A 224733-nucleotide genomic window follows, 5' to 3' on the forward strand; every position below is an offset into this window, starting at 1 on the left:
GACGGGTGGCTGGTGTGGTTCTCGAAGTCCACGCCCAGCTTGAATTCGCCCAGCGGAATCCAGCGGCCTTCGCCACTCCAGCGCACGTGGATCAGCTTTTGCCGGTAGGGCAGCAGCTTGGTGAAGGCCGCCACGGTCTGTGGGGCATCGGGATTGGTTTCGGCGACAAACTGGTAACCGCCGGCGGTGATACGAATTCGGGCCATTCAGGCTCTCCTTGGGGGAATCGGGGTAGTGGTTCAGCTTAGTGCCATCACCAGCTTTTCTGCAAATGCAATCAGGCTGCGGTCGCTGCCGGCGGGGCCCATCAGCGAGATGCCGAGCGGTGCGCCGGCGCGGCTGGCCAGAGGCAGGCTCAGGTGGGGAAAGCCGGACAGGGGCGCCAGGCAGAGGGTCTGGGCGGAGCGGTTGCGGTAGGTTTCCAGTTCCTCGCCGGCGGCGTCCGACAGGGGCGCGATGTCCGGCATGGTCGGCAGGATCAGGATGCCGTCGTTGCCGAGCAGTGCCGCGAGGTGGGCGGTGAAGGCGCGGCGGATGGCACTGGATGCTTCGAACTGCGCGGCCGTGACGCTCTTGGAGAAGGCAAACCGTGCGGCCACGTCCGGGCCGAGCTGCAGGCCGTACTGTTCGATCATGGCGCCGTCGGTTTGCCAGGCTTCCCAGCCCTGCACGTAGCGGAAGGCCCACCAGATCTCTTCCAGCGCGCGATCCGCGACCGTGACGGGGGTGGCTTTGCCAAAGGCGGCCTCGATGCCGCCGACCACCGGCAGCAGCGCGTCCAGCGCGGCAGGGGTGGGCATGCGGAACAGGTCTTCGGCGAGCAGCAGGCGCGGGCTGGCGGGCAGCGGCCTTGCATCGTCCCCGAGCAGTACTTCGGCCACGCGCGCAAAGGTGCCGATGTCGCGCGCGAAGAAGCCGCAGGTATCGAAACTGTCACACAGGGCGAGGCATTGCGCGAGCGAGATGCGTCCGTGCGTGGGGCGGATGCCGAACAACCCGCAATGGCTGGCCGGGGCGCGCACCGAGCCGCCGGTGTCGGTGCCCAGCGCGAAGTCGCAAAGCCCGTTGGATACCGCCGAGGCCGAGCCCGACGACGAGCCGCCGGTGATGCGTCCCGGTGCCGCGCCGTTGACCGGCGCGCCGTAGTGGGCATTCTTCCCGTTCATCGAGAACGCCAGTTCATCGGTGTGGGTCTTGCCGACGAAGGCGGCGCCGGCGGCAAGCAGGCGCTGCACGGTTGGGGCGGTGGCGGTCTTGATGCCTGACATCGCCAGCACATGGGGGTTGCCCCCGCCGGTGGGGTAGCCGGCCACGTCGAACAAGTCCTTGGCGGCGAAGGTGAGGCCGGCGAGCGGCCCGCTCGCGGCGTTGGCGACCGGCGCTGCCGGGTAGGGAAGGAAGGCGTGGGAGGGATGGCTGGCCAGGTTCATGGATGCGGTTAGCGGTGGGGAAGCAATCAGTAAAGGTGATATTGGCACGGACTGCACGGCGGGCAAGGCATGCAACTTGTGAACCGTGCGCTCATGACCGGAGCGCACGGCTCAAGCCACGGCCTGCGCGACGGCAACTGGCCCGGCGGCCAGTACGCAGCTTACGCGATGACCGCCGCCCAGCGCGACGCTCTGCGGCACCGCCTCCAGGCATTGCGCACTCGCATGCGGGCAACGCGGGGCGAAGCTGCAGCCGGGCGGCAAGGCGGACAGGTCGGGCGGCGAACCGGCAATGGTCTGCAGCCGCTGGCCCCGATCCATGCCGTGCTGGCGGCTTTGCAACAGTGCCATGGTGTACGGATGACGCGCGGCCCGCAGGATGGTGCGGATCGGGCCCTCCTCGACAATGCGCCCGCCGTACATCACGGCCACGCGGTCGGCGATCTCCACCGCCGCGCCGATGTCATGGGTGACGAACACGATCGACAAGCCCAGCTCGCGCTGCAGTTCCCGCAGCAGGATCAACACCTGGATCTGCACGGTGGCGTCCAGCGCGGTAGTGGGCTCGTCGGCCAGCAGCACCTTTGGGTTGGCCGACAGCGCCAGCGCGATCATGGCGCGCTGGCGCATGCCGCCGGACATCTCGTGCGGATAAGCCGCCAGCCGCCGCTCCGGGCTGGGAATGCGCACCGCCTCCAGCGCCCGCAGCGCGCGCTGGCGCGCTTCGGCGGCGGACACGCGGGCATGGGTGCGAATGCACTCGATGATCTGCTGGCCGACCGTGTAGACGGGGTCCAGCGCCAGCAGGGGCTCCTGGAACACCATCGCCACCGTGCCGCCGCGCAGGCGGGCCAGCCCGCGCGAATCCAGCGCGGTGACGTCGACGCCGTCGATGCGGATCTCGCCTTCCATGCGGGTGCGGCGCGGCGGATGCAGCCGCATCAGCGCACGCAGCGTCACGCTCTTGCCCGAGCCGGATTCGCCGATCAGGGCGAGCGCCTCGCCCGGCGCAACTTCCAGCGATACGCCGTTGACGGCGCGGATGGTCTTGCCGCCGCCGGAGAAGGTGACGCGCAAATCGCGCACCGATACCATGGGCGCGGCAGTTTGCGGTTCTGGAGTGTGATTGGATGCAGTCACGATGAGGCCCTCAAATCGTTGCAGCGAGCGGACTGGCGCCCGCCGGCATCTGCCGGCTGTGGCCGCCGCCGGCGTTGGCCATCAGGCAGGCCACGGGATGCCCGGCCAGCGTATCCGACAGCACCGGCGCGCGGCGCGAGCACACGTCTTCGGCCATGGCGCAGCGCGGATGGAAGCTGCATCCGGACGGCGGGTTGATCGGGTTGGGCGGATCGCCCGCCAGTGGCGCGACCAGCGTACGGTGGTCCGGATCCATTGCCGGCATCGAGGCCAGCAGCGCGCGGGTGTAGGGATGCGATGGGTTGGCGTACAGCGTCTCGATATCGCCCACCTCCACCACCTTGCCCAGGTACATCACCATCACGCGGTCGCACAGGTAGCGGATCACGTTCAGGTCGTGGCTGATAAAGACATAGGTGAGGTCAAACTCGGCCTTGAGGTCGAGCAGCAGGTTCAGCACCTGCGCTTCCACCGATTTGTCGAGTGCCGACACGGCTTCGTCGAGGATCACCAGGCGCGGGCGCAGTACCAGCGCTCGCGCGATGTTCACGCGCTGGCGCTGCCCGCCGGACAACTCGTGCGGATAGCGTCCGGCGAAGCGCGCCGGCTCCAGGCCCACGCGATCCAGCAGGGCGCGCGCACGCGCGGTGGCTTCGGCGGCGCTGATGCCGTGCACGCGCGCCGTAAAGGCAATGGATTCCTCGATGGTAAGGCGCGGGTTGAGCGAGGAGTAGCTGTCCTGGAAGACCATCTGCACCTGGCTGCGGTAGCGCTTCATGGGCAACTGCGCCGATCCGACGCCCAGCGCATCGAAGATCAGCTCACCCCCGTTCTGCTCGATCAGCTGCATAAGCAGCCGCGCCGTGGTGGACTTGCCGCAGCCGGATTCACCGACCACGCCCAGCGTTTCTCCCTTCCTGACTTCGAAGCTGACGCCATCGACGGCGCGAACCTCGCCGCCACGCTGCCAGGGCAGCTTCGATTTGAGCGGAAAGTGCTTGATCAGGTCGCGCGCGATCACCAGCGGCTGCGCCGGGCCGCCCACGTCGGTATTGAGCAGGGTAACGGTCATGGCATCGGTCATGGCATCAGTCCTTGATTTCCATCGCCGAGCGGATGCCGTCGGCGAGCAGGTTGAAGGAGATCGAGGTCAGGAAGATCATCGCGCCGGGCAGGGCGGCAACCCACGGCTGCGTATAGATCGCCGTGCGCAGCGTGTTGAGCATCAGGCCCCATTCCGGCTCGGGCGGCTTGACGCCAAGGCCCAGGAAGGACAGGCCCGAGGCCAGGATCATCGAGACCGAGATCAGGCTGGTGGCATAGACAAAGATCGGGCCCAGCACGTTGTTGAGCACATGGGCTCGCACGATGGTCAGCGACGACGCGCCCGAGGCGCGTGCCGCGTCGACGAACTCGCGGTTGCGTACCTGCGTGGTCACGCTTTCCGCCACGCGCACGATCTGCGGCACGAACACGATGGTCAGCGACAACAGCGCATTGCCCACACCCGCGCCCAGCGTGCCCGACAGCGCGATGGCCAGCAGCACCGAGGGGAAGGCGTACAGGATATCGACCAGCCGCATGATCACGGTATTGGTCCAGCCGCCGGCGTAGCCCGCCACGATGCCCAGCGCGCTACCGACCACGAAGGCGATGAGCACCGGCGTAATGCCCATGAACAGCGACAGGCGGGCACCCAGCATCAGGCGGGACAGCATGTCGCGCCCGAGTTCGTCGGTGCCAAGCAGGTAGTGCTCGGTGCCGAAGGGCTTGAGGCGCTTGAGGATGGAAGCGGCGTAGGGATCCGCCGGCATCAGCACCGGCGCGAAGATCGCCATCAGCACCAGCGCCAGCAGGATCAGCGCGGCCAGCATGGCCAGCTTGTTGCGCAGCAGGCGCCGGCCTACGGTGGTCCAGTAGCCTGGCGAGCGCTGCACGACAGGCAGCACGGCGGGCTTCGTCAAAGTCATTTCCATGGGGACTCCCGGTTTCCTTGATGGCGTCAATTACGCTGGATGCGCGGGTCGAACAGGGTTTGCAGCGCATCGACCAGCAGGTTCAGCAGCACGAAGAACACGGCGAGCACGAGGATGGTCCCCTGCAGCAGCGGGAAGTCGCGCTGGAAGATCGCCGAGTTGAGCAGGAAGCCCGTGCCGGGCCAGGAGAACACGGTCTCGATCAGGATGGAGCCGCCCAGCAGGTAGCCGAGTTGCAGGCCCATCACCGACAGCGCGGTAGGCGCCACGTTCTTCAGCACATGGCGGAACACCGCCAGCTCCGACAGGCCGCGCGCCTTCAGGCCGACGATGAATTCATTGGAGAGGATTTCGGCAACGAGCGCGCGGATGGTGCGGGCCACGATGCCCATCGGGATCACCGACATCGTCACCGCCGGCAGCACCATGTACTGGATATGTTCCCAGTCCCACGCCCAGTCACCAGAACCACCCGGGCCCGCACCCGTGGCGGGCAGCCAGCCGAGGAAGACCGAGAACACGATCACCAGCACCATGCCCAGCCAGTAGTGCGGCATGCTCACGCCGAACACGGACAGGAAGGAGGCGGTGCGATCCGCGGCGGAATCGCGGAAGTAGCCGGCCACGAAGCCGAACAGGCAGCCGAAGGTAAAACCGATCAGCGTGGCCACCGCGGCCAGCCGGACCGAGTTGATCACCGCCGTCATCACTTCGCTCATCACCGGGCGGTTGGTGGCGATGGAGGTGCCGAGGTCCCCATGCATCGCGCGGGTTAGCCAGTGCAGGAATTGTTCGAGAAAGGGTTTATCGAAGCCATACAGCGCGGTGAGCTGGCGGCGCAGGTCCTCGGAAGCATCGGGCGGCAGCACCGACACCAGCGGGTCGCCCGGCGCGATATGGACCAGCGAGAAGCAGAGCAGGGCGACCCCTAGCAGGATGGGGATTGCATAGATGAAGCGGCGGAGCAGGTAGAACATGATCGTGGCCGGGAAGGCAGGCGCGGGCGCCTGCCGTGGTTTGCGGGGTGCCTGGCCGATGCGTGCCGGCCGGACATTCTCTTGCTTGCGCTGTGCGTGGCCGGCCCGGGACCGGCCGCGCACGCGAGCCGCGCAATGCGTTGCTTAGTCCATCGACATGGTGGCGATGTCGATAAACCAGCTCTGCGGCTGCACCACGCCCTTGACCTTCCTGGAGATGGCGCGCGGGCCCACGTCATGCGCGATCAGCACGAAGGGCGCTTCTTCCACGATGCGCGCATGCAGCTTGGCCAGCGCCGCGTCGCGCCCCTTGTCGTCAAACGAGGTGCGCGCGGTTTCGATCAGCTTGTCGAACTCCGCGTTGCCGAAGTAGCCCCAGTTGTTCGAGACCGGCGGCTGCGTCTTGGTGCTGACAAAGCGGACCATGGCGAAGAACGGGTCCATCGCCGCAAAGCTCACGTTGACCGCGTTGGCGCCGTGCGCGCTCGGATCCTTGGCGCCGATGCGCCAGTTGGTGAAGAGCGTGTTCCATTCGACCACGTCGAAGTCGACGTCGATGAAGCACTCCTTCAGGTTCTGCTGCACGTACTCGTTCATTGGCAGCGGCTGCATCTGGCCCGAGCCCGAAGCCGAGACCTGCACCTTCACCTTGAGCGGCCTGGCGGCGGAGTAGCCCGCTTCCTGCATCAGCTTGCGCGCGGTGTTGGCGTCGTACTTGATATCGAACTTGGGATTGCCCCACCACGGGTTGCCCGGTTCGACAATGCCCTTGGCCTCGGCCATATAGCCGCCCAGCAGTGTCTTCAGGCCGGAACGGTTGACACACAGGTTGGCGGCTTGCCGCACGCGCTTGTCGAGCCAGGGCGATCCGGGCGCGAACGACAGCTGCCACGGCCACATATGCGGTTGCGCGTTGGCGTAGACTTCGAAGCCGCGGCTCTTGATCTGTGCCACCGCATCCGGTGCCGGCGCCTCGATCCAGTCGACCTGGCCCGACAGCAGGGCGGCGGTGCGCGCATTGGCCTCGGGCATCGGCTGCATCACCACCTTGTCGATCCTGGGCACGCGCCTGGCGTCCCAGTACTGCGCGTTCTTCACCAGTTCAAGCCGCTCGCGCGGCACGAAGCGGCTCATCTTGAACGGGCCGGTGCCCGAGGCGTCGGCGGCGAAGGCTACCCACGCTTGCTTGGAACGCTCCGCCGGATCCGTCACCGAGGCCGGTACCGCAGCGAGCTTCTTCTCCCATTGCGTGGGCGAAGCCATGAACAGGTTGCTCAGGTTGTACGGCAGGAAGGAGTCAGGCTCCGAGGTGATCAGCTCAATGGTCAGGTCGTCGATCTTCCTGGCCGAACGCAAGGTGGGCATGCGCGAGGCGGTCACGCCAACCTGGCTGGGATCGAACTGCTTGGCGGTCTTGTCGAGCACCTTGCCCACGTTCCACGCCACGGCATCCGCATTGAACGGCGAGCCGTCGTGGAACTTCACGCCGGGGCGCAGCTTGAAGACCCACCTGGTCTTGTCCTTGGCATCGACTTTCCATTCCGTGGCCAGGTCGGCAATCAGCAGGCTGGGGCCGCTGCCCTTCGAGAGATCCCACTGGGTCAGCCCGTCGTACATCGGGATGCCGGTAAAGCGGTTGCCTTCGAAGCCCTGGTCGGGCTGGCCCAGCGTGCGCGGGATATCGGCGGCGGTCATGCCGATGCGCAGCACCTTCTCGGCCATCGCTGTGCCTGGCAACGCGAGCAGGGAGACGGAGGCAATGGCAGCGGCGGCAGCGAAGGTTTTCAGGCCGGGTTTCACGCTTCTTACGGAGTCGGAAGAAAAAACGGTCACGGGCAAGGCTCCTGGGTGGGGGAAGGGTAGACGGAGCTAATCAAGCAAGTCACATGCCAGTTGCGTTTTGTGCCGCTTCCATCCTGGCCGCCGGTACAGCGCGGCCTCTCCATCGTTAGCCATGTATGAAACATGGGCCAGAGGATATGCATCGCCTATGGCCTGCTTTTTGCTGAGATCCCTGCCTGTCTCCCAACCAACCGGCTTCCCGACATGGACCAGCAATACCTTCCCCGTATCAACGCAGCACGCCTGTGGCAATCGCTGATGGACCTGGCGCAGATCGGCGCCACGCCCAAGGGCGGCGTGTGCCGCATCGCCCTGACCGAGCTGGATCGCCAGGGGCGCGACCTGGTGGTCGGCTGGTGCCGCGAAGCGGGGCTCGCCGTGCGTACCGACGAGGTCGGCAACGTGTTCGCGCGCCGCGCGGGCAGCGATCCTGATGCCCAGGCGGTGGCAACCGGCAGTCATATCGACACCCAGCCCTCCGGCGGCAAGTTCGACGGCAACTTCGGCGTGCTGGCGGGCCTGGAGGCAATGCGCACGCTCAACGACCTGCGCATCGTCACCCGCGCGCCGCTGGAACTGGCATTCTGGACCAACGAAGAGGGCACCCGCTTTACGCCGGTGATGATGGGCTCGGGCGCCTTTGCCGGCGTGTTCGGGGCGGAGTTCATACGCGCCCAGCGCGACCTGGACGGCATCAGCGTAGGCGAGGCACTGGAGCAGATCGGCTATCGCGGCGAGCAGCCCGTGGGGGAAGTGCCGGGCGGCATGTTCGCCGCCTACTTCGAGGCGCATATCGAGCAGGGGCCCGTGCTGGAAGCCGCCGGGCTGCCGATCGGCGTGGTCTCCGGCGCGCTCGGCCAGCAATGGTATGACGTGGCCGTGACCGGCATGGACGCCCACGCCGGCCCCACGCCGCTGGCGCTGCGCCACGACGCCATGCTGGCGGCGGCGCGCATGATCGACGAGGTCAATCGCATCGCCGTGGCCGAGGCACCGCACGGGCGCGGCACGGTGGGCTATGTGCAGGTCACGCCAAACTCACGCAACGTGATTCCCGGGCGAGTGGATTTCTCGGTGGACTTCCGCAATCTGTCGCAGGCGGGACTGGACTGTATGGACGCAGCCATGCGGACCACGTTCGCGGAGATCGCCGAACGCGGCGCGGTGAGCGTGGAGATCCGCCAGGTGGTGAAGTTCGAGCCGTGCGTGTTCGCGCAAGAATGCGTGGACAGCGTGCGCCGCGCCGCCGCCGCGCTGGGCCTGCCGCATATGGATGTGGTCAGCGGGGCAGGGCACGATGCCGTCTACGTGGCGCAGCGCGCGCCCACCGGCATGATCTTCGTGCCGTGCAAGGACGGCATCAGCCACAACGAGCTGGAAGATGCGCTGCCCGAGCATATCGAGGCCGGCGCGAACGTGCTGCTGCAAGCGATGCTGGAGCACGCGCGCTAAGGCGCGCCGCCCGCGCCGGAGCGCGTCAACCTCAGTGGGCGATCGAACGCGAGATCGCCCACGCGCATTCAATCACCATCGGCGCCAGCTTCGTCTGCGCCTCGGCCATGCTCCAGCGGCTGGCGGGCGGCGATACATGCACCGCGCCCACTGCCCGCCCCTGGCTGTTGACGATGGCCGCGCCCACGCCCATATCGCCCAGGAACAGCTCCTCGTTATTGCAGGCATAGCCCACCCTGCGGCAAGCCACCACCATCTCGAAGATCGCCGCCACATCGGTCAGCGTGGCCGGTGTGCGGGCCACGCGCGCCGAGTTCTCCAGCATCGCCATGACCTGCTCGTCGGGCAGGGTGCTGAGATACGCGCGGCCGCTGCTGGTGCAGTACATGGGAATGCGCATGCCGACGGGCGTCAGCACCGGGATGTATTTCGACGTCATCAACTGCGCCACGTAGACCATCTCCAGCCCGACCGGCTCGGTCAGGTTGGCGGTCTCGCCGCTGGCGTTGGCGAGCTGCGACAGGTAAGGGCTGGCGGCCTGGATCAACGCATCGGCGGACAGATAGTTGTAGCCGATCTCCATCACCTTGGGCGTCAGCCGGAAGCGCCGCGTCTGCGGGTGCTTGGCCACATAGCCCAACGTCTCCAGCGTATGCACGGTGCGTTGCGCGGAGCTCTTGGTCATGCCGGTCAGGCTGGCCAGTTCGGCCAGGGTGAGGGTGCGATGCACGGCGCTGAAGGCCCGCAGGACATCCAGGCCCTTCTCCAGCGACTGGTTGAACAGCGGGTCCGTGCGAGTGGCTTCTTCGCTGCTTTCCGCCGGGGTGGCTGCCGATTCGTTGCTGGGTTCCTGCTTGTCTTGCCGGGTCATGTTCGGATTCCGCGTCGTCGTCGTACCAGTGTGGCGGCACCATCGCTGGGAGAGGCTGCACCACGATGAATGCATATTGCACCAATATACGACTGTATCGATTATCGATTCTATGGGTTGGCCTTAATGATATTCGGCCTGGCTTTCGTTGGGAATAGCGGCGCGGCCAGGGCCGTCGGATTTCCGCTGCACGCGTCTCCGGAATTTGCCGAAAACCATTGTCCGGTAAGTCTTTCCAGGCGATCCGGGAATGGAAGCATCGTGGGCGACGATGCGAGGATATGACAAGGCGGCCCATGCCGGTGCCACAGGCTTCAGCGTTTACCCGCAGTCCTCGCAGGTTGACGCTCAGTGAAATATCAGACTAGTATCACAACAACTTCAACACGCAGGAACCATCATGTCGAACCCGATCCGGCTGGTCGGCGGCGCTGATCACAATGCTGATCCGCCACCGCGGGCAGCGACCGGCGCCGCGATGCGCGAGCATGCCTATGCCGAGATCAAGCGGCGCATCATTTCCTGCGAGTTCCGGCCGGGCGAGCCATTGAACGAGGCGCAGGTCGCGGCCTTGCTCGGACTGGGCCGCACGCCGGTGCATCAGGCGCTGCACCGGCTGGAAGTGGAAGGGCTGGTGTCGATCATGCCGCGCAAGGGCGTGCTGGTATCGCCGCTGTCACTCAATGAAGTGCTCGACATGATCGAAGTGCGCGCCACCAACGAAGTGCTGTGCGCCACACTGGCATGCGAGCGCGCCCACGAGAGCGATCTCAAGGCCATGCGTGAGATCGTCGACCACTCTCCCGACCTGATCGCGCGGCGCGACATCGCCGGCCTCGCCGCGCTCGACCTCAAATTCCATACCGCCATGTCGGCCGCCTCGCGCAATCGCGTGCTGGCCGACCTGCTGCGCAGCCTGCATGAGAAGCAGGCGCGCTTCTGGTTTCTCTCGCTATCCGACCCACAGCACCTGGAAAACGTCTACCAGGAGCACCGGGTGATCATCGACGCCCTCGAGCGGCGCGACGTACCGGCGGTGCGCGAGGCCATCCGCGAACACATTGACGAATTCCGGAAGAACATCATCCGGACCATCTGACCGATTTTCTCCGCAACAGCTAAGGTAGTAAGCAATGCCGACACTTCACTTCCAGGTAGCCGGCGAGGGCGAACTCGTCCTCGATATCCAGCGCCTCATCATCGCCGGCTGGACCGGCCGCGACGCCGACGCCGTCAACCACCACATCCGCGAGCTCGAAGAGATCGGCGTCAAGCCGCCCACCACCGTGCCTTGCTTCTACCCGCTGGCCGCCTCGCTGCTGACCACCGACGCGCTGCTCGAAGTGCCGCGCGAGGATTCCTCCGGTGAAATCGAATTCGTGCTGCTTGCGGCCAAGGACGCGATGTACATCGGCGTAGGCTCCGACCACACCGACCGCAAGGTCGAAGCCTACGACGTCACCGTCTCCAAGCAGATGTGCGCCAAGCCCCTGGGCACCGAACTCTGGCGCTTCGCCGACGTGGCAGCGCACTGGGACCAGTTGCAGATGCGCTGCTGGCGCACTCGCAACGGCCAGCGCGAGCTCTATCAGGAAGGCCTGGTAACGCGCCTGCTCGACCCGCGCGACCTGATCCAGCGCCTGACCGGCGAAGACAAGCTGCCCGCCGGCACCGCCATGTTCTGCGGCACGCAAGCCGTGATCGGCGAACTGGGCAGCGGCGAAGCCTTCGAAGTGGAACTGCATGATCCGGTACGCAAGCGCACGCTGCGCCATGCCTATCGGGTGGATTGCCTGGCGGTGGCGCCATGAGCCCCGCGCTGCCAACCATCGCCGCGCTCGCCGCCGATCTGGCTGCCGGCCGCACCACCAGCGTCGCGCTGACCGAGCAGGCTCTGGCCCGTATCGACGCCCACCGCAACGGCGGCGGCGCCGCGTTCCTTGAAGTCGACGCCGCTGGCGCGCTCGCTGCGGCCCGCGCAGCCGACCAGGCCCGCGCCGCGGGGCTGGTGGCATCGCCGCTCGCCGGGCTGCCGATCTCCATCAAGGACCTGTTCGACGTGCAAGGACAGGTAACCCGCGCTGGCTCGAAAGCGCTGGCCGGTGCCCCCGCGAGCGCCGACGCACCCGTGGTGGCACGCCTGCGCGCTGCCGGCGCCGTGCTGATCGGGCGCACCAATATGAGCGAGTTCGCGTTCTCCGGGCTCGGCCTGAACCCGCACTACGGCACGCCGCGCACGCCCTTCGACGAAGCGCGCATCGCTGGCGGCTCCACGTCGGGTGGCGCGGTCAGCGTGGCGCTCGACATGGCCGTGGCCGCGCTCGGCACAGATACCGGCGGCTCCATCCGCATCCCCAGCGCGTTCTGCGGCCTGACCGGCTTCAAGCCAACCGCAAGCCGGGTGCCGCTGGCCGGCGCCGTGCCATTGTCGACCTCACTCGACTCGGCCGGCCCGCTGGCGCGCTCGGTTGCCTGCTGCGCGGCGTTCGACGCCATCGTCAGCGGCGAAACGCTGGACAGCCGGCCCGCGCCGCTGGCAGGGCTGCGCCTGCTGGTGACGCGCGATTTCGTTTGCGACGGCCTCGATGCCGAGGTGGCGCAAGCGTTCGACGCAACGCTGGCCACGCTGTCGCGGCTCGGTGCGCGGATCATCCCGTTCGACTTCCCCGAACTCAAGCGCCTGCCGCAGATCAACGCCGGCGGCGGCCTGACCGCGGCCGAAGCGTGGCACTGGCACAAGCGACTGCTGGCCGACCGCGGCAACGACTACGACCAGCGCGTCGCCATGCGCATCCGCCGCGGCGAACAGCTTGGCGCGGCCGACTACATCGAACTGCTGGCCGAACGCCGCGCCATGCAGGCCCGCGCCGCCGGCCTGCTGCGCGAAGCCGACGCCTGGCTGATGCCCACCGTGGCAGTACGCCCGCCGCGCCTGGATGCACTGGAAAGCGACGAAGCCTTCTTCGCCACCAACGGCCTGGTGCTGCGCAATCCCAGCGTGCTCAATTTCCTCGACGGCTGCGCGGTATCGCTGCCGTTGCCGGCGGCAGGGCAGGGCATCGGCCTGAGCGTAGGCGGCCTGAACGGAAGCGACGCGCGCGCGCTGCAGGTAGCCGGCGCCATCGAAGCCGCGCTGCGGTAAGCAGGCGAAAAAACCGAGGGCCGCGACCAAGCAGCGCGGCCCCGTCAATCAACACCCAAGGAGTACCACCGATGTCTTCCGTGATGACCGGCGCCCCTGTCGCCGTGGAGAACCCGGCCCACACCCCGGCCGAGCGCAACGAGGCCTACCGCAAGATCGCGGTACGGCTGATCCCCTTCCTCGTCTTCCTGTTCGTGCTCGCCTGGATCGACCGTGTCAACGTCGGCTTTGCCAAGCTGCAGATGCTGCAAGACCTGCAATTCAGCGAAGCCGTGTACGGCTTCGGCGCCGGCATCTTCTTCATCGGCTACTTCCTGTTTGAGGTCCCCAGCAACCTGCTGCTGGAAAAGATCGGCGCGCGCCGCACGCTCGCCCGCATCACCATCCTGTGGGGCTTCGCCTCCATGGCGATGATCTTCGTCAAGACGCCGATGCAGTTCTACGCCCTGCGATTCCTGCTGGGCGTATTCGAAGCCGGCTTCTTCCCCGGCGTCGTGCTCTACCTGACCTACTGGTTCCCGGCCCAGCGCCGCGCGCGCATCAACGGCCTGTTCATGACCTCCTTCGCCATCGCCGGCGTCAGCGGCGGCCCGCTGGCCGGTTTCATCATGAGCAGCATGGAAGGCGTCGACGGCCTCGCCAACTGGCAATGGCTGTTCGTCATCGAAGGCATCCCCTCCGTACTCGCCGGCATCGCCGTGCTGATGTACCTGCCCGAAAAGCCCATCAGCGCCAAATGGCTCACCGCCAGCGAACGCGATCTCGTCACCCGCGAGATCGAAGCCGAAAACCGCGACCCCGCCAAGCACTCCTCCCTGCGCGCCGCCTTCACCAACTCGCGCGTATGGATCTGCGCCGCCATCTACTTCTGCGTGGTCAGCGGCAACGCCACCATCGCCTTCTGGTCGCCATCCATCATCAAAGAGCTAGGCGTACAAGGCAACCTGCAGATCGGCCTGGTCTCCGCCATTCCCTTCATCGCAGGCACGCTTGCCATGGTCTGGAACGGCATCCACTCCGACCGCACCGGCGAACGCCGCCTGCACTGCGCGCTGGCCACCCTGATGGCCGCCGCCGGGCTGGTCCTGACCGGCATGTGGCTGCACAGCGCAGTACTGGCACTGATTGCGCTGACCATTGCCTCCATCGGCATCCTGGCGGCTTTCCCGGTGTTCTGGTCGTTGCCTTCAGCCTTCCTGGCCGGTACCGCCGCAGCCGGCGGGATTGCCCTGATCAACTCGATCGGCAACCTGGCAGGCTTCGTTGCGCCGTACATGATCGGGTGGTTCAAGACCAGCACCGGGCAACTCTCGGCGGGCTTGTACTTTGTCGCTGCGCTGGAGGCTGGCGCCACCGTGCTCGTGCTGGCGTTTATCAAAACCCGGCGCTGAGCGGACGAGACGGCCAGCCTAGATGCCCTAGGTAGCATGAGGGGGCTGGATTCCCGCGGCGCTTTGCGCTAGAATCCGCTGCCTCGTTGCGCTGCATGCGCAAAGTGCGCCGGCAGCACGGGTAACACAAAGCCAGGCGGGCAGTTCAGCCGCCTGTTTGCTTTTGTGCTTTGTGAACACCTCAAAGTTGCCTGGCCCGCCTGCAAATCAACGAGCACAGCGGCCTCCCGCCAGGGATGCACGCCGCAGGGACTGCGAGGGTGGCGAAATTGGTAGACGCACCAGGTTTAGGTCCTGACGCCAGCAATGGTGTAGGGGTTCGAGTCCCCTCCCTCGCACCATCTTTGTGCATCTACAGCACTATTAAATCCTCATAAAATCAAGGGCTTACGAGTTTTCGACCTCGTAAGTCCTCTGCATTTCTCTCCAAAACTCTCCCGTAATTCGCACGAAATTCGCACGCAGGTCAGGCGCGTTTGAACCCCGGAAGGATCGCGCCCTGCCGCTTCACCTTGATCCAGTCGGTGGAGCGAGTGCCATCGCGATACACGCTGCCGACACGCTTGCCTACGATACCCTCAAGATTCAACGCCAACGCCGCGTCGAACAGCCATGCACCGTCCTCCACGTCTTGGACGTAGAGCAAGCCAAGCGGTGGTGTGTCGGTCAGGAGCTTGCGCAGCGCCGCCTTGCGCTTCTCCAGCGGCTGGTCGCGCATGTCCCTACCTCGCGCGATGAGTAGGTCAAAGATGCAGTAGCCGACCGGGTCGGCGCCCGGGTACCAACAGCGCCGTTTCGCGCGGGCGTGCGTGCGCTCGAAGTCGCTAATCCCGTCAGGGGTCATCACGCACACCTCACCGTCGACGATGCAGCCGGGCGGCAGTTTGGCGAGGGCGGCCACGACCTCCGGAAACCAGGTGGTCGCGTCCGCGTTCTTGGTCCGGAGTTGCGCCTCCGGACCGGTCGATGCCAACAGACGGTACCCGTCATACTTTTATATGTTCGGTGGGGGGCGATTGTCTCTTCACATTACAGTTGAATGCTGAGACGAAGGTCCGAAGTTCGCTGCAAAGAACAGTTAGGCATAAATGTAATAAGAAAAATGTGAGTTTGTGCAATGCACAAGCCGGTCTGGTAAACCTATACTCAGTCTGAACTTTACTGGTCCGGGGGGATGTATAACCACCTGAAAAAGGAGGTGGATAATGTTGAAGAAAATTGCACTGCTTGCGGTGACAGCAGCCGCATTTGGCGCCATAGCAGCCTATGCAGGCAACGGCACGCGCGATATTTACACTGATGGCGCTAGCACGGCGGGGCCTCGTGACCCCTATACCGATGGAGGGAAAACAACGAAGTTCGATGTCTACGCCGATGGAGCGAAATCATCAAAGTTTGACGTCTTTACCGATGGTGCGAGAGTCGCGGACCGCCGTGACGTATTCACTGATGGAGCTAGAGTCACAGACCGGCGCGATGCATTCACTGATGGTGGCCATATCTAGGGGACCATTGAGTAGTCCACGGAATTAGTCTGGAGAGAGAAGCCTCCATGGCCTCCCGACCGCATTCTGACAGCCCCCAACGGTGCTCCCCGCTGGGGGCGTTCTTCTTTTCAGCGCAACGGTGCACCGTCCGTCGCCCAAGCAAGGGTGCCCTCTGATACGACCGCAAATGTTGGTCTGCGCACGCGCCCACGTCTCGACATTTCAACGAAAAACCTGCTTCTCTACCTCCGACAAAGATTTCTGCTTTCAAGTGCAAGGGCGCGGTGCGAACTGCGGTCATTCAAGCTGAGGCCAGCTAATTAGTACTCCTTCGGCAGTCTCCGACGGTCGAACTTTAGCGCATGAAGCTGCGCGCCCGCTCCGGATCCCGACAGGTCGGCCAGTCGTCCCATTCCGCCCGCGGTACGATGACGATCATCCTCTCATCAGCGGGTGCTTGTCCGAGTTGATGGTCAGCATGGTGAAGCACCTCGCTTGCATTGGTGTCGCAGCACATGCTCGTAGCGATGTTTCAACTCTGAAACATCGCATCCGCTTTTGCCTAATGCGACAACTTCTTCCAAGTCAATTTTCATAGATAAATCAAGAGCATAGCGCGCATGGCATCATTTTCGCTTGAGCGCTTTACCAACTCGACTTCCGGGGGATGCTGGTCGCGAGCCGACGATGCTGGCGCGGCCCTAGTTGGCAACATAGGTGCCGCCAATGAGCACAGACGAATGGAGCACAAATCAGACAAGAAGGTCCGTCTCCTGCGCTTCTGACTCTCAGCCCCCGACACGGCAATTGTCATCACTAGTGCTGCATCGGCTGGGCGCTACGTTCCAGCCGAACAAGGGCACAGCGATGGTCCCCGTTTGGAAGGAGTAGAACATGCGTCAAATGATTGCTTCACGCGCAAAGCTCGCTGTCGTATCGTCGGCATTGGCTTTGATGGCGATTTCGGCGTTGGCGGACAGTCCGCATTTCGTCGGGGCTGTCCGGTCGAGCCTGGTAGGCGACGGCGATGCACAGGTATGTTTTAAGGAGGCAGGGCTCGGAACCAATCAACAAATTACCTATACCGCGAGCGCAAATGCCACTGCCACGTATGTTTGTGAGAATAACGGGGGACAGTGCCCCAATGCAGCGAATAAGGAAACCGTCAGTGGGCCGGTCAGCTCCACCGGATCGTTCAGTTCTGGAAAGAATGGTTCAGTCAACCAGTGCCTGGTGCTTGAAGCCCCGGGTCCAGGAAGCTTTACCTGCCCTGGGGGCCAAACTCTGACGCTGTCGCAGGTCAGCTATTCGGGCATTCAGATCAAGGATGAAACCTTTAGCATCACCAAGACTGCTACGCCTTCGTCGCTTTCTGCGACTGTCTTCACGTGCCCTTGAACACGCGCGCTATGTGGAGGCGGCCAGGCCAGCCGTCTCCATAGCATCATCGAAAGGAAGTGAGCCCCACCGCAATTAATGCATCATAGAATTGCAGGGGAATGGAGTCGTTTCTGTATCTTTCTTGAAACACCCCTTGAGGTAGGCGGGCTGCTGTTAGCGGCAAACCGCCCACTTTATGCGCTTCCAAGTGACCTCGCCCGACGTAACAGCTGCTCTCAAAAGATCACCATGGCAGTCGCGGGTGGGGGGGGCGTGCGAATATGTCAGAAATGTTGACGTTCGCCACGTGAGTCAATCTCCCGCCCAGGTCTTAGCACTCCGTGCTGCCCAGTGCCAGATCCCATGCCGATCGAGGGACCGTGGGCACTCAACGTTCGGCCCGCCCGCTCCGGTTCAATCCACTTACGCGCCCTTGGCCCTGTGTGACCTACCGCACGTTGTGCCATGAACTTACCCGCTTTCCGGGTCGTCATACAGTGACATTAATATCTCATTTAAATACGTTTTATATCCGCTTGCGGGCCCAGGATTCCGCTAGCGGATTGGGAAAGCCTGCGTCCCCCCCGTGCGTAGGCTTTCACTTTTTGTACGCGTCAGTCGATACCGTGATGCCCTCGCACGGCAGGCGCAACTCGGCGGTGCACACCCATGCCCACCTGCCAGGCGCGGGCAAAGGCCGGCGAAGCAGAAAAAAAAAGACGTGTCAAAGCCACGCCTTTAAGGTCCCGATCTCGTACACGGGGAGGGTAGAGCCGGGAGAGACAAGAGCCTCTGAAACCACTCTAGGGTATGACGAGAAGAAGAACAATTAGCATTCTCGCTTTTTTTTCTGTTTTGTGAGCGCGAATATAAAAAGTCCAACGAGCCGTGGCTAAGTGAAACCGTGCCGCACGATTGGCTCGCCAGTAGCTAGGTCGATGGTACAAGCCACCTTCAAGGCAAGCTCCAAGTCAGGCTCGGCACCTTGCCGCGTCTGGGTCTCGATCGAGGCCATGGCCGCCATGCCGCCGCTGCCGACCGCCATGTACCGGTCGGTGACCTCCACGCCATGCGGCGACTGGCCGAACAGCAGCAAGCGCCCCGTAGGGTACAGGGCGAACCCCTCGAAATCCTCCCCGGCGAGAATCTCGCCAGCGTCCAAGTCGCCGTTCACCAGCCTCCGCAGCGGGGCAAGCAAGCTGAGATCGCCGGCAAGCCCGACGATGACGCGCTTGGTCTTGTAGACCTTCTTCGCTCCGATCTTCATATGGCCGTCCGAGAGGCGGCTGTCAGACCAGACCTCTTTACTTTCCCGATCCACCAGAATCGTCGTCATGCGTCAGTCCGGCGAGGATTGCTTGGGCTGCTCGGAGTTGCTCGGCCACGGCGTCAGCTTCGCCGGCGAGCCGTAGAGCAGCTTCTCCATCCTCGACACGAAGTCGGGCGACCGGGGGGCCATCACACTGGCCGGGATCACCGGCGGCTTCGGGCACATTTGCGCGCTGGGTTGACTTGTAACGGCGCAGGCGCTCAACAGCATCGTCACGCTCGCGGCCAGCAGCAGCGAGGCGATCTTGGAGGAGCTTGTCTTCATTGTTCACTTCCTTCTGTGCCGTGCGCTCTTGCTGGCGCACTTCGTTGGACTGCTCGACGACGGCCACGAGCTGCGCCTTGGCGTCATTGGCCTCGCTGGCCAGCTGGAACCGGCCGGCGGTGTACCATCCGGCGCCGAAGGCGAGGGCAAGCGCGGCCAAGCCGGCGAGGATCTTGCCGGCGGCCGAGTTCATTGCAGCCCCCGGGTGTAGGTCACCGAGCCGTTGCCGAAGTGCGCGGTCAGGATGTCCCGGGCGGGCTTGTGACCCTCCGGCTCGATCGCGAAATGAACCCACCCTCCAACACCTGGTGCCTCGTGGATCAGCTGCTTGAACGGGATGCCCGCCTTGACGATGCGTCGCGCGACTTCGAGCGGCGTGCCATAGGCCGGGGCGCGGATGTCCGCGGCGAAGCCAAGCAGGTGGTCCGAAGTGCGGGCGCCGCCGACGCCCTTGTTGACCAGGCCGGAGCGGTAACCCGAGCTCACGTACACCGGGCAGCCCAACACCGTGCGCACGGTCTCCAGACGCAACGCGAGGCGCGTGAGGTTGGCGACGACGTGTTCAGGCGCGGAGTTGTCGATGGCATGTCGGACGGCGTAGTCGGAGTGGGTCAGCTCGGCCAAGCCGAAGTGTTCGGTGAGTTTCATTGGCGTACCTCTTTCAGGGTCTCACTTGCGTCATGAACAAGCTCGCCGATGTCCTTGCCCCGGCGGTTGTCGAACCAGCGCACGATGGCGCCAAGCACCCACCACGCCGGCAGGCCGGCAATGACCAAGAGCGGGGCAGATACGAGCAGCAAGCCGGCGAGCGGGTCGAGGCCGGCTTGGGCTGAGATCTCCTTGGCCGAACTGAACAACTCCGGCCTCATCCCATGCAACCAGAAGACGAGCAGGGGGCCGAGGATGGCCGAGGAGAGGATCGTGACGACGATACGGGCGAACGCTTCGCCCAGGGTGCGGGGCCAGAGTAGGAGCATACCGAGGGCAGCAGTGACGGCGCCGATGATGACCGGCCAGCCGATGAGTTTGGCCAGCGCAGCGCCGCCGGCAACGGTGGAAGAGGAGGGTTCCATTACGCGCCCTGCCGGCTGGAGTTCATGGCCTTGCAGATCGCCTGGATGGTCAGCACAGCGGCAGCGGTGGCGAGAGCCATGAGCTCGCGGTCGTGACCGAACTCCTTGCAGGTGTTCCGGGCGAAGGCTGCGACGGTGGCTTGGTATTTCGGGGAGTTCATGTGACCTCTCTTGTTTTTGTGGATGTTCAGTTCGTGAGGAGCGCTAGGGCCTCTTGCTCGTTGAGGTCAAGGTCGTACTTCGTAGAGAGTGACTCTGCGAAGTGTTGGGCCTGCCCCGGGCCGGCGACCGCAAGCTGTGCCCGGTATGCCTCCACCTCGAAGCGCTGGCGCCACCGGCGACTGAGCTGGTAGAGCAAGCCGTTGACGCCAAGCCAGCGCCAGAACTGCCGGACATGCGTCTGCTCGTGGGCGATCAGGCTCGGCGACGTGCTCGGCCGCACCAGCACCAGCGGCCCGACACTGTAGCCATCGAAGCGGGCCGGGATGAGCCGGTCCGTCTCGATGACTAGGCAGAGGGGCGAGAGCTTCAGGCCCATACGCGGTATGGGGTGACCGGCGGGTCCATCACGATGTCGCCCAGGATGGCCAGCTGCTCGGCCGACAGCGGCTGATACAGGCGCAGGTTGACGTGCCAGCCTTCGACCACAGTGGGCGGGGTGATGACAGAGCCGTCCTCCGCGTAGGTGCCGCCGGTAGGCGCCGATCATCTCCAGGTTCCACAATTGGACTGCCAGGGGCAGGGCGGGCTTTACCCGGGCGGCCACCGCGGCGGCCAGGCGCTCGATCAGATCTGACTCACTCATGCTTTTCTCCAATCCGCCAAGTCTGGCGGGTCAATTCAATAGTTCGTTGTGCTGCTTCGTTCATATTTCGTAATGCCGTGGCCGGACCTTGGCCGCGATGTTGAGCGGGTGCTTCGGGCTGCCGTCCTGGTTCAGCCCGAGGTGATGGAGCAGGCCGCCACGGCCGCACATCCGGACGATGCGCAGCACCTCCGCCGCGCGCGCCGGCGCCGCCTTGTGTGCGCCCCATGCGCAGATCACCAGCGAGCAGCGATCGAGCGCGTCCATGATGGCGCCGTCGGCCTTGCGCTCGTCGCCAACTGGCGCCGGGTGGGACAGCAGGCCGTCCGGGTCCGTCGAACGCAGTGGGAACAGGTTCACCACCTCCAGGCGGCCATAGCGGCCGGTTAGCGCGCGCTGCAGGCATCGGGTAAATCGTCGGGTCATTGACCTGGTGATCAGCGATGGACGGGTTGAGCATGATGAAGCCCAGGGCCGGCTGGCTGCGGTCCCACTCGCGCCACAGGCGGTAGCGGTATTGCTCGCAGTCGGAGAGGATGCAGCCGGCCTCGCCGTCGAGGGTCTTGGTTGTTAGGCGCTTCATTGCTACGATTCCCTGAGAATCACTCTGGAGACGGACATGCCATGGTTTGTGGTCTTGGCTGGCGCACATTGGCGCCAACTGTCGCCGACGATTTTCAAGACACACGCCCGCGTCGATGACTGGAGCCAGTTGTTCTGTGACGGGGTCGATACAACCGGCCGGATGGTCGAGTTGAGGCACAAAGAATCGATCATCCTGGTGCCGAATTCGGCAGTTCTTGTTGCCGTGCGGCTGGGTGAAGACAAGGGGGGAATGGGCTTCGTCGCTGACACCGATGGGGGCGACACTGGCGATCACTGAACCCGCCTGCCAAGTGAGCGGGTATCGGCTCAGATTACGAAGCCCGAGGGGGCAACTATGATCACAGAGACCTATGGCGGACACACCATTCGAGGCTTTGCGAAGCCCCTGGTGGATGGCTCGTTCGAAGCTTCGGGGACCGTAGAGAAGGATGGCCAAGTGCTTGAGAACTCCGACCCGCTTGGCTATTACTCGACTTTCGACCGGGCACTCGCCGAAGGCCTTGCCTGGGCCAGGGAATGGGTTGACGCTCATATCTGAACCCTCCGAAATTTCACCACATCAATTCCTTTCTTGGGAGACGGCCATGGCGAAGTGCGATGCTTGCTGTTCTATCGTCATGGATAGACGAGGGGAACGAGGGCACGATGCCCTTGTTGAGACCGGAAGTGAGAAGTTCAGTCCCATCGGGAAGGCGGCGGTCACCAAGGCGTCGTTCGTTTGCTCGACTTGCGGGACGAAATGGACTTACGAGAACGATAAGAACAACAGCTTCGCCGGCTGGCACGAGGTCGAGAACTGATTTCATGCCGCGCCCCCAGGGAATCCATCGTGCTGCACGCCGTCGAGCAGGCGGCCGGCGGCCTTCTTGCCGACGCGATCCATTGCCGCAATGGGGTATGGCTGGGTCGGGCTGTAGTGGACAAAGGTGTAGCCGCGCTCGGCCGCCTCGACCTTGGCCATCGTGCGGTTGTTCGGCGCGTACTCACCCCATTGCTTAAATAAGAACGGGACCCAGGTTGCCGCGCACTGGTCGCGCAGGGTGGAGGCCCAGTCCGGATGCATCGGCCGCGCGCGGGCGCCGCTCTCGCCGCCGACGATTACCCAGTCAAGCATGTCGATCAGCCGCGTGCGGTGTTCTGCCGGCAGGCCTTTGAAAGGGTAGGCCCCAAGCTTGGCCGTCAGGTATTCACCGGTTAGATCCACCGACCCCAGCAGCGGCTCCATGCTGAGGAACCGCACGCGCGCCGGCACGGCCAGCAGCTTCGGGATGTCGCGGTCGGCTTCCTCCTGGTTGCAGATCGTCGCGCCGAGCCAGACGTTCGATGGCAACCGGCCCGGCATTCCTGGGCCGACGAGCATGCCCGGCACATTGCCGATCCGCTTTGTCAGCAGCAACCAGTCGAGGTTCGGCGTGGCCATGATCAGGTCGAACAGATCGGCGCGCCAGGCCGGATCCACCGCGTTATCGAACACGTCGGCCAGGCTGGCACAGAAGACGCGCTGCCGGCGGCCATGCTCGGCGAAAAAGGCATCATGGTTGGCGTTCCAGCCCAACGGCTTGCGCCAGTTGGTCGCGCTGGTGCGGCGACGCGGCGCGCCCGGTCCCCAGTTGAGCGCCGTGCCGCCGCTGAAGCGCGCGTTGCGCGTCTCCGCATAGCAGTGGTCGCAGCCGGGCCCGACCTTCTGGCAGCCTTCCCAGGGATTGAAGGTGTGATCGGTCCACTCGATTTTGCTGTTCTCGCTCATAGGGGCCTCAAGGTTTGCTTCCCAGCGCCGATAAGTCGGGCATGGACGATTATGAAAAATTCCTCAAAGAGACCGCCGAGCTGCACGGCGACAAAGTTGCCAAACTCCACGCTGATTTGGGCCGCGCTGTCTATGAGCAACGCGTGCGTTATCGCGAGCGGTACAGGGAGCTGGTCGAAGGGACTCTCGCGTTTGAGCACCACGCCCGTCTGAACGGCTACCTCGGCTTCTCCCCGCTTCCCTAGCGTCATTGGTTGGGTCATGCTGCCTCCGGCTGAGCCACCGACAGCGCCACCGCCACCGGCCGCACCCACACCGGCGTGGCCGACAGCATGAACGTTTCGCCGGACTGGGCCAGCAGCAGGGTGGTGCCCATGACCTCCGCGATCGCGCGCGCGGCGTCCGGCGGCACGGCGTTGCCGATGCGCTCGCGCCAGGCCTGATCGCTCAGCCCGTCCAGTTCCAGGCATTCCTCAGGCTCGACTAGGATCTGGTTTATCTGGTCGAGCAGGTACCGGCCGCGCGTGACCAGCCGCGGCACGTTCTCGAAGACGATCAGCTCGACAGGGTCGTCCTTCCAGGCCTCGCACATCAGCCAGACGCAGCGCAGCGTCAGCTCGTTAAGCGCTTGATACTTCGGCGTGCGGCTCAAGGCCTCGGACAGCAGGCCGGACGCGCCCTTGCACGGCGACGAGATGAACACGCAATGCGGGTGCTCATTGTTGGCGGCGCGTCGGATGTCGGCGGCCGTGGCCTCGCGCCAGCCCGCCGGCGGCTCTTTGCCGTGAAAGGCGGTGTACATGGCCCGCGTGAACAGGTCCATGACCGTGCAGGGCACGCCTACGAGCTGCTCGAAGTCTCGCGCGGCTGCCGGGTCCACGTCGATGCCGCCAAGGCAGCGCCAAGTGGCAATCATGTTGCCAACCTGGGAGGCGGCCTTCTTGAAGCCCTTGGCGCCGCCGCCCAGGCCGGAGCACATGCCAAAGGTGGTGTACTCGCGGCGGATCATGCTGTCACCTCGCGCTGTGTGACACGATTTCTTACAACTGGAGGAGGTGGCCGTCGGTATCCTTGCGGCAATTCACCCACCTGCAAGCGAAGTTCGTCATGAAACTCCTTCTCGTGCTCACCTTGGGCACGGCAGCACTTCTTAGTGGCTGTGTCGCTGTTCCATACGACGACGGCTACTATCGCGGCGGATACTCGCGCCCGTACTACGGCGGCGGGTACTTTGATTGGGATGGTGGTGGCTACTCTGGCGGACGTCGCAACTGGGATCGCGACTGGGACAGGGGTGATAACCGCAACTGGAGCCGTGGCTTGAACCAAGACGAAAACCGCAGCTGGAGCCGAGGCGGAGATCAAGGCGAGAATCGCGGCGAAAAGCGTGGGTGGAATCGCGGTGGTGACCGGGGAGAAAAGCAAAGCTGGAATCGCGGCGGCGAACGCGGGAGTGACCGAGGTGATGGCCGTGGTGGGAACCGCGGCGATGATCGCGGGGGGAACCGTGGCGGCGATGGCGGTAAGGGTCGCGGTGGAGATCGCGGCAACAATTGACGCGCCAGAAACGGAAAGCAGAGGGCGGCGGATCATTGCGCCTCTCCTTTGGCGATTGCGGCAAGAGCATCCTCAATTGCGAACTTGGCCGCGTGGTATCCATTCCCTTGGATGATCCTGGCGCGGATATCGGCAGACAGCGCAATACGCTCGATGTCGTCCTGCGTCAGCGCCTTGGCAACGTGCTCGGGCAGCGGTGAATGCTTCGGCTTCGCGGCCTGCTTCGCGCGGATCTGCTCAACCTTCGTCCAGATCCGCGCGAGTTCGGTCTCGCCCGCTGCATGCATGTCCAGGTCTTGCGCGAGGCACAGCGCAGCCAGCGTCGCCACTACGCCGCCGGCCTCCTGGTGCCTGTCGCCGACCGGTCGCCCATAAACGTAGTCCACGAGCTGGTGCGCCTCGCTGGCCGTGGCGCCGCACGCCTGCACCAGTTCCAAAGCTTCCTCGCGGAAGCGGTGGTTGCGCTCCTGCGTGTCGGCGGCGATCTCCGCTCCGTAGCAGGCCAGCATCCAAGGCTGCACGCGCTGCTGGAAGGTATCGGGGGCGGTGCGCGCGTAGAGCGGCCCTTGTTCGTCAAGCCAGTTCTGCACCTCGGTGCCAGACCACATCTTGCGCAGAATCGTCGGGAATTGCAGCTCCACCGGCTCCGTGGTCGCCTGCTTCTGTACTTCGTTCATCTCATTGATCCTGTTGCGGCTTCGTCAGCGAAGCCAGGAATGCGGATTCGGGCCCGAGCTTCACCCAGCGCGCCAGCGGTTGCAGCGGGCGTGTCTTCTCGCGCGATTCCTTCACGTTGCCGTACTTGTCCAGTTTCTCGATAACCTTGCGGTATGCGGCCGGAACGAGCGTCGAAGATGCCAGCAGGTTGGCCGCGCGCTGCATCAGTTCGAAGGATTGTGACGAGCCGAAGCCCATGGTGATGATCGGCGCCGCTTCGCGCACGGCGGGTGCGCGCATTTGGTCGAGGGTGGCGGTGGCGGTGTTCATGGTGGTGGTCTCGCTCAGGATTTAGGAATCGAGGATTAGGACTTGCAGGGGCAGGTGGCGTGCCGGGGGCAGTATTTCGCCGAGCACAGGACGGACTTACCGTTGCCGTAGAAAGCGCCGGAATGGATCAGGCGTGATGCGTGCTGCAGCAGGCCGGGCTGATTTTCGGTGCCCAGCAGCGCGGTGCGAGGCGACTCGATCTCGCCCACGCCAACGCGTTGCGCGGCCGCGGTCTTGCCCGTGTTCAGCCCGACGATCTGTGCAGGCGCGGTGATAGGGATGCCGACCGCGTGCTCGGCCAGCAGCTCATAGACGCCCAGCTGCGGGCCGTGGCCAGCCGTGACGGCGATGCCGTCGGCGCCCACGGCGCGGCCGCCGGACTTCAGGTCAGAGATGCCCGCGCCGGCGGCAGTGCCGGCGTGGATCGATGTGCCGAGGTGCGACGGCACACCGGAGGGCAGGCGCATGCCGAGCAGGTGCTTCGCTTCCCAGCGCGCGGGGCAGTCGAAGAGTTCACCCAGCGAGCTGGCGCGGATGGTGACGATGTTCATGGTGGTCTCCACAAGTCGAGTCAAACGGCGCCGGCGCGGATCGCGACGGTCAGGTACCAGATCACGCCGATGGCAATGCCGTAGCCGATGGCCCACGCCCAGGCTTTCCTGCTTTCCTTGCGGTCCGGCTGCAATTCCGCATAGGGGCCGAAGGCCTCGCATAGCGAGCGCGCGGTGCGGTAGTCGCGGGTGCGGTAGAGATTCATCATGTTCAGGTTCCGAGGTAGGGCAGAGCCGCGCGAATACCCGCAATCAGCAGGATCACGGCGCCGACCAGGTACAACACGGCGCGATTGCGGCGCTGGCTGGCTTCGAGGCTTTTGCGGTTGGTCATGCCGCCCTCGCTACGAGTTGCTCAGCGTTTTCTGCTTCGGCCAGCAATTGCTCGGCGAAGAGCAGCACCGCGGTCTTGTCGATCGCACCCCACACCGTGCGGCGCGCGGCAGCTGCGATGTAGTTGCGCAGCAGCACCTTGCGCGTCAACTGGCTGCCCAAGTGCTTGAGGAACGCGATCTCGGCGTTGGTGCCGTACGTGTTGGTGGTGCCGGCTTGCGTGTTCATGCCGCGGCCCTCCGATCCTCGGCCAGTGACTCGGCGGCGAGTTCTTCGATCTGCTCGATGAACGCCTTCGCGAAGAGGTCCTGCATCGACGCGGATTCGCTGCCGTCGTCGTTCACAAGGCGGATATCGCAGGCGATGAAAGCCGGCGAGCGGCCTGGTGCCGGGGTAGTGAATTCGCCAGTGACCGACCAGAACAGGCCGGCTGCCATGACGACTGCGCTGGTTTCGTCGGCGCGCAGCGGCGGCCGGCGGGACCTGCGAGGGGTTGGATTGGGGGAGGGCATTGCGGTCTCCATCGAGTTACCTTCGACGAAGCCGGGACTCAGGGGAGGGCGCAACAGCTCTGCTATGCTCGCCTTGCCGGGACTGTGAACCCCGGTTGCGGCCCCACAAGCCGCTCAAGGTGAGCCCCTAAAGCATGCGGCGGTACCGGACGGAGTCCGGCAGGGCAGGATGCCCGCGCACCGCGCGCCTCAAGGGTGAGCTGACGCCAGAGAGCCATCCTAGGTAGCAATCTGGCCCCGCTAGCAACGGCAGGTTACCAATGAACGAGCCCTAAACCAGCTCGTGGCCACGAGCTTTCAAGGTGATGAGCCATGAAAGTTGCCGTGAAGGTGGAGGTGAAGATTGACGTGGCCTTGTGCATTTTTGCCCTGGCCGTGCTGATCTCCGCCATCGTGACCTGATGCCGCGGGCCAGCGTTTCGGCGCTGGTCCGCACCGTCGAACTTGTCAGCCGGCGGGGTGTTGGTACCACCCCGCCCGAGCAACGCATCCCTGCGCGCCCTCTCCTGAATCCCGACTTGTCAAAGAACTGGCACCGGGCGCTTTGCGCTGGTGGTGCGTTGATGGATTTATATTACCAAAACGGTAAATTACGGAAAACCATTTTGGTAATAATTTTGGCGTCTGTGATCTTCGTCACATGAGTGGGGGCTTCGTGAGAAGTGATCCAGCGGGCGAAACGCAGCGTCCTGATACCTCGCTAAACTGGTTCGACGCAACCGCCGGGAGGCCGACATGGAACCAGACGACGTGATCCGCCAGTTCGAGCAAATGGCGCTGGATGAGGAAACTGAGCTGCCGATCGACGATGCGATAGCCGGCTTGGCAGTGTTGCTCGCCGACCCGGCAATACAGAAGAGAGGGTGCTGCTGACGGAGGTGGGGGCGACACTGTACCGGCTAGGCATAGATGCGCGGGTGAGGGCGGCGCTGGGTATGTGATGAGTACGCGTTACGATTTCGTTACCGGCCGGCTCGGGAGCCCGGAATAGACTGAACGGTACAGGCCCCAAAGTCACGTGGGCTTTTGGAGATCGAGATGCGGAAGATCAAGATGTTCGCCAGCCTAGCGCTGGCGGCATGTACTCTCACTTCGATTGCTGGCTATGCCCAAGATAGGGGCCCTGGCGGCGATGATCGGGGAAGGCCGCCCATGGGTCACGGTCAGGGACAAAATCACGATAACCAGCACGGCTACAATGACCGCGGCCGGGATGGTGACCACAACCGGGAAGGCGATCGCGACCGAGACGGTGACCATCGCCAGCAAGGCGACAGGGGCTGGGAAGGTGACAGGGGCAGGGCACAGATGGATGGAGGGTACGGCCTTGATCGTCGCGCTGATCGTCCGGGCCCTGGCAGTTGGCATAGGGGTGAAAGGGTTCCCCCGGAATACCGTCAGCGTCAGTACGTGATCGATGACTGGCGCGCCTATCGGCTGTCGCCCCCGCCGCGCGGATACCAGTGGGTGGGCGTTGGCGGGGGCTACTTCCTGGTCGCTATTCCGACGGGAATCGTCTTCCAGGTGGTCATCGGGCGCTAGGTCGCGGACAACAAAAAACCCGCCGGGCGGCGGGCTGGGATGATTTGACGATAGGCTTTTAGTGCCACCCCTTTCAAGGTGATCAAACGACACGTCCAGCCTTGATGACACGGGCCGTAGAAACATGCCGTCGTGCCACGCAGCCGGCAACATAGCCTTTCTTCTTGGGCGTTTTCGGTCCCCGCGCATGTTTGCGCATCGCGCGGGGATCAACGTGCGTCGCGATTTTGAGCAGCGTGCGGGCGAGTTGGGCCGGGGTGAGGACGTCATAGACATGCCACACCTCGGCCGGCACCGCGATCATCATGCCGGCATACGTCGCCCGGATTTCGCTGGCGAGGTAATACGGCGAAAGCTCGATGTCGCTGCTATCCAGTTCATGGCGGATTCTCACCGCCGTCGCAATCACGCTCAGCACGTTATACGCGAGCGCCGCCACGCCGAAGGCCAGCAGCGCCGCACGCGGCTGACTCAACGACCGGATCTCGCTATTGAGCACGGACTCGAGTCGCTGAAACAGATTCTCGATGCTCCAGCGTTGCCGGTAGCGCCTGGCCACGGCCTCGGCTGTCAGGTGGGTGGCGGGGACATTGGTCAGCAGGCGGATGACGGTGTCACCGTCCTCGGTAGCGCCATCCAGATGCAACTCGATGCGCCGCAACACCAGAGGGGCGTCCGATTCATCCGGGATGCTCACCGCCTGCTCGTACACGAGCCCGGTCTCCACCCGGCCCATTTCGCGTACCGGCTCCAGCTCGCTCGGGCCCGGATTACGGCCGTGTTCCCGCACGATGAAGGCGCTGCCGCGCCGCTGCCAGCCGGCAAGGATCGCCCGGGTGCTGAAGTTGCGATCGGCGATCCACAACTCGCCTGGCTGGGCCGATTCGAGCAGGGTTCCCATGATGGCTCGCTCCTGGGCATGCGCATCTTCACAGGGCACCAGATCAACGATCATCGCCGTATCCGGGTCATAGACCACCAATGATTGCCCCGGCAAGGCCGCGCCCCGAAACTCACGCAATGGCTTGAGGCGCTTTTCGCTCGCCGGCAAATGGCTGCCATCCACGATGCGCAAGCGATAACCGTCCACGGAGTGCGGCTGCTTGCGCAACATCGGTTGCACGACCGGCCCCAGCCGCCGCGCGCTGCCTTGCACCAGGGCACGAACCAGTCCCGGCTCGGTCCGGCTGATCTTGTCATACAGCGCGGTAATGGATACCGGCAGCACCGGACTGGCCTTGGCCGCTGCATGCACCGACGGGCGCAGCCCCACGGCCACCAGCGACATGATTTCCACCGTGGTCGAGAACAGTAACTCCCGCGTGTACTGCGTTTCACGCTCTTGCTCGAACAACTCGTCGATCCAGGCTGGATCCAGCGCGCGTTGCAACCCCAGGCGCGCCATCACGCTGATCGGGCTGTGTTCGATAAAGCGTTCCACCACTGCGTCCAGTACCACGCCACTGACTCCGTTTTCGGTTCGAAAACACGGAGCCTGCCCTATTTCTCGTCACCTTGAAAGGGGTGGCTTTTAGTGCCGATGAATCAGGTGATCAAACCAGGTCTGGACAGCACGTTGTTGTGTCGAAAGCAGGGTCGGATCATGCTCGCGGAGCACCCAGACAACGATCGCGCATAGAGCCAATCCGATAAGCAGGACGACTAGTGAGGCAAGCATGGCAGCCTCCTATTGGGTGGCTATACAGCTAGTGTAGATCACTCTGCGGGGTACGACGGGCAACAAAAAGCCCGCTCGGGGCGGGCAGTGCCTATTTTCCTACATGGAGGATGCGATCCCACCAGTACCGGAAGGTGTGCTTGCCTACGCTCCCCCCGCGTCAGAATAGATGTCGGTGTGCCAAGAAGGAAAGCGACAGTTTGTCGTCGTACATGCTGTATCCGTGATGAGGGCAGGCCCCTCGGTTTCGCCGATCAGGCGGTGATACCAAACCACCCAGAGCTGCTTCCGTTAAGAGCGGTTGTGGTGAGCGTCTAGGGAAAAGGCGGGATGAATCTCGTCAGGTAGGCTAGAAGGAGGCGAACGCAAGTGAACCATCGAAGAAGTGTCGATAATTGCAATGATGTCAAAACCGAGGGCTCGACAACACCTCGGGATCAGTCAGACGGCAGCCTGGAGGTGGGTCTGACGGCATCCGGCATAGAGATGGCGCGACCTTCCTGCAGGCATGGATACGGAACTTGGGAACCTGTCGTCTCGATGCTAAGGGAGAAGCTCAAGCGGAGAACCCGTGAGAGTCAGAGTACCAATGCGAGGCACAGGGGCGGAGTCATGCGTAGTAGCGTTGAAAGGGTTGTAATGACCTCTGGAGCGAAGGCATGACCTTGTCTGACGGAGATCACAGAACAACCGCGATGCGGGAGGATTCCGGGGTTGATGTCAAGTCGTTCGAAATACCCAAGCGGTTGATTTGGGAAGCTTGGAAGCGCGTGGCCGCCAATCAAGGAGGGCCGGGCGTGGACAGGGAAAGTATTGAAGTATTCCGAAATCGCTTGGCGAGAAATCTATACGCCCTGTGGAATCGAATGAGTTCGGGGAGTTATTTTCCTCAGCCGGTCAAAGAGGTGCTGGTTCCGAAGGGGGATGGGTTCCGCCCTCTCGGGATACCGACGATCACGGACCGAGTGGCTCAGATGGCGGTCAAGTTAATGGTTGAGCCGGGAATCGACGCGATATTTCATTCATCGTCGTTCGGTTATCGTCCTAACAAATCGGCGAAGCAAGCTGTGGCGCAAGCGAGAAGGAACTGTTGGCGCTACGACTGGGTAGTCGATATTGATTTGAAATCCTTCTTTGACACCATCGACCACGAGCTCCTCAGACGTGCGGTAGAAAAGCATGTCACGGAGCCATGGGCACGACTCTACATTAGACGCTGGCTAGAGAGCCCGGTGCAGAAGCAAACCGGGGAACTGGTGGCTCGGGATAGAGGCACTCCGCAAGGCGGGGTGATCAGTCCATTGTTGGCGAACCTCTTTCTCCACTATGCGTTTGATCGATGGGTCCAGACTGAGCATCCGGAGGTGCCGTTTGAACGGTATGCCGACGATGTCGTCTGTCATTGCAGGACGAAGCAGCAGGCGGAGAAGTTCCTGTCGGTCTTGAGGGAACGGCTTACCGCTTGTGGACTTTTGCTACACCCGGAAAAGACACGCTTGGTTTACTGTAAAGATGGACGACGTCGGGAGGAACATACCCATACTAAGTTCGACTTCCTTGGATTCAGCTTTCACGCTCGGACGGTACAAGACCGAGCGGGAAACTTGTTCACCGGATTCGGACCTGCGGTAAGTCAAAAGGCGCTAACGCGAATGTCTCAGGCCATCAGAAGCTTGAGTCTCAATCGAAGTACCTCATTGACGCTGCCCGAACTGGCGCAGCGCATAAACCCGATGGTACGGGGATGGGTGAATTACTACGGTGCCTTCTATCCGGAGCCGCTAAAGCGGTTCTTGATCAGAATAGACTTACGGCTTGGAAGGTGGGCGCGAAACAAGTACAAGCGGTTGAGAGGACACAAACGGCAATCCTGGGCGTGGCTCAAGCGTTGTCGGGAAAGTCTTCCTCAGCTATTCGCGCACTGGGATTTCTGTTTCGAAGAACGGCGGACAAGAGGAGCCGTATGAATCGAGAGATTCACGTACGGATCTGTGAGAGCCTGAGGGGGCAGTTCCCTCGGGCCACTCGACCCCGGATAGAATCAGAACCCGGGGGCGAGGATGAAGGACGAGAGTGGCCAGGTACGGACAAGAATTCAAGAACAGGGCTGTGGCGCGCATGTTGCCGCCCGAAAGCGCATCACCGGAAGACGTTGGGCGCGAGATTGGTGTGGGAGTGGATACGCTTGAGCGTTGGCGCAGTGAGTCGCTGTCCAAGCCCGCTCGCGAGCGGGCTTGGACAGCGGCCGCCCGGTTCGACGCGGTGCTGACCACCGCCGCCATGGACGAGGCAGCCAAGAGCGCCTGGTGTCGCGCCAACGGGGTGTACCTGCAGGATCTGCTCAACTGGCGGCAGAGCGCGACACAGGCGCTGGCCGAGCCGGATGAGGCGCGTGCCAGCCCGAACCAGACCAAGCAGGACCGGCGCCGCATCAAGGAGCTCGAACGCGACCTGCGCCGCAAGAACGCGGCGCTGGCCGAGACGGCAGCCTTGCTGGTGCTCTCAAAAAAACTCGAGGCGATCTTCCACAAGGGCGAGGACGAATGATCGACCTCGAAGATCGCCAAGTCGTGGCCCAGAACATCGGAGTTGCACACACCGATGGCGCCCGGTTGCGCCTGGCGTGCGAGACCGCCGGCATCGATCTGCGCACGCTGCAGCGATGGAAGGCCGGGGAAGGCCTCACATCGGGCGATCGCAGGCCGGAGGCAGTGCGTCCGACACCCGCCCATGCCTTGAGCCCGGCCGAGCGCGCAAAGCTGTTGAGCGTAGCCAACGAGGCGCGCTTCGCCGACGTGCCGCCTGCGCGCATTGTGCCCATGCTGGCCGACGAGGGGGTGTATCTCGCCAGCGAGTCGAGCTTCTCTCGCGTGCTGCGTGAACACGGCCAGGCTGAGCATCGTGGTCGAGCCAAGGCCCCCAAGGTCAGTCGCCCGCCGACCACGCACATCGCCACGGCGCCGCGCCAGGTCTGGTGCTGGGACATGACCTACCTGCCGGCCACCGTGATCGGGCAATGGTTCCACTTGTATCTGATTCTGGACCTCTACAGCCGGAAGATCGTAGGCTGGGAGGTGCACGACAGCGACGACTCGCTGCACGCCGCGCACCTGGTGCGTCGCACGGCGCTGGCCGAGGGCATCGCCACCATGCCCGTCAAGCCGGTGCTGCACGGCGACAACGGAGCCACGCTCAAGGCCACGACCGTGCTGGCCATGCTGTACTGGCTGGGTGTGAAGCCCTCGTACTCCAGGCCACGCGTGAGCGACGACAACGCCTAGTATGTTGCGCTCAAAAATATGTTGCGGACCGAGGTTGCTGAGTACATGAGAGGCGAAATCCGGCACTCTTGACGCCACATTTTTTTGAGAGTGTTCTGGTGAACCATCCATGATCCGGAGGTTCGCCATGTTCCAGAGATTACTGTCGTCCGCGGCCGCCCTGCGTCGCCATCAAGATGCACCGTTTGCTGCTGAACGAGAACGTTATCTGCACCACTGTTTCGATTCCGGTGCCACGTACGGATCGCTGCGTATAAAGAGCAATGAGTTGCTATGGGCTGCCCAGTTGCTTGGCGCAGATGCATCACACGGCATCGACATGGAGAAGCTAAAGACGATTGTTGCCCGGCGAACAGCTATTCAGAATGCGCCCACGACCGAACGAAGGTTCATTGACATCACCCGTCCATGGCTTAGGTTTCTCGGCTGGTGGAAAGAGCCCATCGTGGTGTTTGAATACCAGAGCGTACTGGATCAGTACTGCAGGTGGATGCACGACGAGCGAGGCTTCAGCAATTCAACCATCGTCAGTTGGCGAGACCGTGTGAGGAATTTCCTTAAGTGGTGCAGCACGACCGGTCGGAAGTTGCGCCGTCTTCAGCCGAGCGACATCGATAACTACTTTATCGATGAGAGTGCGCACCGCTGGAACCGGGTGACAGTCGCCACCATGGCCGGAGTGCTGAGGATATTTCTGCGCTACGCCGCGTCACAGGGATGGTGCAATTCTCGACTGGCCCAGGCGATACGTGGTCCGCGGATCTACAAGCAGGAGTCGCTTCCGTTCGCACCCGATTGGGCTGATGTGCAAAGGATATTGGCCGACGCCTTGACCGACGATCCTCGCGATGTGCGCGATCGCGCCATCCTGATGCTGCTATCCATATATGGCATGCGCGCCAGTGAAGTGGCATCGTTGCGGCTTGACCAGGTGGACTGGCAACAGCATGTCATTCGGATGTTCCGTCTCAAGAGGCGGCAACCGCAGGTGTATCCGCTGTTGCCATCAGTTGCGGAAGCGTTAGCTCGCTACATCGACATCATCCGCCCATCAACATCCCACCCCGAAGTGTTCATTAGTCTGAACTCGCCACGTCGCCCACTTACGCGCGCAGGAATTTACACCATCGTCAGCCCAAGGTTTCTGGCGCTCGGAATCGAGGTCGCCCATCGCGGACCGCACGCATTGCGCCACGCCTGTGCGACGCGCCTTATTGCCGAAGGGTTGAGCCTCAAAGAGATAGGAGACCATCTGGGTCACCGCAGCACATCGGCCACACGTACGTACGCGAAGGTTGATCTGGTGGCTCTCCATGAAGTGGGTGATTTCGATCTGGGGGATCTGCAATGAAGCTAATCAATGTGATAAACGCCTACATCGAATTGCGACAGTCGATAGGTTTGCGTTCCGAAACGGCTAAACGGACATTGCGTCAATTTGGGCGTCAAATGGGCGACATTCAAATAGATGAAGTTAAGGCACAGCAGGTCCTAGCGTTCTTGCAAGGCTCGGGCCCGCCTAGCTCATCTTGGCGGGTCAAGTACAGATTGCTGTCCGGCCTGTATCGATTCGCGATCAGCAGAGGCCATGTAAAAGAGTCTCCACTGCCGCAAGGTTTGCCCAGGTTTCCGCCGCAGCAAACACCATACATTTATTCCACTGAAGAGCTTCATCGACTACTTGACGCCACGTCCGGGCTGGACAGTATCTATAGCCGGCAGCAAGCACCAATGTTTCGGACCTTGATCCTGCTACTGTATGGCAGCGGCATGCGCATCAGTGAGGCACTTGGATTGACCATGCGCGACGTCGATCTTGTGCAGAGGGTCATCACTGTGCGCGACGCCAAATTCTACAACTATGCCGCGTAGTTAACTATGTTCGATTTGGACGTGGCGAGCCGCAAATTCAAGGCAATGAACGAAAGATGATCGGCATAGTCTGATAGATGTTAGACCCGCTTTTACAAGAGGCGCAGGTCATGGAGAAGTTGTACCAAAAAACGCGGTCGCACTCACTCGATACACCCGAGGGCCCCCTTGCTGAACACCTCGGTGCATTTGAAGGTCTGCTGAATGATCAAGGTTACGCGCAGGAGTCTATTCGCAGACACTTGCTTCTCGTTGCCGATTTCAGCGTGTGGCTCAAGTGCAAGAGAATGTCGATCGAGGAAGTGACTCATGAAACTGCGCAACGTTATCTGCGCTACCGAGAACACCACCGCTGTCATCGGAACGGCGCAAAATATGCGGTAAGACGCTTTGTACAATTGCTTCAAGAAAATGGAATCGTTGCAAAGGAAGCGTCCGTTGCGCAGACACCAGTTGAAAAATTGGTAAACGGATACTCTTTGTATCTGCACCAGGAACGAGGCTTGGCAGCCACGACGATCAGGAAATATCGGTGGTGTGCGCATTTGTTTTTAACAAAGCAATTCGGTGATGGGGCGACGCGGCTCTCGGATCTCAGTGCCCGCGAGATCATCGACTTTGTTCAGCATGAGGCCACTCAAAGTCCAGCGCGAGCGCAATCGATCGCAAAGGTCTTGCGCTCGTTTTTGCAGTATGCGCGTTATCGTGGCTTGATCAAGCTTGACCTCGCTGCAGCGATCCCCCGGGTCGCCCACTGGTCAATGGCATCAATCCCCAAAGCGATATCCCCTGAGTATGCTAGGCGAGCGTTGGCCAGTTGCGACCGCCGTCGCCCCGTCGGCCGCCGAGATTATGCGATTCTGCTCCTCCTTGCCCGGCTGGGGTTGCGGAGTGGCGAGGTGGTTTCCTTGACGTTGGATGACATCGATTGGGAAACGGGCACGTTGAACATTCATGGAAAAGGCGGTCAGGAGTCGCCGTTGCCATTACTCGCGCCGGTGGGTGAAGCGATCGCCGACTACCTGAAAAACGGTCGCGCGGATTCTGAGAGTCGAAGTGTCTTCCTGCGTATAAACGCGCCGATTCGTGGGTTCAAGACGGAAAAAGCGGTATGCAATGTAGTCAGATACGCTCTGGAGCGGGCTGGTATCGATTCGTCAAGAAAAGGAGCCCATCAATTCCGGCATGCGTTAGCGACGCAGATGCTGCGTCAAGGATCCTCGCTGGCCGAGATTAGCGAAGTCTTGCGCCACAAAAGTCCCGACTCGACGAGAATATACGCGAAGGTCGATCTGGATTCACTGCGGACCTTGGCGCCGCCATGGCCGAGCCCCCGATCATGAGTACGTTACGCAAATCAATGGAAGAATACCTGACGATGCGTCGTCGTCTGGGATTCAAACTTCATGAAGCAGGCCAACGTCTGGAAGACTTCGTCTGCTTTATGGAACGACGTCGGGCCTCTCACATCAGCGCGTCACTGGCGTTGACCTGGGCACAAAAGTCCCCGTCGGTTCAACCGGTGATCTGGGCTCAGCGAATAGGTGTGGTGCGTGGCTTTGCACGCTATCTGAGTGCCTTCGATCCGCATACAGAGATTCCACGGGCCGAATTGTTGCCGCACCGGTATCATCGGCGTGCTCCCTACCTTTACACCGATGAGGAAACCCAGAAGATATTGGCTGCCGCGCTGGCTCTTCCTCCGGAATCGGGACTGCGGAGGTGGACATATTTTACGCTGATAGGTCTGCTAAGCGTCACGGGGTTGCGCCCCGGCGAAGCGGTCAATCTGGAACTCGAAGACGTTGACTTGAAAGAATGCGTACTGACGGTGCGGGGAAGCAAATTTGGAAAGTCGAGGTGGGTTCCTATTCATTCCTCCACTCGAGATGCACTTGCAGACTATCTTCGACGTCGCGCGCGATGTCTTGCGGGGCGCCCGGAAACCCATGTGTTCATCACTTCGCAAGGCAAGCCACTCAGTGGAGACATGGTTTCTCATACATTTACGGCGCTCACACGGGAAATCGGTCTTCGCGATTCGTCAGCAAAGCGCGCTCCCCGCCTGATCGACTATCGCCATTTATTTGCGGTCACGACGCTGGCGAGATTAGACCGGTCGGGTAAGGACCCGGTGCGTTGGTTACCGGTGCTGTCGACGTTCCTCGGGCACCAGTGGGCGAGAGATACATACTGGTATGTCGAGCAGCACCCAGAGCTCATGAAGCAGGCGATGAAGCGCCTGGAGCGTCGCTGGAAGGATGTGTCATGAAATCTACCGTCGGTTTCCCATCATTAGTGCAGCGGTTCTTTACGGAACGTCTCATGCAACAGCGGCAGGCCAGTCCGCACACCATCAGTTCCTATCGGGACACGTTCAGGCTGCTGCTTCGTTTTGCCTACAAGCGTCTGCACAAACCGCCGGATCATCTGGCATTTGAGGACATCAATGCGCCGCTCGTGACAGCATTTCTGAATGATCTGGAGAAGACCCGGGCTATCAGTGTCCGTACCCGAAATCTGCGACTGACAGCGATTCGCTCGTTCTTCCGTTACGCGGCCTTCGAGACGCCCGCGTATTCCGCGCAGATCCAGCGCGTGCTGTCGATGCCCAACAAACGCTACGATCGCAGGCTCATTCACTTTCTGACGCGGCCGGAAGTCAAGGCGCTGCTCGCTGCACCCGATAAGCGCACCTGGTGTGGTCGTCGTGATCATGCGTTACTCCGACTGGGTGTGGAGACGGGACTTCGTGTGTCGGAAATGACCGGCCTCACACGCGAGGACGTGACCCTCGGCGCAGGCGCGCACATTAATGTTATGGGTAAAGGTCGAAAACAGCGCGTTACCCCTTTTAGCAAGGAGACCGCCGCTATTCTAAAAGCTTGGATGAAAGAGCCTCGCACACCCAACAGCGACGCGCTATTTCCGAGTGTTCGAGGTGGACATCTCAGTCCGGACGCGGTACAACGTCTCCTGAAAAAGTACGCTACCCAGGCTGCCATAGGATGTCCTTCGCTGCGAAAGAAACGAGTGACGCCGCACGTGCTGAGGCACACGGCAGCCATGGAATTATTGCAAGCTGGCGTGGATCCATTCAACATTGCCCTGTGGATGGGCCACGAATCGCTCCAGACAACCCAGATGTACCTGGATGCCAGTCTGGAGCTGAAGGAAAAGATTCTCGCTAATGTCGGACCACATGATGGCAAGCCCGTACGATACCGGCCTGACAGTAAGCTCGCGACGTTTCTCAAGGGTCTTTAGCCATTAAAACTATGCCGATCCGGCGACTTTGGGAATGACCTCCTGCTGGGCTCTTTATAAGCATCATCGTGATCCGATCCCAGCTTGATCGGCATTGTCGTGAACGCGGCATAGTTACGACTACGCCGCTAGCGGCGTAGTCGTAAGACTCGGTTGGTCCCGATTGGCCAAAAGCTTGCGCTGGAATTGACCTTGCATGCTGATCGGCGCCGCAAACTTCCCATGCCCGCAGGCGAAGACTCATCATTTTTTACGTCCCGCACTGGAGCTGCCTGGACGTATCCGCGCGTAATCACCCTGTTCCAGCGCGTACGCCGCACTGCATGCATCGAATGCCCGCCGGATGAGCCGCGTCCGCCGCGATTGCACGACTTGCGACACACCGCGGCGGTTCACCGGGTCCTGTCTTGGTATCGGTCCGGTCGGGATGTTCAACGCCTGTTGCCACGGCTGGCAACCTACCTTGGGCACGTTGAGATCAGTTCGACCCAGCGCTATTTGCAGATGACACCAGAGTTACTTCAGGAAGCCAGTCAGCGCTTTGCTCGGTACGCAAATTGTGGAGATAGCCATGAATGATAAAAACCTGTTGGGACCATGGATCCGTCGCTTCCTACTAGAGTACCTGGTGGGTGAACGCAATCTGGCTCGAAACACGCAGACCAGCTACCGCGACACGCTGACATTGTTGCTGCCATTCGCGAGCAAACGTACCGGCATCGCGATCGACAGGATGACTGTCGAGGATCTTTCCCCCGCGATCGTGCGTCAGTTCCTTGATCACCTGGAACGAGGTCGACAGTGCACCGGGGCCACCCGCAATCAGCGTCTTGGCACTATCCATTCTTTGGCTCGCTTCATTGGGATGCGCTCGCCGGTGCACCTGTCGTGGTGTACGGAGATGCGACTGGTCCCATTCAAAAAAACAGACAAGACCGTGATCGGCTACCTTGAAAAGGTCGAGATGGACGAATTGTTGAGGCAGCCAGACCGTGGCACAGCGATTGGGCTGCGCGACTACGTCTTACTCTTGTTTCTCTACAATAGCGGCGCCCGAGCCAACGAGGTTGCACGCCTGACCATTGGCGATCTTCATCTCGGCGATCCCCCCGCAGTGCGCATTCTTGGCAAAGGCAACAAGGTTCGGGTGTGTCCTCTTTGGCCTATGATGATACCGCTGCTGAGAAATTTGGTGACCGGCCGTGGCGCCGATCAGGTCGTCTTTCTTGGTCGTGCGAACAAGCCCATGACGCGTTTCGGCATCCACCGTCTCGTCACAAATTACGCCGCGACGGCCAGCGAAACAGTCCCATCCATGGCGTCCAAGCGGATCAGTCCACACAACATCCGGCACACCTCGGCGGTTCATTTGCTGCGCGCTGGCGTTGACATCAACACGATCCGCGCGTGGCTTGGTCACGTATCCCTGGACACGACCAACGTCTATGCGGAGGTCGACCTTGAAATGAAGGCCAAGGCGCTGGCCAGTGTGGACGTTTCGGGGCTTCCGGTCTCGCCATTGCACCGACGCGAGTTGCCATCGTTAATGATGTTTCTCCGTGGACTATAACGGCAACCCAGGCACACTCTTATGTGCGGACCCGAGCCAGGGTTACCATGCACTCCCTGGCTTTCCCTTCGTCGGGCAACATATTTTTGAGCGCAACATACTAGGGGATATGAGCCAAATCACATACCCCCTATGCGGAGTCGCTGTTCCGAACCGCCAAGTATCGGCCAGAGTTCCCGATCAATGGCTTCGTCGATCTGGACGCAGCCCGGGCCTGGGCGACCCACTTCGTGTGTTGGTACAACGTTGACCACCGCCATAGCGGCATCCGCTACGTCAGCCCATCGCAGCGGCACGTCGGCGACGACCGGAAGATCCTCGCGGCTCGGCATGACGTCTACCTTCAGGCCCGCGAACGCAACCCTGCTCGCTGGTCGGGCAGCACGCGCAACTGGACGCCTATCGGCGCCGTGACGCTTAACCCTGAACGCGACGCGGTGGTGGCCATGGCGTCACAGACAAAAGAAATACAGCCGTTGGCTGCATAACTGAGGCGACAACTACCTTGACGCGCGCCGCACCGCTCAAGGCCATGGTGTTGTGCGTTGACGAGAAGAGCCAGATCCAAGCACTGGACCGTACGCAGCCCATCTTGCCGCTGGCGCCAGGCCTCCCCGAGCGACGCACGCACGACTACATGCGCCATGGCACGACAACGTTGTTCGCTGCGCTGGACATTGCCACAGGAGAAGTTATCGGTGAATTGCATCGCAGGCATCGCAGCAGTGAATTCCTGCAGTTTCTACGTACGATCGAAGCCAACGTGCCACCCACGCTCGATGTGCATCTCGTCATGGACAACTACGGCACGCACAAGACGCCGTCGATCAAGGCTTGGTTCGCTCGCCATCCGCGCTTCCATGTTCATTTCACACCGACCTCTGCCTCATGGATCAATCAGGTGGAGCGCTGGTTTGCGACCATCACTGAACAATACATTCGCCGCGGCACGCATCGCTCAACCCGACAACTTGAGCAAGCCATCCGCCAATACCTTGACCTGAACAACGCCAACCCCAAGCCTTTCGTGTGGACGAAGTCTGCCGATGACATCTTCGCCAGCATCAAGCGATTTTGTCTACGAATTTCTGGCGCAGGACACTAGAGTCATCTGGCATTGGCTGCAATTAGCCAGCTGTATGACCCGCCGGGTCGCCGATATCTCACAGTTATCAGACCCCACGCAGTGCTCCCTGGAGTTCGGCGAGCAGGAGCGCCAGCGCTAAACTGGCAATGAAGGGAGAGGGACTTTTTCGTGGCATGTTATTTCCAGCGCCGCCTTGCGGGCGGGCCTAGCTTAACGACTCCAGGCCCGCACTCGCCACCCCTCCGGTAGGTGGAAGAGCGCCTCTGGCACGCGTCAATCCGGTCGTCGCGAGGGCTTCGTGGACGCCCCCTGGCTGGGCGCTTGGCATCCCCATCAAGCTTAGATTTCCGAGATAACCTTGGCTTTGATCGTCTCGTACTCGGAATCGCTGATCAGCCCGCTATCGAGCATCTCTTTTGCGCGCTTCAGGCGCGAGGCGAGATCGCCCTTGTCCGAGCCTGGCGCACTGCCGGCGAATGGCATTTCCCGAGAGGATGAACCCTGGAAGCCGCCCGACTTTGCCCTGAGCTCCTCCAGCTCTCGGAGTCGCCGCTTCTCGCGCCATGCTTGTTCCTCTGCTTGGCAGGCACGATAGACCGCCTGCGCGTCGGCCTTTCTAAGCCCGGTAAATTGGAACGTGCGCACGGCCCCACCGCTTGCTAGGTCAGGCTGCGTGAGGGCAGTGATCGTGATGTCGCTGCCGAAAATCCCAACTTTGACGTTGGCTGTTTTAACGTCTTGCCAGCGGATGTCCACTGGCGTGAATCCGCCGATCAAGCCCCGGATGATTCCGATCAGACGTCCGGAGGTCGCCGCCACCATGATCCGGCGATGGAGAAGCGCGAAGAGGCGGCGCTGCACGGCGTAGCATTTCGCCACTTCGTTCGGGACCAGCATGGAGTCGAGGTGGGAAAGGGCCTTCCGGATACTGGGCTCAGACGAAGTTACTTGGCTTTCCATTTTCAGACCCTGTCGTTTTGTAAACTGCTAGCGCTACTTTCGCAAAGCAAGGGGCCGGATCGACGGTTCTTGCCCGTCAATCGTGGCTGAACGGGCGCCCAGGTCATACATGAAATAACGCTGGTCCCCACCGCTGCAGTTCGAAAACCTTCACGGCGCGGCGCTGCTCGGCCGTGAGCTTCGGCGCCAGCATTGCCGTTGGCCGTCGTCCCGCTGCCCCGGTCTTCGTCCTCACCAACGTCACCTTGATCTCGGCCAGTCCTTCCATCATGCGACGGGCCGAAGCGTCGGTCCGCAGGGCAATCTTCGCCAAGCTCACGAGCATCAGGCCGAGCACGGTCGCGAAGGTGTGCAGACGCAACGATCCATCGGCCCACTGGTGTGACGGTCCCCAGGGAACCACGCCGCCTTTCTTGGCCCTGCGGAACAGCTCCTCGACGTTCCACTGTCCTCGGAAGGCGGAAACGATTCGCCCGGTGCTCCAGTTGTGCCGATCCGTACACAGCACCCGCCTGCCCGGCCGTGTTCTCTCCAGTTCGCGGCGCAACGTGGCATCGACGTGCCAATGCAAGGTCGGTACCGCTTCGCTGCCGGCGATGGTGGTCACGACGAAGCTCGATAGGTGTTCCCGAGCGAGCGCCTTCTTGACCCGCAGCTCCAGCCGGCTGCGCGTGATGCGGCCCTTTTGGACCAACTCCTCCAGCGTGCTCAGTTCCACCTTCGCCTTGCGCAGTGCCGTCGCGATCCCGCGTTTCTGGCCCGCCAGCAACTCCTGGCTCTCCACCACGACGAGCGTGCGGTCCAACTCGCCGACCGTGGTCCGAACCCGCGCCGCCCGCACGTCGCTGAGCTTGCCCGACAGCGGCTTCATGGCACCGCGCTGCGCCGCCATCTGCAGCGCCTCCTCTGCGGCCTTGTGCCCCAGTGGCAACGAGATGAGGCTGTAGTAGCCGGCGGCATCGAGATCGAGTTCCAGTTGCGGGCTCCAAAACCCGCCGTCCCGTACCACCGTGCGCTGCGCCGGCCGCGCGCGGCCCTCACCGCTGTCGAGTGCCTCGTGCAACTGCGCCAACCCACCCAGGCACGCCGCGAGCACGGCCTGGTCCGAGCCGTTGCCGGGATACGTCCGATACAACAGCGGCACATGCCCGGTCTCGCTGACCAGGACGCCAAGCCCTACGACACGCAGGTCACTTCTCTTGCTCTTGGCGTGGCCTCGCCGGGCCAGTTCGCCGGGCGTCTGCGTGTCGATGTGGGTATCGAAGTTCGTCGTATCGAACGCGAGCACGTCGGCGGACAGCTCGAAGCGGGCCACCGCGGCCTTCGCGATGGCCACCTGAGCCTGCTCCAACTGCTCATCGGTCACCTGCTGCGCGACGCGATGAAAGGCCTGACCGGTGAACGCGGACCCCGGCAAACACGACAGCCGCGGCAAACTCGCGTCCAGAAAATCACCCAGCTCGCACTTGGGTCCCGGCGCACACGCACGCTGAATCGCCACAGCCACCGCCAACTCACCCACCGACGGGCCATCCTTGGCGCCAACCCCTGCGCACGCGCGATCAATCTGCCCGACCAAGTCCAGCTGCTCGGCCACCCAGATCAAGGCTCCGACGTCGCCGACCCCGCGCGTGCCCACCGTCTGGGTCGCGCTCAGATCCGCCACTCGCGGCGGCTCGGCCGGTCCCAGCACGACCTGGCGTGCGACGGAACGGCCCCGCTCGGCGTCCCACACCGACTGCGCGGCAATACGGTAGCGATGGCCGTTGACTTCTCGTTCGAAGATGTGCATGTTCTTTCATGTAGCATCTCAGAGCCAAAGAATCAAGCGAAATCCAGTATCTACGCGGCATTCCGACTCGGTGCCGCCGCGGAACAACACCGAGCTTGCGAAGGTAGGGCTAGTGGTGCGGAGTTATTGTTCAGCCCGGCCGTCAGGCTGTCGGCCTCCAAGCTCTTCTCGTTCTCAGTCAGCATAGTCGTTAGCACCTGGCGCCCTAGGCTAGCCTGCTGGCGGCCATCATCGTGTGACGACAATCACCGGGGCCGAAAAATCGGACGCCAGTCGTCAAGCAGCATCACTTTTTGCGTGCGCAGGCTTCACGGGAGCTTCTGGGTTGTTTGCTTCCCACTCGCGGATGGTCCCTTCAGCCAACGACGCTGCGCGAATGCGGACGCTTTCGGGAAGGGTGACCCAGCGCTCGGGCGTGACGCTAGGGAAAGGCCAGGCATTGACTGCTAGTTGGGTTGTTTCTTCTTCCGCGGTCTCCCCGGCCATGCTGGGTTGGTCTGCTGCTGCGGCCGGCCTTAGAGCCTCCGAATCCATCCAGAATTTTGGGTAACCGAACGTCGCCTCAATCTTGCGAGCCGCTTTGTCTCCGATGTCTTTCCCACCGCTCAAATAACGGTTCACCAAGGACGGCGTTGAGTAGCCGAGTGCATCTGCGGCGCGAGTTTGGCTGCCCTCGCACCGCTCCGCGATGGCGGTGGCGAGCTTCGTGCGCCGGATTTCCTTGATTGACTTCATGCGCGTGATTGAACCTCTATTGACCGAAAAGGTAAATAAACCGAATTGGTAACGATCGACTTGAACTATTACCAAAAAGGTAATAAGCTTCAGGTATGACTACGATCACTTGCGCCCAGGACCTCAAATCGTTCTATCGGTCGCTGCCGGTTGAGCAACGCGAGGCGTTCGCAAAGGCGGCGAACACGACGACTGTCTACATCGAGACACACCTGGTCTATGCGCGAAAGATCCCGCGCAAGGCAGGAATGGACGCGCTCTGGGAGGCGTGCAGCAGATTCGGCGCCGGATTCAGCCGGCAGGACCTGCTTGCGTTCTTCTACGAGCGCCAACCCACCACCGCCTAACCGGAGTCCGAAATGAAAGCCGACATCATCGCGTCGATTTTTTGGTTGAAGGCGCGCCGGGGGTGGCGTTCCGAAATACCTCACACGCCGCCTCGAACGTCTCAAGCATCTGTTCCTGGCGTTGCGGGACGAATTCGGGGGCTTCTCCGCCTGCTGCAAGCGCGTGCGAGCGCGTCATCTCTGCCGCGCCGGCTAGTTCCTGTTCGAACCGGGTTAAGTCCGGTAGGCAGGCGACCACGGCGCCGAGGACTGCGGATAGGCCATGAATCTGACCGCGCAGGCTAGCGAGGTCTTTTTCGATGTCAGTCATTTCTCATCCATCCATATTCTTCCAAGCGGTAGGGCTTCTCCGAGGCCTGCCGACGCCTAACCCTGAGCCAGCGATGAGGGTTCCTCTGTTAACGGGATTGGGTGTGAGAGCTTCCGATTCTACTGACGGGCGGGACTCTCGCCATTCGCTCGGAGAGGCCGCATGACGATCCTGAAATTCCGCCGCCGACCGAACTGGCTGCGCGCCATCGCATCGCTCTTCCAGGGTGCCATGCTGCACCAGCAGGACAGGGCGGCCGAGTGTGACTGGAAGAGCGCGATCTACAACCCGAAGCAGTTTCGACGGAGATAGGCAGATGAGGCCCCCTTGCGATTCTGCGGGCAGGCGCATGGTCGCGCGCCGCCTGCGCATTGGCGAGATCAGTTGCTCGGTCCTTGTGGATCCTGATCCCACGCCCGAAGAGATCGAGCTTGCTCGGCAAGCCGCACGGCGATCTGCTGCGCGACTTCGGGCGGTAGCGCGTACCACTGAGAGGTGAGTTTGCCGGCCGCGGCTTCCTCCGGGGAGTTTGCCAAGGAAAGCTCGAGCAAGACCAGCCCGCTTTCCAAGTGCAGGCCGGTCTTCGCGTTGGCAACAAACGCAGCCGTGATGTCTTGTTCTTTCATGCATCCCCCGTTTGTGGGCAATTGAGAAGGTCAGATGTCTTGATTGTTCCACATCTGAGGGGGTGCGCCAGTTAATAGGTGCGTGGGATAGCCCACGCCTTCTTTGATATGCGGCCCGCTGGGCCAGAACCGGGGGATTGACCATGCTGCGCAACCCGCAGTCCTTTGCGTATATCCAGGTCAGTCGCGCGCTGGCCGGGCCGCTTCCTGCAGGGGGCGCCCAGTGATGGCATCCGTTTCCCATTCTTCCCTCTCTCCGCCGGCGGCTTCGATGCGCCGGCTGTGTTGTCTCGATGGATTGAATCGTATGAACTCCTCAAAGCATTTGGGAGCATCGCATGCCTAGCCTGGAATCGATGATATTGAGCCGCGTTGCTCCCATCACCCAGAAGCGCGTGGCCGAGCTGATCGGCGTCGAACCGACGAACTTCTCGCGCTTCCTTAACAACAACGGGCACAGCCTGTCGTTCGCAAAGGTCTGTCAGCTGTTCGAGGTGCTCGAGCTGGACGTTGTCGCGCCGGGGGACGGCAATGTCGTCTGCCTGCCGCGCGCCGAGTATGAGGCGCTGCGCTGCCTGGCGAAGAAGGGATTGGAGGGGGTGTGATGGACGAGCTAATCATGCTTGGCGCGGTGGCGTCGATGCTTGTACTGATCATTGGCTCCATCGTGCGGGGGATGCTGCCATGAGGTGCAAGCCTGGCGATCTCGCCTATATCGCGCGCGACCCATACCCCGAGAACGTCGGGCGCGTGGTGCGCGTCGTCGGGCCCGCGCAGCGGGTGGGGAACGGCCCAGAGTGGGATTGCGAGTCCTGCGGCGCGCCGCTGCGCATGCTGGATCCTGCGCGGCCGTGGGTCTTTGCCGTCGACGTGCGGTTCGACTGCTATGACGCGGACCTGCGGCCGATCAGCGGCGTGCCGGTCGAAGACGAGGTTTGCGACGAGGTGCATGCGTGAGCCTCTGCGTCGTACCCATTTCTTTCGCTGAGGCAAACGCCTTTGTCGCGCAGCATCACCGTCATCACCGGCCAGTGGCCGGATGCAAATTCTGCGTTGCTACGGCGTACAGCGGATCTGGTGAGCCGCGAATCGCTGGTGTCGCTCTGGTGGGCCGGCCTGTCGCCCGCAGCCTTGATGACGGCTTCACGCTCGAGGTCAACCGGCTTTGCACCGATGCCCACAAGAACGCCTGTTCCATGCTCTATGCAGCTGCCTGGCGCGCCGCGCGCGCGCTGGGATACCGCAAGCTAATCACTTACACGCTGCCCGAAGAGGGCGGCTCATCGCTGCGCGCAGCTGGCTGGCGCCTCATTGGCGCGGCTGGCGGCGGAACCTGGCATTGCCCCAGTCGACCCCGCGTCGACACGCATCCAACGCAGCAAAAGCTGCGCTGGGAGGCATCATGAACTACTACGAGCGCCACATTGGCGATTACATCCGCGACACGGTAGGTCTGTCGATGCTGGAGGATGGTGCCTATGGTCGCCTGCTCGATCAGCTTTACCAGACCGAGAAGCCGTTGCCGCTGGATCGGAAAGAGGTCTATCGCATGGCGCGCGGCACTAGCGCGACGGAACGCAAGGCCGTCGACTACGTGGTCGGCAAGTTCTTTGAGCGCACCGATGAGGGGCTAGTCCAGAAACGCGCCATGGAGATTCTGGCCGAGTACTGGGACCGCCCCGAGCAGCACGAAAAGAAGAACACCAAGGAAGGCAACCGGGAACGGCAGCGCAGGTCACGCGAGCGTCGGAAGGCGATGTTCGAAGCGCTTGCCGGTCATGGTGTGGTCCCTCCATATAACACCCCGATGAAGGAGTTAGAGGCGCTTCTGTCACGGTACCTGTCACAGCCTGTCACACCAGAAAAGCGTGACGTGTCACAGCCGGTCACGGATTCTGTCATGGCACCTGTCATGGGTAGGCGATCAGGACGTGGCGACTCAGGTCGCCGTGGGCAATCACGTTGCATCCGCCAGCAAGGAAGGCAGAAAAGAGGCGATGCAAGTCGCCCAGACTCGTAAGGCAGCAATCGTATGACGACACAAGCGCAACTCGAAGCATGGATGCGCCGGGGAGACCGGCTGCCCGTTCTGCTGGTGGAGGTGGCCGTGCGGGTGGGCGGCGTGGAAACGACGCGCTACCTGACTGACACGGCCTACAGCACCGGCGCGGCGGACGTGCCGGCGAAACACGGCGTACCTGCCGGTCGTGGCCGGCGGCGTCGCCCTGTCCGAGAAGATGGCTCTGGATGGCTCCGACGGGCCGTCAAACGGCGGCGCGGCCAGTCTCTCCACCAGCGCATTCACACTCGAGAACAAGGACGGGAGCCTGGATGAGTGGCTGGCGGACTTGTGGGTGAACCGGCCGGTGCGGGTGTACCTGGGCGACGCGCGCTGGGCCCGAGCGGACTTCTATCGGATCTTCGACGGCATCGTTGCGGATCTTGATGTGTCCGGGCGGGAAACCCTGATGCTGCGCATGACGAACAAGCTGCAGCGGCTGAACTCGCACTCCAGTGGGGGTTCGATATTGCCATCCCAACGGACCCCGTTGGCGTGTCACCGCTCTACACTCCGACGCACATCGGCTATGTGTTCGACACCGAAGCGCTTGCGTGGCGTGACAATTGGGCGGTGACCGAAATGGGTGACCTGGAAGCGGCGCGCGCCATTGCACTGTCCATCATCGAACGCAGGGCCAAAGAGCTACGCGACGCCGTGGTCTCTGACTACAGCTCGGCGGAGATGGCGGCCTGGAGCATGAAGCGCTGGGAGGCGAAGGTCTACACACACAGGATGCCGCGCAGGCGCCCAATCTGGTGATGGAGGCGCAGGTCCGCGGGATCCCGCTGAGCGAACTGGTCGACAAGGTGCTGGAGAAGGCCGCGGCGCTGTCGCAGCTGGAGGCCGGTATCGCCGGGACCTGCGGCAAGAAGCAGGACGCGGTGCGGGCTTGCGAGACCATCGCGGCGGTGCAAGTGCTGGTGGATCAGATTGACGCGGATTGGCCGGTGTAGCTCGAAAAAAGAGCCAGGCGCCGCCGGGGTCGGAGCGCCTGGCATTCGGGGAAACGGCAGACGAAAAACGGTCCCGAACCCCGCGAGGTTACCGCTCAGCGCATAGTGCAAATGCATCCCTTTGTCATGGAAAGTGTCACTTTCCGCTTTGATTTGATATTGATCAAATGTCCATCAGAAGCGTCACATTCCGTAGCGATTTGATATAGATCCAACTTCTACTAGACGTAGCTTGCCCGCCTTGCGCGGGCTTTTCTTTTGCGGGAAGGCCCGCATCTACCTGCGCAGTTGCCCGGGCGTGAAGATTGACGGTGACCGAGACGGCATCCCATGCGAAGTGCCGCCACTGCAGTGTTCCTGATATCTGCTATGGATGCTAAGTACACCGATACAGGCCGCTCCTTTCGGTCTTCCGAAACCATTGCGCGGCGGAAACTCATGCTTCGAGAGCCTCATATCGCGCCCCTTACGCGATACGTTGAAGGCCTCCGCGCCAAGTATCCGGCGCCCGAATGGGAGTTTCCTGACTTCGATCCCCAAGATGGGGGCTGCGCGGCTCGCATTCTGTTCTTGCTTGAGAAGCCTGGGCCAATGACTTCGGAGTCTGGTCAGGGTTCCGGATTCATTTCTCGCGACAACGATGATCCGACGGCCTCCGCGATTTTCCATTTCATGAATGAGGCAGCGATTCCTCGAGATCAGACGCTGCTCTGGAATGTCATCCCTGGCTGGAATGGAGCGAGGTTGACTTCTCAGGAGGTGCGGGAAGGCGTCGAAGTTCTGCTCGACCTTGTGACGTTGCTTCCGAATTTCAGGGTCGTAGTACTTGTCGGCTGGCGTGCCGCGAGAGCGAAAAAGTTGCTGGAGCCCCTGGGACTACACGTTTTCACCTCTGCGCACCCTTCGCCCATCGTGAGGGCCACCAACCGAACGATGTGGAGTGAGATATCGGAACGTTGGGCTCAAGCGTGGACTGCTACCAAGTCAATGCCGGAATGATCAGTCAGTGCCAGTGACCAGCGCGCGGGAATCCTGGCTGAATACGCTGACGCCACCCGCGTTGCCGGGCAAGCCTGCGAGCGAGCCTATGACGCGTTGAGCGTGCAGGCGCAGGACCCGCGGTGAAATGTCGTAGTCGGTGGTTCCGGAAGGAAGCTGAAAAAGGGGTGTAGGCGGCAGGGATATGCGCCTACACCCTCGAGGTGGCAACGGGGGTCAATCTGTCGCCGATATTGATTATGGTGCGTCGCATCAATATCAGTACCCCACTGGCCAGGGCAATTGCATTAGAAGGTCGTTAACTGACGGGGCTTAGCAGGTTAGTGGTTGTAAACCCGAGGGTGAAGGGCGTTTACTCTTGATTTTTGGACGAATCAAGATGGAGACGCGCTTGGCCCTCGTGACTTGCCTGAAGGATGTGCCGGATCCCCGCCGTGGCAACCGCACGCAATACGACCTGACGGAGATGCTGGTGGTGGCAATTTGCGCACTGCTCTCGGGCGCCGAAGGCGTGACCGAGATCGCCCAGTGGGGACGAGCGAAGCTGGCGTGGCTACGTGAGTTCATCGTGCTGCCGCATGGCGTGCCGTCGCACGATACCTTTGGACGGGTATTACGATTGCTGGATCCCAGCATGTTCGAGCAGTGCTTTCGGGCCTGGGTCGGTCAAGTGGTGGGCAAGCTGGATCAGACGGTCGTAGCACTGGACGGCAAGACACTGCGCGGCAGTCAGGACGGGGAGAATCGCGCGCTGCATCTGGTCTGGGCCTATGCCAGCGCCTACGGGCTGACACTGAGCGCGGTGGCGGTGGACAGGAAATCGAACGAGATCACTGCGCTGCCGGAATTGCTCAGGGTGCTGGACGTACACGGGGCGATTGTCTCGATCGATGCGATGGGCTGCCAGCAAGCGATCGCTCGGCAGCTCAGAGCTCAGGGCGGGGACTATCTGCTCGGGCTGAAGGCCAACCAAGGGGCGTTGCTTGAGGAGGTTGAGTATTTCTTCCGCGTCGCACGCGCCGAGAACTGGCATGCAGTGCCGTATGGCTATCATGAGACGGTCGAGAAAGACCACGGGCGCATTGAGACGCGCCGGGTATGGTGCGTGAGCGCGCTGGACTGGCTGCCGCAGCGGGCGGACTGGCAGGACTTGCGCCAGGTGATCCTGGTGGAATCGCAGCGGTGCGTCGGCGCGAAGACCAGCACCGAACTGCGCTACTACCTGAGTTCGTCGGCCGGCGGCCCAGAGCGGCTGGGCCAAGCCATCCGAAGCCATTGGACGATCGAATCCCAATTGCATTGGTCGCTGGACGTGACGCTGGGCGAGGATGCGTGCCAAGTGCGCAAGGACAACGCCGCCATGAATCTGGCGATCCTGCGCCGCTTCGTGCTTAACCTGCTCAAGCTCGATGCCACCCCCAAGCTGTCGGTCCGCGCCAAGCTCAAGCAAGCCGCCTGGGACGACGACTTCCGCCGCGACGTGCTCGGCATGCGGCGGGTGCCCTAATCCAAACTTTGGTCCCTGAACTCGCCGGAACCCGCGCCACCGTTGGGTTTCGGCTATTTTTTTGGGTGTATATGTACCCATGTAAATACATTATATTAGCCTTGTTTTTTGCTGAATATGTCCAATAATGGTGTTCATGTATATCGAACACGTCCCCAACCGCAATTCCCCGCCGGCGATCCTGCTGCGCGAGTCCTATCGCGAAGGCAACAAGGTCAAGAAACGCACCCTGGCGAATTTGTCCGCACTGCCGCCCGAGGTGATCGAGGGCTTGAAGGTCTTGCTGCGCGGCGGGGCGGCCGTGGCCTCGGCCGATGAGGCCCTGGTGATCGAGCGCAGTCTGCCGCACGGCCATGTGGCCGCCGCGCTCGGTACGGCCCGCGCCTGTGGCGCGCAACACTGGTTCGCGGCGGCGCCGGGCCGCGTGCCATCCCTGGTCATGGCGCTGCTGGTGGCACGCCTGATTTCGCCCGCCTCCAAGCTGGCCACGCACCGCATGCTGCAGCAAGAGACCGCGGCCCATTCGCTGTCGCGCATGCTCGGCATCGGCGATGTGGAGCCCGAGGAGTTGTACGCCGCGCTGGACTGGCTGGGAGAGGCCCAGGAAGCCATCGAGAAGCGCCTGGCGAAGCAGCATCTGACGGGTGGCACCCTGGTGCTCTATGACCTCACTTCCACCTGGCTGACCGGGCGCTGCTGCGACCTGGCGGCCTACGGCTACAGCCGCGATGGCAAACGCCACGAGCCGCAGATCGTGTTCGGTCTGGTTTGTACGCCGCAAGGATGTCCGGTGGCGGTCGAAGTCTTCGCCGGCAACACCGCCGATCCGAGCACGGTGGCGTCTCAGGTGGAGAAGCTCAAAGACCGGTTCGGGATTGAGAAGCTCGCCTGGGTAGGGGACCGGGGGATGCTGACGCAAGCCCGCATCGACACGCTGTTGCGCCCGGCAGGACTGGACTGGGTGAGTAGCCTGCGCGCCCCGCAGATTGCTGAACTCGCCCGGGAACAAGGCCCCTTTCAGCCCTCGCTGTTCGATGAACGCAACCTCATCGAACTCACCAGCGAAACGTTTCCTGGCGAGCGACTGGTGGTGTGCCGCAATCCGCTGCTGGCCGACGAACGGGCCAGGAAACGCGAGGCGCTGTTGCAGGCCACCGAACAGGAACTCAACAAGATTGCCGAGGCCACCACGCGCGCGCGCAACCGGCTCAAGGGCACGGAGGCGATTGCCCTGCGCGTGGGCCGGGTCATCGAGCGCTTCAAGATGGCCAAGCACTTCGAACTGACCATCACCGACACCAGCTTTGCCTGGGCGCGCAAGACGCTACAGATCGAGCAAGAGGCGGCACTCGATGGCCTGTATGTGGTGCGCACGAGTTTGCCGGCGGCGCAACTGTCAGCCGAGGCGGCCGTGTCGGCCTACAAGGGCTTGGCGGCGGTCGAGCGAGCGTTTCGTTCGCTCAAGTCCATGGACTTGCACGTGCGCCCCGTGTTCCATTGGAATGCCGAGCGCGTGCGTGCTCATGTCTTTCTGTGCATGCTGGCCTACTACGTCGAATGGCACATGCGCGAAAAATTGAAGCCGATGCTGTTTGACGATGAATACATCGAGCTAGCGCGCGCTTCCCGTGTCTCGCCCGTGGCCAAGGCACGGCGTTCGGAACAGGCGAAAGCCAAGGACGCCACCAAGCGCACCGAGGATGATCTGCCCGTCCACAGCTTGCGCACGTTGCTCGGTGATCTGGCCACGCTCACCTACAACATCTGCCACACGCCGCTGAATCCGGAGGCCAAGATCATCATGACCACTCGGCCAACGCCCATTCAGGACCGCGCCTTCCGCCTCCTCGGTATCAGCCCGGCAGCCCTTCTGTAGCACCTGTACCCAGCAAGCCCTCGCTACGCACTCGCATAACTGCGTGGAATCAACACCTTACGTTCGCAGTGAACTCAAAGTTGGGCCTAATGCGATTGCCCTGCCCCACTGGCGAAGGGGCGCGACGGAGGGCGGCGGCAACGGAACTCGAGAACGAGGTTCGGGCGCGGAGGCGGTGACGTGGAGCGGGAATCCTGATTGAAACGCTGACGCCGTTGGCACGTTAATCGGTCCCTTACTTAGTGGGGAGAGGGCGCTTCGGCACCCCTGATACACTGCCAACGCGTGCTGGAGGTGGCTGGGGTGGAGACCGGACGGAAACAGTCACTGACCGCCGCCGGGGGCGCCTACGGGCGCCCCTTGTCATCGTGCCAGCCGGCTGAACCGCTGCGCCGGTACAGCCCCGGAGCGCTTGACCTTTATCTGCGTATTCCGGCTGAGCGTGACCAGTGATTCCGGATTATCGTGACCGGTGATTCCGGCATCGTGACCAGCATTTCCGGCTGATCGTGACCGGTCTTTCCGGCGATCGTGACCAGCCCGCTGAGGCGTCATCCGCCGCCGATTTCGCGGTGTCTGCCTCGGGATGATCGGCGTGGAGATGTTGCGTATTGTTCAACCCCGGTTGTGGATAACCTTCCCCGTTTTTACACGGAGAAGCGATGCCCACACCCCCAATGACGATACGCATGATCAAAGACGTGTTACGACTCAAGCATGAGTCTCAGCTTTCACACTCTCGCATCGCGGCGACGCTGCAAATTTCCAAAGGAGTGGTATCCAAGTACGTGTCGCTCGCCGCGGATGCCGGGCTGGCATGGGACCAGCTACGTGACCTCGACGAGGCGGCGATCGCAGCGCGTCTGCTGCCCGGTTCACGTGGCAGCGCCTACGTGCCGCCGGACTATGCGCGGATACACCAGGAGTTGCGTCGCAAGGGCGTCACGCTGACGCTGCTGTGGCAGGAATATGTCGACGCCCACCCCGGCGGCAAGACCTACCGCCACACGCAATTCTGCGAGCACTACCACACGTGGGCCAAGAGCCTGAAGCGCTCGATGCGCCAGGTCCACAAGGCCGGCGAGAAGCTGTTTGTCGACTATGCTGGCCCGACCATCGCGGTGGCCGATGGCACGCGTGCCCATGTGTTCGTCGCAGCATTGGGCGCATCGAGCTACACATTCGCCTGCGCCACGCCGCGCGAGACGATGGTCGATTGGATCGGCTCGATGGTGCGCGCCCTGAGCTTTATAGGTGGCAGCCCCGACTTGATCGTGCCCGATAACCCGCGTGCCTTGATTGCCAATGCGGACCGCTATGAGCCGCGCGCCAATGACACCGTGCTCGACTTCGCGCGCCATTACGGCACGTCGGTGCTCCCGGCCCGGGCGCGGCGGCCGCAGGACAAAGCTAAGGTCGAAGTCGCGGTCCAGATAGTTGAACGTTGGATCATGGCGCGGCTGCGCCATCAGCGTTTCGAGACCGTGTACGCGGTCGACTGCGCGATCGCCGCGCTGTTGCCCACGCTGAATGACCGCCCCTTCCAGAAGCTGCCGGGCAGCCGCGCCAGCGCCTTCGCTGCATTGGACGCCCCGGCGCTGCGCCCGTTGCCGGCGATTCCCTACGAGATCGCCCAGTTCCGCACCGTCAAGGTTCATATCGACCACCACGTCGAGATCAACAAGCATCGCTACAGCGTGCCGCACGCGCTGGTCGGTCAGACGCTGGACGCCCGCATCACCTCACACGCCGTCGAACTGCTGCATCGCGGCCAGCGCGTTGCGGCCCATCTGCGCGCGACTGCGGGCGGCTTCACTACCGTGGCCGAGCATATGCCCGCCGCTCACCGCGCTCACCTCGAGTGGTCGCCGCAGCGGCTCGTCCATTGGGGCCAGCAGATCGGCGGCGCCACCGGTGCCGTCGTGCGGCGCCTGCTCGAACGGTACAAGCATCCCGAGCACGGCTACCGCTCTTGTTTAGGTCTGCTGAGTTTAGCCAAGCGTTATGGCAACGATCGCCTCGAAGCCGCCTGCGCAGTCGCTCTGGAACTGGGCGCGTATCAGTATCGCCACGTCAAGAGCGTGCTCGAAACCGACCGCGACCGGCTCGCTGCCGCGGCCCCATCCGAGTGGGTCAGTCCCGACCACGCGCATCTACGCGGCCCCAGCTACTACCAGTGACGCCGCCTGTCACCACGGCAGTCCGCGGCAGGCTGCCGCGGACTGCCTGGCCTAGCGCCTGACCGTCTGGTCGGCCTCAAGGGTGCGCTATGCCGGGCTGCGCCCGCTCTTGACTCTGCCTTCTCGCCCGGCGCCAATGACCAGGACCTCACCTCATGATGACCCATACCACTCTCGCGCAACTACGCTCGCTCAAGCTCGACGGCTTCGCCGCCGCCCTTGAAGAGCAGCTTGCCCAGCCGGCCGCCGGCGCGCTCGCCTTTGAAGAACGCCTGGCTTTGCTGATCGACCGTGAACTGCTCTGGCGCAACAACCGCAAGCTTGCCCGTCTATTGCAGCGTGCCCGGCTCAAGTATCCGCAGGCCGCCATCGAAGATCTCGATACCCGGCCGGGCCGGGGCATTGATCATAAACAGATCACCAGCCTTGTGCTGTCCGACTGGATCGCTACCGGCCACACCGTGCTCGTCGGCGGTCCGACCGGTGTCGGCAAGACCTGGCTCGCCTGCGCACTGGCGCAATACGCCTGCCGCCGTGGTCATTCCGTCGCCTACCTGCGCGTGCCCAGGCTCGCCGAGGAACTGCGTATCCTCCACGGCAGCGGCGGCTTCGGCAAATGGCTGCTGCAGATGGCCAAGACCGATCTGGTGGTGCTGGACGACTGGGCCGTTGCGCCACTGGATGCCGCCACACGTAACGATTTGCTTGAGCTCATCGACGATCGCGGCAGCAACCGCGGCATCCTCATCACCAGTCAATTACCCGTCGAGCACTGGCATGCCTGGATCGGCGATCCCACCATCGCCGATGCCATTCTCGATCGGCTGATGCACCGCATTCACCGGATCACACTGGCCGGCGACTCGTTAAGAAAGACTGCTCAAAAAATAGGCGCGGCAGGCATGGCCAACGACCTCGCATAGTCTTCCAGGGTAAAATCCGTCCCACGCAACACCTCCCGTCGACCACCGGTCACGATCGCCGGTATCGCCGGTCACGAACAACCGGAAACAGCGGTCACGATAAAACGGAATCAGCGGTCACGATGCCGGAAATGCCGGTCATGATCACCGGAATACGCATTTATCCAGTCGGGCGAGCGCGCGCCAGCCTGGTAGGTGCTGCCCGCCCGCTTCCCGACGATCCCCTCCAGATTCAACGCCAGTGCGTTGTCGTAGAGCCATTCCCCATCGTCGACGTCCTGGACATACAGCGGGCCGGGTGGTGGGTCGGCCGGCAACTTCTTGAGCGCGGCCTTGCGCTTCTCGATGGGCTGGGCCCGCAAGATCCCGACCGCCGCCAACGATCAGATCGAAGATGCAATAGGCGACCTGGTCCGCTCCGACATACCAGCCACGGGCGCAAGGCGCGACGGTGCACCCGGTTGAAGTCGCTGATTCCCAGATCGGTGAGAACGCAGACCTCCCCGTCAACGATATTCCCGGCAGGCAGGGCGGCCAGCGCGTCTCCCTGCTCGGGGAACCACTTCGTCGCATCCACTCCGCCGCTCGACTGCAATTCGACCTGGCCGGTGGTGGCCAGCATCCGGTACCCGTCGTACTTGATCGCGAAATGCCAACCTTCGGCGCGCGGAACGGTTTTCCGTTCTGACAGCAGCATGGGGAGAGGTCGGCCAGCTTTGGCGCCGGCGCGCGCGGTGCCATGGTTGGTCCTGTGGGGCGGTGCTTCCGTTGTAGGCACGCCGGCAGGATAGCGCCATAGGGCATCTTCCGACTTGCGTGCGTGGCGTCTATAAAAAAGCACCCGCGGCCAGGAGGAAGCGGGTGCAGAAGGAAATGCGGGGCAATCGCGTTTGCCCCGTGTCACTCTAGTGGAGTTAGGTCCAAGAGAACATAACTCTCTCGATGGGATGCGCAAGGCTATTCGGCGGCTTTGGCCCTCGGCGCGCGCGGCGCCGGCGCGGCAGCCATCAACTCGGGCGGGTAGGGCCGCATGAAGCCCCGCGCCCGCTCCGGATCCCGGCAGGTTAGCCAGTCAGTGAGCATGACGGCGGGCCAAGTCCCCGGAAACGCTCTTGAGGGCGTTCTCGACGGTCTCGCGGGATTCTGGTCCCATGGCAATGAGGATCTGGCTGTCGCCTGCCTTAACGATCATGTCCGCATGAGGCCATCGCCAGAGCGGAAGTCATCGATCGCGTTTAAAACGCTATCGCCGAGGTCGTCATCCAAGTCAATTTCGCCAATATGGCCGGCGGACCAGTCCATGTCTCCATCTTCTTGGCGCCTGATCAGTAGCCGCTCGTTGGCTGTTAGATGTTCCAGGGCGGCGAATGCTTCGGCGATGTTCATGACGGGTTTTGGTCCATTGCCGGTATGTCCGCCCGGCGGGTTGGGCAAACTAGAAGTGTGGCGAGTGATGGGCGATACACCGGCCGGCAGGATGCCATGTCCACATGCAAGTGGTAGCTGGCAAGCAGCAGGCGCATAGAATCTGTGAATTCGATGCCGTCCCATAGCGCATAGATTTCGCCAGGATGGGATGTGACTTTATTGCTGATAATCCTCTGGATGGCCTCGTTGCGCCCAGGGCCTGAAAGGTTCGAGATCGGGTAGACGAACGGTGGCGTGTCGGGCCACTGCGGGGCGAGGTAGCCCACCGGAGCGGTCGCCAGATTGAGAACCAGTGACTTCTGCGGCAACTTTGGAAGTTCGGTGGAGAAATACAGGTTCCCATCCATCGGGGTTCTTCCCCAGTTCGGGGATCTTGTCAGGATAGCGGCGGAGCCATATACCAGCACCGCAATCCAGAGTGCTTTTCGTCGGTGGCCGCCATCGAGCGCTTCCCCAATTACCATACCCGCCATCAGGATCGACAGTATCTCCAGCAGGATGGCATATCGGTAAATGCCAAACATCGTCATCCAGAGCAGGTACATTCCGACAAAGGTGACGCTGAGGAACAGCTTAATTTGAGAGCGACTATCCAGGGAGCGCTTGCGCAACCTGAGGGCTGCGGCACTTGAAATCCATAGTACGGCAATGACCTCCCCAATCAGCAGGCGCGGATCACGCATATTCTCTTCTGTGTGGAGACGGTTCTTCGCAAACGCCGCGTGGATCGGAAACCAGAGATACTCGGCCCATGTTCCCGGCAAGAACCTCGTGTCCAGCATGGTCGCCTCATCGAGGAGTGGCGAGCGAAACAAACTGTTGAAGAACGGGAATAGCGGGTTCTGATATTCCCAATACAAAGCCCACATCCACGGCCCGGCGACTGCGGCGAATGAAACGCATCCACATACGGCGTAGAGCGCCAAGTCGTTAGCAGTCGCGCGCGGGCTCCGCCACGATAGGGAGCAAAGCAGCGCAAGTGTGATTGCCAGGGTTGGAATGGCTGCCGTGAGTTTGAGTCCTGTAGCCATCCCGAGCGAAAGGCCGGCAATGACCAGCGCCGTTCTGGTAGTCAGGTTCCCTCGATGCGAAGCGAAGATCGCCCAGATCGCCAGCAATACCAGAGCGGTTGTCGTCCACTCTCCCGAAGTGGTATTGGCCTGGGAATACCCTGCAGCGCCGACCAGCGCAAGAAAGCAAGCCAACCCGCGATTGATTCTCGGGGCCCAGCCAGGCGTTCGATGGCCGACGCCTATGGTCCCAATGATGTTCCATGTGACAAAGACAGCCAGCCCGAATGGGATCCCCATGAGCAGCACCGAAACGTAGTCAGGGAACGTCGTGGCACAGTAGTAAAACGGAAGGTCAATTACTGGGTTGAAGAATGTTTGCAGTTGGGCTGGAAACAGATCGACGCTCAGCCGATCGTTGAGCAGCGCCCATGGTGCATAGTAGTGATAGTTCAGCAGATCCCAGCTGAGGTCCTTGCCGCGAATCATGGAAATGATGCAGCCCAGAAGAATGCTTGCTCCAAGCTTGGTTAGTCTGCAGGACGGGTGAATCCTTTGCTCATACCAGTTTGCGGCTTCTGTCAGGCTTCTTCTCATGTTCGTTGTGCACATCCTCATCTCCTGGCAAGGGCGTGAGCGGCAGCACCCGCCGCGCCTTCTCGGCGACACGCCGGTGCTTGTCCTGCGCATCTTGCCACGTCGCGGACGTGAATATCTTGTCGAGGCTGGGGGCGATGAGGTGCGTGAGGAAGACCGGGGTGTCCCACGGGCAGAAGCAAGTCCAGACGCGGGCATCCTGGTCCGGCAGGTCGGTGCGCAGAACGAAGCGCTTGAACCAACCTTTCATGAAGTCCAGATGGACCTGCTGTTCCAATTCCTCCACTGGCCGGCCTGAAGGATCAAGGATGTAGTGCCGCGTTCGGAAGGGGTCGCCATAAAGGTCTGGCGTGCCGCCGCGAACCGCGTGGCGCAGCGCACGGACCCAGTTCTCGGGGGTATTGGGTGGCATGGCGGTGCGCGGTACGGCTATTCAGCGGCGGGGGAACCGCGCGCGCAGGGGCGGCTTGACGGCCGGTCGGGAAACCTTGATCCGGTGTTGCTGGCCGTCCTGCTCGAAAGACAGGTAGTCGGCCGTCCACACCATCTTCTCTATGTGGCGCGTCTCGATGCCGTGCACGGTGACGGCGCTGGCCGTTACCGTGACGTGTTCGCAGTCCAGGCGCAGCTCGGCCGTGTCGCCGGGCAGGAACTGGGTTTCCAGGAAGATTGATGCAGCCTGGTAGGTCACAGAGAACATGCCATCTCCTGACGGGTGGCATAGTGGCGCTCGCCGCGGGTGCGCAAGCAAATCGAGCGGGCAACTGTGAACTGGATGCTGTTGGCGAGCTGGAAGCTTAGCGACGTTCCCTGGCAATCGAACGCTAGGCGGTCAATTGTCCACGGCAGGGCCATGATCGCTGCGGTATCGACCCCCGTCAGGGTGAGGGTCGCGCTGGCGGCCTGCGCGGCAGCTTCGACCTCTGGGTTCCAGGTGTCGGCGGTGAGCAGCGGATCATCGACGGTCAGGTGGGGGCAGCGGATGGCCAAACGTGCGGTCCCATGGGATTGGCTGTAGAGGTAGACGATACCGGGGGCGCAGGCGAACATGTCTCTCTCACTTATGCTGTATGGATATCCAGTATAAGAGCCGTCTAAAAGGAGTGGTCGATAGTCGAGTTGACTGTATGGATATACAGTGTCGCCGGCACCCCAGCGGCGCGGGGTGCATGAGTCACGGCGCACGGAGGGCTATACTGGCCGCTCTCGCAGGTTCGAGATCAGTTTCGGTTGCCGGTTCGATTCCTGAAGCCAGATGTGGCTTCGGCCCCATTTCGGCCCCATAAGCATCCTAAGTATTTGAAAGTCCCCCGCGCGTCGGTGTCCCGTGAGATGTCGCTGATCTCCCACGCCCTTGCGGTGGCCCGCAAGGAATGGGAACGGCCTCGATTCGATACAACTGCGAATTATGCCCAAGCCCGCGCAAGCGGGCTTTTCGTTCTTCGGAGCCGCCAGGTTCGCGCCTCGCGGGCTCTTTGCTTTGGGCACTTAGGCGTACTTGCTACGCGAAATCGCCAAAGCGATCTGGGTCGTCTGGCATGGTCCACTTGATGGATTCTTCTTTGACGTCTACCGCCTGTTTCGGTGGTGGCAACGTCGTGTGTGGTGCGAACGTCAAGACTAGCGCGGACTGCGGCACGTCGAGAACTTCCTCGCCGTCTTCGGACCAGCACCTAAGACTGACAGCCATGCGTGCCTCCGGTGAGTGACTCAAGAAATCCCTGCTGCATTGGAAATGCAGTGGGGGTGAACTCTCACCCTAGGCCCGCTTTATGACAGTTAGCTGACGGCAACGACGACAGGAAACTGGATGCAACTCTGGAGCCAGCCATGTTCCTGCCGGCCTACTGGTTCCTGCTGTGGTGCATCTCGATTCAGGTCCCTTGGCGAGTGCCGGACGCTTGATCTGTCCTCTATGCGACGCTTAACTCAAGGCGTTTGCCGAGAGCGGCCAACGCCTTAGGCAAGAGATTGAGTAAATGCTTTCCCCATGGGCGAGGCGGCATAACGTGCTCGTGGTGAATCATTAGGTTAGAGAAGGCCAGACGGCGCTGCCCGCTTGCCAATAAAAAAACCGCCCACATACGGGGCGGTGGTGCGACGTGCGAACGGGAAATACAGAGGGACTGCATTCAGGGCCGCGATGCTGCTGGATATCGCGTAAAAATGTGCTGGGAGAGCGAGGTCAGGCTGAATGCTGCGGTGGGGGCCTGCCGCCAGGCTGTGTAGTGGGGGGGCAGACGGCGCGCACCCTCCCGCACACTTGCTTCATTTGGCGCGAGGAATTGCGTAGGGCGTAACCAGTTCGAAACAATCAAAAAGCGCTGCAGATTTTTTCGTCTTGGAATCATAGGCATGAACCTCGATGCATTTGAACGCGCTTTCGCCTTTTTGAAGGAAGAAGGTTTCGGTTGATACCCCATTTGGAGACGAATCGTTCGTAACCGCGGCAATGCCGTAACCACGTCCAACAAGATCAACTAGCGACAACCCAACGCGCTGCCATTGGCTTTCAGGTGCTTCAACTGCTTGAGCGGACAGTGCGGCTATAGCAAGAAAAAAGGAAGCGATGCGGAAGGCTTTCATTGTGAAGTCGCCGTTGATTCCACCGGATTGCGGTAATGGCGCCTTCCGTCGTGGCGAGGGCGGCGCCCCTTCTGCCACCATCATATCCACGGGATGCGGCCGCATAAAGCTCCACGCCCCGTTCCGGAACCTTTACCGCTTGAATCGTTCAGGCGGCACTGCCCCCGGGCGCTTGACCTTGATCCAGTCGGGCGAGCGCGCGCCGGACTAGCAGGTGCTGCCAGCCCGCTTTCCCAGATCCCCTCAAGTTTCAGGGCCAGCGCGTCGTCATATAGCCCTTCCCCATCGTCGACGTCTTGGACATACAGGTAGCCGGCCGGCGGCACGGCCAGAAAGAATCTTCCGCCAAGCTCTATCCACAGCACCCGCGTTGTTGCTGGATTGGCGGGCACTTGATCGAACCGAATGAACAGAACACGCAGCAGTCGCCGGGGTTGGGTCGCAAGAGCGCCTTGCAGCGGCTGCACTCGTAGAAGAACTGGCAGGCGTCCGTTGGCATGGTTTCCTGCTTGGCAAAGCCGCAGTGCGGGCAGGTCAGTACGGATTCAAGAATGACGGCACTCATCGGGTCCTCGCAATGGCAACGCCTCTCGTCGCCAAACGCAACGGCCACCGCGTGGCGGCGGTGGGAAAAACAACGGAATGGGGTACGTATTTGTACTTGAACTCGAAAGGCCAGCCGTCTGCGCGCGGAACGGTTTTCCGTTCTGACAGCATCTTGGGGGAGAGGTCGGCCAGCTTCGGCGCCGGCGCGCACGGTGCCATGGTTGGTCCTGTGGGGCGGTGCTTCCGTTGTAGGCGTGCCGGGAGGATAGCGCCATAGGCCATCGTCCTGCGTGTATAAAAAAGCGCCGGCGGCGTCGGCCGTCCACACCATCTTCTCAATGTGCCGTGTCTCGCTGCCGTGCACCGTACTGGCTGTCGTCGTGGAGGTTTGTGGCTCGGTGTTTCCCACTCACCGGCGGTGCAGGGGAAGCGGCTGACGGATCTGGAGAACTAGGAGGCGCGGGCGCGGTTGATTGCGAAGCACTACCTGCCCAGTCGATCGCCGAGCTCAATGAAAAAAGGTGACAACCAAGCTGTCACCTTCATCAGGACTGGGGAGTCCGGCGAAATCTCCTGGTTACAACGGAGCGCCATAAGAAGACGAAGACATATACCCGCCGGACCTTGCGCCATCCGGGAACGTTTCGAACGTGTCGGCCCTTGTGCCATCGGCGTACGTGTCGGAACTCCCGGCCCGTGCGCCATCAGTGCGCACATCGAACTCGCCAGCCTTGGCCAATGCAAAAGCGGCGGACAGGGCACCGGTCAGAGCGACAGTGGCGGCAATCAGAACGAAACGTTGGATATTCATGATGAATTGAAAGCGGGACATCGAGCCACCAAAATTTGGGGACTCTGCAACAGGCTGCATGATAGGGGTTTGCCCTATGGTTATAAACCCTAGTTTGCGAAACGCATAATTGCTTATTGCACAACAATACTGAAAATCTTCGTCGTGAAAGCCCGGGATACGATAGCAATCTGACGGTTGTTCTGACTAAGGCGCCGGTCGGGGTGGTACTGGCAAGGAGACCAACGGTTGGTGGGGGACTCTTGGTGATTGACCCGCCCGGCATCAGACCGCAGATGCCCATCAGCCAGCAACCGTCACACCGCACTTCTCTGCAATCGCGATCAATTTCGGGACGTCCGGCGGCCCTGGAGGAATTTCCTGGTCGATTGCGGTGAAGAGACGCGTCGCGTGTCCGGTTTGTCCTGTGACCGAGATCATTTCGCCGCCGCCCGGGCCAAAGTGAAAGCTGTGAATCGTGCCTGCGGGCAGGTGAACGAGCGTGCCAGCTGTGGCGGCCAGGGTATTGCCGCCGTAGCTGATTTCGACGCTGCCTTTGACCACATAGAAGGATTCGTCCCAGTCATGGCTGTGCGGTGGCGGTCCGGTGCCTTCATCGCCTTGCTGCAAGAAAATCTCATAGCCTTGCGTGGCGGCATTTGATGCCAGTATCGTAATCTTCTCGCCCACCACATCGAGCGCACGAGGATAGGCGTTCGGTGTTACGACAAACGGTTCTGGCTTCATGGTTTGCGCCTCCTTTGGACCGGATTCAGCCCCGAACTGGTTATAGTCAGTGGACTGGACGGAGTCCAGAAGTTGCCATTGGTGGCATCGGTGACGGCCAGCGCGATTGCCTCAATTTCCTATGCAGGCTAACGGTAATGTGGAGCTGGCTGGAGGGCGCGTTTCATTTTCCCTCCCGCTCAACCAACACATCCAGCGGCACGTGCAGTGCCTCCGCCAGACTCTGAAACACTTCCACGCTTCCATCGCGCTTGCGGTTCTCAATCTGGCTGAGATAGGGCTTGCTGAGTCCCGCCGCGGTTGCCAGCGCGTCCTGGGTCATCCGGCGGTATTCGCGCCAGGCCTTGATCGGGTTGTCGCCGGCGAGTTCGGCGTCCAGTATGGCAGCGGGAATCCGAAAGCCGTCTTCCCGTGCCTTGGTGTGGCCGGGCAGCGTGGCATCGTCCCACTCTTCGGTCCGGTGCTTGATGCGCTCCCATACCTCAATGGGCACCACCGCGAACTCGGGGTGGCCGTCGCGTTCGATGAATTGAATCTTGACCATGATTGGCACCTCCAGAGGAGCACGGCTGGCACGTCGAGCACGATCGGGCCGTGCTGGATCTGATACCGCACTCGCCAGTCGCCGGCACGGAGGCGGCAGCCGTGTCGACCGCCGGTGCGCCGGTGCCCGGCGCGGATTGCCGATCACAACATGCCTGGGCAGGGTTGGGAGCCTGCGCCGCTTACGTGTTGAATGCGATTGCTTGCACTTTCATGTTAGCTAGGCGCTAACCGAATTGCGAATAAAGCTTGCTGGCGGTTCCGGCGTGGGAAAGGGCTGGGCTTTCACGCGCCAGCCTCCGCGAACACCTCTTTGCCCACGATTGCATCCAGCTCCTCATACAAGCCAGAGGATTTGTCGCCGACACGCAGTTGGAAGTCGAACAGTTGTGGCCGGATCAATGGTTCAACGCCGTACCCGTGCTCCGAATCGAGCCGGATCAGCCGGCCGCCGCGCGCATGAATGAACTCGGCCTCGGCATGGATGGCGACGTCGGGTACCACCACATCGCAGGCGTCGCGCTGGTCCTAAGCGTCGGCACAGTACTTGACCAGCATTTCCGGATCCATGCGGGCGCGGATCCAGGACTCGCGAAGGGCGTCTAGCAACTGTGCCGGCGATTTCCCCAACGCCGGAACGACATCGTTGCGCCTGGCCGTGCCGAACTGCGCGTCGCTGGTGCCGGCGCAGGCCTGGATCATGTGGCGCAGCGGGGCGTCGAACGTGACGGTCGGGAAGGCGTGGTTCGCGGAAGTCAGGTAGCTGGTGACGAGGTCCCGACCGGAGCCGGGACGGCCGCAAAGTCCGATAAGCATGAGGTTTCCTTTGTCGTGGTCGTTCGCCTGCGGGTGCTTGAGGTCAGCGAGGTCGGTGCGCGGATTTGGCGCCGCGGCGCAATGCGGCGTGACCGGGCTGGCGTGGTGCCAGGCCGTGACTTCCATGACTCGGCATACGGGGTCGACCCGCTGGGTCGCGACCGGGCCGAACCGGCGCAGGCACAAGCCCTGGCGCTCGCGATGCAGCCCGGCGTTGGGTATGGAAATGCCGGGGTTCTGATGCCGCTTCAAGTTAACGCCGATAATTTACCCAAAGGCAAATGTAAAGACAAGTCTTATGGGTAACTATCCTGACTTGCCGGCCGTGAGTCCCGGTCCTCGATCCACGGAAGCCGCCAAGGTGCCGACGCCCCCGTGGCTTGCCGCATCAGTGTCGCGTCGACCCCGCCGAACCATCGCGCTGAGAAGGGAGCGAAAGGTCCTTTTGCTCCGTAAATTACCTTTTAGTCACTAAATTTACAGTACCAGGAGAAAATTTACCTTAAGGTAATGCGCGGGTTTAATGAGTAATGGACATCCAAGATACGCGCGAACAACGCCTGGCCCAAGTGCTGGAGAAACAGTTCGGAGGCTCGATTGCACGCCTCGCGGACCGAGTCGACCGCGAACCCTCATATTTCTCCCGAGTTTTTTCGTCGGAAGGCAAGGCCGGAAAGAAGCGCATCGGTGAACGGCTTGCCCGCGACATCGAGGCCAAGCTCGGCTTGCCTCGACTGTGGCTGGACGGCAGCATGGAGGATGCTGCCGTCCATTCGAATGACGAGATCCTGCCGCCTGGCGTGGCCATTCGGGTGGCTCGCTTGGTCAAGGACTTGCGCAACGAGGACATCGACCGCCTGCTGACGGCCATTGAGTTGCCGATGCAGGTCGAGGGCGTGCGATCGGTGCGCAAATATGGCAAGGGCGCCAAACAGGCGCAGGTACTGACGACCGGAAGGCGCACGGCAACCGGCTCCGCTAGCGGGGCGGTTCACGAGTCCGGCGCGCGTGTCGCCGGGAAGCAGCGAGGCAGGAAGAAGTCGGCAGACTGACGCAACCGGTGTCGTCAGCGACGCAGCGTCGGCAGCCAGGGCAGGACCAGCTGCCGCCGTGCCTGCCCTATAACGTCCGGCCGGGTCAGGGCTGAAAATGCCATCAACTAGATGGCTGCGTCAGGAAATCAATCGTCGCGAATTCCCGCAGTTTCGCCTCCGAGCGCTTGCACTCAGTCACGTCGGTGATAAGTCCGTGCCATAGCGTGCTGCCGTCCTACAGGCGCCGGGGGGCGTGCATCCCCTTCCAGTGCGGCCCGTGCTCGTACTATCAGACGGCCTGAATATCGGCTGCGACCGCTATTCGTCTTCGCCGAAAGGCAACTCTCCCTGGACCGGCGCAGACGCATACTCCAGCTCGCCGGCTGGCGTCAGCGCGCTCACCCGTACGCCCAGCAGCCGTATCTTCCGGTTCAGCGGAACGCGTCTGACACATTCGGTGGCGGCGCGCCGCAGCAGGGTGGCGTCGGCGGTCGGGGCCGGCATGCTGAGGTCGCGGGTGACGGTGTGGAAGTCGTCATAGCGCAGCTTGACGCCGATGGTGCGGCCGACGTAGCCCTTGCGGCGCAGGTCTTCGGCGAGGCGCTGGCACAGGCCGGTAAAGACTTCGCCGAGAGCCTGGCGATCGTGGCGGGGATGCAGGTCGCGCTCGAAAGTGGTTTCGCGGCTCATCGACTTTGGCTCCGAGCTGATGACCACGGGGCGTACGTCATGACCTTGCGCGATCTCGGCGAGCCACGCGGAATAGCTGCGGCCAAAATGGGCCTGCAGCAGCCCGAGGTCGGCGCTGGCGAGGTCGCCAACGGTGGCGATGCCGAGCGCGGCGAGTTTCTCCGTGGCTTTCGGGCCGATGCCGTTGACCTTGCGCACCGGTAGGGGCCAGATGCGCAGCGGGATGTCTTCCGGCGTCAGGAGGGTAAGCCCATCGGGCTTGTCCAGCTCGGATCCGATTTTGGCGAGGAGCTTATTGGGCGCGATGCAGATGGAGCAGCTCAGCCCCGTGGCCTCGCGAACCGCTTGCTTGATGCGGCTGCCGATATCGGCGGGCTCGCCTGGCACATCGCTCAGATCGATGTAGATCTCGTCGATGCCCCGGTCTTCGACCTGGCTCGTGAACGTGGAGACGGCCGCCTTGAAGAGCCGGGAGTAGTGCCGGTACGAATCGAAGTCGGTGGGCAGCAGAATGGCGTCAGGCGCGAGCTGGGCTGCCTTCATCATGCCCATGGCGGAAAAAACGCCGAGCGCGCGCGCTTCGTAAGTCGAGGTGGTGACGACGCCACGTCCCGCATAGTCGCGCAGGCGCGCAAAGCGCCGGCTTCCGTCTTCAAGCGTCTCGGGCACCGCATTCCGTCCGCCGCCGATCACCACGGGCATGCCGCGCAGTTCCGGATACCGCAACAGCTCGACGGACGCATAGAAAGCGTCCATATCCAGATGGGCGATGCGGCGGGGGGCAAATGACATGGCGTCAGCGAACGGGGTTGACGACGCGCCCCGGCCGCGAGAAAGAACTCGGGGGCGGGTCGCCTTGGTTACTGTATGCATATACAGTATATCGAATTCTACAAGAAGAATCCCTGCGGCGCCCCGGCGGGCCTACCAGCGATGCACGTAGGTCGCCGCTAGCACGATGCCCGCAGCGGGCAAGTGCGAAGTGTTATTGCTATTGCGCAGCAACTGGCTGTAGAGGGGGTAGTAGTAGCGGTTCAGCAGGTTCTGGATCCCCACCGTGACGCTGTCTTTCTTGCTGACCTGGTAGCGGCTGATGAGGTCCAGCGTAGTGTAGCTGGCCACGTCGCGCCGGCCGAAACTGTCGACGCCGTTGAGCCGGTAGTCATGGCCGGCAAAGAAGGTGGCCTGCAGCCGGTTGCTCCATGCAGGTGTCGGGCGGTATTGCAGGTAGCCGGTGAGCTTGAGCGGCGGAATGCGGTAGCCGCTCATCTGCTGGCTGGCGCCGCCTTGCGGCGTTTCGCGGCCGCGCATCCAGGTGAAAGTGCCGCCCGTGCCCCATTGCTCATTGTCGGACAGGTAGTCGGCCGAGGCTTCCACGCCGTAGATGCGCTCGGCGGTGCGGGTCAGGATCAGGCCGTTGTTGAAGCTTTGCACGTCGCCCAGGTCGGAGGTGGTGTAGAAGACTGCCAGCGAGGTCAGCGTATTGCCGAAGGCGCCGCGCCAGCCGAGTTCATAGTTGTTGGTCTTGACCGGCTGGAGGTCGGAGGAGCCGATATCGAAGCCGGCGCGCGCGTTGCGTACTTGCAGGCCGATATCGGGCAGGTTGAAGCCCTGGCTGAACGAGGCATAGACCTCGTGCCCCTTCACGGGTTTGTAGACTACGCCGGCATTGCCCAGCGGCGCGGTGTAGTCGACCGAGCCGCCCTTGACCGTGGCGGGCTGCGCCACGCGGGATTGCGACAGTGGCACGAAGTCGTTGAAGCGGGCGTTCGCGTACTGGTAGCGCAGCCCGCCCTCGGCCGACCACTGCTCGTTGAACTTGTGCTGCAACTGGCCAAAGCCGCCCAGGCTGCGCGTGGTGATCCGGGGCATATAGGTGAGGGTGCTGGTCTTGTTGAAGACCCGGCCGCCGCTGGCGTCGTAGGCCTTGGGGTCGAAGATATCGATCGGCATGTCGCTGCGTTCTTGCTCGAAGTCCAGGCCCCAGACCAGGCGGGTGCGCTTGGCGCCGTCCAGCGGCGTCTTGATGGTGAGCCGGCTGCCGAACACGTCGGAGTTCTGCATGGACTGGTCGACATTGCCGCCGCGCGTGGCGACGGCGCGTGCGTCGAACGGTGTAAAGCGGGTGAAGTAGTCGCGGTAGTAGAGCTGCGACGAGACGGCGCTGCCCGCCAGGTCCTTGTGTTCGTACTCGAGATTGACCAGCGTGTTGCGGATCTGGTTCTGCTCGTCCAGTTGCAGGCCGCTGATGGCGCGCGCGGGCACGCTGCCCGGCGCCAGGCGGGCTACCGACGGGTCGGAGGCGTAGCCGGTATCCTGCTTTGCATTGAAATGGCTCACGGCAAGCTGCACGCGCTGCTCGGGCGTGAGGCGCAGGCCCAGCTTGCCGCCGATGTTGTAGATGTCCGACTGGAACAGGTCGCCCTGGCTCGGCTCCGGCGCGATGCGCTGGCCGCGCGCGTCATAGGAGTTGCCGATGTGGCGGGCGCCCACGTCGAAGGCGTAGTCGACCATCCCTTCGCTGCCGGAAACATGCTGCTGCAACTGGCCGGACAGGCCGTCCGCACGCAGGCGGGAAAGCGGCGATGTCAGCGAAAAGGTGGTCTCCGACAGCGGCGGGCCGCCGGCCGGGCGCGTGTTGATCGAGACAATGCCCCCGGTGGCCCCGCCGCCGTAGATGGCGCTGCTGCCGCGCAGGACCTCGATGCGCTCGATCAGGGTGGGATCCACGTTGGCGAGGTTGCGCGCCGAGTCCCGGTTGGTGTTCAAGGGAATGCCGTCGAGCAGCACCAGCATGCCGCGTCCCCGCAGGGTCTGGCCGAAGTCGGTCACGGTATGGCTGGAGTCGGCCATGCCGGGAATGACCTTGGAGAGAACGGTGGCCACGCTGTCGGAGCCGGTCTTCAGTTCATTGAGTTCCGCGCGATCGATCACCGTTACCTGCCGGGTAGGGCTCATCAGGTCGCTGGAGGTACGCGATGCCGTTACCTCCACGGCCTCGAGCATGGCCGCCGGCGCGGGGGCGGCGGACGTTGCCGCCGCCGTTGCATTCGCCGCGGCATTGGGCGCAACGGCGCCCGATTGGGCCGCCGGTTGCAGCACGATGCCGGAGCCACTGCGCTGGTAGCGGATGCCGCTACCCTTGAGCACGGCATCGAGCGCGGCTTCGGCGGGCATGCTGCCGTGCACCGCCGGGGCTTGCTTGCCCGCTACCAGTGCGGGAGTGAAAAACAACTGAAGCGAAGTCTGCCGGCTGAGCTGCGTGAGCGCGTCGGCCAGGGACTGGGCACGGATGTCGATCGTCACCGTGGCTGGCTGGGCCGGCTGGGCGGCAGTCGGCGCCGCGGCGGCGCCGATGAGGGTGGCGGCCACGGTGGCGATCAGTTGGGGGCTTGGGCGCGCGCGGCGCGGCCGATGTTGGCGCTTGGCGGCGATGCCGGCCAGGTTCTGCTGTTGCTGGGTCACGTCTGGGTCTTCTCTGAGAGGCGTCAAGGGACGGCGGCCCGCGGTGCGCGGGCACGTTCGGGGGAGAAGACGAAACGCGGAGCAAAAACCTGAATCTAGCGAGAAAATATTTCTGTGCTGCCGTCGGGGAGGGTGCGTACGCCCACGGGCAGGAACTGCGGTAGGGCGGTGAGCAGGGCATCGGTATCGTCGGCGTTGAAGGCACTGCTCAGGCGCAGCGCGCCGGCGCTGGCGTCGCCGATTCGCACCGGGCTGCGGCGATAGCGTGAGACCTCGGCTGCCACCAGTGACAGCGGCTGGTCCTTGAACCGCAGCTTGCCTTCGCGCCATGCCATGGCCGTGCCGAGATCGACCGGCGCCGCGGGGGCTACCCGGCCATCGCCGGCGATGCGGGTGCCGAGCCCGGCCGACAGGCGCTTCACGGACGGGGCCGGGCCCCGGCCTTGCACGCCGACCGAGCCGGATTCCACCGCGACAGCGACCGTTGCGCCGTCCCGGCGCACATCGAAGCGCGTGCCGGTGACCGTGACCTTGCCGCTGCCAGCGTCGACCACGAAGGGCCGTTCGCTGGCATGCGCCACCTCGAACATCGCCTCGCCCTCGGCCAGCGTCACGGCACGCAGGCCCGGTTCAAAACGTACCGAGATCCGCGTGCGCGTATTGAGCTCGATGACGGAACCGTCGGGCAGCGTCAGCCGCCGCCGCTCGCCAGGGGCGGTGCTCACGGCTGCCGTGTAGTGGTTTGACTCGCTGGCGGCATCGGTAGCTGGGCCGGGTGAGACCTGCCGCCAGGCGAGCCATGCGGCGCCCACGGCCATCACACTGAGGCTGGCCAGCATCGCGGCGCGCAAGGCCGGCCGCGCTCGCCGCGGCGGCGTAGCCGGTGCAAGTTCTTCCGCCAGTGCGCGCAGCCGGTCGGGATCGAGCACGCCGGCTGCCTGCCAGATACGTTCCAGCGCCGTGTATTCGGCCCGGTGCATAGGACTGGCGTCGAGCCAGGCGGCCATGTCACGGCGTTCCCGGGCGGTCAGCAAGCCGTCCCGGGCGCGTGCGAACCAGCATGCCGCCGCATCGCGGGCATTGTCCGGCGCTGTCATCTGGGCCTGGCCCTGCGGGACTTGGCGGTCCGGGGCAAGCAATGGAAGGGGAAGGGAGCCAGGATCAAGGCGCGGTACTCAATGAGGAGCTTGCGGGCCGAGCCGTTCGCGCAGATGGCGCATCGTGCGGATCATGTGTTTTTCGACCATATTCTTCGAGACCTGGAGGCGCTCGGCGATCACTTGCTGGGAAAGCCCTTCCAGGCGCTGCCAGACAAAGACCTGGCGGCAATTGAGCGGGAGCTCCGCCAGCGCCTGCTCGAGCGCGGCGGCCAGCTGGACGGCGTGGAGCGCCGCTTCGGGATCGCCGGAGCTTGCGTGATGCGAGGCAATGCTGTCAAGCGACAGCGTCTCCCGCCCGCTCTCGCGCCGGAAGGTATCGATGGCAAGGTGGCGGGCGGTCTGGTGCAAGTACGCACGCGGATGTTCGAGTGGCTCGCCGCGGCTTTCCAGCACCTTGAGCAGCGCATCCTGGGTCAGGTCCTCGGCTTCGTGGCGATTGCTCAGCTTGCGGGTCCAGGTGCCGACCAACTCTTCATAGAAGGCGAACAGGCCGAACACGCGCGAAGGATGGGACGACATGACGTGCGCTCAACGCGCTTCAACCCCGGGCGCACGGGCCGTGGCTTACGGGCCGTGGCTTACGGGCCCGGGCGTGGCGCGGAGTCCGGCCGTGCCCGACGGCTGTCGTGCAAAGCGGGTGTGTTCGTTCCGAAATGGTGAGCCGGACAAGGCGGTCCCTGGATGTCGATGCGCAAGCAGACACATAATTGAAAATGCGACGTATTATCATTTGTGTGGGTGATGTTCGTCAATGCCGACATTGAACCGGCCGGAAGAGAAGACACTTCACGTCCCATGACAATGGGTTTTCCCGCCGCATTTGGCTTGCCGGCAAGCTGAAAAAGCCAGCGCAGAGCGCGGGCGAAAGCCCGCCGCTCATCGGCGCCGGTCGCTCAACGCAGCAGGAACGCGATATCGTCCACGCTGATTTGCGCGACGGCAACGCCCCGGCGTTGCTGGAACAGGATGTGCTGGAGAACCCGGCGGCGTTGCCTGGCAAAGACAGCCAGGTCGATGGGGATGCCGGCGCGAGCGTAGTGCTCGACCAGCAGCTTGTAGGCACGATGCCGCATCTGCAGGGCTTCGCCCTCTGCCCGTAGCTGGCTCGTGTCCTGCGGCACGACGCTTTCGGTCTGACGCAACGCCTCCATGGCGTGGGCGTGCATGTCGCGGTAGCGATCGAGTTCGGCTTGCGTCGTGCGCAGCCGTTCGCGTAGCGCGCGGACCTTGCGCTGCAGCTTCAGCGTCATGCCTACGCCATGCTCGACCAGCGCGACGGTCTCAAGCGCATGGCTGGCGGCGGCAATCGTGTTTTTCCAGATTCCCCCGTCAGTCGCCTCGGTTTCCGCTGCCCACCCGTTGCTGATTCCGCTAAAAATCTTCATATGACCCCTTGACCCTTGTACAGATTTCCGGCGGCCGGCTTTTTGGTAGCCGGTCCTGTCCGCGTGCACGGCGGCCGGGCTGCGTTGGCGCGCCTGCCGTGTCGAATCGACATCGTTGTACTGGCACATGCGCTGGCTGGCATGCCTCGCGCCGATGACCTGGGAATGCTACGGTCTCGCCGTTCGCGGGCCAAGTAGAAGATGCTTAGATCTGGTATTCCCGATGCAAATGTCGCTCAATGTACGGGCGCGAGAATGTCTCGCCAAAGGCGCGTCATCGGGCGGCCCGCGCGATGCGCGGCCGGCGATAAAGCGCCCCTTTCCAGACTTACTGGAGGGCGCATCCCCGAATCCTGGGAAAATAGGGCAACCGGGCTCTCGATACCGTACGGATGCCCGCGAATCGGACTAGGATGCATGCATGGCACTCATTTTCCCCAATCCCAGCCGGAGTTACGACCCATCCAGGCATTGCGTATGTTTTTGGGGCTATGACAACTCGCGTGAAATCGCCTTCGAGGTGGACCGCGCGGTGCTCTCCACCCTCAGCCCTGAATTGCGCCCGGACGAGCCTGCCGTGCTCGATGCGTTCGACCGCCACCGCGATCACATCCTGGAACTCGCGCGCGGGCTCTATTCCCGCAGCCGGCAGAACCGGTATCAGATTTCCTGAACGCTGTTCAGTCCGGGCAAGCGCAGTTCGCTCAGGCTGGCGCCTCCGGAGATCCTGCCGCAATCCGCGGCGGGAGCGGTGCGGGCTCGGCCGCCAATTTTTCCGCGGCGTACGGGCGCAGGAAGCTGCGGGCCAGTTCCGTGTCCCTGCAGGTCAGCCAATCATCCCACTCCGTGCCCGGCACGATCACGATCATCCGTTTTTCCTTGCCCGGCGCATGGAAGCGTTGCATCAACGGGTGGTGCTCCGAATTGGTGGTCAGCATGGTGAAGCTGTGGATGTCGTGGCCGCCTTCGCCCGGCCATGCGCGCCAGAGGCCGGCGATTGCCATGGGCTCGTCATCCTTGAGCCAGATCCGCCAGCGTACCGCCTTGCCGGTTGCGTAATCGGGCTCATAGAAGCATTGCGCGGGTATCAGGCATAGCTGTCCCTGTTTCCACGCCGCCGAGAACGTCCGTTTTTCACCCACCGACTCCGAGCGCGCATTCGTGGTGTCGAACCTCGCCACGCCGGGCGGAATGCGTTTCCTGGGGACCATCCCGAAGGTGCCGGCCAGGCATTGCCGCTGGCCGTCGTGGTCCGCCACTAGCAGCGGCGCGGCGTAGTCAGGCCATGTTTCGGGGGGCCATTCCTGCACCGGACAAGTGACGCCGAAGACGTCGCGTAAAACGGCCGCCTGCACGGGCGCGTAGTTGACGCACATGGCTTGTCTCCATGCCGATGCTGCATGTGGAAAGGGAATATCCAGTATGGCGGACGGGCGGGAAGGACCAAAGTGATTCTTGTCCTACCGGCGGGGCGCATGCTGTAATCGCTTGTCGTGTCACGGTGCCGCGTTGGCGCCGGTTCCGTCCCCGCCCAAGATCAGGCGCATTGAACCGACCTCATCCTGTTTGCCATCGATGACCGATAGACCTCCGTTCTTCATCCTCACCGGCGGCCCCGGCGCCGGCAAGACCACCTTGATCGCCGAACTGGCGCGCCGGGGATACGCCACCTCGGAGGAGGTCGGGCGCGAGATTATCAAGGAGCAAACGTTGGTGAACGGCCCCGGCCTGCCGTGGGTGGATCCGCGCTTGTTCGCCGAGTTGATGCTGTCGCGCGAGATGCGCAACCGCCGGGCGCATGCGGGCCGGGCCGAACCGGTGTTTTTCGATCGCGGCGTGCCGGATGTGGCCGGCTACCTGAGCCTGTCGGGTTTGCCGGTGCCGCCGCATATCGATGCCGCCGCGCGGTTGCTTCGCTATCACTGCTGCGTCTTCATCCTGCCGCCCTGGGAGGATATTTAGAGCCGGGACGCGGAACGCCGGCAATCGCCGAAGGAGGCGGCACGTACCCATGACGCCATGGTGCGCGCCTATGCCGGTTACGGCTATGAACTGCTGGAAGTGCTGCGTTTGCCGGCTGCGCGGCGGGCCGACTTCGTCGAGTCGGCCATCGGCCGCTGAACGCTCGCGGCTGGCGCGAGGATCAGCTTTCCTGGGCTTCCAGGGTGAAGCCTGCGCCATCATCCTGGCGCAGCAGCGTCACCAGGGCGGGCATGGCCGCCTCCAGGGTTTCCTTCAGGCGCCACGGCGGATTGACGATGAACATGCCGCTGCCGTGCAGGCCAAGGCCGCCGGAAACCGGATGCTTGACACGCAGGCTGACGTGCAGCCAGCTTTTGAGCGGCAGCTTCTTCAACTGCACCGGCAACTGCACCGATTCGCGGCGCTGCACTTCGGGATACCAGATGGCGTACATGCCGGTGGCGAAGCGCTGCAGGCCATCCTGCAGGGTCCGCAGCACGCGGGCGTAGTCCTGCTTGTCTTCGTATGAGGGGTCGATCAGCACCAGCGCGCGGCGGGGCGGCGGCGGCAGGATGGCGTTGATCCCGGTGAAGCCGTCGCCGTCGTAAAGCATGACGCGGCGGCCGGCGCCGCGGAAATTCTCACGCAGCACCTGGATTTCCGTGCTGTGCAGCTCGAACAGGCGCAGTCGGTCGGCATCGCGCAGCATCTGCCAGGCAAGCCAAGGCGAACCGGGGTAGTGCTTCAGGCTGCCGTCCGGGTTAAGGGTACGCACCTGTTCCAGGTAGTCCTCGAGCAAGGTCGGCATGGGCCGCTTGGCGGCAGCAGCCTGCCACAGCCGGGCAATGCCGGTTTCGTATTCGCCCTTCTTTTGCGCGTAAGCGTGGTCGAGCGCATAAAGCCCGGCGCCGGCGTGCGTGTCGATATACCAGAAGGGCTTGTCTTTCTGGCTCAACTGTTCCAGCAATTGGACCACGATGGCGTGTTTAAGAACATCGGCGTGGTTGCCGGCGTGGAAGGCGTGACGGTAGCTGAGCATGGCGAGGCGGGAAAAGGGCGTGCCGCCGGCCTGGACGGGCCGGCGGCACAGGGCGCTATGCTACCATCGCCGGGCTCTGGCGCTGCCGTACGGCTGTTTGCGGTGCCGCGCGAGGCGCTAGCATCCCGGGCACCTTGGCTCGCCATGGTGCCCCGGCCAGCGCGCCAGCGTCTTGTCCCGACCCTTTCCTGTCCGACGTTCTCCGTCCCCTCGATTCTTGCCCAAGTTTTTTCCATGACCCGCGCCTTAGATCTCGCCGAGCCCGTTTTCGCCGCCTCGGGCCCGCCATACTCGCAGCGTTACGGGGATGTCTACCACAGCGACGAGGGTGGCCTGGAGCAGGCCCGGCACGTTTTCCTGGCGGGCAACGGTTTGCCAGGCGCGTGGGGCGGGCGCGACCAGTTTGTAATTCTGGAGGCCGGGTTTGGCCTCGGGCTTAACTTCCTGGCGACGTGGCAGGCGTGGCGGGCCGATCCCGCGCGTTGCCGGGGGCTGCATTTCGTGTCGGTGGAGAAGCACCCGTTCACCAGCGACGGTCTCGCCGCCGTCCACGCCAATTTGCCCGGCCTGACGGAACTGGCGCCGCTGGCCATGCAGTTGCGGCAGGCATGGCCGCTGACCTTGCCCGGGCTGCACCGGCTGGAATTCGAGGGTGGGGCGGTCGTGCTGACGCTTGCGTTCGGCGATATCGATACCGTGTTGCCAAGGCTGGCGCTGGGCGTCGATGCGTTCTACCTGGACGGCTTTGCGCCCGACCGCAATCCCGATATGTGGCAGCCGCCATTGATGAAGCGGCTGGCCCGGCTGGCGCGTCCGGAGGCCACGCTGGCGACCTATGCGGCGGCAGGTTTTTTCCGGCGCGGCTTGCAGGCGGCTGGCTTCGAGGTGAAGCGGGCGACCGGCTACGGCAGCAAGTGGCATATGACGGTGGCGCGCTTCCCAGCGGCGCGCAGCCAGCGCCGGCATCCCCCGCCAGCCGCCGCTAACTGGCCCGAGCGCCACGCCATCGTGATCGGTGCCGGGCTGGCTGGCTGCGCGGTCACGGAGCGCCTGGCCGCGCGAGGCTGGCGTGTGACGCTGTTCGACGCGCATGATGGCCCCGCGCGGCTGACTTCCGCGCATCGCGCGGCAGCCATGCACCCGCATCTGTCGTCGGACGACAGCCTCCTGTCGCGCTTGTCGCGCGCCGGGAACCTGTTCTCTCTGAGAGCCTGGGAGGCATTGGCCGCGGCAGGGCATGCGCCGGGCTGGCAGGGGTGCGGCGTGCTGCAGATTGGCGCGGACGCGGAGGACGCCCGGATCCAGCGGGCGGCGCTGGCCGCGCTGGGGTTTCCCGAGGCGTTCGCGCGCTGGATGCCGCCCGACGAAGCCGCGCGCCGGCATGGCGCCGCCGTTCCCCATGGCGGACTCTGGTTCGGGCAGGGCGGCTGGGCGCCGCCGCCCGACATCTGCCACGCGCAACTGGCGCAGGCCGGAGCAGCGGTAACGACGCATTTTGGCCGCCGGGTCGCGCGGCTGGTGCGTGCCGCGGATGGCTGGCAGGCCTTGGACGACGCCGGGGCGGTGATGGCGCAGGCTCCGGTGATGGTCCTCGCCAACGCGCACGAGGCGCTGCGCCTGCTGCCGCTGCACCATATGACGATCGACCGCGTGCGCGGGCAGTTGACCACGCTCGAGGCCGCGCAAGTGGAGCAGTTGGGCACCTGGCCGGACTGCGTGGTGACCGGGTCGGGCTATCTGTTGCCAAGGGCCGGCGACGGTAGCGCGCGGGTCGGCTCCAGCTACGAGCCGGCCGCCGAAGGGCAGGGCGAACTCGCCGAGCGCCCGGAAGTGCACGCGGAGAATCTTGCCAAGCTGGGCTTGCTATTGCCGGATCTTGCCGCCGCCGCAGCCCGGCTGGACCCGGCGGCCCTGCGCGGTTACGTTGGCGTGCGCAGTGTTTCACACAATCGCCTGCCGCTGATCGGCCGTATTGCCGATGAGGCGCAGGCCGCGCGCGACGCCGTCGCGCTGCGCGGCGCGCGTCTCAGGGATATCCCTCGTCTTCCCGGGCTCTACGCGGCACTTGCATATGGCTCGCGCGGCCTCACATGGGCGGCACTGGGGGCGGAGTTGCTGGCCAGCCAGATCGAAGGAGAGCCGTTACCGCTCGAACTCGAACTGGCCGAGGCCATCGACCCTGCGCGGCTGCTGGTCCGTGCCTTGCGGCAAGGGCAGGTGGCAAGCGAGGCGGAAGGCGCGGGCGCGCCATCCGAGCCGGTTCCCGGCTAAAAACTGCCGGAACCGAATGAAAACCGTGCGATAATCCCCGTTTTCCGTTTGCGTGGGCCTGCGCCCGGATGCTCCGGGTTCGTTGGTTTTCCGCGCGTACCCGCAGTTTTCGATAGCGCCCGCGTACCGGGCATCGGCATTTGCCGTCGCTTTGCCTGTGTTTTGTCGGGCACGCGAGCGGGGTGCGCTTACGAACACAACAACATTTCTGGATTGGATCAACGACCATGTCGAATGTCATTGAAAACCTTGGCAAACTGGACCGCAAGGTGACCCTGGCCATTCCCAAGGCCGAAGTCGAAAAGGAAAAGCTGGAACGTCTGGTTCGCCTGTCGAAGACGGTGAAGATGTCCGGTTTCCGTCCCGGCAAGGTACCGATGAAGATGGTCGAAAAGCAGTACGGCCAGCAAGTCGAGTTCGAAGTCCGTTTCGACAAGGCTGCACGCAAGTTCTTCGACATCACCAAAGAACAAGATGTGAAGGTTGCCGGCCAGCCCAAGTTCGAGGTCAAGACCGACGGCGTGAGCGAAGACGAAGTGGCCTTCGACGCGACCTTCGAAGTCTATCCGGAAGTCAAGCTGGGCGACCTGGCCAGCGCCGAAGTGACCCGCACCAAGACCGAAATCTCCGATGCCGAAGTCGACAAGACCATCGACATCCTGCGCAAGCAGCGCGTGCACTACCACACCCGTGGCGAAGCCGGCGAGCACGGCGACGGCGGCGGTGAAGTGGCCGCCCAGAACGGCGACCGCGTGACCCTGGACTTCGTCGGCAAGATCGACGGCGTGGAATTCCCCGGCGGCAAGGCTGACGACTTCGCCTTCGTGCTGGGCGAAGGCCGCATGCTGCCCGAGTTCGAGCAAGCTGCGCTGGGCCTGAAGGTTGGCGAAAGCAAGACCTTCCCGCTGGCATTCCCCGAGGATTATCACGGCAAGGAAGTGGCCGGCAAGACCGCCGAGTTCACCGTCACGCTGAAGAAGATCGAGTGGGCGCACCTGCCGGAAGTGAACGACGAGTTCGCCAAGTCGCTGGGCGTCGCCGACGGCAGCGTCGAGAAGATGCGCGCCGACATCCGCGAAAACCTGGAGCGCGAAGTCAAGCGCCGCACGCACGCCATGCTGAAGGACCAGGTCATGGACGCGCTGCTGAAGGCAAGCGAGCTGGAAGTGCCGAAGGCCCTGATCGAGCAAGACCAGGAGCGCCTGGTGGAAATGGCTCGCCGTGACCTGGAACAGCGCGGCATGCCGAATGCCAAGGACATGCCGATTCCGGCCGAGATGTTCACCCAGCAAGCTGAGCGCCGCGTCAAGCTGGGCCTGATCCTGGCCGAGATCGTCAAGGCCCACGGCCTGGACGCCAAGGCGGACCAGATCAAGGCCGAGATCGAGGACTTCGCCAAGAGCTACGAAGACCCGAAGGAAGTCATGCGCTGGTACTACGGCGACCAGCAGCGCCTGGCCGAGATGGAAGCCTACGTGCTGGAAAACAACGTGGTAAATTTCGTGTGCGACAAGGCCAAGGTCACCGACAAGACGGTGTCCTTCGAGGAACTGACTGCCGAAGGCAACAACCAGCCTCAGCAGGCCTGAGCCTGGCCCGTGGCCGGAACGCATGGCGCGCCGGCCGCAGCCTTGTCTCTTACCGAACTCCAGGAGAACTTGCATGACCCGCAATGATTTGCTTGACCGTCTGGCCACCACGCAGGCCTCCGCCCTGGAAACGCAGGGACTGGGGCTGGTGCCGATGGTGGTTGAGCAGTCCGGTCGGGGCGAGCGCGCCTATGACATCTATTCGCGCCTGTTGAAGGAGCGTTTGATTTTCATGGTCGGCGAAGTCAACGACCAGACCGCTAACCTGGTGGTCGCCCAGTTGCTGTTCCTGGAAAGCGAAAATCCCGACAAGGACATCTCGCTCTACATCAACTCGCCGGGTGGCTCGGTGTCGGCTGGCCTCGCCATCTACGACACCATGCAGTTCGTCAAGCCGGACGTGGCCACGCTGTGCATGGGCATGGCAGCCAGCATGGGTGCATTCCTGCTGTCGGCTGGCGCCAAGGGCAAGCGTTCGGCGCTGCCCAACTCGCGCATCATGATCCACCAGCCGCTGGGCGGCGCGCGCGGCCAGGCCTCGGACATCGAGATCCAGGCCCGCGAGATCCTGTACCTGCGCGAGCGGCTGAACACGATCCTGTCGGAAGTCACCGGCCAGCCGGTCGAGAAGATTGCCCGCGATACCGATCGCGACAACTTCATGAGCGGCGACCAGGCAGTGGACTACGGCCTGATCGACAAGGTGCTCACCCGCCGTGCCTGACAGACCGGCCCGGCTGCCGCAAGGCGGGCCGGGCAGGGGCCGGGCGGTGATCCTTCGGGTATCGCCGCCCGGCCGCAACGAAGAAGGCTATGCAGAAACGAGGCCTTGTGCCTCGTTTTTTGCTTTTGCCCCACAGCGTGGGGGTCTACCCGCCGCGCCAATTTTTTTGGCGTATGATGCGTTTGAAGCGTATCCCCGCAGCGCTCCGGCACTGCGGCACGCACACTGCTAATGTGACTGATTCCTATGGCGGATAAAAAAGGTTCATCCAGCGAGAAGCTCCTTTACTGCTCGTTCTGCGGCAAAAGCCAGCACGAGGTAAAGAAGCTCATCGCCGGCCCGTCGGTGTTCATTTGCGACGAATGCATCGACCTGTGCAACGAGATCATCCGCGACGAGGCAGCTGCATCCGACAAGGATGCGGGCGCCTCGGCCAAGTCCGATCTCCCCACCCCCCACGAGATCCGCGAAAGCCTGGATCAGTACGTGATTGGGCAGGAGCAGGCCAAGAAGATCCTGGCCGTAGCGGTGTACAACCACTACAAGCGCCTGAAGCACCTCGGCAAGAAGGACGACGTCGAGTTGTCCAAGAGCAACATCCTGCTGATCGGGCCCACCGGCTCGGGCAAGACGTTGCTGGCGCAAACGCTGGCGCGCCTGCTGAACGTGCCATTCGTGATCGCCGATGCCACCACGCTGACCGAAGCCGGCTATGTCGGCGAGGACGTGGAAAACATCATCCAGAAGTTGCTGCAGAACTGCAACTACGAGGTGGAAAAGGCACAGCGCGGCATTGTCTACATCGATGAGATCGACAAGATCTCGCGCAAGTCGGACAACCCGTCCATCACCCGCGATGTGTCCGGTGAAGGCGTGCAACAGGCTCTGCTCAAGCTGATCGAAGGTACGATGGCTTCGGTGCCCCCGCAGGGCGGCCGCAAGCATCCGAACCAGGACTTCCTGCAGGTGGATACCACCAACATCCTGTTTATCTGCGGTGGCGCGTTTGACGGCCTGGAAAAGGTCATCATGCAGCGCTCGGACAAGACCGGCATCGGTTTTGCCGCGCAGGTGCAGAGCAAGGAAGAGCGCGAGGCCAGCGAGGTGCTGCCGCAGGTCGAGCCGGAAGACCTGATCAAGTTCGGGTTGATCCCGGAACTGATCGGCCGCCTGCCGGTGGTGGCGACGCTGGCCAAGCTGGACGAGGCCGCCCTGATGCAGATCCTGGTCGAGCCCAAGAACGCGCTGATCAAGCAATACCAGAAGCTGCTGGCGATGGAAGGCGTGGAGCTGGAAATCCGTCCGGCCGCGCTGTCCGCGATTGCCCGCAAGGCGATTCGCCGCAAGACGGGTGCGCGTGGCTTGCGTTCGATACTCGAACAGTCGCTGATGGATGTGATGTATGACTTGCCCAATTACAAGGGCGTGCAAAAGGTGGTGATCGACGAGAACACCATCACCGGGGACGCTCCGCCGTTGCTGATGTATGAGGAGCAGCCGAAGGTGGCTGGTTCGAACTGACGCGAACGCCGGCGCTTATGACGATCTCAGGCCGGCAGCGAGTCCTAAAGGCCGTTCGCGAAAAGCGAGCGGCTTTTTTTCTTCATTTTCGTAAAACGAAGGGGAGGAAACGGGGGTATGCTGTTTGGACGGGTCTTGCAAGTGCGGGGAGCAGCATTTGCACAATGCATTGAATCGTTGGCACCTATCTTGCAATCGATTCATGAGACCCAATTTACGCCTAAATGACTGACTGGGGAAAATGATGTCCGGAACACAACTCCTCCCGGCTGAGCCGATTCGCCTGCCACTGTTGCCCCTGCGCGACGTGGTGGTGTTTCCGCACATGGTGATCCCACTGTTCGTGGGACGTCCGAAGTCCATCAAGGCGCTGGAAACTGCGATGGAGGCGGGCAAAAGCATCATGCTTGTGGCCCAGAAAACGGCGGCCAAGGATGAGCCGACCGCCGACGACCTCTACGAGGTAGGCTGCATCGCCAACATCCTGCAAATGCTCAAGCTGCCCGACGGCACCGTCAAGGTGCTGGTGGAAGGCACGCAGCGCGCGAATATCCGCGAAGTGAGCGAAGACGAGTCGCACTTCATGTGCGAAGCCGTGCCCGTGCCGCCGGGTCCGGTCGAGACCGCCGAGACGGAGGCGCTGCGCCGCGCCATCGTGTCGCAGTTCGACCAGTACGTGAAGCTGAACAAGAAGATCCCGCCCGAGATCCTGACCTCGCTGTCGGGCATCGACGAGCCGGGTCGCCTGGCCGACACCATCGCCGCGCATCTGCCGATCAAGCTCGAGCAGAAGCAGAAGATCCTGGAGATGGTGAATGTCACCGAACGCCTGGAGAGCCTGCTGTCGCAGCTCGAGGGCGAGATCGACATCCTGCAGGTGGAAAAGCGCATCCGTGGCCGCGTCAAGCGCCAGATGGAGAAGAGCCAGCGCGAGTACTACCTCAACGAGCAGGTCAAGGCCATCCAGAAGGAACTGGGCGAAGGTGAAGAGGGCGCCGACCTGGAAGAACTCGACAAGCGCATCAAGGCCGCGCGCATGCCGAAGGAAGCCAAGAAGAAGGCCGACGCCGAATTCAAGAAGCTCAAGCTGATGTCGCCGATGTCGGCCGAAGCCACCGTCGTGCGCAACTACATCGACACGCTGGTCAACCTGCCGTGGCGCAAGAAGAGCAAGGTCAACAACGACCTGACCAACGCCGAGCGCGTGCTCGATGAAGACCACTACGGCCTCGAGAAGGTCAAGGAACGCATTCTCGAGTATCTCGCGGTGCAACAGCGGGTGGACAAGGTGAAGGCGCCGATCCTGTGCCTGGTGGGGCCCCCCGGCGTGGGCAAGACCTCGCTTGGCCAGTCGGTGGCGCGCGCGACGAACCGCAAGTTCGTGCGCATGGCACTGGGCGGCGTGCGTGACGAGGCCGAGATCCGCGGCCATCGCCGTACGTACATCGGCTCGATGCCCGGCAAGATCCTGCAAAGCCTGGCCAAGGTCGGCGTGCGCAATCCACTCTTCCTGCTCGATGAAATCGACAAGATGGGCATGGATTTCCGCGGCGATCCTTCGTCGGCATTGCTCGAAGTGCTGGACCCGGAACAGAATCATACGTTCCAGGACCATTACATCGAGGTCGATTTCGACCTGTCCGATGTGATGTTCGTGGCGACCTCCAACTCGCTCAACATTCCGCCTCCGCTGCTGGACCGGATGGAAGTGATCCGCCTGTCGGGTTACACCGAGGAAGAGAAGGTCAACATCGCCCAGCGCTACCTGCTGCCCAAGCAGATCAAGAACAATGGTCTGAAGGCAGGCGAGATGGAAGTGAACGAAGACGCCCTGCGCGACATCATTCGCTACTACACGCGTGAAGCGGGCGTCCGCTCGCTCGAGCGTGAAGTGTCGAAGATCGCCCGCAAGGTGGTCAAGCTGCTGCTGCTCAAGAAGGAAACGGGCACGGTCAAGGTGGCATCGGAGAACCTGGATAAATTCCTTGGCGTGCGCAAGTACGACTTCGGCCTGGCCGGCAAGGAAAACCAGGTAGGCCAGGTGACCGGTCTGGCGTGGACGGAAGTGGGCGGCGATCTGCTGACCATCGAAGCCGCGATCATGCCGGGCAAGGGCAACATCACCCGCACCGGTTCACTGGGCGACGTGATGAAGGAATCGGTCGAGGCAGCACGTTCGGTGGTGCGCTCGCGGGCACGTCGTCTGGGCATTACGGACGAGATGTTCGAGAAGCGCGATATCCACATCCACGTGCCCGAAGGCGCCACCCCCAAGGATGGTCCTTCGGCCGGCGGTGCGATGACCACGGCGCTGGTGTCGGTGCTCACGGGTATCCCGGTGCGCGCCGACGTGGCCATGACCGGGGAAATCACGTTGCGCGGTGAAGTCCTGCCGATCGGCGGCCTCAAGGAGAAACTGCTTGCGGCCCATCGCGGCGGTATCAAGCTGGTGCTGATCCCCGAGGAAAACGTGAAGGATCTCGCGGAGATCCCGGACAACGTCAAGAACGCCATCGAGATCGTCCCGGTGCGCTGGATCGACAAGGTCCTGGAACTCGCGCTCGAGCGCAAGCCCGAGCCTCTGCCGGAGGAAGTGGCCAAGCCCGCCGATGTGGCGGACAAGGGTGCTGCCAAGGTCGAGATGATTCATCACTGACGCCGGCGATGGCGCTGCCCGGATCCTGCGATCCGGGCGTTGCCGAAGCAGGCCGCTTTTGAAAACGCCGCGGGCTTTTCCCCGCGGCGTTTTTCTATTTCGCCTCACATTGTTCGATGCCCCTGGCGTGCGGGGTGCGGGTGCTTTTTGCGTTTCTCAAAATGTCCGCGAAGAATACTTGGCAAAACGCCAGGGGCTGTATTATACTTGCGCCCTCGCAACGCAAACAGCAGTAATTACTCTGATATGTGCGCGGCGATGCTTGCAGCATGCAGTGCGGCTGCGGTACGAGCGGGTGCTTAGCTCAGTTGGTAGAGCGGCGCCCTTACAAGGCGTAGGTCGGGGGTTCGAGCCCCTCAGCACCCACCATCGCTCCTGCCGCAAGACGAGCCACACAGACGACGCGTGCTGCCGCACCGATACAGGAGTGGTAGTTCAGTTGGTTAGAATACCGGCCTGTCACGCCGGGGGTCGCGGGTTCGAGTCCCGTCCACTCCGCCAAATACGCAAAAAGCAAAACGGGCCCTTAGTGGCCCGTTTTGCTTTTTGCGCTTCCTGCATCAGTGCGTCTTTCCCCCTCTTTCCTGAGTGCCGGCCTGTGTTGCCGAGGCTCCTTGCGAAGCGCGGCAAGTGCGGCATCGGTTGTGTGGAGACAACGATGCCGTCCCTTGCCGCAGGTGCTCGAACAGGCCACGCAGCGGCTCGACAGTGCCTTCAACGAGGTGGCCGGCCTCGTGCGCATCCTGGCACCGGTGAACCTCGCCCGTTGACGCTTTGCCACGGCGCATTGGCTTCGGGGGCGCTGGTCGAGGTGTTGCGCGACTGGCGTCTGCCGCCGCATACCGTATGGGTGATCTGGCCGCAGCGGCGCCATGTGCCGGCACGGGTGCGGGCCCTGATCGAGTATTTGGCTGTGTTTTGCGCTGCCGAGCCAGTGCTGGCGTGAGGGGGACGGTACGCGACATCGCAGGTTTCTTGTCCGGGCCGGATGTCATCGGGCATTGCCCGGCGAGGCTGCACCGGCCGTTGTCCGGGTGGTGGTGGCCGCCAAATCGCGTGAAGCTTGCCGCTCCTGATAGAATCCCGGAGTTTGCCGTTCGGTACCAACCCTTTTCCTGAGTCAGCATGCTTGATTTCGTACGCAACAACCGGCGCTTGATGCTTTTGCTGCTGCTGGTGCTTGTCTTCCCGTCGTTCGTGTTCTTCGGCGTGGAGAGCTACTCGCGTTTCATGGACAGCTCGCACGATCTTGCCAAGGTCGATGGCCGCGCTATCACGGCGCAGGAAGTGGATAATGTGGTGCGTGACCAGAGCGAGCGCATGCGCCAGATGCTCGGCGCGAACTACGACCCGCGCCAGTTCGAAGGCGCGCTGGCGCGCCAGCAGGTGCTCGACCAGCTGATCATGCAGCGCGTGGTGGCCAATGAGGTGGCCAACAAGCACCTCACGGTGTCCAACGAACGCCTGTTCGAGACCATCAGCAGCATTCCCGCCATCGCCCAGTTGCCGAAGAAGAAGGACGGCACCATCGACGACAAGGCCTATGTCGACCTGCTCGCCCAGCAAGGCATGACGCCGGAGCAGTTCGATGCGCGCATGCGTTTCGATCTCGCCACCCAGCAGCTCGGCACTTCCATCGCTGCCACGGCCTTCGTGCCGAAGTCCTTGCTCGACCGCCTGATCGCCATTCGCGACCAGCAGCGCGAGGTGCAGGCGCTGCAGCTCAAGCCGGCCGAATTCGCCGCCAAGGTCAATCCCGACGAAGCCGCGTTGAAGGCGTACTACGACAGCCACAAGGCGCAGTTCTCGGTGCCCGAGCAGGCCAAGGTCGAATACCTGGTGCTGTCGGCCGACGCGCTGGCGGCATCGACGCCGGTTACGCCCGAAGAGCTCAAGTCCTACTACGACAGCAACATCGCGCGCTTCCGTACGGAAGAGCAGCGCCGCGCCAGCCATATCCTGATCGGCTCGCCCAAGGATGCCCCGGCGGCGGATCGCCAGGCTGCCAAGGAAAAGGCCACCAAGCTGCTCGAGGACCTGCGCAAGCATCCCGAAACGTTTGCCGATGTGGCCCGCAAGCAATCGCAGGATCCGGGCTCCGCGGAGAAGGGCGGCGACCTCGGCTTCATGGGCCGCGGCGCGCTGGTCAAGCCGTTCGAGGATGCGATGTATGCGCTCAAGGATGGCCAGATCAGCGACGTGGTGGAGACCGACTACGGCTACCACATCATCAAGCTCACCGGCATCAAGGCTGACGAAACCAAGCCGCTCGACCAGGTCCGTACCGAACTGGAAGTCGAATTGCGCAAGCAGCTCGCCGCCAAGAAGTACACCGAACTGGCTGATTCGTTCGGCAACACGGTCTACGAACAGTCCGACAGCCTCAAGCCCGCTGCCGACAAGTTCAATCTGGCCATCCAGAGCGCCGACAACGTGACCCGCCAGCCCAACCCGGCGCTGGGCGTGCAAAGCCCGCTCAACAACGAGAAGCTGCTCAAGGCCGTGTTCAGCGACGATTCCGTCAAGAACAAGCGCAATACCGAAGCCGTGCAGGTGGGCCCGACCACGCTGGTGGCGGCACGTATCGTCGAATATCGCCCGGCCACGGTACGCCAGTTTGAAGACGTGCAGGCCAAGGTGCGCGAAGGCTATATCGCCCAACAGGCGGCCAAGCTCGCCGTGAAGGCGGGTGCGGAGCGTCTCGAGGCGTTGAAGAAGAGCGGAGTCGCCGACGGCTTCGGCGCGCCGGTAACGGTCTCTCGCGCCAAGGCCGATGGCCTGCCGCCGAAGGCGGTCGAAGCCGTGATGCGGGCCGATACCGCCAAGCTGCCCGCGTTCGTGGGCGTGGACCTTGGTGCCGCCGGCTACGCCATCTATCGCATCGGTAAGGTCAGCCAGCCTGCGCAGGCCGATGCCGCGCAACGCCAGGGCGAGGCCCAGCAACTGGGGCAGATGGTTGGCCAGAGCCAGCTGGAGGCCTTCTACGAGAGCCTGAAGGACCGGGCCAAGGTGAAGCTGCTCAAGCCCGCCACCACGACGGAAGCGGGTGCCGCCAGCGGTGCTGGCGCGCAGTAATCGCTGTCCGCAAACATGAAAAAGGCGCCTCCGGGCGCCTTTTTCATGATCCGCGGCGCTTGCGCGCCGCAAGGGCTTAGCGCCCCGCGGTCCGGGCTGCCGGTGCCTTCAGCAGTGGCTTGAGCTGCGGCCAGACGGTATCGAGCAGCGTGCCCTGCGCTTGTGCCGTGGGATGAATGCGGTCAGCCTGGAACCACTCTGGCCTGGCGACGACCTGCTCCAGCAGGAAGGGCACCAGCCGGACCTTGTATTCGCCGGCCAGCCTGGGGTAGAGCGAGAAGAATCGCTCGGTGTAGTCCGGCCCGTAGTTGGGCGGGATGCGCATCCCCACGAGCAGCACACCGGCCTTGGCTTGCTGCGCGCTGGTGACGATGCTGCGCAGGTTGGCCTCGGTGGTTTGCAGCGGCAGGCCGCGCAAGGCATCGTTGGCGCCCAGTTCGACGATGACCACCGCAGGGCGGTGCCGCGCCAGCAGGTCGGGCAGGCGTGTCTTGCCGCCTACCGTGGTCTCGCCGCTGATGCTGGCATTCACGACGCTATAATCGAAACGCTCCGCCCGCAGCCGTGTCTCCAGCAGCTTGACCCAGCCGGCATCGCGCGCGATGCCGTATTCCGCGGACAGGCTGTCGCCCAGCACCAGGATGGCGGGCGTTGCCGCCCGGGCCATCGACGCCGCCGCAGGCAGCAGCGTGGCCGTGCATACCGCCAGCGCCAGCTTTCGCCAACCGCACCAGAACTTCTTGCTCATGTCTTCATCCATTCTTGCAGTCGAGTCATTAGGAAAGACCGTAGCCGACACGACGGGTTCGCTGACGATTTTGCATGACGTCACGTTTTCCGTCACGCCCGGCGAAACGCTGGCCATTGTCGGCGCATCCGGCTCGGGCAAGTCAACCCTGCTTGGCTTGCTGGCGGGCCTTGACTTGCCTACCACGGGCACCGTCAGGCTCAATGGCCAGGATCTGTTCCAGCTCGACGAAGACCAGCGGGCCGCGCAGCGCGGGCGCCATGTGGGCTTTGTGTTCCAGTCTTTCCAGCTGGTCGGGCACCTGAATGCCCTGGAGAACGTGATGCTGCCGCTGGAACTGCGCGGCGAAACCGCCGGCGTACGCGAGCGCGCCGCCGACATGCTTGCGCGGGTAGGGTTGGGCGGGCGCCTGTCCCACTATCCGCGCACGCTCTCCGGCGGCGAGCAGCAGCGCGTGGCGCTGGCGCGCGCCTTTGTGGCGCGTCCCGATATTCTCTTTGCCGATGAGCCTACCGGCAGTCTGGACACGGCTACCGGCGAGGCCGTGATTGCGTTGATGTTCGAACTCAATCGCGATGCCGGCTCAACGCTGGTGCTGGTCACGCACGATCGCTCCGTGGCGGCCCGCTGCGGGCGCATCCTGACCATCGACGCCGGCCGCGTGGCCAGCGACGAATGGATGACGGCCCCGGTGTAAGGAGGGGCGGCCCGGTGTCAGGCGTTGCCCAGTGCCGCCCGCGCCCGCGCGATCAGGGCGCTGGTGGAGGCATCTTGCGCGGGCTCCTGGCCACTGGCGGCCGCGTTGGCGTCGCCAGTGAGTTCGCATTCGATCGGCTTGGCCAGGATCTTGCCCAGTTCCACGCCCCACTGGTCGAATGAATTGATGTTCCACACCACGCCCTGCACAAAGGTGCGGTGCTCATAGAGCGCGATCAGCGCGCCGAGCGTGTGCGGCGTGACGTCTTCCATCAGCAGCGTGTTGCTTGGGCGATTGCCCTCGAACACCATGTGGGCGATACGGATTTCATCGCTCAGGCCGCTCGCGCGCAGTTCCTCCGCGGTGCGTCCGCGCATGAGCGCCTCGGCCTGGGCAAAGCAATTGGCAAGCAGCTTGGCATGATGACCGGGCAGGACGCGCGGGGGCCGCAGCGGCGCCACGAAATCCACCGGCACGATCTGCGAGCCCTGGTGGATCAGCTGGAAATAAGCATGCTGGCCGTTGGTGCCGGCGGAGCCCCAGACCACCGGCGCGGTATGGGTGCGCACGTGCCGGCCATCCAGTTGGACGGATTTGCCGTTGCTCTCCATTTCCAGTTGCTGCAGGAAGGCGGGAAACAATTCGAGCGAGGTCGAATACGGTGCCATGCAACTGGTCGGCATGCCGAAGAAATTGCGGTACCAGATGCCGATCATCCCCAGCACGACCGGCATGTTGCGCTCCAGCGGCGCACTGCTGAAATGCTCATCCATGGCACGGCCGCCGGCCAGCAGCTCGGCGAAGGCGTCGAAGCCCACGGCCAGCGCGATCGACAGCCCGACCGAGGACCACAGCGAGAAACGCCCGCCGATCCAGTCCCAGAATTCGAACATGTGCGCGGGGTTGATGCCGAAAGCGCGCACCGCCTCCACGTTGGTCGATACGGCGGCAAAATGGCTGGCCAGCTGGTCCTTGGCCACGCCCCTGTCGAGGAACCACTGGCGCGCGCTACAGGCATTGGCCATGGTTTCCAGCGTGGTGAAGGTCTTCGAGCAGACAATCACCAGGGTCTGCTCCGGGTCGAGCCGGTCCAGGGTTTCGGCCAGCTCGGTGCCGTCCACATTCGAGACGAAATGCATGCGCGGCCCGTTGCCGGCCAGGTGCGAGAGCGCGCGGCACACCATGCGCGGGCCGAGGTCCGAGCCGCCGATGCCGATATTGATGACGTCCGTGATGCGCTTGCCCGTGGCGCCGGTCCAGTCGCCGCTGCGCACGCGTTCCGAGAACACCCGCATGCGCTCCAGTACGTCGTGAATGGCGGGCATCACCGTCTTGCCATCCACCTTGAAGCTTGCGTCGGGACCGGCGCGCAACGCAATGTGCAGCACCGCGCGGTCCTCGGTGGCGTTGATGTGGTCGCCCGCGAACATGGCATCCCGGCGCTTGGGTACGCCGGCTTCGTCCGCCAGTTGCATCAGCAACGCCATGGTCTGCGGCGTGATGCGGTTTTTCGCGAAGTCGAGATACAGGCCTGCCGCCTCCAGCGAGAACTGCTTGACGCGCTGGCTGGCGGAGCCGTCGGCGAACCACTCGCGCATCGGCGTTTCGCGAATGGCGTCGTGATGTTGCAGGAGAGAGTGCCAGGCGTGTAGGTCTGTGGGCATGCGTGCGTAATTCTTGAAGGCCAGCGCGGAAGTACCGTTCTAAGCTAGGTTTCAGCCATATTTTATTGCTCCCGGGCAGGCCGTTTGGCGGGCCTGGTCCGGCCGTCGGGAGCGGCTTAAGTATAACGCGCACTTTTGGCGTGACTTTAGGATTTGGCAGCAAAGCACGGCATTGATGCCATTAGCAGAAACAATAGCAGGGCGAAGCCTGTCCGGCTGTCGGTGGTGTTCTGACATCAGCCCGGGCGGCCAAGCCGGCGGGCGACCGCGCGCAACGCCGATTCCCCTCCCGCCACGCAAACGCCGCCGACGCAGATCACCGCCACGCCCAGCGCCGTGATCCAGTCCGGCAACTGGCCGAATGCCAGGTAGCCGATCGTCGTGGCCGACAGGATCTGCAAATAGAGGAAGGGGCTGAGAAACGAGGCATCGGCGTACTGGAACGCCCGGATCACAAAATAGTGCCCAACCGAACCGGTAATGCCGGTGCTCACCAGCAGCACCGCTTGCAGGGGCGTGGGCACCGCCTGGAACCAGAAGAAGGGCACCAGCAGCGTGGTCAGGGCGGCGCCGGTGACGCCACTCTGGATCAGGGTGGTCATGGGGGCGTCGTGCGCGGCAATGCGCCGGGTCAGCATCTGCATCAGCGCGAACACGAGGGCGGACAGCAGGCCCAGCGCAATGCCCGCCCCGCTTAGTTCGCCGCCCGGCCGCACCACGATCAGCATGCCGGCGAAGCCGATCGCCACGCCACTCCAGCGGCTGACGCGTGCATGCCGTCCCGGCCGCTCGCCCAGCAGCCAGGGCGACAACGCCACCACGAAGAGCGGGGCGCAGAAATTGAGCGCGGTGGCCTCGGCCAGCGGCATCAGCTTGAGCACGCTGAAGAACACCAGGGTCGAAACCAGCATCAGCCCGCCGCGCAGCCATTGCAGGCCTGGCTTCACCGGACGCCATTGCTGGCGGAAGCGCGCCGGCCCGAGCAGCAGGAAGACGGCGATCACATGGCCGACATAGCGCACCCAGGCTACCGCTGCCACCGGCAGGCCTTGCTGCGTCAGCGTCTTGCTGCTGGCGTCCAGCAGGCTGAGGATCCACTGGCCGAGCACCAGCAGGGCGATGCCGGTGAGCAGCTGGCGCCGGGCGGGCGAAGCGGCTGTGGCGCTTGCGGCGGACCGATGTGTAACGCTGTCGGTGGCCTTGTTCATGTGCCGCGCGGACCTCGCAGCAAGGCATTGAACAGGCTGCGCATCGGCGTGTAGAGCTCGCTGGCGGTGAGGCCGGCGGGGCCGGTGCCATGCGCCACCAGGTGGTCGGCGGCGCGTCCGTGCAGCCAGACCGCCGTCTGCGCCGCCTGTAGCGCCGGCATGCCCTGGGCGAGCAGGGCGCCGATCATGCCGGCCAGCACGTCGCCGGTGCCGGCAGTCGCCAGCCCGGCGTTGCCGGTCGGGTTGACCGACAGCGCTACGTTGCCGCTGGTGTCGGGTGGCGCCGCGATCACTGTGCCGGAGCCTTTGAGCACGATTACGGCCTGCCATTGCGTAGCCAGCAAGCGTGCCGCCGCCAGGCGGTCGCGCTGGATTTCCGCCACGCCGAGGCCGGCCAGCCGGGCGGCTTCGAGCGGGTGGGGTGTCATCACGCGCACCAGCGGGCTGCCCTCCAGCATGGCAGCGAGCGCGGCATCCGAGGCGAGCAGGTTCAGCGCGTCGGCGTCCAGTACCAGGGCGGGCAACTCGGCTGCGCAGGCGCTGCCGTGCAGCAGTTGCGCGAACTGCTCGCGTGCCGCCGTGCCGGTGCCCATGCCCGGGCCGACCACCAGCGCGGACATGGCAGACAGCGCGATCTCCGCGATCGGGTGCAGCATCAGTTCCGGGTGCACGGGGTCGAGCAGCGGCGCGGGCTGCGCCAGGAAGCCGATGTGCACGCGCCCGGCGCCAAGGTGCAGCGCCGCGCGCGCGCCGAGCAGCGGCGCGCCGGTCATGCCGATGCCGCCGCCGATCACGGCGAGCGAGCCGAACGTGCCCTTGTTGGTGGCATGGCGGCGCGCGGGCAGTGCCCTGGCGAACGAAGCCGGCACGTTGACCGTGGCGCAGGCCGGCCGGGCCGGGGGGTAGGGCAAGCCCAGCGGGGCGATATCGACTTCACCCGCGCAATCGCGCCCATCGAGCGTCAGCAGGCCCGGTTTGGCCGCAATAAAGGTCAGCGTGCGGCAGGCGCGGACCGCCGGCGCGCCGGCGCCGGTATCGGCGAACAGCCCGCTCGGGATATCGAGCGCGAACACCGGCAACCCTGAGTCCGCCAGATGCGCGATCCACTGGGCCATGAAGCCATCGGCGGCACGGTTCAGGCCGATGCCGAGCAGGCCGTCGACCAGCGCGCGGGTATCCCCGGGAATCGCAGGCAGGGTGCCGTGGCAGGCCGTCTCCGGCACCGCGCGCAGCGTGACGCCCGCCGCGCGCGCCTCGAGCCAGGCGCGGCCGGCGTCGGCGGGCAGGCGATCGGGCTCGGCTGTCAGCCACACCTGGACCTGGCGCCCAGCCTGGTGCAGACGGGTGGCAGCCACCAGTGCGTCGCCGCCGTTGTTGCCGGGTCCGGCCAGCAACAGCAGCGGGCCAGCCGGGGCATGGTGCGCCAGCCAGGCGGCCGCGGTATTTCCTGCCCGCGTCATCAGTTCGAAGGCGGGCAAGCTGGCCATGGCGGTGGCCTCGACGTGGCGGATGGCCGCCACGTCGTAAAGCGGGATCTCGCTGGCGCTGGCAGTGTCCAGGGGCAGCCAGGCGTCGGCGGGCAGCACCGTGGCTGGCGCGTGCGTGGGCGGGATCTGGGTAGGGGTTTGCATGGTCAGCGCGGGCCTAAGCCGTAGCGGGCGGGGGTCAGGCCGTCCAGGTCGATGCCGGGGCGGTTGCCCGCGATCAGGTCGGCGGCGATGCGGCCGGAGCCGCATGCCATGGCCCAGCCCGTGGAGCCGTGACCCAGGTTGAGAAAAAGGCCGGGCACGGCGGTGGCGCCAATCAGCGGCGGGCCGTCAGGCAGCATGGGGCGGGCGCCGGCCCATAGCGTGGCGTTGTCATAGTGGCCGGCGACGGGAAACCAGTCGCGCACCACCTTGAGCAAGGTGTTGATGGCCGCGGGGCGCAGGTCGAGCTTGCGCGAGCCGAGTTCGGCGGTGCCGGCAATCCGCATGCGGTTGCCCATGCGCGTGATGGCCACCTTGTACGACTCGTCCATCAGCGCGGCCAGCGGCGCCTGCAGTTCGTCGCTGACCTGCACCGTGGCGGAGTAGCCTTTGACCGGGTAGAGCGGGATGCGCAGGCCAAGCGGACGCAGCAAGGCGGCGCTGGCGACGCCGGCGCTCACCAGTACGCGATCGGCGGCGAGTGTTTCGCGCATGGCGCCGGCAGCGCCGGCGCGCCGGTCCAGCGCGAGTTTGCCGCCCGGCAGCGGCCGCAGCGCACAGGCATGGCTGTCCATGACGAAGCGCGTGCCGGCGGCTTCCGCCAGCACGCGCAGCCGGCGCACGAACATCGGGCAATTGCCGGATTCGTCCTCGGGCAGGTGCAGCCCGCCGGCCAGCGGCGTGTCGGTGGTGAGGCCGGGCTCGATGCGCCGGCAGCCGTCGGCATCGACCAGCCGGTGCGGCACCTTGTGCTCGCGCAGCAAGGCCAGCGCCGGTTCGGCCAGGCCCCGGTCGCGCTCGGTGCGGAACAGTTGCAGGTAGCCTTGCGACTGCTCGTAGTCGATCCCCAGCTGGCTGCGCAGCGTGTGCAGGCAGTCCCGGCTGTAGAAGGCCAGGCGCTGCATGCGCAGCTTGTTGACGCGGTAGCGCTCCAGCGTGCATTCGCCCAGCCAGCGCGCGATCCAGCGCCACATGGCCGGATCGGCGCTGGGCCGGAACAGCACGGGCGAGGTGCTGGCAAAGAGGTTGCGCAGCACCTTGCCCGGCATGCCGGGCGCGGCCCACGGGGTAACGTAGCCGGGCGCGATCACGCCGGCATTGCCGAAGCTGGATTCCTGCGCCGGCGCGGCGCGCCGTTCAACCACGGTCACTTCGAAGCCGGCTTCGCGCAGGTACCAGGCGGAGCAGACGCCGATCACGCCGGCGCCGATGACGATCACATGCATGGCACTCCGTAGAGGGCCGGACCGGCCCTCGCTGTCTTTCGGCGCCATCGGCCAAAGCCGATGGCTACTTCAACTCTTTTTGCATGACCACGTCGGGCAGCCAGGTGACGATTTCCGGCCATACGGTGACGATGGCGATCGCCACCACCATCATCATGAAGAATGGCAGCGACACCCGCGCTATGTAGTTGCTGTCCTTGCCTGTCATGCTCTGCAGCACGAACAGGTTGAACCCCACCGGCGGCGTCACTTCGGCGATTTCCACCAGCAGCACGATGAATATCCCGAACCATACCAGATCGAAACCCGCCGCCTGCACCATCGGCAGCACCGTGGCGGTGGTCAGCGCGATCATGGAAATCCCGTCGAGCGCGGTCCCCAGCAGGATATAGATCACCGTCAGCACCGCGATCAGCGCCCATGGCGACAGGTGCATCGCGGCCACCCATTCCGCCAGCGCGCGCGGGATGCCCGTGAAGCTCATGGTCACCGACAGGAAGGAGGTGGCGCCCAGCACGAACATGATCATCGCGGTCAGCCGGGTGGCCGACATCAGGCTTTCCCAGAAGGCCTTGCGCGTCAGCGATCCGCCCACCCACGCCAGCGCCAGCGAGGCCACCACGCCGTATGCCGCAGCCTCCGTGGCGGTGGAGTAGCCGGTGATCATGATCCAGGTGATAAAGGCGATCAGCACCATGCAGGGCATCAGCTGGCGGATCGAGGCGAGCCGCGAGCGCCAGTCGAAGCGTTCCGCCTGCGGCGTCTTGTCCGGGTTCGACAGCGCCCACACCACGATATAGCCGGAGAACAGCAGCATCAGCAGCAGGCCGGGCAGGAAGCCGGCCAGGAACACGCGGATGATCGACACATCGGCCGAGACCGCATAGACCACCATGGTGATCGAAGGCGGAATCAGGATGCCGAGCGTGCCGGCGCACGACAGCGAGCCCAGCGTGACGCGCTCGTCGTAGCCGCGCCGCGTCAGCTCGGGCAGCGCGGACTTGGCGATGGTGGCGCAGGTGGCGGCCGACGAGCCCGACACGGAGCCGAAGATGCCGCACCCCAGGATGTTGACGTGCATCAGCCGCCCCGGCAGCCAGTTCAGCCAGGGCGACAGCCCGTTGAACATCTGCTCGGACAGCTTGGTGCGGAAGAGTATCTCGCCCATCCAGACAAAGAGCGGCAACGATGCCAGCGTATAGGAAGCGCTGGACGACCACCAGGCATTGGCCAGATTGACCAGCGCATCGCGGTCGGCGAAGACCACCAGCCCCACCCAGGAGGTGACGGCGATGGCAACCGGAATCCACGCGCCGATGACCAGGAAGACGATCATCACCACCAGCAGGATCAGGGAAATCAGGACGGTGCTCATCAGACGGTCTCCCCGAAATCGCCGGCGGCCAGCTTGGCTTCCTGCGCCAGCTGGTAGCGCGGCTTTTGCCGGCGCGCCACGCGCTGCAGTTCGTCGAGCACCGCCAGCATGAAGCCGGCGCAGCCCAGCACCGCGAAGCTCTGCGGAATCCACAGCGGCACCACGATCTGGCCCTGCGAGACATCGCCGATTTCCCAGCTCTGCCAGGCGAAGGAGAACAAGGCCCAGGTGGCATAGGCGGCGAACACCGCGCAGATGACCAGCGAGACCAGCTCGAGCCACCAGCGCATGCGCGGCTTGACGGCCTCCAGCAGCATTTCCACGCGCACGATGCCGCCGTGCTGGAAGGTCTGGCCAAGGACGAGGAAGGCGGAAGCGGCGCACAGCCACGCAACGATGTCGTCGCCGCCCTTGAAGATGATGGTGGTCTCGCGCGAGAACGACATCAGGATCATGATGATGCAGACCCCGAGAATGCATAGCGCACCGAGCACGGCGAACAGGTCAAGCAGCCGGTCCAGCCAGCGCTTGTTGACGGAAGAAGCTTCCATGGCGAGTGGGGAGGGAGAATGCGGTGAAAAAAGGGCGCGGGATGCTGCGGCAGCAGTGGCCGCAGCGGGGCAATGCCGCCGCGGCCGGATACGGATCGCTTGTTTCTCGCTACTTCGCTTACTTCTTGTAGGCGTCGAGAATGGCCTTGCCGTCGTCGCCGGCGCCCTTGGCCCATTCGTCCACCATCGCCTGGCCGACCTTCTGCATGTCCTGCTTGAGCTGGGGCGAGGGCGGCTGCACCGTCATGCCGTTCTTGCCGAGCACGGCCAGGTACTCACGCGTTTTCTGCTCCGATACCTGCCAGCCGCGCTTCTCGGCCTCGCCAACGGTCTTGAGCAGGGCGTCCTGGGTCGGCTTGTCCAGCGCGGCGAAAGACTTCTTGCTGACCACCAGCATGTTCTTGGGCAGCCAGGCATCGACGGTGTAGAAGTACTTCACGCTCTCCCACACCTTGGTGTCGACGCCGGTGGCGCCGGAGGACATGAAGGAGTTCACGGTCCCCGTAGCCAGTGCCTGGGCGAGATCGGCGGCCTGGATCGTCACCGGCTGCGCGCCCACGAGCTCGGCGATCTTGGAGGTGGCGGGGTTATAGGCGCGCCACTTCAGGCCCTTCATGTCGGCCGCGTTGTTGAGCGGCTTGTTGGCGTAGATGCCTTGCGGCGGCCAGGCCACCGCATACAGCAGTTTCAGGCCTTGCTTGTCGAGCACCTTGTCGGTGACAGCGCGCGAGGCCTGCCACAGCTTGTAGGAGTCCTGGTAGCTGGTGGCCAGGAAGGGCACCGCATCCACGCCGAACACCGGGTTCTCGTTGGCCAGCAGCGACATCAGGATCTCGCCCATCTGGACCTGGCCGGTCTGCACGCCGCGCTTGATCTCGTTGGCCTTGAGCAGCGAACCGTTGGGGTGGATCACGATCTTCAGCTTGCCGCCGGTGGCCTTCTCCACGTCGTTGGCCATTTGCTGCAGGTTCTCGGTGTGCAGGTTGCTGACCGGGTAGCCGGTCGGCAGGTCCCATTTGGTCTCGGCTTGCGCGGCGGACATCATGACGGAGGAGGTGGCAAGCACCCCGCCCAGCAGCATGTACTTCAGTGTTGCCTTCCCTTGCATCGATCTCTCCTGGTTGATCGTTCTGGCTGGATACGTCTTTGTCTGTCTTTGACTTTTGGTTTTTTATCTTTACTGCCCGTGCAACCTGGCTCAGGGGTTGCACGGCGGCGTGCGGCTCGGCTGGCGCCTCAGGCGGCCGGCTTGACGATGGATTCCAATGCAATTGCCGTGCCGAGCAGTTGCGCGTCGCGCAGTGCACCGTGCGAGAGCATCAGGCCAACCGGCAATTCGTCCGGCTGGTGGCAGGGCAGCGAGATCGAGCAGCCGTCAAGGAAGTTGAAGGCCGAGGTATTGCGCAGCAGCAGGGCATTGGTGCGGAAGAACAGGGCATCGTCCGCCACCAGCGGGGCGATCGGCGGCGCCACCATCGGCACGGTGGGGCAGGCCACGGCGTCGAAGCCATCGATGCGCGCCGCAACCCGCGCGATCCAGTCGGCGCGGGCGCGCATCAGGTCGACATAGTCGGCCGCGCCCATGCTGGCGCCGCGGTCGATGCGCGAGGCTACGCGGGGGTCGTATTGCTCGCGCCGGGTGGCCAGCGCGTGGCGGTGGATGGCATAGGCCTCGGCGGCGGTGAAGCCGCCCGCGGCGTTGATGGCGGGCAGTTCGGTCAGCTCGGGCAGGTCGATGTGCTCGATCTGCACGCCGGCCGCGGACAACCGGCCCAGGGCACGGTCGAAGGCGCGCGCCACGACGGGGTCGAGGTCGTCCAGCAGGTACTGGCGCGGGATGGCCAGGCGAATGCCGGCAGCGGCCTTGATGGCCGGGATGACAGCCTCGTCGGCGATCACGCTGTCCACCAGGACGCAGTCATGCACCGTGCGCGCCATGGCGCAGGCGGTATCCAGGGTGTAAGACAGCGGGAAGGCGCCGTCCAGCGGCACGCGGCGGGCAGTGGGCTTGAAGCCGGCCAGGCCGCACAGGGCCGCAGGGATGCGGATGGAACCGCCGGTATCGCTGCCCAGCCCGGCTACCGCCAGGCCCAGCGCCACGGAGACGGCGGCGCCGGAGGACGACCCGCCGGGAATGCGTGCCACCTGCGCATCCGCCGGGTTCACGGGCGTGCCGAAATGCGGGTTGATGCCCACGCCGGAGAAGGCGAACTCGGTCATGTTGGTACGCCCCACCAGGGCCGCGCCGCTGTCGCGCAGCCGGCGCACCACCGTGGCATCGGCCGTGGCCGCCGCCGCGTCGCTGCGTACCGGTGAGCCGGCGTGCGTGGCTTCGCCGGCGATATTGAACAGGTCCTTGACCGATACCGGCAGGCCCGCCAGGGGATGCAGGGGCTTGCCGGCCAGGCTGGCCGCGTCGGCCGCCCGTGCTACCTGCGCCGCGGCGTCGAAGGTGGTGCGCAGGAAGACGGCATTCGCCGCCGGCGTCTGCGCAAGCTGCGCCGCTTCGGCGATCACGTCGGCCCGCGAAGTCGCGCCATCGCGAAGTTTTGTCTGTAATGTATGGATATCGGTGGACATTGGGCTCGCGATCAATCGCGCTCAGGAGGGTTCGGATCGAGTCTATCCAGTGCGTTCGCACTGCGCAACCAGCCCGTTGCCGGGCGCGCGAAGGTCCCTGGGATAGTGCGTGAATTGTTTTCTCCGCCCTTTTTTCGTGCAGAATCCACGGTGACATCCCCGATGTTTTGCTTGGATTTATTTTGTGTTTATCCTCATAATTTGTTAATAAACTGTCAAGCCAAATATGGTGGCGGCGGCATCGGGGATATACCTAGTCATCCTTGTCATACCGTCCAGGCACCAACCCACGAAAGGAGTTAAGACATGGCGCGTAAGCCAGCATCCGAGCCAGCCCGGGCCGACGACGACGGCAGCGGGAACGAGGCGTCCGCCCGCTCCGCGGCCAGCGCGTTTGCGCGATCGTCCGGGCCGAATATCGTGTCGTCTTCGCACCTGGTGTCCGAGCGCAGCCCGGAGCTGTCCGAGTTCGAGTTCGGCCTGAACACGGCCTACAACGCCTATAGCCGCTGGGTGGTGCGCTGCATGGGCGCCTCCGGCGTGCGCGACCTGACTTTCCTGGATGTGCTGGTGCTGCATCACGTCAACCACCGCGCGCGTCCCAAGCGGCTGGCCGATATCTGCTTTGTGCTCAATGTGGAGGACACCCACCTCGTCACCTACGCGCTCAAGAAGCTGCAGGGCCTGGCGCTGGTGGAGGGCGAGCGGGTCGGCAAGGAAGCCACCTACATCACCACGCCCGCCGGCACGGAAGCCTGCGCGCGCTACCGCGAAATCCGGGAGCAGTGCCTGACCAGTAATTTCTCCGCGGGCAGCGCGGAGAACGCCGAGATCGGCGAACTGGCACGACTGCTGCGTGTGCTGACCGGCCTGTACGAGCAGGCCGCGCGCTCGGCCACGTCGCTGTAGCCGCCCTTGCCGATGCAGCGGCGACTTCCGTAGCGGCCCGGGGCCGGGCTGCTACGGGAATCGCTTGCCTGACGTTCCAGGTTTTTCCCCGACATTGCCATTACGCCCCTGCAAGGAAGCTCCAGTATGTCGCTGCCGTCCTCCGCCGCCCATGTTCCGGAACGTCGCCGCTGGCAATTCTGGATCGACCGCGGCGGCACCTTTACCGATGTGGTCGGGCTCAGGCCGGACGGTACGGTGGTCACGCACAAGCTGCTGTCCGAGAATCCGGAGCAATACAGCGACGCCGCCGTGGCCGGCATCCGCCACCTGCTCGGGGTGGCTGCCGGCGAGCCGGTCACGCCGGCGCAGGTGGAAGTGGTGAAGATGGGCACCACGGTGGCGACCAATGCCTTGCTGGAACGCAAGGGCGAGCCGGTGGCGCTGTTCATCACGCGTGGCTTCCGGGATGCGCTGCGCATCGCCTACCAGAACCGGCCCCGGCTGTTCGACCTGAATATCGTGCTGCCGGAGCTGCTCTACCGCGAAGTGGTGGAGGTGGGCGAACGCCTGGACGCGCAGGGCGAAACGGTGACGCCGCTGGACGAGGCATCGCTGCGCGCCGATATGCGGCGCGTGTTCGACAGCGGCATCCGCGCCATTGCCATCGTGTTCCTGCACGGCTACCGGCAGGCGGCGCACGAGCTGGCGGCGGCGCGGATCGCGCGGCAGACCGGCTTCACACAGATCTCCGTGTCGCACCAGGTGTCGCCGCTGATGAAGCTGGTCTCGCGGGGCGATACCACGGTGGTGGATGCCTACCTGTCGCCGATCCTGCGCCGCTACGTGGAACAGGTGGAGCAGCAGATGCCGGGCGTGCGGCTGCAATTCATGCAGAGCAGCGGCGGCCTGACGGATGCGCACCGCTTCCAGGGCAAGGATGCCATCCTGTCCGGCCCGGCCGGCGGCATCGTCGGCATGGTGCGTTCGTCGCAGAGCGCCGGCTTCGGGCGCATCATCGGCTTCGACATGGGCGGCACGTCCACCGATGTCTCGCATTTCAACGGCAGCCATCCCAACGATTTCGAGCGCGTGTTCGAAACCAGCGTGGCGGGCGTGCGCATGCGCGCGCCCATGATGAGCATCCACACGGTGGCCGCGGGCGGGGGCTCCATCCTGCATTTCGACGGCAGCCGCTTCCGTGTCGGCCCGGACTCCGCTGGCGCCAATCCCGGGCCGGCGAGCTACCGGCGCGGCGGCCCGCTGGCGGTGACCGACTGCAACGTCATGCTCGGCAAGATCCAGCCGCGCCATTTCCCCGCGGTGTTCGGCCCGCGCGCCGATGCGGCGCTGGATCGCGATGCGGTGGTGGCGAAGTTCGCGGCGCTGGCGCAAGCCGTGTCAGCCGCCACCGGCGATGCGCGCAGCGCCGAGCAGGTGGCCGAGGGATTCATCGAGATCGCCGTGGGCAATATGGCCAATGCGATCAAGCAGATCTCCGTGCAACGCGGCCATGACGTGACGGGCTACACGCTGACCACCTTCGGCGGCGCGGGCGGCCAGCATGCCTGCCTGGTGGCGGACGCGCTTGGCATGCAGACCGTGTTCGTGCACCCGCTGGCCGGCGTGCTGTCGGCCTACGGCATGGGGCTGGCCGACCGCACCGCGATGCGCGAGCGGGCGGTGGAGGCACGGCTCGACGATGCGGCGCTGCCCGTGCTGCAGGCTGTGCTCGATGCGCTGGCGGGCGAGGCACGCCGGGAGTTGCTGGAGCAGGAGGTGGCCGAGGCGCAGATCGACGTGGTGCGCCGCGCGCACCTGCGCTATGAGGGCACGGATTCGGCGCTGGTGGTGCCGTTCGGCAGTCAGGCGGCCATGCAGGCCGCGTTCGATGCGGCCTATCGGCAGCGCTATGCCTTCCTGATGCAAGGCAAGCCGCTGGTGGTGGAAGCCGTGTCGGTGGAAGCCATCGGCAGCAGCGAACCGCCCGAGGAAAAGCCGCCCGAGCCGCCGCCGCGCGCAGGCGGCCCGGTGCCGGCGGAGCAGGTGCGCATGTTCAGCGGTGGCACCTGGCACGATACCGGGCTGTTCCCGCGCGATGCGCTGCGGCCCGGCGACGTGCTGCCTGGACCGGCCATCATCGCCGAGCGGAATGCCACCACGGTGGTGGAGCCCGGCTGGCAGGCCGAGCTGACCGCGCGCGACCACCTCGTGCTGACCCGCGCCGTGCCGCGTCCCCAGCGGCGCGCCATGGGCATCGACGCAGATCCGGTGATGCTGGAAGTGTTCAACAACCTGTTCATGTCGATCGCCGAGCAGATGGGCCAGCGCCTGCAGAACACGGCGTACTCGGTGAACATCAAGGAGCGGCTCGACTTCTCCTGCGCGATCTTCGATGCCGACGGCAACCTGATCGCCAACGCCCCGCATATGCCGGTGCATCTTGGTTCGATGGGCGAAAGCATCAAGACCGTGATCGCGCGCAATGCCGGGCGCATGGCCGACGGCGATGTCTATGTGCTGAACGATCCGTACAACGGCGGCACGCACTTGCCCGACGTCACGGTGATCACGCCGGTCTTCGACGAGGCCGGCGCGGAGATTCTCTTCTACGTCGGCTCTCGCGGCCATCACGCCGATATCGGTGGCATCACGCCGGGCTCGATGCCGCCGGACTCCACGGCGGTCGAGGAAGAAGGCGTGATGATCGACAACTTCCCGCTGGTGAAGGCCGGCGTGCTCGACGATGCCGGCATGCGCGCGCTGCTGGCCGGCGCACGCTACCCGGCCCGCAATATCGACCAGAACATGGCCGACCTGCGCGCCCAGGTGGCGGCCAACGCCAAGGGCGTGGAGGAATTGCGCAAGATGGTGGTGCAGTTCGGCCTGCCGGTGGTGCGTGCCTATATGGGGCACGTGCAGGACAACGCCGAGGAAGCCGTGCGCCGCGTCATCACCGCGCTCAAGGACGGCGCCTATCGCTATCCGCTGGACAACGGCGCCCAGATCCGGGTGCGCGTCACCGTAGACCAGGTCCGGCGCGAAGCGGTGGTGGACTTCACCGGCACGTCGGCGCAGTTGCCCAACAACTTTAATGCGCCGCGCGCGGTGTGCATGGCGGCCGTGCTCTATGTGTTCCGCACGCTGGTCAACGAGGATATCCCGCTCAATGCCGGCTGCCTCAAGCCGATCAGGGTGATCATTCCCGAGGGCTCGATGCTGAATCCGCGTTATCCGGCCTCGGTGGTATCCGGCAACGTTGAGACCTCCTCCTGCATCACCAACGCGCTTTACGGCGCGCTGGGCGTGGTGGCCGCCAGCCAGGGCACCATGAACAACTTCACCTTCGGCAACGATCTCTACCAGTATTACGAGACCATCTCGGGCGGCAGCGGCGCCGGGCGGGGATTTGACGGTTGCGACGTGGTGCAGACCAATATGACCAACTCGCGCCTGACCGATCCGGAGGTGCTGGAATGGCGGTTCCCGGTGCGGCTGGAAAGCTATGAAATCCGGCCGGGATCGGGTGGTGCCGGGCAGTGGCGTGGCGGCAACGGTGGTATTCGCAAGGTTCGCTTCCTTGAGCCGATGACGGCGTCGATCCTGTCCAATAACCGCTTGCATGCGCCGTTCGGCATGGCTGGCGGCGACCCCGGCGCCGTGGGGCGCAACTACGTTGTGCGCCATGATGGCAGCGAGGAGGCGCTGGGCCATGTCGGCCGCTGCGAGATGGAGGCGGGCGATATCTTCGTGGTGGAAACGCCGGGGGGCGGCGGCTTCGGGGCCGCGTAGGGGCCGCGAACGTCTTCGATGTTTCCGCGAGCCGAAGCGAGAGCGCTTCGGCTCGTTGCCATTCATGGCGCGCGAAACAGAATTCAACGTCGAACAGATCCGTCTTTCGTCACTTGGCCTCAAGGCCGTCATCCGGATTTTCAGATCCACCATTTTCGGCAACTCCGGCACTCCTGGCGACGACGCTGAAATAACCGCGTTGCAGCAATTTCCTTGACTTATCCTCAGGTCATTCCTAGGTTTATCAAGACTCCGGGGTGCAAGGCCATAGTGCGATAAATGGCCGATTCCCTTGTGCAGGGAGGGGCGGCGGTGAATCCAGGCAGCAGAGCTATCGTTCTGGTTATTGCGTTGATTGGCTCGATCGCCGCGGGAGGGTGTTCGAAACCGGAACCGGGTCACGTCCTGGACGAGGCGCAGCAGGCGGGCCGCGGCGCGGAATCGTTCCGGCACGCCGCGGAAGACTATTTTCACGATATGGATCGTGGCGTCGCCCTGACCAGGGAAGAGGTCATGGGCCGCAATATGTGGCTCGTCTGGAGTGGCGGCAACGACAGGTTCTGGGACGACATGACGAACTTCACGTTCGGCGCCTTCGACCTGCTCAAGTCCATCAGCTCGCATCCCGGCCAGGGATATTCGCGCGACACCCGCTGGAGCTACCTCGGCCTGGTCAACGAGCCTTGTTTCGAAAAGCCCGTCGCGCCCGATCCGCAACGCTTCGGGCTATGGCTCGACCAACGGGTGAAGGATTGCCCGGCCGATCCGTTCGAGAACGAACAGGCCTACCCAGGGGTCAGGACCGGCGCGCGCGGCACCACCTTCTCGAACGGCGCGAAGCTCCCGGTCGGCTCCTACTACGGCTATCCCACCGGCATCGTCGGGTTGCGCCTGTTTCCCAATCCGGCTTTTGATGAGAAGGCTGCAAAGGCGTGGGATCCGCAGCGCTATTACACCGATCCGGCCTACTACAACAGAGCCGACCTGGTGCGCCCCTATCGCGTGGGCATGGCCTGCGGCTTCTGCCACGCGGGCCCCAGCCCGGTCCATCCGCCAGCGGACCCCGCGCATCCGAAATGGGCCGACCTGAGCTCCACGGTGGGCGCGCAGTATATGTGGGTGGACCGGCTCTTCATCCACAACGCATCGACGCGCGAAGGCCAGCAGAATTTCATGTTCCAGCTCGTCCATACGTTCAGGCCGGGCGCCATGGATACCTCGCTGGTCTCCACGGACAACATCAACAACCCCAGGACCATGAACGCGCTCTACGACCTGATGGCGCGCATGGGCGTGGCGAAGCGGATCGGGCAGGAGAAGCTGGCCGGCGGCGAGCTTAACAACCGGCAGATCAACGATTTCGTGAAGAGCGGCGCGCTGACGCAGTTCTACGCGCCGCCCGATACGGTATGGACGCCGCACGTCCTCAAGGATGGGGCCGACTCGGTCGGCGTGCTGGGCGCCCTGAACCGGGTGTACCTGAATATCGGGCTGTTCAGCGAGGAGTGGCTGCTGCACTTCAATCCTATCCTCGGCGGCAAGTCCATCACGCCCATTGAACTCTCCGTGGCGCAGAAGAACTCGAGCTATTGGAAGGCGACGGAAGCCGGCACCTTCAATACGGCGCTGTTCCTGCTGAAATCGACCCCGCCGGACCACCTGGGCGATGCGCCGGGCGGCGCGTCATTCCTGGCAGACGTGTCATCGCCGGCCGGCGCCGCGCTGCTTGAAAAGGGCAAGAACGTGTTTGCCGATACCTGCGCACGCTGTCATTCCAGCAAGGCGCCGCCGCCACCGGCCAGCCTGAACCTGCAGAACTGCGCGGGGCCGAACTACCTCGCGTGCTTCATGCGGTACTGGAAATGGACGCAAACGGACGAATTCAAGGCGCAGATGCGCAAGGTCGTCAATGCGCCGGACTTCCTGGAGGGCAACTATCTTTCGTCCGATGCGCGCGTTCCCGTCACGCTGCTTCGCACGAATGCATGCAGTCCGCTGGCGACCAATGCGCTGCGGGGAAATATCTGGGACAACTTTTCGTCGGAGTCCTACAAGACGCTGCCGTCGGTTGGCACCATCACGCTCAATGACCCGTTCACCGGGGAGCGGTGGCAGTACCGGATGCCAGCCGGCGGGCGTGGCTACACGCGTGTGCCCTCGCTGATCAGCGTGTGGTCGACTGCGCCGCTGTTCCTCAACAATGCGCTCGGGCCGTTTAGCGAGGATCCTTCCGTGGCGAGCCGGGTGAAGGTATTCGACGCCTCCATCGAGCAATTGCTCTGGCCGGAAAAACGCGCGCACGACGAGGTCCTGGGGACCAAGGTACCCGGCGTGATCGACCGCACCACGGAGCGCAGCCAGATCACTGTCCCGGCGGGCTTCGTGCCGGATGCGCTCAAGCCGCTGCAAGGCTTCATGCACCGCTTCGCGCCGTGGCTGGTAGGGGCTGGAGGCGATGTGACCATCGGTCCAGCGCCCAGGCAGATGCCGGTCAACCTGATCGCCAATATCCAGCCGCTGGCGGAGAGCAGCGAAACCGGTGCAAAGGCCGACCACGCGGCCAAGGTGGTGAGTCTTGCGGTCAAGCTGAAGTCCGACCTGGCTTCGGTACCCGAGGGCGCCACCGACGACGATCTGCGCAAGACCTACGCCAACCTGGTCAAGCCCATGCTGAGCCTGAGCAAGTGCCCGGATTTCGTGGTGAATCGCGGCCACTACTTCGGCACGGCGGAGTTCAACAACCAGGCCGGCCTGAGCGCCGATGAGCAATCGTTCGGGCAGGAACCGGTTCTGAGCGACGAGGACAAGCGGGCCTTGATTGCCTTTCTCAAGACCTTCTGATGAAGACTGCGCGGCGGGGATATGTCTGCTCAAGGCGAGGAAGCTTGGGATTATGTGATCGTCGGCTCCGGCGCGGGCGGCGGCACGCTCGCCGCGCGGCTCGCTGAAGCGGGCATGCGCGTGTTCCTGATCGAGGCAGGTTGCGATGCGCGCGAGCATGGGGCGGCGTGCCTGCCGGAGGATTACGAAGTGCCGGCGTTTCACGCCTGCGCCTCCGAGAATCCCGCGATGAGCTGGAATTTCTTCGTGCGCCATTACGCGGACGATGCGCAGCAACGGCGCGACCCCAAGTGCGGCAGCGAAGGCGTGCTCTATCCAAGGGCCGCGACCCTGGGCGGCTGCACCGCCCACAACGCGATGATCTTTCTCTACCCCCATGATTCCGACTGGGACGGCATTGCCGCGCTGACCGGCGACCGCTCGTGGAAGGCCAGCCGCATGCGCCGCTATGCCAAGCGGCTGGAGCAATGCCGCCACCGTCCGCTGTGGGCGCTTGCCCGCCGCCTGGGTTTCGATCCCACTGCCCACGGCTGGGACGGCTGGCTCAGCACGGAGCGCGCGTTTCCCCTGCAGGCGCTCACCGACGACGCGCTGACGCGCCTGATTCTCGGCTCGATGGAGATGGCCGCGCGCAGCGTGCCGAGGCGGCTCCATGCCTTGCTGCGCTTCTTCCGGTGGCAGGGCGACCCGAATTCCAGGATCTGGGGAAGACGATGTTTCGATGGCGTGTGCTATACGCCGATGACGACCAGCGGCCATGCCCGCACCGGCACGCGCGAACGGGTGCTGGAAGTCGCCGGCCGCTTTCCCTCGCGGCTGCATATCGAACTGGACGCACTGGCGACCAGGGTGCTGATCGACGCGAACGGCACCGCGGTCGGGGTCGAATATCTCAAGGGGCGGCATCTCTACCAGGCGCACGTCTCGCCAAATCCGGCGCCCGGCGTACGGCAGGAAGTGCGCGCGCGCCGCGAGGTGATCCTGGCGGGCGGCGCGTTCAATACGCCGCAATTGCTGATGCTCTCGGGGATTGGTCCCGCCGGGCACCTCCGCGAGCATGGCATACCCGTCCGGGTAGATCTGCCGGGGGTCGGCCGCAACCTCCAGGACCGCTATGAGGTGGGCGTCGTGAGCCGGATGGAGCGGCCCTGGCAGATACTGAACGGCGCCCGCTTCGAGAGGGACGACCCGGCCTATTGCAGCTGGCGCGACCTGCGCGACGGCGTCTACACTTCCAACGGCGTCGCGATCGCGGTGGCAAGGCGTTCGCGCAAAGGACTTCCCGTGCCCGATATTTTCTGCATGGCGCTGGTCGAGCACTTTGCCGGCTATTTTCCGGGTTATTCCAAGGTGTTCGCCCAGAGCGACGATATCCTCACCTGGGCCATACTCAAGGCGCACACGCAGAATCGCGCGGGCACTGTTCTGCTGCGGTCCGCGAATCCGCTCGATACGCCCCTGATCAACTTCCACTATTTCGAGGAGGGCGATGCCGCCTCGGACGAGGATATGCGCGCGGTAATAGAAGCCATCCGCTTTGTGCGCAAGCTGGCCGTACCGCTGGCCGAGCGCGGGGTGATCGCGCAGGAGCAGCTTCCCGGCGCCCACCTGCGCGATGATGCGGAGCTGGCTGGCTATGTGCGCGACAACGCGTGGGGGCACCACGCATCGTGTACCTGCGCCATCGGCCCGCGCGAGGCGGGCGGTGTGCTCGACAGTGGTTTTTCCGTGCACGGAGCGCGCCGGCTGCGTGTCGTCGACGCCTCCGTTTTTCCGAGGATTCCTGGCTTTTTCCCGGCTAGCGCAATCTGCATGGTCGCCGAGAAGGCGGCCGATGTCATCTTGAACGAGACGACAACGGGCGCATAGGCAGCCGATCGACAAGGGAGGTGGAAGATGGCCTACGACGTGAGCAAGCTGCTGGCGATGAGCCAGGAACAGCTGGACGAATTGTTCCGCAACAGTCCGGCCGGAGAAATTCCGGATGGCGAAGCCACGGGCACGGCGATCATCTCGCCCGGCACGGTGTTCAGCGAGAGCATCGCAAAGATGATCAATCTTTTCGCCTGGCAGGGTAAAGTCTTCGACGCCGGGCGCGGGGTGCTCAAGAACAAGATATCGCCCTTCGGCCTCGAAGCCATACTGGCGAAGGTGCACAAGGGCGAAAGCTGGCTCGACCAGAAGGAGTGCATAGTCCTGGACTATTCCGAGACTTCGGTCGTGGCGCACTGGATACGGGACGAGATCCGCTGCATCGCGCCGGATGCCTATCTTGGCGTTGTGTACTGGGACAAGCATCGCCTGATCGACTTTTCCCTTGTGTTCCGACCATCATGAAGCGCAGGACCTTCCTGTTTGGCGGCATTGGTGCCGCCGGTGCGCTGCTGGTGGGCTGGTCGGTGCTGCCGCCGCGCCAGCGCCTGACGACGTCAGCCCCGTTGCCGGCGGTCGGCACGCAGGTCGGTCTTAACGGCTGGGTCAAGATCGCCGCGGACAACAGCGTCACCATCATGATGTGCCGCACGGAGATGGGGCAGGGCGTGCACACCGGCCTGGCCATGGTACTGGCCGACGAACTGGACGCGGACTGGGCGCAGGTGAAGGTCGAGCATGCGCCCGTGGACAGGATCTACAACAACCTGGAAGTCGTTGTCGATGATCTCCCGTTCCGGGCGGACGACGATGGCGTGGTCAGGCAAGCGGCGGTCTGGTTCACCCGCAAGCTCATGCGCGAGATCGGCGAGATGGTGACAGGCGGCTCGTCGAGCGTCAACGACCTGTGGGAGCCGATGCGCGAGGCCGGCGCATCCGCCCGCGCGATGCTGATCGGCGCCGCCGCCGCGCAGTGGAACGTGCCTGTGGGCGAGTGCCGCGCGCAGGACGGCAAAGTGCTGCACACCTCCGGCAAAACGGCCACCTTCGGCGAGCTGGCGGCGCAGGCCGCCAAACAGCCGATGCCGGCGAAGGTGGCGCTGAAGGAGCCATCCGAATTCAGGCTGATCGGCAAGAACATGCGGCGCATCGAGGCCGCCGCCAAGATCGATGGCACCGCGCGCTTTGGCATCGACGTGCTGCCCGAGGGCCTGCTGTACGCCAGCGTGACGATGTGCCCGACGCTGGGTGGTACCGTGGCGAGCTTCGACGGCTCGGCCGCGGCCGCGTTGCCGGGCATCGTCAAGGTGTTCGCGGTCGATGGCTACAACGGCGGCACCGGCGGCGTGGCGGTGATCGCCGACAATGCGTACCGGGCCATGACCGCGCTGGATGCGGTCAAGATCGTGTGGAACCACGGTCCCGCCGCCGCGCTGTCCAGCGCGGACGTGAGCCGCCGTCTGGCGCAGGCGCTGGATGAATCCGACGGCCACGCCTATTACCGGCACGGCGACGTCGATGCCGCGTTGAAGTCCGCCGCGAAAACGCTCAACGCGGAGTACAGCGTGCCCTACCTTGCGCATGGCGCGGTGGAACCCATCAACTGCACGGTACAGGTTCGCGACGGCGCGGCCAGGGTCTGGGTCTCGACGCAGTTGCCGGGCCTGGCGCGCAAAGCGGTCGCCAGGGTGCTCGCGCTCAATGTCGAACGGGTCGACGTGCAGCCGCAACTGGTCGGCGGCGCGTTCGGGCGGCGGCTGGAGGTGGATTTCATCTCCCAGGCGGCGGCCATCGCGCGCGAAGGGGGCGGCAGGCCGGTCCAGACGATCTGGACGCGCAGTCAGGACACCACGCACGACTTCTATCGGCCGGCTTGCGTCTCGCGCTTCAAGGCCGGGCTCGATGGCGCCGGCAACCTCAAAGCCTGGCACAACACGTCGGCCAGCCAGGCGATCGTGCCGGGCGCGCTGTCGCGCCTGCTTGGCCTGCCTCGCCTTGGCATCGACAAGACCACGACGGAAGGGGCATTCGACCTGCCCTACGAATGGCCGAACGCGAGGGTCGGCCACGTGATTGTCGACCTGCCGGTGCCGGTGGGCTTCTGGCGCTCGGTCGGCCATTCGCACCAGGCCTTTTTTACCGAGAGCTTCATCGATGAGCTGGCGGCAGCGGCTGGCAAGGATCCCGTGGCGTTCCGTGCCGGCCTGCTGGCAAAGCACCCGCGCCACCTGGCCGTGTTGCGGCGCGCTGCGGAACTGGCCGGCTGGGGGCGGGCGCCAGGGCTGGCTACCGACGGCGCCGCGCGCGCGCGCGGGGTGGCGCTGCATGAGGCCTACGGCAGCATCGTCGCGCAGGTGGCGGAGGTATCGCTGGCGCCGGACAAGCGGGTGCGTGTGCACCGGGTGGTCTGCGTGATCGATTGCGGTACGCCGGTGAACCCGAACCTGATCCGGCAGCAACTGGAAGGCGCGATCATCTTTGGCCTGTCGGCCGCGCTGTACGAAGAAATCACGATCGACCACGGCCAGGTGCACCAGCGGAATTTCCAGGAATTTCCTGTCATCCACATCAACGACTGCCCGGCGATCGAAACCGACATCATGCCAAGCCAGGAACATCCGCGGGGCGTGGGCGAAACGGGCACGCCGTCGATTGCGCCGGCGGTGGCGAATGCCCTGTTTGCGCTGACCGGGCAGCGCCTGCGCGCATTGCCCTTGAAGCTTGCCTGAGCTGCGGGAGAGAACCATGCTATCCCTGAACATCAACGGTAAGGCGGTGACCGTGCGGTCCGATCCGGACACGCCGCTGCTGTGGGTGCTGCGCTGCGAACTGGGGCTGACCGGCACCAAGTATGGCTGCGGCGTGGGTATTTGCGGCGCCTGCACGGTACAGATGAACGACGACCGGGGCTTCGCCTGTCAGCGCAAGGTCTCGTCGCTGGAAAAGACCAGGATCGTGACCATCGAAGGCTTGCGCGGCGCGCAGGCGCAAGCCCTGAAGGCTGCCTGGATCGATCTCGACGTTGTGCAGTGCGGGTACTGCCAGAGCGCCCAGCTCATGGCCGCCAGCGCACTGCTGAAAAAGATCCCGAAGCCCAGCGATGCCGACATCAATGCGTTCATGTCCGGCATTGTCTGCCGCTGCGGCACCTATCCGCGGATCCGGGCGGCCATCCACCGGGCTGCCGGGCAGCCGCGCACCTGAGGCGCCGCCACCCGGTGAGGGTATTTCCCGATAACGTGAACGCAAGGCGCAACCAAGAATGAAACCCGAATTCATGTTCAGGTTTCCGCGCCATGCCCACCGAGACGGAACTGCCCCACGAACTTGCTGCCCCGCCGCGGCAGCAACGCAGCCGTGACCGGCAACAGGCGCTGATCGAGGCCGGCCTGCGCCTGACCGAAGGCCGCGACTGGGCTGATGTCACCGTAGGCGACATCGCGCAAGCCATCGATTGTTCCGTCGGCACTTTCTACACCCGCTTTCGCAGCAAAGACGCCTACTTCGAGGTGCTGGTCGCGCTGGTGGCCGACCTGCTGCGCCAGCGCGGCGGCGCCTTCTTTGCCGCGCCGGAACGCGCGGGGGAGAGCGAGCACGCATTCCTGCGCAACTGGATCGCGCTGGTGGTGCGCTCCTTCAGCAAGCACCGTGGCCTGTACGCCGCCGCCGTGCTGGAGCTGCGCCGCATGCCGCCCGCAGCCCGCGAAGCCTCGCCGTCCTGGCCGCTGGCGCGCTCCCGTATCGAAGGATGCGAACACTTCGTCGCCGCCATGGCGCGCCGCCCCGGGTGGGGCACCGCCGCCGCGCGCAAGCGTCTCGAGTTCGCCCACCAGATGCTGTATGGCCTACTGATCAACGCAGCGCTGACCGATCCCGGCCCCTTGAAGCTGGACGCGCCCGCGCTGCAGGTGGAGTTGCTGGCGGCACTGTCGGCCTATCTCAATGTGAGGGCGGAGGGGAAATGACGAACCGGCTGATGAAGATGTTGCCCGGCGCGCGGGTGCCGCGCTGGCAGTAACCCGCAGTCACCAAAAAGGGGGACCCCATGGCGGACAATCAAAGCTGTGCCCACGCGGCCACGGCAGACTTTCATCGGCTGCTGGCGCGCGAACTGCCGGAGCACGACGAACAGGACTGGGAGGACGCACAGCGCGGCTTTCTCGGCACCATCCCCGATGCCAGGGTCGCGCGCGCCAACGGCCACGGCGTGTGGAACCTGGAGGCATACGGTTTCCTCGATGCAGGGCAGGCGCCGGATACCGTCAATCCAAGCCTGTGGCGGCAGGCGCGCCTGAACCGTATCCACGGGCTGTTCCAGGTCACGCCGCGTATCTTCCAGGTGCGGGGATTCGATATCGCCAACATCACCTTCATCGAAGGCGACACCGGCGTGATCGCGCTGGACGCGCTGACCTGCCCGGAGACCGCCGCCGCGGCGCTTGCGCTGTACCGGCAGCATCGCGGCAACCGCACGCTGCACACCGTGATCTACAGCCACAGCCATGCCGACCACTTCGGCGGGGTGGCGGGGCTGGTGGAAGAAGCCGACGTGCGCGCCGGACGCGTCCAGGTGATTGCGCCATCCGGCTTCATGCACCACGCCATTGCCGAGAACGTGATCGGCGGCGTGGCAATGGCGCGCCGCGCGCAGTTCCAGTTTGGCCATACGCTGGCCAAGGGGCCGGCGGCGCAGGTGGATGCTGGGCTGGGCAAGACCTTGCCGATGGGACGCTCCACGCTGATCGCGCCGACGCTGTCGATCGAGGCAGAACATGAAGTCCACGTGATCGACGGGCTGGAGATCGAGTTCCAGCTCACGCCCGAGACCGAGGCGCCCTCCGAGATGCACCTTTTCATCCCGACCGAAGGCGCGCTCAACCTGGCCGAGAACGCCACCCACAACCTGCACAACCTTTGCCCGCTGCGCGGGGCGAAGGTACGCGATTCGCTGGCCTGGTCCAAATACCTGCATCGCGCGCTGCACCGCTACGGCCCGCGTACCGTCGTGGTGCTGGCCCAGCACCACTGGCCGACCTGGGGCGCCGGGCGCGCGCGGCAATTCCTCTCCGAGCAGCGCGACCTGTACCGCGTGCTCCACGACCAGACCGTGCGGCTGATGAGCCATGGCCTGAAGGCCAGCGAGATCGCCGAGGGGCTGCAACTGCCGGAATCGCTGGCAAAGCGCTGGCACACGCGCGGCTACTACGGCACCGTGTCGCACAACGTCAAGGCGATCGTGCAGCATTACCTGAGCTGGTACGACGCGCATCCGGCCAACCTGCACGCGCTGCCGCCGGTGGCCGCCGCGCGCAAACACCTGGAATACATGGGCGGCATCGAAGCGGTGATGACCAGGGCGCGCGCCGACTACGAGCGCGGCGAGTTCCGCTGGGTGGCGGAGGTGCTCAAGCACGCGGTCTACGCGCATCCCGACCATGCTCCAGCGCGCGAGCTGGCGGCCCGGGCGCTGGAGCAGATGGGCTTCCAGGCCGAGTCGGCGACCTGGCGCAATGCCTACCTGCTGGCCGCGCGCGAGTATCGCGAAGGCCCGCCCCAGGCCAATCCGCAGGGGCCGCCGGCCAACGCCCTGATGCACGCCATGAGCAACGAGCTGTTGTTCGACGCGCTGGCGGTGCGCATCCATGGCCAGCGTGCCGAAGGCATGGCGTGCCACATCGGCTGGCATTTCACCGACAGTGGCGAGCAGTGGGTGAGCACCTTGTCCAATTGCGCGCTGAGCAGCCTGCAGGTGGAGGCGGCGTCCTCGGCGGACGTGGTCATCGAAACCACCCGCGACACGCTCGACGGGCTGCTGACGCGGCGCTGGACCGTTGCCGAGGCCATGGCCGAAGGCCGCATCTCGCTAAGCGGCGCCGTAGCGCTGCTGCCGCGCTTCATGGGCCTGCTGGACCAGTTCAGCGGCAGCTTCCCGGTGGTGGATGCGGCGCCGTGGCCCGACCGCTGAGCCGGCCACGCCCGTAAAGCAGCGCCCGCGGTGACGCCGGCGCTTCGCCGGCGCAGGGGTGCCGGCGCCGGCACACCGTTGTGTTCCACGGCACAACAGGTCCCGGGCGGCGACGCGGCAACGCGGTGGGGCGCGCGGAGATGGCACGGCAATCGGGTGCCGGCTGCGGGAGATGGACTGAAGTGCCGCTTGCGGCATGCTGTGCCGGGCGAGGCGCCTTCCGCATGATGGCTGCGAGGCTCGTTCGCGGCGCCTGTGCCTTTGTCCACCAAGCTGCCCGTGCTGCATCGCGGGAAACCCCCTTCGACAAGGTATAATGCCGGTTTCCCGCCAGCACGGCGCCCCAACCAGCGGCGCCGGCCGGTAGCAGCCCCTACCTCCTGCCCTCCCGACCGCTCAGACCATGGCGCATTTCTCGTGCTTCCCCGGTGCATTGGCGCTTTCCGCCTTCCGCCAGCAACGCCTGCTCACCACCCTCAAGCGGATCGACTCCGACATCGAGTCGGTGCACGGCCAGTTCCTGCATTTCGTCGACACCGACGTACCGCTGTCCCAGGACGACAGCGCCCGCATCGGCGCGCTGCTGACCTACGGTGCGCCTTTCGAGGCACAGGCCGAAGGTGATCGTTTTGTGGTGATCCCGCGTTTCGGCACGATTTCGCCGTGGGCCAGCAAGGCCACCGATATTGCGCATAACTGCGGTTTCGAGCACGTCCACCGCATCGAGCGTGGCATCGAGATCACCGTGGTGTGCAAGAAGGGCCTGCTGCGCGGGCGCAAGTTGCTGGACGCCGGCACCCGTGCCGCCGTGGCGGCCCACCTGTTCGATCGCATGACCGAATCCGTGGTGGCCTCGCGTGAGGACGCGGCCGGCCTGTTCCAGGAACTGCCCGCCAAGCCGCTGCGCTTCATCGATATCTCCGGTGGCCGCGCCGCGCTGGCGCAGGCCAATACCGAGATGGGCCTGGCGCTGTCGGAAGACGAGATCGATTACCTGGTGGACGCCTACGCCAGGCTGGAGCGCAACCCGACCGACGTCGAGCTGATGATGTTCGCGCAGGCCAACAGCGAGCACTGCCGCCACAAGATCTTCAACGCCACCTGGACCATCGACGGCGTGCAGCAGGACAAATCCCTGTTCGCCATGATCCGCAATACCCACCAGCTCAACCCGCAAGGGTCGATCGTGGCGTACTCGGACAACTCCGCGGTGATGGAAGGCGACGTGGCCGAGCGCTGGTTCCCGCGCGGCACCGGGCACAAGTACGACCGCCATGAGGCGCTGACCCACACGCTGATGAAGGTGGAGACGCACAACCACCCGACCGCCATCTCGCCGTTCCCCGGTGCCTCCACCGGCGCCGGCGGCGAGATCCGCGACGAGGGCGCCACCGGACGTGGCGGCAAGCCCAAGGCGGGCCTGACCGGTTTCACGGTTTCCAACCTGATGCTGCCCGATGCCGTCGAAGGCTGGGAAAACGCGCGCGACGCGGCCCAGCCGGTGGCGCACCGCAACCCCGCCGACAAGCCCGGCGTGACCGGCAAGCCGGATCGCATCGCCTCGCCGCTGCAGATCATGACCGACGGCCCGCTCGGCGGCGCCGCGTTCAACAACGAGTTCGGCCGCGCGATCCTGGGTGGCTACTTCCGCGTCTACGAGCAAAACGTCGGCGGCACCGTGCGCGGCTATCACAAGCCGATCATGATCGCCGGCGGCATCGGCAATATTGACGCCGGCCACACGCACAAGAAGGAACTGCCCGCCGGCTCGCTGCTGATCCAGCTGGGCGGCCCGGGCATGCGCATCGGCATGGGCGGCAGCGCCGCCAGCTCGATGGCGACCGGCACCAATACCGCTGACCTGGACTTCGATTCGGTCCAGCGCGGCAATCCCGAGATGGAGCGGCGCGCGCAGGAAGTGATCAACGCCTGCTGGCAGCTCGGCGATGACAACCCCATCCTGTCGATCCATGACGTGGGCGCGGGCGGCATTTCCAATGCCTTCCCCGAACTGGTGGACGGCGCCGGCCGCGGCGCGCGTTTCGACCTGCGCCAGGTGCACCTGGAAGAGTCCGGCATGAGCCCGGCCGAGATCTGGTGCAACGAGTCGCAGGAACGCTATGTGATGGCGGTGGCGCCGGAATCCTTCCCGCTGTTCCAGGCCATGTGCCAGCGCGAGCGCTCGCCGTTCGCGGTGGTGGGCATCGCCACCGAGGAGAAGCAGCTGCAGCTGGTCGACGCGCATGTCGACGCCGCGCTCAAGGAACACCATGCCGTGAACATGCCGATGGACGTGCTGCTGGGCAAGCCACCGCGCATGCACCGCGACGTCAGGCATGTGGAGCAAAGCCTGCCGCCGGTTGACGTGACCGGCATCGCGCTGGACAAGGCCGTACGCGACGTGCTGCGCCACCCCACCGTGGCCAGCAAGTCCTTCCTGATCACCATTGGCGACCGTACCGTGGGCGGCATGAACGCGCGCGACCAGATGGTCGGCCCCTGGCAGGTGCCGGTGGCCGACGTGGCCGTGACCACGCTCGATTACAAGGGCCGCACCGGCGAAGCCATGACCATGGGCGAGCGCACGCCGCTGGCCGTGATCAACGCACCGGCCTCGGGCCGCATGGCCATCGGCGAGGCGCTGACCAACCTGGCCGCCGCGCCGGTCAAGGACCTGGGCAAGGTCAAGCTGTCGGCCAACTGGATGGCGGCTTGCGGCGTGGAAGGCGAGGACGCCAAGTTGTATGACACGGTGCACGCCGTCGGCATGGAGCTGTGCCCGGCGCTGGGCATCAGCATCCCGGTGGGCAAGGATTCGCTGTCCATGCGCACCAAGTGGCAGGACAACGGCGCCGACAAGGAAGTGGTCGCGCCGGTCTCGCTGATCATCTCGGCGTTTGCCGCCGTGGATGACACCGACCGGACCCTGACCCCCCAGCTGCGCACCGATGCCGGCGACAGCGTGCTGATCGCCATCGACCTCGGCCGCGGCAAGAACCGCCTGGGCGGCAGCATCCTGGCGCAGGTGACGCAGCAGGTAGGCGACACCGCACCGGACGTGGACAACGCCGAAGACCTGAAGAACTTCTTCAACGTGATCCAGCGCCTGAACCGCGAGGGCAAGCTGCTGGCCTACCACGACCGTTCAGACGGCGGCTTCCTGGCTGCCCTGGCGGAAATGGCCTTTGCCGGCCATTGCGGCCTGTCGCTCAACGTCGACATGCTGGCGCTGGACCCGGTCCAGGAGCAGGACTTCGGCGATGCCAAGAACTGGGCCCAGCAAATCTCCGGCCGCCGCGACGACCAGACCCTGCGCGCGCTGTTCTCGGAGGAACTCGGCGCGGTGATCCAGGTACGCCAGGAAGAGCGCGATGCCGTGTTCGCCGTGCTGCGCGAGGTTGGCCTGTCGGCATGCAGCCACGTAGTGGGCAAGCCCAACACCACCGACCAGATCGAGATCTACCGCGACGCCAAGAAGGTGTTCGGCGCCGCGCGCAGCGAGCTGCAGCGCACCTGGAGCGAAGTCAGCTGGCGCATCGCGCGCCTGCGCGACAACCCCGCCTGCGCCGACAGCGAATACGACCGCCTGCTCGACGCGGCGGACCCCGGCATCTCGCCGGTACTGACCTTCGATCCGGCAGAAGACATTGCTGCGCCGTTCGTGGCAACCGGTGCGCGTCCACGCGTGGCGATCCTGCGCGAGCAGGGCGTCAACTCGCAGATCGAGATGGCCTACAGCATGGACCGCGCGGGCTTCGACACGCACGACGTCCATATGAGCGACCTGATCGCGGGCCGCGCCAACCTGGCCGAGTTCTCCGGCTTCGTGGCATGCGGCGGCTTCAGCTACGGCGACGTGCTGGGCGCCGGCGAAGGCTGGGCCAAGACGATCCTGTTCAACGCGCAGATGGCCGAGCAGTTTGCCGCCTTCTTCAACCGCCAGGATACGTTCGCGCTGGGCGTGTGCAATGGCTGCCAGATGATGAGCAACCTCGCCCCGATCATCCCGGGCGCGGGCGCCTGGCCCAAGTTCACGCGCAACCAGTCGGAGCAGTACGAAGCGCGCTACGTCACCGTGGAAGTGCAGTCCTCGCCGTCGATCTTCTTCGCCGGCATGGAAGGCAGCCGCATCCCCATCGTGGTGGCGCACGGCGAAGGCTTTGCCGACTTCTCGCAGCAAGGCGACAAGGGCCAGGCCCAGGTGGCGCTGCGTTTCGTGGACAACCTCGGCGCACCCACCCAGACCTATCCGCTGAACCCGAACGGCTCGCCCGACGGCATTACCTCGGTGACGACGGTGGATGGCCGCTTCACCGTGCTGATGCCGCACCCGGAGCGCGTGTTCCGCACCGCCACCATGAGCTGGGCGCCGGATGCCTGGAAGCAGGTGGCGGATGGCGGCAGCCCGTGGATGCGCATGTTCCGCAACGCGCGGAAGTGGGTGGGTTGAGCGGATTGCCGCTGGCCCGCTGGTAGCAAAGAGAAAGCTCGCCTCGCGCGGGCTTTTTCATTTGCTAACGCGCGCACATGGCGAAAGTCAGGGGCAAACGGAACAGGTGCCGGTCACGCCACCATCTGCTTACTCCAGGCCTGATACACGTAATACAACGGCCGCTGCGGATCCGATTGCTTTGCAGAAGCCGGCGCCGCGCCCCGGAGCTGCATGGTGACCAGCACCATGCGTGCCGCCTTGACGGCGGAGTAGCGGTCGCGCAGCGGCAGCATCGGCCGCACGGACCGCCATTCCGGTGGCAGGCCATCGTCGCTGACGGTGCCGAGCGCGCAGTAGCCCCAACCCTCGGAGGTGAGGTGCCAGAGTTGCCGGTAGGCGCTGCTTGAAGCCATAGACTCACTCTTTCCCATGCCGCCCCCCGCGGCGGGAAATCACACGGGTGAGGGCGATGCAATGTGCACGCCGGCCATGCTGGGGGCGGTGCATTTCCCTGATCTTACTCAGGTGCGGGCATGGAGGGAATGCCTTATCGCCCGGGCGTGGTGCTATGCAGCACATTCGCGTTGCTGCGGGGAGACGTGGTGGACGCGGCAGCTCAGGGAATGACGTCTGGTGTGATCCCGGCGTACCGCATGATCCATGTGGCACATCGGCTTCTGCAGGAGATAGGCGGCACATCACCTGCGGTACGCCACATGGGCCAGGTTGGTATCCCGCTTACAGCCCGCTGAACCAGTTGTACCCCTGGTCTTCCCAGTAGCCTCCGGGATTCTGGTTGGTCACAAAGAGCGCCGCAATATGCTTGGGATTCTTGAAGCCAAGCTTGGTCGGCACCCGCAGCTTGAGCGGATAGCCGTATTGGGCCGGCAGCGGCTCGCTGCCGAAATCCAGTGCCAGCAGGGTCTGCGGATGCAGCGCAGTTGCCATGTCGAGGCTGGAGTAATAGCGGTCCGCGCATTTGAAACCAACATAGCGGGCGGTGGTGTCGGCGCCGATCCGTTCCAGGAAGGTCCGCAGCGGCACGCCGCGCCATTCGCCAATTGCGCTCCAGCCTTCGATGCAGATATGGCGCGTGATCTGTCCCGCCTGCGGCAGCGCGCGCAGTTGCGCCAGGCTCCATGCGCGCTTGTCGGCTACCAGCCCGGAGACTTCGAGGCGATAGTCCGCGCCGTCGACTTCGGGCACGTCGTACTCGGGGTAGAAGGCATTGAACGGAAAAGGCTGGGTAATCTGGCTGCGCGCGTAGGTGGGCGCCAGGCGGTTGCGATTAAACAGCCAGCCCTGCACGCGATCGTTCCAGCGCGACATTGACCACAGCACCTTGTCCACGGTGTCCCCATCCTGCAGCGTGCAGCCCGCCAGCATGGACAGGGCGCCTAGCGACAGCGAGGAACGCAGGAACAAGCGCCGCTGGAGCCGGGCCAGCTGGGGTTTGAAGTCTGCCGCGTTGACCCGCTGCGAGGCGGGTGTTGCAGTTGCAATACGGGTTCCGGCGCGATCCGCGTTGCCGGTTTCGCCGTCGAGGCGGACGATGCGCGTTTTGTCGGCTGGGGCGCTCATGCTTTGGCGTCTCCTTGATTGGCGCGCCCGGTGAGCATCGGCAGCAAGGTGGACGGTACCAGGATGACCAGCGCGAGGTGCACCACCACAAAGCCCACGATGCCCGCCATGGCGACGAAATGGACATGGCGTGCCATGTCGAAGCCACCGAACAGCGCCGCCAGCCAGTCCAGTTGCACGGGTTTCCAGATGGCCAGGCCGGAGGCCACCACCAGCACGCCCAGCAGCAATACCGCCACGTACATCAGCCGCTGTACCGCGTTGTAGCTGCCGGGGCGATGCGGCAGGCGCAAGCGGATGGCCAGCGACGCGTCACGCAGCACGCCGCGCGCGCTCAGCGGCAGGAAGTGGCGGCGGAAGTGCCGGGTGGCAATGCCATAGGCCAGATAGAGCAGGGCATTCGCGCACAACAGCCACATCGCCGCGAAATGCCATGCGATCGATCCACCCAGCCAGCCGCCCACGGTAGCCCAGGCCGGAAACTTGAAGGGGAACAGCGGCGAGGCGTTGTAGATGGCCCAGCCGCTCATCACCATGCAGATCATGGCGAAGGCGTTGATCCAGTGCGCCACGCGCACGGCCAGAGGATGGACGACGGCGCGCCGCGCGGGTTTGGATGAGGGTAGCTTGCGCATGGCGGAGGGATGTGTTGGACGGGGCAGGCCCAGGCCGGACGGAGCCGGCCTGCGCGGGTCTTACATCGGCGGCACCACGCCTGCCTTGCCGGCCGAGATAAAGCGCGCGGTCAGCATGCCGTCTGCGGCCTTGCTGGCAAACAGCACGATATGCGCGCCCGGGACCAGCAGCGAGCGGTCGCCGGGTTCTAGGTTGACGATGGGTACGTCGTTCGGGATCACGATGCGTTTCTCGCCATCGGCGTACTTCACGGTGATGGTGCGGCCATTGCTCACCACCACGCTGCCCACGGTGCCGTTGGTCATGCTGCTGTTCTTGCCGAGATCCCAGGCGCGGTGGCCTTCGCCGGTGCCGCGCAGGCTGGGCGGGAACACGTGCACTTCGAGCGCCTTGAGCGAGCCGTCAGCCTGCGGCACGGCGGCCGAGCCGATATAGCTGCCGGCCTTGATCTCGTCAACCTTGGCCAGCGTCACCGCGCGCACCGCCGTGTCCTTGGTCAGGCCCACTTCCAGGTCCTGGCCCGAACGCGTGCGCACCTTCAGCGTGTCGCCGGAGAACGCGCTCACGGTGCCCCGCACGCCCGTGGGCGTGGCGGCGGGAGCGGGTTGCGCCAGCACGGCGGGGGCGGCAGCCAGCATCGCGCCGGCAAGCATGGCCGAGGCTGCCACGGTACGCATCAAAAAGCGCGAAGCGATCTTCATCCTGGAACTCCTGGAACGGTGGAAAGTGCCGCTTAGGTTAGGCCGGTGGCGCGGTCGCGCGGGTGACTTTTTGATGACAAAAACGTCATAAAACAGGGTCCGGCCCCCGCTAGAATGTCAGTACACCCGTTGAACAACCTTGCGCATCATGAGCATCCTCGTCATCGAAGACGACCCCAAGACCGGCGACTACCTCAAGAAGGGACTGCGAGAAAGCGGCTATGCCGTCGATCTCGCGCGCACCGGCACGGATGGCCTGCACATGGCGCTGGAGCATCCTTACGATCTCGTCGTGCTCGACGTCATGCTGCCCGGCATCGACGGCTGGGAAATCATGCGAGCGCTGCGCGCGCGGCGCGACCTGCCGGTGATTTTCCTTACCGCGCGCGACCACGTGAACGACCGTATCCACGGTCTTGAACTCGGCGCCGACGACTACCTGGTCAAGCCCTTCTCATTCATTGAGCTTGTGTTGCGCATCCGCACGCTGCTGCGGCGTGGCGTGGTGCGCGAGGCGGAGTTGTTCGAGTACGCGGACCTCAAGCTCGATGTCCTGCGCCGCAAGGTGACGCGCCAGGGTATGGAGATCGCGCTCACCAACAAGGAATTCCTGCTGCTGCACCTGCTGGTCAAGCGCCAGGGCGAGGCGCTGTCGCGCACCCTGATTGCCGCCGAGGTGTGGGACATGAATTTCGACAGCGACACCAATGTCGTCGACGTGGCGATCAAGCGCCTGCGCGCCAAGGTCGACCAGCCCTTCGACAGAAAGCTCATCCATACGGTACGCAGCATCGGCTACACCTTTGGCGAGGGAACGTGAAGCCCTGGTCGTCACGCTCGCTCACAGTCCGCACTACGCTATCGTTCGCCTTGATTGCCTGCGTGGTGATCGGTGCGCTGGGCGCCTACTTCTACCAGTCCGCGAAGACCTCGATGGAAGCCCGGGCCGATCTCCAACTGGTTGGGCGCGTGGCGCATTTCCGGCGGCTGGCGAAGAATGTGTACACGGTCGGCGAGCTCAAGGACCGGCCCTTGCTGTTCGAATCCATGCTCGGCGCCGAGCGCGATGTGCTGATCTTCCGCAAGCCGGGAGAGCCGCCGTTCATCCAGGTCAATCCCGACAACCTGCAGGTTCCGGCAGAGCTCGGCCTGGCCGTGCCTGGCGATGGCGCCGGCCTGACCACGTCCAGCATCCTGCCCACCCGGCTGCAGAACGGCGTGCCGGTGCATTGGGCGGCCGCGCTGGCGCGCTCCAGTGAGGACGGAAGCATGGTCGAAGTCATTGCCGCGCATCAGATGGGCAATGAAGTGCAGATGCTCACCGCCTACCGTAACCGGGTTGTGCTGGCCGCGCTGGTCGGCATGCTGGCGGCGACCGCGCTTGCGTTCTTCGCCATACGGCGCGGGTTGAAGCCGGTTGGCCGCATCGCCGCGCGCGCCGCCGAAATCAGTCCCGCCAGCCTCGCCGTACGCCTCGACGAGCGCGATGCGCCCGCCGAACTGCGCAGCCTCGTCGGCGCCTTCAATGCCATGCTGGACCGGCTGGCCGAAGGCTACGAGCGCCTTACCCAGTTCTCCGCCGACCTGGCCCACGAGATCCGCACGCCCGTGGGCGCGCTGATCGGGCAGACCCAGGTCACGCTCAGCCAGACGCGCCGGCAAGAGGAGTACCAGGAAGTCCTCGAATCCAATCTCGAAGAGCTCAACCGGCTCGGCCGTATCGCCGAGAACATCCTGTTCCTGGCGCAAGCGGACCATGCCGGTCTGGTCATCGAGTGCGAGCAGGTGTCACTGCCCGACGAACTGAGGAAGATTGCCGATTACTTCGAAGGGCCCGCGGACGAGAAGGCCATGACGTTCGAGGTGGCAGCGGGCGGGACGCTATGGGCCAATCCGCTGCTGTGCCGCCGCGCCATCAACAACCTCGTGGTCAACGCCGTGCGCTACGGCGCGCCGGGCAGCGTGGTGCGGCTCAGCGGCACTGAGCAGGCCGATGGCTTCGTCATCGCGGTCGAGAACCAGGGCGACACCATCCCACAGGGCCAGCTTGACCGCCTGTTCGACCGCTTCTATCGCGGCGACGCGGCGCGCAGCCGGATGACCGAATCCAACGGCCTGGGGCTCGCCATCGTGAAGGCCATCATGGTGCTGCATGGCGGCGACGCGCAGGCCAGTTGCCCCGCGCCGGGGCGGGTGCGGTTCGCGCTACGGTTTCCGCGGCAAGGGCAGGCTACCTGATCGTTTGGCGGCCGGCGCTTGCTGCCAGCTTGAATGCCAACAGAAGCAAGGCCGGACCCAGATCTTGGTTTGCCAGGGCGGACGCAGTGGTCTCACCCGCAGATCGGGCCCGGCCATTGTTCATGCCAGCCGGCCCCTACACCAGGCCATCCAGCAAATCCGGCCCGAACACTTCCCGATGCACCCGCTCAGCCTTCACTCCCCGCGCGTGCAATGCCGCCCGCTGGGCCTGCATGAACGGCAGCGGCCCGCACAGGTAAAAGTCAGCATCCGCAAGATCATCGTCAGCTAGGATCACGTCGATATCCATGCGGCCGGGCAGGGCGGGTTGCGCGAGGAATTCAGCGGGCTCCGCGGACTCCAGGAAGAAATGCGTCCGCAGCTTCGGCAGTTTCCGCGCCGCGTGCGTGACATCCTTCAGGTGGGCCACATGCGAGACCTTGCGCGCCGCATGGCCGAACACCACCTTGCGCGAAGGATTGCGTTGCGCCACGGCATTCAGCGCGGAGATCATGGGAGTGACACCGACGCCGGCGGAGAGCAGCACGATGGGCGTGGCCGGCTCAATGCGCGGCGCGAAGTCGCCGAAGGGCTGGCTGACCATCAGCACGTCGCCCGGGTGGGCGTTGTCATGGAGCCAGTTGGACACGGCGCCGGCGGGCAAGGTGTCGCCGTTGCCGCCGTCGCGCTTTACCGAGATGCGCCAGGTCTTTCCGTTGGGAGCGTCTGACAGGCTGTACTGACGCTGCTGGAAGGCGCCGGGTGCCAGTTCGACCACGACCGAGATGTACTGGCCCGGCAGGAAATCAGCCAGCGTGGTGCCGCCGACGGCTTCGAGCGTGAAGGCGGTGATGTCGGCGCTGTGTTCTTCGCGGGCAACGATCCGCACGGGCTGGCGGTGGTCCGGGCCGGTCTGCGCGCGTTCGTAGAGGCGCGTTTCCGCGGCGATCAGTTCGGCGGCCAGCAACCAGTAGGCTTCGTCCCACGCGGCTACCAGTTCGGGGGTGGCGGCGTCGCCGAGCACTTCGCCGATGGCGCCGAGCAGGTGGCGGGCAACGATGGCGTAGTGGCTGGGCTTGATGCCGACCGAGGCGTGCTTGTGGACGATGCGGCTGACAACCGGGGCCAGGGCGCTGTTGTCGCCATAGTTGGCGGCGTAGGCGAAGACGGCGGAGGCAAGCGATTGCTGCTGCGAACCGTTGGCTTGGTTGCCCATGTTGAACAGGTTGGTCAACTCGGGCCGATCGGCAAACATGTTGCGGTAGAAGGTCTGGGTGATGGCCAGGCCATGTTCCCGCAGGACGGGGACGCTTGCGTCGATCAGTGGTCTCGATTTTTCAGACAGCACGACAACCTCCAAAGATGTACGATAGATGCAACAAAAAGGCAAAAAAATTCCGCGGCATTCTGCGGTGGCAGCGTGCGATGTGGTTGCGACGCCTTGGGAATGATTTTATTAAACATGCATTTATAATGCAACATAAAGTTTGCGGCAGTGCGGAAAGATGCATCCGGGGGCCATGTTAGACTGCGGCGGCGTTGCGCAATGCAGCGCTGAGCGCGCCGCAGAGCCATCCTGGCTGCCACGCATACCATTACCGCCGCAAGCCGGACCAAGCCATGAGACTGACTGACTACACCGACTACAGTCTGCGGACCCTGATCTATGTCGCGGTCCACCCAGGCGAGCTTGTGACCATCCAGCGCATCGCGGATGCGTTCGGCATTCCCAAGAATCACCTGATCAAGATTGTGCAAAAGCTTGGCCAGGCCGGCTTCCTGCACACGGTGCGCGGGCGCGCCGGCGGCATCGAGCTGGGCCGGCCGGCGGCGCAGATCAATGTGGGCGAGGTGATCCGCACCATGGAGTCGGATTTCCACCTGGTGGAGTGCTTCCAGGGGGACGACAACCATTGCGTGATCACGCGCGCGTGCGGCTTGCGGGGCGTGCTTGCCGCCGCGCTGCGGGCTTATTTCGAGGTGCTGGACGCCTACAGCCTGCAGGATCTGGTGGAGAAGCCCGCGGCGCTGAGCCGCGCGCTTGGACAGGGCGGGGCGGCCACCATGGTGGGGATTCCCGTGAAGAGCGTGACGCGCAAGGCCAGGCCTGCCCAGGCAGCGCCCGGCGATGCAGGTGAGCAGTAAGTAGCCGGGACCCCGAAGCAGAGGCATGCACTGGTTACCCGAAATGGCGCCGTAATGGCTATTGTCTGCGCCCGCCCGGCGGCTCTAGTCTGCCGTATGCGGCCAGCCGTCCGGCAGGGCCGGCAGGGGAGATCGGGATGACATTGCGGCTCGACAGCCACCGGGCCAACCGGCTCAGCACCGAACTATTGATTCGCCTGGACAGGCGCAACGAGCGCTACCGGCTTGAGCATTCGCTGGTGGATCTGGTGCGCCTGCGTGTGTCGCAGGTCAACGGCTGTCCATATTGCATCGACCTGCATTCGGCGCGGGCGCGCAAGGACGGCGAGATGGCGGCGCGGATCGATATGCTGGAAGTCTGGCGTGAGACGCCGCTGTACACCGACCGCGAGCGGGCGGCGCTGGCGTGGGCCGAGGCGGTGACGGACATCGCCGGCACGCATGTGCCGGATGCCGTTTGGGAGGCGGTGCGGCCGTATTTTTCGGAGCGGGAGATTGTGGACCTGACCTTGCTGGTCACGGCGGTCAATAGTCTTAACCGCTTCGGCATCGCGTTTCGCCGGTCTCCCGTCTAGGTGAAGGGAGCCGGGAGCCGGGACGCTGCCATGCGCGGGGTCTGGAACGGGCATGCCGGCGGGCCCACGCCCGCAGGTCCTGGCCGCCAGCTTATCGGGGCAGCGGCTGCTTGATCGGATCGCCTTCGGCGGCGATGCCAAACACCAGCAATCTGGCCGGCTTGGTCTTGCTGGCGTTGCGGGTGACGAGGTGCCGCGCGCCGGGCGCTTCGTACCAGCTCTGGCCCTTGCTATAGGTCCTTTCGGGCTCGCCGCCGAGTTGCGATACCACGGTACCTTCCAGTACGTAGGCAAAGATCGATCCGGGGTGGACATGGGGCTCGGACTCCTGGCCGGGTGCGAATGTCACTGTTGCCAGCAGGACGTTCTTGCCCGCGGCCTCAGGGATCGGCTGCTTCATCAGCGGCTGCACGCTTTCCTCGGACTTGCCGGGCTGTCCGTCAGGCGTATGGGCAAGGGCACTGCCCGCGCCCGGCAACGCCAGCACAGCCGGCACTACTGTCGCAATCGCCAGGCGGGACACGGCCCGCCCAATCTGCAATCGGGTCATCGTCATTGTCTCCCCTGGCTCAGGCCGGCGTCTTGCGGAACGAGATGGCGAAGCGGTTCCAGCTATTGATCGCGGAGATCAGCAGCGTCAGGTCAACCAGCTCGGCATCGCTGAAGTGCGGGCGGACGGCTTCCCAGGCGGCGTCGGGCACGTGGTCCTGCGCGACCAGCGTGACTGCCTCGGTCCAGGCCAGCGCGGCTTGCTCGCGCGCGGAGAAGAAGGGCGTTTCGCGCCAGACCGACAGGGTGGCCAGGCGGCGGTCGTCTTCGCCGCCCTTGCGCGCGTCGGTGCTGTGCAAGTCGATGCAATAGGCGCAGCCGTTGATTTGCGAAGCCCGCAGGCGCACCAGTTCCACCAGCGGCTGTTCCAGTCCGCTCTTGCCGATGCGTTCCTCCAGCCCGATCAGCGCCTTGATGGTGGCGGGGCTGGCTTTGTAGAAGTCGAGACGTTGTTCCATGGTTTGCTCCTGGTTTGCGCCGCCGGGTTGGCTGCGCGACAGGAACAAGATTAGGACGGCAACTGGTTATAAAAAAGAGCCACTTTTTGGTAATTTAAGGTAGCCAGTGGTGGCCGGCCTTTGCCCAGGGTCCAGGGCGGCTACCGGGTGCCGGCCGCCATCGCTACGGCCAGTTTTTCCATGCCGGCGTGGATGTCGGCCACGCCGATGCCGCCATAGCCAAACAGGATCCCGGGTGTCGGCCGTTGCCCTCCGTACATGCCCGAGATGCCGTACAGGCCAACGGATGCGGCGGCGGCACGTGCGATCAGCGCCTGCTCATCCTGCTCCGTCTTCAGTCGGGCAACCAGGTGGATGCCGGCGGCCGGCGCGAGCGCCGTGAACCACTGGCTCAGCGGGCCGTCCAGGTGCGCAAGCAGCGCGGTCCGGCGCGCGGCATATTCCTTATGCATGCGCCGCAGATGCTTGCCGAAATAGCCGTCGAGCATGAACTTGGCGAGGGCGGTCTGCGTCATGGTGCAGCTATGCCAGTCGCCGACCTGCTTGGCGCGGCGTACCGCTGTGGCCAGCGGTGCCGGGGGGATCACGTAGCCAATGCGCAGTTCGGGAAAGATCGTCTTGGAGAAGGTGCCCACGTACGCCACCACGCCGGTCTTGTCCAGGCTCTTGAGCGACTCCATCGGGCGGCCCATGAAGCGGAATTCGCCGTCGTAGTCGTCTTCCAGCAGCAGCGCACCGCGGCGTTGCGCCCATTCCAGCAGCGCGACGCGGCGCTCCATGCTCATGGCCATGCCCAGCGGGAACTGGTGCGAGGGCGTGACGTAGACAATGCGCGCGTTGTCCGGCAGGGCGTCCACCACCAGCCCCTCGGCATCGACCGGGACGTGGGCCACCTGCGCGCCGAGCGCGGAAAATGCGATGCGCGCGGGCGGATAGCCGGGATCTTCCACCGCCACCACATCGCCTGGGCGGATCACGACCCGGGCCATCAGGTCGATCGCCTGCTGCGCGCCTTGCGTCACGATGACGTCCTGCCAGTTGCCGACCACGGCGCGGCTGAAAGCCAGGTAGCGCGAGACCGCCAGGCGCAGCTCCTGCTCACCGGCGGGATCCCGGTAGGTGCCGCGTCCGCGGGCCTGCACGCGCAGCGCGTGGCTCACGCAACTGCGCCACTTGTCGAAGGGAAACAAGGCCTTGTCGGTGACGCCGCCCACGAAGTCGAACGCGGGCGCCGCGCCGGGCGCCGTCATCGGCAAGGCGTCCGGCAACGTTTCCCAGATCGAGCCGGAGCCGGGACTCGGGGAGACCGGTGCCGGCGCCGGTGCCAGGCGGGTCATCTCGTGCGCCACGAAGGTGCCGTCGCCGGCGCGCGAGCGCAGGTAGCCCTCGGCAATCAACCGCTCGAACACATCGAGCGTGGTCTTGCGCGAGATGCCGAGCTGCGTGGCGAGGTCGCGGGTAGACGGCAGTCTCTCGCCCGGCGCCAGCCGTCCGTCGACGATACCCGCGCGCAACTGGCGATAAAGCTGGCCGGCCAGGCCCTGCCGGCCGTGAATAGTCAAATGGACGTCCATTTGCTGGCTACCTGAGACGGAGGAAAGTTCATCGATTTTAGTAGCCGCTCATGCCATCGGTGAAGGGGCGTTGGGGGGGCTTGGCCCGGTCCCTGGCCGCTCAGCCGTCCCGCCCGTCGGCGCGCGGCCTGGTCAGGTAGGGCGTGTATTTCACCAGGTAAAGCAAGAACGCCGCCATCCACAGCGCAGCAGCCCCGGCTATCCAGAACGGCTTGTATTGCGGCAGCAATAGCGGCCCCAGGACGCGGAAGAGGGCGGCCGTGCCGATGCACGCATAAGCCGCTTTCTCCATCGGGCCGGCCTCGAGCTTGCGGCCCGTATGGCCCAGTGCGGTGCGTGTGATCATCCCCAGGATGGCGCAACCGATCGCACCCACGGTGAGCGCGTGCAAGGCCGTCGAGCGGTCGGCCCAGCCAAGTGCGGCGGCCGCCAGCAAGAGCAGGCCCAGCGGCAGGCAGCCGTAGGCGAGGTGCAGGATGGCGATCAGGGGCTTGCCTGCCGTGCGCCGCGAGCTCCAGCCGCCCAGGCGCACGGCTTGCGCCAGAGCGGCCAGCAGCGCGATCGCGGCGGTGGCCATGCCGCGCGGCGCCAGCGTGCAGGCGGTCATCGCGGCCAGCGTCAGCGGCACAACGCTGCGCTCGATGGCTGCAGAGCGCCGAATGCGTACCCCTGGGACCGTGTTGGCAGTGAACATCGGGATCACGCGCCCGCCGATCACGGTAATGAAGATGACGATCAGCCCGATCCCCGCATCGGCACTCTGCAGCGCGAGCAGCACGGCGCCGTTGGCCAGCGCCACATGGAACACCGCATTCAGCGTCCATAGCAGGAACAACGCGGCGGCAAGGCCGTAGTTGCGCGTACTGCCGGCGCGAACCAGCACGCGCAGGAAGCTGGCCGCGCAAAGCAGCAGGAAGGCCAGGTCCAGCACGGCCGCAACGGCTGCCGGCCCGGTCCACATCAGCACGCGCGCCGCAAGCCAGACGGCAGCGAGGCAGGCCAGCAAGCCGCCCTGCGGAGTTTGCAGGCCCGTCCAGTTCTTGCCGGCAGTGAACAGGAAGCCGACCACGATCGCGGCGGCAAAGCCGAACACCATCTCGTGCGCGTGCCACAGCATGCCGCCCATGGCCGGTTGTGCGCCTGCTTGGGGCCACCAGCCCAGGTAGATCGCTGTCCAGACGCCAATCGCTGCCACGGCAAAGGCAGCCGCCATAAGGTAGAACGGCCGGAACGCGAGCGCAAGGACGGGATGGCCGTGATAGCGCGCGGTGGCGTGGCTTGCCGGTGGCTGGTTTTGCGCAAGGGGCAGCATGGTTCGGCTCTCAATGTGTCGGGTGGTATTCAGGATGCGGTATTCGCCTTGGCGGCAGCCGCCAAGGCCTCAGGTCGCAGCGGCCTCGCTTGCCAACCGGCGTTACCGGTGTTACCGGCCTTCATATCGTGCGGCGCAGCAACCTGAGAACGATTCTATAAAACAAGCATTTCAAATGCAACATAAAGACTGATGGGCGAAGCTCGGATCCAGCATGACAATCTGCCGCTATGCCGCTCGCGACCGGGACTGCGTCATGGCTCGCCCCACGCCTTTGCACCAGCTACCTGCTGGCCTGGGCGTCCAGGAAGGCGGACCAGGCGGAGCGGCCTCAGGCCCGCTAGTCCATCCGCGTCGGGCCATCGCCGCGGCGCATGCAAGCCGCTTATGCCAGCCATAAGCCAACGCGCCTGTCCCTCGCCATCGCCACATTGTCTAATGCTTTCACATACAGGCACGGCGCGCCGCTCAGCGCCGTCGCCAATAACGATGATGGAGACAATGTCCGATGAAGCGTCCCCCCCGCCTGCATAGCCTGCTCGTGTCCGCCTGCGCGTTCCTCGCGTGCGGCACGTCGCTCGGTGCCACCGCCGATACCGCGCCTTTCCCGACCCATCCGATCCGGCTGGTGGTGCCGTTCACCAGCGGCGGGATCGCCGATGTGATGAGCCGGGTCCTCGCCGAAAAGCTCAAGGAATCGCTGGGACAGTCGGTGGTGGTCGAAAACCGGCCTGGCGCGGGCACCATGCTCGCCTCCGAATATGTGGCGCGCGCCGACGCCGATGGCTACACGCTGCTGATGGCGGCCTCGTCGCTCACCATTGCGCCCGCGGTCTATCCCAAGGGCCGGGTCAGGTACGATCCGGTGCGCGATTTCGCGCCGGTCTCGCTGGTGGCGGAGGTGCCCCAGGTGCTGGTGGCATCGCCCGGCTTGCCGGTAAAGAGTGTCGGTGAGTTGATCGACCATGCGCGCCGCCATCCCGACCAGGTGAACTATGCATCGTCCGGCGCGGGCACCTCCAACCACCTGGGGGCGGAGCACTTCAACCAGCTGGCGCATATCCGCATGAAGCACGTGCCCTACAAGGGCACCATGCAGGGCCTGAACGACGTGGTGGCCGGCCACGCCCAGGTCATGTTCGCCGACCTGGCCGCCGCGGACCCCTTTATCAAGGCAGGCAAGCTCACCGCGCTGGGATTGACCAGCGCCCAGCCTTCGCCATCGCGCCCGCAATGGCAGACCATCGCCCAGGCGGGCCTGCCGGGCTATGCCAGCACCTCGTGGCTCGGCCTGCTGGCGCCGGCGAATACGCCGCCCCAGGTCATTGGCCGGCTGAACGAGGCCGTGCTCAAGGCCTTGCGCAATGGCGAGGTCAAGGCGCGCTTTGCCGCGCTCAATGTCGACCTCGCACCGAGCAGCCCGGAAGCGTTCAGGCGCTTCATCTCCAGCGATGCGGCCAGGTGGTCGGAGATCGCGCGGGCGACCGGGGCCGCCGTGGAGTGAGGCGCCTGACCCGGCCTGCCGGGCGCAAGCGCTGACGGGCCAGCCTCGCTGTCCGGATGCAGCGGGCTGCCGCATCCGGCCCGGCGCTTGCCTGCCATTGCCCCGAGACTGCCGCTGCCGTGCCGGTGACAAGGCAGGGCCGCTTGCGCGCCGGGCGCGCTGCCTTTCGCCCTGGTTTCCGTGTCGGTTTCGCTTTCGCGTTTCATCACAACAACAGCAAGGACTGGAGGAGACCCATGAAAAACATCCGGCTGACGGCCGCCGCCCTGGTGGCGCTGCCAGGGTTTGCCGCCGCGCAGTCGGTCACCCTGTACGGGGTGGTCGACACAGGCGTGGAGTACATCAACCATATCGGCGCGGCACGCGACAGCGTGGCGCGCATACCGGGCCTGACAGGCACCGTGCCATCGCGCTGGGGCCTGCGCGGCAGCGAGGATCTCGGCCAGGGCCTGAAGGCGGTGTTCGCGCTGGAGTCGGGCTTCGGCCCCGACAATGGCGTGTCCAACCAGGGCGGCCGCCTGTTTGGCCGCCAGGCGTATGTGGGCCTCGCCGGCAAGTGGGGCCAACTCACGCTGGGCCGGCAGTACACCATGACGTTCTGGGCCAACCTCGAAGCCGACATGCTTGGCCCTAACACGTTCGGCTCGGCATCGCTGGACAGCTACATGGCGAATTCCCGCGCCGATAACGCCATTGCGTACAAGGGCACCTTCGGGGGTCTTACCGTAGGGGCCACCTACAGCTTCGGGCGCGACGGCGCGAATGGCGGCCCGAGCCCGGCCGGCACCAACTGCGCCGGCGAGAACCCGGCCGACGCGCGCGCCTGCCGCGAATGGTCGGCGCTGCTCCAGTATGATGCCAAGAGCTGGGTGGTGAACGCGGCCTATGACTCATTGCGTGGTGGTCCGGGTGCGTTCGCCGGGCTGACCAGCAGCGGCTTGCGCGACGACCGGCTCTCGCTCAACGGCTATGCCATGGTGGGCGCCGCCAAGCTCGGCCTTGGCCTGGTGCGGCGCGACAACCGGGCCAGCCCCACGCCGCGCAGCGACCTGTGGTATGGCGGCGTGTCCTATGCCGTGACGCCGGCCTTCAGCGTGGACGCGGAAGTCTTCAACCTGCGCTATCACAACAGCAGCAACAAGGCCTGGCTGTACGCGGCGCGGGCCACCTATGCCTTCTCCAGGCGCAGTTCGGTGTACGCCACCGCGGGCTTTATCGACAATGGCGGGCAGCTTGCCATGTCGGTCAGCAATGGCCAGCCCGGTGCCAACCCGGCGCCCGGCGCCAGCCAGCTTGGCGCCATGGTGGGGATCAAGCACGCCTTCTGATGCCAGGGGAAAACGCCGCGCCGGCGGGATCAGGATCCGGCCGGCGCGGCGTTCTGCTTGCCTGGCTTCAGTGCGGCTCGACGCCCGCGAATGCGTTCTCCAGCAAATGCAGTATGCCGTCGCGGGTGAGCGGCGCCGGATTAGGGTAGGGCGATCGCATCGCCTGGTCGGCCACGCGTGCCAGGTCGGCATGCCGCACGCCCAGTTGCTCCAGCGCCAGCGGCACCCGCAAGCGGCTTGCCAGCCGGTACAGCCCGTGCGCGGCGCTGTCGCTGCCGAGCGCGGCGGCAATGCGCGCCATGGCTTGCGGCGCGGCGGCCGCGTTGTACTGCACCGCGTGGGGCAGGATGATGGCGTGGGTTTCCGCGTGCGGCAGGTTGAGCATGCCGCCCAGCGTATGGCACAGCTTGTGGTGCAGCGCGACCGCGCAACTGCCGAGCACCGAGCCGGCCAGCCACGCGCCATACAGGCAGGCGCTGCGCGCGGCCATGTCGTCGGGCCGCGCCACCACGTCGGGCAGCCCGCCGGCGAGGGCGCGGATGCCATCCTCGGCCATCAGCGTGGAGATGGGATTGGCGTCGGCGGCATACATCGCCTCCACGCAATGGGCGATGGCGTTCAGGCCGCTGGTGGCGCTCATCGCCGCGGGCAGGCTCAGCGTGAGTTCGGGATCGTAGACCACGGTGCGCGGCAGCACCTGCACGGAGCGCCCGGTCTTCTTTTCGCCCTGCTCGGTGATGCCGTAGATCGGCGTCATCTCGGAGCCGGCGTAGGTGGTCGGCACCGCCACGATGGGCATCGGCGACTCCAGTGCGATGGCCTTGCCCAGGCCGATGGTGGAGCCGCCGCCGACCGCCACCGCGCAATCGGCGCCGAGCCGGGCCGCCAGCGCGCGCGCCTCGCGCGCGACCTCGATCGGCACATGCATGACGGCGCCGGGGAACGTGCCCACATAGCGCTCGCCGAGCAGCGCGGCAACGCGCTGCGCCAGTGCCATCTGCTCGGGCGTGCAAAGCACCAGGGCGCGCGTGGCACCGAGCTGCTCGACCTCGCGCGCCAGCGCGGCGAGCGAGCCCTTGCCGAACACCACGCGCGCGGGCAGCGGTGCGTAGATAAAGCGGTCTTGCATCATGTTGGGTCTCCCATGCAGTGGTTTTGGCCGGCGTCCGCGGCTTGCCGCGGACGCCGGCCGTCAGGTCACCGCGCCTCAGGCAATGGCATCGGCGCGGCGGATCGAAGCAATCATCGAGCTGTCGAGCAGGAACTCGCGCGACTTGTCCAGATCGAGCGAGATCGCGTGCAGGGCCTGCTGGTTCTGGCGGCGCACCCGCGGGTCGCGTTCTTCCATGGTTTTCTTGTTGCGGATGCTGTTCTTCTGCACCACCTCCACGGCCACGGTGCGGCGCTGGCGCGAGTACAGGTCGAGCAGTTCGGCGCCGGCGCGGCCATGCCAGATCTCGGCCAGCTTGGTGCCAAGGTTGAAGGCGTCGTGCACGCCGCCGTTCAGGCCGAAGCCGCCGATCGGGTTGTTGATATGCGCGGCGTCGCCGGCCAGCAGGATGCGGCCCTTGACGAAGGTGTCCGCCACGCGCTGGTGCACCCGGTAGGTGCCCGAGTAAGCCAGCGGGAAATCCATGTCCACGCCCAGCGTCTCGCGCAGGCGGGCCTGCACGCTGGCCGGCTCCAGCAGCACGGCGTCATCGACCTCCGGATCGGCCGGCATGGCAACGCGCCAGAGGTCAGGGCGGGTATCGTCGTACAGCTTCAGCACCACCGCCCAGTGATCGGGGTCGGAGACGTAGGCCGTGCCGGTGTAGCCCAGTGCCTCCATCGGCATGGCGACGTTGGTGACCAGGAATTTCTCGCGCCAGGTGAAGCCCTCGAAGCCGAAGCCGGCGCTCTTGCGCACCATGCTGCGGGCACCGTCGGCGCCGATCACCCAGGGCACCTGTAGTTCGCCCGGGCCTTGGGCGGTGCGCAGCTTCAGCGTGGCGCCGGCGCCGTCGGTCGAAACCGATTCCAGCGCTTCGCCAAAGCGCAGTTCGACCTGCGGCAGGGTGCGCAGCACGTCGATCAGCAAGCTGGACAGGTAGTGCTGGGGCAGGTGGAAGCGGAACGGGAAGTCGGTCAGGCTGGACAAGGTGCCGAGATCGAACTCGGCATAGACGCCCTCGCTGCGGTCGCGCATCTGCCAGACGGGAATGCGGATGCCCATTTTCATCAGGTCCGCCGCGATGCCGAGCTGGCGGAAGATCTCCAGCGTGGGGGGATGGAACGCCGCGCCGCGCTGCTCGCGGGCGATTTCGCCGGCGCTTTCAAACACGACGCAGGGCACGCCCTGGCGCGCCAGCGTCAGGGCGGTGGTCAGGCCGACCGGGCCGGCCCCGACGATTGCAATTCTTTCATCGTATGACATGTTCGGTTCCTTGTAGGGGATCGGCATCGCGCATCCTGGCGATTGCCGTGCGGCCGTCGAGGCCGCTAGAATCCTGCGTGCAAGGTACCGGCCGGTCATACCGGTGTCGATACGCGGAATCGCATCGGCGCCATTCGGAAGTTGAATGCGCGCGGCCCGCATGAGGCGCGCGGATCGGATACAACGGGTCTTCCGGCGGCCTTCGCCGCGCACCCGGAATCGCCGGTGCGTCACAGTCCACACAGGAATCCCGCCATGGCAAGGAATGCCGGTTTCGCCGCCTCGCTCGACCTGCGGCTGCTGGTCGTGTTCGACGCGGTGCTGCGCAAGCGCAGCCTGACCCAGGCCGGCGACAGCCTTGGCCTCAGCCAGCCGCTGATGAGCCAGTCGCTGAGCAAACTGCGGCAGTACTTCGGCGATCCGTTGTTCGTGCGGACCACTGCCGGGATGTCGCCCACGCCCCGAGCGCGCGAACTGGCGCCGCGCATCGCCAGCGTGATCCAGCTGATGCAGGAGGCCATCGAAAGCCCCGACCAGTTCGACCCGGCCGTCTCTCGCCGCAGCTTCAGCTTCGTCGCGACCGATTTTGGCGCCGCTTTCCTGCTGCCCCGCCTGCTGGGCCACCTTGCAGAGCATGCGCCCAACATCCGGGTGCGGGCCATTGCCGCACCGCGGCACGGCGTGGAGGAAATGCTGGAAGAGGGCGAGGCGGACCTGGCCATGGGCAGCTTCGCCATCACGCGCTCGCCGTTCTACCAGCGCCGGCTGTACGCGTCCGACTACGTCTGCCTGGCGCGCGCCGGCCACCCGGTGGCGCAAGGCGCGCTGAGCGAGCAGGCCTACCTGAACGCCTCGCATGCGCTGGTGGCGCCGCTGCCGATCGGCTACGAGGCGCTGGAGCGCTTCCTGCTCGACAGCATTCCGGCCGAGCGCTTTGTCGTCACGCTGCCGAACTTCCTCACGGTGCTGACCACGCTGCCGAGTTCCGACGCGCTGTTTACGGTCTCCCGCCGCGCCGGGGTCGAGGTGGCGCGGCTGGTCGGCGCCCAGGTGCTGGAGCTGCCGGTGAAGATTCCCGGCTTTGTGGTGCGCCAGTTCTGGCATGAGCGCTTCCACAAGGACCCTGCCAACAAGTGGTTCCGCGACCTGATCCACAGCCTGCTGGCCGATGCGGGCGAGGGCGGCGACGAGACCTGCGCCGCCTGAGCGGCGCGGCGCCGGATGCCGAATCGGCATTCGGTGTATTCCTTTCCGGCTATGGCCCCGCGCGGGCCCCGCTTCCATACTCCAGCCAAGCCCGCAAGCGCCCCGGTATCCGGCGCGGCCGGGCGGATAGCCTAAGCCAGTTAAGGAGACGATATGGAAGGCAACCTCATTCGCGGTCTGCATCACATAACGCTGTGCACCAGCACGGCCCAGGGCGATGTGGATTTCTTCGTCAAGGTGTTGGGGCAACGCTTTATCAAGCGCACCTTGTTCTACGATGGCCGCATTCCGATCTACCACCTGTATTTCAGCGACGCGGACGGTACGCCCGGCACGGTGATGACCACGTTCCCGATGCGCCGCACCGAGCTGGTCGGGCGCAAGGGCTCCGGCCAGTTCACCGCCATCGCCTACTCGGTGCCGGCGGGCTCGCTGGATTTCTGGCGCGAGCACTTTGGCCGCCACGGCATCGCCATTGCGCAGGAGTCGGAGCGTTTTGGCGAGAAGTACCTGCGCGTGGTACATGCCGGCATCGACTTCGAAGTGGTGGAAGATCCCATCGATACGCGCAAGCCGTGGCGCTCCGAATACGTGCCGGAGCAATATGCGGTGCGCGGTTTTCATAACTGGACGGTGACCGTGCGTGAACTGGAGGACATGGACACCTTCATGCAGACGGCCTGGTACTTCCGCAAGACCGTGGCCGATGGCAATTTCACCCGCTATGAAGCGGGCGAGGGCGGGGCGGGGCGCCGTATCGATGTGCTGTACGAGCCCGACCTGCGCCAGGGCACCTGGACGCTGGCCGAGGGCATCGTGCACCACGGCGCCTTCGACGTGGCCGACTACGATACACAGGCCCGGGTGAAGTTCGACACCGAGGGCATGGGCTTTACCGATTTCTCCGACCGCAAGAACCGTGGCTACTTCGAATCGGTCTACGTGCGCACGCCGGGTGGCGTGATGTTCGAGGCCACCAAGTCGCTGGGTTTCAAGATGGACGAAGAAGAGGCCATGCTCGGCACCGAACTGAAGATCTCCCCGCAGTTCAATGCGTCGCACGACGAACTGCGCAAGCATATGCAGAAGGAGGACCCGATCCATGTCTGATTTCCGGCCTTCCCCGACGACGCGGTGCCCGGCCATGGAGGTGGCGCCATGACGTCCTTCAAACTGGTGGGCACCGGCCCACGCAAAGTAATGCTGTTCCCCGGACTGCTCGGCACGCGCGACGCGTTTGACGACCTGCTGCGCTGGGCGGATCTGGAGGCATTCCAGTATGTCGCGCTCGAATACCGTGGCTACGGGCTGGCGCGCAATGAGCGCGGGCTGATGACGATGCGCGAAGTCGTGATCGACGCCACGCGCCTGGCGGACTATCTCGGCTGGAGCCGTTTCGCCGTTGCCGGGCACTCGCTCGGCGCGCTGGCTGCGCAGATGCTGGCGCTGGCGCTGCCGCAGCGCGTGGACGTGATCGTCTCGATTGCCGGCCTCAGCGCGCGCGGCGGCAGCAGCGACCCGCAGCGGGTGCGGACGCTGCAGGAGGCGGCGGCGTCGCGCCAGCGGCGCGAAGACCTGGTGACGGCCGGCACGGCGCACCGCTACCCGGCCGCCTTCGCCCGCGCCGTGGTGGACAGCAGCTGGGACAGCATCGACGCCGGCGCCTTTGCCAGTTATGCGCTCGATGCCAGCCGTACCGACATCAGCCAGCAGGTGGAGGGCTCGGACAAGCCGATCCTGGTACTGGTGGGCCAGCATGACGGCAGCAATACGGAAGCGGCAGCCCGCGCCACCACGCTCAAGTGGTACCGCAACGCGACGCTGCAGGTGCTGGCGGGAGCCGGCCACTATCCGGTGCAGGAAACCCCGGCGGCCACCGGCGCGGCGCTCGAGAGCTTCCTGCTGCGCAGCGCGGACGACGGCCAGGCGGCGACCCGGCCGGCCTAGCACGGCGCAAGGCCGCGGCCCCTGCCTCCATGGCATCGGCAGGAGGGAGCCGCGGCCCATGGGGTCAGTCCCGCGGGACGTCGAACAGCAGCACTTCGGCATCCCGTCCTTCGCTCAGCATCAAATCGCAGGGGCCCCTGACCTTGAGCGCATCGCCCTGGTCCAGCGGATGCCCGTCCACGCGCAGGTGACCCCGCGCGACCTGCAGGTAGGCCTGCCGGTCCGCCGCGCAGTGGTACGCCAACGAGTCCGCGCCATCGAGAACGGCAGCGCGCAGGTACACGTCCTGGTGAATCACCACCGAACCGTCGCGGCCGTCCGGCGAGGCAATCAGCCGCAACACGCCGCGTTTCGATGCCGCATCGAAATGCCGCTCCTGGTAGCTCGGGGGCAGGCCAGTCGTGTGCGGCTCGATCCAGATCTGCAGGAAGTGCACCTCCGTGCTGTTCGATGCATTGAACTCGCTGTGCGCGATGCCGCGCCCGGCGCTCATGCGCTGCACGTCGCCGTAGCGCAGGACCGAGCCGTTGCCCATGCTGTCGCGGTGTTCCAGCCCGCCGTCGATCACATAGGAAATGATCTCCATATCGCGATGGGCATGCTCGCCAAAGCCCTTGCCGGGGCTGATGCGGTCCTCGTTGAGGACCACGATGGGGCCAAAGCGCATGTGGCGGACATCGTGATAAGACCCGAAGGAGAACGAATGACGGGCACGCAGCCAGCCGTGGTCGGCTTGTCCGCGGCCCTGGCCGTAGCGGATTTCAATGCTCATGAGGATGCTCGATGTGGATGGGTTGAAAAGCCGTGCGAAACGTTGGGCGACAGGCGTTGAGCCAGAGGCGTCAAAGGGGGATCTTGAGCTGCAGCCACAGGCGCGTGCCCTGCGGACGGTTGTGCGCGTCGAACTCGAACTGCAGCTTCAGGATCAGCGGCATGGCGGGCGTGATGTTGTAGCTGAGGTAAGGCCCCAGCGCGTTCACGCGGCCGCGATTGCCGTTGCCATTGACCACCACGCCGTTCTGGCGGTCGTCGGTGGTCTGGCGGTAGAGGTAGCCGTTGAGACCAAACTGCAGCGGGGCGATAGGTCGATAACCCGCGCTGAACTCGATCGTCGCTTCGTCGCCAGACTGGTAGTTGGTTGCATTGTTGCGCGTGTTGAAGCCATAGCGGATCTTGGCATTGACATCGACATTAGGCAGTACGAACCAGGTGAAGGCAAAGAACGGCGCGATCTGGTAATAGTTGCGGCCCGTGTTGACCCGCTCGCTGGTATCGTAGGTGCCCAGCGGCAGGTGCGTATCGAGCCCCAGCGTCCGGTGGTATGCGCCCAGGTGCCAGCCGAGGATGATCGGGGCGAAGGCGGTGTCGCAAAGCCCGGTGGTATCGCCGCCGCGGTCGAGTGCCGACATCGGCGGCGGGCGCGCGATATCGAGCTGCAGGTGCGCGTTTGCCACCGGTTGCACCACGCGCGTCTCCAGGGTGGCGCCGAATAGCCTGACACGGGGCCAGACATAGCTCAGGCGCGCTGCCGCGGAGTTGACGTCGAGGCCGAAGTTCGCGAACTGCTTGTTGTCGTGCCCGCTGTTGTCCTTGAAGCGGCTGGCGGTGTAGTACGAGTAGTAGAGAAATGCATGCAGGCCCTCGGTCAGCATCAGGCCGACATAGTTGGTTTCGACGCCGACCGGCAAGTTGTTTGCTCATGATGATTTCCTGGCGATCTTCCGAGGGGGACAACAAACAACTTGCCGCGGGCTTCGACGCCGGCTAGGCGGCCCTGGCCCGGTTCAGCACGAAATCGAAGTCGAGCCGGTAGTCGCCACCCGCTTGCCGGATCCACTCCCCGACCAGGGACTCGCGCACGCCGAAGACGGCGTCGGAATCCAGGTAGCGGTCGCCCTTGCGGAACACATGGGTGACCAGCGTCTCGTAGCCGGGCGCCTTGATCATGAAATGCAGGTGGGCCGGCCGCCACGGGTGGCGTCCGGTGGCGCGCAACAACTCGCCCACGGGGCCGTCGGCCGGGATGGGGTAGGCTTGCGCCACGACGGTGCGGAAGCTGAACCTGCCATCGTCGCCCGCCTGCAGCACGCCGCGGCCCTGCGCCTCGTCCAGGTCCGCGTATTGCACGTCATAGTTGCCGTCGGCATCGGCCTGCCAGACATCGACGGTCGCGCCGGCGACCGGCGTGCCGTCCAGGTCCTTGATCGTGCAATGCACTTCGCACGGCTCGCCCCTGGCGCCATTGGCCAGGTCCGCGCCGTCTTCGAAATGCGGCGCGCCTTCGACGTGGAAGGGGCCGAACACGGTGGATTCGGTGCAGCCCGGCGGCTTCTGGTTGTTCATGCACACGGTGAGCATCGACAAGCCGAGCACATCGCTGAGCAGGATGAACTCCTGGCGCTTGTCATCGCACTTCTGGCCGGTGGCGGTGAGGTACTGGATGCCCTTGAGCCATTCGGCCTCGGTGAGCTTCACCTCGCGCGCGAAACTGTGCAAATGCTGCACCAGGCTGGTCACGATCTCCTTGACGCGCGGATCCGGGGTATCGGACAGGCGGGCCAGTACCGCCTGCGTGATGGTGTCTTGGTCGAGATTGCGCATAGTGTTGTCTCCAGATGCTGAGGGGATCGGTGGGCGGGGTGTCCGGCAAGCCGGCCACTCATGCCAGCGTGCAGGCCTGCTCGAAAGACAGGCGCGGGCTGCGGGCAAAGACTTTGGCGGGGTCTCCGTGGCCAATGCCGCAGATGAAGTTGGATTTGACGGTGGTGCCGGCAAAGAAGGCGGCGTCGACCGCGGCGTTGTTGAAGCCGGACATCGGGCCGCAGTCCAGGCCGACCACACGGGCCGCCATGATCAGGTAGGCGCCTTGCAGCGTGCCGTTGCGAAAGGCAGTGATCTCGGCAAAGGCAGCCTTCTCGTCTCCCTCGAACCAGGTCTTGACGGACGGGTTGTGCGGGAACAGTTCGGGCAGGTTCTTGTAGAAACTGGTGTCGTAGCCGACGATGGCCACCACCGGCGCGTTCATCACCTTGTCGACGTTGCCCGGGGCCAGTGCCTCCTTCAGCTTGAGCTTGGCTTCCTGGGTGCGCAGGAAGACGATGCGCGCGGGCGAGCAGTTGACCGAGGTCGGGCCCCATTTCATCTGCTCGTAGATTTCGCGCAGTTGCGCGTCGGAGACGGCGCGGTCGCGCCAGCCGTTCTGGCTGCGGGCGTTGCCGAACAGAGTGGCCAGCATTTCGTGGGTGGACATGGTGATTCTCCTTGGTGTCGCGTGTGCGGGTAATCAGCGTGGGGCGGCCGGCGCGGGTACTTCGCGCCGGTGCTCGCACAGGGGTGGTCGTTAGTTGGAGAGGTTCAGATCGCCATGGCGCCAGCCAGTGCGACTTCCTCCTGGTGCCGTGCCGAATCGAGTGCCTTGGCGTAGTCGGCGGTCTTGGTGTATTCGGTGGACTGCTCGGCCACCGGGTCGATGCCGCAGACCTGCCGGGCGAGCTTGCCGTAAGGACCCGAGCCGGAGAACTCGGCGCGCTGCATGGTCAGCATGCGGATGCTTTGCAGCGGCGTGCCGTTGAAGTTCTCGAACACGAACAGGCGGTTGCCCCAGTCGGTCAGGAACAGGTCGCGGATCACGCGGCCGATCTTCACGCGGTCGTGCGGCTTGCCCACCGGGCCGTTGTTCATGCGCTCGAACCAGCCGTTGAGTTTTTCGTCCTGCCACTGGTCCTCGCTGGCGAAGATCAGCGCGCTGCGCCCGGACAGGTCGACCAGCTCATAGATCATCTGCGAGAAGTTCTCCAGGTAGAGCGCGCGGCCGAAATCGTAGATCAGGATGTTGGGCTTGTAATGGCCGCCCGGCGTGTGGAAGCCAAGCTCCTCGCTGGATATCACGTGCGCCAGCATGGCCTGGTGAAAGCCGATCAGCTTGGCCAGCCGTGTCTGCACCGCCGGAATCTTGCTGGTGCCGATATGCTCCGTGATCAGCACGGCGAGACCTGCCACCAGTTCGGCGCGCACCATCTGGCGGATCAGCGCGTGGTAGTGCAGCCAGTCGAACACGCGTTGCGGGTACAGCTTGGCGTGCTCGGGGTTGCCGATGTGGAACACGTGCGACCACGGGATGAAGACGTTGTCGAACACCGTCATGCCGTCCAGTTCGTCACCCTGCGCGGCCAGCGGATGCTCGACGGGGTCTTCCTTCACCAGGCTCTCGCGGCAGACGATGGTGACGCCCTTGGTGTTGACCGGCGTTGCGGCAAAGATGATCTGGTCGCCGGGGATGCCGGGGCGGAAGAACACGCCGATATGGATCCAGTCGGCGAAGGCCACGCCGGTACCGATTGCCTTCACGCCGGAGACCACGATGCCCTTGTCGTTCTTTTCCACCACGCGCAGGCCTGGCGATTTTTGCTGCGCGTCGGGGCTGGAGCGGTCCATCTGCGGATCGACGAACTGCGGCGCGCAGTTGAAGTCATGCTCCTTGGCGAACTGGATGAAGTTGACGATGTTGCGCGCCTTGATCTTGCCCTCGGCGCCGATGGATTGCGTCTCCCACGGCGCCGGATCGTCGATATAGGTGGTCAGCACATAGTTGTTGACGTCCGGCGTGCGCGGGAACGATGCGCCGGCCATCTCGCGCATGACGGTCTCGTGGTACTTGCGCTTGCGGCGCAGCTGCTCCTTGTCGCGGTGGCCGAACCACTGCATGGCGCGGCGCTCGCCGTCTTCGTCGATATAGGTCATCACGTCCTGCAGGTCGGGGCGGTGATGCAGGTCGTAGAAGTCCGCGTGGCGCTGGGCGTAGTCGCGCGTCTTGGGATGGGTGGCGATATTGTCGATCTTCTCGTTGCCGACCCAGACATCGCGGCCGTCGTTGAGGGATTCCAGGTACTGCTTCCCGGTGCGGATCATGGCTGTCTTCTCCTTGGGTGAATCGACTTCGCGGGGATGCGATGCGATTTGGTGGCTTGGGTGCTGCAATGGCGACAGGCGATGCGCGATGGCTTGCCCGGTTGTTCGTTTGCGGTGGGTTGCCGACACGACGGAAAGGTCAGGCGGCGACGGGTTGCGTAGTGGCATAGGTGCGCTGGCAATAGACCAGCGGCGACACGGCTTCGGCGTGGGTCGCCGCCAGCACATGTGCAAGAAAGATGCTGTGCGTGCCGACCTCATAGGCATCGGCAACGCGGCAATCCAGCGCCACCATGGCGGCCTTGCTGCACGGCGCGCCGGTGAGCAGGGCGCTCCATTCGCCGGTGGCGAAGCGCTCGGGCATCGGCAGTGCGCCGGCGCCGGCAAACACTTGCGAAAGGTCGGATTGCCCGGACTGCAGCCAGTTCACGCTGAGCACGCCGTTGGCCTTGACGATGGCATTGGCGTAGCTCTTGCGGTTGATGCAGACGAGCACCGTGGGCGGGTTGTCGCAGACCGAGCACACCGCCGAGCAGGTGACGCCGGCCATGCCGCCGGCACCGTCGGTGGCAATCACGGTGACCGGCGTGACGGCCTTGGCGAGCGCGTCGCGGAAGGCCTGTGCGCTGATGCCGGGCTTGCTATCGGTTGCGTTGGGGAACGATGCCAGGTGCACAGCCGGCGTCTTTGTCTCTTCATGCTTGTCGCCGCGCACCGCAAATGGAAAGCCTGACATGATGATTCTCCTTTCTTGGGAAGTCGCCCCTTCGTGGGGAAACCTTCGCACTGTCATCGGGAAACCGCGCTTCTTGTGTTCAAGGCCGAGCGTTGAAAGTAGACTAATTGGATTGCCCGATTTCTACTATTGAGACGACGTCATGGACACTATTCCCCAGAGGAATGAAGACGAACTGGGCCTTCATCACCTGCAGGTGTTCGAAGTCTTGCTGGCCGAGCGCAGCATCACCAAGGCGGCGCGCGTGCTCAATCTCACGCAGCCTGCGCTGAGCAAGACGCTGGCGCGGCTGCGGCTGTATTTCGGCGATCCGTTGTTCGTGCGCGTGTCGCTGCGCATGGAGCCGACCCCGAAGGCGCTGGCGCTGGCGGAGCCCGTGCGGGGCATCCTGGAACGTATGCGCGCGCTGCGCTCGGATCATGTGTCCTTCGATCCCGCGGCGGCCGAGCGGACCTTCAGCTTCTTCATCATCGATGCGGGCGTGGCGCAGATGTTGCCGCCCATCATCAACCACCTGGCGGCAGCGGCGCCGCGCGTGCGCGTGCAGGCCGTCAACTGCGACGCGCAGCACATCGACCTGTGGCTGGAATCGGGCCTGGTGGACATCGCGGTGGGCTCGTTTCCCAATCTCACCCAAGGCGTGCGCAGGCAGCCGCTATGGCGCGAGCGCTATGCGGCGGTGACGCGCAGCGGCCATCCGCGCCTTGGGCCCGCGCCCAGCCTGGCGGCGTTCGTCGCGGAGAAGCACGTGCTCGTGACGGCGGCGGGCACGGGGCATGAACACCTGTCTGTCGAACGCATCCTGGAAGCCGCCGTACCGCGCGAGAACATCGTCTGCCGCGTGCCGATGTTCACGGCCGCTGCCATGATCGCGAGGCACTCCGATGCCGTGGTGCTGGTGCCGGTGACGCTGGGCACGATGCTGGCCAGGGACATGGGGCTGCAACTGTTGGAGCCGCCGCTGGAGCTGCCGGAGATCGAGATCGCGCTCTACTGGCACGACCGCGTGCACCGTGAAGCGGGCAACCAGTGGATCCGCTCGGTGCTGCGCAAGCTGTTCCAGCTCCACGAGACGGCGCAGCTTGGGTAAGGGGAATCCGCGGGAAATTGCTTACAGGTAAACCCTCCGGCGATCGCCGGTTATAGTCTTCATGCTCCAGCCCGCCTTGGATTCGAGGCGTTTCACGCCATAGCATTCGCTGCATGCCCTTGAGGCGCGTGGCCTCGGCCGCGTCGATGCGAATGCCCACCGTGCGGGAGACGTACCCATGAAAGTCATCACCGAAGCCAACGAGTTCGCGCCACGCGGCGCGGTTGTATCCATCGGCATGTTCGACGGCGTGCATCGCGGCCACCGGCGCGTGCTGGCTATGTTGCGGGCCAGGGGCCGGCAAGCGGGACTGCCCACAGTATTGGTCACCTTCGATCCGCACCCCCGGGCTGTCGTTCATCCCGGGGGGCCGCCGCCCTTGCTGTCGAGCCTGGACGATCGCATGGCGTTGCTGGCGGCAACCGGCGAGGTGGACACCTGCCTGGTGCTGCGTTTCGACAGGCAGCGCAGCGCGGAGCCTGTCGAGAACTTCGTGGGCGGGACGCTGGTGGGACACCTTGGCATGCGCACGCTCGTGGTGGGCGAGAACTTTGCCTGCGGCCGGGGCCGCAAGGGCAATGTGGACTACCTGCGTACCCTGGGCGCACAGTGGCGCTTCGATGTGGATCCCGTCGCGCTGCGCGCGCCGACGGAATCCGGCGCCGGCAACCATTGCTCGTCGAGCGAGACGCGGCGGCTGATCCAGCTCGGCGAAGTCAGCGCGGCGGCGGCGATGCTGGCGCGTCCGCATGAAATTACCGGGACCATCGCGAACGCGCAACAGCCGTCGGAACGCGCGATCTCGGTGGTGTTGCCGGAGGGGATGTGCATGCCTGCGGCGGACAACTATGCTGGCGCGGTCAGGCGGAAAGACGGCGCATCGCAGTGGACGCCCGCCATTCTCCAGGTACGGGACGAGCGCGCTGCGGGTGCGCCTGCGGTACATCTGGTGACCCATGAAAGGATCGAGGCCGCTTGCGGAGAACGCATGGCACTGCGGTTTTTCCACAGGGCCGGGGAACTGGCCGCGGCGTAGCGGCACGAAGTACAGCGCGGTCGAAATGCCTTGCCGCAACGCGGGCAGCACCAGCGTCCAGGTGTCCACGGTGGTGATGTAGCCCGAGCGAATGAAGAACACCGCTGCGAAACCGGCGAAGGCCAGGGTAGCCGGCAGGCGCATCGGAGCGCGGCATGACCTCGCCTCTGGCACCTGCGCCAGGAAATCGTCGCGCGCTTTTAATTAAATAAAAAAGAGGCGCTCAGGCGGCCGAGAATTTGCCGAGCAGGCGGATGAACTCGTCGAATTCGCCCTTGGTGAAATCCTTCAGGCGCGCATTCAGCACCTCGGGGGCGATCTCCGGGATCTGTTCGGCAACGCCATGGCCCTTGGCGGTGAGTTCCAGGTTGACCACGCGGCGGTCGTCCACGCTGCGCGAGCGGGTCAGCAGGCCCTTGTGCTCCAGCTTGTCGAGCATGCGGGTCATCAGGCCGGTGTCGATCACCAGCAGCTTGCTGAGTTCGAACGGGGTGGTTGCGACGCCACGGGACAGCGACAGCAGGATGCCCATCTGCTGGGCGGTGATATCCAGTTCCTTGAGGGCGGCGTCCATTTCCATCAGCACAAGGTTGCGGGCCTTGTTGAGGAAGAACCCCACGCTCTGCGTGAGGCGAAAGTTCTCTCTGGTGTAGTGCTTCATGGTCGCCTCCTGTTTGCTGGATGGATAGTATTTGATAAGTCAGATAAATTCAAGGTCAGAATCTACAAATTTCAGTGAGCCGGCGGGGCGGGGGTGAGGGCGAGGAACGGGCCGCTTCCGGTAGCTAGCCACCCAGGCCGCGGCTTGCAAAATACCGGGCCGGCGAGTCGCCAAAAGCACGGCGGAACATGGCGATGAAGTTGCTCGGCGTGGCGTAGCCCAGGGCCTCGGCCACCGCGGCCACGGCTTCGCCGCGTGCGAGCCGGGCTACGCCGCCCGGTGGCGCGACGAGATGACGGCCCTGGTCGGGCAGGACCGGGCCTTTGTGCTGATCCATACCGCACAGGACGAAGAAGCGCACGAGGACCGCAAGCAACGCGCGCAATGGCTCAAACAGCACAAGGCGCCACTCGGGAGAAGTTGCAGGGCGCTGATCCATATCGAACCCGACCCGGACAAGCGGGCGGCAATGGCTGCGCAGGCGCAGATGGCGGTCAAGGCCTTTGGCGTGCCCGTGGCGATGGCCGCCACCATGGCGGAAGCGCTGGCGCTGGGCAACTATGCCCTGGCTGCCGCGACCACGGCGAATGCGGATGCCGGAGCGCAAGATGGCCCCTCGCGCTGAACGCCGGGCGGGCGCTGTGGCGGCGCAGCGCGCCTTGATGGCGAGGCCCATGCACATCACCATCGTCGGTGCCGGCCTGGGCGGCTTGTGCCTGGCGCAAGGGCTCAGGAGGCATGGCATCGCCTTCGACGTCTACGAGCGCGATGCGGCACTGACCAGCCGCACGCAGGGCTACCGCATCCGCATCGATCATCGGGGCCAGCAAGCCTTGAAGGCCTGCTTGCCGGCAGACCTTTTCGCCTTGTTCAAGGCAACCGGCGCGATGCCGGTGGAGGGCGTCAATGTGGTCGACACAGGGCTCGATGCCGTGACCGGAATGTGGGTGGAGTCGTGGCGGCGGGCCGGGAGCGAAGGCGCTGGAAATGTTGAAGAGGACGACCTGAGCGTGAACCGCCAGACGCTGCGTGAAGTCCTGCTGTGCGGCATCAAGGACCGTGTGCATTTCGGCAAGGCGTTCGTGCGTTACCGGGAGTGCGAAGACGGGCGCGTAGCCGCCGGGTTTGCGGATGGTTCATCCGCCGTCTCGGACGTGCTGGTGGCGGCGGATGGCGTCAATTCCCAGGTGCGCCGGCGCAGTTTGCCGGGCGCCACCCCGGCGGATACCGGGTTCGCCTGCCTCTACGGCAAGACTTGCCCGACGCCTGCAGCGCTGGCGCGGATCTCCGGCGTGCTGCGGGACAGGACTTCTATCGTCTTCGTCGATGGCCTCGCGGTCATCATCGATCCGATGCGGTTCCGGCCGCAGCCCACGGGCTACCCGCCTGGGCAAGTGCGAGGACTATCTCTACTGGGCCATCGTCGGCGCCCGCGAGAGCCTTGGCATCGGCTGGGAGGGTGGCGATGCGTTGCGCCAGGACGAACTCGCCGCGCGCATCGAGCGCGTCACGGCAGACTGGCACATCGGGCTGCGGGCGCTATTCCAGCAGGGCGATCGCGCCTCGCTGGCCATGCTGCCCGTCAGGACGGCAGACGTGCCGCCGGCATGGCCGACCAATGCGGTCACGGTGCTGGGGGATGCCATCCATGCCATGAGTCCCGCAGGTCGCCTGGGGGCGAATGCGGCGCTGCACGATGCACACCTGCTGGTGCGGCAACTGGGCGAGGCCGCTGCAGGCCACCTTTCGCTGCGCGCGGCCATCGGCAGTTACGAAACCGCCATGCGGGAGCACAGTTCGCGCGCGATCCTGGCTTCGCAGCGCGGTACGGAAATCTTGCTCGGCTACGGGGGCCGGCGCCATGCGCGGCCCGAGCGCATCCTGGCTGGCTAGGCGCCACGGCTTGCGGGGCGGCAATCGGAATCCCGCCGGCCCCGGCTCGTTGCGCCAATGGTGCCAATGTCTCATTTCCATCCCGCCGTTCGCCGCCTATATTTCGCAGGCTGGCCGCGCTCGGTGGATTGCATGCGCCACTTCAGTACGACGATCCTCGGCGGCTTGCGCTGCCGCGGTATCCGAAGATGGGCATGCCGGGTTCGGTCAAGAGCGCCTATGACTGTATCAAGGTGTTTTCAGAGACCGATTTCACCGAAGACCTGAAGACGTTCGACGTGCCGACGCTGTTCCTGCACGGAGACGACGACCAGATCGTGCCGATCGGGGCGGCGGCCATGCTGGCCTCCAGGCTGGTCAGGAACGCGACGCTGAAGGTCTACCCGGGCGCATCGCATGGGATGTGCGCGGTCAACGCAGAGCAGGTCAATGCAGACTTGCTTGCCTTTCTGCAGGGATTGCACGGATGAAGCCGCGACAGGCATAAGTGCAGGCAGCGCGGCTAAGGGAAGGGGCCGCGCGGATTTGCCGCGGCTGGCGTGCCGTGGTGGATTTGCGTTGCCGCTTGCGGAGCGGCAACGCGGGTGCCAATTACTTGGAAGACTTCGCGCCGTCCGTATAGGGGTCGGCCTTGCCGGCCTTCGCGCCGTCCGTATAGGGATCGGCCTTGCCAGCCTTGGCACCGTCGGTGTACGGGTCGGGCTTGCCCTGGTTGGCATTCAAGTCCATCTGGGTGGATTGCTTGGCACCATCCGTGTATGGATCGAACTTGCCGGATTTCGCACCATCCGTATAGGGGTCGGCCTTGCCTGCCTTGGCGCCGTCGGTGTATGGGTCGAACTTCTTTTGCTGGCCATAGCTCAAGCCTGAAGCCGTCGCGGCGGCGATAAGTAACGTCATCGTGAGGACTTTGCGCATCTCTTGCTCCGGTGGTAGCGAGGACCCTGTACTGCATCCTGCAAATATCATCGTAGGAGTGATTTCATGCTGCCTGAAGTAAAACGTTGTAAATCCTTGTTGCCGGGATTTCGGCGATTTCCTTTTGGGCCGGAGGGCGCGACCACAGGTTGAAGAATGTGCGATCCCGCTTGAGCGCCCGTGACGACATCGTGCGTTCGCAGATGGCTTGCAAAAATTCCTTGACTATCTATCTACCAGTAGATAATATTCAGCACATGGAAGCCACTGCTCCGCCCCAGCGAGAAAGCTGAAGCAGGAAAGAGGATCCAGCGCAACACCCGGGGAATCCCCGTTTTTTTTGGACCAACCAGTCTATCTACTAGTAGATAACGGCCAGAAAGAACGAAGGCTTCCAAAGCGTACCGATTCGATTCCGCCCCAGCGCGGATCCTCAAAGTGAATGGAGAACATCATGACCTCGAACCTCTTCGCCAAGACCCTGATCACCGCCGCCGCCCTTGCCGCCGCCTTCGTTGCCGGCACCGCGCAAGCTTCGGGCCCGAAGGACAGCACGTTTGCCGGTGACAAGTACGGCTATGTGTTCCGCAGCGCTACGCCCGGCGCGTTCACCGACGGCGCGCGTAGCGGCAAGGCCGACCCGTTCACCGAAGGTGCCCGCGTCGGCAAGGCTGATCCGTACACCGACGGCGCCCGTATCGTCGCCGGCCTGGACCGCACCGGCGTGTCGGCTTCCCCGGCCCGAAGCGTGGATGGCTATACCGATGGCGCCCGTAGCGGCAAGTTCGACCCGTTCACCGAAGGTGCCCGCGTCGGCAAGGCTGACCCGTACACCGACGGCGCCCGCATCGTCGCCGGCCTGGACCGTACCGGCGTGTCGGCTTCCCCGGCTCGCAGCGTGGATGGCTATACCGACGGCGCGCGCAGCGGCAAGTTCGACCCGTTCACCGAAGGTGCCCGCGTAGGCAAGGCTGACCCGTACACGGACGGCGCCCGCATCGTCGCCGGCCTGGATCGCACCGGCGTGTCGGCTTCCCCGGCCCGCAGCGTGGATGCCTATACCGATGGCGCCCGTGACGGCAAGTTCGATGTGTTCACCGATGGCGCCAATGTCTGAGCGCAGGCAAGCGCGGGAACGGGATCGCCAGGGCGGGGAGCCGGTTCGCACCGGTTCCACGGCCTGAACGGCGACCCGGGCAGGAAATGAAACAGGTTAGACATTTGAGTGGGAGTGCATCATGAACCTACGGGACAGCTTCCTGATCCTGGCTGGCTGGGTGGTCCTCTGCGTAGCCAGTGGCTCTCTGATCACGGTGGTGGCGCAAGTGCTGCCGGCTTGAGTGAGCATGGAACGACTTGTGCGAATGCACACGAATTTGGCTTGAGGATCTATCAATAGATAGATAAGATCTCGCTATGAAAACGCAATCCGTACGCGAACAACTGCTCGAACACACGCTGGTACTGATCCGCCGGCGCGGTTTCAATGGTTTCAGCTACCGCGATCTGGCCGAATTGGTCGGGGTCAAGACTTCGAGCATCCACTATTACTTTCCCGCCAAGGACGACCTGGTGCTGGAGGCGGTGAAGGAATACAGCGCCCGCATCTCGGAGCGGCTGCGTAGCGTGGATTCGTCGCTTTCACCGCGCGAGCAGGCGGAGGGTTACCTCAATTTCCTGCGCACCGCGGCCTGCGGCGACCAGATCTGCCTGGCTGGCATGTTGTCCACCGAGACGCTGTGCCTGCCGGAGTCGGTCCATACCGAGCTCAAGCAGTTCTATCGGATGAACGAAAACTGGCTGATGGGCCTGATCGAACGCGCCCAGAGTGAGTACGGCAAAGTCTACCCGGTGACGCCCCGCGCGCTGGCTCAGGTGATCTACGGTGCGCTGCAAAACGGCTTGATCGTTGCCCGCTTGTTCGGGGCGCCCGAACGGCTGGAGTCGGCGGCGGATCTGTTGATGGCCTCGGTGTCCGAATAAGCACGTCGGCGCATGAAAAAGCCGACCCTTCGAGGTCGGCTTTTTGTTTGGGCGATGCAACCGATGATCCGCCCGGAGATCCGCCGCCGCATCAGCCCGGCGTGTCCGCCACTACCTTCCAATGCTCGCCTGACTCCTGCGCGCGGCCGTCCCGGACCAGCTTGAGCAGGTGCGCCAGCAGCGAGCGCTTTGCCACCGGCAGCATGCGTTCGGGCACGTCGTCGTAGACCCGCAGGAGCAGGGTGTCGATATCGGTTTCCCCCAGGTCGCGCAGCGCGTTGAGCACCTTGGCTTCGCGCTGCATGCGATGGCGGATCAGGGTGCGGATGGCATCGGCGGGCCTGGGCATCAGGAAGCCGTGGCCAGGCGCGAGCCATTCCAGGTCTTCATTCTGCAAAGCGGCCAGCGAGGCCAGGTAAGCGTGCATATCGCCGTCGGGCGGATTGATCACGACGGTGGAGCCCTGCATCACGTGATCGCCGGTGAACAAGGTCTTTTCTTCTTCAAGCAGGAAGCACAGGTGGTTGGACGCGTGCCCCGGCGTGTGGATCACCCGCAGCGTGCAGCCATTGCCCAGCGACAGGCGCTCGCCATGCTCCAGGATGCGCTCGGGCTGGAATGTCTGGTCCTGCCGCGATGTTGGCGGGGCGGGCCGGCCCAGCACCGGGGCGCCGGTGGCGGCCTTCAGCCGGGGCGTCGCCGGCGAGTGGTCGATGTGCGTGTGGGTGGCGAGGATCCAGCGGACTGGCCCGGGCGCGGCTGCCAGCACGGCGGCTACATGGGCTTCATCGTCAGGGCCCGGATCGATCACCGCCCACTCGTTGCGCGCCGGATCGCCCACAAAGTAGGTGTTGGTGCCGGGTCCGGTCATGACGCTGCCATTGTTGGCGGTGACGCGCCAGACGCGCTCGGACAGGCGCACCGCGACACCTGGCGCCAGTTCGTAGCGTGCATGTCCTTCGCCGTGCGGGTCGATGCGCTCGATCTCCGCATAGGCTGCCTCGCTCGGCAAGACGGGGCGCGGGCCGCCGCTGCCTTGGGCCAGGCGAGGCATGATGCGCGCGATGTCGCGCAGCTGCGCGGCATGGTCAAAGCAGGCTTGCGCGGTGTCGAAACGGGCAATGGACGCGAGCGTGCGCCGCGTAACGGGCACGGTCTTGATACCGCTTGCCGGGTCGATGGCATCGCCGGGGCGCACCCAGATATGCTCCATGGCCTCGTCGCCATCGTGCGCGGCGGTCTGCCCAGGGGGCGCCACGGCGACGAAGAAGCGCGTGTCGAAGCGCTTGGGCAGGCCGGGCGGCGTCAGCCAATGGCTGTGGTAGGCCAGGCGGTCCACCGCCAGGCGCACATTCAGGCGCTCGCACAGCTGCGCCATGCCCGGGCCGCCACGCCGGGCGGACTGCCGCAGCCAGTCATGCTGCGCCGCGTCAAGGGTATCCAGCGCGATCAGCTCGCCACCGGCATCGCTGGCAAATAGCAGGCCGGCTTCTTCGAAGCATTCGCGCACGGCCGCCAGGTAGAAATCCAGGCCGCCGTCCGGCAGCTTGAGGCGCTGGCTTGCCGCGGCGTCGTCCAGGCCAGCGCAGACATCATGCAAGGCCCTGTCCTGGGGGTCGAGCGTGCCGCCGGGAAAGACAAAAGCGCCGCTGCTGCGGTCGTCGTTGCGCTCGGGGCGCCGCACCAGCAGCACCTCCATGCCGGCCGCGCCATCGCGCACGACCAGGATGCTTGCCGCGTGGCGCAGGGAGGTGGATCGGGATCGCAAAGGGGGGGTGCTTCCGCTCTGTTCTTGATCGCTCATGTGGGGCGGGTTCCTGATTGACTGGCTGGGTTCAGGCGATAGTGTAGCGGTATCGCCCGGCTATGCCACCGAGGGAAAGCGAGACAGGAAAAGGGCGCTGCCGATACGCGGGTAGATACGGAGGTGCCGCGGCAGCCTTGGAACGGCGCCGGCCATTAAGATGCTGGCATCACCCCGCCCGTCGATCTGCCGCTGTGTTCGCCGAGGGGTGAGAAGCAGCGCGCACTGTTTGCAGTGCTGCAAGCCGTTTCGGCCCGCCTGAGATGCAATGCATGCGCGACGTGCGACGTTCGACAGGCGCCGGGTGGTGCGAAACCAGACAAGGACAGGGGGAGACGCCGATATGAACCGAAAGGGTTTGCTAGATGCAGCCGCGGTACTGGAAGACCTGGCCGCCGGCCTGCAGCCGGACCGGAACCGCCTGGTGGCGGGCGCGCAGGCGCTCGAGACCATGCACGCCGATCACCCGTCGTGGCGCGACATGACCGACGCTTCGTTCGGGCTGCAGGCACTGGCCGCGGGCGGCGCGCTGGACCTGGACCAGAAGGGGCGCGCGCGTGCCGCGCGGCTGGCGGAGGTCATCAGAAGCCTGGTTGATTCGTTGTAGTCCGCTGGCCCGCTGTTGCCGCTGCCGCTGCCGCTGCCAGGACGGGCAGCGGCGCCGCCGCCGGCTAGGCCAGCGAAAGGACCACCAGCACGGCGCCGGTCATGGCAACCAGGTCCTCGATCACCGCTGCCGGCCGGTCCCTGCCAAACGCTGCCGCAAGGTGCGCGCGAATGGCCGCGCCGCCGAGCGTGCCGATCATGGCGCCAATGGCGCCAAGGATGGCACCGCCCGCCAGCATGCCGCCGCCCGCCCCGATCGCGGCGCCGGCGAGGGCGCCCGTAAAAATGCGCGCGCCGAACTGCTGCGGCACCTTGCGGCTCGGCGTGGCGGGCAGCTTGTCGGTGACAAGCTCGGCCAGCGCCAGCGCGCTGAGGATCCAGGGCGTGAACCGGTAACCCATGAAGGCCAGCCAGTTGCCAGACAGATCCAGCAAGCCGAGGCCGGCCGCCCAACTGACGGCCGCGGGCGCCGTCATGGCGCGCAGGCCGGCCACGATGCCGATGAACAGCGACAGCAGGTAGAGCGTCATGGAGTCTGTCCTCGATCACGGTTGACGAATGGCGCAAGCCACGCCCGGTGCGCTGGCACGAACCGGGGACAACGCAAATCCGGACTGCAATCATTCGTCACCCGGCCCGCGTCTCATGCACAAGGACCGGGGAGACGGGATCGCCTCGACCGGGCCGCGCGACGAGCTTATGCCGGCGCTTTGCGCCGGCCTGTGCGCTAGCCCACATGCGGCGGAAGTGCGTCCCGTGGAAGAAGGGACGCCCCCGTCCTTACAACATCGTCTCGACCTGCGCGAGCAGCTTGCCCAGGGCGCGCTCCATCACGGCGCGTTCCTGGGCGGTGAGGGCGGACATCAGCGTTTCGTGCCGGCCGGAAGCCACCCGCATGATCTTCTCGTACAGCGGCTTGCCGGTGGCGGACAAGGAGATCAGCACCGCGCGGCCGTCGGTCGGAGACGGTTCGCGCTTTACCAGTCCCTGCCTGATAAGGTGATCGGCCGCGCGGCTGGCCTGGCTCTTGTCCAGGTTGGCGAAGCGCGCGAGATCGATCACCAGGAAGGGGCCGAATTCGCCGATGGCGGCGAGAGTCCGCGCCTCGCTCAGCGACAGGCCCAGTTCGTCCGTGTATGCGCGCGCGATACCGCGGTCGAACTGCTTGACGATGCGGTGCAGGCGATAGGTGGCGAAGTCGGCGAGCGACGGCTTGGGGCTGGTCATGGTTAGCAGGGCCGGGTAGGGCAAGGCGGGCAGTATGCCTGCATCGTCGTCATTCGGGGAGAGCGCCGCTGTGCCCGCTGAAGCTATCCGAGACTTCCCGCAGCAGTTGCGAGGCATCCGCGAAGCCGGTATGGCGGCTGAGCGCCAGCAGTGCGACCCGGGCCAGGTAGAGGGAAGCATCGCGCTCGCCGAGTGCTGTCATCCGGTAGCACATCGCCGTGTAGATTTCATCGAGTTCGGTCGGGGTCATGGTGGTTTGCATACGGTCCTCGGTCTTTCCGCTTTCAATCGTCTTGAATTGTCTTGAGTCGTCTTGAGTCGTCTTCAATCTTCTTCAGTCGATTCGCATGGCCAGGGCGATGGCATCGCGCACATCGCTGGCACGGGCATGCTTCCAGCGTCCACTGACATAGCCATCGGGGCGGATCAGGTACAGCGTGCCGTCGGTGGCGTCCAGCGCGCGCCGCACGGCATCGTCCGGATCGGCCAGCCTGCCGGCCGCCGGTGCCCCGCCGGCAATCAGGTGGCAGTCCAGTTCCAGGCCATCCGCGCATAGCTGGCGCAACCCTAGCACGACGGCGTGCGGATCCTGGCCAGCGCCGGCAAAGCAGAAGGCGGTGAAGCCCGTGCCGAGGCAGCGGAGCAGCGAAGCCGGCGAGCCCTGCGCGTCGAGCACCGGCATGTCCGGCAGTGCGGCGCCCGGCGCGGGCCCGGTGGCGAAGGCCGGGTCGTCCGCCGCGGCGATGGGCGAGTCGGCAAAGGTGGCGGGGCTCGTCTGGCGCGGGTTGATCAGCGAGCGCAGTTCCGCATGCCTGGCGGACAGCCCCAGTACCGCTTCGCGCATCAGGGTGAAAGCGGGCGAGGGCGGGGCCATGAACTCCGTGCTCTTGGCGCCAAAACGCATGTTCTCGCGCGCAGCGGCCACGCGCTCGCTGGAATAGGACGGCAGCAGGCCGTGCGAGGCCTTGCCGCGCACGGCTAGCGCAAGCTTCCAGGCCAGGTTGAAGGCGTCGTCGAAGCCGCTGTTCAGGCCGCGCACGCCGAAGATGGGCACCAGGTGCGCGGCATCGCCGGCAAAGAGCGTGCGGCCGTGCATGTAGTCGTCCAGCGTCAGGCACTTCGCGTTGTAGATTGAGATCCACAACGGCTCCCACGGCGCGGTGACGCCCATCATCGCCAGGTGGCTGGCCACGCGCGGCAGCACGTTTTCCGGCTTGACCGCCTGTTCCGCATCCTCGTGTTCGCCGACCTGGTAATCGATGCGCCAGACCTTGTCCGGCTGCTGGTGCAGCAGGATGGTGGAGCCGGGGTTGGACGGCGGATCGAACCACGCCAGCCGCTCGACCTCGCGCGGCGCGTCGATGGCGATATCCACGATCACGTAGCGCCCCTCGTACTGCATGCCGCGCAGCGACAGCCCCAGCGCATCGCGCACGGCGCTGCGGCCACCATCGGCGGCCACCAGCCAGTCCGCGCGCACGGTGTAGGTGGCGTCGCCCGCTGCCACCGACAGCGTCGCGCCGCCGGCGTCCTGCGCGACGCCGGTGACGCGGTTCTGCCAGCGCACTTCGATCAGTCCGGGGTAGCGCGCGATGGCGTCCAGCAGGTATTGCTCGATGTAGTACTGCTGGATATTCACCATCGGCGGGAAAGCCTGCCCGGCTTCGTGCGGCATGGTGAAGTGCAGCACTTCCTCGTTGCGGTAGTAGCTGCGGCCGCCTGCCCACGCGAGCCCTTTGCCGAGGACCGGCGCGGCAACGCCGAGCGCATCGAGGATTTCGAGCGAGCGCCGGGAAATGCAGATGGCCCGGCTGCCTTCGCAGGTGCCGTCGTCGGCCTCCAGCACCACGCTGGGGATGCCGTGGCGGGCCAGGGCCAGCGCAACCGCCAGCCCGACCGGGCCGCCGCCGGCAATGACGACCTGCCGCGGCGCATCCGTGCCGTCGGGGTTCAGCACCGGCATGGATGCGGCGTGGACTTCGCGCTGGTACATGTCATGTCTCCTGGTTGTGTGCGCAACCAGTTCAAGATATACCAAAATGGTTGCGGGAACAACCAGATTGCCAAAGCCTACGCGGAAGGCGCCACTCAGAATTCAACCATCGCAAAGTCCTCCTTGCCCACGTCGCATAGCGGGCAGCGCCAGCCGGCGGGGATGTCCTCCCAGCGGGTGCCGGGCGCGATGCCCTCTTCAGGCAGGCCGGCGGCCTCGTCATAGACCCAGCCGCAGATGATGCATACCCATTGCTTGAATTCGCCGGCGACGGCCGTGGCCGTGGCTGCCTCAATGGGCCTTGCGGTGTCATCTGGCCCGGTTTTCTCCGCCTGCGCCGGCTCGTCCAGGCTGAAGACAAGTGGCGCGGACGTGCCTTGCCCGCCGGCGGCCACGCGGGCCTGCAGCAGCGCAAGGAGCTGTTGCGCTTCTTCCGCCGTCAGGTCGATCCAATAGGGATCGCCCGCGCCGTCATTCAGGCGGTCAGGGGAAAACTGGATCTCTACTGCGGTGCCTTTTTTGTACATGCCAATGAAATCGGGGTTGCGCCGGGGGGCGTAGTGTCGCTCGGGATGCTGGTCAGCCGGGAAACAGCACGCCGGCGAGCCATTGCCGGAAATCGGCAACGACATCCGCATTCAGTTCGTGGCCGATCGGGTAGCGCCGGGTCTGGTGCGCAATGCCCAGCGCATCCAGCCACTGGTCAGCGCGTTCCGCCCAGCCAACCGGCAGCTTGTTGTCGAACTCACCATGGGCGATGAAGGCCGATAGCCCGGCAAGCGCCTCGCGCGGTGCGAGATGCGGCTCGATTTCCGGCAGGATGCGGCCGCTGAGCACGGCAAAGCCGGCGACGTCGGCCGGCGCGCTCAGGCCGACACTGGCGCTGAGGATGCCGCCCTGGCTGAAGCCGGCGATCACCGTGCGAGCGGGCATGGCGCCATCCTGCGCGCGCAGCGCGCGCACCAGCGCAATCAGTTGCTGGCGGCTGCGCTCCGCCTGTGGGGCGTTGATGGCGGGCGCGCCGCCCTGGAAGCTGACCTCGAAGAAACCATACTGGCCCGGCGCAAAGGTCAGCGGGCCTTGCACCAGTACCACCTGGACACGCGGATCGATACGCGTGGCCACCGCCGCGAGGCTGGTCTCGTTACTGCCCACGCCATGCAGCAGGAGCAGCCGCGCTGCCGGCGTCGTGTCCGGCAGCGCGTTGCGCAGGCGATAGCGCAGGCCGGTTGCGGGGTCCTGGGTCAGTGGGCTGATGTCGGTGCTGGAGCTGTTCATGTCATCTCGGATCTGGTAACGCTTTCAGTGTCGGTGCGTGGTGCCGGTCAGGCCGCCACGGGTTGGCCGTGCCGGTACTGGCCGATCACATAGGACTCCATCGACAGCATGCCGTACGTAATGCCGCCGTCGATCACCTGAAGCGGTTCGCCCGCCGCGGCCGCGCCGATGGCCACCAGCAGCGGCAGGAAATGCTCGTCGGTCGGATGGGCTCGCTCGGCGTGCGGCGCCAGCCGCCGGTAGTCGATCAGCGGCCGGACGTCGCCATCGCGCATGGCATTGCGCGTGGCCTCGCGCACCCATTGCGTGAATTGCGCCACATAGGGCGCATCGCCGCCGCCGTGGCCGCGGAACTCGTAGAGGTTGTGCGTCATGCTGCCGGAGCCGACGATCAGCACGCCCTGGTCGCGCAGCGGCGCCAGGGCGCGGCCAAAGGCCAGCGCGCCCGCCGGGTCCAGCGGCTGCGGCAGCGAGACCTGGAACACCGGCACCTGCGCCTCGGGATACAGGTGCCGCAGCGGCACCCACGCGCCATGATCGAGCCCGCGCTGCGGGTCCGGACTGGCAGGGTAGCCGGCCTGCGCAAGCAGTTCCGCCGCGCGCGCGGCCAGCGCGGGGTGTCCGGCCACGGGATAGCGCAACGCGTACAAGTCGCGCGGAAAGCCGCCGAAATCGTGAATGGTCTCGGGCAGCGGGCTTGCGGTCACGCGCACGCCACCCCGCGTCATCCAGTGCGGCGAGACCACCAGCACCGCCTCGGCGGCCGGCAGCGCGCGGCCCAGCGCGGCAAGTTGCGGGCCGGCAAGGCCTGGCTCGATGGCGAAGGTGGGCGCGCCATGGGAGACGAACAGTACGGGAAGAGGAAGAGCGGCTGACATGGTGGAAGCCCCATCTCGAAAACTGCCAGTATATTGATTCGACTGGCGATGATAAATAGCCTTCATCGTGATATATAGTCCCGGTAATCGAGACAATCAGGCGCAAGCCGACACGTAGCGCATGGACCGGGCCCTGGAAATGAGTGTGTTTGCCGCCGTAGTCGAGGCCGGCAGCTTTATCGGCGCGGTGGAAGGCCTGCGCATGTCCAAGGCCGCGGTCTCGCGCCATGTGGACGCGCTGGAGCAGCGCCTGGGCGTGCGCCTGCTACAGCGCACCACCCGCCGGCTGTCCCTGACCGAGGAGGGGCGGATCTTCTATCAGCGCGCCAAGGAGGTGCTGGCCGCACTCGACGATGCCGAGTCCGAGATCACCTCGCGCACGCAGGAGCCCAGCGGCCTGATCCGCATCAATGTGCCGCTGACGTTCGGCATCATGCATCTCGCGCCGCTCTGGAGCGCATTCATGCAGGTGTATTCCCAGGTCGACCTGGACATCACCCTCAACGACCGCGTGGTGGATCTCGTCGATGAAGGCTACGACCTCGCGGTACGTATCGGCGACATGCCAAGCTCCGCGCTGATCAGCCGCAAGCTGGCCAGCACGCGCATGATGCTGTGCGCATCGCCCGCCTATCTGGCGCGGCACGGCGCGCCAGCGCATCCGCAGGAACTGGCGGAGCATCGCGTGCTCGCCTACACCAACTGGTCCGGCCGCGACGAATGGCATTTCGATGGCCCGGACGGCAAGGTAAGCGTGGGCACGCGCGCCCGTGTGTACACCAACAACGGCGACACCTGCCGCGCCATTGCGCTGGCGCATGGCGGCATCATGCTGCAACCGAGTTTCATGCTGCAGGAAGACCTGCGCAGCGGGGTGCTGGTCGAGTTGATGCCCAAATACCGGGCGATCGAACTCGGCGTGTACGCGGTCTACCCGACGCGCAAACAGCTCCCGCTCAAGGTGCGCCGGCTGGTGGATTACCTGGTGGAGGCGTTTCGGGATGTGTCGTGGGGAGAGGGGGAGTAGGGCGAGGCGGCCTGGCGTGTGTAGGGATCCAGCCTGTCACGCGCCGCGCTAGCGGCCCGATTCGCTGAAACGGCGGGACGCCGCGTCCGCGCGAAACACCAGCGGCGCCTCGTGCGCTGTTGCCTGCAACTGGCCGTGGGCGGCAAGGCGTCCATGCAGGACGACTTCGCGCACGGTGGCGTGATCCGGCGATTTGTCGCAAACGGGATCGGTGCGGTTGGCATCGCCCGTCAGCAGGTAGGCCTGACAGCGGCAGCCGCCGAGGTCGTTCTCTTTCTCTTCGCAGGACCGGCACGGCTCCGGCATCCACGCGGTGCCGCGATAGCGTTGGAAAGCATCGCTGTGGTACCAGATGTCGTGCAGCGATTGCGTGCTCACGTTCGGCAGGATGAGGCCGGGCAGCATGCGCGCGGCATGGCAGGGCAGCGCGGCGCCGTCGGGCGATATCCCGAGAAACACAGAGCCCCAGCCGTTCATGCATTTCTTGGGCCGCGTCTCGAAATAATCCGGCACCACGAACAGGATGCGGCAACGCTTGCCGATCCTGGCGCGGTAGTTCTCCACTACCGCTTCGGCCTCGCGCAATTGCGCTTCAGTCGGCATCAGCGCCAGCCGGTTCTCCCAGGCCCAGCCGTAGTACTGGGTATTGGCCAGTTCCAGATATTCGGCGCCCATATCCAGCGCCATGTCGATGATGGGGCCGACGTGGGCCAGGTTATGCCGGTGCAGTACGCAGTTGAGCACCATCGGGTAGCCATGCGCCTTGATCCGCTTTGCCACCCGCTGTTTCAGGTCGAAGGTGCGGGTGCCCGACAGGAAGTCGTTAGTCTCGCGCGTGGCGTCCTGGAACGATAGCTGGACATGATCGAGCCCGGCCGCGCGCAGCGCGCCCAGGCGCGCGTCGGTGAGGCCCACGCCGGAGGTGATCAGGTTGGTGTAGAAGCCCAGTTGCCGGGCATGGCCGACCAGTTCTTCCAGGTCGTCGCGCACCAGCGGCTCGCCGCCCGAGAAGCCAAGCTGCGCGGCGCCGAGCGCGCGTGCTTCCTCCAGGACCCGCCGCCATTGCGCGGTGTCGAGTTCCGGGCCATAGCGTACGTAGTCGACCGGGTTGGAGCAGTAGGCGCAGTGCAGCGGACAGCGGTAGGTCAGCTCCGCCAGCAGCCACAGCGGCGGACCCGGTTCAGACGAGCCAGCCGCGTTCGCAGGCATGTTCGACAAAGGTGTGCACCTCGGGGGCAATGCCCTGCACGCCGAAGGACGTCTGCAGTTCGTCGATCAGCATGTCGAGCGTATGGGCGCCGTCGCAGCGCTGCAGGATGGCGGCGGCGCTGTCGTTCAGCTTGACCATGCCTTCAGGATAGAGCAGCACCCATGCCTTCTGGGCCTCTTCCCATTGCAGGCGGTAGAGCGTGTCGAGCCGTGGCATGGCGGGAGCGGTCTCGGGGGTGACGGGGGAGTTCATAAGATTTGCTCCGAGAAACCTCGCCATTCATGGCGGGGAGTGAAAGGAGCGCCGCCGGCAGGCGGCATTCCCACGTTAGAATGTGCGGCATGGTTCTTGTCTACCGCTACCGGGTGAAGTCGCTCAACGGCCTGCTCAACAAGCAGAGCCGAGCGGTGAACTACGTCTGGAACTTCTGCAATGACACGCAGAAGCACGCGCTCAAATGGGATAAGAAGTGGCCGAGCGGGTTCGATCTGAACGTGCTGACCACCGGCAGCAGCAAGGCGCTCGGCATCCATTCCGGCACGGTCAACGCGACGTGCGAGCAGTACGCGAAATCGCGCAGCCAGCATCACCGTCCTTACCTGCGATACCGCGGCAGGAAGTGCCTCGGATGGGTGCCTCTGAAGGGCCGCGATCTGAAACGAGAGGGCGAGGCGTTTCGCTTTGCCGGAAGTACCTTTCGCGTGTTCAACAGCCGCCTGTTGCCCGAAGGCAAGATCAAGGACGGCACAAGCTTTGCGCAGGATTCGCGCGGGAACTGGTTTCTCAACATCGTGATGGAGGTGGCTGATGTGCCGGCACGCCCGATTCAAGCTGGCGTCGGCATCGACCTTGGTTTGAAGGACTTCGCCACGCTCTCGACCGGCGAGAAGCTTTCCAATGACCGGTTTGGCCGGCATGCCGCCGAAAGACTGGCCAAGGCGCAGCGTGCGCGAAAGCACAAGCGGCATATCGCCAAGCTGCATGCCAAGGTGGCGAATGCCCGCGCCGACTTCCAGCACAAGCTCGCGCTCGATCTCGTCCGGCGCTTCGATTACATTGCAGTCGGCAACGTGTCGGCTTCGAAACTCGCCAAAACCAGGATGGCGAAGAGTGTCTACGACACATCCTGGTCGTCCTTCCGGGACAAGCTCCGCTACAAAGCGATTGCGCACGGGGCCACGTTTGAGGAAGTGAACGAAAGTGGTTCTACCCAGTCCTGTTCGGCGTGCGGTTCGAAAGACAGCACGACGCGGCCGAAAGGTATCGCAGGACTGCGAATAAGAGAGTGGACCTGTAGTCGCCGTGGTGTCGTGCATGACCGTGATACTAATGCTGCGCTGAACATTCTCCGATGCGGACGTGCATCGCCAGGTGTGGGAATCCCCTGCCTTTTAGGCAGGGAGGACGTCAAACGGGATAGGCCTTTTCGATGGCATCCAGCATCGACCACAGGATGTCGAGCTTGAACTGCAGGATTTCCGTGGCGCGCTGCTGTTCGGCCGGCGTGCGGAAATAGTCCAGCGTGACCCGCAGGCCGTGATCGACATCGCGCTGCGCCAGCGGAATGCGCGAACGGAAATAACTTAGCCCCTCGGCCTCGATCCAGGGGTAATGGTGCGGCCAGCCGGCCAGCCGTTCCTTGTGGATGGCGGGCGCGAACATCTCGGTGAGCGAGGAGCACACGGCCTCCTGCCAGGGTGCGCGCCGGGCGAAGTTGACGTATGCATCCACCGCGAAGCGCACGCCGGGCAGCACCAGGCGTTGAGACCAGAGTGCCTCGCGCGTCAGCCCCACAGCCTCGCCGAGTCGGCTCCAGGCTTCGATGCCGCCGGGCTCGGTGGCGGTGCCGTCGTGGTCGAGGATGCGTATCACCCACTCTCGCCGCGTTTCGCGGTCGGGGCAGTTGGAAAGGATGGCGGCATCCTTGAGCGGGATATTGACCTGGTAGTAGAAGCGGTTGGCCACCCAGCCCTGGATCTGCTCGCGCGAGCATTGCCCGCTGGCCATGCGCCGGTTGAAGGGGTGATGGATGTGGTAGCGCGATTCGAGCCCGTGCAGCCGTGCTTCGAAGGCCGCGCGTTCCTCGGGGGAAACCGGTTGGGGGCGTGTTGCGGGCGTCACAGGGCGATCTCCATGCCGTCGTAGGCCACCTCGATCCCGTGCGCTGCCAGTTCGCGGCGCTCCGGGGAGTCGTCCACCAGGATCGGGTTGGTGTTGTTGATATGAATCAGGATCTTGCGCGCCGCCGGCGCTTCGTCCAGTGCCGCGATCATGCCGTGCGGGCCGGACTGCGCCAGGTGGCCCATGTCGCTGGCGAGCCTGGACGACAGGCCGAGCCGGCGCATTTCATCGTCGGTCCAGAAGGTGCCGTCGGCCAGGATCACGTCGGCCTGGGCCAGTTCCGCGCGCACATGCGGCTCGATGCCGCCCAGCCCGGGGGCGTAGAACACGCGCTTGCCACCGGCGCTGACGATGCGCAGGCCGATATTGTCGCCACGCTGCGGCGCGGCGCGGTTGGGGGAGTAGGGCGGTGGCTTGCTGTCCAGCGGGATCGCATGCAAGGTCAGCCCCGCTAGCGGCGGCACGGTGAAGGCACTCGCGTCCAGCGGCAGCGGATGGGATTCCAGGGTGCAGTAGTGGGACAGGATGCGGGACAGCGGGAAACCTTCGGACAGGTCCCGCAGCACCGGGGGCGTGGCGTAGACGGGCAGGGCGCTGCGGTGCTCGCGCAGCATCAGCAGTCCGGTGACGTGGTCGATCTGCGCGTCCATCAGCAGTACGGCGGCGATGCCGGTGTCGCGCGCCGCGCGGGCCGGCTGCAGGGCCGGGGTGGCGCGGATCTGGGCCAGGACGTCTGGCGAGGCATTGACGAGGAGCCAGTGGAGGCCATCTTCGGTCAGCGCGATGGAGGATTGCGTGCGGGCCGTGGCGGCGATGGTGCCGCGGCGCAGGCCGTCGCAGTTGTAACAGTTGCAGTTCCATTGTGGAAAGCCGCCGCCGGCGGCGGAACCTAGTACCCGAAGTGTCGTCATGGCCTGGTGCCTGTCCAGCCGGAGTCAAGGAAAAAGCCCGCCGGACAGCGGGCTTTCGCGGATTCCGCCGTCCGCCGGTCAGCGGTTGGCGATATACATGGTGATCTCGAATCCGTACCGCATATCGATGTATGCGGGAGTGGTCCAGGTCATTGGCGGCTCCTTTCAGATCGGGGGTAGGCAAGTACAGCATAGTTCATGCCGAGGTCACGGCGAAGCGGCGCGCGCGTTGGCGCAGGCCATCCGGGAGACGCGCGGGTTGAACCGGCGATTAGGTCACTCTGCATGGCTCGGATAACGCTTAGTCAACGGTTCATTTCTGCCTGCGTGATGATTCGATCGCGAATACAACCAGCATGCCACCCAGGATTGAGACGTTCTTCAGGATGTGGTTGAGCTGGTTTGCAACGTCCGAGGGATCGGCGCGCCAGAACCAATGGAAGATCAGGGTCGTGGGGACCAGGAACAGCGCAAGAACCAGTGCGCCCCATCGCGCGTTCCAGCCCGTGACAAGGGTAAGGCCGCCACCAACTTCAATCACGATGGTTAGTACCAGCAGCAGGCCCGGCAGCGGCAGTTCGGCGCTGGCAATCCAGGCAGAGTAGCCCGCGAAGCTGCCGATCTTCAATAACCCCGAAATCAGAAAGAGAGAGCCAAGAAGGGCGCGGCCGACAGAGTACAGTCGCGAAACGGTCGTGGGCGTGAGGGAAATTGTGGACGTGGTCATGATGATTCTCGGAAATCGACAGAGGAAGAAACATGAAATTCATCGAACGACTTCACTCGGCCAGCCTCGGCGGCAGGCGCTGATCGACATCAGCGGTACAGGCCCGTGGCGGGGTCCAGCGGCGAGTACTCCCGCGGGGCAAGGCGCAAGCGGTCGAGCGCCTCGTCCGGCTGAAACCTGGTGCTGCCATTGCGCGCCGCCGGGCAGGCCAGCATGAGCTCAATGGCGCGGGCCGATGGCTCGGCGCTGAGCACGCATTGCGCGTCCAGGCGAAAAGCGGTCTGGTGCCATCGGAAGTTCGCTGGCCGGCAGGAATCGGCCCGGGCGGCGGAGGCGGGTGTCGTCTGTGCCGACGTTGCCGCACTCGTTGCTGCACTTGCCGGTGCTGCTGCGCCACCCGGCAGCGGCGGCGGCGTGAGATCCCACAGCCAGTACCGTTCGATCAACGCCTGCGCGGCCGACGGCGGGCGCGCGGCGCACGAAAGGGTTCGCATTGGCTCGCTGGCGGCACGGCGCACGCAGACCCCGGCGGGCTGGTAACCATGCCAGTCACGCAGCGCGCTGGTCACGATGGCCTCAGGATGCGCCGGATCGCAGCGGTCACCGGACGCGGCACCGAGGCGGCGATAGGCGATGTCCGCACGCGCGTACTGGCCCCCGACCGAGGGCAGGTTGGTATCGAGGTTGTAGTTGGCGAGCGGTCCCTTGCCCACGTGGCGCAACGCCACCGTGACCTCGCCGATCGAGGTCTCGTAGATCGTTTCCAGACCGGCGCGGTTGGCCAGCGGGATGCCCTCGGCGGCCAGTTGGTAGGAGGAGGGGTCTTTCTGCGCGCCCGTGGGCTTGACGGTCTGCGCCATCTTCTTGCACGCGTCGAGCATCGTGCGCTGGTCGGCGGTCCGCGCGGGACCTTCGCCGTACGTCGCGTGGGCGGTCTGGCAGACGCTGTCGCTGACGTGGTACAGGAAGGTGAGGATGGTGGCGTAGTCTGGCACCATCATCGCGCCCGCCTTGCCATAGGTCATCTCCGCGGCCAAGGTCAGCACGTACCTCACTCGCTCGACGAGGCGGCCCTCGCTGCCGCCAACAATAAAGCTGGTGGCCACGCGGATGGTGCCGTAGCGAAGGTCGTAAACGGAAAAAGCCCCGAGTTCGAGCCGCTTGTGCATGGGAATGTCCATTTCGTAGGCGACGCGCGTCAATGCCTTGTCTTGGTTCCTGGCCGATAGCGTAGCCACGGCGACGTTGGTGCCATCGTGATGTCCCACACGATCCGCCCAGTAGTGGGATCGCACCCCCGCGAGGAAGGCAATCATCGCCGGATTGTCACCGTATTTTTCACAAGTCGTCTTGACGAGGTTGTCGATGAAGTTGCCGGTGCCGACGTAGTGCATCAGGTCGCTGAACTGTTCGGTGCCCTGGGTGATGTAGCCGATATCGCTGATGACAGCGCCCAGGCCCGCGGCGAGCGCGATTTCCTGCCGGGTCAGATCCAGCGCGCCAGGCGTGAAAGCATGCTGTTTGGATTGGCCGTCGCACAGGCCGGCGCTGAGCGACGGCCATGCCGCTTCCATGACTCGCCAGTGCCCTGTCCAGCCGTAGCCCCAGACCGGCCGGCACATCGGAAAGCACAGCCAGACAATGGTCACGAGGCGACAAGCGTTGAGACGTGACGGGTGCATGACGGGCTCCTTGCGACACGCCGGCCGTGATCGGCCGCGATGCGGGCAGCATGGAAGGGCAATACCCGGCACTTATTTATAGGCGGCGGCAGACCTGGGCGCAATGCGCAAAAAAATTCCCACATGCAGAAGCGCCCGGATTATCAGGCGGTGGTGAGCGTCGCGGCCCGATTGGCTCATTGCCGCACTGGCACAGACGCTACACGCGCTACAGTCAGGCAACGACCAGCGGCCCGGCCTGCTCGGCAACGGGCCAGCCCCGTTCCTCCGCGATGGCGCGCAGGCGCGGGTCCGGCGCCACCACGACCGGATGGCTGACATGCTCCAGCAGCGGCAGGTCATTGAGCGAATCCGAGTAGAACAGCGTGCGCTCGAATTCCTCCCAGCGCCGCCCGATCGCGGCCAGCCAGTCGGCCACCCGCCCCACCTTGCCGGCGCCGAAGCTCGGCACGCCGATCATCTCGCCGCTGAACCGGGCCAGCGGGCCGTCGCCGATGGTGGCCGCCTGCGAGGCCACCAGGTGCTCCACGCCGAAGCTGTCGGCAAAGCCGCGCGCGACGAAGTCGTTGGTGGCGGTCACGATGCAGCACAGGTCGCCCGCGGCGCGATGCTGGTCCACCAGTTCGCGTGCCGGCGCCGGGATGCGGTCGGCAATGCTGGCGATAAAGGCGCCGCGCCACGCTTCGAGATCGCCGCGGTCGTAGCGGGCCAGGAAGGACATGCAGAAGCGCTGGAAGGCGTGGATATCCAGCTTGCCGTCAAGGTAGTCCTGGGCGAAGCGCTGGTTCTGCGGGGCGAATTCGGCTTCGTCCAGCACGCCGCGCTGCATCAGGTAACGCAGCCAGGTGGAGCCGCTGTCGAAGGGAATCAGGGTGTGGTCAAGGTCAAACAGTACGAGTTGCATGTGCGGTACGGGTAACGATGAAGTCTGGAATGGCAAAATCACGCACATGATACGGTGTCGGCGCGGGCGCGCCCGGAAGCCGCACGCAAGTGCGCGGCACGAAATCGTGTGAATCCGGGACTGTCAACTGACTCATCCTGACATGGCGGCCGCCCGCCAACGACCAGTAAAATAGCCGCCCCAGGTTCGGCAGGTTCTCAAAGGCAGCAGGTGGCGCAACGACAACAGGGTTTTCTTCTGACTCGACACTGGCGCGATACGCCCGCCGGCACGGAGGTCGAGTTCTGGCTGGCAACCGATAGCGGCCCGCGGCATATCCGCCTGGCCCCACAGCCCTCGGTGGCGTTCATCCCCGCCGAACACCGCCAGATGGCCGAACTCGTCCTGCATGGCGAGCGCCAGGCCGAACTGCGCGAACTGCCGCTGCGCGATTTCCACCGCCGCCCGGTACTCGGGCTGTATTGCCAGCAGCATCGCCAGCTGATCAAGCTGGAGAGGCAACTGAAGGAGGCCGGCGTCAGCGTCTACGAGGCCGACATCCGCCCACCGGAACGCTACCTGATGGAGCGGTTCATCACCGCGCCGGTATGGTTTGCCGGCGAATCAGGCGAACCGGGCGAATCCGGAGGGAATGGTCCGTTGCTCAACAGCCAGATGAAGCCGGCGCCGGAATATCGGCCACGGCTGAAGCTGGTGTCGCTGGATATCGAAACCACCGCCCACGGCGATCTGTATTCCATCGCGCTCGAAGGCTGCGGCCAGCGCCAGGTGTATATGCTCGGCCCGCCGAACGGCGACGACAGCGGGCTCGACTTCGGCCTGGAGTACTGCGCCACCCACGCGCTGATGCTGGAAAAGCTGAACCAATGGCTGGCGGTGCATGACCCCGATGCCATCATCGGCTGGAACGTGGTGCAGTTCGATTTGCGCGTCCTGCAAAAGCACGCGGACCGCTATCAGGTTCCGCTGGCGTTCGGCCGCGGCGGCAGCCTGCTCGAATGGCGCGAGCACGGGTTCAAGGAGAACCATTTCTTTGCCTCCGCCGCCGGCCGCCTGATTATCGACGGCATCGAGGCACTGCGGTCCGCCACCTGGAATTTCCCGTCCTTCAGCCTGGAGAACGTCGCCCAGACCTTGCTGGGCGAGGGGAAATCCATCGACAATCCGTATCAGCGGATGGCGGAAATCGACCGCCGCTTCGCCGAGGACAAGCCGGCACTGGCCCGCTACAACCTGAAGGACTGCGAGCTGGTGACGCGGATCTTCGCCAGGACCGAGTTGCTGACCTTCCTGCTGGAACGCGCCGCGGTCACGGGACTGCCCGCGGACCGCAGCGGCGGCTCCGTCGCGGCCTTTACGCACCTGTACATGCCGCTGATGCACCGCCAGGGCTATGTGGCGCCGAACCTGGGCGAGGTGCCGGAGGGCGCCAGCCCCGGCGGCTTCGTCATGGATTCGCAACCCGGCTTGTACGACTCGGTGCTGGTGCTGGACTACAAGAGCCTGTACCCATCGATCATCCGCACCTTCCTGATCGATCCGCTCGGACTGGTGGAAGGGCTGGACGACCCATCGGATGCGAATTCGGTGCCGGGCTTCCGCGGCGCGCGCTTCTCGCGCACAAAGCACTGCCTGCCCGCCATCGTCAGCCAGATCTGGCAAGGCCGGGAGGCCGCGAAACGCGAGCAGAACAAGCCGCTGTCGCAGGCGCTGAAGATCATCATGAATGCGTTCTACGGCGTGCTGGGATCGAGCGTCTGCCGCTTTTTCGATCCCCGCCTGGCGTCCTCCATCACAATGCGCGGGCACGAGATCATGCACCGGACGCGCGAACTGATCGAGGCCCAGGGCTACCAGGTCATCTACGGCGACACCGATTCCACCTTTGTCTGGCTGAAACAGCCGCACTCGGAGGAGCAGGCCGCAAAGATCGGCCGCATGCTCGTCCAGCATGTGAACCAGTGGTGGCAGCAGCATCTGCAACAGCAGTTTGGCCTGGAAAGCGCGCTGGAACTGGAGTTCGAGACCCATTACCGCCGCTTCCTGATGCCGACCGTGCGCGGCGCCGAGCAGGGCAGCAAGAAGCGCTACGCGGGGCTGGTCGCCAAGGCGGACGGTAGCGAGGAAATGGTCTACAAGGGCCTGGAGACGGTCCGCACCGACTGGACGCCGCTGGCGCAACAATTCCAGCAAGAGCTGTATCAGCGCATTTTCAAGAAGCAGCCGTACCGGGAGTACGTGCAGGACTACGTTGCCCGCACCTTGAACGGCGAGTTCGAAGCCTTGCTGGTGTACCGCAAGCGGCTGCGCCGGACCCTGGAGGACTACCAGCGCAACGTGCCGCCGCACGTCCGCGCGGCGCGCGTCGCCGATGCATTCAATCGCAAGGAAGGGCGGCCATTGCAGTACCAGAACGGCGGCTGGATCAGCTATGTGATGACCGTCGCGGGCCCGGAGCCGCTTGAGACGCGGCGCTCCGCGATTGATTATGAGCATTACCTGAGCCGGCAGCTGCAGCCGGTGGCCGATGCCATCTTGCCTTTCCTGGGCGACGCGTTCGAGACCCTGGTGACGCGGCAAAGGGCGTTGTTCTGACGGTCAGCAACTGCCCAGGCGCCTGGCCTCGATGCGCGGCAGCACCCGCGCCAGGGTGATCCCGCGCACTGCCATGAACAACAACAGCGCCGCCCACAATCCGTCATTCCCGAACGGCCCCGCCAGCGTAACCGCGGCCAGCATGAACGCCCCAAACGAGAGCGCCATCGAATGCATCAGGTCGCGGGTGCAGGTCGCGCCAATAAAGACGCCGTCCAGCAGGAAACCCCAGACCGAAACCAGCGGCAACGCGACCGCCCACGGCAGGAAGCGCACGGCGGCGTCGTGCACCGCCGGCTGGTCGGTCAGGCACGCGATGATCCATTCGCCGGCGCAGGCATAGACGAGCGAAAAACCCATCGCGCCGACCACCGCCCAGATCATCGTGACCCGGACCGCGCGCCGGAATGCGTGGCGGTCCCGCGTGCCGATGGCCGCCCCGACCAGTGCCTCTGCCGCATGCGCGAAGCCATCCAGCGCGTACGCCATGAAGGTCTGGAAGTTGAGCAGCAGCGCATTGGCCGCGAGGATGACGTCGCCCTGCCTGGCGCCGGCATGCGCGAACCAGCCAAAGCTCGCGATCAGGCAAAGGGTCCGGATAAAGATGTCGCGATTGAGGTAGACCAGTTGCCGCAGTTCGTGCGCGTCGGCGATGGCCGCCCAGCGCAGCGCCGGCAGGCCGCGGGGACGCAGCCGCCACAGCAATGCGGCGCCCAGCACGAAGCCGCACGCATCGGCGGTTGCGGTGGCGGCGCCGATGCCCGCGATGCCCCAGTCGAACACATAGACGAAGAGCAGCACCGCGGCGATGTTCACCGCATTGATGAACAACTGGACCAGCAAGGCGAGCCGCACGTGCTGGCAGCCAAGCAGGTAGCCCAGCACGGCATAGTTGCACAATGCGAAAGGCGCGGCCCAGATCCGCGCGTGGCTGTAGGCGCGCGCGTGGTGCTGGAGCGTATCGCTGCCGCCGATCAGCCCCAGCGCGGTCGTGATCAGCGGCATCCGCACCGCCAGCACGCCGGCGCCGATGAGCGCCGCCAGCAGCAGCGCGCGTACCACGGTCGCGCGCAGCGCCGCCCCGTCCCGGGCGCCGAACGCCTGCGCGACGAGGCCCGTGGTGCCCATGCGCAGGAAGCCAAAACTCCAGAACACAAAGCTGAAGAACAACCCGCCCGCGGCGACCCCGCCCAGGTAGGCCGGGTCCGGCAGGTGGCCGGCAACGGCCGTGTCGACCGCGCCGAGGATGGGTTGCGTCAGGTTGGCGAGGATGATGGGGAATGCCAGCGACAGGACGCGGCGGTGCCAGCCGGAAACGGGGAGGGGGAGGGGCGCGGCCACGCCTGACGGGCTGTTGGCGGGGCCGGAAGAGGGGCTGTCGGCGTCTGGCACGGTGCGGGGGGAGGCTGGATTCCTGGGAGCGACCGCTATTATGGTCGATCCACCGTGCCGGTATAACGTTGGATAACGATGCAGGTTGAGTCCGCGTTGCCGGGCGTTTAGATTGACCCACGGTGGACTGTGCGAGTCGCAGGCAGCAAAACGCGGGTTTGCTCCCCTCTCCCATGAAATGGGAGAGGGGACGGGGGAGAGGGCGGGCGCTCGCTCACCGTGATACGCCTCGCTCTTGCGCAGGCCCGCCCTCTCCCCCAACCCCTCCCTCCATGCGGGAGAGGGGAGCTACGGCAGTGCTGGAATTAGCCCGGCGATGAATCGACCCGCACGAAAATCGGATGAACCCCTTTTTTTGGGAGCGTGTTTTCGAGAGCCGGACCCGCCAGCCTCCCGGGCACGCCGGACAGGCCCGGAACGGTGCCACGTCGCCGCCTGGCCGCCTGGGCAGGTATCGGACAGGTGCTGCCTGCGCGGATCTTGCGCCGTCGTTCCTTCTCCTCCCCGGAAAGTTGTACCAGTGGAACCGCTTGCACTATAATGCGAACAATTCTCATTTAAGTTCATCGAAGTTTGGCCGCGCCAGACCCGTCATCATCAGGAATGCAGCATGGCTGCCGCCGAATCCGCTCTCCAGCAGCATGTCCATACCCTCTATAGCGAGCACAACCGCTGGCTCCAGGGATGGCTGCGCCGCAAGCTGGGCAACGCCTGCGATGCGGCCGACCTGGCGCAGGATGTATTTCTCCGCCTGCTCCACCGGCAGCCCGCCGATATCCGGGAGCCGCGCACCTACCTGAGCACGATCGCGCGCGGGCTGGTCATCGAGCACTGGCGGCGCCGGGAGCTGGAGCTGGCCTGGCTGGAGACGCTGGCGCGGTTGCCGCCGGCCCACGCGCCGTCGCCCGAGAGCCGGATGCTCTTCCTGGAAACCCTGATCTCCATCGACCGCGTCCTCGATGCGCTCAAGCCGCAGGTGCGCACGGCATTCCTGTGGGCCCAGCTGGAAGGGCTGACGTGCCGGCAGATCGCGGAGCGCCTCGGGGTGTCGCTGGCGACCGCCGAACGCCATGTCGCGGCGGCGCTGCGGCATTGCTACGCCTTACGCTTCGGTGACTGATCCCGCCGGCCCGGCGGGGAAATCGCCCGCGCCCGAACCCCCGATTCCCGCTCGCATCGTCGACCAGGCCATCACCTGGACGATCCAGCTCGACTTCGGCGAGCCCACCGCCAGCACGCGCGAGGCGTTTGCGCAATGGCTCGCCGCGGACCCGCTGCACGCGCTAGCCTGGCAGCGGGTGCAGGCGCTGCGGGACGATTTCTCCGGCATGCCGCCGGCGCTTGCCCTGGATACGCTGCAAAACGCCGGCGCGCGGCGCGGCGCCAGCGGGCTGAGGCGCCGGCAGGCGCTGAAGGTGCTGGCGCTGGCCGGTATCTCGGTGGTGGCCGTGCAGGGCGTGCGCGAGCTGGTGCCATGGCAGCGCCTGCTTGCCGATACGAGCACCGCTACCGGCGAACAGCGCACCGTGCGACTGGACGATGGCAGCACCATCGTGCTCAACACCGATACCGCCATCAGCACCGGACTGGGCGGCGAGCGCCGCCTGGTCACGCTGCGGCGCGGCGAGATCCTGGTCACAACGGGACATGACGATCGCTTTGCCGCCGCCAGCGGGGCGGCGCGGCCGTTCTGGGTGCAAACGCCGTTCGGCAGCCTGCGCGCGCTGGGCACGCGCTTCGTGGTCCGGATCGGGGACGGGCGCGCCCGGGTCAGCGTGCAGGAGGGCGCCGTCGCCTTGTATCCGTCAACGGGGGGAACCGGCGACGTGGCCCAGGCGGGTACGAGCTGGTGGCTGGCCAGCGGCGGCAGCGCGCCTGCACCGGCGCAGACCTTCGAGGCGGACGGCTGGGCCAGTGGCGTCATCGCCGGCAAGGACATGCGCCTGGCTGACGTGCTGGCCGAGCTTGCGCGTTATCGCACGGGCCGCATCGTCTGCGATCCGCGCGTGGCGGACCTGCGCATCTCCGGGGCCTATCACCTGCGCGACACCGATCAGACGCTGCGTTTCCTGGCGCAGTCGCAGCCGGTTGCCGTCGTCTACCGCACGCGCTTCTGGGTCACGGTGGAGCCTGCCGGAGGCAGCTAAGCGCCATGCCAGCCATGCCAGAAAAAAAATTCAGGAAAATTTGAGGGGATTTCGATTCTCGACCGGCCTACTGCGTAGGAACTTCAAACACCACGCTGCCGGAGAAAAGAATCTGATGTCTGCAACACGCCATGCCACTGCCACCGTCATTGCCACAGCGCGCCCACCCCGGCTCAAGCCGTTCGCGGTCGCGCTGCACCACGCCTTCGTCTGTCTTGCCTTGGGCGCGAGCATGGCGCCGCTCGCAGTGAGGGCGCAATCGCAGCCAGCGGCCCAGGACACCACGGCCACGCTGCCGGCGGTGACCGTCACCGCCGCCACCGAAGCGCCGGGTGAGCTGCCGCCGGCCTATGCGGGCGGCCAGGTGGCGCGCGGCGGCCGCCTCGGGCTGCTGGGCAACAAGGGCGTGATGGACACGCCGTTCGCCGTCACCAACTACACCGCCCAGCGGATCGAGGACCAGCAGGCCGTCACGCTGGCCGAGGTACTGAACAGCGATCCTTCCGTCCGCTTTACCGGCCAGGTCGGCGGCGTGACCGACTCCTTCTTTATCCGCGGCTTCCCGATCAACGAGGGCAACCTGTCCGAGATCGCGTTCGACGGCGTCTACGGCGTTTCGCCGAACTACCACCTGTTCACCGAGTACCTGGAGCGGGTCGAGGTGCTGAAGGGGCCAGCCGCCTTGCTGTACGGCATGTCGCCCAACAGCGGCGTGGGCGGCGTGGTCAACGTCGTGCCCAAGCGGGCGCTGGCGCAGGACTTGACGCGCTTTACCCTCGACCATGCCTCCGATGCGCAGGTGGGCGGCGCGGTCGACCTGAGCCGCCGCTTCGGCAGCGAGCGGGAGTGGGGCATCCGTTTCAACGGCCTGCACCGCCAGGGACCGACCGCGCTCGACAACCAGAAGTCGCGCGCCGAAGTGGCGGCGCTGTCCCTGGACTACCACGGCGAGCGCCTGTGTGCGTCGCTCGACGTGATCGAGCAATACCAGTGGGTCGATGCGCCGACGCGTCCCTTCCTGGTCGCGGCCGGCTTGCAGGTGCCATCCGCGCCGGACGGCCGGCGCAATGTCAGCCAGCCCTGGGGCTGGTGGAAGTCCAATGATGTCTCGACGCTGCTGCACGCGGAATACGATGTCACCGACAACGTGACCGTATTCGCCGATGCCGGCGGCACCCGCTCCGATGTGGCGCGCCTGTCCGACCAGACGCCGACCATCCTGAATCCGGCTGGCGCCACCTCGTCGGCCGTGCAGAACTGGAAGTTCCAGGTCAACCGCTCGAGCTTCGATACCGGCGTCAGGAGCAAGTTCGAAACCGGCCCCGTCAGGCATGCACTGGCGTTGCAGGCGAACCTGTATATGGACCGTATCGCCAATGCCAATGTCTCCGGCACGCCCGTCACGTCGAACATCTACGCGCCCATCGACCGGCCGGCGCAGGACATCGCCCCGCCGCAACGGGTGCCCAAGGTCTCCGACTCCACGCTGTCGGGCCTGTCGCTGGCCGACACCTTGAGCGTGCTCGACGACCGCGTGCAGTTGACCCTTGGCTTGCGCTACCAGGAGGTCAGGTCGAACAACTACGCCGCCACCGGCGCAAAGACATCCGCATACGACGAGAGCGCCGTTACGCCGCTGGCCGGCATCGTCTTCAAGCCCTGGCAAAACGTGTCGCTGTATGCGAACTACGTCGAGGGGCTGAGCAAGGGCGACATCGCACCGGCCACGGCGTCGAACGCGGGGCAGGTCTTCGCGCCGTACAAGAGCAGGCAGCAGGAGGTGGGCGTCAAGTACGACTCAGGCAATGTGATGGCGACGCTGGCGGCTTTCCGCATGACCAAGCCGAGCGGCCAGCTGTTCGGCACGGTCTACGCCATCGACAGTGAGCAACGCAACCAGGGCCTGGAGCTGACGCTGTCGGGCCAGGCCTGGAAGGGCGTGCGCCTGCTCGGCGGCGTGACCCTGCTCGACGGGGAACTGACCAGGACCAACAGCGCGGCCACGCGCGGCAACCGCCCGGTGGGCGTGCCCACCGTGATGGCTAACCTGGGCGCGGAATGGGACCTGCCGTGGGTGCCCGGCCTGACCCTGACGGGGGCGGTCAACTACACCGGCAGCGAATACGTCAACCAGGCGAACACGCAGCAGGTGCCGTCGTGGACCACGGTCGACCTGGGCGCGCGCTACAAGACATCGCTGTACGGCAAATCCACCACCTTCCGCGCGGGTTTGTTCAATGCCTTCAACCGCAAGTACTGGTCGGGGGTGGCATCGTACGGCACGATTTCGCTGGGCGCGCCGCGTACCTTCATGGCGTCCATGAGCGTGGACTTCTAAGCCGTTGCGCGTCCGATACCGCGCGCTTGCCGGCGCTCTCGCCTGTATTGCACTGTGGGTGGCCATGCCGTCGCCCACCGCGCGCGCGCAGGCGCCGGGCGCTGGCCAGGCGCGGTCCTTCGCCATCGCGCCCGGCCCGCTCCATGCGGTGCTCAACCGCTTCGCCAGCGCCGCCGGCATCGATCTTTCCTACGATGCCGCGCTGCTCGGCGCAGCCCAAAGCCCGGGATTGCAAGGCAGCTATACGGTGCCCGAGGGGCTGAATGCGCTGCTGGCGGGTACCGGGCTGGATGCGGTGGCGCTGCCGGGCGGCGGATTCGCCGTGCGCAAGGCGCGGGAGGGCGCTCGCACCGAGGCCGTGCCAGTGCTGCCCGCCGTGACCATCACCGGAACGTCCCCAGCCGCGGGCGAATTGCCGCAGCCCTTCGCGGACGGGCAGCTCGCGCGCGGCGTCCGGCTGGGGATGCTCGGCAACACGGACATCATGGACGCGCCGTTCAGCGTCACCAGCTACACCGCCAGGGCGATCGAAGACCAGCAGGCGCGCACGGTAGGCGACGTGCTGGCCAACGATGCGTCGGTGCGCTTTGTCAGCCAGCCCGGCGGCATCCTGGATGCCTTCACGATCCGCGGCTTTCCCGTGGGCAACGGCAACTTCGGGGAAATCGCCTTCGACGGGCTGTATGGCGTCGCCTCCAACTACCGGGTGTCGACCGGCTATGTCGAGCGCGTCGAGCTGATCAAGGGCCCGACCGCCATGCTGATCGGCATGGCGCCGAGCGGGAGCGTCGGCGGCGGCATCAACATCGTCCCCAAGCGGGCCACCGCGGAGGACCTGATGCAGGTCACGGCCGACTATGCCGCGGCGTCGCAGCTTGGCGGCAACGTTGACCTGAGCCGGCGGCTTGGCGCCGGGCGCCAGTTCGGCATCCGCCTTAACGGGAGCTATCGGGCAGGGGATACCAGCCTGGACAACCAGTCGCGCAATGCCGGGGCCGGCGCGCTGGCGCTGGATTACCAGGGCGAGCGCCTGCGTGCGACACTGGATTTCATCGGCCAGCGGGAGAGGATCAACGCGCCGTCGCGGCTCCTGCACATTGTCCCCGGCATCGCCGTACCCGGCGCACCGGATGGCCGGCGCAATATCACGCAGCCCTGGGAACACTCCAGCATCCGCGACCAGTCGCTGCTGTTGCGGGCGGAGTACGACATCAGCGACAAGCTGGCCTGGTTCGTGGACGGTGGCGGTGGCCGTACCCGGGTTGCCAGGCTCTTTGCCATCACGCCCACCATCGTCAACGAGGCCGGCGATGTTGCCGTGTCGGACACGAACTACAAGTTCAACGTTGCCCGGGCCACGGCGGATACCGGCCTGCGGGCCCGCTTCGATACCGGGCCGGTCAGCCACCGCCTGAGCCTGGTCGTCAGCGGCTATCGGGACCAGCTCGGGCGAGGCTTCAATCATGCGTCCACGAGCGCGCTGACCAACCTTTACCACCCGCTCCTACTGCCCGCGCAGTACATCCCGGAGCCTGCCAGCGTACCGAAGGTATCCGAGACCCGGCTGAACGGCGTGGCCGTGGCCGATACGCTGTCGCTGCTGGACAAGCGGTTGCAGGCGACGCTGGGCGTGCGTTACCAGCAGGTCAGGTCGGAGAACTTCGGCACGGCCGGCGCCGTCACGTCGCGCTATGACGAGGGGGCAGTGACACCGATGCTTGGCCTGGTGGTGAAGCCCTGGCAGCATGTCTCCCTGTACGCCAACCGCATCGAAGGACTGAGCAAGGGCGACACCGCGCCCTCCAGCGCCAGCAATGCGGGCGAGGTATTCGCGCCCTACAAGTCGACCCAGTATGAAGCCGGCGTCAAGGTGGAGCGGGGAGGCATGATCGCGACTGTCAGCGTGTTCCAGATCACCAAGCCGGGCGGCCAGATGTCCGGCACGCTGTTCACCGCCAGCGGCGAGCAGCGTAACCGCGGGCTGGAGTTCGGCCTGTACGGCGAGGCGGCGGCAGGGGTGCGGCTGCTCGCCAGCGCCACCGTGCTCGACGCCAGGCTCACCCGGACCGGCAGCGCCGATACGGAGGGCAAGACCGCCACTGGCGCGCCCCGGCTGCAAGCCAATCTTGGCGCCGAATGGGATGCCGCGTTGGCGCCGGGCCTGACGCTGAGCGGCAGCCTGGTCTACACCGGGCGCCAGTATGTGGACCAGGCCAATACGCAGCGCATTCCGCAGTGGACCCGCGTGGATCTCGGCGCGCGCTACCAGACCACGCTGGCCCGCCGGCAGACCACCTTGCGGCTTAATGTCCGCAATGTCCTCGACCAGCGCTACTGGGCCGCGGTCGATGCATTCGGCGGCGTGGCGATTGGCGAGCCGCGAACGCTGCTGTTGTCGGCGACGATGCGTTTCTGAGGCGCGGCGCCGCCGACGCCCGGAATCAGGCGGGGGACCCCATCGCGGATTGCAGATAGTTTTGCAGGCCGACTTTTGCCACCAGTTCGATTTGTGTCTGGATCCAGTCAATGTGCTCTTCGGTGTCATCGAGAATCCCGACGACTATCTCGCGCGACACGTAATCGCCCACGGATTCGAAGTACTTGATGGCTTCTTTGCAACTGGCTTGGGAAACAAGTTCCAGTTTCAGGTCGCAACCCAGCATTTCCTCGGTGTTCTCTCCCAGCAGCAGTTTGTCGAGGTCCTGCAGGTTCGGCAGCCCGTCGAGCATCAGGATGCGTTCGATGAGCTTGTCGGCATGCTTCATCTCTTCGATCGACTCTTCGTACTCGTGCTTGCCCAGCGCGCTCAAGCCCCAGTGCCTGTACATGCGGGCGTGCAGGAAGTATTGATTAATCGCTGTCAATTCATGCTTGAGCTGGCCATTGAGAAGCTGAAGAACCTTCTTGTCGGTTTTCATGGTATTGATTCCCAATTACATTATTTATAAAACCAGGCATTGGATAAAAAATAATAATTTTATTGGTTGAAAAGGCAAGGTGGTAATTGTGTATTTTCGCCCGCATTGTAATTGATAATTGTTTTGATTTTCATTTGCGAAGCCCCGCGGAGTGGCTGCGCTGGACCGGCGGCATTGTCGCCGGCGGGCTATTCCGGGTCCACCGCGCGGTGGGGCGCCGCGCTGCGGCGGGCCACGACCAAGCGCTCATGCGCCTGATTTCATGCCCGGGCGGCGCACGCCTTGCAGCGGCCAACCAGCGCACTGCGCACATGTGCCGGTCGCAACCCTTGCGCGGCAAGGCAGGCGCGCTGCATGGCCAGTAGCGGCTCGTCGAACACCTCCTCGATGCGGTGGCAGCCGGTGCAGAAAAGATGCTCATGCGCCGGGCAATCGGCCATTTCATAGTAATGGGTCACCGCGTGGCTGCCAGCCGGCACCGTGACACGCCAGATCAGCCCGCTTTCCGTGAGTTCGTAGATCGCCGCGCGGAACGTCGAAAGCGCAGTCTGGTAGGGCGACTCCATCATCGCCCGGCACAGCTGCTCCGCCGTCGTATGCCGGGACGGGCTTTCCTGGAGGACCAACAGCACCGCGATCCTGCCCAGCGACACCGGAACGCCGCGCGCGGCGATGGCCTGCGCGGCCTGCCGGCCGCGTTCTCCCCATGCGGAGATGGGCAAGGCGTCTCCCGCGCCGCGGCTGGCGGACGAAGCGTGCGGAGAGGCTAGACGCCGGTCGGTTCTGGGTAGCATCGGAAGCTTGGCTGCCGGCAGCGTGTCAGTGGGGCTGGGATGCCTGCCACGTCGCCGGGCTCTCCGTCCGGGGTCCGGTGGGAACCGTCATCGTGGCGGTGGCCCGGTGCCGCACCGCCTCGTAGGCTGTCCCGCCGAACGTGCCGGGCGCGCGTTCGAGGTGGATGACATGCAGGATGTACTGCCCCCGCCACGGAAAGGCAAAACGCACCACCCCGTCGCGATCCGTGGTTGCCTCGCGCGTCCAGGCGTTGGACGCGATGATGCGCACGTCTGCCGCAGGCAGCGGCGAGCCGCGGAACATGACGCGGAATTCTCCCGCCTTGCCGGCGGGAAGGATATCCAGCGGCATCGCGCTGGCGGGCTGCGCAGCCTGCGTGCCGGCAGGCAGCTCGCCAATCAGGCGCGCGTAGAACATCGGCTTTACCACGCCGATGCCGGCGTGCGTCCAGTCCTTGACAGCGTAGCCGGTTTCGCTTGCCATGACGCCGCTGCCTTTGGGCGGCATGTCGAAGCTGAAGCCACTCGCTTCCCGGCTGGCGCCGAGCGCCGCCGTTTTCCCTGCGCGATCGACGCTGCTGATCTCGGGTGCCGGCATTTCATCGAGACGGCCGGGCGAGCGTTCGCGCAGCAGCTCTTCGTACTCGCCGAAATAGAGATGCGCGCGCGGCTTGCCTTGCTCCAGCCAGAGGTAATGCGCCTGCGCGGGTGCCACAATGGCAACCCCCGCGAACACGATGGCGATGCGGGCCAGGATGGTTCGGGTCATGTAGTTCCTCACTGGAAACGATAGCGTGCGGTCAGCATCGCGCTGCGCGTGTCGCCGGGCAGCGCGCCGGAGAAGGTCGGCGAAACATAGTAGGTCTTGTCCGTCAGGTTGCGCAGGTTGAGCGTCACGTCCCAGGTCTTCTGCCGATAGTAGACCGCGGCATCGAGTACCACATAGGCCGGAACGCGGTACAGGTTCAGGCTGTCGGCGTAGCTGTCGCCCTTGTAGGTCAGGCCCAGGCCGATGCCGAAGCCATGCAGCGCTTGCTGCTGGAAGTCGTAGGTGGTCCACACCCGTCCGCCGGTACGGGCGACGCCGGCCGGGCGCTTGCTTGCGATGCTTTGGTTGACGACACCCATGATGGCGTTCGACGCCAGGGCGTTGGACTCGACCTTGACGTCCTGCACGATGAAATTCGCGAGCACCGACCAGCCTGCCATCGGGCGCGCGCTGACTTCCAGTTCCAGCCCGCGCGAGCGGTCGCGGCCGTCGGGGGTGGGGCTCAAGGCACCTGGCAGCGTGATGTAGTAATTCTTGCGTTCGGTCTCGAACAGCGCGGCGTTGGTCTGCAGGCGCCCGTCGAGGAACTCGGCCTTGACGCCGATTTCCTTTTGCAAGGCGCTTTCCGGCTGCGTGGTCAAGGCCGCGGGCTCGGTCGAGACGTTGATGAACTTGCTGGTCGAGACGCCGGCATAGAAGGACAGCGACTGGCGCGGCTCCCACACAGCGCCAAACGAGCCGGAGGTGAGGTTCTGGGTGTCGCCGATAGAGCGGAATACGCCACCTTGCGTGCCCACGTCGCTGAACTTGACGCGATCGGTCCGGACCGCCGCGCGCACCTTGAACTGGTCGCCAAAGGCCAGCTGATCCTGCAGGTAGACGCCGAAGTCTTCCTGCTTCAGCTTGCGGTTAAAGCCCTGCGCAGTCACCGGAACCAGGCCATTGAGCGTGGTTTCGGGCACCACCGGCGCGTTGATGTTGAGGATGTTGGGCAGGTTGTAGCCGGTACGGACGGTGTCGATGTGGGTGTCGGAGTACTCCAGGCCGAACAGCACCGTGTGGTCCACCGGCCCGGTATGGGTCTTCCAGACCAGCTCGTTCTGCGCGAGGGTGAAGTGGCCGTCGTCAACCTGCGTACGTGCGGCACGCCCGGTCATCTGGTTGGCGGCATTGCCGCCGTTGCCACCCGCGTTGCGGGTCATATTGAGCCCGCGCTCGTCGTAGATGAAGGCGGTGCGCATGCTCAGCGCCGGGTCGATATGCCAGTCGTGGCTCAGCGTCACCCGGTCGATGGTCTGCCGGGTGTCATTGAACGGGCTGTAGTAGCGCGAGTCGCGCGGCGCGGCGGCAATCCCGCCCTGCGAATTGAAAATGATGCCGTAGTTGTCCGGCTTGATCCGGATGTCCCGGTGATCGTAGTCCAGCGTCAGCGTCTTGTTGTTGTCGTAGGCCCAGCTCAGCGAGGGCGAGACCTCCTTGATATCGCGCGACAGGCCGCGGTAGCCGTCGCTCTTCTCGACGTCCGCGATCACGCGGGTGGAAAGCTGCGAGCCGACGGGGCCGCCGACATCCACATAAGTCCCCCAGGTGCCGAAGCTGCCGCCGAAAGCGCCGATTTCCGCCCCGAACTTGCTGAGCGGGGCCTTGGTGACCATGTTGACCATGCCGCCGGGCTGGCCCGAGCCGTACAGCGCCGAGCCGGGGCCCTTCAGCACCTCGATGCGGTCGACGTCGTACATGGTGCGGTAGTAGCCGTTCTGGGTGGGGCCGTCGGGGTAGCCGTCACGCAGGAAGCGCATGTTCAGGCCGCGGATGGTGTAGTTGTTGGCAAAACCGTAGCCGCCGGCCAGCTGGGCCTGCACGCCGGCAGAGTTCTGCAGCGCGTAGTTCATGTCGATGGCGCCCTGGTCCCGCAGTACCGAGTCGGGAATCACCGTGATGGCGGCCGGGACGTCGCGCAAGGGGGTGTCCGTCTTGGTGCCGGTTGTCACCGTATCCCGCAGGCTGCCCGGCCGGACCTTGCCGGCGGAGGTGGTGACCTGCGGCAGTGTCTGTTCCGACTGCGAAGGCTGGGCCGCTTGCGCGCGGGCCGCGACCGGCAGGCCGGCGATCAGGGCATAAGCCAGCGCAGCGATAGCGTGGGGGCGGGGCACCAGGTTGGGACGGGAAACACGTGTCATGAAGGAAAAACTCGCGGGAGGTGGCTAAGTGGGCCGGTCAGTAGAAGCGCCGCTCTCCTGGCCAGATGTGACCCTTGGAGCGTAAGTCCGCGAAGGTTAATGCGAATCATTCTCGAATTCAATTCCTGATCGTGCGGGCGGGGCAAGTGTCCTGTCCGTTCGGGCCTTTTGCCGCATGGGGACTGGCTTCACGGGAGATGCCAAAAGGGGGATGGGACAAATGTCCCGCCCATTTTTGTGCATTAAGGGGCGCTTACTGTGACCGGCGCACCACGCTGGCGCGACCGGCCTTTTCTCAAGAACGAGAATCAGTTACATTTAGCGGCCCGTGGATTCCAGTGCGCTGCCGCCTGGGTAAGCCAACGGGTTTGCCGTCTGGAATCACGTCCCATGTCACCCAAGCTTTTGCTATTGCTCGCCTTCTTCCCCGCCTACCAGATCTGGGATTTAAGCCAGATCCACGTGAGCAGCGGTGTGAACTACCATCTCGTGACGGAAGCCGCCGCGACGATCGTGTTCCTCTGGATCCTGTTCGTGTTTGTGCGGGAGCGGCAGCGGGCTGCGCGTGAATTTGCCGAACTGCGAAACGTTGCCCATGCCGGAGAGCGCGCCCTGGCGGAGCGCGACACCGCCGCCCGCCAGTCCACACGCAATTTCCTCGATCAGATGCAGGAGCAGTTCGAAGCCTGGAAACTGACGCCGGCGGAGAAGGACGTGGCGCTGCTGCTGGTCAAGGGACTATCGCTGGAGGAGATCGCGGGCCTGCGCGAGAGCCGCGCGAAGACGGTGCGGCAGCACGCGGCCAACGTCTACGCCAAGGCGCAACTCGAAGGCCGGCACCAGCTTGCCGCCTACTTCCTCGAGGACCTGATGGCGCCCGCCGCGGTGGCCTGAGATCGCGCTGGGGCCGTGGTCGGCCCCAGCGCGAACTGATTTCGACTGCGCCGTTCTCCCGGCGCGCTATTGCGGCGGGCAGGATGTCGCGCAGTGCATACCGGACCTACTGGACGGTGATTGTCTCCTTCATATTCGGGTGTATGCCGCAGAAGATCTTGTAGACCCCCGGTTTGTCGAACCTGAACTTGAAGGTGTCGTTTTGATCGAGCGCGCCGGAGCGGAACAGGCCGGCGTCGTCGACAATCGTGTGGGGTTCGCCATCGAGATTTTTCCAGGTCACGGTCGAGCCGGCTTTGATCGTGAGCGACATCGGCGAGAACATGAAATTCTTCACAACGATGACATTGGTCTCCTGCGCTTGCGCGACGGAGAAGCCGGGAACCGATGCCGCCATGAGCATCCCGGCCCCGAGGGGGACGACGAGGGCGCGGCGAAGTAGAGTCGTTAGCATGATTTGGGTCCTGGTGGGTGAGCCGTGCCTGACAAGTCAGGCGAGCGTCGTGTCGGCAAGCGTCGCCTGGAACGGGTGGCGCATGATCTTGATGCTGGTCACGCCGAGCATCCTGGGAAGCTGATCGCCCGGTACCGTCAGCGGCATAGGTCCGGGGCCATCGCCGGCTGTCGGTTGCGGATATGCTGTCGAGCGCGCCGTGTGGAAGGTGATATTGCCTTCCACCTTTGAGACGATCTGGTGGATATGGCCGTTCAGGACGGTGACCGAACCGAAACGCTTCAGATAGTTCATCGCCTCGCCGGCATCGCCGGTGCCCCACCCCCACGGTTGATAGATCGTCCACATCGGCATGTGCGCGAAGACGACGATCGGCGTGCTGGACGAGCGGCCCTTCAGGTCGGCTTGCAGCCAGGCGAGCTGGTCGTCGCCCAATCCCCCCAAACCGTTCGGCTTGAAATGCATCACGTTGACCAGGCCGATAAAGTGGACGCCACTGTGGTCGAAGCTGTAGTAGCCCCTATTGTCGGAGGCATGGCCGAAACGCTTGAAGTACTCTGTCCCGGGCCCATCGGTGACATCATGCTCGCCGGGCACGGTATGCAACTCGGTGATATTCAGCCCCGACATCAATTGGGCCGCGTGGTCGAATTCCTCCGCCTTGGAAAGATGCGTAATGTCGCCCGTGTGAATCGTCAGCGCAGGCTTGACCGGCATGGCATTGACGAAGTCAATCGTCTGCCTGAGCGTACCTGCGACGTCGGGATTGGCTTCCTTGTTGAAGCCGATATGCGTGTCGCTGATCTGCAGGAAAAGAGGGATGCCCGCGGCAGCCGGCTGACCCTTCCCTGAGGCGGCAAGGGCCAGTTCCACCGGCGCGAGAACGCCGCTGGCCAGGACAAAGACGGTGCCCGCGCCACCGAAAGCGAGACACTTCAACGCGCCGCGGCGCGACGGATTGGATGGATGATCTGACGACATATTGCCCTCACGAGACAGGTTCGAGAGGTAGACCGCCGGACCATCCGACGGGCCTCCCGATTGGGTTCATGAGGAAGACCGCTGGGCCATCCGTTTTATTCCGCCGTTTTATTCCACCGTGGGCACCCCGCCGCGCGGGCTAGGAAGCCGGATGCGCGCGCAGGTCCGTGATGAAGCCGTTCAGTTCCGCTTCGCCGGCATCGGTGATCGCCCAGTAATTCATGCCCGCGGCACTCCAGTGGGCGAGGTGATAGCCCTGCTGCGCGTATATGCGAGGCGTGGCGCCCGCGTCGTTGCCCGGCCACACATAGAGATTGATCGGATGCAGCTTGTAATGATAGACCATCACGGCGACCGCCCGCCCGTTCAGGTAATCCAGCCGCCCGCCGACCAGCGGATACCCCTGCTGCACAAGATCGACCACAGGCGGCGCAAAGTCCAGCTTGCCGTCAAACCACGGTTTGACCGTATGCCGGTCGGTTGAAATCACATCGGAGAGGTGATTGACCTGCAACGAGCGAATATGGTTATCCACGAGTTCCTGGGTCAGACGCGTCTCGCTCGATGGCACCGACAGGTACAGCCCCACGCTCCAGGTCAACGCGACCACACTCATCAGCATCGCGCCAGCCGGCGCCCAGGCCAGCGACCCGCCGCCGCTCCACCGGCCGAATCGCTCACCCAGCCGCTGCCAGAGCGTGCGGCGCACCGGCAACGCAGCCTTGATGCGTTTCACCAGTTCCCGCGGCGCCTCTACACGCAAATCCGCCTGCCGCAGCTGCGCACTCACCTGGCGGTGTTGCGCATAGACCTGCTGGCACTGTTCGCAGTCAGCAAGATGGCGCTCGAATTCGAGCGCTTCGGACAGGCTCAACTCCTGGTCGAGATAGCCCGGCAGTAATTCAAATGCCTGTTTGTGATCCATCACGCCTCCTGATCCGTCGGGGCGAGCAGCGCCGCGAGTTGCTGGCGGCCTCGGCCCAGGCGAGACATCACCGTGCCTATCGGGATGCCCACGATGGTGGCGATTTCCTTGTACGACAAGTCTTCCAGTTCCCGCAACACGACAACTTCCCGGTATTCCAGCCGCAAGCCCAGCAACGCCTTATGCACCCGCTTCTGGCTCTGGCTGCGTATGAGCATCGCTTCGGGACTGACGTCATGGTCAGCGGCACTCGTCTCAAGGCTGTGCATGTCTTCCTCGAACATCATGGTTTCCGCTGCATGCCCCCGGTTCTGCTGATGCCAGGTGTAAAAGGTGTTGCGCACAATGCTCAATAGCCATGCACGGGCATCCTCGCCGCGGAATCCGCCAAAAAACCGGAACGCGCGCAGGTACGCCTCCTGCACCACGTCCTGGGCATCCTGGTCGTTATGCGTCAGCCATCGCGCGACATTGAAAGCCGAGTTCATATGAGGCAATACAAGCGTCTCGAAGCGCTGCGCGGTGTCTGGATCGGCCATTGTGAAGTTTCTGCTGTAACCGCAATCCGTGACCGGCAGTGAGTTAACAACAGGACCGCCGGCATGCCATTTTTATTCCCGGAACCGCCGCCTGAATTGGATCCCGTGTTGATTCGGCATAGGAATTGCCGGTCGTGTGATCGGTACGCCTCCTATGTCCGTCTTCTTCCCGGGCAGCCAGTTCCGCACCACCGACGATCCGCTCGCGCGTCGCAAGCGGATGACTGCGTGCAGAAGCGGGAATATCCGGCGACGGAACGGCGTCTACTCATTGTTGTGTATCAAGGGGATCGAAAGTGCAACCAACCATGCGCCGCTTGCAGCTCGGATCGGGCGTTGTGCTGCTGACCTACCTCTTTCTCCACCTGGCCAATCATGCGCTCGGGATCTGGTCGCTGGATCTTGCCGGGCGCGGTCTCGCGCTGGCTCTGCGGCTCTGGCATAGCGTGCCCGGAACGATCCTGCTGTACGGTTCGGCGTCCCTGCATTTTGCGCTGGCGCTGCGCACAGTCTACGGGCGCCACCACTGGACGCTGCCGGCCACCGAATGGATCCGCCTTTGGGCGGGACTCAGCCTCCCTCTGCTGCTTATCCGCCATGCGGTGGCGACCCGGCTCGCCGCCTCGCTCTATGGCTTCGAACCGAACTATGAACGTATGGTGATCCTGCTGATCACCAGCGGCACGCAAGGCTTGCAGGTTGCGTTGCTCGCCCCGGGCTGGGTACACGGTTGTCTGGGGCTGTGGATCCGCCTGCGCCATCATGCGATGGTGCGCCGCGCCAAGCCTGCACTGCTCGCTCTGCTCGTGCTCCTGCCACTGCTGTCGGCGGCCGGTCTTGTCCGGATGACCCGGGCCGTCATGGCGAGCCGGGCTGTCCTCCCGGCGCCCGATCCGAAACTGGCCGTGCACCAGATCGCTCTCGATGCGTGGCGCCACAATCTCGTCATCCTCTACCTGCTGCTGATCACCAGCGCGTTCGTGGCCGGCCAGTTGCGCAATCGGCTTGCGCGTCGACGATCGCAAAAAGCGTCTCTCAATGCCTGATTCACAGCGCTAAAGATAACGTGAATACGGCCGAAAGACAGGCGATATGTCCACCCTAAAACTGGCTGCAGCGGACATTAGTTAACCAGGAGGTAGTAAAAGAGAAGGCCGATGGTAATGATGCCAACGGCATTCCAGAACTTGAACTGGTCGCGATTCATGATCCCATCCGATCAGGATTGGTACGAAACAAAAAGTCGTTCAATTGCCCTGCCAGCCGTATCCTCTTTCGAGAAGCCGTGTGCGACCTGCGTCCGCAATCAAGGGGTGGGCCTCGTCTGTGCGGTCTGGTTTTCACCGCTCTGTGCTGCCTGGTTTCCACTCATCAGCGCATTCCTCTGCGCTTGATGTTTGGCTTCCAGTCTTTGTTCCGCCGCTTGAATGTCGGCGGGGTAGTTACTATCCCCGCCTTGGGAAGGGTTGTAACCGACCGACTCCAATTCCTCGAGTTCATGCCGCACTTCCGCACGAGTGACTTGATGCGTGCCGGGTTCGGGCGACGTTTGCGCGTATACACAAGCTGAGGTTGCCATCAACGCAGCGCTCACGATGAGCGAACCGCGCATGGGCAGGACGAAAAGCCGATTCAGCGAATTCGATTTCATGTCAATACTCCTTGGTTGTTCGAGCGAGGGATGCCGCAGTCGATTCGACTGCGCAGCATGACGCTCTGCATGGGTTAACCGCGGAGCCAGTCTCCTTATTCCCCAATTTCTTTCGCGGAAAAAACGCATACGTGGCGCATCCGTGGCATCAGCGATAAGAGGACACAGGAGCACGAAACGGGGCACAGGAATTTCCCTTGTCCGGCAGCCGCGTCAACAACTGCAGCGGGAATAAAACGGGTGGCTGCGCGGTTCTACAAATGCACGGCGAACCAGTTCTCAGGATGGATCAATATCCCGGAAGCCGGAAGCGAGTTGCGTGCCCAGGCGTAGCCTTCACGGCGATGCGCTTTGGAAGCTGTCCCTACTGTATTTGGAGATCGTCATGAAAATCCTGATTTCGGCCGCCGTCGCGGCATTGGCTTCGTTTGCAGCGCTGGCCCAGTCACCCAGCATCCCCGCAACCTCCGACAGCAACACCCATATCGCCGGGCCGCGCGATCCCTACACGGATGGCGCGAAAGCAGGCAGGTTCGACGTCTATTCCGACGGCGCAAGAATCACGGATCGGCGCGATCCGTTCACCGACGGCGCGCACGGCTAAGACGCTGCCAGAACCGCAGGCGGCATGAATGAAAAGAGAAAGGGCGGGGCTGCGGCCCGCCCTTATCGCGCCAGAGCCCGGAAATTGCCAAGGCCCTCAGGCGCCTGCACTACCCATTGGAAGTGATGCTAACCTAGCGTGCGCTCGGCAGTGTCAGCGCTTGGTGGCAAGCGCCGGCGCATCGGGATGCGTGGAGGGTAGAGCATGTCGCACTTTCCCTATCTTCAAAGGTTGCGGCCGGCGGGTGTGCGATCGGTCCGCCTGACCACCGGACTGGTGCTGTTTACCTACGTGGGTACGCATCTCCTGAATCACTCGCTGGGGAATATCTCGCTCGCCTGGCTGGAGCGTGGCCTGCTTGTGCAGAAGTTCATCTGGCAGGGATGGCTTGGAACGGCGGTGCTGTACAGCGCGCTGGTGACGCATTTCTTCCTGGGTTTGTGGGCGCTGTACGAACGGCGCTCGTTGCATTGGACGCCGGGCGAGGTGGCGCAGCTCGTCCTCGGCTTGTGCATACCGCCGCTGCTGGCCAACCATGTCGCGAATACGCGGATCGCCTTTGCCGCGTTTGACCTGAACAAGGGTTACGCGCAGTTGCTGTACTCGTTCTGGATCGCTTCACCGTTCTTCGGCCGTGTGCAGCTGATGCTCCTGGTGGTTGCCTGGTTGCATGGGTGTTACGGCCTCTGGTTCTGGTTGCGCTTGAAACCATGGTTTGGTGCGTGGCGAAGCGTGCTGCTGAGCGTTGCCGTGCTGCTTCCGGTGCTTGCGCTGCTAGGCTTCTTGCAAGGCGGACGGGAAGTGATCGCGCTCGCGCAGGATCCCGTCTGGCGCGCCGCGGCGACCCGCCCGGCGATCATCGGAACGGATTTGCAAAATCTCTGGCTCGCCGAGCTGCGCAACGACTTCTTGCTCTTCGATGGGGGTGCGCTGCTGCTGGTGCTCGCAGCGCGGCTGGTGCGCATGGTGCGGGAGCGCCGGGCCGGGCGGCTCTGCATCATGTATCCGGATGGGCGAAAGGTATTCGCGCCGCTTGGATTCTCGGTGCTGGAGGCTAGCCGCATGGCCGGCGTTCCCCATGCCAGCACCTGCGGTGGCCGCGCCCGATGTACGTTGTGCCGGGTGCGCGTGCTCAGCGCTGTGCCGCTGCCCGCGCCGGCCGAGGCGGAGCGGCGCGTTCTGGAGCGGCTGGGAGCGGATTCGCAGACAGTGCGCCTCGCCTGCCAGTTGCGGCCGACCCATGCGCTCTCCGTGTGGCCACTGGTGCCTCCGGCCGCCTCCACGGCCTTCCTGCAGCGGCGCCAGCGGGACGTCATGCCGCAAGAGCGATTCGCGGCGTTCATGTTCGTGGATATGCGGGATTCCACAAAGCTTGCGGCGGCACAACTACCGTTCGACAGCATCTTCATGGTCAGCCGCTTCCTGAGTGCGGTCTGCGCCGCGGTGGTCCAGGCGGGCGGTCTGCCAAACCAGTTCCTGGGGGACGCGGTGCTCGCGATCTTTGGCTTGCACAGCGAGCCGGCCGTGGCCTGTCGTCAGGCGCTCAGCGCGGTGCCGCTGGTCGCAGCCAATATTGACGAACTCAACGCCGCGCTCAAGCAGGAGTTGCAGACGCCAATCCGCTTTGGCATTGGATTGCATTGCGGCCGGGCCGTCATGGGCGAGATTGGTTTCCGCGAGCATGTCACGTTCACGGCGATTGGCGACCCGTTGAACGTGGCCTCGAGACTTGAGCAGTTGACAAAAGAGATCGCTTGCGAGGCGATCGTCTCGGAACAGGTCTTCCAGCACGCCGGCGTTTCGGCCGCAGGCTTGCCGCAGCTTGCCGCACGCCTGCGAGGCCGCGATGACCCGGTGCCCGTCCGCGTGCTGTCCAAGGCTGCGGAGATGCCCCGGGCCTGACTATGCCTTCCACGCCACGCTCACCGCCGTCGATGCCAGGACGGAAGGGCGCGGTAGCGACTGGCATCCGGCCCTGGCCTGCGGGCGTGGCTAGCGCCGGCCCGAGGGCGATGCAAGGCCGGTCATCGCATCACGCCCGATGGCCGGCCGGCTTCCCTCTTACTGCACGTTACCTGCCACGGCGATGGTCTGGCCGGTGATGTAGTTCGAGTCCGGCGAGCAGAACAGGTACACGCCGCCAGCCGCTTCCTCCGGGGTGCCCCCACGGCCGAGCGGGTTGCGCTGGGCGTGCGCCTTCAGCAGTTCCGGATTCAGGCCGACGCGGATGTCGCGGCCCTCGATGTTCACCGTCGCGCCGGCCTTGGCGTCGGCCGACGTCATGCGGGTGTGGATCAGGCCGAATGCCACGGCGTTCACGTTGACATTGAAGCGGCCCCATTCGCGGGCGAGCGCGCGGGTCATGCCGATCACGCCGGACTTGGCGCCGGAGTAGTTCAGCTGACCGGCATTGCCGTTCAGGGCCGAGGTCGACGAGATATTGACGATCTTGCGGTACACCTCGCGGCCAGCTTCCTTGTCGGCGGCGTGCAGTGCCTTGATGTGCGGATAGGCGGCGCGGATGATGCGGAAGGGCGCGGTCATGTGGCAGTCCAGGATGGCGTACCACTGCTCGTCGCTCATCTTCTGCACCACGTCGTCCCAGGTAAAGCCGGCGTTGTTGACGAGGATGTCGATGCTCTTGAACTGGCTCATCGCCGTGTTGATGAAGCGATCGGCGAAGTCCGGCGCGGACACGTTGCCCACGCAGGCCACGGCCTCGACGCCCATCGCCTTCAGTTCTTCCACGGTCTGGTGCGCCGGTTCGGCGTCCAGGTCGTTGATCACCAGGCGCGCGCCTTCGCTGGCCAGGCGCCTGGCGATCGCGTTGCCGATACCACGGCCGGAACCGGTGACCAGTGCCACCTTGCCGTCAAGTGCTCCCATGTCTTATCTCCTGAATTTGCTGAACTTGCTTGGGGTTACAGGGCGACGACCGCGTCGCCCAGGATCTTGGTTTCGCCATATTGGTTGGCGGTCTGGATTTCCAGCCTGATGCGCTTCTCGCCGTTCACTTCCAGCTTTTCCACCACGCGGCCGCTGCAGGTGATGCGGTGGCCGAGATGCGTGATGCCGACAAAGCGCACGCCGAACTGGCGCAACTGCCGCTGGTCAACCCAGAGCGTGAGCAGGCGGCCCAGATAGGCCATCGACAGCATCCCGTGCGCGAACACGTCGGGCATGCCGGCCTTGCGCGCGAAGTCGGTATCGATATGGATTGCGTTGTGGTCGTTCGAGGCGCCGGCAAACAGCGCCAGCGTGGTGCGGTTGATCGGCTCCAGCGTCAGCGGGGGCAGGGTGTCGCCGACCTGGATCTGCTCTAAGCTCAAATTGCTCGGATTGCTCATTGGGGTTCTCCGGTTCAGCCGTTGCGCTGCACGAGTACGCTGCGCAGGTCGGCCACATGTTCGCCGTCCTGGTTGGTCACGCGTGTCTCGCGTACCACGAAGTCCAGCGCGCCGCCTTTCTTCTCGTAGATGTCGGTGATACGCGTTTGCAGGTGCAGCGTGTCGCCGGCATAGGCCATGCGGTGGTAGGTGAAGGACTGTTCGCCGTGCAGGATGCGCTCGACCTTGATGCCGAGTTCGTCGCGCCAGGCGCTGGGCGGCTGCACCAGTTCCAGCGAAAAGAGGAAGGTGGGCGGCAGCGGCAGGCCGGGGTGGCCGGCGTCGCGCGCGGCGGCTTCGTCGAGATAGATCGCCCTGGTCTCGCCGGTGGCCTTGGCGAAGAAGCGCAACTGGCTGGCGGCGGCGGTGGTGCGGAAATCCGCAATCACCTTGCCGATGAATTTCTTGTCGATCATGGGAAGGACTCCGTCGGGTAGCGTTCGGTAATCAGCGCAATCAGGCGTGCTTCTTGTAGACCGTGACGACGCACGCGCCGCCCAGCCCCAGGTTGTGCGCTAGCGCCACCTTTGCGCCCTCGACCTGACGCTGCTCCGCCGTGCCGCGGATCTGGTGCGTCAGCTCGTAGCACTGGGCCAGGCCCGTGGCGCCGAGCGGGTGGCCCTTGGACAGCAGGCCGCCGGACGGGTTGACGACCCAGCGGCCGCCGTAGGTGTTGTCGCCGTCGTTGACCAGCTTCTCCGCGCCGCCTTCTTCGCACAGCCCCAGGCCTTCGTAGGTCAGCAGTTCGTTCTGCGCGAAGCAGTCGTGCAGTTCGATCACATCGACGTCCTCGGGGCCGATGCCGGCCTGCTCATAGACGCTTTGCGATGCCGAGCGCGTCATGTCGAAGCCGACCACGCGGATCATGTCCTTGCTGTCGTAGGTGCTGGGGGTGTCGGTGGTCAGCGCCTGGCCAGCGATCAGCACGTCGGTGCGCAGGCCGCGCTTGCGCGCGAACTCTTCCGAGACCACGATGGCGGCGGCGCCGCCGCAGGTCGGGGGGCAGGCCATCAGGCGCGTCAGCACGCCATCCCATAGCATCGGCGAGGCCAGTACGTCTTCCGGCGTGACGATGTTGCGGAACACGGCGAGCGGGTTGCGCGCGGCGTGCTGGCTGGCCTTGGCGCGGATCTTGGCGAAGGTCTCCAGCTTGGTGCCGTACTTGGTCATGTGCGCACGGCCCGCGCCGGCGAACTGGCGGACGGCGCTGGGCAGGTCGGTACGGTCGACCAGTTCGTTGACCAGGTTCAGCGCGCGCTCCAGCGCCGGTGCGCGGTCGCTCCACTTGGAGCTGAGCGCGCCCGGCTGCATGAACTCGAAGCCCACCGCCAGCGCGCAGTCCACCGCGCCGCTCTGCACCGCCTGGCGTGCCAGGAACAGTGCCGACGAGCCGGTGGCGCAGTTGTTGTTGACGTTGATGACCGGGATGCCGGTCATGCCCGCATGGTAAAGCGCCTTCTGGCCGCAGGTGGAATCGCCGTAGACGTAGCCGGCGTAGGCCTGCTGCACGTCGGCGTAGTCGATGCCCGCATCCTCCAGCGCCTGGCGCACCGCGTGCGCGCCCATCATGTCATAGGTTTCGCTGGTGCCCGGCTTCTTGAACGGGATCATGCCGACGCCGGCGACGAATACTTTACGTGTCATGTCATTCTTCCTTCGGATTGCGGTGGTGTTTACGATGACGATACAAATTACATCTTTCGCGAGATCAGGTCGCGCATGACCTCGCTGGTGCCGCCGTAGATCCGCGTGACGCGGGAGTCGGCAAAGGCGCGCGCCACCGGGTACTCCAGCATGTAGCCGTAGCCGCCGTGCAGCTGCACCATTTCGTCCAGCGCCTTGCCCAGGGCTTCCGTGGCATAAAGCTTGGCGATCGCGGCTTCTTCCAGCGTCAGGCGGCGGCGCACGTGCTCGGCGAGGTAGTGATCCACCATCAGGCGCACGGCCACGGCTTGCGCCTTGATGTCGGCCAGCTTGAACTTGGTGTTCTGGAAGTCCCACACGGTCTGGTTGAAGGCCTTGCGTTCCTTCACATAGTTGATGGTGTGTTCCAGGCAGACTTCCAGCTTGGCGGCGGCGCTCACGGCGATGCTCAGGCGCTCCTGCGGCAGTTCGCCCATCAGGTAGGCAAAGCCCTTGCCTTCCTCGCCCAGGCGGTTGCCCACCGGCACGCGCACGTTGTCGAAGAAGAGTTCGGCGGTGTCCTGCGCGTGCTGGCCCACCTTGTCGAGCTTGCGGCCGCGGCGGAAGCCTTCGCGGTCGGCTTCCACCATGATCAGGCTGACTCCCTTGGAGCCGGCGCTGGGATCGGTCTTGCACACCATGATGATCAGGTCGGCATTCAGGCCGTTGCTGATGAAGGTCTTGCTGCCGTTGATCACGTATTCGTTGCCCTCGCGCACGGCGGTGGTACGCACGGCCTTGAGGTCGCTGCCGGTGCCCGGTTCGGTCATGCCGATGGCAAGGATGGCCTCGCCGGAGCAGACCTTGGGCAGCCAGCGTTGCTTCTGTTCCTCGCTGCCGATGCGGTTGATATACGGGGCAATGATGTCGGAGTGCACGCCAAAGCCCGGGCCGCTGACGCCGGCGCGCGCGACTTCCTCGTTGAAGATCGCGCAGTGGCCGAAGTCGCCGCCGCCGCCGCCGTACTCGGTCGGCAGCGTGATGCACAGCAGGCCCTCGCGGCCGGCCTTGAGCCAGCTTTCACGGTCGACCACGCCAGCCTTGTCCCAGGCGGCCTGGCGGGGAACGCATTCACGTTCGAGGAAGCGGCGCACGGTGGTGCGGAACATTTCGTGGTCGTCGCGGAAGACGGTCCGGGTGACTTGCATGTGAAGCTCCGATAGAAAGGGTGAGGGCGTTGGTCCGCTCTTAGCGTACGCAGGCGACGTGTGCCGCGGGTTCGGGGTGGAATAGCTGATCGACCAGGTGCGCGCGGCGCGCGCGGGTGGCGGCCTGGTTGACGTAGCCTTTTTCGGCCACCTCGTTGGCGTCGATCGAAGGCGGCTCGGCCATCAGCATCACGCGCTGCACGCTCAGGCTGGCGCCGTCCTTGCCCTGGGCGCGCAGGCGTTCGCATAGCGCATGCACCACCAGCGGGTGCTGCACCAGCGCTTCGGCGTCCAGTTCGGCCAGCTCCGGGGCCAGCGCACGGCAGGCGGCGAGGTTGGGCCAGGCCAGCGCGGCGAGGTAGTTGTGATCGTGGCCGCAGATGACGGCATCGGTAATGAGCGGCGCGCATCGATCGATTAGCGCCAGGCGCACGGCGCCGGTGCGTACCCAGGTGCCGTTGGCCAGCTTGAAGTCCTCGACCACGCGCCCGGCGAACACCAGGCCGCGGGCCGGATCGGCGGGGTCGGCCAGGCGCACGGCGTCGCCCAGGCAGAAATAGCCCTCATCGTCGAAGGCCGCGGCGGTGAGGTCGGGGCGCTTGACGTAGCCGGAAAAAACGAAGGGGCCGCGCATGCGGATTTCAAAACGTCCGTCGCTGCCGTCCAGCGGCACCAGCTTGATTTCGGCGCCGGGCATCGGCACGCCGACATTGCCTACGTCGTCGGTGGCCCAGCCGCAGTACACGCCCATGGCGGTGGTTTCCGTGGAGCCCAGGCCGGAGCAGAAGACAATGCGTTCGCCCACCGTCTGTTCGGCCACGCGCTGGATGCGCTGCAACACGTCGCCAGGCAGGCTGGCGCCGCCATAGCCGAAGCTGACCGCATTGGCGAGCAGGCTGCGCGCCAGCACCGGGTCGCGTTCGAGTTCAGTGACCAGCGCGCTCCACGCGGACGGGACGCTGTTGAACATGGTGGGCGAGACTTCGCGCAGGTTGCGCACGGTGCGCTGGAACAGGCCGGGCAGGGGGCGGCCATCGTCGATGTAATGCGTGGCGCCCAGCACGATGGCGCGCGCGAAGTTGGTCACGCCGCCCAGGCCATGGTGCCAGGGCAGCCAGTCGAGGAACACCGGCTGCCGCTCGATCAGGGCGGCGAGGTTCTCCGCGTGATAGGAAGTCACCGCGTTGAGATTGCTGTAGGCGGTGGCCACGCCCTTGGGGACACCGGTGGAACCCGAAGTAAACAGCACGCGCACCGTGTCCGTGGGACGGATGGCGGCGTGCGCGCTGGCCAGCGCGGCCAGCCGCGCCGGCGTCAGCTCGGTGGCTGCCAGGCCGCTCCAGGCGTACTGGCCGGCTGCCGCGCCTTCCACGGCGATAACCGCCGCCTGGTAGCCTTCCAGGGCCGCAATGGCACGCTCGAAGGGCGCGGCCGATTGCACGAACAGTGCCGCGGGCGGCACCAGTTCCGCGACGCCCTTGAGACGCGCGAAATCGCGGCTGATGGTGGAGTAGGCGGGCGACACCGCCGCGGCGGGCACGCCCACGTACTCGGCGGCAAGCAGCACGACGGCCTGCTCGATGGAGTTGCCGGAAAGCAGCATCAGCGGCCGGTCTTGTCCGAGGCCGAGTTCCAGCAGCGCGGCGCCCACAGCCTGTACCTGGTGCCACAGTTCGGTCCAGGTGATTGTGCGCCATGCGCCTTGCGCGTCGCGCTCGCGGAATGCGGCGCTGGTGCCACGGCGCTCCGCCCAGTAGGGCAGGAAGTCGGCCATGCCTTGCTGGGGGATCTTGGTCGGTGGCGTGGTGCAGCGCAGCAGTAGCGTGCCGTCGGGGCGGTGCTCGATTAGGGTGCGGCGCTCGGGGAAGCAGACCGGGCGGTAGGGGTGATCGGTGGCGGCTGGCAGGTGCGTGGCCATTGGTGTATTCATTGGGGCTGTCTCCTGGGCTGTCTCCTGGGCTGGATGCGGGTGGGGCGCGTCAGCAGGTTGTATTTTTGGGGTCCCGGGGGGTGGGTTTTGGTATGGCGTTACGGTAACGCTAAGAGGGGGTGGGATATAACCACCCGCGTTAGGTGGCTTTGTTTTTTTGGGAGGCCGCCGGGGGGAAACCGTCGTGTTTGCCGGGGGTGGGGCTTTTTAGGGGCGGCGTTGGCTGTTGGACCCAAGTGCGTACGACATCCCCCTGCGGGGGACGCCGGTCACTCTTCTTTGCTTCGGCAAGGATCGCGGCGCTGCACACCGCGAACGGCAGAAGGCCGAACGCTCACCGCATACGAGGTCGGGGGCCCCACCACGAAACCCATGGGGCATGCCATTGCGATGCCCTGCAAGCCGGTAACGGCAGATACCAGCAGAACCGCCGGCCATACGACGAAACCAGCGCCCTGCGCACCCGCGATTGCTCTGCCCCCGGCAGGGTCGGCTTTCTTCTCATGAGAAACAATTCGGGCAGCACGGTTTTTTCAAGCCGGCTGAACGGCTTGGGTGATCTGGAAACCGAGGGCAGTCGCGCGGCGCCGGAGCGCGGCGATGCTGCGCTGGCGCTGCTGCTCTTCATAGTGCTGCTGGCCCTGGTCGACGAAGGCCTCGCCGCGGGTCAGCATGAAGTACACCATCCGCGCGAGCTTGTGGGCGACGGCGGTATTGGCACGGGGCTTGTCCATGCGACTACACAGCCGGCGGTAGAAGGCGCCGAGCGCCGAGCCGTTGCGCGACAGGCTCATCGCCGCCAGCTTGAGTGCCTGGCGCACCCGGTTGGTGGAGCGCCGGGTGCGCGCGCTGAGCACCTTGCCGCCACTAACCTTGGTGCCGGGGCACAGTCCCAGCCACGAACAGAAGTGCTTGACGTTGGTAAAGCGGCGCAGGTCCGGGCCGATCTCCGAGAGGATCGTCAGCACCGAGGTGACCGCCAGGCCATTGATGCGCGTCAGGTCCACGCCCGCCCAGCGCGCCAGCGCGGTGCGGGCATCAAACGTCGGGGTGTTCTTGCCGCGCCGCTTGCCCGGCCCGCCGAGTTCGACCTCGTGACAGCCCAGCGGCGCGAGCAACGCCTCGATCTTCGCCTCGCACTCGAGGATGCGCTGGGCCAGGCTGTCGAACATCGCCAGGGCCTGCCCGAGCACGAACAGGTGCTCCTCGCGCCAGTTGCCCGTCAGCGCCCGCTCGATATCGCGCTCGCTGGCCTTGACGCGCCCATGGCGATGCCGCGCCAGTACTTTGGGGTCACGCTCGCCCGCCACAATCGCCCGCACGATGGCCTGCCCGGTCATGCCCATCACGTCGGTGAGCACCTCGCTGAGCTGGAGGTTCATCTGCACCAGCGCCTTCTGCATGCGCTGCACCCAGTCGGCCTGCTCGGCCAGCAGCACCTCGCGCTGACGCGCCACCGCGCGCACCACACAGACCTCATCGCCGGGGCGCCAGGCCGCGCGCAGCAGCCCCAGGCTCATCAGCTTTTGCAGCCACTGAATTGGAAAGGACCTCCCTGATCACCGGATCGGCACCGTCTGGTGACATCATGGGGGTGCTACACAACCTTCCATGGAAAGGGGGAAGTCATGGACAAGATTACTCGTGTCGGCGTGGATCTGGCGAAGAACGTCATGCAGATTCATGCGGTCGACAGCGCCGGGCGTGTCGTGGTACGTAAGGCGATTGCGCGCGAGCGATTCGTGAACTGGTTTGTCAATCTGGAACCGTGCCTGGTCGCGATGGAGGCCTGCAGCGCGGCGCACTACTGGGCACGCAAGCTGCGCGCGCTCGGACACGACGTGCGCCTGATTCCACCGCAGTTTGTCGCACCCTACCGCAAAGGCGGCGTTCACGTAAAGAACGACTCACTCGATGCCGAAGCGACCTGCGAAGCGGCGAGCCGCCCCCACATGCGCTTCGTGCCGGTCAAGTCACCCGCACAGCAGAGCGTGCTAGTGCTGCACCGCATGCGCACAGGATTTGTCGAAGAGCGTACCGCGCTGGTCAATCGATTGCGCGGGTTGCTGGCCGAGTTCGGCGTGTTCCTGCCGCAACGGATCGGCCAGTTGCGCAAGCATTTCGTCGACCAGGTTGAGGACGGCAACAATGAGCTGGCAGGGCCGGCGCGCCAAGCCTTGATGCGCGGCTGGGCACAATGGCAGGTGCTGGATGACGAAATCGCGTGGTTTGACAGGCAGATCGCCGAGCACGCCAGCCACGACCCGCAGGCGCAGCGTTGCATGGACGTGTGTGGCGTGGGCCGGCTGACGGCATCGGCCGCGGTCGCGACGGTGGTGGATGCCCGCCAGTTCAAAAACGGCCGGCAGATGGCCGCCTGGCTGGGCATCGTGCCCAGGCAGAAGAGCAGCGGCGGCAAGCAGCGGCTCGGGCGCATCACCAAACAAGGCAACGACTATCTGCGAACTCTGCTGTTTCAGGGCGCGCGATCGGCCATCCTCACTGCCCACCGGCGTCATGACCGGCTCTCGCACTGGATCGTCGAGCTCCAGGCTCGCGTGGGCTACTACAAGACCCTGGTCGCCGTAGCCAACAAGCACGCGCGTATCTTGTGGGCGGTGCTTGCCAAGGGGGAACGGTTCGATCCGTTTCACGCGCCCGCTCGCACTGGTGGGGCGGTGGGCGCGTGAAACCGTAAACGACATCACCACAAATTGACTTCGTACGAGGACGCAATCGACGTCCTGCACGTCGCTCTTGCGTCCGGGCACGTACTTCATCTGCCGCGCATCGACCAGCCACACCGTCAGCCCGCGCCGCTCCAGCACCTCGTACACCGGGATCCAGTAGACCCCGGTGGACTCCAGCGCCACCGTGTCCACCCCGCACGCCAGCAGCCAATCCGCCAATGCGTGCAGGTCATCGGTCATCGTCCCGAATTCACGCACCGGCTCGTCATCGGCCTGTCGAGGCACCGCTACCCAGTGGCTCGACGCCCCGATATCGATCCCCGCCGCGTTCGGAAACACCTCATCGTCTTCTCGCTTGCGCATCGCCATCGCCTGCTCCAGAATCGTCAGTGAACGGCAGCGCCATGGGAAACGTCGAAATTGACTCGATCTCATGAACGGGATGCGGCTCGCGCCGCTCACCACTGTCGCCGACGAATCCCGGACCATGCTCCTGCGCGGGCTCACTCCACGGCGTGCATGCCGCGAGCGCGCACCATTGGTCTGTCGGTCATCGCGGCGCTGCCGTTCACCGGTATAGCTCATCTCGGTTTCTCCGCCCACACCGGGGCCGGAAGGGCCCTGAAATGCTCTTGAGAAACCAAACTGAAGGGCTGGGTTCAGGCGGCCACCTCCACGGGGTTGAGCTGGAAGCCCAGCGCGGCGGCACGCCGTTTAAGGGCGGCGACGCTGCGCTGGCGCTGTTGTTCTTCGTAGCGCTGTTGCCCCTGGTCGACGAAGGTCTCGCCGCGCGTGAGCATGAAGTAGACCATGCGCGCCAGCTTGTGGGCGACCGCGGTATTGGCGCGCGGCTTGTCCATGCGGGCGCACAGCCGGCGGTAGAACGCGCCAAGTGCGGAGTCGCTGCGCGACAGGCTCATAGCTGCCATCTTCAGTGCCTGCCGGGCGCGGTTGGCGGAGCGCCGGGTGCGCGCGCCGAGCACCTTGCCGCCGCTGATCTTGGTCCCAGGGCAAAGTCCCAGCCACGAACAGAAGTGCTTGACGCTGCCAAAGCGGCGCAGGTCCGGGCCGATCTCCGAAAGGATCGTTAGCACCGAGGTGACGGCTAGGCCGTTGATGCGGGTGAGGTCCACACCGGCCCAGCGTGCGAGCGCCGTGCGTAGGTCGAAGCTGGGGGTGTTCTTGCCGCGACGCTTGGCCGGCCCGTCGAGGTTGGGGTCATTGCGTCCCAGCGGGGCCAACAGCGACTCGAGCTTGGCATCACACTCGGTCACGCGCTGAGCCAGGCTGTCGTACATGGCCAGCGCCTGGCCCAGCACGAACAGGTGCTCGTCACGCCAGTTGCCGGTCAGCGCCTTGGCGATCTGCTCGGCGCTGGCCTTGACTCGGCTGTGGCGGTGCCGGGCCAGCGCCTTGGGGTCGCGTTCGCCGGCCACGATGGCGCGGATGATGGCCTGACCGGTCTGCCCCATGACGTCGGTGAGCACCTCGGTGAGCTGAAGGTTCATCTGCACCAGCGCCTTCTGCATGCGCTGCACCCAATTGGCCTGCTCGGTGAGCAACACCTCGCGCTGACGCACCACCGCGCGGACCACGCAGACGTCGTCGCCGGGCCGCCAGGCCGCGCGCAGCAGTCCCAGGCTCATCAGCTTCTGCAGCCATTGGCAATCTTGCACGTCGCTCTTGCGGCCGGGCACATACTTCATCTGCCGCGCATCGACCAGCCAGACCTTCAGCCCGCGTTGCTCCAGCACTTCGTACACCGGGATCCAATACACCCCGGTGGATTCCAGCGCCACCGTGTCCACGCCGCACGCCAGCAACCAGTCGGCCAGCGCATGCAGGTCGTCGGTCATCGCGCCGAACTCGCGCACCGGCTCGCACCCGGCCTGCTCGGCCAGATGCGGCGGCACCGCCACCCAGTGACTCGACGCGCCCACGTCGATCCCCGCCGCGTTGGGGAACACCTCGTCGTCTTCTCGCTTGCGCATCGCCATGGCTTGCTCCACCATCGTTGATGAACGGCAGCGCCATGGGATGCGTCGAATTCGACTCGATCTCTTGAACGGGATGCGGCTCGTGCCGCTCACCACTGTCGCCGACGAATCCCGGACCATGCTCTCAAGCGGGCTCACTCCACGGCATGCTACGCCGCGAGCGCGCACCATTGGTCTGTCGGTCATCGCGGCGCTGCCGTTCACCGGTATAGCTCATCTCCGTTTCTCCGCCCACACCGGGGCCGGAAGGGCCCTGAAATGCTCTCAAGAAACAGAAGTGAAGGTGGCTGTGTTCATGCGGCCACCTCTACCGGATTGACCTGAAACCCGAGGGCCGCGGCACGGCGTTTGAGGGCGGCAATACTGCGCTGGCGCTGCTGCTCTTCATAGTGCTGCTGACCCTGAGTGCTGCTGACCCTGGTCGACGAAGGCTTCGCCGCGGGTCAGCATGAAGTACACCATCCGCGCAAGTTTATGGGCGACAGCGGTATTGGCACGCGGTTTGTCCATGCGGGCGCACAGCCGGCGGTAGAACGCGCCGAGCGCCGAGTCGCTGTGCGACAGACTCATGGCGGCCAACTTCAATGCCTGGCGCGCCCGGTTCGCCGAGCGCTTGGTGCCCGAGGCCAGCACCTTGCCACCGCTGATCTTGGTGCCGGGGCACAGGCCCAGCCACGAACAGAAGTGCTTGACATTGGCGAAGCGGCTGAGGTCCGGGCCGATCTCCGAGAGGATCTTCAGCACCGCAGTCGCGCCCAGCCCATTGATGCGCGTGAGGTCCACGCCCGCCCAGTTGGCCATGACCTGGCAGACATCGAATTCGGCACGCAGCTTGCTGCCGGCTCGGGGGACTTTGCCCACGTCGATCTTGCTGTGGCCCAACTTGCCCAGCAAGGCCTGCAGCCTCGTATCGCACTCGGCCACATGCCGCGCAATGTGGTCGTACATGGCCAGCGCCTGAGCGAGTACAAACAGATGCTCTTCGCGCCAGTTACCCGTCAGCGCCCGGGTGACTTCCTCGGCGCTGGCCTTGACGCGGCTGTGACGGTGCCGGGCCAGTACCTTCGGGTCGCGCTCGCCGGCCACGATGGCGCGGATGATGGCCTGCCCGGTCATGCCCATCACGTCGCTGAGCACCTCGGTGAGCTGCAGGTTCATCTGCACCAGTGCCTTTTGCATGCGCTGCACCCAACTGGCCTGCTCGATGAGCAGCACCTCGCGTTGGCGGGCCACCGCGCGCACGACACAGACCTCGTCGCCGGGACGCCAGGCCGCCCGCAGCAACCCCAGGCTCATCAGCTTCTGCAGCCATTGGCAGTCTTGCACGTCGCTCTTGCGTCCGGGCACGTACTTCATCTGCCGCGCATCGACCAGCCAGACCTTCAGCCCGCGTTGCTCCAGCACTTCGTACACCGGGATCCAGTACACCCCGGTCGACTCCAGTGCCACCGTGTCCACCCCGCATGCCAGCAGCCAGTTGGCCATGGCGTTGAGGTCGTCCGTCATCGCGCCGACTTCGCGAACCGGCTCGCAGCCAGCTTGCTCGGCCAGATGCCGCGGCACGGCCACCCAGTGGCTCGACGCCCCGATATCGATCCCCGCCGCGTTCGGGAACACCTCGTCGTCTCGCTTGCGCATTGCCATGGCTTGCTCCATCCTCGTTGATGAACGGCAGCGCCATGGGAAGCGTCGAATTCGACTCGATCTCTCAAACGGGATGCGGCTCACGCCGCTCGCCACTGTCGCCGACGATTCCCGGACCAGGCTCGTTAGCGGGCTCACCCAGCAGCGAGGCCGATCGCCGCGAGCTCGCACCAATGGCTTGTCGGTCATCGCAGCGCTGCCGTTCCCCTTTATAGTCGTTTCTTCGCGAACGCCGGGCACAGGCATGGGCTTGGCAAGCTTGTTAGTCTTCTTTGCTTCGGCGTAACTATTCAGCAGATGTTGTAAACCGATGCGAAGTGCTTCATAGTGCTACGCATGACGAAGATCCCCAGCCTCAACGACCTGACGCCAGAGCAGAAGGACGCGCTCATCATTGAGCTGGTGACGCGGCTGAATGCGCTTGAGGCGAAGCTGGAGAAGGATAGCCACAACTCCAGCAAGCCGCCTTCGACCGACGGCCTGAAGCGCAAGCCGAAGTCGCTGCGCGAGCCGGGCACGAACCCGCCGGGTGGTCAGCCCGGCCATCCGGGCAAGACGCTCAAGCGGGTGCAGGACCCTGATCACACGGTGACGCACCCGGTGCCCGAGCGCTGCGACGTCTGCGGCAGTGCCATTGCGGCAGATCAGGTCACCGTGCTGCCGCAAGGCCGCCAAGTGTTTGATCTGCCCGCGATCCGCTTTGAAGTGATCGAGCATCGTGTGCAAGTTGCCCAGTGCCGCTGTGGCAAGACCCATACCAGCCAGTTCCCGAGCGGGGTCAGCCAGGCGGCGCAGTATGGCCCTCGGGTCAAAGCCGCGGGGGTCTATCTGACGCAGTACCAGCAAGTGCCGATCGACCGTACAGCACAAGCCCTGCGAGATCTGTTCGATCTGCCGGTGAGCACGGGCACCATTCAAAACTTCATCAACGAGGCTGCCGGCGCGCTAGCACCGGCAATTGATCAGATCCGTCAAGCGATCCTGGCCGAGCCGGTGGTGCACTTTGATGAGACAGGCATGCGGGTTGGGCGCAAGCAGCAGTGGCTGCATAGCGCTTCGACAATATGGCTGACCTGGTATGGCCCGCACGCCAAGCGTGGCAAAGAGGCATTGGATAGCTTCAACATCTTGCCTGCCTTCGACGGTGTGGCCGTGCATGACGGCTGGCGCCCTTATGCCGACTACGCGTGCCAGCACGCGCTGTGCAACGCGCATCATCTGCGCGAACTCATCTACATTTGGGAGACCACCCAACAGACCTGGGCTCAGGACATGATCACCCTGCTACGCCAGGCCAAGCGCGAAGCCGACGACAATCTGACGCGGGGCAACACCAGCCTGGCGCCAGCACGCCTGGCCGACTACCGGCGCCGCGCTGAGGCGCTGATCGCGCAGGGACAGCAGGACAATCCTGCGCAGGCACGGAATCCAGCCCTGGACCCGCGCGGCAAGACCAAACAGTCCTTCGCCTACAACCTGCTGGCTCGCCTCCAGCGATATGCGACCGAGGTGTGGCGCTTCATCGCCGATCATCGTGTGCCGTTCGATAACAACCAAGCCGAACGGGATATCCGCATGCCCAAGCTCAAACAGAAGATCTCCGGAGGCTTCCGCGTCATACATGGGCTGCAGGCGTTTTGCACCATCCGCTCTTACCTCGCCACGCTGCGCAAGCAGCAGCGTGAGCTCTTCACGGCTTTGACCTGCACCTTCTCTGGCTGCCCACCTTCGCCTATCCCCGGCTGCTGAATAGTTACGCCGAGGCAAAGAAGAGTGACCGGCGTCCCCCGCAGGGGGATGTCGTATGGCTTTTGGGTGCAAGAACCAACGCCGCTATGCCGCGGCCCTCGCGGACCGGGCCGCGGTGCCCACCACGAAACCAAGGGCGTTGATAGCAAGTTGCCGGATGAGCCGGTACGGCAGGGTCGAGCAGTACGGACCGTGTCGACGACATCCTCCGGTGATCTTGCTGACGAGCATTGTGCTGACTACGTTACATATGTACGCCCCCGGATTGTCTTGCACCTTGACCACAAGACGTAATTTGTCTATGTTCTCGTTAACAAATTCTGTAAAGGATGCGCAATGTCGATTCGTGCTAAAGATGTTGTCCCCATCAGCGAGGCCCGCTCACGGTTGACGGAGCTGGCCGAGGACGTGGTGGCAGGTGCCGAGAAGTTGTTGACAAAGAATGGCACTGCCTTCGTTGCCCTTGTTGATGCCAAGAAGCTGGACTACTACCACAACCTCGAACGGAGAGAACGGGGGCGACTGCTGATGTTGGCCGATGCCGAAAGGGGTATCAAGGACGCACTTGAAGGTCGCGTTAAGTCTCTGGAGGAGATCCAAGAAGCCATGCGTCGACGTGATGGGTCTCGCAAATGACGCGAGTCGACTTTGCGGATACTTTCCAGGAGCGGATGGAGACCATTGAGGGGTTCATGCTGCTCCAGGACGTGAGTTCAGCGCGGGGGCGAATGGATGCGCTATGGGAAGAGATTTATCGGTTCCGTGATTTAGTGATGACGCATCCCCGGCTTGGCCGTCCCGCTGAGATCCTCGCCGCAGGCTCCGATCAGGAATCGGCGCGACTCAACGATCTGCTCCGACTGGCCGTTGAGGCGGGGGTGCCGGATTTTCGGGAGTACGTCATTCATTCACATGTCATTCTGTATGCGTACTCCGACTCGCGCGTCCTCGTACTCTCGATTCGACATCAGCGAGAGCTGGGATACGCGGACGACGAGTGACTCCCAAAAGCGCCGGCGCCCTGCGTGCGGGGGCTTCCCGCGAATCGGAGGGGGCGGCGCCGCCTCCGACCCTCCCCCCTGATACTTCCCCCATGAGTGCCCACAGCAGCAGTCGGGATTCAGTGCAACTTTTGCAAGAGCCGGCGTGCCAGAACTTCGGCGTTCCCGTGCCTGAGATGACGACCACGGGCGCGACCGAGAATTTCAGAGACGTTCCGCAAGCCACACGAAGCGCTGCGGCGCGATCCTGCTTGCAGTAGTGGTTTCGTGGTGGGCACCGCGGCCCGGTTCGCGCGGGCCGCGGTGCCCACCACGAAACCAAGGTCGTTGATAGCAAATTGCCGGATGAGCCGGTACGGCAGCGCCTCAAATGCCCTGGCGCTCGCCGCCAGAGACAAAACCACGAAACACCAATGCAGGCAGGATCGCGACCTTTGGCCTCGCGAACGGCAGATGGCCGAACGCTCACCGCATACGAGGTCAGGGGCCCCACCACGAAACCCATGGGTCATGCGATTGCGCTGCCCTGCAAGCCGGTAGAACACGCCAGCCAACGCTCGGGGCCGTACGACGCAACCACCGGCCCCACATAAGCCAGATTGTGCCCCCCGCAGGGGGAAGTCGTACGCACTTGGGTCCAACAGCCAACACCGCCCCCAAAATCACATACGGTTCAACTCCCCCCACCCCCCAACTCCATATCCCTAACCCGAGCCACAGCCTCATCACGACTACTAACCCCAAGCTTGCGAAAAACATTCCGCAAGTGCCACTTCACAGTCTCGGGCGACAGCCCAAGCGTCCGCGCGATTTTCTTGTTGGGCAGCGCCTGCCCAAGCAACCGTACAACATCGACCTCGCGCTCGCTCAACCCTTCCATGCCGGCGGCGTTTGCCGGCTGCCCATCGGAGGAGTGAGGAGACGTGTCCGGAACGGCACCGGCCAGCGCCTCCCGCGCGGAGCGCAACCGTTCGACATAGAAAGCCAGCAACGGGTCCGCCGCCTGCCCCTGCGTGATCTCACCGACCAGGTCAAGCCCCGCCGGATCCGCATCGAGCAGGCTGCGCACCAGCCCAAGCCGGTGTCCCCGGCGCAAAGCCGCCAGCATCTGGTCGCGCGCGGCATCCGTTAGCCCGCGCCGGAAGTCGACTACCGCGCTTTGCCACTGTAACTGCGCTACCTGGCGCTGCCAGCCACGCGCGTCGCACAGGGCGATCAGCGGCGCCAGGCGCTGCGCCGCCCCGGCAAGGTCGTCATGCGCAAGGCACATCTGGATGCGTGCGCGTTCGGCCACCACCCGGATCTCATCGAGCGCGCTCGGCCGTGCGTGCGGGTGGCGCGCATCGATGACCTCCAGGCGCGCCAGCGCGGCTTGCGCGGCGTCCGGATCGCCGCAAGACAGGTGGCGCTGGACCTGGTCCCCCAGGCTATGGGCCAGCAAGCGGTCCAGGCCACGTTGCGCCGCGTACTCTTCCAGCCGCTCCAGGTAGGCAAACGCATCGAGCTGATGGCCGGCCACCCAGTGCGATGCCGATAGCGTTCTGAGCACCCGCAGCACCGAGTCGGGAATCGACACGCGCTCCAGCACGTCCACGCGGTCTTCCAGCAGCCGGCGCGCGCCCGCGATGTCGTTCTGTTCGTAGAGCACTTCACCAAGCAGCGCGGCGGCAAAGTAGCCGGGTTCGGCCGCGGCGCTGCCGGCCTTGTCCACCTCGAACAGGATGTCGCGGCAGATGCGCTCGACCTGGATCATCTTGCCCTCCAGGGCGAAGCTGAAGCCCACCATGCAGCGTCCGTTCAGGCTGCCGCCGGTGGTGCCCAGCAGCGGCGCGCCTTCCGCCAGCAGCGGCGGCGCCTCGGCCTGGATGCGGCGCGCGCGCTCGTACTCGCCAAGGTGCATGTACAGCCACGAGAGCAGGTTGTTGCGCGCGCCGACGGTGACGGGTTCGGCGTCGGCGGGCGCCTGCATTAACCGGGGCACCAGTGCCAGCGCGCCATCGGTATCGTCGCATTGCACGGCCAGCCCGAAGCGCAGGATGGTGAGCCGGTAACTGGCCGTCAGGTCGGCTTCGGGAATGTCGGCGAGCAGGCGTTCGATGCTCACTGCGCAAGCGTCCAGGTCGCGCGCGAAGATCTGCATCTGCAGGGTCATCAGGCGCAGCTTGATGCGCGCCTCGATCTGCTCGGCCGGCAGCAGGCGCATCAGCCCGATCAGCTTGCGCAATTCACCGCGGGCGGTGAGCGTGCCCGCATATTGCTGCACGAGATCCGCGGCGGCGTCAGATTCTCCCGCCAGCACGGCATGGCGCACGGCTTCTTCCAGCAGGCGGTGCGCGCGGAACCAGTGCCAGGCAGCCGCATGCACGGCGCGCTGCTGCCCCTCGCTGCGCGCGCCGAAGCGCTGGAGCAGGGCTTCGCGCAGCAGCGGATGCAGCCGATACCAGGTTTCCCGGTCGGGCCCGTCGACGGGCGTGATGAACAGGTTGTCGTTGTCGAGGCGGGCGAGCAGGGCGACCACCTCGGCGGAGCTTTGCCCTTGCTCGTTCAGCGCCACGCAAAGCGAGGCGCTGAAGCGCTGGCATGCCGCCGCGCGCACCAGCAACTCTGTCTCGGCGGGCGCCAGGCGCGCCAGCACTTCGCGTTCGAAATAGCCGGCGAAGGCGCCGGCATTCTGCACATTGGCGCGCACGAAGCTGTCGGCGCCGGACTGCGCGCCACTGTGTTGCCTGCGCCGCTTCCAGTGCGTGGCAAACAGTTGCAGCCCGGCTACCCAGCCGTCGGTCAGTTCGTGCATCTGGCGCGCGTCGCGCGCGCTGATATCGCCCAGTTGCGCCTTCAGGAATTGCCCGGATTCCGCCAGCGTGAAGCGCAGGTCGCGCTGGTCCAGTTCCAGCACCAGCCCCTGGTCCCGCAGGCGGCCGAGCGATAGCGGTACCGTGCCGCGCGACGCCAGCACGATATGGAGGTTAGGCGGCGCGTAGTCGAGCAGCCATTGCAGCGACTCGTGCACGCGGGCATCGGCAAGATGGTGCAGTTCGTCGAGCACCAGCACCAGGTCGCGCGGATGGCTGGCGATGCCTTGCACCAGCGCCAGCACGGTGCGCTCCACGACTTCCGCATCCATCCCGCGGCCGCCCAGCAACGCCGCCTCGCGCGTCATCGCGGTATCGACCTGGGCCAGGCTGCCCAGCAGGGCATCGAGCCAGCGCGCCAGTTCGTTGTCGTCGGCAGACAGGGTCAGCCAGGCAACATCGAAGCCTAGTGCGAGCAGCGCCTGGCGCCATGCCAGCAGCGTGGCGGTCTTCCCGCAGCCGGCCGGGCCTTGCAGCACGATCGCGCGGCGGCGCCGTGCCTCGGTCAGTTGCGCAAGCACGCGTTCGCGCGCCAGGACCCTGACCGTGTCGCGTGGCGGCTGGCGCTTTGTATTGCTGGTGGATACCGGCGCCGCGCTGGCAGGCGGGCGAGCGCCGGGGGAGGAGGGGCTTTGCGGCATAGGTGACCGTTGCCTTCTTGTCTCCGAGCACTGGTCATGCCGGCCAGCGTCGATGTCAATCGAAATGGTGATGCATTGTACAGGCGGCCCGGCGCAATTCGGCCGGCGCGCCGAAGCGGCGTGTGCTCCGCATGCATCCCGCTCTTGCCTCGCTCGGGCATTCGCCCAGCCACCCGGATCAGGTGGGCCGCCCCAAACCATGGCTTGCGCCATGCATGGCTAGTATATATTTCGCGCAATCCCCGAAGCGCGCGTTCTCCCGCCCACGCGCCACGTCCGGACACCCGATATCCACCGGGACAGGCCGGCGGTCCTTTTCTCGCACCGCCTGGCCCGCATTGCCGAGAGCCGAATTTCGATGGAACGGTATCAACCTGCTCCCATTACCAAGCTGGCGCCGCCTCGCCTTGGCAGCCGCTCGATCCCGCGCGAAGACCTGCTTGCCGGCCTGCACGATGTGCGCCAGCGCAAGCTGGTGCTGATCACTGCCGGCGCGGGCTTCGGCAAGACCACCCTGATGGCGCAGTGGCGCCAGAAGCTGATCGGGGAGGGCGCCAGCGTAGCGTGGCTTTCGCTGGACGCCGAAGACGAAGCGCCGGAGGTGTTCCGCGCCAGCCTGCGTGCCGCCTTGCAGCATGCGCGGCTCGCGCCGCCATGGCAGGACGATGCGCTGGCAGCCCCGGAATTGCTGGCTGCCGGCTATATCCGCGCGCTGGCCGGCGCGCGCGAAGAGCTGTACCTGATGATCGACGAGTCCGACCGGACCAGCCATCCCGCCAGCCGTGCCTTGCTACAGGCCATCCTTGAGGCACGGTTGCCCACCCTCCACGTCGTCATGGCATCGCGCAAGGCACCAGCCTTGTTGCTGGGCCGTCTGCGCGCAGTGGGGGAGCTAGGTGAAGTCGGCGGCGCAGACCTGGTATTTTCCTTCCGGGAAACCCTTGCCTTCCTGCAGGCGCATCTCGATGCGCGCGTGGGCCTGGACGCCGCCACGCGGCTCCATGCGCTCTGTGCCGGCTGGCCGATCGGGTTGCAACTGATGGCGGCCTCGTTGAAGGCGGGACAGCGCAATCCGGTGCGCCTGCGCGCGCTGGCGCCCGATGCGGATAGCCTGCACGCCTACTTGTTGGAAGACGTCGTGGCCGGGTTGCCAGCGGACCTGCTCAACTTCATGCAAGGCTTGTCGGTGCTGCCGCGGTTCAACGCGGCGCTGGCCGCCCATGTCACGGGCTCGGAGCATGCAGACGCGTTGCTTGCCGCTGTCGACGCGCGCGGCCTGTTCCTGCTGCCCGCGCAGGCGGAGGACCAGGCCCGGTGGTACCGCTTTCATCCCATGTTCGCGGCATTCCTGAGCCAGCGCCTGGCATGCGGCCAGCAGGACGTGGCTGGCCTGCACCGGCGAGCCACCGGATGGTTCGTGCAGCAAGGGCGCTTTGCCGAGGCGATTCCGCATGCCTTGCTGAGCGAGGATTTCGATGCGGTTGTCCGCCTGGTTGAGTGTTCGATGCCGGCCTTGCCCAGCGTGAGCCAGTTGCGGGCCTTCCGGCAGTGGGCCGAAATGGTGCCTCCCGCCCGGCTGGCGGGACATCCGCGCCTGCTGCTGCTCGCCGCCTGGGCGAGCGCGGTGACGGCGCGGCCCGCCGAAGCCGAGCAATGGCTGACCGCCCTGGAAGCCGTCAGGGCTGGCGCCAGCGGGTCGCGGCATGGCAGGCTGCTGCGCGCCGTGATCGCCATGCAGCGCGACGAAGTGGCGCTGCTGGACGCCACCCTGGCAACGCTTGAAAACGCCGCGCTGGGCCATCCGGCGCTGGAGCACATCAGGCTTGGCCTGACCGTGCGCAGCCTGACCGCGCGCGGCCGCCACGCGCAGGCGCGGGATATCCTGGGTTCCGCCGCCGCAAGCGCGATGCGCGCCGGCACGGGCGAGCTGGCGCTGATGGCCAGGGCAAGCGCCGCCAGCGCAATCCTGCTGGAGGGCAATGCACGGCAAGCCGAGCGCCTGGGCAAGGACGCGCTCGCCGAGGCCGAACGCCACCATGGCCGCCGCTCGGTCAGTGCCTGCTACTGCGCGGCAACGGTGGCGGTGGTGCTGTACGAACGCGACAAGGCCGAGGAAGCACGGCAGGTGCTGGCGGATCGCCTCGACATGCTCAAGCTATCCTCGCCCGATGTGGCGCTGCGCGCCGCGCTGTGCCATGCGCGTCTGCAAGTGCTTGGCAAGCTCCCGCACGAGGCCATGGCATTCCTGATCGATATGGAAGCGCATTTCCGCCGCCGTGGCATCTGGCGCGGGATGGCGCATATGGTGGCGGAACGGCAGCGCATCGTGCTTGCCGGCGGCGACTGGCGGCACGCGCAGTCGCTGCAGGCCACGCTCGACGGCCTGGCGCACGACCAGACGGGCGCGGAACCGCGCGCGGCCGAGATCGTGGCGATCGCAGCGCTGTCGCGGGCCAGGCTCCTCCTGGCCATGGGCGAGGCGCAAGGCGCGCTGCTGGCGCTGGATGACGTCCGCGCCACGGCCACGGCACTGGGCAGGGAGGGGCTGATGGTCACGACCGATCTGCTGCAGGCGCTGGCGCTGGATGCGCTCGGGCGGCGCGACGAAGTGATTGCATGCATGGAGCCGGCGGTGGCTACGGCTTACCGGCTTGGCCTGGTGCGGACGCTGCTCGACGAAGGCAAGGGCGTTCGCGTCCTGCTGGGCTGCCTGCCGCGGCGCAGGGACAGTGCGCAGGAGGACTACCTTGCCGGCTTGCGGGGGATGCCGCTTGCCATGCCCGCCGCCGGGCCCGATCGCACTATCGCGGCGGCGCCGCAGGATGGCCTGACGGAGTTGTCGGGCCTGACCAGGCGGGAGCGGGAAATATTGGGGCTGCTCGAGCAGTCAATGTCGAACAAGAGAATCGCGCTGGCGCTGAATATCAGCGAGTTGACGGTCAAGTGGAATCTCAGGCAGATATTTGCCAAGCTTGGCGTTTCGCGGCGCTACGATGCCATCGTGGCTGCGCGCAGGCAGGGGCAGCAGACGGGGGCTGGCTGACGGGGCTGCCAGCGCGATAGCGATCGTCATGGGCGGCTCCTTCAATTCAAAGCAAAGCAAAGCCGATGGTCCTCTCTCGCCTGCCCGACATCGAGCGCAGGCTCAGCCCGATGCAGTGCTCGCTGTCGCGTCCCGCAACGTCATGCGATGGTCGTATGACGCCCAGCCGCTGACCTGGAAATACGCCACCGCGATCCGGCAGCGGATGGGAAAAGCCGTTGCCCGCGGGGTCATGGCACCGGCGCCGGCTACCCTCGTTTTTCGGGTCGGAATTAACATCAAAATAATTGAATAATTAATCCACGATTCCGCTCGTCATCGCCTAGGATGCTCTCGTATAGTTCGACCCATGGACGGCGTGGAGACAAAAAACCCCGCCACATGAGGTTCAACCAATTTCAATTAGAGAGCGCAGATCATGTCCAATCCGAAACTCCAGGTGCTGACCCCGCAAAACAGCCAGCTGATCTTCATCGACCACCAGCCGCAGATGGCCTTCGGCGTGCAGTCGATGGATCGCCAGGCGATGAAGAACAATGCCGTGGGCCTGGCCAAGGCCGCCAGGATCTTCAGCATCCCGACCACCATCACCACGGTCGAGTCGGATTCCTTCTCGGGCTACACCTACCCCGAGTTGCTGGACGTGTTCCCCGAGCAGCCGACGCTGGAACGCACCTCGATGAACTCGTGGGACGACCAGAAGGTGCGCGACGCGCTGGCCGCCAACGGCCGCAAGAAGGTCATCGTCGCCGGCCTGTGGACCGAGGTCTGCAACACCACCTTCGCGCTGAGTGCGATGAACGAGAGCGACTACGAGATCTACATGGTGGCCGACGCCTCCGGCGGCACCAGCAAGGAAGCGCACGACTACGCCATGCAGCGCATGGTGCAGGCCGGCGTGGTGCCGGTGACCTGGCAACAGGCGCTGCTCGAATGGCAGCGCGACTGGGCCTGCCGCGACACCTACGACGCGGTGATGCAACTGGTCAAGGAACACTCCGGCGCCTACGGCATGGGCGTGGACTACGCCTACACCATGGTGCACAAGGCCGCGCAGCGCACCGCCACGCCCCACGCGTCGCTCGCGCCGGTGCCGGCGCGCTGAGCCGCATCGCCGTGCCGGCTAGGCAGGCTGCACCACGCCCATGATGCGCCTGCCCAGCGAGATGCCCCACTCGGCCAGATGCTTGTCCGCGGCCCACTGGCTTCGATCCCATAGCGCGAGCGCGTCGTCGATGCGCTCCCCGCCGGCCTGCAGCGCGCGCGCCAGGGCCACGGCATTGGCTGCCGCCTTGCCCGCGCCCGCGCCGGTATGCGGTCGCGCCACGAAGGCGGCGTCGCCGAGCAGCACGGCGCGGCCGAAACGCATGCGCGGCGCCGCGTAATCCTGGATCAGTTGCAGAAAGGGATCGGGGGTCGATGTGACCAGCGCCGCGAACACCGGCGCGAGGTTGTCCGCCGCGGCAAGCTGCAGCGCCTGGGCATCGGCATCCTTGACCGCGCCCGGAGGAAGCGAATGCGTGTGCTGTCGGCCATGGCGGTCCAGCAGCACGGCCGCGAGCGGTTCTCCGGCGGGCAGCGCACGGTACCAGACCCAGTTCAGGCGCCGTTCGTTGCGCTGGACTGATCCGTCCTCGCCGGGAATCAGGTAGGTCAGCATCTGGTGTCCCGGGCCGTCCTGGAAGGCAAAGGCATCGACCAGCAGCGACCGGGCCCGCGCGTCCAGCGCAGCCTCGGGCAGCACGCCGCGCCAGGCGACATAGCCGGCATAGGCGGGCGCATCGCCGGGCAGCAACGCCTGCCGCACCGTGGACAGCGGTCCGTCGGCGCCGACCAGGAGATCCGCGCGCTCGGTGCGGCCGGAGGCAAAGCGGGCCGTCATGTGATCGGCCTCGTGGGCCAGCGCGACCAGTTCCTCGCCGGCATGGATCACGCCCGGATCGAGCGCGCCCTTCATCAGGGCATAGAGCCCGTTCCAGGCGATCTGCGTCTGCGGCATGTAGATGCAGCGGAGCACGCCGTCGCGGTCCAGGAAGATGCGGTCCTTTGACGGCACGCCGAAGCCGGGCGGGTGCGCCACCCCGGCAAAGCCCAGCGCGTCGAGCACGCCGGGCTGCAGCACGAGCCCGCCGCCGCGGCTGTCGAGCTGCTGCGGCGACCGCTCGAAGACATCGACATCCCAGCCGATCGCGCGCAGGCAGATGGCGGTAAACAGGCCGCCGAGGGAGCCGCCGATCACGACGGCGCGGTAAGTTTTGGACGTGGGCATGGTGGTCATGGCGTTGAGGTTCAGCGGCCTGGCACCGGTTGGTGCCCAGGGCCTGGCACGCTGCGCGCTATGGCGCGATTTCCCTGCGCAGCCGCTTGCCGGTGGCAGGGCAGCCCCCGCCCCCGGCCGCTGCGAGAATGACGGGCCGGCGTTTCATGCTTGCCCTGCCGGGAAGAGATGCCATTTCATCGCGGGAGTCCTGGTGTCGATGGAAGCCCGCGGCACGCATCCCATGCATCGGGACCTTTGGCAGCCTGCGGGAAGGCACTGCGCTCAGGCTGCATGGTAGGAGTCGTGTCGACCGCCAACAATCAGCGAGTGGTCTGTGGCGCCCAAACCAAAGTATGAGAGGGCTGCGCGAGCAGCCAGGCCAGCGTTGCCTGATTGCACGGGGCCGTACGCGCCTGCAGGTACCTGGGAGGCACCTCGGAAATCCGTGCGAGGAGCGGACTGCGCATTACTGCGTGCCGCCATGCAAGTATTCGCGTGTATGCAGGATGGCTCTGCTATTCTTGGCGCGCCCGCAGCTGCCGCGGGCCGCAAGACGATTGCCAGCTTGCAGGTTGATTCACACAAAACACTATGTCCGCAAACGCAGGCGCCCCCACTCCAGTCGCCGCCTCCGGCGCGATCGACGCATTCGGTTGCGCAGCGGCGGCGCTCCGCAACGATCAGACGCTCGCCGGCAGCGAGATCCAGTTCTATCGCAAGACCTCGGCCAGCGGCAATGCCAGCCAGGTGTCCACCCCGGCATCGGATCGCGGGTTCCTGGTGGGGGTTTCACTGTGCACGGGCCATCGCCGCCGGATATTCCATGCCCATCGTGCGACCACCCATGACTTCGAGAACAGCTCCATCTACATACGGAGTTTCGGCGAGGACTACAAGGCAGATTTCTATGGCCATTTCGATTTTGTCCTGTTGGATATTTCCCGTGCCTTCATCGAACGCACCAGCGGGGAACTAGGCCGTTCGCGCATCCGGGGGCTGCGCGGCGCGGCGGGTGAGCGGGACCAGGTGCTGGCGCATCTGGCGCAGGCGGCGGTGCCGGCGCTCAGCCGGCCCGAGAACGCCAGCAGGCTGTTCGTCGACCAGCTGGGATTCGCCATCGGCACTTACCTGGTCGAGCACTATGGCAATGCCAGGGTCGCCACGCCCAAGACCAACCGCTTGCTGTCGCAACGCAGCCTGGCGATGGCCAAGGAGATGCTGGCCGCGCAGATCGACGGCGACCTGTCCATCGCGGACATCGCGGATGCCTGCAGGCTGTCGCGCAGCCATTTCACCCGCGCCTTCCGCGATACCACCGGGCAGGCCCCCTATCAATGGCTGATGGCGCTGCGTCTGGAGCGCGCCCGCACACTGCTGCGCGACACGGCGCTGCCATTGGCGCAGGTGGCCATCGCCTGCGGCTTCTCCGACCAGAGCCATTTCACCCACGCGTTCTCGCGGGCGCTCGGCGTTTCGCCCGGCAACTGGCGCCGCGGGGCGACCGCTTCGACCGGCGCCGCATCTTCGTGATCAAGGCGGCGCTGCTGGCCGGCACGCGCGGCACGGACAGGATCATTCGGTGATGGGCCTGCAGGGCAACCGAGGGTTGGACCGGTTCGGTGCCCGATCATAGGTGTTGCCCGCGCCGGACGCCACTGTCCGATGGTATGAGTAGACGGGCCGTGACGGTGTTCGCACAATGCGGCAATCGACCGGTGGCATCGCCGCCGGCCGCGCCTGCGGGTGCTTCTGGCCGTCGGCCACATGACGGGGCGGCGGCCCCGGAAACCTAGCCACCTACCCATGACCGAATCCCAAGCCGGCGCCGCCGGTTCTCCCTGGAGCCCGCTGCGGCACCGCACATTCCGCATGCTGTGGATTGCCACCGTGGCGTCCAACGTGGGCACCTGGATGAACGATGTCGGTGCCAGCTGGCTGATGACGTCGCTCGACCCGGACCCGCTGATGGTGGCCCTGGTGCAGGCCGCGGGCAGCCTGCCGATGTTCCTGTTCGCGCTGCCTTCCGGGGTGCTTGCCGACATTGTGGACCGGCGCCGCTACCTGATCTTCGCGCAACTGTGGACGCTGGCCGTGGCGCTGGTGCTGGGCGGGCTGGCGCTGGCCGGCCTGGTCAACGCCCATATCTTGCTGCTTGCCGCGTTCCTGCTGAGCACCGGAGCGGCGATGAGCTCGCCCCCGTTCCAGGCCATCGTGCCGGAACTGGTGGCCAAGGCCGACCTGCCGCCGGCGATCGCCCTGAACTCGCTGGGCATCAATATCAGCCGTGCCATCGGGCCCGCGCTGGGCGGCCTGATCCTGTCGTTCGCCGGGCCCGCGGCGGTGTTCCTGCTCAATGCGCTGTCGGTGTCGGGCGTGGTGCTGGTGTTGGTGCGCTGGAAATCGGAGCCTGCCCGGCGTAATTTGCCGCCGGAGCATTTCTTCTCGGCGGTGCGCGCCGGGCTGCGCTACGTGGAGGCCGCGCCACTGCTGCGGATCGTGCTGGTGCGGGCGGTGGCGTTCTTCCTGTTCGCCAGCGCCGGCTGGGCGCTGCTGCCGCTGGTGGCACGGCGGGAACTGGGCCTGGGCCCGGGCGGCTACGGCTTGCTGCTGACCAGCATCGGGCTGGGCGCGGTCGGCGGCGCGCTGTTGCTGCCCAGGCTGCAACGCCGCATCCCGGCCGACCGCCTGACGGTGCTGGCCAGCCTGCTGTTCGCGCTGAGCCTGCTGGCGCTGGCCTATGTGCGCCACTTCTGGCTGCTGGCGGCGGCGCTGCTGTTTGCCGGGCTGGCATGGATCGCGGTGCTGTCCACGCTTAACGTGGCTGCCCAGCGCAGCGCGGCGGGCTGGGTCAAGGCGCGCGCGCTGGCGGCCTACCTGACCGTCTTCTTCGGCGCCATGACCGCCGGCAGCGCGCTGTGGGGAAAGACGGCCGGGCTGCTTGGCATTCCCTCTGCGCTGGTGATCGCAGCCGCGGGCCTGGCCCTGGCCAGTGCCACGGCGCTGCGCTGGCGCCTGGGCGTGTCGCCGGAACTGGACCTGGCGCCGTCGGGCTACCTGCATCCCGGGACGCTGGACGTCTCGCACGACCGGGGTCCGGTGATGATCTGCGTGGAGTACGACGTGGCACCGGATCAGGCCACGGAGTTTGCCAAGGCCGTGCAGGAGATGCGCCGCATCCGCCGCCGCGGCGGCGCGTTGTCCTGGGGCGTCTACGAGGACCTGGCCGCGCCCGGCCGCTTCATCGAAACCTTCCTGGTGGAGTCGTGGCTGGAGCATCTGCGCCAGCACGAGCGCCACACCATGAACGACAAGGCGATCCAGACCCGCGTGCAGGGTTTCCACCGTGGCGCCACGCCGCCCGGCGCGCGGCACCTGGCTGCGCCGGACTGAAGCCCGGTCAGGGCAGGGCGGCTTCCGGGCGCCGCCGCAGTTGCCGGGATATCTCGAGCACCAGCAGCAGCACCAGGACCGCGCCGATGCCGAACAGGGCCGGCATGCCAGCCGTGTCCACCAGCCGCGCGGCGAGCAGCACGCCCAGGCCCTGGCCCGCGAACAGGCAGAACGCGAACAGGGCGACGGCGTTGGCCCGCTGCGTGGGGGCCATCTGCGTGGCGATGGTCTGCATGGCGTTCAGCACGATGTAGTAGCCGCAACCGCCTGCCAGGCAGCCGGCGGCGATCCACAGCCAGTGCTGCCCGAGCGCGATGCAGGCCATGCCCGCGCTCAGCAGCACGGCCGACAGGCACGCCAGGCGCCAGCGTCCCAGCCGGCGGATCAGCGCCGGCGCGAGGCCTGCATACAGCAGCCCGCCGATGCCGTGCATGGCCGTGATGGCACCGGCCGCTGCCAGCGACAAGCCGAAGTGGAACTTCAGATAGGTCGCCACGAAGGCGAACGCGCTTGGGCACACGAAGCCCAGCAGCAGCGTCATGCAGAGCACCCGGCGCACCCAGGCGGACTGGAGCAGGGCGGCGGCCCTGGGCCGCAGGTCGGGGCTGGCCTGCCGCCAGCGGGCCGGCGTTTCGTCGTGGCGGGCCGCCCTGGCCACCACGGCGGCCGCGACGGCAAAGCCCGCCGCCAGCAGCACGAAGGCGGCGCGCCAGCCCAGCGTGTCGGCGATCAGGCCGGACAGCCACTGGCCCGTCATCAACCCGCAGATGGTGGCCACCGAGTAGCGCGCGAGCAGGCCCTGGCGCGTGGCCAGCGGCTCGGTATCGCCCAGGCGCGCCAGGCAGATCGGCACCACCCCGGCCGCCGCCGCGCCGGCCATCGCGCGCAGCACCACCAGCCACGGGAAGCTTGGCGCCAGCGACTGGCTGAGATTGGCCGCCGCGCAGGCCAGCAGCGCGAACGCGATCACACGCAGCTTGCCGTGACGCTCGGCCAGCGGCCCGTAGATCAGCTGGAAGGCGGCATAGGCCAGCATGAAGCTGGTCACCGCCACCCCGGTCATGCCGGCGAAAATGCCGAAGTCGCGCGACAGCGCCGGCAGCAGCGTGTCGGCGGCGCGGATCGAAGCGGCGGCAAAGAAGCCGGCCATCCCCAGGGCCAGCCGTTCATGGCGCATGCCGTGCGCCAGGGTCAACGCGGTGCCGGACATCGTCAGCGCCTTTCCTGGTGCGTCTTGGCCGCGCCGTGCGCGAGGATTGCATTCTCGATGCATTGGATGATCTCGGGGTCCATGAAGGGCTTGCTGAGACAACAGATGGCGCCGATCGCCTCCGCGCGTTGCCGGCAGCTTTCCTCGGGGAACGCCGTCATGAAGATGACGGGGATGGACAGCCCGCGCATGCGCAGGGCCTCGCATAGCGCGAAGCCGTTCATCGCGGGCATCTGCACGTCGGTGACCAGGCACGAGACGGCATCGAGGGCGTGGGACTGCAGCAGCTCGTTCCCGCTTGCGTAGAGTTCGACAACCATGTCGAAGGAGCGGAGCAGGCTTCCCAGGGCTTGCCGGACAGAAGCATCGTCGTCGACGATGGCGATCACCGGGGTGGCTGTCACACGGTGTTCCTCGGTTGTCATGAGCGATGACGAAGCTGGCGAAAGACTCCCATCGATTGGGTCGAGGATAACGCGCCGGCGCGCTCCGTGAAATCATACGGTGGTATTGTGCGGATCCGGCCAGCGCACTGGCCGCCGCGGCTAACACCAAGGTATGGGATGGCCGCCTCTGCCGACGCCTTCCTGCGCGGTGGAGGAGCCGGGCCCGCGCGGTATACTTCCATGCGCCGTCTCGCCTGCGCCAGACAGCTCCCAGCTTCGATGATGCCTTCCAAGGTTCGATGAATCCGTTGCGCCACTATCAGTTCGAGTATCTGCTGGACGGCGAAATCGCCTTGCTGCGCGGGACCGCCGCCGGATGTGCGCCCGTGCTGGTCACGCTGGCGGGTGCGGCCGCCAATGCGGGCGCGGTGCAACGGCGCCTGGAGCACGAGTACGCCTTGCAGCACCTGCTGCGGCCCGAGTGGGCAGCGGTGCCGCTTGCCCTGACCCGCTACGATGGCCGGCCGGCCTTGGTGGCCGCGGACCAGGGCGGCTTGCCGCTGGCACTGTCGCTGGGCGAGCCGTTGGCAACGGATGCCTTCCTCGACATCGCCATCGCGGTGGCCGAGGCGATGGCGGCCATGCACGACGCGGGCGTGGTCCACCTGGACATCAAGCCCGCCCACCTGCTGGTCGCGCCGGACCGGCAGCGCGCCTGGATCGCAGGCTTCGGCATTGCCGCCGTGGCCTCGCCCGGCGCCGCGCACCCGGCGGCATTCCGGATGCTGACGGGAACCCTCGCGTATCTGGCGCCGGAACAGGCCGGCCGTGGCGAGTCCGCGATCGACGCGCGCGCGGATCTCTACGCGCTGGGCGTGACCTTCTACCAGATGCTGACCGGCGCGCTGCCGCTGGAGGCCAGCGAGCCGGTCGCCTGGGTGCACAGCCATCTCGCGCGCCAGCCGGTGGTGCCCACCGAACGCAATGCCGGCATACCGGGGGTGCTTTCGGCCATGGTGATGCGCCTGCTGGCCAAGGCCCCCGAGGAGCGCTACCCGAGCGCTGCCGCGCTGGCGGCCGAACTGCGGCGTTGTCTCTGTACCTGGCAGGCCCGGGGCAGCCTGGATGCGCTACCGGACGGCGTTCCCGCGGACCCGGCCGGCTTTGCCTCGCCGACCTGGCTCTACGGCCGCGCGCATGCGCTGGACGAACTGCGCCGGCTGTATCGTGAGGCCACCGAGCAGGGCGGACCAGCGCCCGCGGCCTCCTACGTGCTGGTCACCGGCTGCGCCGGCAGCGGCAAATCCGTGCTGGCCGAGGCCTTCGGCAGATCGCTGGAGGCCGAAGGCGGCGTGGTGGCGCGCGCGAAGGCGCAGCAGCACCAGCGGGGTACGCCGCTGGCAGCCGTGGCGGAGATCTGCGCCGATCTCGCCAGGCAGGCCGGTGCCTCGCCCGGCGCGCGGCAGCAGGGCTGGGCCGCGGCGATGGCCGCGGCGATTGGCGACGACGCGGAGATGTTCGTCGCGCTGGCGCCGGCCTTCGCGGCCTGGCTGCCGAGTCGCCCGCGCGCCGGCGAGGCAGGCACCGGCCAGGCAAAGACACGTTTCCTGCAGGCATTCTGCCGCCTGCTCGGCGTGTTCGGGTCGGTGGCACCGCCGCTGGTCCTGGTGCTGGACGACCTGCAATGGACCGACCGCGAATCGCTGGAGGTGTTCGGCGCGCTGCGCCGGGCACCGCTGCAGCAGCCCCTGCTGCTTATCGGCACCTGCCGCACGGATGCCGTCGAGGGCGGCGCGCCCGGCGAGTGGCTTGCGGCGCTGCGCCAGCACGGCGCACTGCGCGGCGAGATGGCGATGACGCCGCTGGACGCGCCGGCGCTGACCGCGCTGGTGGCCGACACCTTGCGCTGCGGCGGCGATCGCGCGCAGGCCATCGCCCAGCTGGTCTACCGGAAGACGGGCGGCAATCCGCTGTTCTTCCTGCAGTACCTGCGCGCGCTCCACCGCTCGGACCTGCTGCGCGTGGACGCGGCCCCCGGAACCCCGGACGCCCAGATGGATGTGCTGGGCCTGCTCACCGGGGAGTTGCAGCGCCTGCCGCGCGAAACGCGGGCGCTGCTGACGGCGCTGTCTTGCCTGGGCAGCGCGGTCTCCTCGGCCACCGCGGCCCAGGCGTGGGACGCCAGCGAGGCCGGCATCGCCAGCCTGATGTCGCATGCCGTGGCCGCGGGCCTTGTGGTGGCAGTCGACGACGGCTATCACTTCACCCACGACCGGGTTCAGGAGGCGGCCTATGGCGCGATCCCCGCACCCGATCGCGCCGCCCTGCACTTGAGGCTCGCGCGCCGGCTGGCGCAGCGGCTGGACCGCGATGCCAGCGGCACCCTGTTCGAGGCGGTCGACCAGTTCAACCAGGCGGCCGATGTCATCGCCGACGCCGGCGAGCGCATCGCGGCGGCCGCGCTGAACCAGGACGCCGGCCACCGCGCGATGAAGACCACGGCCTATGGCGCCGCCAGCGCCTACTTCGCGGCCGGCAAGCGGCTGCTCCCCGACGGCGCCTGGGAGACGCACCACGCCCTGGCGCTGGCCCTGGCGATGGGGCGCGCGGAGTGCGAGTTCGTCGGCGGCCGGCTGGCCGCCGCCGCGGCCACCTTGCAGGACCTGGGCGCGCGGGCGCGCACGCCGTCCGAGCTGGCGGCCATCACGCGGCTGCGGGTGGCCGTGCACACCGCGCTCGACCAGTCCGACCAGGCCGTCCAGGTGGGGCTGGCGTTCATCCACACGATGGGCCTGGACTTCCAGTCCCAGGCACAGGGGCAGGTGGAGCGGGAATACCGGCGCTTCCTCGTGCTGCTGGGCGGCAGGCCAGTCGAGGCGCTGGCCAGCCTGCCGCGCATGCACGATCCGGCCTGGCGCGCCACGCTGAGCGTGCTGACCGAGGTGATGTCGCCCGCCTCCTTCATGGACCGTAACCTGCGCGACCTGATTCCGATCTGGATGGCCATCATCAGCCTGGAACACGGCAACGACGAGGCCTCCTGCATCGGCTACGTGCACCTCGGCATGACGCTCGGGCCGCGCCTGGGCGACTATGGACTGGGCTACCGCCTGGGCAAGGTCGGGCTGGCGCTGGTGGCGCAGGAGGGCATGGGCCGCTTCCGCGCCAAGGTCCACATGTGCTTCGGCGCGCTGCTGT

At 65.0% G+C, this 224733-nt stretch carries 208 protein-coding genes, 3 tRNA genes and 11 pseudogenes (2 of these 222 cut by a window edge); 100 read left to right on the forward strand and 122 right to left on the reverse strand.

Features of this window, described 5'->3' with window-relative positions:
* The 7 genes from ACZY0R_RS23095 to ACZY0R_RS23125 form a co-directional block, all read right to left on the reverse strand.
* Positions 1-206, reverse strand: partial view of a DUF3830 family protein gene (locus ACZY0R_RS23095; RefSeq protein ID WP_488861500.1) — the 5' portion only. It extends 205 nt beyond the left edge of the window; only the first 206 of its 411 coding nucleotides appear in the window; the start codon lies at positions 204-206; the stop codon falls past the left edge of the window.
* Positions 207-239: 33 nt separating this feature from the next.
* Positions 240-1430 (reverse strand): amidase, encoded by a 1191-nt coding sequence (locus ACZY0R_RS23100; RefSeq protein ID WP_488861502.1) that lies wholly within the window; start codon positions 1428-1430, stop codon positions 240-242.
* 111 nt (positions 1431-1541) lie between these two features.
* Entirely contained in the window at positions 1542-2525 is a 984-nt protein-coding gene (locus ACZY0R_RS23105) for an ABC transporter ATP-binding protein (protein WP_488866114.1), read from the reverse strand.
* A gap of 55 nt (positions 2526-2580) precedes the next feature.
* Complete coding sequence (locus tag ACZY0R_RS23110; protein ID WP_488861504.1) at positions 2581-3654, reverse strand: ABC transporter ATP-binding protein; 1074 nt, start codon at positions 3652-3654, stop codon at positions 2581-2583.
* A gap of 4 nt (positions 3655-3658) precedes the next feature.
* Positions 3659-4546 (reverse strand): ABC transporter permease, encoded by an 888-nt coding sequence (locus tag ACZY0R_RS23115; RefSeq protein ID WP_488861506.1) that lies wholly within the window; start codon positions 4544-4546, stop codon positions 3659-3661.
* Between the two features lie 26 nt (positions 4547-4572).
* On the reverse strand, positions 4573-5523 hold the full coding sequence (locus tag ACZY0R_RS23120; RefSeq protein WP_488861508.1) for an ABC transporter permease: 951 nt from the start codon (positions 5521-5523) through the stop codon (positions 4573-4575).
* Positions 5524-5667: 144 nt separating this feature from the next.
* Positions 5668-7245, reverse strand: coding sequence for an ABC transporter substrate-binding protein (locus ACZY0R_RS23125; protein WP_488866116.1), 1578 nt, complete (start codon positions 7243-7245; stop codon positions 5668-5670).
* A gap of 324 nt (positions 7246-7569) precedes the next feature.
* Between ACZY0R_RS23125 and ACZY0R_RS23130 the strand changes: the two genes are divergently transcribed.
* Positions 7570-8817, forward strand: coding sequence for a Zn-dependent hydrolase (locus ACZY0R_RS23130; RefSeq protein WP_488861510.1), 1248 nt, complete (start codon positions 7570-7572; stop codon positions 8815-8817).
* Between the two features lie 31 nt (positions 8818-8848).
* On the opposite strand, the gene ACZY0R_RS23135 is transcribed toward ACZY0R_RS23130, so the two are convergent.
* Complete coding sequence (locus tag ACZY0R_RS23135; protein ID WP_488861512.1) at positions 8849-9688, reverse strand: IclR family transcriptional regulator; 840 nt, start codon at positions 9686-9688, stop codon at positions 8849-8851.
* 400 nt (positions 9689-10088) lie between these two features.
* Between ACZY0R_RS23135 and ACZY0R_RS23140 the strand changes: the two genes are divergently transcribed.
* The 5 genes from ACZY0R_RS23140 to ACZY0R_RS23160 all read left to right on the forward strand — a co-directional run bounded on the left by ACZY0R_RS23140 (position 10089) and on the right by ACZY0R_RS23160 (position 14562).
* Positions 10089-10787: a GntR family transcriptional regulator gene (locus ACZY0R_RS23140; RefSeq protein WP_488861513.1), complete on the forward strand. Its 699-nt coding sequence runs from the start codon at positions 10089-10091 to the stop codon at positions 10785-10787.
* A gap of 34 nt (positions 10788-10821) precedes the next feature.
* Positions 10822-11499 carry a DUF2848 domain-containing protein gene (locus ACZY0R_RS23145; RefSeq protein ID WP_488861515.1) on the forward strand — a complete coding sequence of 226 codons (678 nt, stop codon included), beginning with the start codon at positions 10822-10824 and terminating at the stop codon, positions 11497-11499.
* Positions 11496-12830: an amidase gene (locus ACZY0R_RS23150; protein WP_488861517.1), complete on the forward strand. Its 1335-nt coding sequence runs from the start codon at positions 11496-11498 to the stop codon at positions 12828-12830. Before ACZY0R_RS23145 ends, ACZY0R_RS23150 begins: the two co-directional genes overlap by 4 nt.
* A 71-nt stretch (positions 12831-12901) precedes the next feature.
* Positions 12902-14221: an MFS transporter gene (locus ACZY0R_RS23155; RefSeq protein ID WP_488861519.1), complete on the forward strand. Its 1320-nt coding sequence runs from the start codon at positions 12902-12904 to the stop codon at positions 14219-14221.
* Between the two features lie 254 nt (positions 14222-14475).
* Positions 14476-14562: transfer RNA gene (locus ACZY0R_RS23160), tRNA-Leu, on the forward strand.
* Positions 14563-14687: 125 nt separating this feature from the next.
* Here ACZY0R_RS23160 and ACZY0R_RS23165 read toward each other — a convergent pair.
* A pseudogene (locus ACZY0R_RS23165) lies at positions 14688-15203 on the reverse strand (ATP-dependent DNA ligase); the annotation flags it as partial.
* Between the two features lie 223 nt (positions 15204-15426).
* Between ACZY0R_RS23165 and ACZY0R_RS23170 the strand changes: the two are divergent.
* Together ACZY0R_RS23170 and ACZY0R_RS23175 are read left to right on the forward strand one after the other, a co-directional pair.
* Entirely contained in the window at positions 15427-15726 is a 300-nt protein-coding gene (locus ACZY0R_RS23170; protein ID WP_488861521.1) for a hypothetical protein, read from the forward strand.
* Positions 15727-16602: 876 nt separating this feature from the next.
* Positions 16603-17106 carry a hypothetical protein gene (locus ACZY0R_RS23175; protein ID WP_488861523.1) on the forward strand — a complete coding sequence of 168 codons (504 nt, stop codon included), beginning with the start codon at positions 16603-16605 and terminating at the stop codon, positions 17104-17106.
* An 874-nt stretch (positions 17107-17980) separates the two neighbouring features.
* Here the strand turns inward: ACZY0R_RS23175 and ACZY0R_RS23180 are convergent.
* The 8 genes and pseudogenes from ACZY0R_RS23180 to ACZY0R_RS23215 all read right to left on the reverse strand — a co-directional run.
* Positions 17981-18424 carry a hypothetical protein gene (locus tag ACZY0R_RS23180; protein ID WP_488861525.1) on the reverse strand — a complete coding sequence of 148 codons (444 nt, stop codon included), beginning with the start codon at positions 18422-18424 and terminating at the stop codon, positions 17981-17983.
* Positions 18393-18875 carry a hypothetical protein gene (locus ACZY0R_RS23185; RefSeq protein WP_488861527.1) on the reverse strand — a complete coding sequence of 161 codons (483 nt, stop codon included), beginning with the start codon at positions 18873-18875 and terminating at the stop codon, positions 18393-18395. The genes ACZY0R_RS23180 and ACZY0R_RS23185 overlap by 32 nt, the downstream gene beginning before the upstream one ends.
* On the reverse strand, positions 18872-19330 hold the full coding sequence (locus tag ACZY0R_RS23190; protein WP_488861529.1) for a D-Ala-D-Ala carboxypeptidase family metallohydrolase: 459 nt from the start codon (positions 19328-19330) through the stop codon (positions 18872-18874). Before ACZY0R_RS23190 ends, ACZY0R_RS23185 begins: the two co-directional genes overlap by 4 nt.
* Positions 19327-19755, reverse strand: coding sequence for a hypothetical protein (locus ACZY0R_RS23195; protein ID WP_488861531.1), 429 nt, complete (start codon positions 19753-19755; stop codon positions 19327-19329). The genes ACZY0R_RS23190 and ACZY0R_RS23195 overlap by 4 nt, the downstream gene beginning before the upstream one ends.
* Positions 19755-19916 carry a hypothetical protein gene (locus ACZY0R_RS23200; protein ID WP_488861533.1) on the reverse strand — a complete coding sequence of 54 codons (162 nt, stop codon included), beginning with the start codon at positions 19914-19916 and terminating at the stop codon, positions 19755-19757. The genes ACZY0R_RS23195 and ACZY0R_RS23200 overlap by 1 nt, the downstream gene beginning before the upstream one ends.
* Before the next feature lie 26 nt (positions 19917-19942).
* A complete protein-coding gene (locus ACZY0R_RS23205; protein ID WP_488861535.1) occupies positions 19943-20293 on the reverse strand; it encodes a hypothetical protein in 351 nt (116 codons plus the stop codon).
* Between the two features lie 327 nt (positions 20294-20620).
* Positions 20621-20986: a DUF1643 domain-containing protein gene (locus tag ACZY0R_RS23210; protein WP_488861537.1), complete on the reverse strand. Its 366-nt coding sequence runs from the start codon at positions 20984-20986 to the stop codon at positions 20621-20623.
* A 34-nt stretch (positions 20987-21020) separates the two neighbouring features.
* Positions 21021-21212 (reverse strand): annotated as a pseudogene (locus ACZY0R_RS23215) (hypothetical protein); the annotation flags it as partial.
* Between ACZY0R_RS23215 and ACZY0R_RS23220 the strand changes: the two are divergent.
* Positions 21180-21443 (forward strand): hypothetical protein, encoded by a 264-nt coding sequence (locus ACZY0R_RS23220; RefSeq protein ID WP_488861539.1) that lies wholly within the window; start codon positions 21180-21182, stop codon positions 21441-21443. The pseudogene ACZY0R_RS23215 and the gene ACZY0R_RS23220 sit on opposite strands and share 33 nt — an antisense overlap.
* Positions 21444-21500: 57 nt before the next feature.
* Positions 21501-21704: a DUF6566 family protein gene (locus tag ACZY0R_RS23225; protein WP_488861541.1), complete on the forward strand. Its 204-nt coding sequence runs from the start codon at positions 21501-21503 to the stop codon at positions 21702-21704.
* A gap of 264 nt (positions 21705-21968) precedes the next feature.
* On the opposite strand, the gene ACZY0R_RS23230 is transcribed toward ACZY0R_RS23225, so the two are convergent.
* Positions 21969-22913, reverse strand: coding sequence for a phage Gp37/Gp68 family protein (locus ACZY0R_RS23230; RefSeq protein ID WP_488861543.1), 945 nt, complete (start codon positions 22911-22913; stop codon positions 21969-21971).
* A gap of 41 nt (positions 22914-22954) precedes the next feature.
* Here ACZY0R_RS23230 and ACZY0R_RS23235 point away from each other — a divergent pair, with 41 nt between their 5' ends.
* Positions 22955-23158: a hypothetical protein gene (locus ACZY0R_RS23235; RefSeq protein ID WP_488861545.1), complete on the forward strand. Its 204-nt coding sequence runs from the start codon at positions 22955-22957 to the stop codon at positions 23156-23158.
* A 14-nt stretch (positions 23159-23172) separates the two neighbouring features.
* Here the strand turns inward: ACZY0R_RS23235 and ACZY0R_RS23240 are convergent, their stop codons facing one another.
* Genes ACZY0R_RS23240 through ACZY0R_RS23280 form a run of 9 tightly spaced genes read right to left on the reverse strand, consistent with a single transcriptional unit; the run spans position 23173 to position 26853 of the window.
* Positions 23173-23922, reverse strand: coding sequence for a hypothetical protein (locus tag ACZY0R_RS23240; RefSeq protein WP_488861546.1), 750 nt, complete (start codon positions 23920-23922; stop codon positions 23173-23175).
* Positions 23919-24506, reverse strand: a complete 588-nt coding sequence (locus tag ACZY0R_RS23245) for a hypothetical protein (protein WP_488861548.1) — start codon at positions 24504-24506, stop codon at positions 23919-23921. The genes ACZY0R_RS23240 and ACZY0R_RS23245 overlap by 4 nt, the downstream gene beginning before the upstream one ends.
* Positions 24503-25147: a hypothetical protein gene (locus tag ACZY0R_RS23250; RefSeq protein WP_488861550.1), complete on the reverse strand. Its 645-nt coding sequence runs from the start codon at positions 25145-25147 to the stop codon at positions 24503-24505. Before ACZY0R_RS23250 ends, ACZY0R_RS23245 begins: the two co-directional genes overlap by 4 nt.
* Before the next feature lies 1 nt (position 25148).
* Positions 25149-25457, reverse strand: a complete 309-nt coding sequence (locus ACZY0R_RS23255) for a hypothetical protein (RefSeq protein ID WP_488861552.1) — start codon at positions 25455-25457, stop codon at positions 25149-25151.
* Between the two features lie 35 nt (positions 25458-25492).
* Positions 25493-26008 (reverse strand): hypothetical protein, encoded by a 516-nt coding sequence (locus tag ACZY0R_RS23260; RefSeq protein WP_488861554.1) that lies wholly within the window; start codon positions 26006-26008, stop codon positions 25493-25495.
* Positions 26009-26028: 20 nt separating this feature from the next.
* Complete coding sequence (locus tag ACZY0R_RS23265) at positions 26029-26217, reverse strand: hypothetical protein (protein WP_488861556.1); 189 nt, start codon at positions 26215-26217, stop codon at positions 26029-26031.
* A gap of 2 nt (positions 26218-26219) precedes the next feature.
* Positions 26220-26342 carry a hypothetical protein gene (locus ACZY0R_RS23270; RefSeq protein ID WP_488861558.1) on the reverse strand — a complete coding sequence of 41 codons (123 nt, stop codon included), beginning with the start codon at positions 26340-26342 and terminating at the stop codon, positions 26220-26222.
* Positions 26339-26569 (reverse strand): hypothetical protein, encoded by a 231-nt coding sequence (locus ACZY0R_RS23275; protein WP_488861560.1) that lies wholly within the window; start codon positions 26567-26569, stop codon positions 26339-26341. The genes ACZY0R_RS23270 and ACZY0R_RS23275 overlap by 4 nt, the downstream gene beginning before the upstream one ends.
* Complete coding sequence (locus ACZY0R_RS23280) at positions 26566-26853, reverse strand: hypothetical protein (RefSeq protein WP_488861562.1); 288 nt, start codon at positions 26851-26853, stop codon at positions 26566-26568. Before ACZY0R_RS23280 ends, ACZY0R_RS23275 begins: the two co-directional genes overlap by 4 nt.
* Positions 26854-27588: 735 nt before the next feature.
* Between ACZY0R_RS23280 and ACZY0R_RS23285 the strand changes: the two genes are divergently transcribed.
* On the forward strand, positions 27589-27726 hold the full coding sequence (locus ACZY0R_RS23285) for a hypothetical protein (RefSeq protein WP_488861564.1): 138 nt from the start codon (positions 27589-27591) through the stop codon (positions 27724-27726).
* 165 nt (positions 27727-27891) lie between these two features.
* Entirely contained in the window at positions 27892-28395 is a 504-nt protein-coding gene (locus tag ACZY0R_RS23290; RefSeq protein ID WP_488861566.1) for an RcnB family protein, read from the forward strand.
* 82 nt (positions 28396-28477) lie between these two features.
* Here ACZY0R_RS23290 and ACZY0R_RS23295 read toward each other — a convergent pair whose 3' ends face one another.
* Entirely contained in the window at positions 28478-29800 is a 1323-nt protein-coding gene (locus ACZY0R_RS23295; protein ID WP_488859529.1) for an IS4 family transposase, read from the reverse strand.
* Positions 29801-30732: 932 nt separating this feature from the next.
* Between ACZY0R_RS23295 and ltrA the strand changes: the two genes are divergently transcribed.
* The 10 genes and pseudogenes from ltrA to ACZY0R_RS23345 all read left to right on the forward strand — a co-directional run.
* Positions 30733-32040: a group II intron reverse transcriptase/maturase gene (gene ltrA, locus ACZY0R_RS23300; RefSeq protein ID WP_488861568.1), complete on the forward strand. Its 1308-nt coding sequence runs from the start codon at positions 30733-30735 to the stop codon at positions 32038-32040.
* A 106-nt stretch (positions 32041-32146) separates the two neighbouring features.
* Positions 32147-33351 (forward strand): annotated as a pseudogene (locus tag ACZY0R_RS23305) (DDE-type integrase/transposase/recombinase); the annotation flags it as partial.
* 130 nt (positions 33352-33481) lie between these two features.
* A complete protein-coding gene (locus ACZY0R_RS23310; protein ID WP_488861570.1) occupies positions 33482-34705 on the forward strand; it encodes a tyrosine-type recombinase/integrase in 1224 nt (407 codons plus the stop codon).
* The gene (locus tag ACZY0R_RS23315; protein WP_488861572.1) at positions 34702-35226 is read left to right on the forward strand and encodes a tyrosine-type recombinase/integrase; all 525 of its coding nucleotides are present in this window, start codon (positions 34702-34704) and stop codon (positions 35224-35226) included. The genes ACZY0R_RS23310 and ACZY0R_RS23315 overlap by 4 nt, the downstream gene beginning before the upstream one ends.
* A 110-nt stretch (positions 35227-35336) precedes the next feature.
* The gene (locus tag ACZY0R_RS23320) at positions 35337-36569 is read left to right on the forward strand and encodes a site-specific integrase (protein ID WP_488861574.1); all 1233 of its coding nucleotides are present in this window, start codon (positions 35337-35339) and stop codon (positions 36567-36569) included.
* A gap of 17 nt (positions 36570-36586) precedes the next feature.
* The gene (locus ACZY0R_RS23325; RefSeq protein WP_488858134.1) at positions 36587-37498 is read left to right on the forward strand and encodes a tyrosine-type recombinase/integrase; all 912 of its coding nucleotides are present in this window, start codon (positions 36587-36589) and stop codon (positions 37496-37498) included.
* Positions 37495-38493, forward strand: a complete 999-nt coding sequence (locus tag ACZY0R_RS23330) for a tyrosine-type recombinase/integrase (RefSeq protein WP_488858133.1) — start codon at positions 37495-37497, stop codon at positions 38491-38493. Before ACZY0R_RS23325 ends, ACZY0R_RS23330 begins: the two co-directional genes overlap by 4 nt.
* Positions 38494-39064: 571 nt before the next feature.
* The gene (locus tag ACZY0R_RS23335) at positions 39065-40063 is read left to right on the forward strand and encodes a tyrosine-type recombinase/integrase (RefSeq protein WP_488861576.1); all 999 of its coding nucleotides are present in this window, start codon (positions 39065-39067) and stop codon (positions 40061-40063) included.
* A gap of 128 nt (positions 40064-40191) precedes the next feature.
* A pseudogene (locus ACZY0R_RS23340) lies at positions 40192-40551 on the forward strand (integrase core domain-containing protein); the annotation flags it as partial.
* 17 nt (positions 40552-40568) lie between these two features.
* A pseudogene (locus ACZY0R_RS23345) lies at positions 40569-41168 on the forward strand (IS630 family transposase); the annotation flags it as partial.
* 321 nt (positions 41169-41489) lie between these two features.
* Here ACZY0R_RS23345 and ACZY0R_RS23350 read toward each other — a convergent pair.
* The 3 genes from ACZY0R_RS23350 to ACZY0R_RS23360 form a co-directional block, all read right to left on the reverse strand.
* A complete protein-coding gene (locus ACZY0R_RS23350; RefSeq protein WP_488861578.1) occupies positions 41490-42110 on the reverse strand; it encodes an SHOCT domain-containing protein in 621 nt (206 codons plus the stop codon).
* A 103-nt stretch (positions 42111-42213) separates the two neighbouring features.
* A complete protein-coding gene (locus tag ACZY0R_RS23355) occupies positions 42214-43902 on the reverse strand; it encodes an IS1634 family transposase (protein WP_488861580.1) in 1689 nt (562 codons plus the stop codon).
* A 276-nt stretch (positions 43903-44178) separates the two neighbouring features.
* The gene (locus ACZY0R_RS23360; RefSeq protein WP_488861582.1) at positions 44179-44637 is read right to left on the reverse strand and encodes a hypothetical protein; all 459 of its coding nucleotides are present in this window, start codon (positions 44635-44637) and stop codon (positions 44179-44181) included.
* A gap of 95 nt (positions 44638-44732) precedes the next feature.
* Between ACZY0R_RS23360 and ACZY0R_RS23365 the strand changes: the two genes are divergently transcribed.
* Positions 44733-44984, forward strand: a complete 252-nt coding sequence (locus tag ACZY0R_RS23365) for a hypothetical protein (protein ID WP_488861584.1) — start codon at positions 44733-44735, stop codon at positions 44982-44984.
* Positions 44985-45009: 25 nt separating this feature from the next.
* Here the strand turns inward: ACZY0R_RS23365 and ACZY0R_RS23370 are convergent, their stop codons facing one another.
* Positions 45010-45294 (reverse strand): hypothetical protein, encoded by a 285-nt coding sequence (locus tag ACZY0R_RS23370; protein WP_488861586.1) that lies wholly within the window; start codon positions 45292-45294, stop codon positions 45010-45012.
* A 162-nt stretch (positions 45295-45456) separates the two neighbouring features.
* On the opposite strand from ACZY0R_RS23370, the gene ACZY0R_RS23375 reads away from it, so the two are divergent.
* Positions 45457-45606, forward strand: coding sequence for a hypothetical protein (locus ACZY0R_RS23375; RefSeq protein WP_488861588.1), 150 nt, complete (start codon positions 45457-45459; stop codon positions 45604-45606).
* 68 nt (positions 45607-45674) lie between these two features.
* Here ACZY0R_RS23375 and ACZY0R_RS23380 read toward each other — a convergent pair whose 3' ends face one another.
* Positions 45675-45920: a hypothetical protein gene (locus ACZY0R_RS23380; RefSeq protein ID WP_488861590.1), complete on the reverse strand. Its 246-nt coding sequence runs from the start codon at positions 45918-45920 to the stop codon at positions 45675-45677.
* A gap of 338 nt (positions 45921-46258) precedes the next feature.
* Between ACZY0R_RS23380 and ACZY0R_RS23385 the strand changes: the two genes are divergently transcribed.
* From ACZY0R_RS23385 to istB, 13 genes and pseudogenes are all read left to right on the forward strand, one after another.
* On the forward strand, positions 46259-46525 hold the full coding sequence (locus tag ACZY0R_RS23385) for a hypothetical protein (RefSeq protein ID WP_488861592.1): 267 nt from the start codon (positions 46259-46261) through the stop codon (positions 46523-46525).
* Between the two features lie 79 nt (positions 46526-46604).
* Complete coding sequence (locus tag ACZY0R_RS23390; protein WP_488861594.1) at positions 46605-46877, forward strand: hypothetical protein; 273 nt, start codon at positions 46605-46607, stop codon at positions 46875-46877.
* The gene (locus ACZY0R_RS23395) at positions 46874-47326 is read left to right on the forward strand and encodes an XF1762 family protein (RefSeq protein ID WP_488861596.1); all 453 of its coding nucleotides are present in this window, start codon (positions 46874-46876) and stop codon (positions 47324-47326) included. Before ACZY0R_RS23390 ends, ACZY0R_RS23395 begins: the two co-directional genes overlap by 4 nt.
* Positions 47323-47940 (forward strand): YdaU family protein, encoded by a 618-nt coding sequence (locus tag ACZY0R_RS23400; RefSeq protein WP_488861598.1) that lies wholly within the window; start codon positions 47323-47325, stop codon positions 47938-47940. Before ACZY0R_RS23395 ends, ACZY0R_RS23400 begins: the two co-directional genes overlap by 4 nt.
* A 534-nt stretch (positions 47941-48474) precedes the next feature.
* Positions 48475-48741, forward strand: coding sequence for a hypothetical protein (locus tag ACZY0R_RS23405; protein WP_488861600.1), 267 nt, complete (start codon positions 48475-48477; stop codon positions 48739-48741).
* Entirely contained in the window at positions 48738-48935 is a 198-nt protein-coding gene (locus tag ACZY0R_RS23410; RefSeq protein ID WP_488861602.1) for a hypothetical protein, read from the forward strand. Before ACZY0R_RS23405 ends, ACZY0R_RS23410 begins: the two co-directional genes overlap by 4 nt.
* Positions 48936-49176: 241 nt before the next feature.
* A complete protein-coding gene (locus ACZY0R_RS23415) occupies positions 49177-49296 on the forward strand; it encodes an excalibur calcium-binding domain-containing protein (RefSeq protein WP_488866118.1) in 120 nt (39 codons plus the stop codon).
* A gap of 77 nt (positions 49297-49373) precedes the next feature.
* On the forward strand, positions 49374-49934 hold the full coding sequence (locus ACZY0R_RS23420) for a uracil-DNA glycosylase (protein WP_488866120.1): 561 nt from the start codon (positions 49374-49376) through the stop codon (positions 49932-49934).
* A gap of 18 nt (positions 49935-49952) precedes the next feature.
* A pseudogene (locus ACZY0R_RS23425) lies at positions 49953-50060 on the forward strand (DUF2514 family protein); the annotation flags it as partial.
* A gap of 274 nt (positions 50061-50334) precedes the next feature.
* On the forward strand, positions 50335-51441 hold the full coding sequence (locus ACZY0R_RS23430) for an ISAs1 family transposase (RefSeq protein ID WP_488866122.1): 1107 nt from the start codon (positions 50335-50337) through the stop codon (positions 51439-51441).
* A 136-nt stretch (positions 51442-51577) separates the two neighbouring features.
* A complete protein-coding gene (locus ACZY0R_RS23435) occupies positions 51578-53317 on the forward strand; it encodes an IS1634 family transposase (protein WP_488861604.1) in 1740 nt (579 codons plus the stop codon).
* Between the two features lie 662 nt (positions 53318-53979).
* On the forward strand, positions 53980-55497 hold the full coding sequence (gene istA, locus ACZY0R_RS23440; protein ID WP_488861606.1) for an IS21 family transposase: 1518 nt from the start codon (positions 53980-53982) through the stop codon (positions 55495-55497).
* 155 nt (positions 55498-55652) lie between these two features.
* Positions 55653-56420 (forward strand): IS21-like element helper ATPase IstB, encoded by a 768-nt coding sequence (istB, locus tag ACZY0R_RS23445; RefSeq protein ID WP_488861608.1) that lies wholly within the window; start codon positions 55653-55655, stop codon positions 56418-56420.
* Between the two features lie 110 nt (positions 56421-56530).
* On the opposite strand, the gene ACZY0R_RS23450 is transcribed toward istB, so the two are convergent.
* Complete coding sequence (locus ACZY0R_RS23450; RefSeq protein WP_488861610.1) at positions 56531-56782, reverse strand: hypothetical protein; 252 nt, start codon at positions 56780-56782, stop codon at positions 56531-56533.
* An 89-nt stretch (positions 56783-56871) separates the two neighbouring features.
* Here ACZY0R_RS23450 and ACZY0R_RS23455 point away from each other — a divergent pair, with 89 nt between their 5' ends.
* A complete protein-coding gene (locus ACZY0R_RS23455; RefSeq protein ID WP_488861612.1) occupies positions 56872-57108 on the forward strand; it encodes a hypothetical protein in 237 nt (78 codons plus the stop codon).
* 500 nt (positions 57109-57608) lie between these two features.
* Here the strand turns inward: ACZY0R_RS23455 and ACZY0R_RS23460 are convergent, their stop codons facing one another.
* The 12 genes from ACZY0R_RS23460 to ACZY0R_RS23515 form a co-directional block, all read right to left on the reverse strand.
* Positions 57609-57806: a hypothetical protein gene (locus ACZY0R_RS23460; RefSeq protein ID WP_488861614.1), complete on the reverse strand. Its 198-nt coding sequence runs from the start codon at positions 57804-57806 to the stop codon at positions 57609-57611.
* On the reverse strand, positions 57803-59455 hold the full coding sequence (locus ACZY0R_RS23465; RefSeq protein WP_488861616.1) for a hypothetical protein: 1653 nt from the start codon (positions 59453-59455) through the stop codon (positions 57803-57805). Before ACZY0R_RS23465 ends, ACZY0R_RS23460 begins: the two co-directional genes overlap by 4 nt.
* Entirely contained in the window at positions 59418-59867 is a 450-nt protein-coding gene (locus ACZY0R_RS23470) for a hypothetical protein (protein ID WP_488861618.1), read from the reverse strand. The genes ACZY0R_RS23465 and ACZY0R_RS23470 overlap by 38 nt, the downstream gene beginning before the upstream one ends.
* Before the next feature lie 21 nt (positions 59868-59888).
* A complete protein-coding gene (locus ACZY0R_RS23475; RefSeq protein WP_488861620.1) occupies positions 59889-60155 on the reverse strand; it encodes a hypothetical protein in 267 nt (88 codons plus the stop codon).
* Positions 60143-60505 (reverse strand): hypothetical protein, encoded by a 363-nt coding sequence (locus ACZY0R_RS23480; protein WP_488861622.1) that lies wholly within the window; start codon positions 60503-60505, stop codon positions 60143-60145. The genes ACZY0R_RS23475 and ACZY0R_RS23480 overlap by 13 nt, the downstream gene beginning before the upstream one ends.
* A 1218-nt stretch (positions 60506-61723) precedes the next feature.
* Positions 61724-62041, reverse strand: coding sequence for a hypothetical protein (locus ACZY0R_RS23485; protein ID WP_488861624.1), 318 nt, complete (start codon positions 62039-62041; stop codon positions 61724-61726).
* 352 nt (positions 62042-62393) lie between these two features.
* Positions 62394-62606: a GDCCVxC domain-containing (seleno)protein gene (locus tag ACZY0R_RS23490; protein WP_488861625.1), complete on the reverse strand. Its 213-nt coding sequence runs from the start codon at positions 62604-62606 to the stop codon at positions 62394-62396.
* A 558-nt stretch (positions 62607-63164) separates the two neighbouring features.
* Positions 63165-63419, reverse strand: coding sequence for a hypothetical protein (locus ACZY0R_RS23495; RefSeq protein ID WP_488861627.1), 255 nt, complete (start codon positions 63417-63419; stop codon positions 63165-63167).
* Between the two features lie 261 nt (positions 63420-63680).
* Complete coding sequence (locus ACZY0R_RS23500; RefSeq protein ID WP_488861629.1) at positions 63681-64124, reverse strand: cupin domain-containing protein; 444 nt, start codon at positions 64122-64124, stop codon at positions 63681-63683.
* 163 nt (positions 64125-64287) lie between these two features.
* Positions 64288-64668 (reverse strand): helix-turn-helix domain-containing protein, encoded by a 381-nt coding sequence (locus tag ACZY0R_RS23505; RefSeq protein WP_488861631.1) that lies wholly within the window; start codon positions 64666-64668, stop codon positions 64288-64290.
* Positions 64669-64952: 284 nt separating this feature from the next.
* Entirely contained in the window at positions 64953-65174 is a 222-nt protein-coding gene (locus tag ACZY0R_RS23510; protein WP_488861633.1) for a hypothetical protein, read from the reverse strand.
* A 21-nt stretch (positions 65175-65195) separates the two neighbouring features.
* Positions 65196-65735, reverse strand: a complete 540-nt coding sequence (locus ACZY0R_RS23515) for a hypothetical protein (RefSeq protein ID WP_488861635.1) — start codon at positions 65733-65735, stop codon at positions 65196-65198.
* Between the two features lie 317 nt (positions 65736-66052).
* Between ACZY0R_RS23515 and ACZY0R_RS23520 the strand changes: the two genes are divergently transcribed.
* Positions 66053-66535 carry a hypothetical protein gene (locus tag ACZY0R_RS23520; RefSeq protein WP_488861637.1) on the forward strand — a complete coding sequence of 161 codons (483 nt, stop codon included), beginning with the start codon at positions 66053-66055 and terminating at the stop codon, positions 66533-66535.
* Between the two features lie 300 nt (positions 66536-66835).
* Here the strand turns inward: ACZY0R_RS23520 and dinB are convergent, their stop codons facing one another.
* From dinB to ACZY0R_RS23545, 5 genes are all read right to left on the reverse strand, one after another.
* Entirely contained in the window at positions 66836-67999 is a 1164-nt protein-coding gene (dinB, locus tag ACZY0R_RS23525; protein WP_488861639.1) for a DNA polymerase IV, read from the reverse strand.
* A gap of 132 nt (positions 68000-68131) precedes the next feature.
* Complete coding sequence (locus tag ACZY0R_RS23530; RefSeq protein WP_488866124.1) at positions 68132-70579, reverse strand: TonB-dependent receptor; 2448 nt, start codon at positions 70577-70579, stop codon at positions 68132-68134.
* 188 nt (positions 70580-70767) lie between these two features.
* Positions 70768-71769: a FecR family protein gene (locus ACZY0R_RS23535; RefSeq protein WP_488861641.1), complete on the reverse strand. Its 1002-nt coding sequence runs from the start codon at positions 71767-71769 to the stop codon at positions 70768-70770.
* Between the two features lie 78 nt (positions 71770-71847).
* Positions 71848-72351, reverse strand: coding sequence for a sigma-70 family RNA polymerase sigma factor (locus ACZY0R_RS23540; RefSeq protein WP_488861643.1), 504 nt, complete (start codon positions 72349-72351; stop codon positions 71848-71850).
* Between the two features lie 374 nt (positions 72352-72725).
* Positions 72726-73346, reverse strand: coding sequence for a hypothetical protein (locus ACZY0R_RS23545; protein ID WP_488861645.1), 621 nt, complete (start codon positions 73344-73346; stop codon positions 72726-72728).
* Positions 73347-73638: 292 nt separating this feature from the next.
* Between ACZY0R_RS23545 and ACZY0R_RS23550 the strand changes: the two genes are divergently transcribed.
* Complete coding sequence (locus tag ACZY0R_RS23550; protein ID WP_045237788.1) at positions 73639-73890, forward strand: DUF1488 family protein; 252 nt, start codon at positions 73639-73641, stop codon at positions 73888-73890.
* 31 nt (positions 73891-73921) lie between these two features.
* On the opposite strand, the gene ACZY0R_RS23555 is transcribed toward ACZY0R_RS23550, so the two are convergent.
* Positions 73922-74593, reverse strand: a complete 672-nt coding sequence (locus tag ACZY0R_RS23555) for an SOS response-associated peptidase (protein ID WP_488861647.1) — start codon at positions 74591-74593, stop codon at positions 73922-73924.
* A 199-nt stretch (positions 74594-74792) separates the two neighbouring features.
* Between ACZY0R_RS23555 and ACZY0R_RS23560 the strand changes: the two genes are divergently transcribed.
* A complete protein-coding gene (locus ACZY0R_RS23560; RefSeq protein ID WP_488861649.1) occupies positions 74793-75179 on the forward strand; it encodes an AAA family ATPase in 387 nt (128 codons plus the stop codon).
* A 181-nt stretch (positions 75180-75360) separates the two neighbouring features.
* Here ACZY0R_RS23560 and ACZY0R_RS23565 read toward each other — a convergent pair whose 3' ends face one another.
* Positions 75361-76218: a 23S rRNA (adenine(2030)-N(6))-methyltransferase RlmJ gene (locus ACZY0R_RS23565; protein ID WP_045237785.1), complete on the reverse strand. Its 858-nt coding sequence runs from the start codon at positions 76216-76218 to the stop codon at positions 75361-75363.
* A gap of 234 nt (positions 76219-76452) precedes the next feature.
* Between ACZY0R_RS23565 and mnmC the strand changes: the two genes are divergently transcribed.
* From mnmC to ACZY0R_RS23605, 8 genes are all read left to right on the forward strand, one after another.
* Positions 76453-78489, forward strand: coding sequence for a bifunctional tRNA (5-methylaminomethyl-2-thiouridine)(34)-methyltransferase MnmC2/FAD-dependent 5-carboxymethylaminomethyl-2-thiouridine(34) oxidoreductase MnmC1 (gene mnmC, locus ACZY0R_RS23570; protein WP_488861651.1), 2037 nt, complete (start codon positions 76453-76455; stop codon positions 78487-78489).
* A 227-nt stretch (positions 78490-78716) separates the two neighbouring features.
* Positions 78717-80078 (forward strand): trigger factor, encoded by a 1362-nt coding sequence (gene tig, locus ACZY0R_RS23575; RefSeq protein ID WP_488861653.1) that lies wholly within the window; start codon positions 78717-78719, stop codon positions 80076-80078.
* A 73-nt stretch (positions 80079-80151) separates the two neighbouring features.
* Positions 80152-80802 carry an ATP-dependent Clp endopeptidase proteolytic subunit ClpP gene (clpP, locus tag ACZY0R_RS23580; protein ID WP_006160857.1) on the forward strand — a complete coding sequence of 217 codons (651 nt, stop codon included), beginning with the start codon at positions 80152-80154 and terminating at the stop codon, positions 80800-80802.
* A 246-nt stretch (positions 80803-81048) separates the two neighbouring features.
* Positions 81049-82323 (forward strand): ATP-dependent Clp protease ATP-binding subunit ClpX, encoded by a 1275-nt coding sequence (gene clpX, locus ACZY0R_RS23585; RefSeq protein ID WP_045237782.1) that lies wholly within the window; start codon positions 81049-81051, stop codon positions 82321-82323.
* Between the two features lie 244 nt (positions 82324-82567).
* Complete coding sequence (gene lon / locus ACZY0R_RS23590) at positions 82568-84979, forward strand: endopeptidase La (RefSeq protein ID WP_045237804.1); 2412 nt, start codon at positions 82568-82570, stop codon at positions 84977-84979.
* 293 nt (positions 84980-85272) lie between these two features.
* A tRNA-Val gene (locus ACZY0R_RS23595) sits at positions 85273-85348 on the forward strand.
* A 55-nt stretch (positions 85349-85403) separates the two neighbouring features.
* Positions 85404-85480 (forward strand) — tRNA-Asp (locus ACZY0R_RS23600).
* Positions 85481-86104: 624 nt separating this feature from the next.
* Entirely contained in the window at positions 86105-88054 is a 1950-nt protein-coding gene (locus ACZY0R_RS23605; RefSeq protein WP_488861655.1) for a SurA N-terminal domain-containing protein, read from the forward strand.
* A 76-nt stretch (positions 88055-88130) separates the two neighbouring features.
* Here the strand turns inward: ACZY0R_RS23605 and ACZY0R_RS23610 are convergent, their stop codons facing one another.
* Positions 88131-88802, reverse strand: a complete 672-nt coding sequence (locus ACZY0R_RS23610) for an arylesterase (RefSeq protein ID WP_488861656.1) — start codon at positions 88800-88802, stop codon at positions 88131-88133.
* Here ACZY0R_RS23610 and ACZY0R_RS23615 point away from each other — a divergent pair.
* Positions 88801-89499: an ABC transporter ATP-binding protein gene (locus tag ACZY0R_RS23615; RefSeq protein WP_045237779.1), complete on the forward strand. Its 699-nt coding sequence runs from the start codon at positions 88801-88803 to the stop codon at positions 89497-89499. The genes ACZY0R_RS23610 and ACZY0R_RS23615 overlap by 2 nt on opposite strands.
* Positions 89500-89516: 17 nt before the next feature.
* Here ACZY0R_RS23615 and pgi read toward each other — a convergent pair whose 3' ends face one another.
* The 8 genes from pgi to ACZY0R_RS23655 all read right to left on the reverse strand — a co-directional run bounded on the left by pgi (position 89517) and on the right by ACZY0R_RS23655 (position 99791).
* Positions 89517-91163 (reverse strand): glucose-6-phosphate isomerase, encoded by a 1647-nt coding sequence (gene pgi, locus ACZY0R_RS23620; RefSeq protein ID WP_488861657.1) that lies wholly within the window; start codon positions 91161-91163, stop codon positions 89517-89519.
* A 236-nt stretch (positions 91164-91399) separates the two neighbouring features.
* A complete protein-coding gene (locus tag ACZY0R_RS23625) occupies positions 91400-92371 on the reverse strand; it encodes a DMT family transporter (RefSeq protein ID WP_488861658.1) in 972 nt (323 codons plus the stop codon).
* Entirely contained in the window at positions 92368-94002 is a 1635-nt protein-coding gene (locus ACZY0R_RS23630) for an NAD(P)H-hydrate dehydratase (protein ID WP_488861659.1), read from the reverse strand. The genes ACZY0R_RS23625 and ACZY0R_RS23630 overlap by 4 nt, the downstream gene beginning before the upstream one ends.
* A gap of 2 nt (positions 94003-94004) precedes the next feature.
* Positions 94005-95285: a D-amino acid dehydrogenase gene (locus ACZY0R_RS23635; RefSeq protein WP_488861660.1), complete on the reverse strand. Its 1281-nt coding sequence runs from the start codon at positions 95283-95285 to the stop codon at positions 94005-94007.
* Between the two features lie 64 nt (positions 95286-95349).
* A complete protein-coding gene (locus ACZY0R_RS23640) occupies positions 95350-96660 on the reverse strand; it encodes a TRAP transporter large permease (RefSeq protein WP_488861662.1) in 1311 nt (436 codons plus the stop codon).
* Positions 96660-97211: a TRAP transporter small permease subunit gene (locus tag ACZY0R_RS23645; RefSeq protein WP_045237775.1), complete on the reverse strand. Its 552-nt coding sequence runs from the start codon at positions 97209-97211 to the stop codon at positions 96660-96662. Before ACZY0R_RS23645 ends, ACZY0R_RS23640 begins: the two co-directional genes overlap by 1 nt.
* A 118-nt stretch (positions 97212-97329) precedes the next feature.
* On the reverse strand, positions 97330-98292 hold the full coding sequence (locus ACZY0R_RS23650) for a TRAP transporter substrate-binding protein (protein WP_488866126.1): 963 nt from the start codon (positions 98290-98292) through the stop codon (positions 97330-97332).
* Between the two features lie 155 nt (positions 98293-98447).
* Entirely contained in the window at positions 98448-99791 is a 1344-nt protein-coding gene (locus ACZY0R_RS23655; protein WP_488861665.1) for an amidase, read from the reverse strand.
* A 306-nt stretch (positions 99792-100097) separates the two neighbouring features.
* Between ACZY0R_RS23655 and ACZY0R_RS23660 the strand changes: the two genes are divergently transcribed.
* The 11 genes from ACZY0R_RS23660 (at position 100098) to purL (ending at position 119599) form a co-directional block, all read left to right on the forward strand.
* The gene (locus tag ACZY0R_RS23660) at positions 100098-100700 is read left to right on the forward strand and encodes a winged helix DNA-binding protein (RefSeq protein ID WP_045237773.1); all 603 of its coding nucleotides are present in this window, start codon (positions 100098-100100) and stop codon (positions 100698-100700) included.
* Between the two features lie 126 nt (positions 100701-100826).
* Complete coding sequence (locus ACZY0R_RS23665; RefSeq protein WP_488861667.1) at positions 100827-104471, forward strand: hydantoinase B/oxoprolinase family protein; 3645 nt, start codon at positions 100827-100829, stop codon at positions 104469-104471.
* Between the two features lie 64 nt (positions 104472-104535).
* The gene (locus ACZY0R_RS23670; RefSeq protein WP_488861669.1) at positions 104536-104688 is read left to right on the forward strand and encodes a hypothetical protein; all 153 of its coding nucleotides are present in this window, start codon (positions 104536-104538) and stop codon (positions 104686-104688) included.
* A 62-nt stretch (positions 104689-104750) separates the two neighbouring features.
* The gene (locus tag ACZY0R_RS23675; RefSeq protein WP_488861671.1) at positions 104751-107312 is read left to right on the forward strand and encodes a hypothetical protein; all 2562 of its coding nucleotides are present in this window, start codon (positions 104751-104753) and stop codon (positions 107310-107312) included.
* A gap of 21 nt (positions 107313-107333) precedes the next feature.
* Entirely contained in the window at positions 107334-109181 is a 1848-nt protein-coding gene (locus ACZY0R_RS23680; RefSeq protein WP_488861673.1) for a GMC family oxidoreductase, read from the forward strand.
* Between the two features lie 27 nt (positions 109182-109208).
* Positions 109209-109649, forward strand: coding sequence for a hypothetical protein (locus ACZY0R_RS23685; protein ID WP_488861675.1), 441 nt, complete (start codon positions 109209-109211; stop codon positions 109647-109649).
* Positions 109646-111913: a xanthine dehydrogenase family protein molybdopterin-binding subunit gene (locus ACZY0R_RS23690; protein WP_488861677.1), complete on the forward strand. Its 2268-nt coding sequence runs from the start codon at positions 109646-109648 to the stop codon at positions 111911-111913. The genes ACZY0R_RS23685 and ACZY0R_RS23690 overlap by 4 nt, the downstream gene beginning before the upstream one ends.
* Positions 111914-111929: 16 nt before the next feature.
* A complete protein-coding gene (locus ACZY0R_RS23695; RefSeq protein WP_488861679.1) occupies positions 111930-112388 on the forward strand; it encodes a (2Fe-2S)-binding protein in 459 nt (152 codons plus the stop codon).
* A gap of 92 nt (positions 112389-112480) precedes the next feature.
* Positions 112481-113149 carry a TetR/AcrR family transcriptional regulator gene (locus ACZY0R_RS23700; RefSeq protein WP_488861681.1) on the forward strand — a complete coding sequence of 223 codons (669 nt, stop codon included), beginning with the start codon at positions 112481-112483 and terminating at the stop codon, positions 113147-113149.
* Positions 113150-113229: 80 nt separating this feature from the next.
* Positions 113230-115149: an alkyl/aryl-sulfatase gene (locus tag ACZY0R_RS23705; protein ID WP_488861683.1), complete on the forward strand. Its 1920-nt coding sequence runs from the start codon at positions 113230-113232 to the stop codon at positions 115147-115149.
* Between the two features lie 403 nt (positions 115150-115552).
* Positions 115553-119599: a phosphoribosylformylglycinamidine synthase gene (purL, locus tag ACZY0R_RS23710; protein ID WP_488861685.1), complete on the forward strand. Its 4047-nt coding sequence runs from the start codon at positions 115553-115555 to the stop codon at positions 119597-119599.
* Positions 119600-119712: 113 nt separating this feature from the next.
* Here the strand turns inward: purL and ACZY0R_RS23715 are convergent, their stop codons facing one another.
* From ACZY0R_RS23715 to ACZY0R_RS23730, 4 genes are all read right to left on the reverse strand, one after another.
* Positions 119713-119994: a hypothetical protein gene (locus tag ACZY0R_RS23715; protein WP_488861687.1), complete on the reverse strand. Its 282-nt coding sequence runs from the start codon at positions 119992-119994 to the stop codon at positions 119713-119715.
* 325 nt (positions 119995-120319) lie between these two features.
* Positions 120320-121162 (reverse strand): molybdopterin-dependent oxidoreductase, encoded by an 843-nt coding sequence (locus ACZY0R_RS23720; protein WP_488861689.1) that lies wholly within the window; start codon positions 121160-121162, stop codon positions 120320-120322.
* Entirely contained in the window at positions 121159-121797 is a 639-nt protein-coding gene (locus ACZY0R_RS23725; RefSeq protein ID WP_488861691.1) for a cytochrome b/b6 domain-containing protein, read from the reverse strand. Before ACZY0R_RS23725 ends, ACZY0R_RS23720 begins: the two co-directional genes overlap by 4 nt.
* Before the next feature lie 60 nt (positions 121798-121857).
* Positions 121858-122499, reverse strand: coding sequence for a hypothetical protein (locus ACZY0R_RS23730; protein WP_488861693.1), 642 nt, complete (start codon positions 122497-122499; stop codon positions 121858-121860).
* Between the two features lie 148 nt (positions 122500-122647).
* Between ACZY0R_RS23730 and ACZY0R_RS23735 the strand changes: the two genes are divergently transcribed.
* Together ACZY0R_RS23735 and ACZY0R_RS23740 are read left to right on the forward strand one after the other, a co-directional pair.
* Entirely contained in the window at positions 122648-123319 is a 672-nt protein-coding gene (locus tag ACZY0R_RS23735) for a heavy metal response regulator transcription factor (protein WP_488861695.1), read from the forward strand.
* Positions 123316-124737 (forward strand): heavy metal sensor histidine kinase, encoded by a 1422-nt coding sequence (locus ACZY0R_RS23740; protein ID WP_488861697.1) that lies wholly within the window; start codon positions 123316-123318, stop codon positions 124735-124737. Before ACZY0R_RS23735 ends, ACZY0R_RS23740 begins: the two co-directional genes overlap by 4 nt.
* A gap of 136 nt (positions 124738-124873) precedes the next feature.
* Here the strand turns inward: ACZY0R_RS23740 and ACZY0R_RS23745 are convergent, their stop codons facing one another.
* Complete coding sequence (locus ACZY0R_RS23745) at positions 124874-126085, reverse strand: globin domain-containing protein (protein WP_488861699.1); 1212 nt, start codon at positions 126083-126085, stop codon at positions 124874-124876.
* 272 nt (positions 126086-126357) lie between these two features.
* On the opposite strand from ACZY0R_RS23745, the gene ACZY0R_RS23750 reads away from it, so the two are divergent.
* Together ACZY0R_RS23750 and ACZY0R_RS23755 are read left to right on the forward strand one after the other, a co-directional pair.
* Positions 126358-126882: an RrF2 family transcriptional regulator gene (locus ACZY0R_RS23750; RefSeq protein WP_488861701.1), complete on the forward strand. Its 525-nt coding sequence runs from the start codon at positions 126358-126360 to the stop codon at positions 126880-126882.
* Between the two features lie 137 nt (positions 126883-127019).
* Positions 127020-127457 (forward strand): carboxymuconolactone decarboxylase family protein, encoded by a 438-nt coding sequence (locus ACZY0R_RS23755; RefSeq protein ID WP_488861703.1) that lies wholly within the window; start codon positions 127020-127022, stop codon positions 127455-127457.
* Between the two features lie 91 nt (positions 127458-127548).
* On the opposite strand, the gene ACZY0R_RS23760 is transcribed toward ACZY0R_RS23755, so the two are convergent.
* The 4 genes from ACZY0R_RS23760 to ACZY0R_RS23775 form a co-directional block, all read right to left on the reverse strand.
* Complete coding sequence (locus ACZY0R_RS23760) at positions 127549-128013, reverse strand: cupin domain-containing protein (RefSeq protein WP_488861705.1); 465 nt, start codon at positions 128011-128013, stop codon at positions 127549-127551.
* A 13-nt stretch (positions 128014-128026) separates the two neighbouring features.
* A complete protein-coding gene (locus ACZY0R_RS23765; protein ID WP_488861707.1) occupies positions 128027-128464 on the reverse strand; it encodes a carboxymuconolactone decarboxylase family protein in 438 nt (145 codons plus the stop codon).
* A gap of 140 nt (positions 128465-128604) precedes the next feature.
* Entirely contained in the window at positions 128605-130038 is a 1434-nt protein-coding gene (pdxR, locus tag ACZY0R_RS23770; protein ID WP_488861709.1) for a MocR-like pyridoxine biosynthesis transcription factor PdxR, read from the reverse strand.
* A 100-nt stretch (positions 130039-130138) separates the two neighbouring features.
* Positions 130139-131350 (reverse strand): NnrS family protein, encoded by a 1212-nt coding sequence (locus ACZY0R_RS23775; RefSeq protein ID WP_488861711.1) that lies wholly within the window; start codon positions 131348-131350, stop codon positions 130139-130141.
* Positions 131351-131858: 508 nt separating this feature from the next.
* Here ACZY0R_RS23775 and ACZY0R_RS23780 point away from each other — a divergent pair.
* On the forward strand, positions 131859-132854 hold the full coding sequence (locus tag ACZY0R_RS23780) for a tripartite tricarboxylate transporter substrate binding protein (RefSeq protein ID WP_488861713.1): 996 nt from the start codon (positions 131859-131861) through the stop codon (positions 132852-132854).
* 236 nt (positions 132855-133090) lie between these two features.
* Positions 133091-134182: a porin gene (locus tag ACZY0R_RS23785; RefSeq protein ID WP_488861715.1), complete on the forward strand. Its 1092-nt coding sequence runs from the start codon at positions 133091-133093 to the stop codon at positions 134180-134182.
* 67 nt (positions 134183-134249) lie between these two features.
* On the opposite strand, the gene ACZY0R_RS23790 is transcribed toward ACZY0R_RS23785, so the two are convergent.
* The gene (locus ACZY0R_RS23790) at positions 134250-135314 is read right to left on the reverse strand and encodes a maleylacetate reductase (protein WP_488861717.1); all 1065 of its coding nucleotides are present in this window, start codon (positions 135312-135314) and stop codon (positions 134250-134252) included.
* Positions 135315-135389: 75 nt separating this feature from the next.
* The gene (locus ACZY0R_RS23795) at positions 135390-136598 is read right to left on the reverse strand and encodes an FAD-dependent oxidoreductase (protein ID WP_488861719.1); all 1209 of its coding nucleotides are present in this window, start codon (positions 136596-136598) and stop codon (positions 135390-135392) included.
* Positions 136599-136853: 255 nt separating this feature from the next.
* Between ACZY0R_RS23795 and ACZY0R_RS23800 the strand changes: the two genes are divergently transcribed.
* From ACZY0R_RS23800 to ACZY0R_RS23810, 3 genes are all read left to right on the forward strand, one after another.
* A complete protein-coding gene (locus tag ACZY0R_RS23800) occupies positions 136854-137804 on the forward strand; it encodes a LysR family transcriptional regulator (RefSeq protein WP_488861721.1) in 951 nt (316 codons plus the stop codon).
* 153 nt (positions 137805-137957) lie between these two features.
* On the forward strand, positions 137958-138914 hold the full coding sequence (locus ACZY0R_RS23805) for a VOC family protein (RefSeq protein ID WP_488861723.1): 957 nt from the start codon (positions 137958-137960) through the stop codon (positions 138912-138914).
* 48 nt (positions 138915-138962) lie between these two features.
* The gene (locus ACZY0R_RS23810) at positions 138963-139751 is read left to right on the forward strand and encodes an alpha/beta fold hydrolase (protein ID WP_488861725.1); all 789 of its coding nucleotides are present in this window, start codon (positions 138963-138965) and stop codon (positions 139749-139751) included.
* A 64-nt stretch (positions 139752-139815) separates the two neighbouring features.
* Here the strand turns inward: ACZY0R_RS23810 and ACZY0R_RS23815 are convergent, their stop codons facing one another.
* The 6 genes from ACZY0R_RS23815 to ACZY0R_RS23840 all read right to left on the reverse strand — a co-directional run bounded on the left by ACZY0R_RS23815 (position 139816) and on the right by ACZY0R_RS23840 (position 145395).
* Positions 139816-140523, reverse strand: a complete 708-nt coding sequence (locus ACZY0R_RS23815; protein WP_488861727.1) for a pirin family protein — start codon at positions 140521-140523, stop codon at positions 139816-139818.
* 70 nt (positions 140524-140593) lie between these two features.
* Entirely contained in the window at positions 140594-141439 is an 846-nt protein-coding gene (locus ACZY0R_RS23820; RefSeq protein ID WP_488861729.1) for a SphA family protein, read from the reverse strand.
* Positions 141440-141515: 76 nt separating this feature from the next.
* Positions 141516-142352, reverse strand: a complete 837-nt coding sequence (locus ACZY0R_RS23825) for an intradiol ring-cleavage dioxygenase (protein ID WP_488861731.1) — start codon at positions 142350-142352, stop codon at positions 141516-141518.
* A 58-nt stretch (positions 142353-142410) separates the two neighbouring features.
* Complete coding sequence (locus tag ACZY0R_RS23830; protein ID WP_488861733.1) at positions 142411-143001, reverse strand: malonic semialdehyde reductase; 591 nt, start codon at positions 142999-143001, stop codon at positions 142411-142413.
* A gap of 104 nt (positions 143002-143105) precedes the next feature.
* Positions 143106-144659 carry a 4-hydroxyphenylacetate 3-hydroxylase family protein gene (locus tag ACZY0R_RS23835; RefSeq protein WP_488861735.1) on the reverse strand — a complete coding sequence of 518 codons (1554 nt, stop codon included), beginning with the start codon at positions 144657-144659 and terminating at the stop codon, positions 143106-143108.
* Between the two features lie 139 nt (positions 144660-144798).
* Positions 144799-145395, reverse strand: a complete 597-nt coding sequence (locus ACZY0R_RS23840) for a flavin reductase (RefSeq protein ID WP_488861737.1) — start codon at positions 145393-145395, stop codon at positions 144799-144801.
* A gap of 142 nt (positions 145396-145537) precedes the next feature.
* Between ACZY0R_RS23840 and ACZY0R_RS23845 the strand changes: the two genes are divergently transcribed.
* Both ACZY0R_RS23845 and ACZY0R_RS23850 read left to right on the forward strand, forming a co-directional pair.
* The gene (locus tag ACZY0R_RS23845) at positions 145538-146485 is read left to right on the forward strand and encodes a LysR family transcriptional regulator (protein ID WP_488861739.1); all 948 of its coding nucleotides are present in this window, start codon (positions 145538-145540) and stop codon (positions 146483-146485) included.
* 178 nt (positions 146486-146663) lie between these two features.
* A complete protein-coding gene (locus ACZY0R_RS23850; RefSeq protein ID WP_488861741.1) occupies positions 146664-147521 on the forward strand; it encodes an FAD synthetase family protein in 858 nt (285 codons plus the stop codon).
* 223 nt (positions 147522-147744) lie between these two features.
* Here the strand turns inward: ACZY0R_RS23850 and ACZY0R_RS23855 are convergent, their stop codons facing one another.
* Both ACZY0R_RS23855 and ACZY0R_RS23860 read right to left on the reverse strand, forming a co-directional pair.
* Positions 147745-148182 (reverse strand): MarR family winged helix-turn-helix transcriptional regulator, encoded by a 438-nt coding sequence (locus ACZY0R_RS23855; protein ID WP_045237753.1) that lies wholly within the window; start codon positions 148180-148182, stop codon positions 147745-147747.
* A gap of 124 nt (positions 148183-148306) precedes the next feature.
* A pseudogene (locus ACZY0R_RS23860) lies at positions 148307-148447 on the reverse strand (helix-turn-helix domain-containing protein); the annotation flags it as partial.
* Between the two features lie 60 nt (positions 148448-148507).
* On the opposite strand from ACZY0R_RS23860, the gene ACZY0R_RS23865 reads away from it, so the two are divergent.
* From ACZY0R_RS23865 to ACZY0R_RS23880, 4 genes and pseudogenes are all read left to right on the forward strand, one after another.
* Positions 148508-148807: a hypothetical protein gene (locus tag ACZY0R_RS23865; RefSeq protein WP_488861743.1), complete on the forward strand. Its 300-nt coding sequence runs from the start codon at positions 148508-148510 to the stop codon at positions 148805-148807.
* Between the two features lie 49 nt (positions 148808-148856).
* Positions 148857-148973: pseudogene (locus ACZY0R_RS23870) on the forward strand (NAD(P)-binding protein); the annotation flags it as partial.
* A 535-nt stretch (positions 148974-149508) separates the two neighbouring features.
* Positions 149509-150075, forward strand: coding sequence for an FAD-dependent oxidoreductase (locus tag ACZY0R_RS23875; RefSeq protein ID WP_488861745.1), 567 nt, complete (start codon positions 149509-149511; stop codon positions 150073-150075).
* Between the two features lie 29 nt (positions 150076-150104).
* Positions 150105-150545 (forward strand): alpha/beta fold hydrolase, encoded by a 441-nt coding sequence (locus ACZY0R_RS23880; protein WP_488866128.1) that lies wholly within the window; start codon positions 150105-150107, stop codon positions 150543-150545.
* A gap of 121 nt (positions 150546-150666) precedes the next feature.
* On the opposite strand, the gene ACZY0R_RS23885 is transcribed toward ACZY0R_RS23880, so the two are convergent.
* Entirely contained in the window at positions 150667-150993 is a 327-nt protein-coding gene (locus ACZY0R_RS23885) for a hypothetical protein (protein ID WP_045237750.1), read from the reverse strand.
* A gap of 454 nt (positions 150994-151447) precedes the next feature.
* Here ACZY0R_RS23885 and ACZY0R_RS23890 point away from each other — a divergent pair, with 454 nt between their 5' ends.
* Both ACZY0R_RS23890 and ACZY0R_RS23895 read left to right on the forward strand, forming a co-directional pair.
* A complete protein-coding gene (locus ACZY0R_RS23890; RefSeq protein WP_488861747.1) occupies positions 151448-152110 on the forward strand; it encodes a copper resistance protein CopQ in 663 nt (220 codons plus the stop codon).
* Between the two features lie 299 nt (positions 152111-152409).
* A complete protein-coding gene (locus tag ACZY0R_RS23895) occupies positions 152410-152976 on the forward strand; it encodes a TetR/AcrR family transcriptional regulator (RefSeq protein WP_488861749.1) in 567 nt (188 codons plus the stop codon).
* A gap of 91 nt (positions 152977-153067) precedes the next feature.
* Here the strand turns inward: ACZY0R_RS23895 and ACZY0R_RS23900 are convergent, their stop codons facing one another.
* Positions 153068-154780, reverse strand: coding sequence for an MBL fold metallo-hydrolase (locus ACZY0R_RS23900; protein WP_488861750.1), 1713 nt, complete (start codon positions 154778-154780; stop codon positions 153068-153070).
* Positions 154781-155123: 343 nt separating this feature from the next.
* Between ACZY0R_RS23900 and ACZY0R_RS23905 the strand changes: the two genes are divergently transcribed.
* Entirely contained in the window at positions 155124-155387 is a 264-nt protein-coding gene (locus ACZY0R_RS23905; RefSeq protein ID WP_035872706.1) for a hypothetical protein, read from the forward strand.
* 64 nt (positions 155388-155451) lie between these two features.
* Here the strand turns inward: ACZY0R_RS23905 and ACZY0R_RS23910 are convergent, their stop codons facing one another.
* The 7 genes from ACZY0R_RS23910 to ACZY0R_RS23940 all read right to left on the reverse strand — a co-directional run bounded on the left by ACZY0R_RS23910 (position 155452) and on the right by ACZY0R_RS23940 (position 160762).
* Positions 155452-155916: a DUF4126 domain-containing protein gene (locus ACZY0R_RS23910; protein WP_488861752.1), complete on the reverse strand. Its 465-nt coding sequence runs from the start codon at positions 155914-155916 to the stop codon at positions 155452-155454.
* 250 nt (positions 155917-156166) lie between these two features.
* On the reverse strand, positions 156167-156613 hold the full coding sequence (locus ACZY0R_RS23915) for a MarR family winged helix-turn-helix transcriptional regulator (protein ID WP_488861754.1): 447 nt from the start codon (positions 156611-156613) through the stop codon (positions 156167-156169).
* A 49-nt stretch (positions 156614-156662) separates the two neighbouring features.
* Positions 156663-156863: a hypothetical protein gene (locus ACZY0R_RS23920; RefSeq protein ID WP_488861756.1), complete on the reverse strand. Its 201-nt coding sequence runs from the start codon at positions 156861-156863 to the stop codon at positions 156663-156665.
* An 84-nt stretch (positions 156864-156947) separates the two neighbouring features.
* Positions 156948-158606, reverse strand: a complete 1659-nt coding sequence (locus tag ACZY0R_RS23925; protein ID WP_488861758.1) for an FAD-dependent oxidoreductase — start codon at positions 158604-158606, stop codon at positions 156948-156950.
* Positions 158607-158701: 95 nt separating this feature from the next.
* Positions 158702-159133: a rubredoxin gene (locus tag ACZY0R_RS23930; RefSeq protein ID WP_488861760.1), complete on the reverse strand. Its 432-nt coding sequence runs from the start codon at positions 159131-159133 to the stop codon at positions 158702-158704.
* A 52-nt stretch (positions 159134-159185) separates the two neighbouring features.
* Complete coding sequence (locus tag ACZY0R_RS23935) at positions 159186-159884, reverse strand: alpha/beta hydrolase (protein ID WP_488861762.1); 699 nt, start codon at positions 159882-159884, stop codon at positions 159186-159188.
* Between the two features lie 47 nt (positions 159885-159931).
* Positions 159932-160762, reverse strand: coding sequence for a dioxygenase family protein (locus ACZY0R_RS23940; protein WP_488861764.1), 831 nt, complete (start codon positions 160760-160762; stop codon positions 159932-159934).
* Positions 160763-160883: 121 nt separating this feature from the next.
* On the opposite strand from ACZY0R_RS23940, the gene ACZY0R_RS23945 reads away from it, so the two are divergent.
* Positions 160884-161789, forward strand: a complete 906-nt coding sequence (locus ACZY0R_RS23945; protein ID WP_488861766.1) for a LysR family transcriptional regulator — start codon at positions 160884-160886, stop codon at positions 161787-161789.
* Between the two features lie 48 nt (positions 161790-161837).
* Here ACZY0R_RS23945 and pqqE read toward each other — a convergent pair whose 3' ends face one another.
* Both pqqE and pqqD read right to left on the reverse strand, forming a co-directional pair.
* Complete coding sequence (pqqE, locus tag ACZY0R_RS23950; RefSeq protein ID WP_488866130.1) at positions 161838-162998, reverse strand: pyrroloquinoline quinone biosynthesis protein PqqE; 1161 nt, start codon at positions 162996-162998, stop codon at positions 161838-161840.
* Positions 162970-163251 carry a pyrroloquinoline quinone biosynthesis peptide chaperone PqqD gene (pqqD, locus tag ACZY0R_RS23955; protein WP_488861768.1) on the reverse strand — a complete coding sequence of 94 codons (282 nt, stop codon included), beginning with the start codon at positions 163249-163251 and terminating at the stop codon, positions 162970-162972. The genes pqqE and pqqD overlap by 29 nt, the downstream gene beginning before the upstream one ends.
* An 89-nt stretch (positions 163252-163340) precedes the next feature.
* Here pqqD and ACZY0R_RS23960 point away from each other — a divergent pair, with 89 nt between their 5' ends.
* Positions 163341-164465 (forward strand): RNA-guided endonuclease InsQ/TnpB family protein, encoded by a 1125-nt coding sequence (locus ACZY0R_RS23960; RefSeq protein WP_488861770.1) that lies wholly within the window; start codon positions 163341-163343, stop codon positions 164463-164465.
* Here the strand turns inward: ACZY0R_RS23960 and pqqC are convergent.
* From pqqC to ACZY0R_RS23990, 6 genes are all read right to left on the reverse strand, one after another.
* Positions 164407-165120 (reverse strand): pyrroloquinoline-quinone synthase PqqC, encoded by a 714-nt coding sequence (gene pqqC / locus ACZY0R_RS23965; protein WP_488861772.1) that lies wholly within the window; start codon positions 165118-165120, stop codon positions 164407-164409. The two genes, ACZY0R_RS23960 and pqqC, sit on opposite strands and share 59 nt — an antisense overlap.
* The gene (gene pqqB, locus ACZY0R_RS23970) at positions 165117-166031 is read right to left on the reverse strand and encodes a pyrroloquinoline quinone biosynthesis protein PqqB (RefSeq protein WP_488861774.1); all 915 of its coding nucleotides are present in this window, start codon (positions 166029-166031) and stop codon (positions 165117-165119) included. The genes pqqC and pqqB overlap by 4 nt, the downstream gene beginning before the upstream one ends.
* 78 nt (positions 166032-166109) lie before the next feature.
* Positions 166110-166184, reverse strand: a complete 75-nt coding sequence (pqqA, locus tag ACZY0R_RS23975) for a pyrroloquinoline quinone precursor peptide PqqA (protein ID WP_081862393.1) — start codon at positions 166182-166184, stop codon at positions 166110-166112.
* A gap of 160 nt (positions 166185-166344) precedes the next feature.
* Positions 166345-166758 carry a DoxX family protein gene (locus ACZY0R_RS23980; protein ID WP_488861776.1) on the reverse strand — a complete coding sequence of 138 codons (414 nt, stop codon included), beginning with the start codon at positions 166756-166758 and terminating at the stop codon, positions 166345-166347.
* 89 nt (positions 166759-166847) lie between these two features.
* Positions 166848-168440, reverse strand: a complete 1593-nt coding sequence (locus tag ACZY0R_RS23985; RefSeq protein WP_488861778.1) for a zinc dependent phospholipase C family protein — start codon at positions 168438-168440, stop codon at positions 166848-166850.
* A gap of 214 nt (positions 168441-168654) precedes the next feature.
* Positions 168655-169344: an HAD family hydrolase gene (locus tag ACZY0R_RS23990; RefSeq protein ID WP_488861780.1), complete on the reverse strand. Its 690-nt coding sequence runs from the start codon at positions 169342-169344 to the stop codon at positions 168655-168657.
* 210 nt (positions 169345-169554) lie between these two features.
* On the opposite strand from ACZY0R_RS23990, the gene ACZY0R_RS23995 reads away from it, so the two are divergent.
* A complete protein-coding gene (locus ACZY0R_RS23995; protein ID WP_488861782.1) occupies positions 169555-171939 on the forward strand; it encodes a DNA polymerase II in 2385 nt (794 codons plus the stop codon).
* Between the two features lie 3 nt (positions 171940-171942).
* Here ACZY0R_RS23995 and ACZY0R_RS24000 read toward each other — a convergent pair whose 3' ends face one another.
* On the reverse strand, positions 171943-173280 hold the full coding sequence (locus ACZY0R_RS24000) for an MATE family efflux transporter (protein ID WP_488861784.1): 1338 nt from the start codon (positions 173278-173280) through the stop codon (positions 171943-171945).
* Between the two features lie 661 nt (positions 173281-173941).
* Between ACZY0R_RS24000 and ACZY0R_RS24005 the strand changes: the two genes are divergently transcribed.
* From ACZY0R_RS24005 to ACZY0R_RS24020, 4 genes are all read left to right on the forward strand, one after another.
* On the forward strand, positions 173942-174451 hold the full coding sequence (locus ACZY0R_RS24005; protein ID WP_488861786.1) for a sigma-70 family RNA polymerase sigma factor: 510 nt from the start codon (positions 173942-173944) through the stop codon (positions 174449-174451).
* A complete protein-coding gene (locus tag ACZY0R_RS24010) occupies positions 174444-175478 on the forward strand; it encodes a FecR domain-containing protein (protein ID WP_488861788.1) in 1035 nt (344 codons plus the stop codon). Before ACZY0R_RS24005 ends, ACZY0R_RS24010 begins: the two co-directional genes overlap by 8 nt.
* A gap of 115 nt (positions 175479-175593) precedes the next feature.
* Positions 175594-177816, forward strand: a complete 2223-nt coding sequence (locus ACZY0R_RS24015; RefSeq protein WP_488861790.1) for a TonB-dependent receptor — start codon at positions 175594-175596, stop codon at positions 177814-177816.
* Positions 177817-177880: 64 nt separating this feature from the next.
* On the forward strand, positions 177881-180232 hold the full coding sequence (locus ACZY0R_RS24020) for a TonB-dependent siderophore receptor (RefSeq protein ID WP_488861792.1): 2352 nt from the start codon (positions 177881-177883) through the stop codon (positions 180230-180232).
* Positions 180233-180257: 25 nt separating this feature from the next.
* Here the strand turns inward: ACZY0R_RS24020 and bfr are convergent, their stop codons facing one another.
* The 4 genes from bfr to ACZY0R_RS24040 all read right to left on the reverse strand — a co-directional run bounded on the left by bfr (position 180258) and on the right by ACZY0R_RS24040 (position 184477).
* A complete protein-coding gene (bfr, locus tag ACZY0R_RS24025) occupies positions 180258-180734 on the reverse strand; it encodes a bacterioferritin (protein ID WP_488861794.1) in 477 nt (158 codons plus the stop codon).
* A 260-nt stretch (positions 180735-180994) separates the two neighbouring features.
* Positions 180995-181456: a Fur family transcriptional regulator gene (locus ACZY0R_RS24030; RefSeq protein WP_488861796.1), complete on the reverse strand. Its 462-nt coding sequence runs from the start codon at positions 181454-181456 to the stop codon at positions 180995-180997.
* A gap of 97 nt (positions 181457-181553) precedes the next feature.
* Positions 181554-182297 (reverse strand): DUF4198 domain-containing protein, encoded by a 744-nt coding sequence (locus tag ACZY0R_RS24035; RefSeq protein WP_488861798.1) that lies wholly within the window; start codon positions 182295-182297, stop codon positions 181554-181556.
* 8 nt (positions 182298-182305) lie between these two features.
* Entirely contained in the window at positions 182306-184477 is a 2172-nt protein-coding gene (locus ACZY0R_RS24040; RefSeq protein WP_488861800.1) for a TonB-dependent receptor, read from the reverse strand.
* 390 nt (positions 184478-184867) lie between these two features.
* On the opposite strand from ACZY0R_RS24040, the gene ACZY0R_RS24045 reads away from it, so the two are divergent.
* Positions 184868-185371, forward strand: a complete 504-nt coding sequence (locus ACZY0R_RS24045; RefSeq protein WP_488861802.1) for a helix-turn-helix transcriptional regulator — start codon at positions 184868-184870, stop codon at positions 185369-185371.
* A 106-nt stretch (positions 185372-185477) separates the two neighbouring features.
* Here the strand turns inward: ACZY0R_RS24045 and ACZY0R_RS24050 are convergent, their stop codons facing one another.
* The 4 genes from ACZY0R_RS24050 to ACZY0R_RS24065 form a co-directional block, all read right to left on the reverse strand.
* On the reverse strand, positions 185478-185825 hold the full coding sequence (locus ACZY0R_RS24050; RefSeq protein WP_488861804.1) for a cupredoxin domain-containing protein: 348 nt from the start codon (positions 185823-185825) through the stop codon (positions 185478-185480).
* Between the two features lie 36 nt (positions 185826-185861).
* Positions 185862-186806, reverse strand: a complete 945-nt coding sequence (locus ACZY0R_RS24055) for a metallophosphoesterase family protein (RefSeq protein WP_488861806.1) — start codon at positions 186804-186806, stop codon at positions 185862-185864.
* A gap of 139 nt (positions 186807-186945) precedes the next feature.
* Positions 186946-187731, reverse strand: coding sequence for an anti-sigma factor family protein (locus tag ACZY0R_RS24060; protein ID WP_488861808.1), 786 nt, complete (start codon positions 187729-187731; stop codon positions 186946-186948).
* Entirely contained in the window at positions 187731-188270 is a 540-nt protein-coding gene (locus tag ACZY0R_RS24065; RefSeq protein ID WP_488861810.1) for a sigma-70 family RNA polymerase sigma factor, read from the reverse strand. Before ACZY0R_RS24065 ends, ACZY0R_RS24060 begins: the two co-directional genes overlap by 1 nt.
* Before the next feature lie 308 nt (positions 188271-188578).
* Here ACZY0R_RS24065 and ACZY0R_RS24070 point away from each other — a divergent pair, with 308 nt between their 5' ends.
* Positions 188579-189316 (forward strand): hypothetical protein, encoded by a 738-nt coding sequence (locus ACZY0R_RS24070; protein WP_488861812.1) that lies wholly within the window; start codon positions 188579-188581, stop codon positions 189314-189316.
* 260 nt (positions 189317-189576) lie between these two features.
* On the opposite strand, the gene ACZY0R_RS24075 is transcribed toward ACZY0R_RS24070, so the two are convergent.
* Positions 189577-189921 carry a DUF4148 domain-containing protein gene (locus ACZY0R_RS24075; protein ID WP_488861814.1) on the reverse strand — a complete coding sequence of 115 codons (345 nt, stop codon included), beginning with the start codon at positions 189919-189921 and terminating at the stop codon, positions 189577-189579.
* Positions 189922-190306: 385 nt separating this feature from the next.
* Between ACZY0R_RS24075 and ACZY0R_RS24080 the strand changes: the two genes are divergently transcribed.
* A complete protein-coding gene (locus ACZY0R_RS24080) occupies positions 190307-190525 on the forward strand; it encodes a hypothetical protein (protein ID WP_488861816.1) in 219 nt (72 codons plus the stop codon).
* 360 nt (positions 190526-190885) lie between these two features.
* A complete protein-coding gene (locus tag ACZY0R_RS24085) occupies positions 190886-192427 on the forward strand; it encodes an adenylate/guanylate cyclase domain-containing protein (protein ID WP_488861818.1) in 1542 nt (513 codons plus the stop codon).
* 159 nt (positions 192428-192586) lie between these two features.
* Here ACZY0R_RS24085 and ACZY0R_RS24090 read toward each other — a convergent pair whose 3' ends face one another.
* The 7 genes and pseudogenes from ACZY0R_RS24090 to ACZY0R_RS24120 form a co-directional block, all read right to left on the reverse strand.
* A complete protein-coding gene (locus ACZY0R_RS24090; protein WP_488861820.1) occupies positions 192587-193411 on the reverse strand; it encodes an SDR family NAD(P)-dependent oxidoreductase in 825 nt (274 codons plus the stop codon).
* Between the two features lie 35 nt (positions 193412-193446).
* On the reverse strand, positions 193447-193872 hold the full coding sequence (locus tag ACZY0R_RS24095) for a MaoC family dehydratase (protein ID WP_488861822.1): 426 nt from the start codon (positions 193870-193872) through the stop codon (positions 193447-193449).
* Between the two features lie 14 nt (positions 193873-193886).
* Positions 193887-194327, reverse strand: a complete 441-nt coding sequence (locus ACZY0R_RS24100) for a MaoC family dehydratase N-terminal domain-containing protein (RefSeq protein ID WP_441633502.1) — start codon at positions 194325-194327, stop codon at positions 193887-193889.
* A gap of 40 nt (positions 194328-194367) precedes the next feature.
* Positions 194368-195555 (reverse strand): lipid-transfer protein, encoded by a 1188-nt coding sequence (locus ACZY0R_RS24105; RefSeq protein ID WP_488861824.1) that lies wholly within the window; start codon positions 195553-195555, stop codon positions 194368-194370.
* Between the two features lie 47 nt (positions 195556-195602).
* Positions 195603-196742, reverse strand: coding sequence for an acyl-CoA dehydrogenase family protein (locus ACZY0R_RS24110; RefSeq protein ID WP_488861826.1), 1140 nt, complete (start codon positions 196740-196742; stop codon positions 195603-195605).
* Positions 196743-196782: 40 nt separating this feature from the next.
* Positions 196783-198672, reverse strand: a complete 1890-nt coding sequence (locus ACZY0R_RS24115) for a feruloyl-CoA synthase (protein WP_488861828.1) — start codon at positions 198670-198672, stop codon at positions 196783-196785.
* 533 nt (positions 198673-199205) lie between these two features.
* Positions 199206-200210, reverse strand: a pseudogene (locus tag ACZY0R_RS24120) (IS110 family RNA-guided transposase); the annotation flags it as partial.
* Positions 200211-200300: 90 nt separating this feature from the next.
* Between ACZY0R_RS24120 and ACZY0R_RS24125 the strand changes: the two are divergent.
* Positions 200301-201362 carry an IS110 family RNA-guided transposase gene (locus ACZY0R_RS24125; RefSeq protein ID WP_488861830.1) on the forward strand — a complete coding sequence of 354 codons (1062 nt, stop codon included), beginning with the start codon at positions 200301-200303 and terminating at the stop codon, positions 201360-201362.
* Here ACZY0R_RS24125 and ACZY0R_RS24130 read toward each other — a convergent pair.
* The 3 genes and pseudogenes from ACZY0R_RS24130 to ACZY0R_RS24140 all read right to left on the reverse strand — a co-directional run.
* Positions 201345-201731: pseudogene (locus tag ACZY0R_RS24130) on the reverse strand (IS110 family transposase); the annotation flags it as partial. The gene ACZY0R_RS24125 and the pseudogene ACZY0R_RS24130 overlap by 18 nt on opposite strands.
* Before the next feature lie 290 nt (positions 201732-202021).
* Positions 202022-203359 carry an IS110 family RNA-guided transposase gene (locus ACZY0R_RS24135; protein WP_488861832.1) on the reverse strand — a complete coding sequence of 446 codons (1338 nt, stop codon included), beginning with the start codon at positions 203357-203359 and terminating at the stop codon, positions 202022-202024.
* Between the two features lie 293 nt (positions 203360-203652).
* A pseudogene (locus ACZY0R_RS24140) lies at positions 203653-205003 on the reverse strand (IS110 family RNA-guided transposase).
* 336 nt (positions 205004-205339) lie between these two features.
* Here ACZY0R_RS24140 and tnpC point away from each other — a divergent pair.
* The 3 genes from tnpC to ACZY0R_RS24155 all read left to right on the forward strand — a co-directional run bounded on the left by tnpC (position 205340) and on the right by ACZY0R_RS24155 (position 207753).
* On the forward strand, positions 205340-206752 hold the full coding sequence (gene tnpC / locus ACZY0R_RS24145) for an IS66 family transposase (protein WP_488857033.1): 1413 nt from the start codon (positions 205340-205342) through the stop codon (positions 206750-206752).
* A gap of 336 nt (positions 206753-207088) precedes the next feature.
* Positions 207089-207388, forward strand: coding sequence for a type II toxin-antitoxin system prevent-host-death family antitoxin (locus tag ACZY0R_RS24150; protein ID WP_488861834.1), 300 nt, complete (start codon positions 207089-207091; stop codon positions 207386-207388).
* Complete coding sequence (locus ACZY0R_RS24155) at positions 207385-207753, forward strand: type II toxin-antitoxin system RelE/ParE family toxin (RefSeq protein ID WP_488861836.1); 369 nt, start codon at positions 207385-207387, stop codon at positions 207751-207753. The genes ACZY0R_RS24150 and ACZY0R_RS24155 overlap by 4 nt, the downstream gene beginning before the upstream one ends.
* A 673-nt stretch (positions 207754-208426) precedes the next feature.
* Here ACZY0R_RS24155 and ACZY0R_RS24160 read toward each other — a convergent pair.
* Positions 208427-211246, reverse strand: coding sequence for a winged helix-turn-helix domain-containing protein (locus ACZY0R_RS24160; protein ID WP_488861838.1), 2820 nt, complete (start codon positions 211244-211246; stop codon positions 208427-208429).
* Positions 211247-211604: 358 nt separating this feature from the next.
* Here ACZY0R_RS24160 and ACZY0R_RS24165 point away from each other — a divergent pair, with 358 nt between their 5' ends.
* Entirely contained in the window at positions 211605-214289 is a 2685-nt protein-coding gene (locus ACZY0R_RS24165) for a winged helix-turn-helix domain-containing protein (RefSeq protein ID WP_488861840.1), read from the forward strand.
* Between the two features lie 418 nt (positions 214290-214707).
* Positions 214708-215394: a hydrolase gene (locus ACZY0R_RS24170; RefSeq protein ID WP_488861842.1), complete on the forward strand. Its 687-nt coding sequence runs from the start codon at positions 214708-214710 to the stop codon at positions 215392-215394.
* An 18-nt stretch (positions 215395-215412) separates the two neighbouring features.
* On the opposite strand, the gene ACZY0R_RS24175 is transcribed toward ACZY0R_RS24170, so the two are convergent.
* Positions 215413-216558: an FAD binding domain-containing protein gene (locus ACZY0R_RS24175; RefSeq protein ID WP_488861844.1), complete on the reverse strand. Its 1146-nt coding sequence runs from the start codon at positions 216556-216558 to the stop codon at positions 215413-215415.
* 582 nt (positions 216559-217140) lie between these two features.
* Here ACZY0R_RS24175 and ACZY0R_RS24180 point away from each other — a divergent pair.
* Both ACZY0R_RS24180 and ACZY0R_RS24185 read left to right on the forward strand, forming a co-directional pair.
* Positions 217141-218079, forward strand: a complete 939-nt coding sequence (locus ACZY0R_RS24180) for a helix-turn-helix domain-containing protein (RefSeq protein ID WP_488861846.1) — start codon at positions 217141-217143, stop codon at positions 218077-218079.
* 273 nt (positions 218080-218352) lie between these two features.
* Positions 218353-219939 (forward strand): MFS transporter, encoded by a 1587-nt coding sequence (locus tag ACZY0R_RS24185; protein WP_488861848.1) that lies wholly within the window; start codon positions 218353-218355, stop codon positions 219937-219939.
* Positions 219940-219946: 7 nt separating this feature from the next.
* Here ACZY0R_RS24185 and ACZY0R_RS24190 read toward each other — a convergent pair whose 3' ends face one another.
* Together ACZY0R_RS24190 and ACZY0R_RS24195 are read right to left on the reverse strand one after the other, a co-directional pair.
* Entirely contained in the window at positions 219947-221149 is a 1203-nt protein-coding gene (locus tag ACZY0R_RS24190) for an MFS transporter (protein ID WP_488861850.1), read from the reverse strand.
* Positions 221150-221151: 2 nt separating this feature from the next.
* On the reverse strand, positions 221152-221553 hold the full coding sequence (locus ACZY0R_RS24195; RefSeq protein ID WP_488861852.1) for a response regulator transcription factor: 402 nt from the start codon (positions 221551-221553) through the stop codon (positions 221152-221154).
* Positions 221554-221834: 281 nt separating this feature from the next.
* Between ACZY0R_RS24195 and ACZY0R_RS24200 the strand changes: the two genes are divergently transcribed.
* On the forward strand, positions 221835-224733 hold the 5' portion of the coding sequence (locus ACZY0R_RS24200) for a trifunctional serine/threonine-protein kinase/ATP-binding protein/sensor histidine kinase (RefSeq protein WP_488861854.1). 2261 nt of this gene lie beyond the right edge of the window; only the first 2899 of its 5160 coding nucleotides appear in the window; the start codon lies at positions 221835-221837; the stop codon falls past the right edge of the window.

Source organism: Cupriavidus sp. F041, assembly GCF_057814235.1.

Bases quoted from the DNA above. Each gene is read 5' to 3' on its own strand.
- ACZY0R_RS23100 (WP_488861502.1), bottom strand. From the start codon at position 1,430: ATGAACCTGGCCAGCCATCCCTCCCACGCCTTCCTTCCCTACCCGGCA.
- ACZY0R_RS23105 (WP_488866114.1), bottom strand. From the start codon at position 2,525: ATGGTATCGGTGCGCGATTTGCGCGTCACCTTCTCCGGCGGCGGCAAG.
- ACZY0R_RS23110 (WP_488861504.1), bottom strand. From the start codon at position 3,654: ATGACCGATGCCATGACCGTTACCCTGCTCAATACCGACGTGGGCGGC.
- ACZY0R_RS23115 (WP_488861506.1), bottom strand. From the start codon at position 4,546: ATGGAAATGACTTTGACGAAGCCCGCCGTGCTGCCTGTCGTGCAGCGC.
- ACZY0R_RS23120 (WP_488861508.1), bottom strand. From the start codon at position 5,523: ATGTTCTACCTGCTCCGCCGCTTCATCTATGCAATCCCCATCCTGCTA.
- ACZY0R_RS23125 (WP_488866116.1), bottom strand. From the start codon at position 7,245: ATGGCCGAGAAGGTGCTGCGCATCGGCATGACCGCCGCCGATATCCCG.
- ACZY0R_RS23130 (WP_488861510.1), top strand. From the start codon at position 7,570: ATGGACCAGCAATACCTTCCCCGTATCAACGCAGCACGCCTGTGGCAA.
- ACZY0R_RS23135 (WP_488861512.1), bottom strand. From the start codon at position 9,688: ATGACCCGGCAAGACAAGCAGGAACCCAGCAACGAATCGGCAGCCACC.
- ACZY0R_RS23140 (WP_488861513.1), top strand. From the start codon at position 10,089: ATGTCGAACCCGATCCGGCTGGTCGGCGGCGCTGATCACAATGCTGAT.
- ACZY0R_RS23145 (WP_488861515.1), top strand. From the start codon at position 10,822: ATGCCGACACTTCACTTCCAGGTAGCCGGCGAGGGCGAACTCGTCCTC.
- ACZY0R_RS23150 (WP_488861517.1), top strand. From the start codon at position 11,496: ATGAGCCCCGCGCTGCCAACCATCGCCGCGCTCGCCGCCGATCTGGCT.
- ACZY0R_RS23155 (WP_488861519.1), top strand. From the start codon at position 12,902: ATGTCTTCCGTGATGACCGGCGCCCCTGTCGCCGTGGAGAACCCGGCC.
- ACZY0R_RS23170 (WP_488861521.1), top strand. From the start codon at position 15,427: ATGTTGAAGAAAATTGCACTGCTTGCGGTGACAGCAGCCGCATTTGGC.
- ACZY0R_RS23175 (WP_488861523.1), top strand. From the start codon at position 16,603: ATGCGTCAAATGATTGCTTCACGCGCAAAGCTCGCTGTCGTATCGTCG.
- ACZY0R_RS23180 (WP_488861525.1), bottom strand. From the start codon at position 18,424: ATGACGACGATTCTGGTGGATCGGGAAAGTAAAGAGGTCTGGTCTGAC.
- ACZY0R_RS23185 (WP_488861527.1), bottom strand. From the start codon at position 18,875: ATGAACTCGGCCGCCGGCAAGATCCTCGCCGGCTTGGCCGCGCTTGCC.
- ACZY0R_RS23190 (WP_488861529.1), bottom strand. From the start codon at position 19,330: ATGAAACTCACCGAACACTTCGGCTTGGCCGAGCTGACCCACTCCGAC.
- ACZY0R_RS23195 (WP_488861531.1), bottom strand. From the start codon at position 19,755: ATGGAACCCTCCTCTTCCACCGTTGCCGGCGGCGCTGCGCTGGCCAAA.
- ACZY0R_RS23200 (WP_488861533.1), bottom strand. From the start codon at position 19,916: ATGAACTCCCCGAAATACCAAGCCACCGTCGCAGCCTTCGCCCGGAAC.
- ACZY0R_RS23205 (WP_488861535.1), bottom strand. From the start codon at position 20,293: ATGGGCCTGAAGCTCTCGCCCCTCTGCCTAGTCATCGAGACGGACCGG.
- ACZY0R_RS23210 (WP_488861537.1), bottom strand. From the start codon at position 20,986: ATGACCCGACGATTTACCCGATGCCTGCAGCGCGCGCTAACCGGCCGC.
- ACZY0R_RS23220 (WP_488861539.1), top strand. From the start codon at position 21,180: ATGCCATGGTTTGTGGTCTTGGCTGGCGCACATTGGCGCCAACTGTCG.
- ACZY0R_RS23225 (WP_488861541.1), top strand. From the start codon at position 21,501: ATGATCACAGAGACCTATGGCGGACACACCATTCGAGGCTTTGCGAAG.
- ACZY0R_RS23230 (WP_488861543.1), bottom strand. From the start codon at position 22,913: ATGAGCGAGAACAGCAAAATCGAGTGGACCGATCACACCTTCAATCCC.
- ACZY0R_RS23235 (WP_488861545.1), top strand. From the start codon at position 22,955: ATGGACGATTATGAAAAATTCCTCAAAGAGACCGCCGAGCTGCACGGC.
- ACZY0R_RS23240 (WP_488861546.1), bottom strand. From the start codon at position 23,922: ATGATCCGCCGCGAGTACACCACCTTTGGCATGTGCTCCGGCCTGGGC.
- ACZY0R_RS23245 (WP_488861548.1), bottom strand. From the start codon at position 24,506: ATGATCCGCCGCCCTCTGCTTTCCGTTTCTGGCGCGTCAATTGTTGCC.
- ACZY0R_RS23250 (WP_488861550.1), bottom strand. From the start codon at position 25,147: ATGAACGAAGTACAGAAGCAGGCGACCACGGAGCCGGTGGAGCTGCAA.
- ACZY0R_RS23255 (WP_488861552.1), bottom strand. From the start codon at position 25,457: ATGAACACCGCCACCGCCACCCTCGACCAAATGCGCGCACCCGCCGTG.
- ACZY0R_RS23260 (WP_488861554.1), bottom strand. From the start codon at position 26,008: ATGAACATCGTCACCATCCGCGCCAGCTCGCTGGGTGAACTCTTCGAC.
- ACZY0R_RS23265 (WP_488861556.1), bottom strand. From the start codon at position 26,217: ATGATGAATCTCTACCGCACCCGCGACTACCGCACCGCGCGCTCGCTA.
- ACZY0R_RS23270 (WP_488861558.1), bottom strand. From the start codon at position 26,342: ATGACCAACCGCAAAAGCCTCGAAGCCAGCCAGCGCCGCAATCGCGCC.
- ACZY0R_RS23275 (WP_488861560.1), bottom strand. From the start codon at position 26,569: ATGAACACGCAAGCCGGCACCACCAACACGTACGGCACCAACGCCGAG.
- ACZY0R_RS23280 (WP_488861562.1), bottom strand. From the start codon at position 26,853: ATGCCCTCCCCCAATCCAACCCCTCGCAGGTCCCGCCGGCCGCCGCTG.
- ACZY0R_RS23285 (WP_488861564.1), top strand. From the start codon at position 27,589: ATGGAACCAGACGACGTGATCCGCCAGTTCGAGCAAATGGCGCTGGAT.
- ACZY0R_RS23290 (WP_488861566.1), top strand. From the start codon at position 27,892: ATGCGGAAGATCAAGATGTTCGCCAGCCTAGCGCTGGCGGCATGTACT.
- ACZY0R_RS23295 (WP_488859529.1), bottom strand. From the start codon at position 29,800: ATGGCGCGCCTGGGGTTGCAACGCGCGCTGGATCCAGCCTGGATCGAC.
- ltrA (WP_488861568.1), top strand. From the start codon at position 30,733: ATGACCTTGTCTGACGGAGATCACAGAACAACCGCGATGCGGGAGGAT.
- ACZY0R_RS23310 (WP_488861570.1), top strand. From the start codon at position 33,482: ATGTTCCAGAGATTACTGTCGTCCGCGGCCGCCCTGCGTCGCCATCAA.
- ACZY0R_RS23315 (WP_488861572.1), top strand. From the start codon at position 34,702: ATGAAGCTAATCAATGTGATAAACGCCTACATCGAATTGCGACAGTCG.
- ACZY0R_RS23320 (WP_488861574.1), top strand. From the start codon at position 35,337: ATGGAGAAGTTGTACCAAAAAACGCGGTCGCACTCACTCGATACACCC.
- ACZY0R_RS23325 (WP_488858134.1), top strand. From the start codon at position 36,587: ATGGAAGAATACCTGACGATGCGTCGTCGTCTGGGATTCAAACTTCAT.
- ACZY0R_RS23330 (WP_488858133.1), top strand. From the start codon at position 37,495: ATGAAATCTACCGTCGGTTTCCCATCATTAGTGCAGCGGTTCTTTACG.
- ACZY0R_RS23335 (WP_488861576.1), top strand. From the start codon at position 39,065: ATGAATGATAAAAACCTGTTGGGACCATGGATCCGTCGCTTCCTACTA.
- ACZY0R_RS23350 (WP_488861578.1), bottom strand. From the start codon at position 42,110: ATGGAAAGCCAAGTAACTTCGTCTGAGCCCAGTATCCGGAAGGCCCTT.
- ACZY0R_RS23355 (WP_488861580.1), bottom strand. From the start codon at position 43,902: ATGCACATCTTCGAACGAGAAGTCAACGGCCATCGCTACCGTATTGCC.
- ACZY0R_RS23360 (WP_488861582.1), bottom strand. From the start codon at position 44,637: ATGAAGTCAATCAAGGAAATCCGGCGCACGAAGCTCGCCACCGCCATC.
- ACZY0R_RS23365 (WP_488861584.1), top strand. From the start codon at position 44,733: ATGACTACGATCACTTGCGCCCAGGACCTCAAATCGTTCTATCGGTCG.
- ACZY0R_RS23370 (WP_488861586.1), bottom strand. From the start codon at position 45,294: ATGACTGACATCGAAAAAGACCTCGCTAGCCTGCGCGGTCAGATTCAT.
- ACZY0R_RS23375 (WP_488861588.1), top strand. From the start codon at position 45,457: ATGACGATCCTGAAATTCCGCCGCCGACCGAACTGGCTGCGCGCCATC.
- ACZY0R_RS23380 (WP_488861590.1), bottom strand. From the start codon at position 45,920: ATGAAAGAACAAGACATCACGGCTGCGTTTGTTGCCAACGCGAAGACC.
- ACZY0R_RS23385 (WP_488861592.1), top strand. From the start codon at position 46,259: ATGCCTAGCCTGGAATCGATGATATTGAGCCGCGTTGCTCCCATCACC.
- ACZY0R_RS23390 (WP_488861594.1), top strand. From the start codon at position 46,605: ATGAGGTGCAAGCCTGGCGATCTCGCCTATATCGCGCGCGACCCATAC.
- ACZY0R_RS23400 (WP_488861598.1), top strand. From the start codon at position 47,323: ATGAACTACTACGAGCGCCACATTGGCGATTACATCCGCGACACGGTA.
- ACZY0R_RS23420 (WP_488866120.1), top strand. From the start codon at position 49,374: ATGCTTCGAGAGCCTCATATCGCGCCCCTTACGCGATACGTTGAAGGC.
- ACZY0R_RS23435 (WP_488861604.1), top strand. From the start codon at position 51,578: ATGTATATCGAACACGTCCCCAACCGCAATTCCCCGCCGGCGATCCTG.
- istA (WP_488861606.1), top strand. From the start codon at position 53,980: ATGCCCACACCCCCAATGACGATACGCATGATCAAAGACGTGTTACGA.
- istB (WP_488861608.1), top strand. From the start codon at position 55,653: ATGATGACCCATACCACTCTCGCGCAACTACGCTCGCTCAAGCTCGAC.
- ACZY0R_RS23460 (WP_488861614.1), bottom strand. From the start codon at position 57,806: ATGAACATCGCCGAAGCATTCGCCGCCCTGGAACATCTAACAGCCAAC.
- ACZY0R_RS23465 (WP_488861616.1), bottom strand. From the start codon at position 59,455: ATGAGAAGAAGCCTGACAGAAGCCGCAAACTGGTATGAGCAAAGGATT.
- ACZY0R_RS23470 (WP_488861618.1), bottom strand. From the start codon at position 59,867: ATGCCACCCAATACCCCCGAGAACTGGGTCCGTGCGCTGCGCCACGCG.
- ACZY0R_RS23475 (WP_488861620.1), bottom strand. From the start codon at position 60,155: ATGTTCTCTGTGACCTACCAGGCTGCATCAATCTTCCTGGAAACCCAG.
- ACZY0R_RS23480 (WP_488861622.1), bottom strand. From the start codon at position 60,505: ATGTTCGCCTGCGCCCCCGGTATCGTCTACCTCTACAGCCAATCCCAT.
- ACZY0R_RS23485 (WP_488861624.1), bottom strand. From the start codon at position 62,041: ATGAAAGCCTTCCGCATCGCTTCCTTTTTTCTTGCTATAGCCGCACTG.
- ACZY0R_RS23490 (WP_488861625.1), bottom strand. From the start codon at position 62,606: ATGAGTGCCGTCATTCTTGAATCCGTACTGACCTGCCCGCACTGCGGC.
- ACZY0R_RS23495 (WP_488861627.1), bottom strand. From the start codon at position 63,419: ATGTCCCGCTTTCAATTCATCATGAATATCCAACGTTTCGTTCTGATT.
- ACZY0R_RS23500 (WP_488861629.1), bottom strand. From the start codon at position 64,124: ATGAAGCCAGAACCGTTTGTCGTAACACCGAACGCCTATCCTCGTGCG.
- ACZY0R_RS23505 (WP_488861631.1), bottom strand. From the start codon at position 64,668: ATGGTCAAGATTCAATTCATCGAACGCGACGGCCACCCCGAGTTCGCG.
- dinB (WP_488861639.1), bottom strand. From the start codon at position 67,999: ATGTCATTTGCCCCCCGCCGCATCGCCCATCTGGATATGGACGCTTTC.
- ACZY0R_RS23535 (WP_488861641.1), bottom strand. From the start codon at position 71,769: ATGACAGCGCCGGACAATGCCCGCGATGCGGCGGCATGCTGGTTCGCA.
- ACZY0R_RS23540 (WP_488861643.1), bottom strand. From the start codon at position 72,351: ATGTCGTCCCATCCTTCGCGCGTGTTCGGCCTGTTCGCCTTCTATGAA.
- ACZY0R_RS23545 (WP_488861645.1), bottom strand. From the start codon at position 73,346: ATGTGCCAGTACAACGATGTCGATTCGACACGGCAGGCGCGCCAACGC.
- ACZY0R_RS23550 (WP_045237788.1), top strand. From the start codon at position 73,639: ATGGCACTCATTTTCCCCAATCCCAGCCGGAGTTACGACCCATCCAGG.
- ACZY0R_RS23555 (WP_488861647.1), bottom strand. From the start codon at position 74,593: ATGTGCGTCAACTACGCGCCCGTGCAGGCGGCCGTTTTACGCGACGTC.
- ACZY0R_RS23560 (WP_488861649.1), top strand. From the start codon at position 74,793: ATGACCGATAGACCTCCGTTCTTCATCCTCACCGGCGGCCCCGGCGCC.
- ACZY0R_RS23565 (WP_045237785.1), bottom strand. From the start codon at position 76,218: ATGCTCAGCTACCGTCACGCCTTCCACGCCGGCAACCACGCCGATGTT.
- mnmC (WP_488861651.1), top strand. From the start codon at position 76,453: ATGACCCGCGCCTTAGATCTCGCCGAGCCCGTTTTCGCCGCCTCGGGC.
- tig (WP_488861653.1), top strand. From the start codon at position 78,717: ATGTCGAATGTCATTGAAAACCTTGGCAAACTGGACCGCAAGGTGACC.
- clpP (WP_006160857.1), top strand. From the start codon at position 80,152: ATGACCCGCAATGATTTGCTTGACCGTCTGGCCACCACGCAGGCCTCC.
- clpX (WP_045237782.1), top strand. From the start codon at position 81,049: ATGGCGGATAAAAAAGGTTCATCCAGCGAGAAGCTCCTTTACTGCTCG.
- lon (WP_045237804.1), top strand. From the start codon at position 82,568: ATGTCCGGAACACAACTCCTCCCGGCTGAGCCGATTCGCCTGCCACTG.
- ACZY0R_RS23605 (WP_488861655.1), top strand. From the start codon at position 86,105: ATGCTTGATTTCGTACGCAACAACCGGCGCTTGATGCTTTTGCTGCTG.
- ACZY0R_RS23615 (WP_045237779.1), top strand. From the start codon at position 88,801: ATGTCTTCATCCATTCTTGCAGTCGAGTCATTAGGAAAGACCGTAGCC.
- ACZY0R_RS23610 (WP_488861656.1), bottom strand. From the start codon at position 88,802: ATGAGCAAGAAGTTCTGGTGCGGTTGGCGAAAGCTGGCGCTGGCGGTA.
- pgi (WP_488861657.1), bottom strand. From the start codon at position 91,163: ATGCCCACAGACCTACACGCCTGGCACTCTCTCCTGCAACATCACGAC.
- ACZY0R_RS23625 (WP_488861658.1), bottom strand. From the start codon at position 92,371: ATGAACAAGGCCACCGACAGCGTTACACATCGGTCCGCCGCAAGCGCC.
- ACZY0R_RS23630 (WP_488861659.1), bottom strand. From the start codon at position 94,002: ATGCAAACCCCTACCCAGATCCCGCCCACGCACGCGCCAGCCACGGTG.
- ACZY0R_RS23635 (WP_488861660.1), bottom strand. From the start codon at position 95,285: ATGCATGTGATCGTCATCGGCGCCGGCGTGATCGGCGTCTGCTCCGCC.
- ACZY0R_RS23640 (WP_488861662.1), bottom strand. From the start codon at position 96,660: ATGAGCACCGTCCTGATTTCCCTGATCCTGCTGGTGGTGATGATCGTC.
- ACZY0R_RS23645 (WP_045237775.1), bottom strand. From the start codon at position 97,211: ATGGAAGCTTCTTCCGTCAACAAGCGCTGGCTGGACCGGCTGCTTGAC.
- ACZY0R_RS23650 (WP_488866126.1), bottom strand. From the start codon at position 98,292: ATGCTGCTGGGCGGGGTGCTTGCCACCTCCTCCGTCATGATGTCCGCC.
- ACZY0R_RS23655 (WP_488861665.1), bottom strand. From the start codon at position 99,791: ATGTCCACCGATATCCATACATTACAGACAAAACTTCGCGATGGCGCG.
- ACZY0R_RS23660 (WP_045237773.1), top strand. From the start codon at position 100,098: ATGGCGCGTAAGCCAGCATCCGAGCCAGCCCGGGCCGACGACGACGGC.
- ACZY0R_RS23665 (WP_488861667.1), top strand. From the start codon at position 100,827: ATGTCGCTGCCGTCCTCCGCCGCCCATGTTCCGGAACGTCGCCGCTGG.
- ACZY0R_RS23670 (WP_488861669.1), top strand. From the start codon at position 104,536: ATGGCGCGCGAAACAGAATTCAACGTCGAACAGATCCGTCTTTCGTCA.
- ACZY0R_RS23675 (WP_488861671.1), top strand. From the start codon at position 104,751: ATGGCCGATTCCCTTGTGCAGGGAGGGGCGGCGGTGAATCCAGGCAGC.
- ACZY0R_RS23680 (WP_488861673.1), top strand. From the start codon at position 107,334: ATGTCTGCTCAAGGCGAGGAAGCTTGGGATTATGTGATCGTCGGCTCC.
- ACZY0R_RS23685 (WP_488861675.1), top strand. From the start codon at position 109,209: ATGGCCTACGACGTGAGCAAGCTGCTGGCGATGAGCCAGGAACAGCTG.
- ACZY0R_RS23690 (WP_488861677.1), top strand. From the start codon at position 109,646: ATGAAGCGCAGGACCTTCCTGTTTGGCGGCATTGGTGCCGCCGGTGCG.
- ACZY0R_RS23695 (WP_488861679.1), top strand. From the start codon at position 111,930: ATGCTATCCCTGAACATCAACGGTAAGGCGGTGACCGTGCGGTCCGAT.
- ACZY0R_RS23700 (WP_488861681.1), top strand. From the start codon at position 112,481: ATGCCCACCGAGACGGAACTGCCCCACGAACTTGCTGCCCCGCCGCGG.
- ACZY0R_RS23705 (WP_488861683.1), top strand. From the start codon at position 113,230: ATGGCGGACAATCAAAGCTGTGCCCACGCGGCCACGGCAGACTTTCAT.
- purL (WP_488861685.1), top strand. From the start codon at position 115,553: ATGGCGCATTTCTCGTGCTTCCCCGGTGCATTGGCGCTTTCCGCCTTC.
- ACZY0R_RS23715 (WP_488861687.1), bottom strand. From the start codon at position 119,994: ATGGCTTCAAGCAGCGCCTACCGGCAACTCTGGCACCTCACCTCCGAG.
- ACZY0R_RS23720 (WP_488861689.1), bottom strand. From the start codon at position 121,162: ATGAGCGCCCCAGCCGACAAAACGCGCATCGTCCGCCTCGACGGCGAA.
- ACZY0R_RS23725 (WP_488861691.1), bottom strand. From the start codon at position 121,797: ATGCGCAAGCTACCCTCATCCAAACCCGCGCGGCGCGCCGTCGTCCAT.
- ACZY0R_RS23730 (WP_488861693.1), bottom strand. From the start codon at position 122,499: ATGAAGATCGCTTCGCGCTTTTTGATGCGTACCGTGGCAGCCTCGGCC.
- ACZY0R_RS23735 (WP_488861695.1), top strand. From the start codon at position 122,648: ATGAGCATCCTCGTCATCGAAGACGACCCCAAGACCGGCGACTACCTC.
- ACZY0R_RS23750 (WP_488861701.1), top strand. From the start codon at position 126,358: ATGAGACTGACTGACTACACCGACTACAGTCTGCGGACCCTGATCTAT.
- ACZY0R_RS23755 (WP_488861703.1), top strand. From the start codon at position 127,020: ATGACATTGCGGCTCGACAGCCACCGGGCCAACCGGCTCAGCACCGAA.
- ACZY0R_RS23760 (WP_488861705.1), bottom strand. From the start codon at position 128,013: ATGACGATGACCCGATTGCAGATTGGGCGGGCCGTGTCCCGCCTGGCG.
- ACZY0R_RS23765 (WP_488861707.1), bottom strand. From the start codon at position 128,464: ATGGAACAACGTCTCGACTTCTACAAAGCCAGCCCCGCCACCATCAAG.
- pdxR (WP_488861709.1), bottom strand. From the start codon at position 130,038: ATGGACGTCCATTTGACTATTCACGGCCGGCAGGGCCTGGCCGGCCAG.
- ACZY0R_RS23775 (WP_488861711.1), bottom strand. From the start codon at position 131,350: ATGCTGCCCCTTGCGCAAAACCAGCCACCGGCAAGCCACGCCACCGCG.
- ACZY0R_RS23780 (WP_488861713.1), top strand. From the start codon at position 131,859: ATGAAGCGTCCCCCCCGCCTGCATAGCCTGCTCGTGTCCGCCTGCGCG.
- ACZY0R_RS23785 (WP_488861715.1), top strand. From the start codon at position 133,091: ATGAAAAACATCCGGCTGACGGCCGCCGCCCTGGTGGCGCTGCCAGGG.
- ACZY0R_RS23790 (WP_488861717.1), bottom strand. From the start codon at position 135,314: ATGATGCAAGACCGCTTTATCTACGCACCGCTGCCCGCGCGCGTGGTG.
- ACZY0R_RS23795 (WP_488861719.1), bottom strand. From the start codon at position 136,598: ATGTCATACGATGAAAGAATTGCAATCGTCGGGGCCGGCCCGGTCGGC.
- ACZY0R_RS23800 (WP_488861721.1), top strand. From the start codon at position 136,854: ATGGCAAGGAATGCCGGTTTCGCCGCCTCGCTCGACCTGCGGCTGCTG.
- ACZY0R_RS23805 (WP_488861723.1), top strand. From the start codon at position 137,958: ATGGAAGGCAACCTCATTCGCGGTCTGCATCACATAACGCTGTGCACC.
- ACZY0R_RS23810 (WP_488861725.1), top strand. From the start codon at position 138,963: ATGACGTCCTTCAAACTGGTGGGCACCGGCCCACGCAAAGTAATGCTG.
- ACZY0R_RS23815 (WP_488861727.1), bottom strand. From the start codon at position 140,523: ATGAGCATTGAAATCCGCTACGGCCAGGGCCGCGGACAAGCCGACCAC.
- ACZY0R_RS23825 (WP_488861731.1), bottom strand. From the start codon at position 142,352: ATGCGCAATCTCGACCAAGACACCATCACGCAGGCGGTACTGGCCCGC.
- ACZY0R_RS23830 (WP_488861733.1), bottom strand. From the start codon at position 143,001: ATGTCCACCCACGAAATGCTGGCCACTCTGTTCGGCAACGCCCGCAGC.
- ACZY0R_RS23835 (WP_488861735.1), bottom strand. From the start codon at position 144,659: ATGATCCGCACCGGGAAGCAGTACCTGGAATCCCTCAACGACGGCCGC.
- ACZY0R_RS23840 (WP_488861737.1), bottom strand. From the start codon at position 145,395: ATGTCAGGCTTTCCATTTGCGGTGCGCGGCGACAAGCATGAAGAGACA.
- ACZY0R_RS23845 (WP_488861739.1), top strand. From the start codon at position 145,538: ATGGACACTATTCCCCAGAGGAATGAAGACGAACTGGGCCTTCATCAC.
- ACZY0R_RS23850 (WP_488861741.1), top strand. From the start codon at position 146,664: ATGAAAGTCATCACCGAAGCCAACGAGTTCGCGCCACGCGGCGCGGTT.
- ACZY0R_RS23855 (WP_045237753.1), bottom strand. From the start codon at position 148,182: ATGAAGCACTACACCAGAGAGAACTTTCGCCTCACGCAGAGCGTGGGG.
- ACZY0R_RS23875 (WP_488861745.1), top strand. From the start codon at position 149,509: ATGGCCTCGCGGTCATCATCGATCCGATGCGGTTCCGGCCGCAGCCCA.
- ACZY0R_RS23885 (WP_045237750.1), bottom strand. From the start codon at position 150,993: ATGCGCAAAGTCCTCACGATGACGTTACTTATCGCCGCCGCGACGGCT.
- ACZY0R_RS23890 (WP_488861747.1), top strand. From the start codon at position 151,448: ATGACCTCGAACCTCTTCGCCAAGACCCTGATCACCGCCGCCGCCCTT.
- ACZY0R_RS23895 (WP_488861749.1), top strand. From the start codon at position 152,410: ATGAAAACGCAATCCGTACGCGAACAACTGCTCGAACACACGCTGGTA.
- ACZY0R_RS23900 (WP_488861750.1), bottom strand. From the start codon at position 154,780: ATGAGCGATCAAGAACAGAGCGGAAGCACCCCCCCTTTGCGATCCCGA.
- ACZY0R_RS23905 (WP_035872706.1), top strand. From the start codon at position 155,124: ATGAACCGAAAGGGTTTGCTAGATGCAGCCGCGGTACTGGAAGACCTG.
- ACZY0R_RS23910 (WP_488861752.1), bottom strand. From the start codon at position 155,916: ATGACGCTCTACCTGCTGTCGCTGTTCATCGGCATCGTGGCCGGCCTG.
- ACZY0R_RS23915 (WP_488861754.1), bottom strand. From the start codon at position 156,613: ATGACCAGCCCCAAGCCGTCGCTCGCCGACTTCGCCACCTATCGCCTG.
- ACZY0R_RS23920 (WP_488861756.1), bottom strand. From the start codon at position 156,863: ATGACCCCGACCGAACTCGATGAAATCTACACGGCGATGTGCTACCGG.
- ACZY0R_RS23925 (WP_488861758.1), bottom strand. From the start codon at position 158,606: ATGTACCAGCGCGAAGTCCACGCCGCATCCATGCCGGTGCTGAACCCC.
- ACZY0R_RS23930 (WP_488861760.1), bottom strand. From the start codon at position 159,133: ATGTACAAAAAAGGCACCGCAGTAGAGATCCAGTTTTCCCCTGACCGC.
- ACZY0R_RS23935 (WP_488861762.1), bottom strand. From the start codon at position 159,884: ATGAACAGCTCCAGCACCGACATCAGCCCACTGACCCAGGACCCCGCA.
- ACZY0R_RS23940 (WP_488861764.1), bottom strand. From the start codon at position 160,762: ATGTCAGCCGCTCTTCCTCTTCCCGTACTGTTCGTCTCCCATGGCGCG.
- ACZY0R_RS23945 (WP_488861766.1), top strand. From the start codon at position 160,884: ATGGACCGGGCCCTGGAAATGAGTGTGTTTGCCGCCGTAGTCGAGGCC.
- pqqE (WP_488866130.1), bottom strand. From the start codon at position 162,998: ATGCCTGCGAACGCGGCTGGCTCGTCTGAACCGGGTCCGCCGCTGTGG.
- pqqD (WP_488861768.1), bottom strand. From the start codon at position 163,251: ATGAACTCCCCCGTCACCCCCGAGACCGCTCCCGCCATGCCACGGCTC.
- ACZY0R_RS23960 (WP_488861770.1), top strand. From the start codon at position 163,341: ATGGTTCTTGTCTACCGCTACCGGGTGAAGTCGCTCAACGGCCTGCTC.
- pqqB (WP_488861774.1), bottom strand. From the start codon at position 166,031: ATGACGACACTTCGGGTACTAGGTTCCGCCGCCGGCGGCGGCTTTCCA.
- ACZY0R_RS23980 (WP_488861776.1), bottom strand. From the start codon at position 166,758: ATGACCACGTCCACAATTTCCCTCACGCCCACGACCGTTTCGCGACTG.
- ACZY0R_RS23985 (WP_488861778.1), bottom strand. From the start codon at position 168,440: ATGCACCCGTCACGTCTCAACGCTTGTCGCCTCGTGACCATTGTCTGG.
- ACZY0R_RS23990 (WP_488861780.1), bottom strand. From the start codon at position 169,344: ATGCAACTCGTACTGTTTGACCTTGACCACACCCTGATTCCCTTCGAC.
- ACZY0R_RS24005 (WP_488861786.1), top strand. From the start codon at position 173,942: ATGGCTGCCGCCGAATCCGCTCTCCAGCAGCATGTCCATACCCTCTAT.
- ACZY0R_RS24015 (WP_488861790.1), top strand. From the start codon at position 175,594: ATGTCTGCAACACGCCATGCCACTGCCACCGTCATTGCCACAGCGCGC.
- ACZY0R_RS24020 (WP_488861792.1), top strand. From the start codon at position 177,881: ATGCCGTCGCCCACCGCGCGCGCGCAGGCGCCGGGCGCTGGCCAGGCG.
- bfr (WP_488861794.1), bottom strand. From the start codon at position 180,734: ATGAAAACCGACAAGAAGGTTCTTCAGCTTCTCAATGGCCAGCTCAAG.
- ACZY0R_RS24035 (WP_488861798.1), bottom strand. From the start codon at position 182,297: ATGACCCGAACCATCCTGGCCCGCATCGCCATCGTGTTCGCGGGGGTT.
- ACZY0R_RS24040 (WP_488861800.1), bottom strand. From the start codon at position 184,477: ATGACACGTGTTTCCCGTCCCAACCTGGTGCCCCGCCCCCACGCTATC.
- ACZY0R_RS24045 (WP_488861802.1), top strand. From the start codon at position 184,868: ATGTCACCCAAGCTTTTGCTATTGCTCGCCTTCTTCCCCGCCTACCAG.
- ACZY0R_RS24050 (WP_488861804.1), bottom strand. From the start codon at position 185,825: ATGCTAACGACTCTACTTCGCCGCGCCCTCGTCGTCCCCCTCGGGGCC.
- ACZY0R_RS24055 (WP_488861806.1), bottom strand. From the start codon at position 186,806: ATGTCGTCAGATCATCCATCCAATCCGTCGCGCCGCGGCGCGTTGAAG.
- ACZY0R_RS24060 (WP_488861808.1), bottom strand. From the start codon at position 187,731: ATGGATCACAAACAGGCATTTGAATTACTGCCGGGCTATCTCGACCAG.
- ACZY0R_RS24065 (WP_488861810.1), bottom strand. From the start codon at position 188,270: ATGGCCGATCCAGACACCGCGCAGCGCTTCGAGACGCTTGTATTGCCT.
- ACZY0R_RS24070 (WP_488861812.1), top strand. From the start codon at position 188,579: ATGCGCCGCTTGCAGCTCGGATCGGGCGTTGTGCTGCTGACCTACCTC.
- ACZY0R_RS24075 (WP_488861814.1), bottom strand. From the start codon at position 189,921: ATGAAATCGAATTCGCTGAATCGGCTTTTCGTCCTGCCCATGCGCGGT.
- ACZY0R_RS24080 (WP_488861816.1), top strand. From the start codon at position 190,307: ATGAAAATCCTGATTTCGGCCGCCGTCGCGGCATTGGCTTCGTTTGCA.
- ACZY0R_RS24090 (WP_488861820.1), bottom strand. From the start codon at position 193,411: ATGGGAGCACTTGACGGCAAGGTGGCACTGGTCACCGGTTCCGGCCGT.
- ACZY0R_RS24095 (WP_488861822.1), bottom strand. From the start codon at position 193,872: ATGAGCAATCCGAGCAATTTGAGCTTAGAGCAGATCCAGGTCGGCGAC.
- ACZY0R_RS24100 (WP_441633502.1), bottom strand. From the start codon at position 194,327: ATGATCGACAAGAAATTCATCGGCAAGGTGATTGCGGATTTCCGCACC.
- ACZY0R_RS24105 (WP_488861824.1), bottom strand. From the start codon at position 195,555: ATGACACGTAAAGTATTCGTCGCCGGCGTCGGCATGATCCCGTTCAAG.
- ACZY0R_RS24110 (WP_488861826.1), bottom strand. From the start codon at position 196,742: ATGCAAGTCACCCGGACCGTCTTCCGCGACGACCACGAAATGTTCCGC.
- ACZY0R_RS24115 (WP_488861828.1), bottom strand. From the start codon at position 198,672: ATGAATACACCAATGGCCACGCACCTGCCAGCCGCCACCGATCACCCC.
- ACZY0R_RS24125 (WP_488861830.1), top strand. From the start codon at position 200,301: ATGGACAAGATTACTCGTGTCGGCGTGGATCTGGCGAAGAACGTCATG.
- ACZY0R_RS24135 (WP_488861832.1), bottom strand. From the start codon at position 203,359: ATGGCGATGCGCAAGCGAGAAGACGACGAGGTGTTCCCCAACGCGGCG.
- tnpC (WP_488857033.1), top strand. From the start codon at position 205,340: ATGACGAAGATCCCCAGCCTCAACGACCTGACGCCAGAGCAGAAGGAC.
- ACZY0R_RS24150 (WP_488861834.1), top strand. From the start codon at position 207,089: ATGTCGATTCGTGCTAAAGATGTTGTCCCCATCAGCGAGGCCCGCTCA.
- ACZY0R_RS24155 (WP_488861836.1), top strand. From the start codon at position 207,385: ATGACGCGAGTCGACTTTGCGGATACTTTCCAGGAGCGGATGGAGACC.
- ACZY0R_RS24160 (WP_488861838.1), bottom strand. From the start codon at position 211,246: ATGCCGCAAAGCCCCTCCTCCCCCGGCGCTCGCCCGCCTGCCAGCGCG.
- ACZY0R_RS24165 (WP_488861840.1), top strand. From the start codon at position 211,605: ATGGAACGGTATCAACCTGCTCCCATTACCAAGCTGGCGCCGCCTCGC.
- ACZY0R_RS24170 (WP_488861842.1), top strand. From the start codon at position 214,708: ATGTCCAATCCGAAACTCCAGGTGCTGACCCCGCAAAACAGCCAGCTG.
- ACZY0R_RS24175 (WP_488861844.1), bottom strand. From the start codon at position 216,558: ATGCCCACGTCCAAAACTTACCGCGCCGTCGTGATCGGCGGCTCCCTC.
- ACZY0R_RS24180 (WP_488861846.1), top strand. From the start codon at position 217,141: ATGTCCGCAAACGCAGGCGCCCCCACTCCAGTCGCCGCCTCCGGCGCG.
- ACZY0R_RS24185 (WP_488861848.1), top strand. From the start codon at position 218,353: ATGACCGAATCCCAAGCCGGCGCCGCCGGTTCTCCCTGGAGCCCGCTG.
- ACZY0R_RS24190 (WP_488861850.1), bottom strand. From the start codon at position 221,149: ATGTCCGGCACCGCGTTGACCCTGGCGCACGGCATGCGCCATGAACGG.